Source organism: Nonlabens tegetincola, assembly GCF_002954355.1.
In the GTDB taxonomy this organism is placed as follows: Bacteria; Bacteroidota; Bacteroidia; order Flavobacteriales; family Flavobacteriaceae; genus Nonlabens; species Nonlabens tegetincola.
In genome coordinates, this window is the sequence record NZ_MQVV01000017.1 from 230,686 (window position 1) to 461,371 (window position 230,686).

Annotated in this window: 215 protein-coding genes, 1 tRNA gene and 1 other RNA gene (2 of these 217 running past the window's edge); 100 read left to right on the plus strand and 117 right to left on the minus strand. The window is 35.5% G+C overall.

Annotated elements, in window-relative coordinates; all coding sequences use genetic code 11:
* From BST93_RS12675 to BST93_RS14225, 7 genes are all read left to right on the plus strand, one after another.
* Positions 1-4,175, plus strand: the 3' portion of a protein-coding gene (locus tag BST93_RS12675; protein ID WP_146105031.1) for a S8 family serine peptidase. 724 nt of this gene lie to the left of the window's left edge; only the last 4,175 of its 4,899 coding nucleotides appear in the window; the start codon falls outside the window, past its left edge; it ends in the stop codon at positions 4,173-4,175.
* Between the two features lie 140 nt (positions 4,176-4,315).
* A complete protein-coding gene (locus BST93_RS12680; RefSeq protein WP_105019453.1) occupies positions 4,316-4,981 on the plus strand; it encodes a flavin reductase family protein in 666 nt (221 codons plus the stop codon).
* Entirely contained in the window at positions 4,962-5,099 is a 138-nt protein-coding gene (locus BST93_RS12685) for a DUF2256 domain-containing protein (RefSeq protein ID WP_082586950.1), read from the plus strand. The genes BST93_RS12680 and BST93_RS12685 overlap by 20 nt, the downstream gene beginning before the upstream one ends.
* A gap of 27 nt (positions 5,100-5,126) precedes the next feature.
* Entirely contained in the window at positions 5,127-6,452 is a 1,326-nt protein-coding gene (locus tag BST93_RS12690) for a DASH family cryptochrome (protein WP_105019454.1), read from the plus strand.
* Positions 6,453-6,699: 247 nt separating this feature from the next.
* Entirely contained in the window at positions 6,700-8,244 is a 1,545-nt protein-coding gene (locus tag BST93_RS12695) for a cryptochrome/photolyase family protein (protein WP_105019455.1), read from the plus strand.
* A 112-nt stretch (positions 8,245-8,356) separates the two neighbouring features.
* Positions 8,357-8,524, plus strand: coding sequence for a lmo0937 family membrane protein (locus tag BST93_RS12700; RefSeq protein ID WP_105019456.1), 168 nt, complete (start codon positions 8,357-8,359; stop codon positions 8,522-8,524).
* Between the two features lie 35 nt (positions 8,525-8,559).
* Positions 8,560-8,700: a hypothetical protein gene (locus BST93_RS14225; protein WP_167342367.1), complete on the plus strand. Its 141-nt coding sequence runs from the start codon at positions 8,560-8,562 to the stop codon at positions 8,698-8,700.
* 70 nt (positions 8,701-8,770) lie between these two features.
* On the opposite strand, the gene BST93_RS12705 is transcribed toward BST93_RS14225, so the two are convergent.
* The 6 genes from BST93_RS12705 to BST93_RS12730 all read right to left on the minus strand — a co-directional run bounded on the left by BST93_RS12705 (position 8,771) and on the right by BST93_RS12730 (position 15,708).
* Positions 8,771-9,337, minus strand: a complete 567-nt coding sequence (locus BST93_RS12705) for a type 1 periplasmic binding fold superfamily protein (RefSeq protein ID WP_240919405.1) — start codon at positions 9,335-9,337, stop codon at positions 8,771-8,773.
* 10 nt (positions 9,338-9,347) lie between these two features.
* Positions 9,348-11,816, minus strand: coding sequence for a TonB-dependent receptor (locus tag BST93_RS12710; protein WP_258150546.1), 2,469 nt, complete (start codon positions 11,814-11,816; stop codon positions 9,348-9,350).
* Between the two features lie 36 nt (positions 11,817-11,852).
* Entirely contained in the window at positions 11,853-12,143 is a 291-nt protein-coding gene (locus BST93_RS12715) for a hypothetical protein (protein WP_105019457.1), read from the minus strand.
* Positions 12,144-12,223: 80 nt separating this feature from the next.
* Positions 12,224-13,222, minus strand: a complete 999-nt coding sequence (locus BST93_RS12720) for a YncE family protein (protein ID WP_060524232.1) — start codon at positions 13,220-13,222, stop codon at positions 12,224-12,226.
* A 155-nt stretch (positions 13,223-13,377) separates the two neighbouring features.
* Positions 13,378-15,360 carry a putative porin gene (locus BST93_RS12725; protein ID WP_105019458.1) on the minus strand — a complete coding sequence of 661 codons (1,983 nt, stop codon included), beginning with the start codon at positions 15,358-15,360 and terminating at the stop codon, positions 13,378-13,380.
* Positions 15,361-15,438: 78 nt separating this feature from the next.
* The gene (locus BST93_RS12730; protein WP_105019459.1) at positions 15,439-15,708 is read right to left on the minus strand and encodes a hypothetical protein; all 270 of its coding nucleotides are present in this window, start codon (positions 15,706-15,708) and stop codon (positions 15,439-15,441) included.
* Between the two features lie 74 nt (positions 15,709-15,782).
* Between BST93_RS12730 and rnhB the strand changes: the two genes are divergently transcribed.
* Positions 15,783-16,382 carry a ribonuclease HII gene (gene rnhB / locus BST93_RS12735; RefSeq protein ID WP_105019460.1) on the plus strand — a complete coding sequence of 200 codons (600 nt, stop codon included), beginning with the start codon at positions 15,783-15,785 and terminating at the stop codon, positions 16,380-16,382.
* Between the two features lie 61 nt (positions 16,383-16,443).
* Positions 16,444-18,870 carry a hypothetical protein gene (locus tag BST93_RS12740; RefSeq protein ID WP_105019461.1) on the plus strand — a complete coding sequence of 809 codons (2,427 nt, stop codon included), beginning with the start codon at positions 16,444-16,446 and terminating at the stop codon, positions 18,868-18,870.
* 5 nt (positions 18,871-18,875) lie between these two features.
* On the opposite strand, the gene BST93_RS12745 is transcribed toward BST93_RS12740, so the two are convergent.
* The 3 genes from BST93_RS12745 to BST93_RS12755 all read right to left on the minus strand — a co-directional run bounded on the left by BST93_RS12745 (position 18,876) and on the right by BST93_RS12755 (position 20,983).
* A complete protein-coding gene (locus tag BST93_RS12745; RefSeq protein ID WP_105019462.1) occupies positions 18,876-19,961 on the minus strand; it encodes a DNA topoisomerase IB in 1,086 nt (361 codons plus the stop codon).
* A 104-nt stretch (positions 19,962-20,065) separates the two neighbouring features.
* A complete protein-coding gene (gene lipB / locus BST93_RS12750; RefSeq protein ID WP_105019463.1) occupies positions 20,066-20,767 on the minus strand; it encodes a lipoyl(octanoyl) transferase LipB in 702 nt (233 codons plus the stop codon).
* Between the two features lie 57 nt (positions 20,768-20,824).
* Positions 20,825-20,983 (minus strand): YqaE/Pmp3 family membrane protein, encoded by a 159-nt coding sequence (locus BST93_RS12755; RefSeq protein WP_082586949.1) that lies wholly within the window; start codon positions 20,981-20,983, stop codon positions 20,825-20,827.
* A 335-nt stretch (positions 20,984-21,318) separates the two neighbouring features.
* On the opposite strand from BST93_RS12755, the gene lysS reads away from it, so the two are divergent.
* The 3 genes from lysS to BST93_RS12770 all read left to right on the plus strand — a co-directional run bounded on the left by lysS (position 21,319) and on the right by BST93_RS12770 (position 23,987).
* Positions 21,319-23,010: a lysine--tRNA ligase gene (lysS, locus tag BST93_RS12760; protein WP_105019464.1), complete on the plus strand. Its 1,692-nt coding sequence runs from the start codon at positions 21,319-21,321 to the stop codon at positions 23,008-23,010.
* Between the two features lie 113 nt (positions 23,011-23,123).
* Positions 23,124-23,534 (plus strand): DUF4890 domain-containing protein, encoded by a 411-nt coding sequence (locus BST93_RS12765; RefSeq protein WP_105019465.1) that lies wholly within the window; start codon positions 23,124-23,126, stop codon positions 23,532-23,534.
* A gap of 75 nt (positions 23,535-23,609) precedes the next feature.
* Positions 23,610-23,987 carry a hypothetical protein gene (locus tag BST93_RS12770; protein WP_042277696.1) on the plus strand — a complete coding sequence of 126 codons (378 nt, stop codon included), beginning with the start codon at positions 23,610-23,612 and terminating at the stop codon, positions 23,985-23,987.
* 31 nt (positions 23,988-24,018) lie between these two features.
* On the opposite strand, the gene BST93_RS12775 is transcribed toward BST93_RS12770, so the two are convergent.
* The 4 genes from BST93_RS12775 to BST93_RS12790 are packed head-to-tail and all read right to left on the minus strand — an operon-like array spanning position 24,019 to position 27,945.
* On the minus strand, positions 24,019-24,855 hold the full coding sequence (locus BST93_RS12775; RefSeq protein ID WP_105019466.1) for a sterol desaturase family protein: 837 nt from the start codon (positions 24,853-24,855) through the stop codon (positions 24,019-24,021).
* 24 nt (positions 24,856-24,879) lie between these two features.
* Positions 24,880-26,172: a glutamate-1-semialdehyde 2,1-aminomutase gene (gene hemL / locus BST93_RS12780; RefSeq protein WP_105019467.1), complete on the minus strand. Its 1,293-nt coding sequence runs from the start codon at positions 26,170-26,172 to the stop codon at positions 24,880-24,882.
* Entirely contained in the window at positions 26,172-27,026 is an 855-nt protein-coding gene (locus BST93_RS12785) for a glucosaminidase domain-containing protein (protein ID WP_105019468.1), read from the minus strand. The genes hemL and BST93_RS12785 overlap by 1 nt, the downstream gene beginning before the upstream one ends.
* On the minus strand, positions 27,010-27,945 hold the full coding sequence (locus BST93_RS12790; protein WP_105019469.1) for a 1-aminocyclopropane-1-carboxylate deaminase/D-cysteine desulfhydrase: 936 nt from the start codon (positions 27,943-27,945) through the stop codon (positions 27,010-27,012). The genes BST93_RS12785 and BST93_RS12790 overlap by 17 nt, the downstream gene beginning before the upstream one ends.
* Positions 27,946-28,356: 411 nt before the next feature.
* Here BST93_RS12790 and BST93_RS14230 point away from each other — a divergent pair, with 411 nt between their 5' ends.
* The 4 genes from BST93_RS14230 to BST93_RS12810 all read left to right on the plus strand — a co-directional run bounded on the left by BST93_RS14230 (position 28,357) and on the right by BST93_RS12810 (position 32,722).
* Complete coding sequence (locus BST93_RS14230) at positions 28,357-28,518, plus strand: C1orf53 family protein (protein ID WP_181072639.1); 162 nt, start codon at positions 28,357-28,359, stop codon at positions 28,516-28,518.
* The gene (hutU, locus tag BST93_RS12800) at positions 28,518-30,542 is read left to right on the plus strand and encodes a urocanate hydratase (RefSeq protein WP_105019471.1); all 2,025 of its coding nucleotides are present in this window, start codon (positions 28,518-28,520) and stop codon (positions 30,540-30,542) included. Before BST93_RS14230 ends, hutU begins: the two co-directional genes overlap by 1 nt.
* Positions 30,543-30,593: 51 nt before the next feature.
* A complete protein-coding gene (locus BST93_RS12805; protein WP_105019472.1) occupies positions 30,594-31,127 on the plus strand; it encodes a DUF4136 domain-containing protein in 534 nt (177 codons plus the stop codon).
* A 191-nt stretch (positions 31,128-31,318) separates the two neighbouring features.
* The gene (locus BST93_RS12810; protein ID WP_105019473.1) at positions 31,319-32,722 is read left to right on the plus strand and encodes a phage tail-like protein; all 1,404 of its coding nucleotides are present in this window, start codon (positions 31,319-31,321) and stop codon (positions 32,720-32,722) included.
* 11 nt (positions 32,723-32,733) lie between these two features.
* Here the strand turns inward: BST93_RS12810 and BST93_RS12815 are convergent, their stop codons facing one another.
* The 6 genes from BST93_RS12815 to BST93_RS12840 form a co-directional block, all read right to left on the minus strand.
* A complete protein-coding gene (locus BST93_RS12815; protein WP_105019474.1) occupies positions 32,734-33,156 on the minus strand; it encodes an OsmC family protein in 423 nt (140 codons plus the stop codon).
* A gap of 3 nt (positions 33,157-33,159) precedes the next feature.
* Positions 33,160-35,238: an alpha-ketoacid dehydrogenase subunit alpha/beta gene (locus BST93_RS12820; protein WP_105019475.1), complete on the minus strand. Its 2,079-nt coding sequence runs from the start codon at positions 35,236-35,238 to the stop codon at positions 33,160-33,162.
* Positions 35,239-35,295: 57 nt separating this feature from the next.
* On the minus strand, positions 35,296-36,621 hold the full coding sequence (locus BST93_RS12825; protein ID WP_105019476.1) for a dihydrolipoamide acetyltransferase family protein: 1,326 nt from the start codon (positions 36,619-36,621) through the stop codon (positions 35,296-35,298).
* Positions 36,622-36,812: 191 nt separating this feature from the next.
* Entirely contained in the window at positions 36,813-38,801 is a 1,989-nt protein-coding gene (locus BST93_RS12830; protein ID WP_105019477.1) for a DUF3352 domain-containing protein, read from the minus strand.
* 58 nt (positions 38,802-38,859) lie between these two features.
* On the minus strand, positions 38,860-40,488 hold the full coding sequence (locus BST93_RS12835) for an acyl-CoA carboxylase subunit beta (protein WP_105019478.1): 1,629 nt from the start codon (positions 40,486-40,488) through the stop codon (positions 38,860-38,862).
* A 320-nt stretch (positions 40,489-40,808) separates the two neighbouring features.
* Complete coding sequence (locus BST93_RS12840) at positions 40,809-42,449, minus strand: SulP family inorganic anion transporter (protein ID WP_105019479.1); 1,641 nt, start codon at positions 42,447-42,449, stop codon at positions 40,809-40,811.
* 107 nt (positions 42,450-42,556) lie between these two features.
* Here BST93_RS12840 and BST93_RS12845 point away from each other — a divergent pair, with 107 nt between their 5' ends.
* Genes BST93_RS12845 through BST93_RS12855 form a run of 3 tightly spaced genes read left to right on the plus strand, consistent with a single transcriptional unit; the run spans position 42,557 to position 44,561 of the window.
* The gene (locus BST93_RS12845) at positions 42,557-42,919 is read left to right on the plus strand and encodes a hypothetical protein (RefSeq protein WP_105019480.1); all 363 of its coding nucleotides are present in this window, start codon (positions 42,557-42,559) and stop codon (positions 42,917-42,919) included.
* Between the two features lie 24 nt (positions 42,920-42,943).
* Positions 42,944-43,930 (plus strand): DUF6588 family protein, encoded by a 987-nt coding sequence (locus tag BST93_RS12850; RefSeq protein WP_105019481.1) that lies wholly within the window; start codon positions 42,944-42,946, stop codon positions 43,928-43,930.
* Positions 43,911-44,561, plus strand: a complete 651-nt coding sequence (locus tag BST93_RS12855) for an acyloxyacyl hydrolase (RefSeq protein ID WP_181072641.1) — start codon at positions 43,911-43,913, stop codon at positions 44,559-44,561. Before BST93_RS12850 ends, BST93_RS12855 begins: the two co-directional genes overlap by 20 nt.
* Positions 44,562-44,765: 204 nt before the next feature.
* Here the strand turns inward: BST93_RS12855 and BST93_RS12860 are convergent, their stop codons facing one another.
* The 5 genes from BST93_RS12860 to thrS form a co-directional block, all read right to left on the minus strand.
* A complete protein-coding gene (locus BST93_RS12860) occupies positions 44,766-46,220 on the minus strand; it encodes a vWA domain-containing protein (protein WP_181072643.1) in 1,455 nt (484 codons plus the stop codon).
* A gap of 189 nt (positions 46,221-46,409) precedes the next feature.
* On the minus strand, positions 46,410-46,754 hold the full coding sequence (rplT, locus tag BST93_RS12865; RefSeq protein ID WP_042277677.1) for a 50S ribosomal protein L20: 345 nt from the start codon (positions 46,752-46,754) through the stop codon (positions 46,410-46,412).
* 98 nt (positions 46,755-46,852) lie between these two features.
* On the minus strand, positions 46,853-47,050 hold the full coding sequence (gene rpmI, locus BST93_RS12870; RefSeq protein ID WP_042277675.1) for a 50S ribosomal protein L35: 198 nt from the start codon (positions 47,048-47,050) through the stop codon (positions 46,853-46,855).
* Between the two features lie 128 nt (positions 47,051-47,178).
* Positions 47,179-47,688 carry a translation initiation factor IF-3 gene (gene infC / locus BST93_RS12875; RefSeq protein ID WP_082586947.1) on the minus strand — a complete coding sequence of 170 codons (510 nt, stop codon included), beginning with the start codon at positions 47,686-47,688 and terminating at the stop codon, positions 47,179-47,181.
* Positions 47,689-47,746: 58 nt separating this feature from the next.
* Positions 47,747-49,693 (minus strand): threonine--tRNA ligase, encoded by a 1,947-nt coding sequence (gene thrS, locus BST93_RS12880; RefSeq protein WP_085775115.1) that lies wholly within the window; start codon positions 49,691-49,693, stop codon positions 47,747-47,749.
* Between the two features lie 264 nt (positions 49,694-49,957).
* Here thrS and BST93_RS12885 point away from each other — a divergent pair, with 264 nt between their 5' ends.
* The 3 genes from BST93_RS12885 (at position 49,958) to BST93_RS12895 (ending at position 51,904) form a co-directional block, all read left to right on the plus strand.
* Positions 49,958-51,022, plus strand: a complete 1,065-nt coding sequence (locus BST93_RS12885; RefSeq protein ID WP_105019485.1) for a hypothetical protein — start codon at positions 49,958-49,960, stop codon at positions 51,020-51,022.
* A 68-nt stretch (positions 51,023-51,090) separates the two neighbouring features.
* A complete protein-coding gene (locus tag BST93_RS12890; RefSeq protein ID WP_105019486.1) occupies positions 51,091-51,453 on the plus strand; it encodes a hypothetical protein in 363 nt (120 codons plus the stop codon).
* 46 nt (positions 51,454-51,499) lie between these two features.
* The gene (locus BST93_RS12895) at positions 51,500-51,904 is read left to right on the plus strand and encodes a hypothetical protein (protein WP_105019487.1); all 405 of its coding nucleotides are present in this window, start codon (positions 51,500-51,502) and stop codon (positions 51,902-51,904) included.
* Positions 51,905-52,128: 224 nt separating this feature from the next.
* On the opposite strand, the gene BST93_RS12900 is transcribed toward BST93_RS12895, so the two are convergent.
* On the minus strand, positions 52,129-52,626 hold the full coding sequence (locus BST93_RS12900; RefSeq protein ID WP_105019488.1) for a GNAT family N-acetyltransferase: 498 nt from the start codon (positions 52,624-52,626) through the stop codon (positions 52,129-52,131).
* Between the two features lie 9 nt (positions 52,627-52,635).
* Positions 52,636-53,940, minus strand: coding sequence for a 30S ribosomal protein S12 methylthiotransferase RimO (gene rimO, locus BST93_RS12905; RefSeq protein ID WP_105019489.1), 1,305 nt, complete (start codon positions 53,938-53,940; stop codon positions 52,636-52,638).
* A 91-nt stretch (positions 53,941-54,031) separates the two neighbouring features.
* Here rimO and BST93_RS12910 point away from each other — a divergent pair, with 91 nt between their 5' ends.
* Positions 54,032-54,916, plus strand: a complete 885-nt coding sequence (locus BST93_RS12910; RefSeq protein ID WP_105019490.1) for a carboxypeptidase-like regulatory domain-containing protein — start codon at positions 54,032-54,034, stop codon at positions 54,914-54,916.
* On the opposite strand, the gene BST93_RS12915 is transcribed toward BST93_RS12910, so the two are convergent.
* The 9 genes from BST93_RS12915 to paaZ all read right to left on the minus strand — a co-directional run bounded on the left by BST93_RS12915 (position 54,913) and on the right by paaZ (position 64,863).
* On the minus strand, positions 54,913-55,521 hold the full coding sequence (locus BST93_RS12915) for a DUF1684 domain-containing protein (protein ID WP_105019491.1): 609 nt from the start codon (positions 55,519-55,521) through the stop codon (positions 54,913-54,915). The genes BST93_RS12910 and BST93_RS12915 overlap by 4 nt on opposite strands.
* Positions 55,522-55,529: 8 nt before the next feature.
* On the minus strand, positions 55,530-55,859 hold the full coding sequence (locus tag BST93_RS12920; protein WP_105019492.1) for a hypothetical protein: 330 nt from the start codon (positions 55,857-55,859) through the stop codon (positions 55,530-55,532).
* A gap of 9 nt (positions 55,860-55,868) precedes the next feature.
* Positions 55,869-57,467 carry an amidase family protein gene (locus BST93_RS12925; protein WP_105019493.1) on the minus strand — a complete coding sequence of 533 codons (1,599 nt, stop codon included), beginning with the start codon at positions 57,465-57,467 and terminating at the stop codon, positions 55,869-55,871.
* Between the two features lie 58 nt (positions 57,468-57,525).
* Positions 57,526-58,482, minus strand: coding sequence for a signal recognition particle-docking protein FtsY (gene ftsY / locus BST93_RS12930; RefSeq protein ID WP_105019494.1), 957 nt, complete (start codon positions 58,480-58,482; stop codon positions 57,526-57,528).
* A 98-nt stretch (positions 58,483-58,580) separates the two neighbouring features.
* The gene (locus BST93_RS12935; protein ID WP_105019495.1) at positions 58,581-59,177 is read right to left on the minus strand and encodes an acyltransferase; all 597 of its coding nucleotides are present in this window, start codon (positions 59,175-59,177) and stop codon (positions 58,581-58,583) included.
* Positions 59,174-60,385, minus strand: a complete 1,212-nt coding sequence (locus tag BST93_RS12940) for a S41 family peptidase (RefSeq protein ID WP_105019496.1) — start codon at positions 60,383-60,385, stop codon at positions 59,174-59,176. The genes BST93_RS12935 and BST93_RS12940 overlap by 4 nt, the downstream gene beginning before the upstream one ends.
* Before the next feature lie 11 nt (positions 60,386-60,396).
* Positions 60,397-61,149: an enoyl-CoA hydratase/isomerase family protein gene (locus tag BST93_RS12945; protein ID WP_105019497.1), complete on the minus strand. Its 753-nt coding sequence runs from the start codon at positions 61,147-61,149 to the stop codon at positions 60,397-60,399.
* A 123-nt stretch (positions 61,150-61,272) separates the two neighbouring features.
* Complete coding sequence (locus tag BST93_RS12950) at positions 61,273-62,133, minus strand: OmpA/MotB family protein (protein ID WP_105019498.1); 861 nt, start codon at positions 62,131-62,133, stop codon at positions 61,273-61,275.
* Between the two features lie 192 nt (positions 62,134-62,325).
* On the minus strand, positions 62,326-64,863 hold the full coding sequence (paaZ, locus tag BST93_RS12955) for a phenylacetic acid degradation bifunctional protein PaaZ (RefSeq protein WP_105019499.1): 2,538 nt from the start codon (positions 64,861-64,863) through the stop codon (positions 62,326-62,328).
* Positions 64,864-65,139: 276 nt separating this feature from the next.
* Between paaZ and BST93_RS12960 the strand changes: the two genes are divergently transcribed.
* Both BST93_RS12960 and BST93_RS12965 read left to right on the plus strand, forming a co-directional pair.
* Complete coding sequence (locus BST93_RS12960; RefSeq protein WP_146105032.1) at positions 65,140-65,925, plus strand: phage tail-like protein; 786 nt, start codon at positions 65,140-65,142, stop codon at positions 65,923-65,925.
* A gap of 32 nt (positions 65,926-65,957) precedes the next feature.
* Positions 65,958-66,713: a phage tail-like protein gene (locus tag BST93_RS12965; RefSeq protein ID WP_105019501.1), complete on the plus strand. Its 756-nt coding sequence runs from the start codon at positions 65,958-65,960 to the stop codon at positions 66,711-66,713.
* A gap of 53 nt (positions 66,714-66,766) precedes the next feature.
* Here the strand turns inward: BST93_RS12965 and pcaF are convergent, their stop codons facing one another.
* Positions 66,767-67,981: a 3-oxoadipyl-CoA thiolase gene (gene pcaF / locus BST93_RS12970; protein WP_105019502.1), complete on the minus strand. Its 1,215-nt coding sequence runs from the start codon at positions 67,979-67,981 to the stop codon at positions 66,767-66,769.
* Positions 67,982-68,102: 121 nt separating this feature from the next.
* Between pcaF and BST93_RS12975 the strand changes: the two genes are divergently transcribed.
* The 5 genes from BST93_RS12975 to BST93_RS12995 all read left to right on the plus strand — a co-directional run bounded on the left by BST93_RS12975 (position 68,103) and on the right by BST93_RS12995 (position 71,647).
* Complete coding sequence (locus BST93_RS12975; RefSeq protein WP_105019503.1) at positions 68,103-69,281, plus strand: 3-hydroxyacyl-CoA dehydrogenase NAD-binding domain-containing protein; 1,179 nt, start codon at positions 68,103-68,105, stop codon at positions 69,279-69,281.
* Complete coding sequence (locus BST93_RS12980) at positions 69,281-69,808, plus strand: DUF1697 domain-containing protein (protein WP_105019504.1); 528 nt, start codon at positions 69,281-69,283, stop codon at positions 69,806-69,808. The genes BST93_RS12975 and BST93_RS12980 overlap by 1 nt, the downstream gene beginning before the upstream one ends.
* Positions 69,809-69,811: 3 nt before the next feature.
* Positions 69,812-70,216, plus strand: coding sequence for a PaaI family thioesterase (locus BST93_RS12985; protein WP_105019505.1), 405 nt, complete (start codon positions 69,812-69,814; stop codon positions 70,214-70,216).
* 106 nt (positions 70,217-70,322) lie between these two features.
* Positions 70,323-70,853: an RNA polymerase sigma factor gene (locus BST93_RS12990; protein WP_105019506.1), complete on the plus strand. Its 531-nt coding sequence runs from the start codon at positions 70,323-70,325 to the stop codon at positions 70,851-70,853.
* Positions 70,853-71,647: an anti-sigma factor gene (locus BST93_RS12995; RefSeq protein ID WP_105019507.1), complete on the plus strand. Its 795-nt coding sequence runs from the start codon at positions 70,853-70,855 to the stop codon at positions 71,645-71,647. The genes BST93_RS12990 and BST93_RS12995 overlap by 1 nt, the downstream gene beginning before the upstream one ends.
* 315 nt (positions 71,648-71,962) lie before the next feature.
* Here the strand turns inward: BST93_RS12995 and BST93_RS13000 are convergent, their stop codons facing one another.
* The 5 genes from BST93_RS13000 to BST93_RS13020 form a co-directional block, all read right to left on the minus strand.
* Complete coding sequence (locus BST93_RS13000) at positions 71,963-74,179, minus strand: TonB-dependent receptor (RefSeq protein WP_105019508.1); 2,217 nt, start codon at positions 74,177-74,179, stop codon at positions 71,963-71,965.
* Complete coding sequence (locus tag BST93_RS13005) at positions 74,179-75,456, minus strand: tetratricopeptide repeat protein (RefSeq protein WP_105019622.1); 1,278 nt, start codon at positions 75,454-75,456, stop codon at positions 74,179-74,181. The genes BST93_RS13000 and BST93_RS13005 overlap by 1 nt, the downstream gene beginning before the upstream one ends.
* A 110-nt stretch (positions 75,457-75,566) precedes the next feature.
* Entirely contained in the window at positions 75,567-76,127 is a 561-nt protein-coding gene (locus tag BST93_RS13010) for a DUF4331 family protein (protein ID WP_060524122.1), read from the minus strand.
* Positions 76,128-76,144: 17 nt separating this feature from the next.
* Positions 76,145-76,798: a DUF4331 family protein gene (locus BST93_RS13015; RefSeq protein WP_042277616.1), complete on the minus strand. Its 654-nt coding sequence runs from the start codon at positions 76,796-76,798 to the stop codon at positions 76,145-76,147.
* A gap of 128 nt (positions 76,799-76,926) precedes the next feature.
* A complete protein-coding gene (locus tag BST93_RS13020; protein ID WP_105019509.1) occupies positions 76,927-77,706 on the minus strand; it encodes an enoyl-CoA hydratase-related protein in 780 nt (259 codons plus the stop codon).
* A gap of 177 nt (positions 77,707-77,883) precedes the next feature.
* On the opposite strand from BST93_RS13020, the gene BST93_RS13025 reads away from it, so the two are divergent.
* The gene (locus tag BST93_RS13025) at positions 77,884-80,022 is read left to right on the plus strand and encodes a T9SS type A sorting domain-containing protein (RefSeq protein WP_105019510.1); all 2,139 of its coding nucleotides are present in this window, start codon (positions 77,884-77,886) and stop codon (positions 80,020-80,022) included.
* Positions 80,023-80,030: 8 nt separating this feature from the next.
* Here the strand turns inward: BST93_RS13025 and paaD are convergent, their stop codons facing one another.
* The 5 genes from paaD to BST93_RS13050 all read right to left on the minus strand — a co-directional run bounded on the left by paaD (position 80,031) and on the right by BST93_RS13050 (position 84,294).
* Positions 80,031-80,567: a 1,2-phenylacetyl-CoA epoxidase subunit PaaD gene (gene paaD / locus BST93_RS13030; RefSeq protein ID WP_105019511.1), complete on the minus strand. Its 537-nt coding sequence runs from the start codon at positions 80,565-80,567 to the stop codon at positions 80,031-80,033.
* 244 nt (positions 80,568-80,811) lie between these two features.
* Complete coding sequence (gene paaC / locus BST93_RS13035; RefSeq protein ID WP_105019512.1) at positions 80,812-81,612, minus strand: 1,2-phenylacetyl-CoA epoxidase subunit PaaC; 801 nt, start codon at positions 81,610-81,612, stop codon at positions 80,812-80,814.
* 243 nt (positions 81,613-81,855) lie between these two features.
* The gene (paaB, locus tag BST93_RS13040) at positions 81,856-82,140 is read right to left on the minus strand and encodes a 1,2-phenylacetyl-CoA epoxidase subunit PaaB (protein WP_042277605.1); all 285 of its coding nucleotides are present in this window, start codon (positions 82,138-82,140) and stop codon (positions 81,856-81,858) included.
* A gap of 18 nt (positions 82,141-82,158) precedes the next feature.
* Positions 82,159-83,115, minus strand: coding sequence for a 1,2-phenylacetyl-CoA epoxidase subunit PaaA (gene paaA / locus BST93_RS13045; RefSeq protein ID WP_060524110.1), 957 nt, complete (start codon positions 83,113-83,115; stop codon positions 82,159-82,161).
* A 102-nt stretch (positions 83,116-83,217) separates the two neighbouring features.
* Positions 83,218-84,294 (minus strand): 2Fe-2S iron-sulfur cluster-binding protein, encoded by a 1,077-nt coding sequence (locus tag BST93_RS13050; RefSeq protein WP_105019513.1) that lies wholly within the window; start codon positions 84,292-84,294, stop codon positions 83,218-83,220.
* A 150-nt stretch (positions 84,295-84,444) separates the two neighbouring features.
* On the opposite strand from BST93_RS13050, the gene BST93_RS13055 reads away from it, so the two are divergent.
* Positions 84,445-85,035, plus strand: a complete 591-nt coding sequence (locus BST93_RS13055; protein WP_105019514.1) for a hypothetical protein — start codon at positions 84,445-84,447, stop codon at positions 85,033-85,035.
* On the opposite strand, the gene BST93_RS13060 is transcribed toward BST93_RS13055, so the two are convergent.
* Together BST93_RS13060 and BST93_RS13065 are read right to left on the minus strand one after the other, a co-directional pair.
* Positions 85,028-86,554, minus strand: a complete 1,527-nt coding sequence (locus BST93_RS13060) for a GH3 family acyl-acid amido synthetase (RefSeq protein ID WP_105019515.1) — start codon at positions 86,552-86,554, stop codon at positions 85,028-85,030. The two genes, BST93_RS13055 and BST93_RS13060, sit on opposite strands and share 8 nt — an antisense overlap.
* A gap of 100 nt (positions 86,555-86,654) precedes the next feature.
* The gene (locus BST93_RS13065; protein WP_105019516.1) at positions 86,655-87,518 is read right to left on the minus strand and encodes a hydroxymethylglutaryl-CoA lyase; all 864 of its coding nucleotides are present in this window, start codon (positions 87,516-87,518) and stop codon (positions 86,655-86,657) included.
* 119 nt (positions 87,519-87,637) lie between these two features.
* On the opposite strand from BST93_RS13065, the gene BST93_RS13070 reads away from it, so the two are divergent.
* On the plus strand, positions 87,638-88,792 hold the full coding sequence (locus BST93_RS13070; protein WP_105019517.1) for an NAD(P)/FAD-dependent oxidoreductase: 1,155 nt from the start codon (positions 87,638-87,640) through the stop codon (positions 88,790-88,792).
* Between the two features lie 42 nt (positions 88,793-88,834).
* Here BST93_RS13070 and BST93_RS13075 read toward each other — a convergent pair whose 3' ends face one another.
* Both BST93_RS13075 and BST93_RS13080 read right to left on the minus strand, forming a co-directional pair.
* Entirely contained in the window at positions 88,835-89,452 is a 618-nt protein-coding gene (locus tag BST93_RS13075) for a LysE family translocator (protein WP_105019518.1), read from the minus strand.
* Entirely contained in the window at positions 89,452-90,495 is a 1,044-nt protein-coding gene (locus BST93_RS13080) for a quinone-dependent dihydroorotate dehydrogenase (protein ID WP_105019519.1), read from the minus strand. The genes BST93_RS13075 and BST93_RS13080 overlap by 1 nt, the downstream gene beginning before the upstream one ends.
* 75 nt (positions 90,496-90,570) lie before the next feature.
* Between BST93_RS13080 and lpdA the strand changes: the two genes are divergently transcribed.
* Entirely contained in the window at positions 90,571-91,962 is a 1,392-nt protein-coding gene (gene lpdA / locus BST93_RS13085; protein WP_105019520.1) for a dihydrolipoyl dehydrogenase, read from the plus strand.
* 78 nt (positions 91,963-92,040) lie between these two features.
* Here the strand turns inward: lpdA and BST93_RS13090 are convergent, their stop codons facing one another.
* Entirely contained in the window at positions 92,041-92,628 is a 588-nt protein-coding gene (locus BST93_RS13090) for a putative outer membrane beta-barrel protein (protein WP_060524096.1), read from the minus strand.
* Between the two features lie 104 nt (positions 92,629-92,732).
* Entirely contained in the window at positions 92,733-93,623 is an 891-nt protein-coding gene (locus BST93_RS13095) for a hypothetical protein (protein ID WP_105019521.1), read from the minus strand.
* Between the two features lie 45 nt (positions 93,624-93,668).
* Here BST93_RS13095 and BST93_RS13100 point away from each other — a divergent pair, with 45 nt between their 5' ends.
* Entirely contained in the window at positions 93,669-94,025 is a 357-nt protein-coding gene (locus BST93_RS13100; RefSeq protein WP_105019522.1) for a TM2 domain-containing protein, read from the plus strand.
* Between the two features lie 66 nt (positions 94,026-94,091).
* On the opposite strand, the gene BST93_RS13105 is transcribed toward BST93_RS13100, so the two are convergent.
* The 4 genes from BST93_RS13105 to BST93_RS13120 form a co-directional block, all read right to left on the minus strand.
* Positions 94,092-94,703 (minus strand): porin family protein, encoded by a 612-nt coding sequence (locus BST93_RS13105; RefSeq protein WP_105019523.1) that lies wholly within the window; start codon positions 94,701-94,703, stop codon positions 94,092-94,094.
* Between the two features lie 129 nt (positions 94,704-94,832).
* Entirely contained in the window at positions 94,833-95,426 is a 594-nt protein-coding gene (locus tag BST93_RS13110; protein ID WP_105019524.1) for an outer membrane beta-barrel protein, read from the minus strand.
* 79 nt (positions 95,427-95,505) lie between these two features.
* The gene (gene aroQ / locus BST93_RS13115) at positions 95,506-95,928 is read right to left on the minus strand and encodes a type II 3-dehydroquinate dehydratase (RefSeq protein WP_105019525.1); all 423 of its coding nucleotides are present in this window, start codon (positions 95,926-95,928) and stop codon (positions 95,506-95,508) included.
* Between the two features lie 103 nt (positions 95,929-96,031).
* Complete coding sequence (locus BST93_RS13120) at positions 96,032-96,631, minus strand: porin family protein (protein ID WP_105019526.1); 600 nt, start codon at positions 96,629-96,631, stop codon at positions 96,032-96,034.
* 126 nt (positions 96,632-96,757) lie between these two features.
* On the opposite strand from BST93_RS13120, the gene xerD reads away from it, so the two are divergent.
* Positions 96,758-97,669: a site-specific tyrosine recombinase XerD gene (xerD, locus tag BST93_RS13125; RefSeq protein ID WP_105019527.1), complete on the plus strand. Its 912-nt coding sequence runs from the start codon at positions 96,758-96,760 to the stop codon at positions 97,667-97,669.
* 77 nt (positions 97,670-97,746) lie between these two features.
* Positions 97,747-98,694 carry an aldo/keto reductase gene (locus BST93_RS13130; protein WP_105019528.1) on the plus strand — a complete coding sequence of 316 codons (948 nt, stop codon included), beginning with the start codon at positions 97,747-97,749 and terminating at the stop codon, positions 98,692-98,694.
* 248 nt (positions 98,695-98,942) lie between these two features.
* On the opposite strand, the gene rny is transcribed toward BST93_RS13130, so the two are convergent.
* The 4 genes from rny to BST93_RS13150 form a co-directional block, all read right to left on the minus strand.
* Complete coding sequence (gene rny, locus BST93_RS13135) at positions 98,943-100,517, minus strand: ribonuclease Y (RefSeq protein WP_060524081.1); 1,575 nt, start codon at positions 100,515-100,517, stop codon at positions 98,943-98,945.
* A 47-nt stretch (positions 100,518-100,564) separates the two neighbouring features.
* Positions 100,565-100,675: non-coding RNA, 6S RNA (ssrS, locus tag BST93_RS13140), on the minus strand.
* A gap of 55 nt (positions 100,676-100,730) precedes the next feature.
* A complete protein-coding gene (locus BST93_RS13145; RefSeq protein ID WP_042277571.1) occupies positions 100,731-101,021 on the minus strand; it encodes a cell division protein ZapA in 291 nt (96 codons plus the stop codon).
* A 3-nt stretch (positions 101,022-101,024) separates the two neighbouring features.
* Complete coding sequence (locus BST93_RS13150) at positions 101,025-101,312, minus strand: hypothetical protein (RefSeq protein ID WP_042277567.1); 288 nt, start codon at positions 101,310-101,312, stop codon at positions 101,025-101,027.
* Between the two features lie 119 nt (positions 101,313-101,431).
* On the opposite strand from BST93_RS13150, the gene BST93_RS13155 reads away from it, so the two are divergent.
* Entirely contained in the window at positions 101,432-103,141 is a 1,710-nt protein-coding gene (locus BST93_RS13155; protein WP_258150547.1) for a M23 family metallopeptidase, read from the plus strand.
* Positions 103,142-103,144: 3 nt separating this feature from the next.
* Positions 103,145-105,643: a TonB-dependent receptor gene (locus tag BST93_RS13160; RefSeq protein WP_105019529.1), complete on the plus strand. Its 2,499-nt coding sequence runs from the start codon at positions 103,145-103,147 to the stop codon at positions 105,641-105,643.
* Here the strand turns inward: BST93_RS13160 and BST93_RS13165 are convergent.
* On the minus strand, positions 105,633-106,799 hold the full coding sequence (locus BST93_RS13165; RefSeq protein WP_105019530.1) for a cysteine desulfurase family protein: 1,167 nt from the start codon (positions 106,797-106,799) through the stop codon (positions 105,633-105,635). The two genes, BST93_RS13160 and BST93_RS13165, sit on opposite strands and share 11 nt — an antisense overlap.
* A 73-nt stretch (positions 106,800-106,872) precedes the next feature.
* Between BST93_RS13165 and BST93_RS13170 the strand changes: the two genes are divergently transcribed.
* The gene (locus BST93_RS13170; protein ID WP_105019531.1) at positions 106,873-107,769 is read left to right on the plus strand and encodes a hypothetical protein; all 897 of its coding nucleotides are present in this window, start codon (positions 106,873-106,875) and stop codon (positions 107,767-107,769) included.
* On the opposite strand, the gene BST93_RS13175 is transcribed toward BST93_RS13170, so the two are convergent.
* Together BST93_RS13175 and BST93_RS13180 are read right to left on the minus strand one after the other, a co-directional pair.
* Entirely contained in the window at positions 107,766-108,293 is a 528-nt protein-coding gene (locus BST93_RS13175) for a Smr/MutS family protein (protein ID WP_105019532.1), read from the minus strand. The two genes, BST93_RS13170 and BST93_RS13175, sit on opposite strands and share 4 nt — an antisense overlap.
* Positions 108,283-108,474: a hypothetical protein gene (locus BST93_RS13180; RefSeq protein WP_105019533.1), complete on the minus strand. Its 192-nt coding sequence runs from the start codon at positions 108,472-108,474 to the stop codon at positions 108,283-108,285. The genes BST93_RS13175 and BST93_RS13180 overlap by 11 nt, the downstream gene beginning before the upstream one ends.
* A 118-nt stretch (positions 108,475-108,592) precedes the next feature.
* Here BST93_RS13180 and BST93_RS13185 point away from each other — a divergent pair, with 118 nt between their 5' ends.
* The 4 genes from BST93_RS13185 to BST93_RS13200 all read left to right on the plus strand — a co-directional run bounded on the left by BST93_RS13185 (position 108,593) and on the right by BST93_RS13200 (position 111,805).
* Positions 108,593-110,638: a T9SS type A sorting domain-containing protein gene (locus BST93_RS13185; protein WP_105019534.1), complete on the plus strand. Its 2,046-nt coding sequence runs from the start codon at positions 108,593-108,595 to the stop codon at positions 110,636-110,638.
* A 2-nt stretch (positions 110,639-110,640) separates the two neighbouring features.
* The gene (locus BST93_RS13190; protein WP_042277552.1) at positions 110,641-110,934 is read left to right on the plus strand and encodes a DUF2752 domain-containing protein; all 294 of its coding nucleotides are present in this window, start codon (positions 110,641-110,643) and stop codon (positions 110,932-110,934) included.
* A gap of 73 nt (positions 110,935-111,007) precedes the next feature.
* Positions 111,008-111,376 (plus strand): CCC motif membrane protein, encoded by a 369-nt coding sequence (locus tag BST93_RS14575; protein WP_240919409.1) that lies wholly within the window; start codon positions 111,008-111,010, stop codon positions 111,374-111,376.
* 66 nt (positions 111,377-111,442) lie between these two features.
* Positions 111,443-111,805 (plus strand): CCC motif membrane protein, encoded by a 363-nt coding sequence (locus tag BST93_RS13200; RefSeq protein ID WP_042277548.1) that lies wholly within the window; start codon positions 111,443-111,445, stop codon positions 111,803-111,805.
* A gap of 190 nt (positions 111,806-111,995) precedes the next feature.
* Here the strand turns inward: BST93_RS13200 and BST93_RS13205 are convergent, their stop codons facing one another.
* The 3 genes from BST93_RS13205 to rocD are packed head-to-tail and all read right to left on the minus strand — an operon-like array spanning position 111,996 to position 113,821.
* Positions 111,996-112,226, minus strand: coding sequence for a DUF2752 domain-containing protein (locus BST93_RS13205; RefSeq protein ID WP_105019535.1), 231 nt, complete (start codon positions 112,224-112,226; stop codon positions 111,996-111,998).
* Positions 112,227-112,520, minus strand: a complete 294-nt coding sequence (locus BST93_RS13210; RefSeq protein WP_042277545.1) for a CD225/dispanin family protein — start codon at positions 112,518-112,520, stop codon at positions 112,227-112,229. It lies immediately after the preceding gene.
* 26 nt (positions 112,521-112,546) lie between these two features.
* Positions 112,547-113,821 (minus strand): ornithine--oxo-acid transaminase, encoded by a 1,275-nt coding sequence (rocD, locus tag BST93_RS13215; protein WP_105019536.1) that lies wholly within the window; start codon positions 113,819-113,821, stop codon positions 112,547-112,549.
* 109 nt (positions 113,822-113,930) lie between these two features.
* Here rocD and rlmD point away from each other — a divergent pair, with 109 nt between their 5' ends.
* From rlmD to BST93_RS13235, 4 genes are read left to right on the plus strand one after another with little or no spacing between them, the layout of a single operon-like run.
* Positions 113,931-115,349, plus strand: coding sequence for a 23S rRNA (uracil(1939)-C(5))-methyltransferase RlmD (gene rlmD / locus BST93_RS13220; protein WP_085775157.1), 1,419 nt, complete (start codon positions 113,931-113,933; stop codon positions 115,347-115,349).
* A 2-nt stretch (positions 115,350-115,351) separates the two neighbouring features.
* The gene (locus tag BST93_RS13225; protein ID WP_105019537.1) at positions 115,352-116,833 is read left to right on the plus strand and encodes a TlpA family protein disulfide reductase; all 1,482 of its coding nucleotides are present in this window, start codon (positions 115,352-115,354) and stop codon (positions 116,831-116,833) included.
* The gene (locus BST93_RS13230) at positions 116,826-117,341 is read left to right on the plus strand and encodes a DUF6452 family protein (RefSeq protein ID WP_042277539.1); all 516 of its coding nucleotides are present in this window, start codon (positions 116,826-116,828) and stop codon (positions 117,339-117,341) included. Before BST93_RS13225 ends, BST93_RS13230 begins: the two co-directional genes overlap by 8 nt.
* Positions 117,322-118,020: a DUF6048 family protein gene (locus BST93_RS13235; RefSeq protein WP_105019538.1), complete on the plus strand. Its 699-nt coding sequence runs from the start codon at positions 117,322-117,324 to the stop codon at positions 118,018-118,020. Before BST93_RS13230 ends, BST93_RS13235 begins: the two co-directional genes overlap by 20 nt.
* Before the next feature lie 57 nt (positions 118,021-118,077).
* On the opposite strand, the gene BST93_RS13240 is transcribed toward BST93_RS13235, so the two are convergent.
* The 3 genes from BST93_RS13240 to ruvX all read right to left on the minus strand — a co-directional run bounded on the left by BST93_RS13240 (position 118,078) and on the right by ruvX (position 119,636).
* Positions 118,078-118,476 (minus strand): DUF5606 family protein, encoded by a 399-nt coding sequence (locus BST93_RS13240; protein ID WP_042277534.1) that lies wholly within the window; start codon positions 118,474-118,476, stop codon positions 118,078-118,080.
* A 52-nt stretch (positions 118,477-118,528) separates the two neighbouring features.
* Positions 118,529-119,119, minus strand: coding sequence for a peptide deformylase (gene def / locus BST93_RS13245; RefSeq protein WP_105019539.1), 591 nt, complete (start codon positions 119,117-119,119; stop codon positions 118,529-118,531).
* Positions 119,120-119,222: 103 nt separating this feature from the next.
* Entirely contained in the window at positions 119,223-119,636 is a 414-nt protein-coding gene (ruvX, locus tag BST93_RS13250) for a Holliday junction resolvase RuvX (protein ID WP_060524059.1), read from the minus strand.
* Positions 119,637-119,715: 79 nt separating this feature from the next.
* On the opposite strand from ruvX, the gene BST93_RS13255 reads away from it, so the two are divergent.
* Together BST93_RS13255 and BST93_RS13260 are read left to right on the plus strand one after the other, a co-directional pair.
* Complete coding sequence (locus tag BST93_RS13255; protein ID WP_042277527.1) at positions 119,716-120,531, plus strand: 2,3,4,5-tetrahydropyridine-2,6-dicarboxylate N-succinyltransferase; 816 nt, start codon at positions 119,716-119,718, stop codon at positions 120,529-120,531.
* Positions 120,531-121,595 (plus strand): glycosyltransferase family 9 protein, encoded by a 1,065-nt coding sequence (locus tag BST93_RS13260; RefSeq protein ID WP_258150548.1) that lies wholly within the window; start codon positions 120,531-120,533, stop codon positions 121,593-121,595. Before BST93_RS13255 ends, BST93_RS13260 begins: the two co-directional genes overlap by 1 nt.
* Before the next feature lie 6 nt (positions 121,596-121,601).
* Here BST93_RS13260 and BST93_RS13265 read toward each other — a convergent pair whose 3' ends face one another.
* Positions 121,602-122,426 (minus strand): glycosyltransferase family 2 protein, encoded by an 825-nt coding sequence (locus BST93_RS13265; RefSeq protein WP_105019541.1) that lies wholly within the window; start codon positions 122,424-122,426, stop codon positions 121,602-121,604.
* Positions 122,427-122,530: 104 nt separating this feature from the next.
* Between BST93_RS13265 and BST93_RS13270 the strand changes: the two genes are divergently transcribed.
* A complete protein-coding gene (locus BST93_RS13270) occupies positions 122,531-123,295 on the plus strand; it encodes a glycosyltransferase family 2 protein (protein WP_105019542.1) in 765 nt (254 codons plus the stop codon).
* On the opposite strand, the gene BST93_RS13275 is transcribed toward BST93_RS13270, so the two are convergent.
* Both BST93_RS13275 and BST93_RS13280 read right to left on the minus strand, forming a co-directional pair.
* Positions 123,296-124,132 (minus strand): glycosyl transferase, encoded by an 837-nt coding sequence (locus tag BST93_RS13275; protein WP_258150549.1) that lies wholly within the window; start codon positions 124,130-124,132, stop codon positions 123,296-123,298.
* Complete coding sequence (locus tag BST93_RS13280; protein ID WP_105019543.1) at positions 124,129-124,887, minus strand: lipopolysaccharide kinase InaA family protein; 759 nt, start codon at positions 124,885-124,887, stop codon at positions 124,129-124,131. The genes BST93_RS13275 and BST93_RS13280 overlap by 4 nt, the downstream gene beginning before the upstream one ends.
* A 169-nt stretch (positions 124,888-125,056) precedes the next feature.
* Between BST93_RS13280 and BST93_RS13285 the strand changes: the two genes are divergently transcribed.
* From BST93_RS13285 to BST93_RS13320, 8 genes are all read left to right on the plus strand, one after another.
* Positions 125,057-126,172: a glycosyltransferase family 4 protein gene (locus BST93_RS13285; protein WP_105019544.1), complete on the plus strand. Its 1,116-nt coding sequence runs from the start codon at positions 125,057-125,059 to the stop codon at positions 126,170-126,172.
* A gap of 7 nt (positions 126,173-126,179) precedes the next feature.
* On the plus strand, positions 126,180-127,211 hold the full coding sequence (locus tag BST93_RS13290; protein WP_105019545.1) for a glycosyltransferase family 4 protein: 1,032 nt from the start codon (positions 126,180-126,182) through the stop codon (positions 127,209-127,211).
* A 34-nt stretch (positions 127,212-127,245) separates the two neighbouring features.
* Positions 127,246-127,902 carry a Sua5/YciO/YrdC/YwlC family protein gene (locus BST93_RS13295; protein ID WP_105019546.1) on the plus strand — a complete coding sequence of 219 codons (657 nt, stop codon included), beginning with the start codon at positions 127,246-127,248 and terminating at the stop codon, positions 127,900-127,902.
* Entirely contained in the window at positions 127,902-129,326 is a 1,425-nt protein-coding gene (locus BST93_RS13300) for a CCA tRNA nucleotidyltransferase (protein WP_105019547.1), read from the plus strand. The genes BST93_RS13295 and BST93_RS13300 overlap by 1 nt, the downstream gene beginning before the upstream one ends.
* 284 nt (positions 129,327-129,610) lie before the next feature.
* Complete coding sequence (locus tag BST93_RS13305; protein WP_105019548.1) at positions 129,611-130,111, plus strand: two-component regulator propeller domain-containing protein; 501 nt, start codon at positions 129,611-129,613, stop codon at positions 130,109-130,111.
* Between the two features lie 112 nt (positions 130,112-130,223).
* On the plus strand, positions 130,224-131,468 hold the full coding sequence (locus tag BST93_RS13310; protein ID WP_105019549.1) for a ligand-binding sensor domain-containing protein: 1,245 nt from the start codon (positions 130,224-130,226) through the stop codon (positions 131,466-131,468).
* 592 nt (positions 131,469-132,060) lie between these two features.
* Positions 132,061-133,296, plus strand: coding sequence for a peptidase T (pepT, locus tag BST93_RS13315; RefSeq protein ID WP_105019550.1), 1,236 nt, complete (start codon positions 132,061-132,063; stop codon positions 133,294-133,296).
* A 75-nt stretch (positions 133,297-133,371) separates the two neighbouring features.
* Entirely contained in the window at positions 133,372-133,746 is a 375-nt protein-coding gene (locus BST93_RS13320; protein WP_105019551.1) for a DUF1801 domain-containing protein, read from the plus strand.
* Between the two features lie 74 nt (positions 133,747-133,820).
* Here the strand turns inward: BST93_RS13320 and yajC are convergent, their stop codons facing one another.
* The 4 genes from yajC to BST93_RS13340 form a co-directional block, all read right to left on the minus strand.
* A complete protein-coding gene (gene yajC / locus BST93_RS13325) occupies positions 133,821-134,114 on the minus strand; it encodes a preprotein translocase subunit YajC (protein WP_105019552.1) in 294 nt (97 codons plus the stop codon).
* A 9-nt stretch (positions 134,115-134,123) separates the two neighbouring features.
* Positions 134,124-134,591 (minus strand): DUF1573 domain-containing protein, encoded by a 468-nt coding sequence (locus tag BST93_RS13330; RefSeq protein WP_042277496.1) that lies wholly within the window; start codon positions 134,589-134,591, stop codon positions 134,124-134,126.
* Between the two features lie 95 nt (positions 134,592-134,686).
* Entirely contained in the window at positions 134,687-135,625 is a 939-nt protein-coding gene (nusB, locus tag BST93_RS13335) for a transcription antitermination factor NusB (RefSeq protein ID WP_105019553.1), read from the minus strand.
* A 153-nt stretch (positions 135,626-135,778) separates the two neighbouring features.
* Positions 135,779-136,882 (minus strand): Glu/Leu/Phe/Val family dehydrogenase, encoded by a 1,104-nt coding sequence (locus BST93_RS13340; protein WP_042277493.1) that lies wholly within the window; start codon positions 136,880-136,882, stop codon positions 135,779-135,781.
* A 133-nt stretch (positions 136,883-137,015) separates the two neighbouring features.
* Here BST93_RS13340 and BST93_RS13345 point away from each other — a divergent pair, with 133 nt between their 5' ends.
* The 3 genes from BST93_RS13345 to BST93_RS13355 all read left to right on the plus strand — a co-directional run bounded on the left by BST93_RS13345 (position 137,016) and on the right by BST93_RS13355 (position 141,959).
* The gene (locus BST93_RS13345) at positions 137,016-138,770 is read left to right on the plus strand and encodes an ABC transporter ATP-binding protein (protein ID WP_105019554.1); all 1,755 of its coding nucleotides are present in this window, start codon (positions 137,016-137,018) and stop codon (positions 138,768-138,770) included.
* Positions 138,771-138,974: 204 nt separating this feature from the next.
* Positions 138,975-139,358 (plus strand): PUR family DNA/RNA-binding protein, encoded by a 384-nt coding sequence (locus BST93_RS13350; RefSeq protein WP_060524027.1) that lies wholly within the window; start codon positions 138,975-138,977, stop codon positions 139,356-139,358.
* Between the two features lie 78 nt (positions 139,359-139,436).
* Entirely contained in the window at positions 139,437-141,959 is a 2,523-nt protein-coding gene (locus BST93_RS13355) for a M14 family metallopeptidase (protein WP_105019555.1), read from the plus strand.
* Between the two features lie 68 nt (positions 141,960-142,027).
* On the opposite strand, the gene BST93_RS13360 is transcribed toward BST93_RS13355, so the two are convergent.
* The 3 genes from BST93_RS13360 to BST93_RS13370 form a co-directional block, all read right to left on the minus strand.
* Entirely contained in the window at positions 142,028-142,630 is a 603-nt protein-coding gene (locus BST93_RS13360; protein ID WP_105019556.1) for a M23 family metallopeptidase, read from the minus strand.
* A 93-nt stretch (positions 142,631-142,723) separates the two neighbouring features.
* Positions 142,724-143,059: a tRNA-binding protein gene (locus tag BST93_RS13365; RefSeq protein WP_105019557.1), complete on the minus strand. Its 336-nt coding sequence runs from the start codon at positions 143,057-143,059 to the stop codon at positions 142,724-142,726.
* Positions 143,052-143,354, minus strand: a complete 303-nt coding sequence (locus BST93_RS13370) for a phosphoribosylpyrophosphate synthetase (RefSeq protein WP_105019558.1) — start codon at positions 143,352-143,354, stop codon at positions 143,052-143,054. Before BST93_RS13370 ends, BST93_RS13365 begins: the two co-directional genes overlap by 8 nt.
* A gap of 209 nt (positions 143,355-143,563) precedes the next feature.
* On the opposite strand from BST93_RS13370, the gene BST93_RS13375 reads away from it, so the two are divergent.
* From BST93_RS13375 to BST93_RS13385, 3 genes are read left to right on the plus strand one after another with little or no spacing between them, the layout of a single operon-like run.
* The gene (locus BST93_RS13375; RefSeq protein WP_085775182.1) at positions 143,564-144,121 is read left to right on the plus strand and encodes a thioredoxin family protein; all 558 of its coding nucleotides are present in this window, start codon (positions 143,564-143,566) and stop codon (positions 144,119-144,121) included.
* 51 nt (positions 144,122-144,172) lie between these two features.
* Positions 144,173-145,114, plus strand: coding sequence for a prolipoprotein diacylglyceryl transferase (gene lgt, locus BST93_RS13380; RefSeq protein ID WP_060524018.1), 942 nt, complete (start codon positions 144,173-144,175; stop codon positions 145,112-145,114).
* Between the two features lie 6 nt (positions 145,115-145,120).
* Positions 145,121-145,624, plus strand: coding sequence for a DUF192 domain-containing protein (locus tag BST93_RS13385; RefSeq protein ID WP_105019559.1), 504 nt, complete (start codon positions 145,121-145,123; stop codon positions 145,622-145,624).
* 127 nt (positions 145,625-145,751) lie between these two features.
* On the opposite strand, the gene BST93_RS13390 is transcribed toward BST93_RS13385, so the two are convergent.
* The 7 genes from BST93_RS13390 to BST93_RS13420 form a co-directional block, all read right to left on the minus strand.
* Complete coding sequence (locus BST93_RS13390) at positions 145,752-148,427, minus strand: FIDD domain-containing protein (protein ID WP_105019560.1); 2,676 nt, start codon at positions 148,425-148,427, stop codon at positions 145,752-145,754.
* A gap of 182 nt (positions 148,428-148,609) precedes the next feature.
* Complete coding sequence (gene secDF / locus BST93_RS13395; protein ID WP_105019561.1) at positions 148,610-151,648, minus strand: protein translocase subunit SecDF; 3,039 nt, start codon at positions 151,646-151,648, stop codon at positions 148,610-148,612.
* 98 nt (positions 151,649-151,746) lie between these two features.
* Positions 151,747-152,322, minus strand: coding sequence for a hypothetical protein (locus BST93_RS13400; RefSeq protein ID WP_105019562.1), 576 nt, complete (start codon positions 152,320-152,322; stop codon positions 151,747-151,749).
* A gap of 284 nt (positions 152,323-152,606) precedes the next feature.
* A complete protein-coding gene (gene mdh / locus BST93_RS13405; RefSeq protein ID WP_042277468.1) occupies positions 152,607-153,530 on the minus strand; it encodes a malate dehydrogenase in 924 nt (307 codons plus the stop codon).
* Positions 153,531-153,638: 108 nt separating this feature from the next.
* A complete protein-coding gene (locus BST93_RS13410; RefSeq protein ID WP_105019563.1) occupies positions 153,639-154,739 on the minus strand; it encodes a DUF6588 family protein in 1,101 nt (366 codons plus the stop codon).
* Between the two features lie 110 nt (positions 154,740-154,849).
* The gene (gyrB, locus tag BST93_RS13415; protein ID WP_085775188.1) at positions 154,850-156,787 is read right to left on the minus strand and encodes a DNA topoisomerase (ATP-hydrolyzing) subunit B; all 1,938 of its coding nucleotides are present in this window, start codon (positions 156,785-156,787) and stop codon (positions 154,850-154,852) included.
* A gap of 149 nt (positions 156,788-156,936) precedes the next feature.
* On the minus strand, positions 156,937-157,569 hold the full coding sequence (locus BST93_RS13420) for a 7-carboxy-7-deazaguanine synthase QueE (RefSeq protein ID WP_042277464.1): 633 nt from the start codon (positions 157,567-157,569) through the stop codon (positions 156,937-156,939).
* A gap of 174 nt (positions 157,570-157,743) precedes the next feature.
* Here BST93_RS13420 and BST93_RS13425 point away from each other — a divergent pair, with 174 nt between their 5' ends.
* The 7 genes from BST93_RS13425 (at position 157,744) to BST93_RS13455 (ending at position 163,227) form a co-directional block, all read left to right on the plus strand.
* The gene (locus BST93_RS13425) at positions 157,744-159,258 is read left to right on the plus strand and encodes a helicase HerA-like domain-containing protein (protein ID WP_105019564.1); all 1,515 of its coding nucleotides are present in this window, start codon (positions 157,744-157,746) and stop codon (positions 159,256-159,258) included.
* A gap of 58 nt (positions 159,259-159,316) precedes the next feature.
* On the plus strand, positions 159,317-159,865 hold the full coding sequence (locus tag BST93_RS13430) for a membrane lipoprotein lipid attachment site-containing protein (protein WP_042277460.1): 549 nt from the start codon (positions 159,317-159,319) through the stop codon (positions 159,863-159,865).
* 10 nt (positions 159,866-159,875) lie between these two features.
* Entirely contained in the window at positions 159,876-160,718 is an 843-nt protein-coding gene (locus BST93_RS13435) for an alpha/beta fold hydrolase (protein ID WP_105019565.1), read from the plus strand.
* Positions 160,719-160,772: 54 nt separating this feature from the next.
* Positions 160,773-161,012, plus strand: coding sequence for a DUF7218 family protein (locus BST93_RS13440; RefSeq protein ID WP_105019566.1), 240 nt, complete (start codon positions 160,773-160,775; stop codon positions 161,010-161,012).
* On the plus strand, positions 161,013-162,035 hold the full coding sequence (locus BST93_RS13445) for an AI-2E family transporter (protein ID WP_060524005.1): 1,023 nt from the start codon (positions 161,013-161,015) through the stop codon (positions 162,033-162,035).
* A gap of 72 nt (positions 162,036-162,107) precedes the next feature.
* Positions 162,108-162,650: a ClpP family protease gene (locus tag BST93_RS13450; protein ID WP_042277452.1), complete on the plus strand. Its 543-nt coding sequence runs from the start codon at positions 162,108-162,110 to the stop codon at positions 162,648-162,650.
* A gap of 157 nt (positions 162,651-162,807) precedes the next feature.
* Positions 162,808-163,227 carry a VOC family protein gene (locus tag BST93_RS13455; RefSeq protein ID WP_042277449.1) on the plus strand — a complete coding sequence of 140 codons (420 nt, stop codon included), beginning with the start codon at positions 162,808-162,810 and terminating at the stop codon, positions 163,225-163,227.
* On the opposite strand, the gene BST93_RS13460 is transcribed toward BST93_RS13455, so the two are convergent.
* The 3 genes from BST93_RS13460 to BST93_RS13470 form a co-directional block, all read right to left on the minus strand.
* The gene (locus BST93_RS13460; protein WP_105019567.1) at positions 163,206-164,843 is read right to left on the minus strand and encodes an amidohydrolase; all 1,638 of its coding nucleotides are present in this window, start codon (positions 164,841-164,843) and stop codon (positions 163,206-163,208) included. The two genes, BST93_RS13455 and BST93_RS13460, sit on opposite strands and share 22 nt — an antisense overlap.
* Before the next feature lie 157 nt (positions 164,844-165,000).
* Positions 165,001-166,719 (minus strand): TonB-dependent receptor, encoded by a 1,719-nt coding sequence (locus BST93_RS13465; RefSeq protein WP_105019568.1) that lies wholly within the window; start codon positions 166,717-166,719, stop codon positions 165,001-165,003.
* A 43-nt stretch (positions 166,720-166,762) separates the two neighbouring features.
* On the minus strand, positions 166,763-169,783 hold the full coding sequence (locus BST93_RS13470) for a tetratricopeptide repeat protein (RefSeq protein WP_105019569.1): 3,021 nt from the start codon (positions 169,781-169,783) through the stop codon (positions 166,763-166,765).
* A 120-nt stretch (positions 169,784-169,903) separates the two neighbouring features.
* On the opposite strand from BST93_RS13470, the gene BST93_RS13475 reads away from it, so the two are divergent.
* From BST93_RS13475 to BST93_RS13485, 3 genes are read left to right on the plus strand one after another with little or no spacing between them, the layout of a single operon-like run.
* Positions 169,904-170,587, plus strand: coding sequence for a cell division ATP-binding protein FtsE (locus tag BST93_RS13475; protein WP_042277440.1), 684 nt, complete (start codon positions 169,904-169,906; stop codon positions 170,585-170,587).
* A gap of 2 nt (positions 170,588-170,589) precedes the next feature.
* Positions 170,590-171,450 (plus strand): glycosyltransferase family 2 protein, encoded by an 861-nt coding sequence (locus BST93_RS13480; protein ID WP_181072645.1) that lies wholly within the window; start codon positions 170,590-170,592, stop codon positions 171,448-171,450.
* On the plus strand, positions 171,447-172,346 hold the full coding sequence (locus BST93_RS13485) for a glycosyltransferase family 2 protein (protein WP_105019571.1): 900 nt from the start codon (positions 171,447-171,449) through the stop codon (positions 172,344-172,346). Before BST93_RS13480 ends, BST93_RS13485 begins: the two co-directional genes overlap by 4 nt.
* Positions 172,347-172,357: 11 nt before the next feature.
* Here BST93_RS13485 and BST93_RS13490 read toward each other — a convergent pair whose 3' ends face one another.
* Together BST93_RS13490 and BST93_RS13495 are read right to left on the minus strand one after the other, a co-directional pair.
* A complete protein-coding gene (locus BST93_RS13490; protein WP_105019572.1) occupies positions 172,358-172,759 on the minus strand; it encodes a sugar 3,4-ketoisomerase in 402 nt (133 codons plus the stop codon).
* The gene (locus tag BST93_RS13495; protein WP_105019573.1) at positions 172,759-173,568 is read right to left on the minus strand and encodes a glycosyltransferase family 2 protein; all 810 of its coding nucleotides are present in this window, start codon (positions 173,566-173,568) and stop codon (positions 172,759-172,761) included. The genes BST93_RS13490 and BST93_RS13495 overlap by 1 nt, the downstream gene beginning before the upstream one ends.
* A 32-nt stretch (positions 173,569-173,600) precedes the next feature.
* On the opposite strand from BST93_RS13495, the gene BST93_RS13500 reads away from it, so the two are divergent.
* Complete coding sequence (locus BST93_RS13500; protein ID WP_105019574.1) at positions 173,601-174,737, plus strand: glycosyltransferase; 1,137 nt, start codon at positions 173,601-173,603, stop codon at positions 174,735-174,737.
* A 122-nt stretch (positions 174,738-174,859) separates the two neighbouring features.
* On the opposite strand, the gene BST93_RS13505 is transcribed toward BST93_RS13500, so the two are convergent.
* The 5 genes from BST93_RS13505 to BST93_RS13525 all read right to left on the minus strand — a co-directional run bounded on the left by BST93_RS13505 (position 174,860) and on the right by BST93_RS13525 (position 178,984).
* Positions 174,860-175,147, minus strand: a complete 288-nt coding sequence (locus tag BST93_RS13505; protein WP_042277429.1) for a hypothetical protein — start codon at positions 175,145-175,147, stop codon at positions 174,860-174,862.
* Positions 175,148-175,253: 106 nt separating this feature from the next.
* A complete protein-coding gene (locus BST93_RS13510) occupies positions 175,254-176,600 on the minus strand; it encodes a dihydrolipoamide acetyltransferase family protein (protein WP_105019575.1) in 1,347 nt (448 codons plus the stop codon).
* Positions 176,601-176,734: 134 nt separating this feature from the next.
* On the minus strand, positions 176,735-177,823 hold the full coding sequence (locus tag BST93_RS13515; protein WP_105019576.1) for a glycosyltransferase family 2 protein: 1,089 nt from the start codon (positions 177,821-177,823) through the stop codon (positions 176,735-176,737).
* Complete coding sequence (gene recR / locus BST93_RS13520) at positions 177,824-178,441, minus strand: recombination mediator RecR (protein WP_042277419.1); 618 nt, start codon at positions 178,439-178,441, stop codon at positions 177,824-177,826.
* A gap of 3 nt (positions 178,442-178,444) precedes the next feature.
* Positions 178,445-178,984, minus strand: coding sequence for a DUF1599 domain-containing protein (locus BST93_RS13525; RefSeq protein WP_060523979.1), 540 nt, complete (start codon positions 178,982-178,984; stop codon positions 178,445-178,447).
* A 54-nt stretch (positions 178,985-179,038) separates the two neighbouring features.
* Between BST93_RS13525 and folP the strand changes: the two genes are divergently transcribed.
* Genes folP through BST93_RS13545 form a run of 4 tightly spaced genes read left to right on the plus strand, consistent with a single transcriptional unit; the run spans position 179,039 to position 182,262 of the window.
* Positions 179,039-179,869 (plus strand): dihydropteroate synthase, encoded by an 831-nt coding sequence (folP, locus tag BST93_RS13530; protein WP_105019577.1) that lies wholly within the window; start codon positions 179,039-179,041, stop codon positions 179,867-179,869.
* Positions 179,870-179,887: 18 nt separating this feature from the next.
* On the plus strand, positions 179,888-180,664 hold the full coding sequence (cdaA, locus tag BST93_RS13535) for a diadenylate cyclase CdaA (protein ID WP_060523974.1): 777 nt from the start codon (positions 179,888-179,890) through the stop codon (positions 180,662-180,664).
* A gap of 3 nt (positions 180,665-180,667) precedes the next feature.
* Positions 180,668-181,450: a DUF3667 domain-containing protein gene (locus BST93_RS13540; RefSeq protein ID WP_105019578.1), complete on the plus strand. Its 783-nt coding sequence runs from the start codon at positions 180,668-180,670 to the stop codon at positions 181,448-181,450.
* Positions 181,450-182,262, plus strand: a complete 813-nt coding sequence (locus tag BST93_RS13545) for a DUF3667 domain-containing protein (RefSeq protein WP_042277411.1) — start codon at positions 181,450-181,452, stop codon at positions 182,260-182,262. The genes BST93_RS13540 and BST93_RS13545 overlap by 1 nt, the downstream gene beginning before the upstream one ends.
* Here BST93_RS13545 and BST93_RS13550 read toward each other — a convergent pair.
* Positions 182,259-184,034, minus strand: coding sequence for an ABC transporter ATP-binding protein (locus tag BST93_RS13550; RefSeq protein WP_105019579.1), 1,776 nt, complete (start codon positions 184,032-184,034; stop codon positions 182,259-182,261). The genes BST93_RS13545 and BST93_RS13550 overlap by 4 nt on opposite strands.
* 101 nt (positions 184,035-184,135) lie before the next feature.
* Positions 184,136-184,897 carry a tRNA pseudouridine(38-40) synthase TruA gene (truA, locus tag BST93_RS13555; protein WP_105019580.1) on the minus strand — a complete coding sequence of 254 codons (762 nt, stop codon included), beginning with the start codon at positions 184,895-184,897 and terminating at the stop codon, positions 184,136-184,138.
* An 82-nt stretch (positions 184,898-184,979) separates the two neighbouring features.
* On the opposite strand from truA, the gene BST93_RS13560 reads away from it, so the two are divergent.
* Positions 184,980-185,468, plus strand: coding sequence for a metallophosphoesterase family protein (locus BST93_RS13560; RefSeq protein WP_105019581.1), 489 nt, complete (start codon positions 184,980-184,982; stop codon positions 185,466-185,468).
* A 129-nt stretch (positions 185,469-185,597) separates the two neighbouring features.
* Here the strand turns inward: BST93_RS13560 and BST93_RS13565 are convergent, their stop codons facing one another.
* Complete coding sequence (locus BST93_RS13565) at positions 185,598-186,008, minus strand: DUF4293 domain-containing protein (RefSeq protein WP_042277404.1); 411 nt, start codon at positions 186,006-186,008, stop codon at positions 185,598-185,600.
* 182 nt (positions 186,009-186,190) lie between these two features.
* Here BST93_RS13565 and rho point away from each other — a divergent pair, with 182 nt between their 5' ends.
* The 4 genes from rho (at position 186,191) to BST93_RS14235 (ending at position 189,893) form a co-directional block, all read left to right on the plus strand.
* Positions 186,191-187,918: a transcription termination factor Rho gene (gene rho, locus BST93_RS13570; protein WP_105019582.1), complete on the plus strand. Its 1,728-nt coding sequence runs from the start codon at positions 186,191-186,193 to the stop codon at positions 187,916-187,918.
* Between the two features lie 305 nt (positions 187,919-188,223).
* Positions 188,224-188,943 (plus strand): hypothetical protein, encoded by a 720-nt coding sequence (locus BST93_RS13575; protein ID WP_060523963.1) that lies wholly within the window; start codon positions 188,224-188,226, stop codon positions 188,941-188,943.
* Between the two features lie 138 nt (positions 188,944-189,081).
* On the plus strand, positions 189,082-189,657 hold the full coding sequence (locus BST93_RS13580) for a hypothetical protein (protein WP_105019583.1): 576 nt from the start codon (positions 189,082-189,084) through the stop codon (positions 189,655-189,657).
* Between the two features lie 83 nt (positions 189,658-189,740).
* A complete protein-coding gene (locus BST93_RS14235) occupies positions 189,741-189,893 on the plus strand; it encodes a hypothetical protein (RefSeq protein ID WP_167342478.1) in 153 nt (50 codons plus the stop codon).
* Positions 189,894-189,925: 32 nt separating this feature from the next.
* Here the strand turns inward: BST93_RS14235 and BST93_RS13585 are convergent, their stop codons facing one another.
* Genes BST93_RS13585 through BST93_RS13595 form a run of 3 tightly spaced genes read right to left on the minus strand, consistent with a single transcriptional unit; the run spans position 189,926 to position 193,688 of the window.
* Positions 189,926-191,185, minus strand: coding sequence for a hypothetical protein (locus BST93_RS13585; RefSeq protein ID WP_146105033.1), 1,260 nt, complete (start codon positions 191,183-191,185; stop codon positions 189,926-189,928).
* Positions 191,186-191,191: 6 nt separating this feature from the next.
* Complete coding sequence (locus BST93_RS13590; RefSeq protein WP_105019585.1) at positions 191,192-192,406, minus strand: hypothetical protein; 1,215 nt, start codon at positions 192,404-192,406, stop codon at positions 191,192-191,194.
* Positions 192,407-192,416: 10 nt separating this feature from the next.
* Positions 192,417-193,688 (minus strand): OmpA family protein, encoded by a 1,272-nt coding sequence (locus tag BST93_RS13595; RefSeq protein ID WP_181072647.1) that lies wholly within the window; start codon positions 193,686-193,688, stop codon positions 192,417-192,419.
* A 136-nt stretch (positions 193,689-193,824) separates the two neighbouring features.
* Between BST93_RS13595 and BST93_RS13600 the strand changes: the two genes are divergently transcribed.
* From BST93_RS13600 to BST93_RS13615, 4 genes are read left to right on the plus strand one after another with little or no spacing between them, the layout of a single operon-like run.
* Positions 193,825-194,379 carry an RNA polymerase sigma factor gene (locus BST93_RS13600; protein WP_105019587.1) on the plus strand — a complete coding sequence of 185 codons (555 nt, stop codon included), beginning with the start codon at positions 193,825-193,827 and terminating at the stop codon, positions 194,377-194,379.
* On the plus strand, positions 194,372-195,100 hold the full coding sequence (locus BST93_RS13605) for a tetratricopeptide repeat protein (protein ID WP_105019588.1): 729 nt from the start codon (positions 194,372-194,374) through the stop codon (positions 195,098-195,100). Before BST93_RS13600 ends, BST93_RS13605 begins: the two co-directional genes overlap by 8 nt.
* A 19-nt stretch (positions 195,101-195,119) precedes the next feature.
* The gene (locus tag BST93_RS13610) at positions 195,120-198,131 is read left to right on the plus strand and encodes a CHAT domain-containing protein (RefSeq protein WP_105019589.1); all 3,012 of its coding nucleotides are present in this window, start codon (positions 195,120-195,122) and stop codon (positions 198,129-198,131) included.
* Positions 198,132-198,170: 39 nt separating this feature from the next.
* Positions 198,171-199,784: a T9SS type A sorting domain-containing protein gene (locus tag BST93_RS13615; protein WP_105019590.1), complete on the plus strand. Its 1,614-nt coding sequence runs from the start codon at positions 198,171-198,173 to the stop codon at positions 199,782-199,784.
* Between the two features lie 69 nt (positions 199,785-199,853).
* Here the strand turns inward: BST93_RS13615 and rpsT are convergent, their stop codons facing one another.
* From rpsT to proS, 3 genes are all read right to left on the minus strand, one after another.
* Positions 199,854-200,105 (minus strand): 30S ribosomal protein S20, encoded by a 252-nt coding sequence (gene rpsT, locus BST93_RS13620; protein ID WP_042277382.1) that lies wholly within the window; start codon positions 200,103-200,105, stop codon positions 199,854-199,856.
* A 41-nt stretch (positions 200,106-200,146) separates the two neighbouring features.
* Positions 200,147-200,218 (minus strand) — tRNA-Glu (locus tag BST93_RS13625).
* Between the two features lie 128 nt (positions 200,219-200,346).
* The gene (gene proS / locus BST93_RS13630; protein ID WP_105019591.1) at positions 200,347-201,825 is read right to left on the minus strand and encodes a proline--tRNA ligase; all 1,479 of its coding nucleotides are present in this window, start codon (positions 201,823-201,825) and stop codon (positions 200,347-200,349) included.
* A 113-nt stretch (positions 201,826-201,938) separates the two neighbouring features.
* On the opposite strand from proS, the gene BST93_RS13635 reads away from it, so the two are divergent.
* Together BST93_RS13635 and BST93_RS13640 are read left to right on the plus strand one after the other, a co-directional pair.
* Positions 201,939-202,988 (plus strand): hypothetical protein, encoded by a 1,050-nt coding sequence (locus BST93_RS13635; protein WP_146105034.1) that lies wholly within the window; start codon positions 201,939-201,941, stop codon positions 202,986-202,988.
* Positions 202,989-203,005: 17 nt separating this feature from the next.
* Complete coding sequence (locus tag BST93_RS13640; protein WP_219843758.1) at positions 203,006-204,376, plus strand: OmpP1/FadL family transporter; 1,371 nt, start codon at positions 203,006-203,008, stop codon at positions 204,374-204,376.
* Positions 204,377-204,718: 342 nt separating this feature from the next.
* On the opposite strand, the gene BST93_RS13645 is transcribed toward BST93_RS13640, so the two are convergent.
* Positions 204,719-209,800 carry an FIDD domain-containing protein gene (locus tag BST93_RS13645; protein ID WP_181072649.1) on the minus strand — a complete coding sequence of 1,694 codons (5,082 nt, stop codon included), beginning with the start codon at positions 209,798-209,800 and terminating at the stop codon, positions 204,719-204,721.
* A 256-nt stretch (positions 209,801-210,056) separates the two neighbouring features.
* Here BST93_RS13645 and folE point away from each other — a divergent pair, with 256 nt between their 5' ends.
* From folE to BST93_RS13665, 4 genes are all read left to right on the plus strand, one after another.
* Positions 210,057-210,728, plus strand: a complete 672-nt coding sequence (folE, locus tag BST93_RS13650; RefSeq protein WP_042277377.1) for a GTP cyclohydrolase I FolE — start codon at positions 210,057-210,059, stop codon at positions 210,726-210,728.
* An 87-nt stretch (positions 210,729-210,815) separates the two neighbouring features.
* Positions 210,816-212,300, plus strand: a complete 1,485-nt coding sequence (cysS, locus tag BST93_RS13655) for a cysteine--tRNA ligase (protein ID WP_105019594.1) — start codon at positions 210,816-210,818, stop codon at positions 212,298-212,300.
* A 173-nt stretch (positions 212,301-212,473) separates the two neighbouring features.
* Positions 212,474-212,695 carry a membrane protein insertion efficiency factor YidD gene (gene yidD / locus BST93_RS13660; protein ID WP_042277375.1) on the plus strand — a complete coding sequence of 74 codons (222 nt, stop codon included), beginning with the start codon at positions 212,474-212,476 and terminating at the stop codon, positions 212,693-212,695.
* Between the two features lie 72 nt (positions 212,696-212,767).
* Positions 212,768-214,237 (plus strand): sodium:solute symporter, encoded by a 1,470-nt coding sequence (locus BST93_RS13665; RefSeq protein WP_105019595.1) that lies wholly within the window; start codon positions 212,768-212,770, stop codon positions 214,235-214,237.
* On the opposite strand, the gene BST93_RS13670 is transcribed toward BST93_RS13665, so the two are convergent.
* The gene (locus BST93_RS13670; RefSeq protein ID WP_105019596.1) at positions 214,234-214,596 is read right to left on the minus strand and encodes a CoA-binding protein; all 363 of its coding nucleotides are present in this window, start codon (positions 214,594-214,596) and stop codon (positions 214,234-214,236) included. The genes BST93_RS13665 and BST93_RS13670 overlap by 4 nt on opposite strands.
* Before the next feature lie 250 nt (positions 214,597-214,846).
* Positions 214,847-215,854: a 3-oxoacyl-ACP synthase III family protein gene (locus BST93_RS13675; protein ID WP_060523933.1), complete on the minus strand. Its 1,008-nt coding sequence runs from the start codon at positions 215,852-215,854 to the stop codon at positions 214,847-214,849.
* Between the two features lie 76 nt (positions 215,855-215,930).
* On the opposite strand from BST93_RS13675, the gene BST93_RS13680 reads away from it, so the two are divergent.
* Complete coding sequence (locus BST93_RS13680) at positions 215,931-216,536, plus strand: alpha-ketoglutarate-dependent dioxygenase AlkB family protein (protein ID WP_105019597.1); 606 nt, start codon at positions 215,931-215,933, stop codon at positions 216,534-216,536.
* On the opposite strand, the gene BST93_RS13685 is transcribed toward BST93_RS13680, so the two are convergent.
* The gene (locus BST93_RS13685) at positions 216,533-216,826 is read right to left on the minus strand and encodes a TIGR03643 family protein (protein WP_060523929.1); all 294 of its coding nucleotides are present in this window, start codon (positions 216,824-216,826) and stop codon (positions 216,533-216,535) included. The genes BST93_RS13680 and BST93_RS13685 overlap by 4 nt on opposite strands.
* Positions 216,827-216,901: 75 nt before the next feature.
* On the opposite strand from BST93_RS13685, the gene BST93_RS13690 reads away from it, so the two are divergent.
* Genes BST93_RS13690 through BST93_RS13705 form a run of 4 tightly spaced genes read left to right on the plus strand, consistent with a single transcriptional unit; the run spans position 216,902 to position 220,644 of the window.
* The gene (locus BST93_RS13690) at positions 216,902-217,558 is read left to right on the plus strand and encodes an SdpI family protein (RefSeq protein WP_105019598.1); all 657 of its coding nucleotides are present in this window, start codon (positions 216,902-216,904) and stop codon (positions 217,556-217,558) included.
* Positions 217,558-218,514: an alpha/beta hydrolase gene (locus tag BST93_RS13695; RefSeq protein ID WP_105019599.1), complete on the plus strand. Its 957-nt coding sequence runs from the start codon at positions 217,558-217,560 to the stop codon at positions 218,512-218,514. The genes BST93_RS13690 and BST93_RS13695 overlap by 1 nt, the downstream gene beginning before the upstream one ends.
* 60 nt (positions 218,515-218,574) lie before the next feature.
* On the plus strand, positions 218,575-219,891 hold the full coding sequence (locus tag BST93_RS13700) for a DUF819 family protein (RefSeq protein WP_105019600.1): 1,317 nt from the start codon (positions 218,575-218,577) through the stop codon (positions 219,889-219,891).
* A gap of 45 nt (positions 219,892-219,936) precedes the next feature.
* Entirely contained in the window at positions 219,937-220,644 is a 708-nt protein-coding gene (locus BST93_RS13705) for a DUF4369 domain-containing protein (protein WP_105019601.1), read from the plus strand.
* On the opposite strand, the gene BST93_RS13710 is transcribed toward BST93_RS13705, so the two are convergent.
* The 8 genes from BST93_RS13710 to BST93_RS13745 all read right to left on the minus strand — a co-directional run.
* Complete coding sequence (locus tag BST93_RS13710; RefSeq protein ID WP_042277359.1) at positions 220,639-220,905, minus strand: hypothetical protein; 267 nt, start codon at positions 220,903-220,905, stop codon at positions 220,639-220,641. The two genes, BST93_RS13705 and BST93_RS13710, sit on opposite strands and share 6 nt — an antisense overlap.
* A gap of 39 nt (positions 220,906-220,944) precedes the next feature.
* The gene (locus BST93_RS13715; protein ID WP_105019602.1) at positions 220,945-221,922 is read right to left on the minus strand and encodes a type I phosphomannose isomerase catalytic subunit; all 978 of its coding nucleotides are present in this window, start codon (positions 221,920-221,922) and stop codon (positions 220,945-220,947) included.
* On the minus strand, positions 221,922-222,332 hold the full coding sequence (locus BST93_RS13720) for a 6-pyruvoyl trahydropterin synthase family protein (protein WP_042277355.1): 411 nt from the start codon (positions 222,330-222,332) through the stop codon (positions 221,922-221,924). Before BST93_RS13720 ends, BST93_RS13715 begins: the two co-directional genes overlap by 1 nt.
* Complete coding sequence (idi, locus tag BST93_RS13725; protein ID WP_105019603.1) at positions 222,329-222,838, minus strand: isopentenyl-diphosphate Delta-isomerase; 510 nt, start codon at positions 222,836-222,838, stop codon at positions 222,329-222,331. Before idi ends, BST93_RS13720 begins: the two co-directional genes overlap by 4 nt.
* A gap of 98 nt (positions 222,839-222,936) precedes the next feature.
* Positions 222,937-223,953, minus strand: coding sequence for a LacI family DNA-binding transcriptional regulator (locus tag BST93_RS13730; RefSeq protein ID WP_105019604.1), 1,017 nt, complete (start codon positions 223,951-223,953; stop codon positions 222,937-222,939).
* Positions 223,954-224,146: 193 nt separating this feature from the next.
* Positions 224,147-226,126: an OmpA family protein gene (locus BST93_RS13735; RefSeq protein ID WP_105019605.1), complete on the minus strand. Its 1,980-nt coding sequence runs from the start codon at positions 226,124-226,126 to the stop codon at positions 224,147-224,149.
* Between the two features lie 18 nt (positions 226,127-226,144).
* Entirely contained in the window at positions 226,145-227,080 is a 936-nt protein-coding gene (locus BST93_RS13740) for a PorP/SprF family type IX secretion system membrane protein (protein ID WP_105019606.1), read from the minus strand.
* A 62-nt stretch (positions 227,081-227,142) separates the two neighbouring features.
* On the minus strand, positions 227,143-230,686 hold part of the coding region annotated (locus BST93_RS13745) for a T9SS type B sorting domain-containing protein (RefSeq protein WP_181072651.1) (this coding region is incomplete at its 5' end). The annotated region continues 328 nt past the right edge of the window; 3,544 of 3,872 annotated nt are visible.

Consider the following 230,686-nt stretch of genomic DNA (forward strand, 5'->3'; position numbering starts at 1 on the left):
GGGACGATTTACTTTACAATACACCATACTACTTGATGGTGACAGCAGCCGGTAATGACGGTAATGATAACACAGCAAATAACGCTCCTCTTGATAACAATGGTCAGTATGATAAATTAACAGGATTCAAAACTTCAAAAAATAATTTGGTTGTAGCCAATGCTCGAGACGCAATTGTGAATCCCGATGGTAGTTTATCTAGTGTTTCGATAAACACTAGCTCTAGTGAAGGACCTACAGATGATTTACGCATCAAACCAGACATTACAGGAAATGGTACAGGTGTTTACTCTACTTTTGAATCAAGCGACAATGACTACGATAGTATAAGTGGTACATCCATGGCATCACCTAATGTTGCTGGTTCTCTTTTATTACTTCAAGAACACTATAATGATGTAAATAATACATTCATGCGTGCCGCTACTTTAAAAGGATTGGCATTACACACCGCAGATGACGCAGGCCCTACGGGACCAGATGCAGTATTCGGTTGGGGATTATTAAATGCTAAAAAAGCTGCAGAAGTTATTACCGCAAACGGCGACACATCTATAATTTCAGAGCTTTCATTAAGTTCAGGTCAATCGTATCAAATAGTTGTAAATTCTAACAACTTTGACACGCTACAAGCATCAATATCTTGGACTGATTTACCTGGTACTGCAACAACTAATGTTAACGATAATAGTCCAAAATTGATTAACGATCTTGACATAAGAATTACTCAAAACAACGATACATTCACTCCATGGAGATTAACAGGAGTAACCACAAATGGTAAAGGCGATAATAACAGAGATCCATATGAGCGTGTTGATGTTGATAATCCTTCTGGCAGTTACACCATTACAGTAACGCACAAAGGCTCTCTTGCCACAGGTAGTCAGAATTTCTCATTAATTGTCACTGGACTTGCAAGTAACGCACCTTGCGTAGCAACTACTCCTACTAATGTAACCGCTGTAAACGCTACTCATTCAAGTGCGTTTATAAATTGGGATGCTATTCCTGGTGCTGGCTATGAGGTAAGCTTTCGCGAAAGCGGAACATCAACATGGAATACCGCAAGTACAAACAGAGCAGAATATTTACTTACCGGATTGACACCATCTACCACTTACGAATTAAGAGTAAGAAGTGTATGTAGTAGTTCACAAAGCTCTTACAGTTCTGTCATCACTTTTTCTACAACTGTTGTGACGTACTGTGAATCCTATGGTACAGATCAATCAGATGAGTTTATAAGTCGCGTTCAGTTTAGTTCCATCAATAATTCTACAACTGCTGAAACTGGTGGTTACGGCGATTATACTAATTTAATAGCTAATGTTGATCCTGGTTCTAGTTATCCAATTACTATTACTCCTACTTGGAACGGACCTGCCTACACAGAAGGATATGCTGTCTTCATAGATTTCAACCAAGATGGAGATTTTGATGACCAAGATGAAACTGTGTATACGGAAAGAAACACCACAGGCACTCCTGCTTCAGGAACCATCACAATTCCTTCAAACGCATTATCTGGTAGTACAAGAATGCGCGTTATCATGCAATATGATACCATTTCTACTTCTTGTGAAACCTTTACGTATGGTGAAGTGGAAGATTATACTATTGCAGTTTCAACGCCAGGATGTAGTAATATTTCTAATCTTCAAACAGATGCTATTACATCTGATTCAGTTACCATAAGCTGGTTAGAGAATAATAGTCCTGCAGGTAACCAATGGGAAGTAGTAATCTTAAATTCTGGAGCCGCTGCACCAGCAGTAGGTACTGCCAATGTATTTTCTATCCCACATACTCTTTCTAATCTTACTCAAAACACTTCTTATGATATCTATGTAAGAGCAAATTGTGCAAGTAGTTTTCAAGTTTTAAACGTGACTACTAGTGCCGATTGGTGTGGAGCAAGTCTTGCTGATTCAGGAGGAACTGGTGCAGAATACGGTGATAATGAAAATCAAGTATATACAATCTGTCCAAACGCACCAGGAGAAAAGGTTGTTATCAACTTTTCTGAATTTAACATTGAAAATAATGGATCTGGATGTTATGATGGTTTGACAATTTATGACGGAGATTCTACTTCGGGAACTATAATCGCACCGCCTAATGGAGGAAACGCGTGGTGTTGGGACCGTAATGACACTCCTGCAAATGGTTCTGGAGACTTATTACACAATTCAATTGCCGCAACAACAACCAACGGTTGTATAACCTTGGTGTTCACTTCTGATGGATCGGTAACAAGAGATGGATTTACCTTATCAACCTCTTGCGAATCCGTAGTTTATCTTTGGGATGGAACATCCTGGACAAATGATCCATCGTCCTCAATAAGCAGCAGTAATAACCTTTATATCAATGATGGTAATACTGCTATACTAAATGACGTAGCCGAATTTAATAATCTTTATATGGATGATGAGTCCACACTCATGGTCAATAATAACACAGTAAGTATTAAAGGAAATGCAGATGTAAATGGTGAAATTATTGGTGAGCATTCTATAGAACTCAATGCAAATGTCCAGCAATTTATAACTGGTAACGGATCTATTGACCATTTAAAAGCCAATAATACTAGTGATGTAGAGGTGTTAGGAACTTTAGAAATACTTAAATCATTAGAAGTTCTTAACGGAAACTTGAATACCAATAATAATCTAGTATTTAAGAGCAATGCACAACATACCGCGGTTTTTAATACATTAGGCACAGGAGCTTCAATAACAGGTGAAGTTATGGTAGAACAGTTTATTCCAGCTGGTAATAGAGCTTTCCGATTTATAGGTCCTACTGTAAGTGGTTCAACTGTTTTTGACGGGTGGCAAGAAAGCGGTTCGGCTCTATCAGGGTTTGGTACTCATATAACCGGAACAGCTGGAACAATAGGAACGGTTAATTCAACTACTGGATTAGATGAAACGTCAAGTGGTAACCCTAGTTTATTCAAATGGATAAGTAATTCTCAAACTTGGGATGCTGTTTCAAATACTAAAACAGAACAATTTGTTCCAGGAACCTTTTATCGCATAATGATTAGAGGAGATAGAAATACAGATTTGTCCAACAATACTGCTGCAGTAACAGCAACTACCTTAAGAGCTAGAGGAAATTTACACACAGGTTCTTTAACTAGTAGCCCAACATTAAACACGGGAGAGTTTTTCTCAATGGCAAATCCTTACCAAGCAAAACTTGATTTAAGTACTGTGACGAAATCTGGTGTAGGTAATGACATGTATTACTGGGATCCAACAATTGGACCTAGAGGAACTTACTCTACTATTGATATGACTTCAGGAGTAGGAACTGTAGGAAATACCACCCAAGTACTAGAGCCTGGACAAGCGGTATTTATGACTGCTACTACAACAAATCCGAATGTAACGATCGAAGAAACTAACAAAATATCAGGTTCCTCAAACGCAGGTGTCTTTAGATCTAATTTAAATTCTGAATTTGTGTTTGTAAAGCTTTATCAAACTTCAAGATTACAAGCCAATCAATCAGAAAGTGATGGTTTATATATTGAATTTAACGATCAATATGATGATAATATAAATCTAGACGATGCCGTAAAAGTAAATGGATTAAATGCCAACATAAGCATTGACAAAGGTTCTCAAAAATTAAGTATTGAAAGACGTGTTCTTCCAACATTGGATGAAGTTGTTCCTTTACACATTTCAAACTATTTAGTTACTGATTATACTTTTGAAATATCAGTTGATGACTTAAATGGAAATCAAGTTTACTTAAGAGATACTTATACTTCTCAACTTCATCCATTAAACATGAACAATCGTACATTAATTAATTTTCAAATTTCACCATCAGATAATGCTAGTGTAGACAGCAATAGATTTGAGTTAGTTTTTCAAAATTCAACATTGACACAGGGCGACATTACGAATAGCAACGCACTATCAATATATCCTAATCCATTAAGTTCAGGAATATTAAATGTAGAATTGAACTCTGTAGAGTTTGAAAATGCACAACTTAGTATTTATGACGTATCAGGAAAATTAGTTAAATCTGAGAAAATTGACTCAAACAAAACTCGTGTGCAAGGTTTAGATTCAATAGCAAAAGGTGTTTACTTAATTAAAGTACAGACCTCTAGTCACAATTATTCTACCCAGTTCATAAAAAATTAGAATATCATTTTTTCATATTAAAACCGAACTAGTTGAACTAGTTCGGTTTTTTTATATACCAACTTTGCATTTAAACTTTAAGTTTTTATAAAGTACCCTAAGTAATATTTGTTTTACTTTTGATTGTAATAGTTAAACAAATGAAACACATTTCATCGGAAGATATATCTGAAATGGATCGGTTTTATCGAGGAAACTTGATAACAGGTCTTACCGGATTCAAGCCGGCTCATTTGATTGGCACTCGATCAAAAGAAGGAATTGATAACCTAGCAATATTTAGCAACGTAACCCATTTAGGAAGCAATCCTGCTCTATTTTGCTTTATACTTAGGCCTTTGGGATATGGAGCTGGTCACACTTATGAAAACTTAAAAGCAACGGGTTACCTAACATTAAATCACGTTAATCCCTCACTTATAAAGAAAGCTCATAGCACAAGTGCTAAATTCCCTGTTGACATTTCAGAGTTTCAAGAATTAGATATAGAAAAAATAGAACGAACTGGATTTAAGGCTCCTTTCGTTGCAAATTCAAACATACAAGTTGCTGCTAGTTATGTAAATGATATTCTTATTGATGAAAATCAATGTCGTCTAGTTATATGTAAAATTACTGACGTTTTTCTGAGGGAAGATTACATTCTTGAAGATGGATTTTTGAATCTTGAAGAAGCAGAAAGTACTATAATTAATGGTCTTGACGCCTATGGCAAAGCTTCTCTCACTCATCGGTATACATACGCTCAAATTGAAACTGATGTAAAACCAATCACCTACAATACAAATGAAACAAAAAGCTCGTAATCCACATGGTTTGCCTACTAAAGTTTGTCCTTCTTGTGAACGAGAGTTTACATGGCGTAAGAAGTGGGAAAAGAACTGGGACAACGTAGTGTATTGTAGTAAAAAATGTAGAAAGTAGAAATAAGTAAAGTAAAACAAAACAAGAATGAATTTAATCTGGTATAGAAACGATTTACGTATTCAGGATAATGTAAGTCTGAAAGCAGCTTGTGATAATAAAGGTGATGTAATAGCTGTATACTTTTTTGATCCACGGTATTATCAAGAAAGTGATTTTGGAATGAACTTGCCCTTTAAAGTACCTTTCGGAAAAACAGGAAAATACAGAGCACAATTTATTCGTGAAGCGTTAAACGACCTGCGTAAAGGATTAGAAGAGCATGGAATTCCCTTATTACTATTTCACGACAAACCAGAAAATATCATTCCGCAATTAGTAGAAGAGTATGAAATAACTGATATCTATCTACAAAAAGAATGGACACGTGACGAAGTAGCGCAAGAAGAAGCTCTAGGTAAAGCACTTTCGACCTTGGACCGTAAACCAAAAGGTCATCGCGTTTATGATCAATTTTTATTTCACCCAGAAGACGTTCCTTTTGACAACTGGCAACAAATTCCCAAGGTATTTACCGAATTCCGTAAGAAGTGTGAGAAACAAAGTGAAGTGCGCAATACAGTAGATATTGAAGGTTACAAACAAGAAATGTCCAAAGTAACCTTCACTCCTATTCCGTCCCTTGCTGATTTGGGACTTGAGGAGTTTAAAAAACACCCTAACAGTGCTTTTCCTTTTGAAGGTGGTGAGATTGCAGCATGGGATCGTTTAGACCACTATTTCTGGGATACTGAAAAATTGAAATACTATAAGAAAACAAGAAACGGATTATTAGGAACTGATTATAGTAGTAAATTCAGTCCATGGCTAGCCTTAGGATGCATAAGTGCCAGACAGATATATTGGGAAGTAAAACGGTTTGAAAAAGAAGTAAAGAAAAACCAAGATACTTACTGGTTAGTTTTTGAATTGATTTGGCGTGATTTCTTTAAGTATGTTTCATTAAAACATGAACATAATATTTTCAATCTAGGTGGAATATTACACAGAGATTATGAATGGAAAGCTAGCAAGCGAGAATTAGAAAAATGGATCAATGGTGAAACGCATGAAGACTTCGTAAACGCAAACATGAAAGAACTAGCAGCTACAGGTTTTATGAGCAATCGTGGTAGACAAAATGTAGCCAGTTACTGGAGCATGCATCGTGAACAGGATTGGCGACTAGGTGCTGCTTACTTTGAGCACATTTTAATAGACTATGACGTGCATTCAAACTATGGAAACTGGATGTATAATAGTGGTGTAGGTAATGATCCTAGAAATAGAACTTTTAATATTAAGCTACAAGCCGATCGTTATGACAATGAACATAAATATCGCAAAAAATGGTTGCAGGAAAAGTTATTTTAATTGGAAATGTTGAATTCATTAACAACAACGCTTCTTCTTAGCATATTTTGGAAGAAACCACGCAGTTAAAAATCCTTGACCTATAGTATATACAATTAACAAGATTGTTAAACCGACTTTAGTAAAAAAGCTGAGATAAGCCAGTAATAATAACCAAATAGCCGTTACAAACAAAACAAAATAGTTAGACCTTTTCATACTTAAATCTTTGATAAATAGGTATTCAAATCTTTAAAAACGTTACATCATGCCCAAAAAAACATTACGTCTTATTCTAGGAGATCAACTTAACTACAAGCATTCATGGTATAACGGCGATCAAGATCACATTATTTATCATATGGCAGAAATGCGCCAAGAAACAGATTATGTAAAGCATCACATTCAAAAAGTTGTAGGATTTTTTCAGGCGATGCGCGAGTTTTCATCGTGGTTAGAGGATCGTGGAATGCAGGTAGAATATTTCCGCTTTCGCGAAAGCGAGAACAAGCACAACCTTGTAGACAACCTCAACCATATTATTGATAAACACGGCATTGAAAAATTTGAGTACCTAGCTCCTGACGAATACCGATTGGACCAACAATTGCGAGACTTTTGCAAGTCCTTAGATATAGAATGGGAAGGATATGATACTGAGCATTTTTTCACCAAAAGAAAGGATGTAGAAAAGTTTTTTGAAGGAAAAAAACGAATGACTATGGAATATTTCTATCGTGACATGCGCAAGAAACACGATATCATGATTGTAGGTGACAAGGAACCAGAAGGCGGAAAATGGAACTACGATAAAAGCAATCGAAACAAATGGGATGGTGATACTGAAATTCCGAAGGAAAAAGGATTTCGTAAGGATGTAAGTGAAATTGTAGAAATGCTAAAAGAAGAAGATGTTTTGACTTTTGGACGTATTGATAGTAGTAATTTCAACTGGCCTACTTCGCGAGCTGATGCACTTAAAGTACTCAATTATTTTTGTGATGAGTTACTCGTTCATTTTGGCGATTATCAGGACGCCATGCATACCAATCAGGAGTATTTATACCACAGTAGATTAAGCTTTGCCCTAAATTCTAAGATGCTTCATCCTAAAGAGGTTATAGAAAAAGTAGTTGATAAATGGAGAGAAGACAAACGCAAGATTGACATCTCACAAGTTGAAGGATTTGTGAGACAAATTTTGGGCTGGCGTGAGTTCATGCGTGGAATATATTGGAAGGAAATGCCAAGTTACGCTAGATCAAACAAACTTGACAACCAGAACGATCTACCAGACTTTTACTGGACTGGTGAAACTGATATGAATTGTCTTAAACACAGCATAAATAACTCACTAGACAATGCCTATGCTCATCACATACAACGATTGATGATAACTGGTAATTATGCACTGCTTACACAAACTCATCCCAACCAAGTTTGCGATTGGTATTTAGGAGTTTACATTGATGCTATTGAATGGGTTGAAATAACTAATACTAGAGGAATGTCTCAATGGGCTGATGGTGGGATTGTAGCGACTAAACCTTATGTTTCTAGCGGTAGTTATATCAATAAAATGAGTAACTATTGTAAAGGCTGTAAATACAAAGTAAGTAAGAAAAATGCTGAAGAGGATGCTTGCCCTTTTAATTCGCTATACTGGAATTTTCTAGATGACAAACAAGAGTTTTTCAAAAACAACCAGCGCATGAACATGATGCTGGGAACTCTAAATAAAATGGATAAAGAAAAATTAGAACGACATAAACAACGAGCTCAGGATGTGATGAAAAACCCATCTCAATATTAAATTTGACTTTCTATTGATTTAACATAAATTAATCGTAATTATTAATTTATTTAGAAATCAACATCAAAATCATAAGTACTTTTAGATTAATCAAAAACAAAAACTATATATTATGAGAAGTATTTTATGGTTAGTAGCCGTCATTTGTGTTATCGTTTGGGCATTGGGTATGTTTGGAATTGTACCAGGCATGTCAACTGGCGGATTACTACACGTTCTATTAGTAATTGCAGTAATTGTAATTTTAATTAATATTATAAGCGGTAGAAAACCTTTATAATAGAATCATCAACACTAACTTTTAAAATCATTATTATGTTAAAGAAATTTTTAATTCTAGTAGCTGTTGCAACTTTTACGTTAAGTATTTCAAGTTGTAGAGAAAAATCAACAGGAGAAAAAGTAGAAGATGCAGTAGAAGATGTTGCAGACGATATTGAAGATACTGTAGATTAATTAAATATCACATATTAAAAAAACCCTTGCTAAAACAGCAAGGGTTTTTTCATTCAATAAATCTAATAAACTACTGTACTGTAAGTGGGAATGTTACTTCAATATCACTTTCACCACCAGCTCCAGTTAGAGTACCGTCATTAGGCTTAGTAGGTTCATGACGTAATACGATAGTAAAGTTACCTGAACCAGCAGCTCCAGTAGTAACTGTAGTATCCAATCCTAATGGATTACCACCACCATCTACATCATTTTTAGCAATCGCTACACCAGCAACATCAGTCACGTAGAATACTTCATGCTCATCTGCTTCGTCTCTTACTTCAACAGTAATATCCTCAACATCTGCCGGATCACTGGCATCTAAAAATCTTACCATACCTGAGTAGGTTGCATTTGCCGTAAGGGCACCATTTTGACGAACTACTGGAGCGATAGGACCTTCTTCCCCATCCTCATCAAACGCTTCAAGCACAACAATATCTGTCGCATCATTGTCATTTGTTAGAGTTAATTCAACCGTAGTTATTAATTCCTCTGGATTGATGATATCTGGGTTATCATCGTCGTTGTCACAACTTACAAATAGTACAGCTGTCATCATTAAAGCGGTTGTAGTTCTAAGAACTTTTTTCATAATTAAAAATTTAAAAATTATACAAAATTTGTGCGATGAAATTCCTACCTATTTCATCTGCGTAAAAACGTTGTCGATTGAGATAATCTCTGTACTTGGTAGAAAGTACATTGTTCACTTGAAGTCTAAAACTCAAGTTAGGTTTATTATTTTGTGACTTAATGGAGTAAGCTAGACCTAGGTTCCATAAGTTGTAAGCATCTGGAGATTCTGATATTTCTACAGTTTCAGTAACTGCGTTCCCATTATCTGCGGCATAAGTGATTTCATAATCGTTGTCAGGAAATCTGTTTTGTTTCCATACTTGCTGATTTGCAATTTCTACCTGCAAGCCTTCCGTAAAAACATTCTCAATTTCGATTTTAGTTAATAACTGAGCTGGTGGAATATCGATTAAGGGTTTATCGTTTTTCACATCCTCTCCATACACGTAAGAGAACTGTGCACCTAACGATATCCAGTTCTTAGTAACGTTGATTGTTCTATTATATGGAGTTCGTTTTATCGTTTCTTTCCTTTTTATATGGTAACTAGCACTTATATCAACACCAGCCAGAACAGCATCTAACTGTTCATATTCATAGACTGCAAACGCACCTCGATTCGTAAGCTGTACTCCATTAGGAACTAATTGTATAAAGTCATTAATACGATTGTAATAAGGTGCAAGTTCTACATCCCAGTTATTATAGTTAGCATGAAAACTAGCACTGATCTTATTTGACACTTCTTTATTTAATTCTAAACGACCTATTTCGATAGTTGCTAAAGCGTGATGTAATCCTTCACTAAAAAGCTCTCCTGGATTTGGAGCACGCTGTGAGTGAGACACATTAAAGGTTATATCAAAGTGATCTCTAAATGAGTATTGAACACCACTTGAAAATGCGAATAAATCAAAATCCAATTCTGGTTCAGTATAAACTTGGATAGATTCTCTAAATCGTTCAAACTGTGCAAATCGCACATCATATCCCAAAGATTCCCAACGAGAGGTGATATAAAACTTTTTAGCGTCTATTGAATAATGATCGTATCTAGCACCAGCCTCAATCATTAGTCTATCTGTAAATTGATATTGAGTTCCTACAAAACCACCTACCTTAATGGAATTATAATCGGGAATAAGACGACGCACACCAGTTGTTGCATCTGGTGAATTGGTTTGTAAAACGGCATCCAATCCTAGTTCATGATTCCATTTATCGCTAGCGTCAATATGTAGATATCCTTGAAAATTGTGTGTTTTTAAATCAATATCTAGTGCAGCACGTTCAGAAAGCGCACCTCTACGTACATCAAATTCTTTTCTGTTATTAAGTTGATACTGGTAGTTGAATTCAAACTTTCCTAGATTTCTAAAGCGTTTAAAAGCGTTAAGAGCAACTTGGTGATGTATGACCTCTTGTTTTGGCTCATCAATATCATAAGTAAACTCATTAATGATAGCAGGTTCACCAGAATTTATACTACGCACTAAGTCGGCGGTATTACCAATGTGAGATGCTCTTAAAATACCTAATTCAGTATCGTAAAAATTATATTCAGCACTTAAACCGTATTCAAATTGCTTATACCCAACTGCAAGTCTAGTAGCAGCTGTTTGAGAACCCGTATTAGAAAGAATATAATCTGGGGCTTCAAAATCTCCCAGTCGCTTGAAAGTAATATTTGCCTGTTGATACCAGCCTGACTTTTTATATCGCTGTATACCAGCAGTTATAGCTCCGCCACGACCATTCGATTGACCGGTTAAGATTGCGTTACCCATAAGAGTATCCTTACTTATTACACGAGCTTGGTCTATTATTATAGTTCCTCCTACCGCGTCGCCACCATAACGTAAGGCACTACTACCTTTAATAACTCTTATAGAAGATGCTGTGTTGGGATCAATATTTGGAGCATGTTCTGTTCCCCATTCTTGATCTTGTAACCTCACACCATTATTTACAATGGTAATTCTACTACCATACAATCCGTGCACGATAGGCTTTACGACACCTTGACCTGTTTTAAGTGATGACACTCCAGGCACAGTTTCTAGCGCATCTCCTAGGGTTGCACCGCTATACTTTTGAATTAATTCCTTATCAATACGAGTTGCATTTTGAGTAGTTGCATGATCATCATGAACATCGGCAACAACCTGTACCTCATCAAGTTCATTGATATGATGTTCGAGAGTAATATTTAAGATTTTATCTTGATTTACAATGACCTCAATTGATTTTTTATCACAATCAATATGAGTAATAATAAGATGGTAAACTCCTGTACACAAGTCATTTACTTGATACTCACCAGCTGAGTTTGACGTATAAGTACGCTCTTGCTCCTCTACATATACTTGGGCTAGTTCTAGTGGTTTATTATTATGAAAATCGGTAATCTTACCTTTAAGGGTGTTCTTGCAATCTTGTGCTGTACACATTGCAACAGTAGCCATAAATATGACTACTAATAAATATTTAAACATAGTAAGGGATTGTAATAACTAATTCAAAAAACGGAATTAGGCTAGTACTGGCGGCGGTCTTGTAAAGAGAATGTTTGATGTTGAGTTCGCTTTCGCGGAAGCGTAATAAACAACAACACCATCAACAGGGATGTGATTTTGAATAGATGGAGTCCATGTCCCTAATTGTGGGAAATCATATTGAAGTTCCTGAAACTCGTGAGATATAACACATACCTCGCAATCTGTTTCATGATCATCATCATGTGACCAGCTATGCAAGTTCATCAATTGCATGCTAGTAAACAGGGCGATTAGTAATATGGATATGTATTGGTTATATCTCATGATCGCCAAATATAGAGCAAAAAAAAATTGTTGCGCTCGAACAAGCGCAACAATTAATATTTCTTTATAGAATTTGAGAATTAGTCGTTCCCGTAGAAATCTAATGAGCTACAACCAGCAAGCATGTTGTTAATAGCTGGATTAGCATTTCCAGATTGTGCTACGTCAAATGCAAGTACTCGTCCACCACCATTAGCAATCTCTGCAATAAAAATGGTATTTGATTCGGTATCGTAATCAACATCAATTGGATTACCTAAAAACGTATTTGAACCTGCAACTCTTGTTTGAGATGATAGTGCCAAAGTCCCACCATTTGCAACTCCTGCTATTTGAGAAAGCGCATTATCAATAACGTGATATGCACCATCTGTATCACTAGAAGCCAGGCCAACATCTGTCATAATTAATAAGTCATCTTGTGCATCATAGGCAATACCGTGTGTTCTTACGATTCCTTCAATTGTAATTTGTTTGGTTGCAGCTAGTGAACCATCAGTTGTATTTGATAGGAAATTGGTAAAAATTGCTAGATCTGAGGTATTATCAACTACCGCATATAAATCTGATCCTACAAACTCAACGCCCCATAAATCAAAAGCTATATCAAACGTATTACGCAATTGCAAACCGCTTGATGTTCTAGTATAAACGAATAATTGATTAGTACCATTATCTGCTACTACTACATTGTCACCATTAATAGCTAGTGCTCTAGGACTGTTAAATGCAGCCGTCGCGGTAATACCTGTTGCTGCTGCAACAGCTCCTGATTCAATAGTAGCCTCTACATCTGTAAAAACACTTAAGTTAAGAGCACTACGTGATGCAACAAATAACTCGTCTGTATCACCATCGTACTCAATACCTTCGTTAGAGGTACTTAATGTCGTAAGAGTTGTAGTTTCAACCTGATCATCATCAGAAAAGTCATAGACTGTGATGTCACCACTTGCTGTACTGGTTACATAGAGTTCTGCTCGGTCAAAACGTCCTTCTACAACATCATCATCGTCAGAACAGTTAAATAAGGTTAGTGTACTTAACAGCAAACCGCTGTATAAAAAATACTTTTTCATTGTAATTGTTTTTGAATTCATACATATTTACGAAGAATCTTACACCTCGGTTTTAATGAATTCATAAGAGAGTTTGTAAATGTTAAAGAAAAACAGCTGATTTCACTCAAAATCAACCACTTGAAACATAATTATTTAACGTTTTTAATACAATTTTATAAAAAGAAATTCCACACTATACCGAATCTAAAAGTGAAATCACGATAAGGATGTAATGGAGCACTGAAGTAATCCTGCTTACCAAAGAGTGCATTGATATGTTCTGCCTTAAAGAATATTCTTGTTTGTCTAATCTTACCATTTAAGAAAACATCAATCATAGGAAAATCACCAAACTCTTGATTGTTTTGCGTATAGAATTCCCCTAATACAGGATCGTATCCATCCATATTGTAGGAAGTAAAAAATTTTAATGTAAAACCGGTTTGTAGTTGTAAAGCTCTTTTAAAAAACCTATTCTCATAGTAAAAGGTATTTCGAGTAACTACTTCTGGTAAGTTTAATACTTCTTGATTTTGGTCAACAGACTGAAGCATGACGGTATGATCCATACCAAAATGGGTCAAGAACTTAAATCCTTTGTGCAACTTCAATTTTAAATACGTAATTTCAGAATCAAATTGTTGAGGAACTGCATTATAACCTACCGTATTCAAATCAGAGTCCAATAACTGATTTTCGGTGAAATAAACATAATCCTGAATTCTAGTAATGCTTAACTGTGCATCTAGAAGTTTATCCGATTTTAAATCAATAGAAAATTGTTGCTTCTCGATATTGTCAAAAGCATTTTGCCAATTATAATTTTCATAATCACTTTGGAATAAAAGCGCATTAAAATTAGGAGATTGCGAGCTCAAATCTAAAGAAGCACTAAGCTTAAACAACTTAAAATCATAACTAGCCGATGCATTTAAAAATTGACCTGTCAAATCACCAAATAGTATTACACCACCATCACCTTGAATATCAAATCCTTTATAATTCTTACTAAACGTTCCTGATAATTGGTATGTTTCACCCTTGAGTCTATTGGTAATTGAAGAAGTCCCAAAATCAAGAACACGATTATAACCATAATTATATGCCTGCCTGGTGAATCCTGCTTTAAAATGACCTAACAAATGATGATCATAGAGTAAACCTACTTCAATATCTCCTTGTTCAAAATCTGTTTTATCATTAATTGCATTCCCAAAGGCATTTCCTAGAAATTCTTCATCTGGTGAAGACTGCTCAAACCTGTACAATTTATCTTCATAAAACATTTCATTATACAATCTTGCGCTGTAGAAACTGGTTGAATCCTTTTTACCTAGAAACTCATATTCATGATTGATATAAAATCGACGACCGTTCAATGTACCTTCAGCATTTTCTAGATTAGGGTCTAATCGTCCTCTATCATCAAAATCCTCATCGTTATCAACAAATCCTTGAACGGCAATAGCCACAATACCACCATTCTCTTGATTAGATAAATCTTGAAAGGTTGTATGTGCTATAGCTTTATACTTCTTATTTTTTGAAACATAATTTGCCGTGAATTTAAATATCCCTGTGCTAGTAAGTGTGCGAGCATAGTCTCCTGCGCTGCGCACTCCTTTATAACCGATAGAGAAATTAAATTGAGGAGAAATATTACTTGTAAAGGTAGCGTCTAACTGCTGCCCTTGATTTACTGCTGTTTTAAAGTATAAATCGGTTAAAGGAGTAGGCATTCTATAATACTGCATATCCTGTACTTCTAAATATCCTGTATGCCTAGCTCGCGCACCCATTGATGGAGTGAGTGTATTTAATGAATAAGACTTTCCTAATTCATTATAAGGTTGACCTACATTGTGAAAAGGTTGTAATTCAAAATTATCCTTGCGCAAATAATTGAATTTGTAATCTTTGTAAATGTGTAAAGTGGTATCTACGTGAGTCGTATCACGTTGTGCAGATATGATTAGGTAATCTGTAATCGGTGGCTTATCTCCCTTAACTTGAACGCCAGGTTGATCTGTATTTTGATCTCCATTCAAAGATGTAAATCTATCAGAAGTTCGAACTTCTCCAGCTGATATCAACTCCTTTTCTTGTGCTATAGAAAGTACAGGAAAAGCCAACAATAGAAATAAAAGAAATCTCATTTTTTTAATCACGGCTCAAAAGTAAGATAACGATAGCAATTAGAAGTTATTGAGTTCCTATTAATCTATAGGTATAGATTAATTAAAAATACCAACAGCAAGCTCTATCCAAAGTAAGAAAAAAGCAATGAGAGCTAGTACAATTAGGCCGTACCTCCATTTTGAAGAAGTGTAAGAAAACCAAATATAATGCAACAGAACGCTTGTTGTAAACAGCATCACACCCATAACTAAGAAATCTAGCAAATCCCAATTCACCTCTTTACTAAACACCATACCGATAATTGGTAGGATAAGAACTAATCCTGTTATAGTTAAACTACGTTTTAAAATTCGAATAGTTTTCATGTTTTCCTTCTTTGCACATTCAAATTAAGTAATGTGTTTTTATAAAGGTAATTGATATTAATTACATTCGCAGTATGCTTTTATTACAAGTAAAACCCAATCTTATTGAGGCAGGAACTGATGAAGCTGGACGTGGCTGTCTTGCCGGACCCGTCACTGCTGCTGCTGTTATTTTACCACCAGACTTTAAATGTCCTGAATTGAATGATAGTAAAAAGCTTTCGCGAAAGCGTAGGTATGAACTTAGACCTATTATAGAAAAAGAAGCAATATCATTTCATGTATCGCATGTAATGATGGAGAAAATCGATGAGATTAATATATTGAATGCAAGTATTCTGGCAATGCATCAATCAATAAAGGGTCTTGAAAGTAAACCTGATCATATAGCCGTTGATGGCAATCGTTTTAAACCATGCAACGAAATACCTTACACAACAGTGATTAAAGGTGATGGAAAATACCTCAACATCGCAGCTGCTTCCATACTCGCCAAAACATATAGAGATGATTTTATGGAAAAAATATCTAGGGAATTCCCTAATTATGATTGGCATAAAAATCAGGGCTATCCCACAGTTGCACATCGCCACGCTATTAAACAATATGGTAGTACAAAATACCATAGAAAAAGCTTTAAACTTTTACCAGATCAATTAAGTCTGGATTTATAATAGTTTTGTTTGAACTGTGTGTTATTTCATATAACTTTTACCTTTGTATAAAACTAGGTCTATGAAAAACTTTTTGAGAATCTTTGTTTTGGTTCTGCTTATTACTAGCTGTGAAAAAGACTCCCAAATAGATTTAAATCTCCTCCATCGTATACCACATGATTCTAAGATCATTATTGACGCAAATAACATGGAGGATGTATTTAGTTTTATAGAAAATAACGCTCTATATAACCAAATAAAAAATCTAGATAGACTACAAGAAATTAAAAATGCAGGTAGCTTTTTAGAATTATATCAAGAAAGTGATAACAATCTAATCACAGTAAGCATTGAAGGTAAAAATGAAGTGGTCATTTCTTTAATTTCTTCGGACCTACCAAAATATAGGGATACTACATCAACCTTTAATTACAATGAAACAAAATACTATCAATCAAAAACAGATAGTACTGATTTTTATTTTCTTAATCATAAAGGATTGCATCTCGCTAGTAGTTCAAAACTTATAATTGAAAGTCAAATAAGACGAGAACTTGCTGATTATGTGTTTAATGACGAGTTCAAATCTTTATATGAAAAAACTAGTGGTAATTCGGTATCCTTATATGTAAAAGCCAGTGATAGAAATTGGCTTAAAGAATTTATCTATGGTCGCAATATAAATGATAAGGGAAACTATGCTCATTGGTATCAAGTAGAACCAGAAAACAACGATCTTGCAATACAATTCTCTGGTATTCTCACGTATTCAGACAGTACATCAATGCGCCATGCACTTTATGATGGCCTGACTGCTAGAACTAACCACATAGCTGAAATATTACCTCTTAATTTCACCAATGTAGAAACTACTACTTATAAGAATCATCAAGAAATCATATCCAATTTGTCCAGGCAAAAATCAATTAATCACGAGGTTACCGCTACTGTAAAAAATATTTTAGACAACTGTTATGAGTTAAGTAAAATAAGCTGGGATAAGGAGCACGTTGTAGCTTTTGGACTAGAACCTTACGAAACTTTCTTTCTCAACCTGGATAGTTTATCCACAGCCAAGTTTGAATATCGTAACACAACCATTTATGAATTAAGAGAACCTATCAATACGAGTAGCTTATCTCCTATTTTACCTCAAAAAAACTATTCATATATTACTGTTTTAGGATCTCACTTTATATTGTCTGAAAAAGCAACTACACCCGAGCAAATCATTGCTGCAATTACCAACAAAAGTACTTTGGCCGATCAAATTTGGTGGCAAGATCTAAACAGTTCGATAAATAGCTCAAGTAGCTACACTTCAATTAGTAGTATAGAATTTTATAAGCAAAACTCTACGGTAAGTAAAAACGACAGCAAGATTTTAAAGCAACTGTCAAGTAAAACTTATCCATTTATTATATCTCAATACGTACATGAAAACGAATACGCTCATTATAATTTCCACATTCCAGTAGTAAACGATGAGTTAAACAGTGGTAGCGTTCAACAGAGTATGACTTATAAATCAGGCTCGAGTATTATTGCAGGACCATTCCTATTCCCCAATCATTTAACTAAAGGATATGATGTTGCCTTTCAAGACGCCGAATTAAAACTTCACTTAGTATCAGACAAGGGTAAACGACACTGGTCTAAACAGTTGAAAGGAAAAATATTAGGCGAGATACAAGTTGTTGACGGCTATAAAAATGGTCGCAAACAGTTAGTTTTCACAACTGAAAAAGCAATTTACTATCTAGATCGCAATGGCAAGGACGTAAATAAATATCCATTAGAATTTAAAAACGGTATAGATCAACCGGTAAGTGTTTTTGATTATGACAACAGCCGTAATTACCGATTTGTTGTAACTCAGGGTTCAAGATTATTCATGTATGATATAAATGGTAATGCTGTTAAAGGCTTTAATTATCAACCTGATGGAGAAATTCTAACATCACCACAACATATTAGGGTAAACAACAAAGATTTTATCGCGTTTGCTAAAGCAGAAAATAAAATAGCCCTAATTAATCGTACTGGAAAAACCAGAACTAAGGTTACAGTTCCTATTGCGTTGAAAGGTAAACTCAAACAGTTTAAAAATAAATTGGTTGGACTAGATCAAGACGGTAAATTCTTCTCAATTAATCCTCTTAATGGAGAAGTAGCATTTGAAAATTTCAATAAGTATGGTAACTCTTTTGATAGCTCAAAGTCCCAAAGAGTGAGTTACAACGATAATAATCTGTTTATCAATAAGAATAAAGTTGAAATACCTTATGGTAGCTATGAGCACATTTCGGTTTATGAGAACAAGAACAAAAGCTTCATATCACTAGTTGATAACGCAGAAAATAAGGTTTACATATTCTCCCAAAAAGGTGATTTACTTAATGGATTTCCTGTTTACGGTAATACTACGGCGTCTGTAAAAACTGCTGGTAAATGGCATTCCCTAGTCACTTTAGATGGTGATGATGTCCTACTATATAAGTGGTAACGCTCTTAAATTGATGGCTTAAATTCAATTTCAAAATCATCTATAAGCTGTTGAATTCTAGTTTCAATAGCAGTAAAATAGGTACGATCTTTTAATTCTTTAATTTCTTTCCTCTCATCTACAAAACCAGATTGTTTATAAACATCAGCGATATGAGGATGAACATAATATTCTCTACATACACTACGCGTGTTACCTAAAGCTTCGGCAGCAGCATCATAGGCTTGCAGTAGATTAGCTTCTCTATCTTTTTCAGTATTCAAATCAGGTGATTGTAGTAAAAAAGTATAGAATTCTCTAGTCGCGCCCCATGTTCTAAAATCCTTTGCCGAGAAAATATCTCCTGCGATGGTATGCAGATAATCGTTGACGTCATGACTTTCAATAGATTGATGGTTCCCGTCATCATCGTAATACTGAAAAAGTTCCCAACCAGGAATTTCCTCACATTGCTGTATCGCTTTTACCAGCTGTGCATCATCAATTTCAACATGTTGATCAATTTGATGTTTTCCTTTAAAATCAAAGATAATTTTTGATCCTGTATCAGTTAAGTGACGCATGCGCATTGTAGACAATCCATATGTCCCATTGCGCTTAGCATATCCTGAACTGCCTATGCGCACATAAGTTTCATCCATTATTTTTATAACTAGCGCAAGACATTTTTCTCTCGTCATTCCTGCCAATTGAAGACTGTTTACTAGTTGCTTTCTAATTTTTGGTAACGCTTTCGCGAAAGCGGACATTTTAAAAAACTTAGTTTGATTACGAACTAAATTCCAGAGGTCATGATAGAGATATACTTTACGGTTTTTAGCATCGCGTCCAACAACTTGCAAGTGCCCATTATCGATAGCGCTTATTCGCACTTGTTGCCAAGCTGGCGGTATCACTAACGATTTAATCCTTTTAAGTTGAGCCTTATCGGTTAATCTAGATTCATTATCAATTAGGTAAGTATATCCACGACCGTATTTTTTCCTATGAATATTTAAATGTTGGTCTGTTACATAAACCAAATCTGCCAGCTGTGCAGCATATTCAGGCTCTTCAATACAAGCACGTATATCTTCAATTGATAGGGTCATACCTATAAAAGTAGTCTAGTACATCATTGAGACTACTTAAGGATATTGTAATTCATGTGTAAAGAATGTTAATTCAATTTACATGATCGGCAAGAAGACGAGAATTACTTTTCTACAAGATCTGCTTCAAAAAGCTCAACAAAATAGGTTTTAATTTTTTGCTTGATCTCCTCTTGATCTACAGGTCTTTTTAGCTCTGCTGCTAGAGATGTTACTGCTTTATCTTCTATTCCACAAGGAATAATATGGTCAAAATAACCTAGATCTGTATTTACATTAAAAGCAAAACCATGCATGGTAACCCAACGACTAGCACGTACTCCTAGAGCACAAATTTTACGTGCAAATGGTGTTCCTACATCCAGCCATACGCCAGTTTCACCATTGCTACGTTCACCTTTAAGGCCGTAATCGGCCAAAATTTTAATGAAGATTTCTTCTAGTAAACGTAAATATTCATGAATGTCAGTAAAGAAATTTTCTAGGTCAAGAATTGGGTAACCTGTAATCTGTCCAGGACCATGATAGGTGATGTCTCCGCCACGATTAATTTTATAAAAATCGGCATTGATTTGTTTAAGGACGGCTTCATTGGCAAGAAGATTATCCAGATCACCACTTTTACCCAGCGTGTAAACGTGATTATGTTCTACAAATAATAGGTGATTAGGTGTAGGATTCTTGGAATCTTCTTTCCTATTTTCAATTTTAATATCAAGAATTTCTTTAAAGAGTTGTTCTTGATAAACCCAGGTCTGTTTATAGTCACCGACCCCTAAATCCTGAAAGAAGACCTTTTTATTCATTTTGCAAAGGTAATATTAACTTTGGTTAAACTTATACTAAATCGCTAAATATTTATATTATCTGTCAGGGTTATTTAGTATGATCAATGCAGCAATAACACCAGGAACCCATCCTAACAAGGTTAATATCAATACAATCAAAATAGAACCACAGCCTTTACCAATTACTGCAAGTGGAGGAAAAATAATGGCCAAAATTACTCGCCAAACGCTCATATATTATAATTTAAAGGTGATGTGATTGCAGTAATATGACTGTATAAAATGACAAATGTTACATTTTTTTCTTCAGCATATTTAATCTAGATGAATTCACAACGATCAGTTTTTAGTAGTGACTTAAACACATTTAAATACACTTAGGTTAACTACTTTATAATCAGTTTTTTTGAGCTGAAAAGAACTCGTTAAAAAGCACATGTTTTTTATTTAGCAACAGACTATTAGACAATCAAAGTACTCTTAATAATGTTCTTTTCATTTTTCACATTCTTATTAAAGTTACTTTTCTGTTTTAATTTACCTTTGCAGGCTTATAAAAACACCTATTTATGCAACTTTCTGAACAAGAAATCGTACGCCGTGAAAAATTGGCAAAACTGCGTGAGATGGGAATAGATCCTTATCCAGCAGCGCTTTATCCCGTAGACCATTCTACTAAACAAATTAAAGCCGATTTTAAAGAAGGTAAAAAGGTAAACATCGCTGGTAGATTAACCTCTAGACGTATACAAGGTAAGGCTAGTTTTGCCGAAGTTCAAGACTCAGAAGGTCGTATACAAGTTTACTTTAATCGTGATGAAATTTGTACCGGTGATGACAAAACGCTTTATAATGAAGTCTATAAAAAATTATTAGATATAGGTGACATTATAGGAATAGAAGGTGAGCTTTTTAAAACACAGGTAGGTGAAATGACTGTAAAAGTCACTAATTTCACATTGCTTACGAAAACCTTGCGTCCACTACCCTTTGCAAAAACGGATGCTGATGGAAAGGTTTATGACAAATTTGATGATGCAGAACAACGTTATCGTCAACGATATGTGGATTTAGTAGTTAATCCAGATGTTAAAAATGTTTTTGTCAAAAGAACAAAACTTTTTAATGCCATGCGTGAATTTTTCAATTCGCGTGAATATTTTGAAGTAGAGACTCCAATTTTACAACCTATTCCTGGTGGTGCGGCTGCAAAGCCTTTTATCACACATCACAACTCTCTTGACATTCCTCTTTATATGCGTATTGCAAATGAGCTGTATCTTAAGAGATTGATTGTAGGAGGATTTGACGGTGTATATGAATTCAGTAAAAACTTCAGGAATGAAGGGATGGATCGCACACACAATCCAGAATTTACAGCCATGGAAATTTATGTGGCTTACAAAGATTATAACTGGATGATGGATTTTACCGAGCAATTATTAGAACATTGCGCGGTTGCAGTAAATGGTACTACTCAAAGTACATTTGGCGATCATACCATTGAATGGAAAGCTCCATACCCTAGAGTCACCATGACTGATGCTATCAAACAGTTCACCGGTTTTGATATTACCGGTAAGAGCGAGGAAGAGTTGTACGCTTTCGCGAAAGCGGAAGGAATAGAAGTAGATAACACAATGGGTAAAGGAAAGCTCATCGACGAAATATTTGGTGAAAAATGTGAAGGAAACTTTATTCAACCTACCTTCATTACTGATTATCCTAAAGAAATGTCACCATTAACCAAGGAACACCGTGATCATCCAGAACTTACGGAACGTTTTGAATTGATGGTTTGTGGTAAAGAAATAGCCAATGCTTATAGTGAGCTTAACGATCCTATAGATCAACGCGAGCGATTTGAAGCTCAACTGGCTCTAGCCGATCGTGGTGATGACGAGGCGATGTTTATAGACCAAGACTTTTTAAGAGCTCTAGAATACGGTATGCCACCTACGTCTGGATTAGGAATAGGAATGGATCGACTAATTATGTTTTTAACCAACAACCCATCCATTCAAGAAGTTTTATTTTTCCCACAGATGAGACCGGAGAAAAAATTAAACGTCGACCTCAATGATGATGAAAAAATGGTATATGAACTATTAAAAAAATCAGGCAAAGTAGAGTTGAATGCGCTTAAATCTGACAGTGGATTATCTAATAAGAAATGGGATAAAACAGTAAAAGGATTGACTGGTAAAAAGGTAGCCAAAGTTGAGAAAACAGATGATGGACTTTTTATCGATTTAGTGTAGCCTGAACTGGTACGATTTTAAAATTATAAAAACCGCTAGTAAATACTAGCGGTTTTTCTTTGATTAAACTTTTCAACTATAAGCCAGTCATAAGGACAAATAAAATTTTAAATATGAAAAACATCATTCTAATCGCTACATTTTTTGTGACAGCGATATCCGTAGCACAACGCCCATTTCCAAAAAAAGGAAATGATTTTACACCACAACAACGCGCAGAACTTAAAGTTAAAAAAATGGCTGTAGCACTAGATTTGTCGGACAAGCAAATCAATAGTATTGAACCATTAATCGCAAATCAAGAATTGGAACGTCAAAGCTTGAGAGAGAATCGCGAGGAAATGAAAAATTTGAGTAATGACGAAAAGTTCAATCGTTTAAACACCAGATTGGATAAAAAACTTGATTTTAAAAGAAAAATGAAATCAATTCTAACAGCCGATCAATACGAAAAGTGGCAGAAAATGCATAAAAGAAAGAGAACTGAAGGCAGAAAGAAACATAAACGTAGAAGAAATGAGTAATTAAACTAAGTTTTAATTATTGATAAGGCTAGTTTATATTATTTGTTTATTTTTAAACTCAACAAATACCATCAAATGAAAAAGATCATATTCTTATTAGCCATTGTGTGTTCAGTAAGTGCATATTCACAACAAACTATTACGGCAGAACAACAGGAAGTTTCTGCGCAAACTCATATCAGAGTTAAAGAATTCAATAAGAAAATAGAAACTAAAGTTCAATTGATTGTTGATGCTGTTAAATTGGATGAGAAAAAGGTAAGCGAGCTACGAGAAATAGTTAGAGATCGCGAATCAATGGTTATTCGTATAGAAAGAGAAGCGCAAAGAGGAGAAACGAATGACTTGCAAGGAACTTTAAATGATGTACAAAGTAATTATGAAAAACGCCTTAAAGAAGTACTAGGTACAGAAAAGTACAACTTATTAAAAAGCAAACAATCTCCTAAATAATAATATAGATTGGTCGATTAAAAGAAGGTTCTCAATTTTGAGAGCCTTCTTTGTTTTTATACTGGATGGTTTTGTTAAAAGGCAAACCTAACTGATACTTCAAATCGTTTGAGCGCTTACTATCGACAATGTCCAATCCGTAGTTGATATTTTGGCTATCACCATAGTAATAGGTTCCAAATATGTGATCCCAAATACTCAGAATATTTCCAAAATTTGTATCTGTTATAGGCATACTATCATGATGGTGGAATTTATGCATAACAGGTGTTACTATTAGGTAGCTTAATGTTTTATCCAGTTTTTTAGGCAAACTAATATTTGCATGACTCCAATAAGTGAAAAATACTGTAATGATCCTATATATAAGATAAAAACCTATAGGCATACCTGTAATCACTACTGCTATCAAAGCCGCAAATTCCCTTAACATAAAGTCCAAAGGGTGATGTCTAGTCCCACTAGTAACATCTAAAAAAGTATCACTGTGGTGTACCGTGTGAAGCCTCCATAAAACACTACTTTTATGTAGTAAAAAATGAATGCCATATTGAGCAACAAGATCTAGTACTAATAAACTTATGCCTAGTTCTAACCATATAGGCAAACTCACATAATTTAATACACCTAAACTATTTTGCTCTAGAAAAATAAAAACACCAGCAGTCAGTAAACCAAATGCTACATTAATAATCATAGTAAATGAAAGCAAGGCAAGATTTGTTTGAGCATGCTTCCATTTATCGTAAGGTGATTTTAAAAAACTATAGTATCCTTCAAGAATCCAGAAAAGGGTAATCAAACCTATCAGCCACACCAATTTATAGTAGATGGGCAATGTTTCAAAGAATTTTAAAAATGCTTCCATCTCACTAAAGTAGCAAAAGTTATGCTACCAGCTTTTAACTACTTCCTGAGTAGCCTCAATAGTTCTGTCTAGATCTTGATAAGAAAGAGCATCATTTAAGAAGTAGCTTTCAAATGCACTAGGTGGCAAATAAATACCTCGTTCTAGCAATCCATGAAAATATTTTTTAAACCACTCATTGTTTCCTTTGGCTGCGCTTTCAAAATCCACTACTGGATCTGGAGTAAAATGAACTGACATCATCGATCCAAATCTATTAATCTGATACTCGATTCCCTTACTCTCTAGAACTTCTTGAATTCCCTTATGTAAATACTCCGTTTTTTGAGAAAGACTATCAAACACTTCTGGATGTTTATTCAAATGATCTAACATTGCATATCCGGCACTCATCGCTAGTGGATTACCACTTAATGTACCAGCCTGATAAACTGGACCTAGTGGCGCTAAATAATTCATAATTTCTTGACGTGCTGCAAATGCTCCTACAGGTAATCCGCCACCTATGACTTTACCATAGGTAACAATGTCTGCATTTACACCTGTTACCTCTTGTGCACCACCACGAGCTAGCCTAAAACCAGTCATCACCTCATCAAAAATGAGTAGTGCATTATTTTGATCACACAATTCTCTTAATCCTTGTAGAAATCCTTCCTGTGGTATTATACAACCCATGTTACCAGCAATAGGCTCTAGAATGATACAGGCAATTTGATCCTTATTATGCTCAAATAGCTGTGCAACCTGATCAAGGTTGTTGTACTGGGCAAGTAAAGTATCTTGAGCTGTTCCTTTTGTTACTCCAGGACTATTTGGACTCCCAAAAGTCACCGCACCACTACCAGCTTGAATTAAAAAGGAATCACTATGCCCGTGGTAGCAACCTGCAAATTTGATAATTTTATCTCGACCTGTGTAACCTCTAGCTAGCCTTACTGCACTCATACAAGCCTCGGTACCAGAGTTTACCATTCTAATTTGATCAATATTAGGAGCCATTTCAATGGCAAGAGCAGCAATTTTGGTCTCCAATTCAGTAGGCATACCATAGGAAGTACCACGGTCAACAGCCTCTTTTACCGAATTCACTACGGGCTCAAAGGCATGACCTAATATCATTGGACCCCATGAAGCTATATAATCTATAATTTCATGTCCATCCTCAGTTTGAAGATAAGCTCCTTTGGCGCTTTTGACATATACGGGATCACCGCCTACTGCGTTAAATGCTCGTACCGGTGAGTTTACACCACCAGGAATATATTTTTTTGCCTCATTAAATAAGGCACTACTACGTTGATAAATAAATGACATTAAAAATCTTTAGGAAGAGGTTCTACAAATAGTTCTTGACCTACACTAATAGTGTTGTCCTTTAAACCATTAAAGGCTTTCAATTGATCTACTGTAATATTATATTTTCTTGAAATACTATAAAGTGTGTCGCCGGCTACAACTTTGTGCGATGCTTGTACACTTGGTCTTACATCGGTGATAGTTCTGGTTTTAGAATCCGTAGGGTTTCCTAGTACCATATTATCGTACTTGTATAGCTCATAACGCTCAATTAAACTTATGAGTTTTTGAGGGTAACGTCTATCTGTGGCATATCCAGCAGCTCTTAAACCTTTGGCCCAACCTTGGTAATCATCTGGTTGTAATTTGAATAAACCTGCATATCTTTTCCTATCTCTCAAAAATAGAGAATGATCACGATAAGAATAGTCTGGATCATTATAGGTCCTAAAACATTCTTGCGCCTTATCATCATCATGATATATGCGTCCACCAGTCCATCCTTTATGACATTTTATTCCAAAGTGGTTGTTAGCCTCTACAGCTAGACGACCTTCACCAGATCCACTTTCTAGAATACCTTGAGCTAGCGTGATACTAGCTGGTATCTTATAAAGTTTCATCTCTCGCATGGCGGTATTAGCAAATAAATCTATGTAAGTGGACACCTTATCTTTACTATCAGGCTTTGTAGTTTTAGTAACCTTATCTTCTTCTTGTTGACCTATGGCTTGTGGCGTCGAATCTGGTTGAGTGACTGTTTGAGTTGTCTTTTTCTTCTTTGTAGTCACTACTTTTTTACTACCACCGCACGATGTTAATAGCATCACTCCAAAGAAAATGATCAGCAAATTTTTAAATTTCAAACTCATAAGTAATTTCTTCTCTTCTTTTTCTTTTCAACATTTGATTGTAACCAGCGATCGCCTGTAATCCTCCTGTATGAATTGCTAAAATACGAGAATCTTTAGGAAAAACACCTTTTAAAATAAGGTCTTCTAGATGGAACATCATTTTTGAAGTGTATATGGGATCAAGTGGTACTCCGCTTTCGCGAAAGCGTGAATTCATATATTTAATTAGTTCATTATCAGACCTTGCGTATCCTCCAAATCTATCCTCAGAAAACACTTGAAAATTAGAACGAAGAGTAAGCTTGTTTATTTCCTCCTTTAAAAAACCTCCCTTTAAGGCAGAAAACACTAAAACCTTTTGGTTAGGTGCGCTGCTTTCAATAATACCTGCTGCCGTTCCACCTGTTCCGCCAGCCACGGCAATAAAATCATAATGAGATTTATCTTGGTCGGTTAATATTTCTTTGGTTCCTTGAATTGCCAGTTGGTTAGTTCCACCTTCTGGGATAATCATAAGTTTACCGTGTTCCTTAAAAAGCTCTCGATAGTATTGATCATCCTTTTGCTTGTAAGATTCTCTAGTTACAAAGTGAAATTTCATTCCATTGTTGTGAGCCGTGAGTAAGGTATTATTACTTGCTAAGGTTTTTTTTAGATTTAAACCCAATTCCTCTCCTCTTATAATCCCGATACTAGATAAACCAGCAATTTTTGCAGCGGCGCTTGTGGCTGCTATATGATTTGAAAAAGCTCCTCCATATGTAACTAGGGTATTGATGGATTCTTCTTGTGCATGTAATATGTTATATTTTAATTTCCTAAGCTTATTACCAGATACTTCAGGATGCAATAAGTCTTCTCGCTTAATATCTATTAAAACGTTATTAAGTGTTTTAAAAAACTGATTTTCAGACTGTATTACTCCATAATCTTGCATAGGACAAAGGTAGCAAGCTAATAATGTAAAAAAGCATAGGGTTTTCGCTTTTTTAAGTATTGTAGCTCCGTTTCCATATAATAAGCTTCTTTTTCAAATCTTATTGATCTATAGGCTAGATCATGTGATTTACTAACTCTTAATATTAGATATTCCAACAGATACCATAAATAGAAAAAGACGATTAAAAGTTCCAGCTGTTGCCTGGCGTGAATTCTTTCATGATTCATAAAAACCGGATCATTTTTAAGCGATTTGGATTTGACTAATAAAAATGGATATAGCGTTATACCGTTATAATTTTTAAGAAATGAAATTTCGATCACTATCATAGTGATAAAGGTAGTATTTATTAAGTCAAAAGCCTATTATCCTTACGGTCATACCACCGTAAAATAGTATTTTTAAGCCATGAAAAAACATATTCCCCTTGAGGAAGGAGATTACTACTTAACACCAGAAGGGTATCGTTGTTTCACTGAACAATACCATTTAAAAAGAGGTTATTGTTGTGAAAGTGGATGCAGACACTGCCCATACGGTTACAATAAAAAAACAAACAGCCAGAAATAATGAACAACACTATTAATAACAACAGTCAGTTTGATTTAGACATATTTCAACAGAGTATAAAACAGGGTATTCCTGAATCTTTACCAGACCCATATGTCTATGACAACTCAGTAAACCATGCTCCTAAAAGAAAAAAAATTCTCAATAAAGAAGAAGAACAACTTGCATTGCGCAACGCACTCCGATATTTTAAACCTGAATTTCACTCCATTTTATTACCAGAGTTTAAACAGGAATTAGACGAGTATGGACGTATTTATATGTATCGTTTCATGCCTAAGGAAGAAATAAAAGCTAGATCTATCGACGATTATCCAGCTCGTTCTAAACAGGCTGCAGGAATAATGCTCATGATTCAAAATAACCTTGATCACGCGGTTGCACAGCATCCTCATGAACTTATCACTTACGGTGGTAATGGTGCTGTTTTTCAAAACTGGGCTCAATATTTACTCACTATGCAATATTTGAGCGAAATGACCGATGAACAAACTTTAGTCATGTACAGCGGTCACCCAATGGGGTTATTCCCTTCACATAAAAAGGCTCCTCGCTGTGTTGTTACAAATGGAATGATGATACCTAATTATTCTAAACCTGATGATTGGGAAAAATTTAATGCACTAGGTGTCTCCCAATACGGTCAAATGACAGCAGGATCCTACATGTATATAGGTCCTCAAGGAATCGTTCATGGTACCACAATAACTGTATTAAACGCCTTTAGAAAAATTGGAAAATCTCCATTAGGTAATGTATTTGTTACTTCTGGATTAGGAGGTATGAGTGGAGCACAACCAAAAGCTGGAAATATTGCAGGTTGTATCACCGTTTGTGCCGAAATGAATCCAAAGGCGGTACAAACTCGACATTCACAAGGATGGGTGGATATTGTAATTGACAACACACATGAGTTAGTAGAACGAGTAAAAGTTGCCCAACAACACAAGGAACCTTTATCAATTGCTTATCTAGGAAACGTCGTTCATGTATGGGAATCCTTCCATGAAGCAGGAATAGAAATTGCGATAGGTAGCGATCAAACTAGCTTACACAACCCATGGGCTGGCGGTTACTACCCGGTAGATCTATCTTTTGAACAGGCAAATAAAATGATGAGTGAACAACCTGAAGAATTTAAAAGTCAGGTTCAAAATTCTTTAAGAAGACACGTTGCTGCTGTGAATAAACATACTGATCAAGGAACCTATTTCTTTGATTATGGTAATGCCTTTTTATTAGAGTCCAGTCGTGCAGGAGCTAACATCAAAGGAGAAACTACAGAATTCAAATACCCATCATACGTACAAGATATAATGGGACCTATGTGTTTTGACTTCGGGTTTGGCCCATTTAGATGGGTTTGTGCTAGTAATGATCCTACAGATCTTAAAAAAACAGATGAAATTGCTACTCAAGTTTTAGAAAAACTAGCAGCAAACTCTCCACAAGAGATTAAACAACAAATGCAAGACAATATCCAATGGATTAAGGGCGCACAACAAAATCAACTTGTAGTAGGGTCACAAGCACGTATTTTATATGCAGATGCTTTAGGAAGAATAGAAATAGCCAAAGCTTTTAATCAAGCCATAGCGCAAGAAGAAATAGGCCCTGTAATTTTAGGCCGAGATCATCATGATGTATCAGGAACAGATTCACCGTACCGTGAAACATCAAACATTTATGACGGTTCTAGATTTACAGCAGACATGGCTATACATAATGTAATAGGCGATAGCTTCAGAGGTGCTACATGGGTTTCCATTCATAATGGCGGTGGTGTAGGCTGGGGCGAAGTAGTTAATGGTGGATTCGGCATGGTTATTGATGGTAGTAAAGAGGCTCAAAATAATTTGGAGAGCATGCTTTTCTGGGACGTTAATAATGGAATAGCAAGAAGAAACTGGGCTCGTAATGAAAATGCAACATTTGCGATTAAACGAGCAATGGAACTTAATCCAGATTTGAAAGTCACGTTACCAAATAAAGTAGACAGTAACTTAATTAAAAATATTAATTAGCAAATCGTGAAAGTTGTTATCGCTTTCGCGTAAGCGCAAAATCCAATAGCTATGAAACGATTTTTTACCCTTTTATTAATAACAATAGTAGCTGCTAGTTGTCAGACAGTACGAGTAACTCAAGATTATGATGTAAATGCAGATTTTAATAAGTATCAAACGTACGCCTACTACAAACAAGGTATTGACGAAGCCGATGTAAGCGAACTTGATAAAAAACGTATTCTTAGAGCTATTGATGCGAATATGCAAGCAAAAGGATTTACCAAATCTCAAAATCCTGATTTTATGATTAATATCTTCACTGATGCCAAGGAGCGTGTTGATGTGTATAACAACTGGGGTTGGAATGTCGGCTGGGGCTGGGGCTGGGGCGGCTTTTGGGGTGGCCCATGGAGCAATAGTGTAAATCGAGTTACCGAAGGCGTTCTTTATATAGATTTTATAGACACCAATAAAAAAGAGCTTATTTGGCAAGGTATAGGAACAGCGCCGTTAAAGACCACACCACAAGACAAAATAGAACGAACCAATGAAATGGTTAAAGAAATATTAGAGCAATTTCCACCAGAGCCAGCTAGATAACTTTTTTGGAATTAGTATTAAATAGGCTTCATTATCAAGGAATCACATCAAATAATCGTAAGTGTATTGAGAAAACCTCATCTATACATCTGATTTTTATACCCTTTAACTGAAATTAACAATAATACGTTGATAAATACGTGATTATGACATTTAAGTTTTTGATTTGTATAATCTAAAATGATAATGTTTTGAAATTAATTTCAGTTATTTTCCTTTTTTCTTTTGCCACGAGCTTAGCTCAGGTTGGTATAAACACCACTTCTCCTGCCGATGGTACTGCATTGGATATCTCATCATCTGATAAAGGAATATTAATTCCTAAAGTATCACTTAACTCAACTAATAGCTTAAGTGGAATAAATTTAGTAGGTAGCACACTTGAAGAAGGTGTTTTAGTTTATAATACAGCAACCACTTCCGGGACAAATGCCGTTTCACCCGGTTTTTATTATTGGAATGGTTCCAATAGCTGGATTTTATTAACCAATTTAAAAGATTGGTCGGTAGAAGGTAATAATGCCATTTCAACGGACAGGTTTGGTACAAATAATAACATCCCTGTTATCATTAAAACGAATAATAATGATAGATTTCAAATAACTACATCTGGTAGACTTTTGAGTTATTCTAATGGAACCGAATCGTTACCATCCTATTCATTTGCGAATAAAACTAATTCAGGAATGTATTTGAACGGATCCGATGAAGGCTTAATGTTTACAAGTGACGGGTATGACTTTTTGAAATTACAAAATTTTGGCACCTCTAGACAGATAACACTTAATCCTGATGGAGATGGTGATATGAGTCTGCAAATTCGAGGAGATTCAAATGTAATTCTTAGTGCAAACTCAAGTAGACATAATCTAGACGTAGGCTCTAATGCTAACCCAGAATACGCTTCGCTTGCCTTAAGTCAGAGTAATCGTGGACTTCTACTAAATAGAGTTAGTTTAACAGCTGCAAATAGTTTCAGTCCATTACCATCAAATCCAGCTTCAGGTACAATGGTTTACAATAGAAGTGAAAATTTAACTCCATCAGGATATCTTAACGATGTTCGCCAAGGTGTGTATGTATGGAATGGTAGTAGATGGATACCACAATTTGCAGAAACACGCTCAGCAAGGTTTGGTAATGCAGCAAATAGAACTCAAAATTTAAACGATTTCACTTCAAACGAATTAGAACTGTTTTCCTTTGCGGAATGGAATGATGATTATAGTTTATTTAACGTAAGCTACGGATCAGGCACAACAAGATTGACAATAGGAGAAGATGGAAGGTTTGAAATAAAGGTAAATATGTCAATAATTGTCGATTCAGGATCTACTAACGTTGACATTCAATTAGATGCTGAATTAAGGGTAGATCGAGGAGGAACCACAATATATCCAGGAACAACAACATCTAACAACTACATGAGAAATAGAAATGGTGTAACAACTTCTAGTATCAACATAAATGAACTTGTTGAATTAGAAGCAGGTGATCAAGTCTATATTCATGTAGAACAAACAGGGAACACGGGAACAGTTACCATGAGACCCGAGGCAGGAAGTAATTTTTTTACTATTAAAAAAATCAAATAAAACCTCTAAGGTTACTCAATATCGGTACCGTTTACTATTACTTTATAGTTAATCGCAACTACAGCATCAAAAGTTTTAGAAACACTACAGTATTTCTCAAAACTTAAAGCCGCTGCACGAGCAGCCTTTTTATCGTCTATATCTCCTTCCAGATGAATAGCACAAGTGATTGACTTAAATGGTTTTGCATGATCCAATTCAAATCGATCTCCTTGCACTTCAACTTTGTAACTAGTGATAGATTGACGTTGCTTTTTTAGAATATCAATAATATCAATTGCGCTACAGCCACCTACTCCCATTAAAACAAGTTCCATTGGACTTACTCCTTGTACAGGAGTTGCGCCACTATGATCGATCATTACTGTATTTCCTGAGGAGCCTATTGCTTCCATCAAAAAATCATCATTCTTACGTTCAATTTGAATTTTCATTACTTAATAATTCAATACCTTTTCAATCTTATTCTTTACCTTTTCAGTATTAGGAATCATGGTTTGCTCTAGCGTACTATTTAAAGGAATCGCAGGCATATTCTCACTTCCTATAAGCATTACTGGTGCGTCTAACTCTTTAAAACATTCTTCTTGAATACGACCTTGCAATCCTCGCGAAAACCCATTATCACTAGGTTCTTCGGTTACAATTAAACATTTACCGCATTTCTTTACACTGGTAAATACAGTCTGATAGTCCAACGGATGTAGAGTACGCAGATCGACTACCTCTACTCTATCCTGAACTCCTAATTCTTGAGTAGCATTCATAGCCCAGTGAACACCCATTCCATAGGTAATTATCGACAAGGTTTCCTCTTCCTCTTGTTTCCAAATTTCTTGTAAAACCCATGCTTTACCAAATGGCAGGACGTAATCCTCGCTAGGCTCTATGCTAGTTGCTCCTTTTGTCCCGGGCACTTTGGACCAATACAAACCTTTGTGTTCAAAAATCACCACAGGATTAGGATCGTAATAAGCTGCTTTCATCAGTCCTTTTAAATCGGCACCATTAGAAGGATATGCTATTTTAAGACCTCGTATATTGGTTATAACACTTTCTACAGATGATGAGTGATAAGGACCACCACTACCATAGGCACCTATAGGCACTCTTAAAATCATTGATACTGGCCATTTACCATTACTCAAGTAACATGATCTTGAAACCTCGGTAAATAATTGATTCAAACCTGGCCATATATAATCTGCAAACTGAACTTCAACTATTGGTTTCAATCCTACCGCACTCATTCCTACTGTACTACCTACTATGAAGGCTTCTTGAATAGGAGTGTTAAAAACTCGATTATCACCAAACTTTTGAGCTAGTGTAGCTGCTTCTCTAAAAACACCACCTAATCTTCCTCCTACATCTTGCCCATAAAGTAAGCATTCAGGATGCTTGCGCATCAATTCTTCAATAGCAAACAAGGCACAGTCCACCATGACTACTTTCTCTGCGTCCTTTGGCGATCGTTCTCCTTTTTCCTCAGTAATCGGTGTAGGTGCAAAATCATGCCTAAACAAATCTGCTGGTTCTGGGTCTGGTTGTTCTATTGCACTTTTGAGAGATTGCTCTACTTCTGCTTTCGCGAAAGCGTCCATCTCATCCAGTTCCAGCTCGCTAAATCCATATTTACCCATGAGCTCACGCATGCGTGGATAAGGGTCACGACTACGTGCCTCTTCAAGATCATCTCTATAAAACTCCATGCGAACACCGCTTGTATGATGATTAAGCAAAGGCACCTTGGCATGAACTACAAATGGTCTGCGTTCTGTCCTAATAGTTTCAATAACTTTTTCAAGGGTTTTATATGATTCCTCAAAGTCTGTCCCATCAATACTTACCGACTCTAAGCCATGAAACCCTGATGCATATTGAGCAGCATTTTGTGCGCGTGTTTCTGCTTCATTAGCACTTATATCCCAGCCATTATCTTGTACTAGATATAGAATAGGTAATTGTTTAAGGGCTGCCATTTGCCAGGCTTCCGCTATTTCACCTTCGGTTACACTGGCATCACCTAGTGAACAAACGACGATAGGCATGTCAACATCGTCATCTTGCTTCAATTCTTCAAGACTTTCCTTGTACCACATTCCCATTGCTACACCTGTTGCAGGAATTGCTTGCATTCCTGTTGCGCTACTTTGATGAGGAATTTTAGGCTTATCCTCGTCATTCAATGATGGGTGTGAGTAATAGGTACGACCACCACTGAAGGGATCATCTTTTTTAGCTAATAACTGTAGCATTAAATCATAAGGCTTCATACCTATTGCGAGCAGCATGGCATCGTCGCGATAGTAGGGAAATGCAAAATCTTGAGGTAGCAATTGCATTCCGATTGCAGTTTGTATCACCTCATGACCACGGCTAGTGGCATGTACATATTTTGAAACCAGCTTAAAATTGTCTTCGTAATGCTCTGCCATTGCTTTGGCAGTAACTAGATTACGATAGGCCTTTTTAAGGTTTTCCTTAAATTGAGTATCATTTATAAAATTACTCATATTAAATGTTTTACTTGTCCACATCACATTAATGATGTAGACAGTGATTTTATAGTGTTATAAATCTTTAAGATCAGGAACAAGAGCCATATTATCGGCTACCTTTTTCAAAAAGCTACCGCCTAAATAACCGTCAACAACACGGTGATCAAAACTTAAACTTAACATCATCATACTGCGAATCTCAATGCGATCTTCTCCATTTTCTGTGATTACTTCGGCACGCTTTTTAATAATCCCAGTTGCCAATATTGCGACTTCTGGTTGATTGATAATGGGTGTTCCCATTAAGGAACCAAAGGTCCCTACATTACTAATTGTAAAGGTGCTTCCTTTTATATCATCACCACCTAGTTTATTATCCCTAGCTAGCCCAGCAAGTCGATTTACATCGGCAGCTAGTTCAGGTAGTGTTTTTTGATCGGCATTTTTAACTACAGGCACTATTAAATTACCGGTAGGTAACGCCGTTGCCATCCCAACATTAATTTCCTCTTTTACGATAATGTTTTTGCCATCCAGACTACTATTAATCATTGGAAATTCTTTGATAGCGCTGGCAACAGCCTTAACGAATAATGGCGTAAAGGTCAGTTTGTTGCCGTGTTTTTCTTGGAATTCGTTTTTCACGCTTTCGCGAAAGCGTACTACATCAGTCAAATCTGCTTCAACATAGGCAGTAACATGTGGACTAGTGTGTTTACTGTACACCATGTGATCTGCAATCATGCTGCGCATGCGGTCCATTTCTACAATACGACCAGTTCCTTTGTCTAAATTGAGTTGGGGAATTCTATATGCTGTTGGGTCTGGTTCTGGCGATACTGATTGTGCAAATTGATAAGGCCTGCCTTCATTCAAATATTGTATTACATCACTCTTGCGTAGACGATTATCTTTACCAGTGCCGGGAATACGAGCTAATTCCTCATACGAAATATGATGCTCTCTTGCTATACTTTCTACTAACGGGCTTATGAACCTATCAACATTGACAAATGAGGTTTGAGAATTACTAATTGAACTGGTTACGGCTTTTTTAGGCTTGAGAGGTGTTTGTTTTGGTTTCTCAGAACTCGTTTTTTGAGGTGCTTTTTGTGCGGAATTGTCTGTTTTTTTTGTTGAACTTACTGCTCCTTCTACTGGCTCAAATCGAGCAATCACAGCGCCTATTTCAACCACGTCTCCTGAATTGAATAAATGCTCCTGCATAATACCACTAGCAGTCGCAGGTACTTCATTATCAACTTTATCAGTACCTACTTCAACAAGAATATCTCCTTCTTTAAAGGATTCTCCTGGTTGTACCATCCAATTGAGTACAGTTCCTTCGGTTATACTTTCACCCATTTTGGGTAAAACAAAATCTTCCATTTTTGCCATGGGATAAAAATAAGAAAACTAACGGTTGTTAGCTTACTTATAATTCTTAAAGTAGTAATATTTTTAGGTATGAAATAGACTAAAAAATCAAAAGCTTTTTTAATCATTTTTGATTCAATGTTGGTTTATTGGTTAGTAGTAAGCATCAAATTTTACTTTACGGCATGTAATATTTAATCTAGTAAATAGGGCTAAAAGCTTTTTTGGTGAAAGCGTTTTCCATTAGGATAGAAGGCTTTCCATTTGCCAATTTGCTTACCTAGTTTAAAGCGTCCAGAAATTTTCAACTCACCAGTGATATAATATTCTCTATATCTACCGTTAGGTAAACCATCACTTAAAGGAACTTTGAATTTAAGCTGACCATTTGAGTAGAATTGCTCATAATCACTAGCGGTAAAATCTGAAGGAAATAGGTCAAGCTGAAATATTGTTTCTTTATCTAGATTTACCACATTGCGCACCAACTCAATTCCTGGTGAAACCTGTTGCTCTAATTCTTGCACCTGATTATCATAATCAGGATCATATCTCATTACAGCTCTTGTTTTAAATAAATCCTCCTTTGCCTTTAACTCAAAACCTAGTTGGGTAAATTGAGAGTAAAAATCGTGTTGCTTATTAAGCAGTAGTTGAGTTTCTTTATTTAAGTATTCACTTCCTACATGAGCTAGTTTATTAGTATCTATATAAAAAAACACGTTGCTTTGGGTACTGAATTCATCAATAAAATCCATGTAATAATCGCTGTAAATCAAAGTGTTTTTGTCCTCGTAATCATCAATCATCTTTTTGAGTGTTACTGGACTGTTAGAAAAGACTATATAGTCATCAATAACTGTATAATATGGTTTTTCAATTCGTTCAAACATTCCTCCTAACACCCATTTAAAAAACCCTTTTATATCAAGAAAATTTATGGCATGTTGTTTATAATTAACCGTCTTGAACATGACAGGAGATTTTTTACGAATTTGTTCTTGAACAAATCGTAGCCGCTCCTGCATTACATCCTCGTCGTTATATTTAATGGCAGCTATTATACTTTCTTGGTTATTCTTATAATTAGAATTATTGCTATTATCTAATGTAGCAAAAGCAAATTCATCATCCCACCAAGAGTACATATCACGATCTAGATCTATATCCAGAAATTCCTCTATCTTCTTTTTACCATTTTCATATTCTTCAACTGTTTTATTTTCTTGTTTCTTTAAAATTGAAATAAAATCCTGTTGCAGAGATTGAAAATTATCAAACCCAAAACTTACATAAAGTGCGGTATCATTTGGCAAAACAGTAGTGGCATCTAAGCTACCTGTTCCAGAATTGTCTAATGCTTTTATAAAGGCTTGTGCAGTCGAATTACCGCTTATATAACCAGTTGCTTTTAACCATCGATCACTTTCTTCTTCTATTAGAAAACCGCTGTAATAAAAATTTCTTTCAAGAATATCAATAATATCACTGGATTCATTAACAAAAAGACCATAGTAATTACTGAGCTGATTGTGATTCAAGTAAAACCTGAATAAGCCATCATCTTGAATTTCATTTTTCACTTTTATGAAATTCAAGTCGGTACTTAATTTAGGATTTTTGCTTGTGGTAATACTTCTTTCAACCAGTCGAGGTGTGTAACTTGCTACTAATTGATTTTCTATAAAGGTTATTCTAAGAACCTCATTTGTATTTGTATCCAATATCTCTTGAATTACATGTCCTTTAAATTCTCTTTTAGAAACACTGTAATTCTCATTTACCAACTGGCTAATGTTATTTTTAATCAAATCAATTTTTGAATACTGCCTTAGATCGGCTACGTATAAAAACCCGTAATCATCAAAACTGATTTTATGAGCACTTATAATAAGATCTCTATCTCCTATTTTATTAAATAAATTTCTTTCTGACTGAAAAAGAGAATCCAATGAGTTTAACTTCTCACTCATCAATGCAATTTGCTCATTCGATTGCAAATGATCCCATAATTCACTTTGAGAAAGAATTTCTAAATTACTAATAGGTTCGCGCGTTTCAATTATAAACATCGCATCATGAGGTACAAGATGAAAAGCGTTTATACGATCTGGTTCAAAAACAAACCAACTCGCGACCTTGTAAACTATAAAAGCTAAAAGGGCAAATAGCGCAATTTTAAAATACCTCTTTATGGTCATTGTAGGATTTAGCCTTTGGATCAAGATAATAACTACAGATCATGTAGCAATATTATAATTATGTCTGTATCACCCCAAGATTAAAATCCTTTTCAATAGGTGCATGATTTGCGGCTTCTATTCCCATAGAAATCCACTTGCGTGTATCGCGCGGATCTATAATAGCATCAGTCCATAATCGTGCAGCTGCATAATAAGGAGAAACCTGATCGTCATATCTATTTTTGATTTTGTCAAACAGTGCTTTTTCATCTGCTTCACTCAGTTTCTCACCCGATTTTTCTAGCGATGCTTTTTCAATTTGCATGAGTACTTTAGCAGCGCTATTTCCAGACATTACTGCCAGTTCTGCGCTAGGCCATGCGACGATTAATCTAGGATCATAGGCTTTACCGCACATAGCATAATTACCAGCACCATAACTGTTTCCTACTACTACAGTGAATTTAGGAACCACGCTATTTGAAACTGCATTTACCATTTTGGCACCATCTTTTATGATTCCACCGTGTTCTGACTTGGAACCTACCATAAAGCCAGTCACGTCTTGTAAGAAAACTAAAGGTATTTTCTTTTGGTTACAGTTGGCAATAAAACGAGTTGCTTTATCGGCGCTATCACTATAGATAACACCACCAAATTGCATTTCACCTTTTTTGGTTTTTACAATTTTCCTTTGGTTAGCCACTATACCAACTGCCCATCCATCAATTCTAGCATATCCAGTTACGATGGTTTGGCCATAGCCAGATTTATATTCTTCAAATGTATCCGCATCGATCATACGATTGATGATATCCATCATATCATATTGATCACTACGCTTTCGCGGAAGCGTACCAAATAACTCTTCTGGATCCAGAGAAGGTTCTACTGATTCCTTTCTATTGAAACCAGCCTTTTCAAAGTCTCCAATTTTGTCAAAAATATTCTTGATTTTATCTAAGGCATCTTTATCGTCGCTAGCCTTATAATCAGTAACACCGCTTATTTCACAGTGAGTAGTTGCACCACCTAAGGTTTCATTATCGATACTTTCTCCAATGGCTGCTTTAACCAAATAGCTTCCAGCTAAAAAAATACTACCTGTTTTATCAACTATAAGAGCCTCATCACTCATTATAGGTAAGTAAGCACCACCAGCAACACAGCTACCCATAACAGCAGCAATTTGAGTGATTCCCATACTACTCATAACTGCGTTATTACGAAAGATGCGACCAAAATGTTCCTTATCTGGGAATATTTCATCTTGCATAGGTAAGTACACTCCTGCACTATCTACCAAATAGATAATCGGTAATTTATTTTCAATGGAAATTTCTTGGGCTCTAAGGTTCTTCTTACCCGTAATAGGAAACCAGGCTCCTGCTTTAACCGTAGCGTCATTTGCGACTACGATAACTTGTTTACCTTGAACATGACCAATTTTAACTACTACTCCACCGCTAGGACAACCACCATGTTCCTCATACATTCCTTCACCAGCAAAGGCTCCTATTTCAATAGCATTGGATGGATCATCCAATAAATAATCGATTCTTTCTCTTGCAGTAAGCTTACCTTTAGCATGGAGCTTATCAATGCGTTTTTGCCCACCGCCTAATGAAACTTGAGCAAATCTTTTTTTGAGAGTACTTAATAGTAATTTATTGTGATCTTCGTTTTTATTAAAGTTGATATCCATCGATTGCGTAGTTTTCCCAAAAATAGCAAATCTCAACCTGAAACGCAGAATATAACTGGTTTAAACAAGAATTAACATGAATTCAAAAGCCCTTATTAATCAATGAATTAAAACGTAAGCCTCAAGTCTAAAAACTTAAAATTATGTTAATGAGAGTTCAACACAATTGATTTAAATCACTTCTCGTAACATTATCCAAATTATTATTACGTGAAAATCCATGCAACAATGCCATACATTGCACGCATTCTGTGTTAATCAATAATAAGAATTAAATCTACCTGAGAAGTGTTTAAAGAGGAAGGTTAAAATATTCTTCCTTAAACCTCTGCATCTAATAAATCGGTAGCAATATGGTACCGTGGATCCTCAACACTGCTTTCAATAATAGTATCAAATTCAGGATTACGACGCATGAGTAATTCTTTACACTCAGGACTTAAATGGGTCAGCTTCACTTCTTTTCCTTGTGCTTGATATTTATTTACAACCTCTCGTAGTGCTTCAATTCCTGAATGATCCTGAACCCTAGATTCAATAAAATCTATTTTAATTTTTTGTGGATCATTTTTAGGATCAAATTTCTTATTAAAATCAGTCACTGATCCAAAAAATAATGGGCCCCAAATTTCATACACCTTGGTTCCATCATCTTCAATACGTTTTCTCGCTCTAATTCTTTTGGCACTTTCCCAAGCAAAAACAAGAGCACTTATAATTACACCTACAAAAACAGCAATTGCAAGATCAAAAATAACTGTAACTACTGATACAGTTATCAGAACAGCAGCATCAGATTTTGGAATTTTATTAAGTATCCTGAAACTTGACCAAGCAAAGGTGTCAATAACCATCATAAACATTACACCTATCAACGCTGCGATGGGAACTTGCTCTATTAGTTTATCTGTAAACAGTAAAAACGTTAACAAGGTAATTGCCATCATAACCCCAGAAAGTCTACCACGACCACCGGCATTAATATTAATTACTGTTTGACCAATCATTCCACAACCACCTGTTCCTCCGAAAAGTCCACTCACAATATTACCTGCACCTTGCGCCACACATTCTCGATTACCACTACCACGTGTCTCGGTAAGTTCATCGACTAAATTCATGGTCATCAAGGATTCAATTAAACCAACCGCAGCGGCAAGAAAAGCATAAGGAAGGATGAATTGAAAAGTTTTAAAATTGATTGGTAAGTTGCTCCAAAGATCAGTATTAAAAGTAGGTAATTCACCCTTTAAACCTGTCCCACCACCTTCAATTATGTAGGAACCTACTGTACTTACCTCCATACCGCTTATCACAACAACAGCAGTTGTAACTATGATTGCCGTTAATGCAGCTGGTATCTTTTTAGTAAGTTTAGGTAATAACCATATAATTCCCATGGTTAATAACACAAGCGCAATCATCGTCCACAATTCAGTTCCTTGCATGTAGGTGGATACATATCGTGTAACTCCATCTTCTCCCACAACCGGATTTTTATGTGAAAACATTTTTACTTGCGCGATAAAAATCACTACCGCAAGACCATTCACAAATCCCATCATTACTGGATGTGGTATTAACCTAACAAATTTACCTATCTTAAAAACACCTGCTCCTATTTGAATAACACCCATTAAGATTACCGTGGCAAAAAGGTAGTAAAAACCCATATTTTCTACTGGGTTTTCAAAGGCCATACCCTTTTCATGACCTTTGATGATAAGATCAACAAATATCACTGCAACAGCACCAGCAGCACCCGATATTAAACCAGGACGACCACCGAATAAAGCAGTTATTAATCCTATTATGAACGCTCCTGAAAGTGCCACTAATGGGTCTATACCAGCCACAAATGCAAAGGCCACTACCTCTGGAATCATAGCTAGCGATACCGTAATTCCCGCAAGAATATCGTTTTTAGGAGATTTTGTAAAGTTGTTGAAAATTTTAGCCATGCTTGTGAACTGCTGTATTTTAAAGGGCGCAAAGGTAATCGCTTTTTAAGGTTTATAAAACCTTGAATAAGTTATTTATATTTGAAAACCAGTTAACCAAGAACTTCATGAACTTATACACAAGGTGTACCAGTTGTGGCAACCATTTCAATTTAAAGATTAAGGGAAAAGATCGTGTTGAAATCAAAATGAAATACGGTGATTCAATTGCGTCACAGTGCAGTCATTGCCACACACAACAATCAACACCAATTAAAAAGATTAAAGCCGAAACAAATCAGCTTATCATCTCGATAGGATTTATAATAGGAGCTGTAGCATTCTTAAGTACATTTTTCTTTATAGGTAAATATTTGGCACTAGGTAAAGCAGTTTATTTCATTTATGGTGGTTTAACCTCTTTACCGTTTTTATTATGGCGTATTGAAGAGAAGTCTGTCAGGAGTTTTAATAGTACCAACGTAAAATAAGGTGAATTCCTTAAAAATCAATCTATGAAAAAATATGTCCCGTTAGTTATTGTTTTCCTCGCTTTCGCGAAAGCGGAAACACTACGAGCTCAAAATGATATTGAAGTTGTTTTAGAAGATTTACTTGTCTATCTGGATGGGTATATTGAACCAGCAGCTGAAGCCAGTGTTACGCAAGCAGGAGCAGCCTGGTATTACAGTGCTAAAGCACTACCAAAATTTAAGACGAGCATAGGCTTACATGCTAATGCGCTAGTTGCTCCTGAGAAAAAGCAATTCTTCACAGTAAATAACGATAAATTTAACAATTTGAGAATACGAGGCGGCACAGAGGCTAAAATACCTACTGCCTTAGGTCCGGAACAACGAACGTTTTTTGACTTTACCGTTGAAGGTGAAGAGTATGAACTTCAAGTTTTTGAAGGCATATCATCCGAAGTACTAGGACATCCATTTTTACAAGCTAACGTGGGTTTATGGGCCGAAACTGAATTGCTTGTAAGATTTGCGCCAAAAATCACCTTGGATAAATCTAATTTTAGTTTATACGGTCTTGGGCTTAAACATAATTTAAGCCAATATTTCTTTGGTTCAAATCGTGATTTTGAGCTAGCAGTTCTAGCCAATTATTCTCTTTTTGATTTTAATTTAATATTTGACCCTTATACTATAGAATCAAATCAAGGAACAGCGCTTACAACTATTGATGGTGCTTTAATTGACTCGCATGCTGTTATTGTCCAATTAATTGCAAGTAAGGATTATAACAATTGGACATTTTCTAGTGGTGTAGGTTATACAAATAGTTGGATTGATTATCGACTTACGGGAAGTGAAGGTACGTTTCTGAACTTATTTAACCAGGTCCTCGTAGCTCTTGGTGAGACTAAACAGTCTTATCGATTTGATCTAGGTGCCACTTACAACTGGAATAAATGGAGTGTCACATCTCAATTAAGTGTGGCTCATTATGCTAATTTAAGTTTAGGTGGTGTTTACAAGATCAATTAATAATTTCATTTTCTTACTTGTTTCAATAGTAAGTATATCGGTTCAAGCACAAGAAACTTCATCAGAAAAATCGGCTAGAAACAGGAAAATCGGTATCGGATATGGCTGGCACACACAGCAATCTTTTCCTGGAACGAGCAACGATTATATTTATGAAACAAAGTCGGCTCACATATTTTATGAATGGCAGCAATGGCAAAGTGGCAAATGGACCTTTCACACCTCAATTGAGACGGCACTATATCAGGTAGATCATAAATTGCTTAATTTTTATTTTATCACACCCGATCAAGAAAACTTTCAAGAAAGACGTGATCGATTCACACAGGCAAGATCATTTAACGAATACGTAGCACATACAGGACTGAAAACAGTTTACAACTGGAATTTTGAAATAAAACCATTTATTCAAATTCGTATAGGTCCTATGTACGGCACACAAACTACCGAAAGGCTGAAACGAGGTTTTTCTTTTTCAGATGTTTTGAGTATTGGAACACAATATCAAGTAGATGAGCATGAATTTATAATAACCTATAGCTTAAGACATATCTCAAATGCAGGTTTAAAATTTCCTAATAGCGGTCACAACAGTTCAGGATTTCAAATAAGTTATGCTTACTTATTCTAGAAATAAGTTTAATTAACTTATTAAACTCTTAAAAATTCACACAACTTTATTACGAGATTACTGTTTAATTAGCACTTCTATCCTACTCTATCCTATAATTTTACATCATCTTAGAATACAATTAAGTAGTAATTATTGTACAAAAAAAGGGATGCTGTGCTTGCATCCCTTTTTCATTGATAACCTAATATAAACTCAATACCATTAAAGTCTATCAGCAAGTTGAACAAGCTCTTTAAACTCTTGAATGTATCCATGTGGATCACTCAATTGTACCGACTGTAAAACCTGTTCTATATCACCGTAATTGAAACTGCCTTTATAGCTAGAGTTCCTAAGATTCATTCCAAAACTAGCTGCAGCAGCACCTAATTTTTGCTGTGATGAGCTCGCATTAAAATCAAGATTAGAATCTAAGAGTTCTTCCACTAGTAAATTGCTGGTTGAGTTAACTGGCTCTTTATATCTTAGATTAACCTTGAGACTAGGTTGATTAGCACTTCCTGCTGTTGATGCAGGTGCAATCTCATAAAAGGCGGTAATGGATTGCCCGCGACCTATTTCCCCAGCATCTTCCTCGTCATCCTCAAACTGATCATCTTGTAGCAATCTGTTTGCATATCCAATAAGTCGATAACTTTGCACTTCAGTTGGAGAAAATTCTACTTGAATTTTTACATCCTGAGCAGCGGTAAAAAATTTGTTTCGTTCGTGAACAAAAACTTTCAGCAACTGTTCTGTTTTGTCAATATATTCATAGGTCCCATTTCCTTTATTAGCCAATTGCTCTAAGGTTCCTTCATTTAAATTTCCTCTACCTACACCTAAAGCTGTTAGAAAGACACCTGATTCTTTTTTATCTTCTATAAGTTCAATAAGACCTTCTTGATCAGATACTCCAATATTAAAATCACCATCGGTACCTAGAATCACTCTATTATTTCCATTATTTATATAATAGGATTGTGCTATTTCATAAGCCGTAATGATACCTCTTGCACCTGCAGTTCCACCACCAAAACCTAAATCGTCAATAGCTTGTTTTATTCTTATTTTATCACTTCCTGGAGCGCCATCTAAAACCACCCTATCTGCACCAGCATAAGTAACAATTGAAACAATATCATCATCATTGAGTTCATCCACCAAAAATTTAAACCCAGATTTAAGCAAACCAAGTTTATCTGGCGAAGACATACTTCCTGAGACATCAATTAAAAAAACATAATTACTACCTGCAACGGTTGTAAGATCAATATCCTTTCCTTTTATACCTATTCTAGCAAGCTTATGTCCATTTGTCCAAGGACAGCTTGTAATCTCTCCATTTATAGTTATAGGACTAGTTGAAAAATCATCATCATAATTCATATCAAAATAATTAATGATTTCTTCAGTGCGCACAGCATTAACAGGTGGCAAAACCGCTTCCTGCTGTAAAAAGCGCCTTACATTAGAATAAGATCCACCGTCGGCATCTATTGAGAATGTAGAAATTGGAAATTCAGTAACGTCAAGAAAAGGATTTTCTGTAACTTCATTATACTGATCGCCTGAAAATGGTTCTGGGAATGACGAGTCATTGTAAAACATTCCTTGATCCTCACAAGAAATCACAAAAAATAGTGTAATAATTAAAAGTGATAGTAATTTTTTCATGGTTGCGTTTTTAGAATAGATCCACATTTCCTTAAAAGGTTGCGTAAAAGAGTATATCATTTATGAAGAAAGGAACCTAAATAAGGATCTTCACAAAAACGCTAGTACAAGTAAATTAAAACGCGCTAAAAAAAAATCCCGATCTGATATCAGATCGGGATTTAATTTGATGCGAGAGGTGGTTACACCCTATTTTACTTTTTCCACGATAGCTTTAAAAGCCTCTGGATTATTCATTGCTAGGTCTGCAAGAACCTTACGATTAAGTTCTATATCGTTTTTCTTTACAGCACCCATAAATTGAGAATAACTCATTCCATGTAAACGAGCACCTGCATTGATACGAGTGATCCATAAACGACGGAAAGTTCTCTTTTTATTTCTTCTATCACGGTAAGAGTAAGACATTGCTTTCTCAACCGCATTCTTTGCTACTGTCCAAACGTTTTTACGACGTCCGAAGTAACCTTTTGCCTGCTTAAGGACTTTTTTTCTACGAGCTCTACGAGCTACAGCATTTACTGATCTAGGCATAATTTTAATTTTTTAATAGTAGGCGACTGTTTGAACAGCACTTTTAAAAGCCTAACTATTGGGTTTTTATTAATTAATAAACCATCAAGGTCTACAGCTTACTTAAGATTAAGTTGTAACTTGATATTGTTTTCATCACTCTTGTGCACAAGTGTATCGTGAGTAAGAGCTAACTTTCTTTTCTTGCTTTTCTTTGTCAGGATGTGACTTTTAAAAGCGTGCTTTCTTTTGATCTTTCCAGTACCAGTAAGCTTAAAACGCTTCTTTGCACTAGATTTAGTTTTCATTTTAGGCATAATTTCCTTTTTTAATTTCTCGCATTTCCACTTAAAAAACGACCATAAAAAAACAGCCCTCTTTTAAGAGGACTGCAAAAATATTATTTTTCCTTGAATTATTAATGCGATCAAGCAAAAAGTTCGTCTTATTTTTTCTTAGGAGCGATAAACATATTCATACGTTTACCTTCCATTTTAGGCATTTGTTCTACTTTACCTAGATCTTCAAGATCTTGAGCAAGTCTAAGCAACAATATTTCACCTTGATCTTTATAGATTATAGAACGTCCTTTAAAGAAAACATAGGCCTTTAATTTAGCTCCTTCTTTCAAAAACTTCTCGGCGTGTTTTTTCTTGAACTCATAATCGTGATCATCTGTATTAGGACCGAAACGTATTTCCTTAATAACCACCTTACTTGCGTTTGCCTTCATGGCTTTTTCACGCTTCTTTTGTTCATAAACAAATTTCTTGTAGTCAAGAATTTTAACTACTGGCGGTTCTGCGTTAGGAGAAATCTCAACAAGATCTAGTTCTTGCTCGCGCGCTTCTTTCAATGCGTCACGGGTGTCCATTACTCTAGGTTCACCTTGACCTACTAATCTAACTTTTCTTGCACGAATTTTCTCATTAATTGCGTGCTTATCTTCTTTAATAATTCGAGCCGGTCCGCGGCTTCTGCGTCTACGTATTGCTATGGCTATATAATTTTAATTAAACTTCAAATTTTTTCATGGTAGCATCGATTTCTTCTTGTATCGCTTTCGCGAAAGCGGAAACATCCATACTACCTAAATCGTCTCCACCATGTTTACGTACAGAAATAGTGCCATTCTTTTCTTCTTGTTCCCCAACAATGATCATGTAAGGGATTTTATTCATTTCGGCCTCACGGATTTTTTTACCCATGGTCTCTGCACGATTATCAACAATAGTGCGAATTTCGTAATTTCCTAGAGAATCTGCTACCTTTTTTGCATAATTTTCATATTTCTCACTGAGAGACAGTATAGTACATTGCTCTGGCATGAGCCATAATGGGAAGTTACCACCTGTATGCTCTAGTAAAATTGCGATAAAGCGTTCCATTGATCCAAACGGCGCACGGTGGATCATAACCGGTCGATGTGACTCATTGTCAGCTCCTTTATAAGACAGATCAAATCTTTCTGGCAAATTGTAATCAACTTGTATAGTTCCTAACTGCCAGCTACGACCTAGAGCATCTTTTACCATAAAATCAAGTTTAGGACCATAGAAAGCAGCTTCACCTTCTTCAATGACATAATCTAAACCTTTATCTCGTGCCGCGCTGATGATCGCGTTTTCTGCAATTTCCCAGTTATTGACGTCGCCTATATATTTTTCTGGTTTTTGCGGATCTCTTACACTCACTTGCGCGGTGAAATTTTCAAATCCTAATGAACCAAAAACGTATAATACTAAATCTATAACTGCTTTAAACTCTTCATCTAGTTGTTCTGGCATACAAAAAATGTGAGCGTCATCTTGAGTAAATCCACGTACTCGAGTAAGACCATGTAGCTCACCACTTTGCTCATAACGATAAACAGTCCCAAACTCAGCAAAGCGTTTTGGTAAATCTCGGTATGACCATTGTGTACTTTTATAAATCTCACAATGATGAGGGCAGTTCATCGGTTTAAGAAGAAACTCTTCATCATCAGCTGGTGTAGTAATAGGCTGAAAACTATCTTCACCATATTTAGCATAATGTCCTGACGTTACGTATAATTCTTTTGAGCCTATATGAGGACTTACCACCATTTCATAACCAGCTTTCTTTTGAGCTGCTTTTAGGAAGTTCTCTAATCGCTCACGTAATGCAGCACCTTTTGGCAACCATAAAGGAAGACCTTGACCTACTCGCTGTGAGAAAGTAAATAACTGTAATTCCTTACCTAATTTCCTATGGTCACGTTTTTTTGCTTCTTCAAGTAATTCTAGATATTCTTTAAGGTCCTTTTGTTTAGGAAAAGAAATACCATAAACTCTCGTAAGTTGTGTATTATTTTCATCACCACGCCAGTATGCACCAGCAATAGACATGACTTTAACAGCTTTAATTATTCCTGTATTAGGAATGTGACCACCGCGACACAAATCAGTAAATGAATCGTGATCACAAAAGGTAATCGTCCCGTCCTCAAGGTTTTCTATAAGTTCTACCTTATACTCGTTATTTTGTTTTTTGTAGAAATCTAGAGCATCTTCTTTTGAAACACTGCGCATTTCAAACTCATGTTTACCTCGAGCGATTTCCAACATTTTAGCCTCAATTTTTGGAATATCACTTTCAGAAATACTATGCTCTTTAAAGTCTATATCGTAGTAAAATCCATTATCTATAGCTGGCCCTATTGTTAAACTCACTCCAGGAAACAATTCTTCAATAGCCTGAGCCATAACATGTGAGGTTGAATGCCAAAAGGCTTCTTTACCTTCCTTATCTTTAAAAGTGTAAAGAATTAGATCTCCATCTTCGGTAAGCTGTGTTTTTGTTTCTACTTTTTTCCCATTGTAGCTAGCACTAATAACATTGCGCGCTAATCCTTGAGAAATACTCATTGCGACATCCATAGGTGTTGAGCCGCTCTCCATTTGTTTGATACTACCGTCTGGTAATGTAATATTAATCATAAGTACAAAATATGAATAAACAAAAGTAATCTTTTAAGCCTATTAACAAAGCATACATGGATTAAACTTATGGTTAATTAAGAAGTTGGAAAAATAGATTATTATTGACTTGAAAGTTTATGAACAACCATTTATAACTCTGGAGATTTAAATCTATTAGATAAAAGTCATTTTTATTAGATAAACTTTCTCAACTACAACAAATTAGCTATTGGAAAGCCTGTCATTTTTTATGTAACTTTAACCACTTATAATCAACCTCTCATGAAAGCATTATTAGGGAAATGTAAGTGGGCACTTTTTTTATCATGTTTCTTATTTCATTGCAACCTTTATTCTGCGAGCAATGAATCAAAAAACGTTTCTGAATTGATCTATAAAATAGATAAAAGTACCGATCGTGTAACCTTATTTGAGTTAATCAAAAAACTTAAGAAAGAACACAATATCTCTGCAAGAATCACATCCTATAAGCGTACAAGTGGAACAACTACTGAACTAGGCCTATACTTTAGTGATAAATTGAATAATGAAAAATCATTCAATTTATCAAGTCAAAACGGTATAGCAGACATATGTATTAAGATAGACAGTAAAAAGGATGAACTGTTAACTGCAGGAACTTGCAATCCACCAATAAAAGAGCCTACAATCCAAATAGATCAAAATACCTCAACAGCTTCAAACCATACATCTACTGAGTCAACAAGCATAAGAACTAAACAAGAACTTAAACAACAAGCAGCTCGAGACCGAGCAAGTATTGCAAGAGAGAAAAAGAAAGCAGCAATCCTTAAAAGGCAAGAGGAAATGCAAGAGCGTTTACAAGAGCAAAGAATTAAAAAGAACGAATTAGATTCCATTGCTGCTGCAAAAAAATTGAATCGCCTCAAAAAGGTCGAAAACGAAAAACTAGAACGTAAAAAAGAACTGGAAGCAGCAAGATTAAATAAAATCAATAACGATAAAGAACTTCTCAAACAGCAAATTGAGGCAATAAAAAATAAAAACTTAATCGAGCAAAGAAGACTGGATTCTATAAGAAAAGAAAGAGAAAAACTACAACGACAAAGCGAATTGAGAGATCAAAAGATTAAAGAAACTAAAGAAACAATTGCCGCTATTAAAGAAAGTAGAAAAGAAGCTTTCAGAACCGAAAAAGAAAGGTTACAAAAAGAAGAAGAAATGCGTAGAGAACTGGTTCAAATAAAGCAAGACAGTGCCGCAATACAACGAGACCAAATTGCGCAACTTAAACTTACTCAAGAAGAAAAGCTAGCATTAATTGAAGAAGAAAAAGAAAAGCACAAGCCATACAAAACAAATTAAAAGAACAAGAACTTAAAAAAGAGTTAGAAAGAATTCAACGAGAAAGAGACCTAAGCGAGCAAGCACTTATGGAGATTGACAAAAGCTATGAAGAAAGAATGGTTGGTCTAGAAAAACTACAAGAACTAGTTGTAGAAAATAAGGATGAGGTTGTAACTCAAAAAGTTGATGAAAATAAAATAGCACTTTCCGAAGGCACACTAATCATTAATGGCGATCAAAGCTTTTATCGCAGTTATAAAAACCGAACCGACATTTATAACTCTCTGGGTAAGGTAATCTTATCACTAGAAAAAAGTATTACAAAAAATTCGCATTCTGGTTCTATAAACATTAAGGGCCAACCTATTAAATGGCAATTAAAAAACTCCATTCTTATTTTGAAAAATAATTCTGGTGAATTAGTAAATCCAGACGGTAGTATTTATTAGAGTTTGGTCTAAAATTTGATGTCATTTCACGATATCAAATAAGAATATGAAAAAGCTGCTGTTAATTTTAATTTTAGCTATTACTACAGTCTCGTGTAACATCATAAACGATTGCGACATTTGGGGTGCAAAACCGCAACTAAATGATACAAAACTTTCAACAGGCGTTGTAGATTCATATTACGAAGACAGTTTGAATGCCGAAATTGATAATAACCCTAACGACAACGGCTATTACTACTATTTTACCGTTCATCATTTACCTGCTGGAATGGATTACGAAGTTTACGGAAGAGAGTTGGTCCTTTTTGGCACTCCATCACAACCTGGACGCTATTCTATTGAGGTTGAACTATACGTAGAACCTGAGTTTTGGGACGAATCGTATGAAGGTGATGGATTGTGTACAGATACTACAAGCAAATACTACAGTCTTGAAATCAAATCATAGGACATTTATACCTGAAATAAGGAAATAATAACCTATAACTAAGGTAGATCATAATAGAACTTTGTAATGTATTTTAAAAGCAAAAACATTATGAAATTCTATGAGACTTCAATTTTCAGATTAATTAATTTCTTTACTCAAAATAAAACCATCGGCCCTAAAGTTCTTAACCGTTTAAAATATTGTGAACAGGAAAAAGTCCATGATTTTTATTGTAAGAGCAATTAAAGGTGTTTTTCAAATAATTGATTAGTAGAGTGTGGCATGTGGACTGTTCCCACTGGCTTAAATCCCATACCTTTATAATAAGAACATAGTTTTTCATTGTTAGCTAGACAATCCAACCTAAGCACACCTATTCTATGACTAGCAGCCATTTTTTCTATAGCTTTCATCAATTTAACACCTATACGATTTCCCGTAAAATCTGGATGAATCACCAACGAATGAATATAGAATGCGGCGATATCTTGTTTTCCCCAATAAGGAATGTCCTCCTTCATTAATCGGTACATCCCTACTAGAATTGAATGAGAATAGACTAAGGTAAATTCGGCAGCATTAACTCCTTGTTGCACCCATTGAAGTTTATCCTCTGGTGGTTGTAACCAATAGCTCCATTGATCAACACCTGATTCTTTGAGGTGACGTGCCGCTTTTTGTAACAATTCGACCACAACTGGAAAGTCAGATGATTGAGCCGTTACAAATTTAAGTTCCATGATTTATTTTTAAGACATAGGCTCTCCATAAAGGTCAAAGTCTTGAGCAGCCGTAATTTTCACATTAACAAAACTACCTACAGACAAATAATGATCTGCAGCCTCAATGAGTACCTCATTATCAACATCTGGACTATCAAACTCGGTACGACCTACGAAATAATTACCTCGTTTACGATCAATCATGACCTTAAAAACTTGACCTATCTTTTCTTGATTAAGTTCCCACGAAATTTGAGATTGAATTTCCATAATTTCATTGGCTCTTTCCTGTTTAACCTCTTCAGGTACATCATCCTCTAATTGATAAGCATGTGTATTTTCTTCATGAGAATAGGTAAAACAGCCTAGTCGTTCAAATCTTTGTTCTTTTACCCAATCCTTCAACAGCTGAAAATCCTCTTCTGTCTCTCCTGGATAACCTACTATTAAAGTAGTTCTAATTGCCATATTGGGTACGCTTTCGCGAAAGCGTGACAACAACGCATTAGTCTTCTCATAAGTAGTACCACGACGCATGGACTTCAACAGCTTTGTAGAAATGTGTTGAAGTGGAATGTCTAAATAAAAACAAACTTTAGGTTCTTGATTCATAACGTCAAGAACATCCATAGGAAAACCTGTAGGAAAGGCGTAATGAAGGCGAATCCACTCGATACCATCTACTTTTACCAAAGCGCGTAAAAGGTCTGCCAGTTTGCGCTCTTTGTATAAATCAAGGCCGTAATAAGTTAGATCTTGAGCAATTAGAATGAGTTCTTTAACACCCGATGCAGCTAGCTTTTCTGCCTCGATTACCAAATTCTCAATTGGTGTACTTCTATGCTTACCTCTCATTAAAGGAATAGCACAAAAAGAACATGGTCTATCGCAACCTTCGGCAATTTTAAAATAGGCGTAGTTTTTTGGTGTAGTAGTCACTCGCTCTCCTATAAGCTCGTGTTTATAGTCTGCACCAAGTGCTTTGAGAAGTGATGGAAGTTCAGTTGTACCAAAATATTGATCAACATCTGGTATTTCCTTTTCTAGATCTGGTTTATATCTTTCTGACAAACATCCAGAGACAAATACCTGATCGACCTCACCACGATTTTTACGCTCAACAAAATCAAGTATGGTATTAACAGATTCTTCTTTGGCATTATCAATAAAACCACAAGTATTAATTACCACTACATTACCTTCTTCTTCGTGAACGACATCCTTTCCACTCGCTTTAAGTTGCCCCATTAAAACCTCACTATCGTAAACGTTTTTGGAACATCCTAATGTTACAACATTAATCCTATTTTTCTTTCTTGACTTTGTTCTCATATCGGCTGCAAAAATACGATGAAGTAATGGATATGTTGTTAAAGTAAATTATAGGATAAAATTGTTGTTATTTAGTTATCTTTAATAATATATGCGGTATCTTCTTCTCACTTTTCTATTGCTAATATTTACTGGTATAACAACTGCACAAAATCGAACTGTAAGCGGTGTAATAAGTGATCCTGATGGCCCGATAGGTGGTGCAATCATAACTGTAAAAGGAACAGAAAGATATAGTACGACAAATTTTGATGGATTTTACTCCATCATGGTCAATGATGGCGATGTTTTGGTTTTTAGTTATGTAGGTTATGAGAGTCAAGAGGTTAAAGTAGGGTTATTGAATATTATAAACGTAATATTAATTAGCAGCTCTGAAGAAATAGTGATAGAATGTGGATTGTATCGCACCAATCAAAAAATTAGTTTATTTAAACTAATTAATAACGAATTAATTGGAGTCTCCTACCAGGATTATTATCAATTCATTCCAAAAGTAAACTTTGGTATGTCCTTGGGTAGTGATTTTGAAAATGGACTCTTTATAAATGGGTTTATTAGTACTTATATAAAAACATCTTCAAGAACCGATCCTTACTATCAGTTTATTGATTTAGACTCAAAATTATTCCGTAATGAATCTTTACAATTCAATTACCACAGTCTAACCCTAGGGTTTCCGAAGAATTCATCTATATTCAAAAACCACAGCTTATATATAAGATTACCCTATGTGGATTACTCAAATAATCTTAATAATTTTAAAGAGGTTGGAGTTGGAGTTGGTTTGGCTGGAGAATTGTTTTTAGGTATCGGACACTATACAAACTACGATTACTTTAAAAGTACTAACATATTTTCTACTCAATTTTCAAGAAGTATCAAAATCGGAGAAGAATATTTTACCGCAATCATTAACTACCAGCACCTTGAACGATTTGAGGAGTTTACAATTGGTCTAGGATATCTATTTTAAAACCTTTTCTTTTTCAAAATTCCCTTTTTCACTCCTGCCTGTAGTTTGGTGTTTAAATGGTTTTCTTTAGGCGGAATAGGACAAGAATATCCATACCTATAGGCGCAATAGGGATTGTACGTATTGTTAAAATTGAGAACAACCTTTTTCTTTAATGGAGCTCTTAATTCCAAGTACCTTCCAACCTCATAGGTTTCATCACCATTAGTTTGATCAGTAAAATAAAGAGACAAAAAATTGTGATATTCAGGATGATTGCGATATTGTGGCCCATACATGACTAGCAACCTATAACTCTCTCCTTTTAAATTAAAATCTAAATAACCGTACTTTTCATAATCACTTACTTGATTCATTGTTGTGGTTACTTGAATGGTGGAATCGTCGTCAACAGGAGTGAAATTTGCCTCAACTACATATTCCGGGTCGTAAGGGTAGTATTTCAACGCAACAAATTCCTTTTTATCATCCTGTGATAATGGTGATTTATCACCAGATTTAAAAATTGCATTTTGCTTTTTTCTAAATTCAATAGTTTGTTGTCTATAATCAGGTGATTGAGAAAACAGACATAGGAATCCTATAAATATTAGTATATGTTTCATAGAATTAATCAAAAAGTGGCGTAAACCCAATTTGCAATTTCTTGATACGCAAATCTACAAGCTAGAATTACCGCAATAAGAAATAATGTAACCACCCAAGATTGTTTCTTAAGCCATAAAGTTACCACACTAATAAGTAAAACAACAGCGTGAATTGCAGCTATAAAATATACTGGTGTGTATAAGTTATCTGGCATGAGTACGTTGGACTCTCTTTCGCCCGTTAAAAAAGGAACTATGGAAGTAATTATATAAAATGCAGCGTAAAAAGCTACTATTTTGGTAGTTATATTTAATCCTTTTGGAGTAAATAAAACAGATTGATTTTCTTGACTCATATATTTCAATTAATAACCTTTGGGCGCTTGTCTATGGTTGGTTGCTTTTTCATAAGCTGCTGCCCACTTGAACAACAAGGCATCCTCTTCGGTAGGTGCAATAAATGTTAAACCGTATGGTTGTCCTGAGTCGTCATATCCCATAGAAACTGTCATGGCAGGAAAAAATGCTACAGCTGCTTGTGCCGCAGTGTAATTATTAATGGAAAGAAAACCATCGAGGTTGTTTTTTCTTGTATAATAATAAAAATAATCTTGAGTTGCCGTGGTAAGCTTTCTTTTAAGGCTTTGCAAATCCTCTTCACTCATTAAATCTTTTTTGATCATATTGTCGAATAAGCGTTGACCATAAGGCATGGTTTTCACCGAGTCGATTTTATTAAAATTCACTAAGCGTTCTAAATCATATCCACGATACGATTGGTTTGCATATCCCGTAAAATAGTTAGGCAAATCCCGTTTCATATCCTGATCAAGTAAGCTTATAAAACCGTCTAATGAAACATCCTTTTCTTCTAGAATCACTACAGTTGCCCCTAAACTCTCTATATCCTTAATAGCCTGTGAAAACAATGAGTTCTCTTGAAAGCCAGCAAAAACACCAAAACGTTTTCCTTTTAAACTAGATTCATATAATCCAGCGATTTCCTTTTTAGATATTACTTCTACATTTTGAGTCATAGCATTAAGTAGGATTGCATTGTCCATGACATTCTTGGCCATAGGACCGGCAGTATCTAAATAACTAGAAATAGGTACAATACCGCTTCCGCTTAGTGTTCCTACTGTAGGTTTGTATCCCACGAGCGCGTGTTGCGAGGATGGTGATAATATACTTCCTGCCGTTTCAGAGCCTATTGCAACCGCTGCAAAATTTGCAGCAACGCTAGCGCCACTACCACTACTTGATCCACCTGTATCAAATTTTCTAGGCCCATATGGATTTAATGTTTGTCCACCAACGGCGCTCCAACCACTAGGACAATCACCGCAAAAGTAATAGGCCCATTCACTCAGGTTTGCTTTACCTAGAATAACCGCACCTTCTTCCTTAAGTCTTGTAATAATTTTTGCATCTCGTGCGTCATTTTCAAGCAATGCAACTGCACCAGCTGTAGTGGCAATTCCCGATACATTGATGTTATCCTTAACTAGAACAGGAATACCCCACATACTATATTGAATATCTAGCGCGGTTCCTTTATCCTTTAATTGAGAGTCTGCCTTTTTTGCTTGCTCGATAGCCTCAGGATTAATTCGGATTACGGAATTGATCGCTTTTTTATTAAGACGGTCGTACTCGTAAATACGACTTAAATAATACAGTGTAAGTTGTTCATAGGTAAACTTTCCTTCTGCGATGGCAGTATGAATTTCAGGAATTGATTTTTCAAGGACGTATGGACCTATTAATGTTGAGGACTTCTTTCCTATCTCGCTTTCGCGAAAGCGTAATACCTCATCCAGTACACCTTCAAACACGTCTTGTTTTGAAATATACTGGCTATCAATTACCTTGAATTCTCTGAAATCATCTTTTTTCTTGCTTACATCAGTGGATTGACACGCTGCAAGCACAGCCAAAAAGAAAATTGAAAAATACCTCATCTTTGAAAATTTGCTTAAAAATAGCAAACTATCGATAAACAAGATATTTTGAATGTAGTTACTGTTTAAAGAAGCTATCTACAAACTCAACTTTATTGAAGACTTGTAAATCATCCATGCCTTCACCTACACCTATATAGCGCACGGGTATTTGAAATTGATCTGAAATACCTATTACCACACCACCTTTTGCAGTACCATCTAACTTAGTAACAGCAAGTGAAGTAACCTCGGTAGCAGCGGTGAATTGTTTTGCCTGCTCAAAAGCATTTTGACCGGTTGACCCGTCCAAGACGAGCATGACGTCGTGAGGCGCATTAGGCAGCACCTTTTGCATAACTCGTTTAATTTTACTGAGCTCGTTCATCAGGTTGACCTTATTGTGCAGTCGTCCAGCGGTATCTAGTAAAACCACATCAGCATTTTGAGCTACGGCACTTTGTAGGGTATCAAAAGCAACACTGGCAGGATCACTACCCATCGCTTGTTTTACAATCTCTACTCCTACTCTATTTGCCCAAATATCTAATTGATCGACTGCAGCAGCTCTAAATGTATCTCCTGCTCCTAGTACGACCTTTTTACCTTTTTGTTTAAACTGGTGTGCCAGTTTTCCAATTGTAGTGGTTTTTCCTACACCATTAACTCCAACAATCATGATAACATATGGACCATCAGTGTTTGGAATAGTGAAGTCTGTGGCATCACCATAATTGACCTCGCTCATTAATCCAGCGATTTCTTCTCGCAGGATTGAATTAAGTTCTGAGGTGCCTAGGTACTTATCTCTAGCTACTCGTTCTTCAATACGATCAATTATTTTTACCGTAGTCGCCACGCCTACATCACTAGATATAAGTACATCTTCTAGATCATCTAGAACATCCTCATCTACCTTTGATTTACCTGCAACGGCTTTACCTAATTTATCAAAGAAACTGGATTTTGATTTCTCAAGACCTTTGTCTAAAGTTTCTTTTTTTTCTTTATTGAATATCTTTTTGAAAAAACTCATTAGTAGCTAATTGGTAAATGCAAAGTTACACAAGTATATAGAGTTAATAAGTGCTTCTTTTTAGGAATTATAGAATAGCCAGTATGGCTGATTTAGCATTATGATTTTTTAATCTCCTGAAGTGTTTTATAAAAGTCCTCTTGAACAGGTCTATTTTTAGGTAATTCTCTTAAAGGTTCCACTTGTCCCATCGTATCGTGACAATCATTTGGCAATTGCTGGTACAATCTAGTTCCTGCTGTTTTCCAATCTATCATTTGATCACTAACGTCTTTGATTTTTTTTGCAGGATTACCGACAATCAAACTACGCGGTTCAAAAATAGATTCTGCCTTTACAAAGCTCATAGCTCCTACTATACATTCATCGCCTATGACAGCATCATCCATGATGACACTATTCATCCCTATTAAACAATTACGACCTAAATTAGCTCCATGAATGACCGCGCCGTGTCCTACATGTGCGCTTTCGCGAAAGCGGATACTTTTACCAGGAAACATGTGCACCGTACAATTTTCTTGTACGTTAACACCATCTTCCAAAATGATTTCACCCCAGTCACCACGTATTACCGCACTAGGGCCTACGTAACAATTTTTACCTATGATAACATTGCCTATGACAGTTGCTTGAGGATGAACAAAACTACTCTCGTGTATGACAGGAATGTGACCTTTAAAAGAATAAATCATTGATTTTCTATATACTTTAAGGTCTGTTCTATCCAGTCCTCGTTGTTATTAAGTGACACGTCAACAGGCACTCCTCTACTTTCAAATTCATAAAACTCATTGAATTTTAGGTCGGACAAATAAAATGAATAACAATTATCGCCTATTATAATTAAATCTCCATAATTCAAACCATAAGCAATTACTCCCATGGACCTGTCACCTAATACTGTACCATTTTTTAATTCACCTATGAAATGAGTTGTTTGTTCTGCATTGCTTCCAGACTTACCGTTTACAAGAACATATATATTGTTGCGTTTTGCATACTTTTTGATGGCCTTTCTCAATGGTTTACCTATTTGATCTGTACCACCACCATTATTGCGCAAATCGATGATAAGGTGATTTACTTCTAAATTTGGAAAAATATCATCTATAAACTTATTTGCTACTGCTACATTATCATTGGCCCAACTGAACGTAGCAATACGCATATAACCAACCTTTTTATTTAAAGGTTTGTAATAAAAAAGGCTATCACTTTCTGGTGCATTATAATGGTATGGCTGTGTTTTATCTTTATAAATACCGTAGAAAACGAATCTCCCGTTAACTACTCTTTCTGCTCTAGAGCTTGCAAACAGTGAAAAATCGGATTTTATAAAGGATATCCTAAACTTATCTCCCAGAGAAGGAATTAATTCAAAAAATTGCATACCTGGTTCCCAATGGTCCATTTGGGTTTTTAATAATATTCCTAGGTATTTATCTTGATCTTTCACAACCCCAAAGGTGGAACCTTCACTATAATATACGCCTTCAATATCTTCAAATGGCTTCTGGTTGAGCTCAGTTTTAAGAGCATTTAAATCACCTTGATAGCGCGGAAGATTTTTGTAAAAAATAGAATTCTTAATGTTTATGGTATCAGAAATTCCAGTACCACGTACTCTACTATGTTCATCTCTTATTACATCTTTTAAATCTGTAATTTTTATGAAACATTCCCAGTGAGTAGTATTTGAATCAACTTCTGCTAATAGAACATTTAACTTAGCTGTATAAGCTTCCTCGACCTTTCTATCCTTTGTCTGTTGTTTATAAGAAATGGTTTGTTTGTATTTTTCTGCAAACTCATTCAGCGATGTTTTACAATCACAGTTTTGAGCCTTACCGCTCAGGATAGCCGTAAAAACGAAAAGAAAAGAAAGGTAAATTGCCCTCATTACCAAATTATTTACTTAAACCTTTTTAATGTTTCTTTTGTAAATTCACTCAATACCAATCGCCCAGAGATTTTAGCTCTTTCAATCAATAAAGTATCCCAGTCTTCACAACCTGTCCAAAACATTTTTTTCATTTCGGCCATGGCATCTGGATTATAAGTCGCTAGATGTTGCGCAAATTTTAGCACTGCCTCATCCATCTCTTCAGTAGATTCATAAACATGAGCAAATAAACCGTTATCTTTTGCCCATTGCGGTGAATAGAATTCATTAGCATTAATAGCAATCTGGCTCATACCGGTTAAACCTAATTTACGCTCTACTGCTGGCCCTACTACAAAAGGACCTATACCTATATTAAGTTCACTTAGTTTTATAGCAGCATATTGAGTGGCAAAACAATAATCGGTAGCAGCAGCTACTCCTACTCCACCACCAACAGTTTTCCCTTGTACACGCCCAATGATGAATTTGGGACATTTTCGCATGGCGTTAATTACATTAGCAAAACCACTAAAAAATTCCAGACCTTGCTCCTTATTTTCAATTGCAACCAATTCTTTAAAACTGGCACCTGCACAAAACGTTCTCGCTCCACCAGACTTCAAAATAATCACTTTGGTTTCTTCATCTTTACCTGCGTCTTCTATTGATTGTGCAAGATTTGCAAGCACATCACTAGGTAATGAATTGTGTGCTGGGTGAAAAAACTCAATAGTTGTAATCCCATTATCAGTTTGAGATGTTACGTAAGGTGCGGTCATAATTTTCAATACTTTATTTGTAATTCAAATCTAAGATTTCTTTGGCGTTTTTATAAAGATATAACCATAAAAAAGCCTCTTGTTTACACAAGAGGCATAACATTTTCTGTTATTGTTAAACGATTAGTCGTTAGTTCTATCTACTGCCGCTACTTCACTTTCTAATAAAGCAAAAAATTTGTCTAGATTAGGCATAATTACGATTTGTGTACGTCTATTTTTAGCCATGTTTTCTCTACTATCATTTGCTACTACTGGATCATAACTTCCTCGACCTGCAACAATTAATTGATCAGGCGAAACATTAAATTTGTTTTCTAATCTTCTTACAATTGATGCGCTACGCTCGGTACTCAGGTCCCAATTGTCTTTAATATAACTTCCTTCTTTTACTGTTCTACTATCTGTATGACCAACTATAAGAACTTCTAACGATGGCTCACTGTTCACTACTTGTGCAATTCGATTTAAAATACCATCTGCATCTTTACCTATTCTGTAACTACTGTCTTTGAATAACATGTCGTCATCAATATCTATCATTACAACGGTTTCATCAACCGATACATTTAAATCTGAATTTTCAGGTAGCCCAGAAAGCTTTTTGGACATGTTGTGAGCAATAGCGACATTAAGAGAATCTTTTAAAGTGGTTGCTCCGGCTAGTTTTGCCGCTGGCACATCTTTCAAAGTTGCCCTCATCGCTTTTTTGTTGTTTTCAGACATAACTAGATCACCGTTATCCTGTGAAACTAACATCCCATCCTTCTCTGTTTTGAGAGAAGCAATCTTGGCATTGTATCGATCCACTCGCATTTCTATTTCATTCATGCGATTTTCTAATTGTTCTTTTTCAACTCGTGTTTTTTGAAGTTGAGATACAGTGGTGTTGTACTGTGATTCTAGCTCGGTGTATTTCTTTTTTGAAACACAGCTCGTTGTTAACAGAACTACTCCTGTAGCAATAAAAATTTTCTTGATCATAACTTATTTATTTGATAGCAACATAATGTGATGATCAAACGAATAGTATATAGAAAAGCTTAAAGTGTCGTTAAACAATTTATAAACACTAATCAATGTGTTGATTTACAGTTATTTAAAATCAATACGTTGATTTAATACAATTGTTAATTAATTATATAAATTAAGAGTTACTTAAGAACCACGTAGTCTTTACAACAGTCCAAATTGTTCCAAATGATGTGTTACATGTTTACGCTCCAGCAAGCTCCATTCGTATTTAGAAAGCGGTCCAAAAACAGCATTCTTAGTAGTAGCTTTTGGATTACGCTTAAAGTAATCTATGTACTCATTACGAGCCTCAAAAAGTTTTTCAATAGCGGTTGCCAGGTCTTCATGTTGTAGCTCCTCTAGGCTTCCATCTTGTTTCATTAATGGCATCTTGAAATCACGCGGCATTTTCTCATAATTCCATAAGGTTGCTGCCACTTTTTCTAGATATTTTTCTGGTGTTGCTACTTCAAAATCTTGAATCTCACCACTAGCAATTCTGTAACCATGCTCTAGATGCTCGACCATGTGCTGCATGGTCATGCTGCCCCATAATGGTTTTGTTTCTGGGTTCGCTTTCGCGAAAGCGGAACGCATAAAACGTTCATTGATTTCTGGAAATGTTGTTTGCTTTTTCTCTACCATCGTAAGAATAGTCGCAACCGCAACGAGAGCTTGTGCTTCTTCGTCCGTTTTACCGTTTTCATAATCAACTGGCTCTGCGTCAAAAACCTCAACATACCATTTTACGATACCACTAGGATGCTCACGACCGCTTACATCGCGCTCGCGTTTTTCTTTACAAGTTAATCGCACATAAATCGTATCGTTGTGGTATAACGGTCTTAAAAAACGAATATCTTCAAGTCCATAATTGGCACTTACTGGGCCTTTATTAGGATAAACGAACAAACCAGCAGCAGCACTAATGATAAAGTAACCATGCGCTGTGCGCTTTTTAAAAATGCTACCATCTAAACTGGTGATATCTGTATGGGCATAAAAATGGTCCCAAGTAAGATTAGCAAAGTTTTGAATATCCGTATCAGTAAGAGTACGCTTGTGCGTTTGCAGACTCATACCAGGTTTGATATCTTCATAATGATAGGCAAAAGGATGCTTTTCGGCTTCTTTGTACGCACCATTAGGTTGGTAAATTCCTGTGACTTCTGTGAGTGTCGTCGGGCTACCTTGAACCGCACAACGTTGCATGTAGTGTTTGATACCGCGCAGTCCGCCCATTTCCTCGCCGCCGCCGGCACGTCCTGGTCCACCATGCACTAATAACGGTAGCGGTGATCCGTGTCCGGTGGATTGTTTTGCGCTTTCGGCATTTAAACATAGTATTCTTCCATGATGCGATGCAGCTTCTACAGTGTACGCTTTCGCGAAAGCGTCATCACCAGTAACCACACTGCTCACCAGAGAACCTTTACCCATTTGAGCCAACTCGATTGCCTCTTCAATCCCATTGTAAGGCATGATGGTACTCACAGGACCAAAAGCCTCAATCTCGTGAACCGCAATGTTTTTGAATGGGTTGTCTTCTCTCAACAAAATTGGAGACATGAACGAGCCTTTTTGGGCATCGGCGCCATGAACCTCAACATTATCTAAATCACCATAAACGATGTTTGCTGTCTCGGTTAGTTTTTTAATTTGGCTGATAGTTGTATCACGCTGATCATTATTAATTAACGCACCCATGCGTGTTTCCTTTAGTTTAGGATCACCTATAACAGTACGACTTAATTGCTTTCCTAAAGCGATTTGAACATCTTCAACCAGATTTTCTGGAACGATAATGCGACGTATAGCAGTACATTTTTGGCCGCATTTTACGGTCATCTCCTTGCGCACTTCCTTAATGAACAGGTCAAATTCTGCTGTTCCAGGAACCGCATCTTCTCCCAAAACACAAGCATTTAAACTATCAGCTTCCATTGTAAATGGAACACTCTCTTCTAGAAGCTGGCTGTGATTTTTAAGTTTACGACCTGTGGCAGCACTACCTGTAAAGGTCACAACATCTTGAGATTGTACAGTGTCTAAAATACTTGTAGTAAGCCCAGATAACAATTGCAGTGATCCTTCTGGTAAAATACCGCTATTGATAATCTCGCGCACTACAGCCTCTGTTAGGAAAGCTGTTTGAGGTGCTGGTAATACCACTGCTGGCATTCCTGCCATCCAGTTTACGGCGCATTTTTCTAGCATTCCCCAAACTGGAAAATTAAACGCATTGATATGAACTGCTACTCCTCTTTTAGGTACTAAAAGGTGGTGTGCCATAAAGCGTCCACCACGCGATAAATCAATAGGCTCACCTTCTACAGCATAACTTTGGTCTGGAAAGAGTTTACGCAAACTGGCATTTGCAAATAGATTACCAAATCCTCCTTCTATATCTATCCAGCTATCTACTCTCGTAGCACCAGTGCGGTAACTAATCTCGTAAAACTGTTCCTTGCGCTTGGTAAGATAAAGTGCTAGTTTCTTTATCATATTACCTCGCTGTTGAAAGGTCATATCTCTAAGGATTTTACCATTATCTCTACCATATTGCAAGGCACTAGCGATATCTAACCCTTCTGTACTTGTTAAGCCTATTACGTCACCGGTAATGGCGTCGTACATATTACGAGCATTTCTATCATCTCCTGTTAACCATTGTCCATTTATATAAGAAGGTAAAATCATAATATCGTGTTGTTATCAGGCTTTTAAAGATGATAAAGCCCTTAATTTAAATTCGCATGATTGATTGTTACGAAAATAATAAATGATAACAGTACAAGACTAACATTTGTTAGTTAATTTAAATTCTTTAAATTTTTTGTAAGAAATTGGATTTACTATTGATTGAAAATAAAACTGTTAAACCTAGAATAATACCGATTATAGATTTAAATAAAACCGCATGATCCATTTACTCGTAAACCTAGACTGTACAATACGTTTGCAAAAAAATAAGAAATGAAATTATTGCGGTTATTATTAATGTGTTCCATACTGTCTTTTTTTGGTCAGGCTCAAGTAGGAATAGGCACTACTAATCCTGCAATTGGGACTATTCTTCACATAGATGATTCCAGCGGAATTAGAGGTGTAAAACTACCCGATGCTAACCTCATTGATCTTAATACCATAGATCCTTTACCTACAGGCACACATGTAGGAACCATGGTTTATAACATTAACTCCTTCACTGGTCAAGGATTTTTTTATTGGACTGGCCTTGTATGGGCTCCTTTACAGTTGTTCTCTGAAAGAGCTGCGAAATTTCAGAATCTTAAAAATATAGAGACGACTAACGATGTTAACCTTAATACTCCTGCCGGTGTAGATGTGGAAATTATGGATGGCGTTGTGTTTAATGATAATCTAGATCTTTTTGAACAAGTAACTGATGCTAATAATCGTGTAACTAGAATTAAAGTAAAAAAATCTGGCAGATACAAAATCACCGTTTTTATAGGTTTAGAACAAGATGATGCCACAGCAGGATCTTCATCCATACAAGGAAGAATTCGAATAAAAGATTCGATGAATTCATTGAGGTTTGAAGGTAGTTCTCACCGAAGTTCTGAGATGGATCGAAATGGTACCGGTGATGATGATGGTACACTTTCATTTTCAGAAATTTTAAATCTTGATGAAAATGATGAAATCTCTATTAATTGTTCCAATCTAGAAGGTACCGCAGCTGTTTATCAACGAGACAAAAAAGGCTCTGCATTTATAATAGAAAAAATCAGATAAAACATTCAACTTACGACTTAATCCCTATTCTTTTGAAGACAATTACAGTTTTATTAGTAATCCTATTATCCCTACCAATTCATGCTCAAGTAGGTATAGGAACCAGTCATCCTGCCGCAGGAACTAGCCTGCATATAGAAGATTCTACTGGAACAAGCGGTGTACTTTTCCCCAAAGTAAATATCCTAGATTTACAAACGGTAGATCCACTTCCCACAGGTACGGAAAACGGGACCATAGTCTACAATACAAATCTTACTACTGGTGAAGGTTACTACTATTTCAAGGACGGTAAATGGGAACCCATTTTTGGGGTTGTAGGCTCTATGGCTAAATTCACGAACCTTCTATTTTCCACAAGTTCCAATAATTTAAATACAGGAGGCTGGACAACTACTCAATTATGTACTAGCACTTATTTTAATGACAACGCAACCGTATATCAAGAATCTGGCCATACAACTTTGACTGTAGGCCAAACTGGTAGGTATAAGGTTGTTGTTAATATATCGTTAGAAGGATTTTCTAATAATAACAATCAAGCATTGCTAGCTGTAGAATCTACATTACGTATAAATGGCACTCAAACTGGTGGTATCTATCGCAGTCAAGAAATGATTTCTGCAAATAGCTCTACACCTGATTATAGCAGCATTAGTATCACCGAAATTATTGAATTAAATGCCATGGATAAAATTACTGTAGCAACCAGACGTACTCAAGATACTGGTACAGTTTATTTACGCTCTGAAAGGTCCTCGAGCATCTTTATTGAAAGATTAGATTAATTATCAAACCCCAGTTTAAAATTTAACTAGGATTTGATACTTAGACAGTTATCTTACAAACTAGCATTCTCAATGACCATCGCATAACCTTGACCTACACCTACACACATGGTAATAAGCGCATAGCGTTTACCGGTAAGTTGTAATTCCAACGCCGCGGTATTTGCAAGCCTAGCTCCTGTCATTCCAAGTGGATGACCGATAGCGATGCTTCCACCATTAGGATTAATTCTAGGGTCATCATCTGCCAGTCCCCACGAACGAGTGCAAGCTAGTGCCTGTGATGCAAATGCTTCATTTAACTCTATAACATCCATATCATTCATAGTTAATCCTGCTTTTTCAAGAGCACGATTACTAGCTTCTACAGGTCCTATTCCCATTATACGAGGTTCTACTCCTACTACAGCACTACTCAATACTTGAGCTCTAGGCGTTAAATTATACTTCTTGACAGCATCTTCACTAGCAATAACTAATGCAGCAGCACCATCATTAAGTCCGCTAGAATTTCCAGCAGTCACTGATCCACCTTCTTTCTTGAAAGCTGGACGTAACTTTGCAAGTATTTCTTTGGAAGTAGTAGGTTTTATAAATTCGTCTTGATCAAAGACAATTGGGTCTTTTTTACGTTGCGGTATTTCGACAGCTACAATTTCTTTAGCAAATCTTCCATTTTGTTGTGCAGCAGTAGCTTTATGCTGTGACCATGCTGCAAAGGCATCTTGATCTTCACGAGATATACCAAATTTCTCTACAAGATTTTCGGCTGTATTTCCCATTCCATCTACTCCATACATTTCGGCCATTTTGTGGTTTACAAATCGCCAGCCAAAACTACTATCATACATCTTACTGTCATTACCAAAAGCACTACTAGGTTTTGCTATGACGTAAGGACCACGTGTCATATTTTCTACACCACCGCATACAAACACATCGCCATCACCAGTCTGAATAGCACGATGAGCGTGTACCACACTACTTAAACCAGAGCTACATAATCTATTAACTGTTTCTCCTGGAACGCTCCATGGCAATCCAGCAAGTAATCCAGCCATACGTGCTACATTACGATTATCCTCACCAGCTTGATTAGCACATCCCATAATAACATCGGCATAGGCTTCTTTTGGAATACTAGAGTTCCTGTCAACAACAGTTTTTATAACAAGAGCCGCCATGTCATCTGGACGTACTTTTGAGAGCGTTCCTTTGTAATTTCCTACTGGCGTTCGTACACCATCGATGATATATGTTTTTTTCATAAAGTATATAAATTACGCTTTCGCGAAAGCGGAAAAGTAAAATGATTTTCATCAAAAATACAAATAAGAAACTCGGTAGAAGTATCCTCAAACTCTTAAATTTGAAGATCAAAATTAATCTATGAAAATTAAGACAGTAGGAATTATAGGCGCTGGAACAATGGGTCGTGGTATTGCACAAGTTGCAGCTACCGCTGGATGCACGGTTGCACTTTTTGATACGAATCAAGATGCTCTGGATAATGCCCGTGCCTCTCATGAAAAAATCATGAATCGATTGGTAGAAAAAGGACGTATCGATGAAGATGAGAAAAACCGAATTCTAAGTAATATCACGTATGTGGATGCTGTCTCCGCTTTCGCGAAAGCAGACCTCATCATAGAAGCCATTATAGAGAATATTGACATTAAGAAAAAGGTTTTTCAAACTATTGAAAAAACTGTTTCTGAATCATGTATCATCGCATCAAATACCAGTAGTTTAAGTATCGCGAGTATTGCTGCATCACTAGACAAACCTGATCGTTGTGTAGGTATTCATTTTTTCAATCCTGCTCCATTAATGAAATTGGTAGAAGTTATACCAGCGGTACAAACTAGTGACTTAACTTTAAACACTAGTGTTGCTACTATAAAAGAATGGGGTAAGGTTGTGGCAGTAGCAAAAGACACACCAGGTTTTATCGTTAACCGTGTAGCACGTCCTTTTTACGGAGAAGCTATAAGAATTTTTGAAGAAGGCATTGCCGATATTCCTACCATAGATTACGCTTTAAAGAGTTTAGGTTTTAAAATGGGACCTTTTGAGCTTACAGATTTCATAGGCCATGATGTAAATTATGTAGTGACTGAGACTGTATTTAAGGCTTTCTATTACGACCCTAGATACAAACCTAACTTTTCTCAAAAAAGGTTAGTTGAAGCTGGATGGTTAGGCCGAAAAAGTGGTAGAGGTTTTTATGATTATAAAAATGATGAAGCCGCTAATTTCTATGGAAAACAACAACCAAACAAAGAGACAAAACTTATCGAGAATATTCAAGATAGAATCCTTGTCATGCTTATTAATGAAGCTGCCGATGCTTTGTTTTTAAATATAGCAAACGCTACTGATATTGATACCGCCATGACTAAAGGCGTTAATTACCCTAAAGGATTACTCTCATGGGCTAATGAAAAAGGAATTTCATGGTGTGTAAATCAATTAGACTCGTTATACGATCTGTATCGTGAGGACCGTTACCGCTGTTCACCTCTTTTAAGAAAATTGAATGAGCACGGTAAGCAATTTGATATTTAATGAGATACGTAGGTTTATTAAGAGGTGTTAATGTAGGCGGCAAAAACAAACTTCCAATGGCTGAATTGAGGAAAGCTTTAAGCTTTCTTCCTTTTGATAACTTAGTGACATACATACAATCTGGAAACATTGTCTTTGATTCTGATTTTAGCAGTACAGAATGTTCTACTCTCATATCAAACACTATATCTCAAAATTTTAACCTGAACATTCCTGTAGTAGTTTTTGAACAAGCTAATATTATAGAAATATTAGATTCTAATCCATTTAAAAAGCTATGTGAGGTAGAGAAAAAATTCATGTCTTTTGGATTTCTTGATGAATACCCCAGTAAGGAAAATTGTGAATTAATGGAGTCTTTTTCTAATGAAAAGGAGTTCATCAAAATAACAGAAAATATCATATTTTTTTACTGCACTATCGGGTTTGGTAAAACAAAATTGACTAACCATTTTATGGAGAAGAAACTCAAAGTTTCTTCGACTATGAGAAATTATAACACCACTTTGAAATTATCAACACTGTAGAATATGGACGGAAAAGAAATACCTAAAAAAATGCTTGGTCTAGATCCTTTTTCACAATGGTTAGGTATCGAGATTTTAGAATGTGAGGTAGGCAAAGTTACATTGGGAATGACTGTAAGACCCGAAATGCTTAATAGCATGGGTAAAGCTCACGGTGGCATTACCTACTCCTTGGCAGATAGTTGTTTTGGTTTTACTGCAAATACACATGGCAAGTATGCGGTCTCTATTGAAACTAGTATCAATCATATTGAAGCACTAGAAGCAGGTGATTATTTGATAGCAACTTGCACTCTTAATGAGACAAGAAATAAAGTAGGTTTCAATATTGTTGAGGTTTACAAGGGCAAAACTTTAGTTGCGTTATTTAAAGGAGTAGTTTACCGCACCAATAAGAATTGGGAATAAATCATATTTGTTAAGAAATAACTTAGAAAAATAAACTTATTGAGTATCCAAATATGCAATACCACTAAGTTTTTCTATTTTTACACATTACCGGTAAATTGAATTAATGACATCACTAGATAATCTTATAATAAGATTTAAAAATAAAGAGGTTGATGCTTTTGAAAAGCTATACGAAATGTATAGCGATAGTATCTATGGTGTCATCATGAATATCGTGAGAAATGAAGAAATGGCGACTGAGCTTTTACAGGATTCATTCTTAAAAGCCTGGAACAACGCAGAAACTTACAATTCTAAAAAAGGAAGGTTTTTTACCTGGATGCTTAATATAGCGCGTAATAGCGCAATTGACAAGACAAGATCCAAAGCTTTTAAACAATCACGTAAAAACCTAGACTCTAGTTTATTCGTAGATATTATACCAGACAATGAAAATCTGGATAACAAGACGGACGCTATAGGCATCAAAAATTATGTAAAAGCCCTTGGTGAAACTTGTAAACAACTTATAGAATTGCTTTATTTTAAAGGTTTCACTCATAAAGAAGCCGCTGAAGAATTAGGCAATCCTATAGGGACGATTAAAACTAGGAATCGTAATTGCATCAAACAATTACGCGATATGGTATTATAATGAAGGATATTAAAGAATACATAGAATCTGGAATTCTTGAGCTATATGTAGCTGGGAAACTTAGTGAACAGGAAAATCAAGAAGTTCATGAGATGATGTATGAACATCCTGAAATTAAAAAAGAAGTTGAAGAAATTGAAAAAGCGATTTTGCTATTAACGGCATCAGTAGCTCCAGGAACAGTTTCCTTCAACAATATTTTAAATCATTTAAACTCAAACGATAAAAGAGTAATACCGTTAAAAACTAGATATAATTGGGTTACCTATACCGGTTGGGCAGCAAGTATTTTATTAGCAGCTGGCTTAGTTTATAATTATCAGTCCAAAGTTGATTTACAAGGCGAATTAGAACTAACAGAGAGAGAAAATCGAATTCTTGAAATTAAGTTTGAAGACTCTCAGGAAGCTCTAGTTCAAACACAAAATACCTTAGATGCTATAAGAAGTAAAGACGTCATTACTATACCTTTAGGAGGTCAAGGTAATTTTGCCGACTCTTATGCTAAGGTATACTGGAACAAGGAAGATAATTCTATTTATATTGACGGGTCTGGCCTACCAGAAACTCCAACAGGTAAAGTATGGCAAATATGGTCTTTAACTTTAAATCCGCTTACTCCGACTAGTTTAGGAACTATTGACAGTTTCAATGATGATGAAGACAAACTATTTAAGTTTGAAAATGAATATAGTAGTGAAGCTTTTGGGATAACTCTAGAACCAACAGGCGGAAGTGAATCTCCTACTATGGACCAACTACATACTCTAGGAGTAGTAAATTCAAATCCTTAAAGGGTTCATTTTTCATTAATTCTACAATCCTTCTTAAAATAAATTTTTCTCCTTCGTTTAAGGACTTATTCATTAATTGCCTTGTCCAGCTATTGAACTTTCTTATATCAAATTTGAAGATTTCGTTTAAACTAGTTCAGTGAATTCTTTTTAATCAATATTAATTGAAATCAAAAACGCCCGTATTCAATATACGAGCGCTTTTTCAACCAACTAACTAACCAATTAACTATTACAATTAGAAAATAAAAACCTTAAAATTATCTCAATCAAACCATCGGCTAGTTATCAGTATATTCTAAACATATAAAGGTTTTAAAATTTGTATGTAGCAATACCTCTTATGTAAAAAGGTGTTCCTGGAGTAAAATGTAATTCTTCTGTACTCGCAGATTCATTTCTTAAACGAGATTCAGTAGCAAACTGCGCCTCATTCCAATCAATATCAAATAGATTTTCTACTCTAACTCCAAGGGTGAGCTTATTAAACTCATAAGACACATTTAAATCAAACACTGTATAACCTTCGGCTATTATAGTGTTGTCTTCATTTGCTGGCCTATCATCGATGTATCTCATTTGCAGGCCACCTGAGAAATTTTTAATATCCTTAAAATATAAACCAGAGACCAATGTAAAGTCAGGAGCCAAAGGAATAAAATCCTCTCCATCAAGTTCATCAATAGCTCTTGCTTTAGTATAAGTTGCATCTGCATTTAGAAAAAGCCAATCGTTTAATTGGTATCTAGCACTTAAATCAATCCCGTATCTTCTTGTTTTTCCACTAGGCTCAACTATCCCGGCATCACCAACATACACAAACTCTTGTTCTAAAAACAAATACCACAAAGCGCCTTCTACTAATAACCTAGGTGCAGGTTTCCAGGTCAATCCTAAATCTGCGTTATAGGATCTTGGTAATATTTCTTCACCTTGATTAGCTACAACTACTCGGGCATCATTAGAATGAAATCCTAAACCAGATTTAGCGTAAACTTGAAAATCATTGTTTATAGTATAGTATAAATTTAGTTTTGGATTAAGAAGGGTTTCAGTTTCAGATTGGGTTTCATAATTTTCTTGTAACTGATCGTTATATAAGAAATTGAAATGATCCAATCTCACACCTGGCTGAATTTTAAACTTACCAAAATCCAACATTGCTTCTACATAGGCACTTGTATTGGTTTGATTAATATCACCTAACTGTAACACTTCAAGAGTTGTTTTTCTGTTTGCTGTTCTGGATAATTCAACATCATTATTAACATCGTGCCTTAAACTAAAACCATAACTCAAATCAAGATCAAAATTTGAGAAATTCTGGTTGTAGTTAAACTTTGTATTTATACCATATATATCACGATTCTCACGTTGTTTAATCTGATCACCATTAATAGGATCCTCTAAAAAGAAAGTAAAGTTTGAGAAAAGTTCAAAAGTATAATTAGAATAAAAAGCATTTGCGGTTAAGGTTGTGTTTTCCGAGAGAATTGACTGGAAACTTACATTGAAATTAGTTCTTGAAGTATCACCACCTTCCGTATCATCTATTGCACCAAAACGTGTAATAAGTTCTCTATCAACTGCTCGTTGAGGAATTTGACCAGATGCATCCCAACGGCTTGTGAAATGAGATGCCGTAAGTTCTACTCGATCTCCTGAAGCTAGATTCTTAATATACTTTGTAAATAAATTGATTCTATTAAAATTTTGTGGAGATTCGAATGGACCATCACTCTCTAGGTATTCTACAGCTAGATAAGCATTATCAGTGCTCTTTTTATCTAAGAGGTTAAACATACCGACTGTTCTCAGTGTATTAAATTGTCCAAGACTCAGGCTCAAACTATTCTTTTGTAAATAATCTTTGGTTTTAAAACTTACATATCCAGCTGTATTGAAATCTCCTTTATCAGCATAATACGCTCCTTTACCAAAGTCGATAACATCTATCGTTTCTGGAATTAAAAAATGAAGGTCGCTATAACCTTGTCCATGAGCATGTGATACCATATTCACCGGCATGCCATCCACATCGATTGCCACATCAGTTCCATGGTCAATATCAAATCCACGTAAGAAAATTTGTTCAGCTTTACCACCACCAGCGTGTTGACCAATGAAAAGACCTGGTACTTTCCTTAAGATTTCTTGAGATGATGTTACAGGTGCAATTTCAAGATCTATTTTGGAAACTGTGGAAGTAAGATTCTTTTGAGAGGCTACAACCAGTTCCTTAAGCTCTACTGGTTTCAACTTCAAAACAATTTTATTATCCAACATGGTTTCAACTTCTAATAGTTGGGTAGAATAACCTAAAGACCTATACATGACAGTATCTCCAATTCTTGTATTCAATAATTCGAACCTACCTAATTCATTACTATGAGTGTGTTCTTGGGTTCGTTGGTTTTCTATATAAACATCCTGTAATGGTTGATTAAATTCTGATACAACTGTTCCTGAAAACTGTTGTGCATGCAATAAGGAGCTTATTAAAAATGTAGCTAAAAAAAAGGCGTTTTTCATTATAAAGTTTTAATCTTAGAAGTTGTCACAGGTCCTAATTCATATGAGCTCGCAAGTAATTCTTTTTTCATTTCTTGAACAATTTCTACACGGTTAACATTTTTATAAATTTTAGCCATGTGTAATAATGCCAATGGTTCAAAAGTTTTACCATACACCTTGTCATCTATTATTGCAATAGCTTTTTCTGTTTCTCCAAGATTATAATAACTCCAGGCAAGTAAATCATATGCCATAGGAGTTGGTCTGTTTGCTACTTCAATTTTTGCTATTTCTAGAGCAACCTCTGGTTGTTTAACCTCATCAATAAAAATTGCGATGTCATAAGCATTATACATATCACCATAATTGTCATCTTTAGTTAACAATTTATATTGGTTTAATGCTGTTTCTTTTTCAACTGCATTACCTGAGTATTCAGAAATTTCGGCTTTTAATAGATACAAATCCGGAGACTTATAGTAGGACAAACAATGATCTATAATATCATTTGCATCGGACACTTTATTTTCATGGGAATATAATATCCACGCGATACCTTTTTTAGCATAGGCATCCTCTGGCTTTAACTCTAATGCTTTTAAGTAATGATTATAACTTTTTTCTATTTCACCAGCATGACCATAAAAATCCGCAAGATTTGTATAGGACCAATATTTGAGAGAAGACAAGTTTGAGGATTCTGCAATTTTGGTAGCCTTTTCCATATTAAAAATAGCATTATCCAAATTACCCTTATGATCTTCCCATTTTGCTACTCTTATAAAGTAATCAAATCCACCATCGTTTCTTATGGCATCTAACTGTTTTTCTGCTAGAGAATAGTTTCCTAGTTCCAAATGGACATCAAATAACATTTTTTGAGTAGCTAAAAGACCATCTCCTATATTTTCTGCATCTTCCAATAACGTTAGAGCTTCTTTAAAACGATGTTGAGATATGTAATTTGAAGCTAGGGATCTTAAGTAGCCCGGTTCTCTATTTTGTGTTAATTCAACAGCTTGATTCAAATCAGCCTCTGCTAATTTTAGATATTCAATTTTTGCAGTGAGATCAAATAGACTAGAATAGACATTTGCTCTTTTTACGTAATAAGGATGTTGATTAGGTGTTTCATTTATTTTGTTAGTCCAGAATAGTGCATCTTCAAGTTGCGACTTTAAATCTGGTGTTTGGTTAAGATACTCTGCATATTCGTCACCAGTTTTGAAGGTGTTTTCACAACTTATAGACATGGCGAGTAACATTGCGAGCAATGAGTAAATAGTAATTTTCATTTTTAGGTTTTTAAGATTTTTAATATTAAGAGACGAGCTTTTCATTAAGAGAACCTTTAAAAAAACTCGCCTCTAAGTAAATGGGGAATAGATATCAACTAGCTACTCACCTACCAAGGTGAAGCTAGGTAAGGGAAAGAACTATCAAATTGTTTATCATTAGCATCAACATTGTCATTTGATAAACCAGGATTTTCAGAAAAATCTTCACCTCCAAAAATCAATAAAAGTTCTACTGTAATAACATCATCAGTTAAAGCACGACCCGTTAACACATTAGTCCCATCAAAAAAGGTTGTAGTCCCATCTAATGATACATTAAGGACATCTGTAGCAAGTAAACCTGTAAAGGCAGCAGCATCTTGTCCTAAAGCATTTTGATCACCAGGATTTGCAAAGGCTGGACTCAATCCAGTAAGATTGTTTTCAAACATCGTTTGAAACATTGCATTTTGATTAGATGGAATTGTGGTATTAAAATTATCTTTCATTCCAGAAGACACAAAGACAGTATTAACCGCTGGTCTTCCCATTTGATCTTGTTGTACAAATGTTCCAGAAAAATCTGGTCCTTGTGGAGTTGTATTTATATCGTCGTCGTCACTACAGCTAACAGCTGTAAAAGCTAAAGAGACAACTAGAATCGATATCTTAAAAATATTAGATTTCATATTAATTCGTTTTAAGGTTATTGTTTTCTTTTAGTCTCTACCCAAGTATTGATAGTTCCTGATCCACCTATCATAGACTTAGGCACCTCAACTACAATCGACATTACATTAGTACCAGCAAAGGTGTCAGTACCAGGATTATTAAAACTTGTAGCATTTCCGGCGATGATCTCGCCATATTGAGCAAAATCCATGAAAAAAGGATCATCTCTAGGACCTGCAAACGCCATCATTCCATTTGAACTTTCAACAATAGCATTTTGACCATACGGCGTAATATCCACTACTAGTTGATTGTTTGAATTGGTAAGAATACTACTGTTAAGACCAGTTCCCATAGGAGCATCTGGACCAAAAACATACATTTGTCCATCCTTTGGAATAGCTTGTATTACTAGATCTTCAACATTATCACCATCGGTATCAATGTTGAATTCAACTAACACGTTTTCATCAAAAGATGCTGCTCCAGTTGCATTTGGCGATAACAACCCTTGCACGTTTGCAACAAATGCAATGTTATTAGAGTTTTCACCTTGGAAGGCATAAAAATCGGTGATATCACTTGTACCACCTTGTACTGCAGGCGCGTCAATATGATCTGCTGCGATCACGACTAGACCTACGATTGCCATAGCGGCAAATAGTAAGTAAAATTTATTTTTTTTCATAAGTGTGAGAATTAAAAGTTAATCGGCTCTCAATTCTATTTACGTCAACTTATGAAAAGTGGTTTTGTTAAAGTTTTATTAAACCATATTAAAGCACTATTTTACAGACTAATAGGTTCGTTTTTATATTAATTTCCTTTGAACTTTGGACTGCGTTTTTCCATAAAAGCTGCAACACCTTCTTTGTAATCCTCGGTTTGTGCGCTTTCAATTTGAAGTTTACTTTCTAGGGCTAATTGTTGTTCAACGTTGTTTGAATAACTTGCGTTGAATGCTTTCTTTGTATTAGCCAGGGCAATGGTAGGTAGGTTTGCTAGTTTTTCTGTTTTAGCTTTCGCAAAAGCTAAAAACTCATCATCTTTTATCGCTTTATAAATCATACCCATTTGTTCAGCCTCGTTTGCGGTAATTTTATCGGCTAGCATAGCGATAGCACTCGCCTTACCAAAACCAATTAATCGTGGTAAGAACCAGGTCCCAGCACTATCTGGAATTAACCCTATTTTACTAAATGCTTGAATAAACGCAGCACTTTCTGTCGCAATTACCACATCACAACACAATGCGATGTTTGCTCCAGCACCAGCAGCAACACCATTTACTGCAGCTACAACAGGTTTTTCTAAATCACGTATCTTAATCACGATAGGATTATAATGGTCGTCTAGTATAGCCTTAAAACCAGGATTGAGTTCTGGATCAGTAATCTCTTGAATGTCTTGACCAGCACAAAAAGCTTTACCTTCTCCAACAATCATTACAGCACGCACATCATCTTCTTTACAACGATCCAAAGCATCTTGCATCGCATGGGCCATTTCTTTATTAAAAGAATTAAAAACCTTGGGTCTATTAAGAGTTATAGTGGCGATATTGTTTTCAATTTTAAGCAAAATACTGTTTGACATATGATTTATGTATTTCTACCTAGGCTATACCTGGGTTGATGAATAAAGGATTATTAATTTATGTAAAGTTAATAGTTAGTACGCTTTCGCGAAAGCGGAATTAAAATCGATGTAGATTTAACTCTAAGTTAATCGAAGAGTTCAAAATCTTTTATATTTTCAAACAAACTACCAGCCATGAAATACTTCTCTGTCATAATAGTGCTATGGAGCGCTTTAGGATTTTCCCAACAAGGCGATATAGATTTTGAATTAGTGGTGAGTAATGGGCCGATGGGTGGATATGCAGATGTTACTTACTATATATCAAATTTATCTCCTACAGCAACCTATACTAATGTCACGATCAATCATCCCGATGCAGTTTTACAGAATGTAGTGGTCACTCCATCTACCTTGCCACCTGGTATTCAGGTATATTTAACAGGTCGTATACCATTGTCTGGAGACAATTATGCAGGAATAGGATTGCGCAACACTCAAGCTACTCTTACTGCTAGTGATGGAACTACTATAATTACAGAACTTTCTGACGGTAGAGATTTTCAAGGAAACAGTATGGATGATGGTCCAACTGATTATTTTGTTTTAGAATCACCTAGTTATGGTGTCATTTATATTGACGACAATTTGAACGGTCAATACGATGCAGGAATAGATACATTCTTACCACAGGTAAGGATAAATTTATATGATAGTTCTGGTAATACAGATTTTTTGATGACAAATGAAACTGGATGGTGGTATTTTGATAATAGTTTTCTACAGAATAATAGTACAGGTAATTTCACTTACGGTGCCATCATAGACGTTAATTTACTACCTGCAAATGGTACACGTACCTATCAACTTACAGATGGTGATAATCCCTTTATCCCTAACGGTACTCTTGCCTTTAATTTTAATATGAGCCACGGTTTTGTATCATCAGATTTTGGTACCATAGAGGCAAGTGCTTTTTTAGATGAAAATAATAATGGTATGCGTGACACAAATGAAGTCAATGTCCCATATGTCGATTTTGAATTTATTAAAGATAATGATCCAACTAGTGCTTTGATAATTAACTCTGGTAATGATGGTATTGTAAGACGCTTTGATAGTAATCCAGGGATCCAATTGAACGATGTCAAAGCTATACTTACCAACAATTCAAGTTTTTACACAATAACAACACCAGATTACGACGATATTACCACGACGATCAATCAAACATTTTACGCTCCATTTGCCCTGACAGAAAATTCTAGTTCAAATAGAGACACTGCTGTATACCTAACAAATGTGGCATCACCAAATCCAGGATTTGCCAGTAGATGTAGAATTACAATTGACAACCGCAGCCCTGGAATAAGCACAGGTAATTTACGATTCACCGCAGATTCAAACGCAAGTATTCTAAATGTGTTTGATCAAAATGGCAATGATTTATTGATGAATGGAGTTGCTACGGCAACAACTTCTGGGTTTATTATGAATTACTCCATACCCTATTTTTCTCAAAAAGAGATAGATGTAGTTATGGACACGCCAATCACCGGAGTACAAATGGGAGATGTTTTCACTCATAATTCTACTATATTACCCACATCTATAGATGTAGACACTGGTAACAACACTCAAAACATTGATGTTAGTGTAATTGCTTCATATGATCCTAACGATATTACTGAAATAAGAGGTCCTTCAATTCCTATTAATTTATTTTCTACCAGTGATTTTTTAGAATACACCATACGGTTTCAAAATGAAGGAACTGCAAATGCCCAATTTGTACGAATTTTGTCCTCACTAGATGCTATGCTTGATTTAACGACACTAGAAATGCTTTCTAGTAGTCATAATTATACTTATACTATAACTGGTAACGAATTAGACTGGTATTTTGATAATATTCAACTAGTTCCACAATCGGTAGATGAACAAGCTAGTCAAGGTTATATAAAATACCGTATTAAACCTCGTGCTGGTTTTTCAGTAGGTGATGTTATTAGTGCCCAAGCAAGAATTTTCTTTGATTATAATCCCGCTGTTTTTACTGAAGAATGGACCAGCACATTTGATTCGTCAGCGTCGATTAATGATTCTAGAGAAATTGTTACTGTATATCCCAATCCTATAAATAACCATAATGAATTACACATTTCACAATCAGAAAATGGAAAATTTGAATTATTTGGGGTAACAGGTATACTATTTTACAGTGGCGAGTACCACGAAGGTGTCATAAAACTAAATAACCTTTCTCCAGGAATCTTTTTTTTGAAAGTTATCGGTAACGGTAGGTCTGCCGTTATTAAATTAGTTAAAGAATAAACCTCTTCTTACTTCAAACACTTGAAATAGTCAAAGGGCTCTAGACAATCATCACATTGAAACATTGCTTTACAAGCTGTTGAACCAAATTGACTGACTAGTTTTGTATTAGTAGAACCACAGTTGGTACATTTGACCAACTTTTTATTATTAAGTAAAACATCCTTATCGGCAGTTGGTTCTAGAGGAGCAGCTATACCATATTCTTCCATAGCTTTACGACCACGTTCTGTAATCCAATCGGTTGTCCATGGTGGCGACATGATAAGTTGTATGGTGGTTGTGTAGCCCGCTTTCGCGAAAGCGCGATCTAAATCATCTCCTATAACATCCATTGCCGGACATCCACTATATGTAGGTGTAAGTTGAATGGTTACATGATCTTCATCCAATTGCACACTTCTGATTACACCTAAATCAATAACACTCAAGACTGGAATCTCTGGATCAGAAACAGACTCTAAAATATCTAAAACATCTTTGGGTAAATCCAAAAATTGTTCAGAATTTAATTCATAAGAATTTGTTTTAGAATCACTACTCATCTCTATGTCTGTAAATATTTTATTTCTTTAGTTAGCCAATACATTGAAAATAATCTTTGCTTCAATTTAAAAATGGGTTAAACTCAATATTTGAACGCTCACATAAAACTAAGTACTAGTAAAACAATTAAATTTTTAAATACTCTTTATTTTAAAAGTCTCACTGCCAGTAATTTAAAACGAAAGTGCTATCAAAAAAGTTTTTAACCGCCGTTATAACTTACTGTAGAGGATTCACTCAATACTACCATTTGCTATTCGGGTAGGTACGCTGCATATATTGCATTTCTGCAAGGATGTATCCCATGTACTCACTGTGAAGTCCGTTTTTCCCTCCTTTTTGAAAGTAAGGTACTTCTGGAACTTCCAGGGTTGCCTCTGTTAGCAAGTTTTCTACTTTTTCATAATAGTACTCTCTTAATTGTAGCATATCTGGAGCTACGCCAGCATCAATCATTGCTGAATCAGATTCATTTACTTGAAAAAGTTCGTCCGTAAACACCCAAAGATCATTAACCGCTTTTTGAGCTTTATCATGACTTTCTTCTGTTCCATCACCTAATCTCTTTAACCAATCTCCTGAGAAACGTTCGTGATAACTCGCCTCTTTAATTCCCTTAAATGCTAGTGCTCTCAGTGTTTCATCGGCGCTTTGTTGCAAGGCATTCAAGAACATTTTATTAAAAACGTCAAAGAAAAACTGTCTTGCAATTACATAGGCAAAATCTGTATTAGGTTGTTGTACCAGTAATACACTTCTATACTCACGCTCTTTTCTTAAAAAGGCAATATCGTCCTCGGTACTTCCGTCACCTTTTATTTGAGATATATACTGATAAAAACTGCGAACTTGACCTAAAAGATCGAGCGAAATGTTTGTTATAGCGATATCAGGTTCTAGATTAGGTCCATGACCACATAGTTCACCTAGTCGTTGAGCTAAGATTAAATAATTATCGGCAACACCTAAAAGATAGTCGATCAGGTGTTGTTTATTTTCCTTGGACTCTAGGAATTGTGGGTTTAATTCTCTTATCGGTTTCATTTTCGCTAGTTGTAATTAAAGTCTAGTTTTAGGTATAGACTTATTTTATCTTAATCTCAATTAATGGCGTCATTACTAATTTAAAAGATGCCCTATCAAAAGAGTTATATATTTTAATAACTATAAGAATATCTAATCGTAATTCTCATTTAAGATGAAGTGAAAATTAACATTCTTATTTCCATTTCCTTTCTGAACTAATATGTCCAATTTTTCCCAAACATCTCTTATAGTATTAGCATATTACATATGTTTCAACTCGTCTGGCAATTCATAAAAAGTAGGATGCCTATACACCTTATCGGCAGCAGGCTCAAATAACTCTCCACTATCTTGTGGATTGCTTGCAGTGATATGTTTACTTTCTACCACCCAAATACTCACACCTTCATTTCTACGTGTATACACATCTCGAGCATTATTGAGTGCCATTTCTGCATCCTCGGCATGTAAACTACCACAGTGCCTGTGTTCTAGACCATTTTTAGATCTAATGAATACTTCCCATAATGGAATTTCTTTACTCATAATATATTAAGTTCTTGATTAGATAGCTTGCTTATTTTTACGCTCGTTTTGTTTCTGAGCGTATGCCATCGCAGCATCTCTCACCCATTTTCCTTTTTCCCAAGCATTTCTGCGATCATCCAGTCTTTTTTTGTTCATTGGTCCATGACCCTTTACTACTTGCCAAAACTCATCCCAATCTATTGGACCAAAATCATAACCTCCTTTTTCTTCATTCCATTTTAATTCAGGATCTGGTATAGTAAGTCCTAGAATATCGGCTTGTGGAACAGTTTGATCAATGAACTGTTGTCTAAGCTCATCATTAGTTTTGCGTTTAAGCTTCCATTTCATGGATTGTTCAGTGTGCACACTGTCTTTATCTTCTGGTCCAAGCATCATTAAGGATGGCCACCACCATCTATTTAATGCATCTTGAGCCATTTGTTTTTGCTCTTCTGTACCGTTACAAAGGGAAAGCATAATTTCATAACCTTGTCTTTGGTGAAAGCTTTCTTCCTTACAAACACGCACCATAGCTCTTGCATATGGTCCGTAAGACGTACTACACAATGGCACTTGATTGATGATAGCAGCACCATCTACTAACCAACCTATAGCTCCCATGTCAGCCCAAGTTAAAGTAGGATAATTAAATATAGAACTATATTTAGCTGCTCCTGTATGTAATTGATTGTATAACTCTTCTCTCGAAATTCCTAGGGTTTCACAAGCGCTATATAGATACAATCCATGACCTGCCTCGTCCTGAACTTTGGCTAATAATGCAGCTTTACGTCTGAGTGAAGGTGCTCTTGTGATCCAATTTCCCTCGGGTAACATACCCACGATTTCAGAATGGGCATGTTGTGAAATCTGACGTATGTGAGTTTTACGATACTTCTCTGGCATCCAGTCTTTCGGCTCAATTTTTTCATCATTTGCGATTTTAGCCTCAAACTGCGCTTCTAAACTTTTAATTTCTGCTTCACTCATAATTTCTCGATATTATCACTTCATTACCTATAAGGTACTGTAATGTGAATTAAACTTAAATGTTTTATCAATAGTTCCTATTAAAGATAGGTACTTATTAAATTAAACATCATAATCAACTACTAATTTTTTACTAGTCGGAACACTTACGCAACTAAGTACCAAACCTTTGGCGACCTCTTCTTCAGTAAGAGCATAATTAACTTTCATAGCCACACTACCTTCTTTAACCTTGCACTTACACGTACTACACACACCACCTTTACAAGCATAGGGAAGATCGGCTCCTGCTGCAATCGCTCCATCTAATACATTATCATGATCATCACCTAAAACAAAATGGAATTCTTTGCTTCCATCAATAATTGTGACCTCAACACCATCCACTTTTTGTTCAAGGGCAGCTGCAGCTCTTGCTTTATCTTCTTCACTTAAACCACTTACAAACAATTCGTAATGAACATTTTCAGCCTTCATCCCAGCAGCAACTAATTCATCGCGAATTAGAAAAATCATCTCTTCAGGTCCACAAATAAAAGCATGATCAGTATGCGGCGCATTAATCAACGTTTGAGTAAGAGTTTGCATCTTTTCCTTATCAAAGCGGCCGTTAAATAAAGGTATATCACGGTGCTCTCTACTCAAAAAATAAAACACTTCAAACCTGCTCAAATATTGATTTTTAAGAGCTTCTATTTCTTCCTTAAAAATGATTGAGCTAGCAGTTCTATTCAAATAAAACAATTTGAACTTAGCGAGTGGTTCTTTTTTCAAATGTGTTTTAATTATACTTAGCATAGGTGTAATACCCGAACCAGCAGCAAAAGCGACATAATTCTTACTTTCTGCCTCACTGTAACATTCAATACCAAAATCACCGCTAGGCGCTGCTACTTGTATTGAGTCACCAGCTTTAAGCTTTCGATTTACAAAAGTTGAAAATTTACCTTGGTAAATTTCCTTCACGGCTACCTTCCACTCATCATCAAGAGGACTACTGCATAAAGAGTAACTGCGTCTTACATCCTCGCCATCGATTGTTGCTCGCAATGTTAAAAACTGTCCCTGACGATAATTAAACTCTTTTTTAAGTTCTTTGGGCACGTCAAAAGCAAGTACCGTCGTATCATCAGTTTCTTTATAGACCTCAGATAATGTTATGTTATGAAATGTATTCACGTTGAATAAGTCGTTGATTTAAAACAAAACTAACACTTGTTAGTTTGTGATGCAAATATGCTGTTTTAATTAGACTTGTTCTGTATTGAAATTAATTATTTTAACCTGGTTTTCACGACAATTTTTGTACTAAATACTAATTTAGAAAATATGTCATATTCTAAAATAAAGGCCCCAGCTAGTATTATTGATGCAGTAAATGAAGCTGTTAGTTATTTTCCTGAACTTTATCACACACCTATTGAATTTAAGTTTAATAATATGGTGCGTAAAAATTTTATGCAAGCTCAACCCAAATGGATAAGCTTTTTAAAAAGAAGAAAACATCGTAGTTATATTATCCTAATAAGTAAGGAGTTTAGAGTAGAGAACGAAATTTTCACTGTGAATGAAATTCCTTATGATGTACTTGTAGGTTGGTTAGGTCATGAATTAGGTCATGTGATGGATTATCGTAAAAGGAGCAGTTTAGGAATGTTAATATTTGGGATTAAATATTTGTATTCATCCGCACACATTCAAGAAGTAGAACGCACTGCCGATGAATATGCTGTAAGACATGGCATGGGAGAGCATATAATCAAAACCAAGAATTTTATTTTAAACCACACTAGTTTATCTGAGACTTATAAAAATCACATGCGTAAATTTTATTTATCTCCCGAGGAAATTTTAGAGTTGATTAATAGATATGGTGATACTGGTGAGAAACCAACTAGAGAAGAGCTTGCGCCTAAGTAATGGTCGATTTACAAAATTGCTCCCATTCCTTAAAAGTATCTTCTTTCATAACTTTTTCCATTTTTACCTGACCACCTTTCTTCTTGTTGTAATCATTCCATTTTGAAAATATCTCTGGTGCAACTTTATGAACTATCACACCCTTTAAGGCCTTAGACCTTGCAACTTTATAATTTTTATTTGCTTTTTGAAGTAAATCATCAAGATGTGATGCTAGCTCTTTCTCACTTACCTCAGTGGTTGTCCCTAACGTCCAAACGTGATAAAACTCACCTTTATTTTGTTTGGCACAAACTGTAAACTCCTTGATTGCTGTATCAAATTTGTTTTGCAGATCTGTTATCGCTGTTTCCATTTTAAGTACGGATAATTGACTACCTACTACATTTAGAAAAAACTTTGTCCTTCCTGTGATTTTAATTTCAGCGCGATCAACATCAGTAAATTTAATCGTATCACCTATTAAATAACGCCAGGCACCAGATACCGTTGAAATTATTAATGCATAATCCACATTTTCCTCCACTGCGCCTAAATGTAAAACTGGAGCATCTTCAACAATACTTCCATCTGGATTTATGTATTCTGGTTTAAATGGAACAAATTCAAAATAAATACCACCATCAGTAACAAGTTGCATCGCGTCGGTTTCTGGTCTTTGTTGACTTGCTATAAAACCTTCGCTAGCTAGATAAGTATCTACAATTTGAACAGGTTTAGAAAACAGCTTTTCAAAACTGCTGCGATACGGCTCATAGGCAACTCCACCAGAGGTGTACACAGACAAGTTAGGCCACACATCATGGATAGAATCAACCTTGTGATATTCCATCACTCTTTTAAGCATTATTTCAATCCAGGATGGTATACCGCTTAACATTCCAATATCCCAATTTTCAGATTGAATTGCGATTTGCTGCACCCGTTCATCCCAATCATCTATGCTGGCAATTTCCTTTCCTGGCTTGTAAAAGGAACTCAAAAATTCTGGAATTTGACTAGCCGATATTCCACTAATCTCGCCTATAGTAAATCCGTTTTTATGGTCAAGATCAGTAGAACTTCCCAAAGCGAGAACCTCTTTTTCAAAAATTGAAGGATCCAAATTAAAATTACTTAATGCACTTACCTGTGAGGTTCCAGCATCCTTAATAGCTGTTATCATTTCATCAGTTACAGGTATCATCTTTGACTTTTTACCGGTTGTACCGCTTGATCTAGCTAAAAAACTAGGTAGACCTGGCCATGTAATATCGGGTTTCCCTTGTTTCATTTGTTGCCACCATCGATCATTCATTTTATGATAGTCGTAGAAGGGTATCGCTTTCGCGAAAGCGTGCCTAATATCATCACTTTCTAAAATGGAATCAAAATCATAGTAAATACCAAACGAAGTATCCTGAGCTGTGATGAGCATGTTACGCAGAACCTTTTCCTGTGATTTTACATGGTCTGTAACCGAGGTCAAATTTTCATGAATACTGAGCGCTGTCTTAATCAAGGGACCTAAGAATGCCATATAAATAAGGTTTATTGTAAAGGTAAGACCTGTACAACCAGCATCTCGTTAAGATAGTGTTTAACTATGCTTATAAAATGTAAAAGGTATCTTTAACTCTTTAATGAAATACAGAAAATAACTTAGTTGCCTCATTATAGCTACTTTCAAATGACATAGCGTTTACATTTGAGTGTGCCTTTACGTTATTAAAGTAACTCACCATTTTTTCTGTAGGCATGTTTCCTGTAAGATCATCTTTGGCCATTGGACAGCCACCAAATCCTTGAATAGCACCGTCAAATCTACGACATCCTGCTTTAAAGGCAGCATCGACTTTTTCATGCCATGTGGTAGGAGTAGTATGTAAATGTGCCCCAAACTCCACATGCGGATACATAGGTATTAAATTTGAGAATAGATAATCTATAGTGGATGGATCGCTGGTACCAACGGTGTCGGACAATGAAAGGATTTGAACTCCCATTGTTGCTAATTTATCTGCCCAGTCACCTACTATGTCTACATTCCATGGATCACCATAAGGGTTACCAAATCCCATTGAAATATAAACTACGACTTGTTTTCCCGAAGTATGAGCAATGTTTAGAATTTCCTTAAGAGTTTCAACAGATTGCTCTATTGTCTTATGCGTATTACGCATTTGAAAATTCTCAGAAATTGAAAAAGGAAATCCTAAATAATCAATTTCAGGATGTTGACAAGCATCTTGAGCTCCTCTTACGTTTGCAACAATAGCGAGTAACTTGCTTTCTGTTTTAGTTAAATCTAATCCTGCTAAAACTTGAGCAGTATCAACCATTTGAGGAATTGCTCTTGGGGAAACAAAGCTTCCAAAGTCAATCGTATCAAAGCCACAACGCAGCAGTGATTGAATGTACTGTATTTTTTTATCAGTAGGAATAAAAGGTTTTATTCCCTGCATGGCGTCTCTAGGACATTCAATAAGTTTCACCTTTTCCATCGACCGGTAAAGATACGATGCTCGATCAGCTTTATGAAATCGATTGCGTAAATGATTTTTGATTAATTATCTATTTTTAAACTTGAATTTTAAACTTCTAATCAATCAATTCTCAGCTTATGAGTTCAGTAGACTTTCAAGTAGCAGTAATAGGTGCAGGACCAGCAGGTGCAAGTGCAGCTTATAAATTAGGAATAGCTGGTGTTTCATGCATTCTTATTGAAAAACAAAAACTACCTCGTTACAAAGTTTGTGGTGGCGGACTGGTATATCGAGGATTAAACTCCATGTCGTTTGATATTTCATCCGTTATTGAAAGGCAGTTTGACACTATTGATATTTTCTTAAAGAATGGTAAATCCATAAAAACAAGCTCTACAGAACCTATGGTAACCATGATAATGAGAGATTCATTTGATCATTTAATTACTAAAAAGGCTCAGGAAGCTGGTGTTCAATTACAAGATGAGACTAAATTGACAGCGATCAATCATGATAACCAAGTGATTCAAGTTGTTACGGATAAAGGAAGTTGGAATGTTGAAGCAATTATAGCGGCCGATGGTGTTTACAGTCCTACTGCAAGGATATCTGGCTGGAAAAATGAGACTAGACATCTTGCTCCTGCATTAGAATACGAGGTTTACGTAACTGATGCAGAGTTTAAAAAGCACAAAGACATCGTTCGATTCGATATTGATGCCATTAAAAGTGGTTACGGATGGAGCTTTCCAAAAAAAGATCATTTATCAGTAGGTGTTGGCGCCTTTGGTGTTGAAAAAAAGAAAACAGATTTGAAAAGCTTGTGTATGGACTACATGAAGCGCATAGGAATCAATGAAGTAACCCATATAGATAAGCATGGGTTTAATGTTCCTGTAACTCCAAGAACAGATGGTTTTGTAAAAAACAATGTATTTCTCACGGGTGATGCGGCAGGTTTTGCCGATCCATTAACAGCCGAAGGTATTTCAAATGCCATAAGAAGTGGTAATCTAGCTGCCCAATCCATCATTGAAAACGCTAACAATATCACAAGTGCTGGTGAACGTTATTTGGAGCTTTTGAATGACGATTTATTACCTCAAATAAAAACCGCTCAACAATTGGCCAAATGGTTCTACTCTCATCCTAAATTGAGGAACATTGTTCTTAATAAATATGGTCAAGAATTTGCAGATTATGTTGCAGGTATTTTTGCTGGAACTAAGACTTACCCAGAAAATGTAACGAAAAGATTGAAAGAAAAAGCGTTGTCCATGGTCAGTTTCTAATGTTTAGTTTTTTTTTAATTGTAATAATGTAACAATTAAAACTTAAGGTATTAGAATTAAAACGGCAATACCTACAAACACCACTATTTGCAACCATTTCATAAAGAATGGAAACCAGTTAGAGTTTTTAATAAACATAGCTGCGCGACCTGCTAATAATGCAATACTGTAAAAAACAACTAAGGAAACTGACATAAAAATTATTCCCAAAATATAAATTTGAATCCATTCAGGAGTATCATTTTGAACTACAAATTGTGGTAGCAAAGCAAGAAAAAACAAACTTACCTTGGGATTCAAAATATTCATAGTTACTCCTATTTTGAACATCTCCCACCAATTACCTTGAGAAGTTTGAGAATCTTTCAATGAGATAGATGGATCAGACTTGAAGACTTGAAAGGCAAGATAGAGCAAGTAAATAGCACCGGCTATTTTTATTCCTAGCAATAACCACTCATTATCCCTTATTACAACCGCAAACCCAAAAGCTACTAAAGAAGTGTGAGCAATACAACCTGTTATTAATCCAGTTGCAATGGCAATTCCTATTTTACTACCACGAGCAACACTCTGTGTTAGAACAAAAATGTTATCTGGCCCAGGACTCAACGCAAGTAGTAGTGTGGCAAGCGCAAAAGAAACTAAAGATTCTATCATTAACCTTGATCAATAATTGCCTTATTAATCCTTTGTATTAATCCAGGACCTTCATAAATAAATCCGGTATACAACTGTACGAGACTTGCCCCAGCATTAAGTTTATCTAGAGCATCCTGTTCACTCATAATACCACCTACTCCTATAATGGGAAAAGCACCATTACTCTTTGAATGTAAAAAACTTATGACTTGGGTTGCGCGATTAGTAAGCGGCGCACCACTTAATCCACCGACTTCATTTTGCAAGCTCTCTGCAGATTTTAATTTGTTTCTCTCTATAGTTGTATTGGTAGCAATCACACCATCAATCTTTGTATCTTCTACAATACCTATAATATCCATCAATTGATCATCAGTAAGATCTGGGGCTATTTTCAATAATATAGGTTTACGTACTGGCTTCTTATTATTAATATCTTGTAGTGTCTGTAAAATATGAGTCAACGGTTTTCGATCTTGTAATTCACGTAAACCTGGCGTATTTGGTGAACTCACGTTGACCGTAAAATAATCTACATACTCAAATAGTTTTTCAAAGCAAATGATGTAATCATTGACTGCTTCCTCGTTAGGAGTGATCTTATTTTTTCCAATATTCCCACCGATAATCACATGCCCTTTTTCACCAGGTCTTGGATTTTTCTTCAATCGTTCAACTGCAGCATCAACACCACCATTATTAAAGCCCATTCTATTAATAATTGCTGCATCATCCTTAAGCCTAAAAAGTCGTTGTTTGGGATTTCCGTCTTGTGGTTTAGGTGTAAGCGTCCCTATTTCAATAAACCCAAATCCTAGGTTTGAAAATTCTATAAAAGCTTTGGCATCTTTGTCAAATCCAGCAGCCATTCCAACAGGATTTGGAAATTTGATTCCAAATAATTCTCTTTCTAATGACTTTGGGTTGTTGTGGTAGCGCTTTCGCGAAAGCGAACTAAATCCAGGCAACTTGTTTAATAACTTAACACTTTTGAATGAAAAATGATGTACTGCCTCTGGATCAAAGTTAAAAAGCAGTGGTCGTATTATAGTTTTATACATAGGAATAAGGTTGGGCAAATTTACAATCTGTATTGCTTTATTGCATATTTTTGTGACTCTAAAAAAAAGATCGACATGAGTAAATATGATGTAATCGTTTTGGGAAGTGGACCAGGCGGATATGTAACAGCTATACGTGCTTCACAACTAGGTATGAAAACTGCCATAGTAGAGAAAGAATCTCTAGGTGGAGTTTGTTTAAACTGGGGTTGTATTCCTACTAAAGCACTTATTAAAAGTGCCGATGTTTTTAACTACCTAAAACATGCTGAAGATTATGGTCTTAAAGCAGATAATGTAGATAAAGATTTTGATGCCGTTGTAAACCGCTCTCGCGATGTTGCAAATGGCATGAGTAAAGGTGTTCAATTCTTGATGAAAAAGAATAAAATCGATGTCATCATGGGTTATGGAACACTTAAAAAAGGTAAAAAAGTTGAGGTAAAAGCCGAGGATGGTTCTACTCAAACCATAGAAGGAAATCACGTAATTGTAGCTACTGGAGCTAAGTCTAGAGTTCTTCCATCGCTTCCACAAGATGGTAAAAAAGTGATTGGATACCGTGAGGCTATGACTTTAAAGGAACAACCTAAAAAGTTAATCGTAGTAGGATCTGGTGCTATAGGTGTTGAATTTGCTTATTTCTATAACGCAATGGGAACTGAGGTTACCATTGTAGAATACCTAGATCGTATTGTTCCTGTAGAAGATGTAGATGTATCTAAACAAATGGAACGCAGCTTTAAGAAGTCTGGAATTAAAGTTATGACTTCAAGCGAAGTAACAAAAGTAGATACAAGCGGTGATGGTGTAAAAGCTACCGTTAAAACTAAAAAAGGTGAAGAGGTTCTAGAAGCAGATATCGTATTGAGTGCCGTGGGAATCGAAACTAACCTTAATAATATTGGATTAGAAGAGGTTGGTATTTCTACTGATCGTGGTAAGGTGCTTGTTAATAAATACTACCAGACTAATATTCCTGGATACTATGCAATAGGTGACATCACCGCTGGACCAGCACTTGCACACGTTGCTAGTGCAGAAGGAATCTTATGTGTTGAAAAAATTGCTGGTATGCATGTGGAACCATTAGATTATGGTAACATACCTGGTTGTACCTATTCTACTCCAGAAATTGCCAGTGTAGGTATGACTGAAGCACAAGCTAAAGAAGCTGGTTATGAGCTTAAGGTAGGTAAGTTTCCTTTTAGCGCAAGTGGTAAAGCAAAAGCTAGTGGCGCAAGCGATGGTTTTGTAAAAGTAATATTTGATGCTAAGTATGGAGAGTGGTTAGGTTGTCACATGATAGGCGCTGGAGTTACTGATATGATTGCAGAGGCTGTTGTTGCACGTAAATTAGAAACTACTGGTCATGAAATTTTAAAGGCAGTTCATCCACACCCAACTATGAGTGAAGCTGTGATGGAAGCTGTAGCAGATGCTTATGATGAAGTAATTCACCTATAAGACCTTATTAATTATACAATTAATAAAGAATCCTTGTTCTTATCTACAGAACAAGGATTTTTTTATTGACTGTTTTTTTTAGAATCGGAAAGACGTACCCAAGCTTAATGTTCCTACCTCACCTTCCTTACGAAGATTATTGCTAAAAGTAGCTCTTTGGTAATCAAATAAATTCTGTTGATATCTTAAGTCAATACGCCATCTTTTTGATAAGTCGTATTGTAATCCAAATTGTAAATAAGGATTTACAATCACACGACCATATCTATCGCGCTGAACAAGAGTTTGTGCGTTTGTATTGAATAATGTTCCTGCACCTGCATAAATGCGCCATCGATTTGCAAATCGATGATGAGTTTGAAAGGAAAGATAAGGAGTAAGACCTAAATTAGCATCAACGCCAGCTTCCCATCTTAAACTCCACACATTATTTACTTTATAATCTGCATAAATACCTAGTCCTAGACCTAGAAATTTATCATCGTATTTGTATCTGGTATTTTGATAGGTTTGATACGATAATAACGTTCTAGCAGTAGCTCCTAATTCCCACCTATTTTCAACAGGTGGATCAAATAGAATAGAAGTTGATTTTCTTTCTGTTTCTTGTGACCATAAAGCGTGTGTCACGGACAAAAAAAGCAAGGTAATGAGTAACTGTTTCATAGTTTGGTGTTTTGGTTTTGACCACAAATAAAACACACAAAACCACCAGCTACACTATTGACCACCAGGCTTTAACCCTAAATAACAAAAACTGTTAAGTGGTGTTATTTTTGAATTTTTGGTTTTTCTTTAAAAAAGGTAAAAGTTACATCTTCACCTACCTTTAGTTGTGAAGTCACATCTATTATTTGACCATCCTTAGCTTCAATTGCAATTTTTGCAGTATTGGGTGGTTTATTTCCAATATTTAAGGCTTTAATTTTAATAGTGTTCACAGGATCTATAAATTCCAAAGGAATTATTTTTTTAGTTGTACTAGGTTCAAAGTCCTTCAATATTTTGCGATCATTGATGGATAATTCTATTTTATCTCCATCTGCTTCTTGATCGTCCCAAATTATTAATTTAATATTCTTGTCTTTTAATATAATGTTCAAATTTTCTCCACCTTTTAATTGATTTTTAGAGAATCTATTGAACATCTTACTCATATTAATTTTCTGTTTAATGCTATCAGGAACTTTATTGGTTCTATTCACTCTTTTTTGAAATTTCTCATTTCGCTTTTTAACCTTCTCTGCCGCTTGCATTACAAGTTCCCCATCTATGCAACTAGTAAGATCGTCATAATATCCCTTAAAGGTTCCTTTAATTTCTGCTTTCCCGTTTAATTTTCTTAAATCGCCTGTGAAATAAACGTTGCAAAAATCTATCTCCTTAATGTTAGATTTAGTGTAAATAATCTCGACTTCTCTAAATTCCAATTTATTCTCTTCACTATCATACTTCCCTACTACGGCCGACTTTGTCTCGTGCTCACCATTCATATCAGAGTAAGAAAACCCTTTAATTTTTCCGTTTTCTTCTTTAAAACTAAGATTATAAGTTATGAGAGAACTATCTGGTAGTTTGAGCAGTCCCATGTATTCATAATTTTGAGCGTTAGATATTAAACTGAATAAAACTAAAATTAAACCGATTAAATATGATTTCATAAAAAGGTATATATTTGAGTAAATGTAACCAATAAAACAAATTTTATGAAAACAAAATTTACTTTAGTATTAGTAGGTTTATTCATGGTAATGAGTCAATTTGCCTTTGCCTCATTCCCAGTTGAAAGACAAGTTGTTTCTGAAACTGTAGCAATTAGCGATACAGAAACGATGGAAGTAGCTACAACAACATTAACTTCTCCCGCTGCGGTTGCTTGGTCAGAGGATCAAACAGTTGCTATTCTTTTATGGTTTTTCCTAGGAGGATTTGCAGCACACAGATGGTTCTTAAAGAGCCCATGGTACTGGAATGTTCTATTCATTATCACATTTGGATTCTTCGTTGTAGGATGGGTGATCGATGGTATAGAGATTATTACAGGAAGTTATCCTGGACTGTAAATTTAAAATTTAAAAAAAAGCCCGTTGAGAAAACTCAACGGGCTTTTTTATTACACTTATTTTTAATTATAAGTCAAATATGAGTCCAGCAGAGATAGCTGTTGAGATGTTAAACAACTTGATATCCTGACCAAAATCATTATTGTTTTCATTGATTCGGCTTAGTCCATAAAAACTTTGGGCTTGGAAAAATAATTCTGTATTCTCCGAAACATCAAATTTATATCCTATCCCGTAACCTAAACCTATATCTAGGCTAGAGACTTGATCCTTTAAATCAATCTCACTACCATCAGAAAGCTCACCTTTTGCACTTAATAATACATTTAAAGAAGGACCAAAATTCACATACCAGTTTCTGTTATCCCCAAAATGAAAGTTTGCTTGCAAAGGAATAGATAAATAATTAAGCTTATCAATATTATTTTCAACATCAGTTCCTTTTGCATCATACAGTAATCCAGTTCTAAAACTCCATCGATCACTAAAATAGTAGTCTCCAGTTACTCCAACTACCATAGCTACTCTCAAATCATTGTTTAAATCTACATTACTTCTGTAGTTGGAAAGGTTTAATCCTAATTGAGGAGCAAGAGTAAAGTCACCTTTGTCATTTTGAGCATCTGTTGTAAAGGCAAAACCAGCGACACACAATACCGTTAAAAGAATTTTTTTCATTTGGTTGATTTTTTAAAATTACGGAGTAAAACTAATTTCCATGCTACTACCATAATGTGAAAATTATGTTAACACAAATAAGCCCGTTGAGAAAACTCAACGGGCTTTTTAATTTCTGTAAATGATCTATTAATTGAATTTGTATACTAATCCCAAATTAACATTAGTAAAATTAAGACCTAAATCAAATGAATTAGTAGAATCAGAAGCTCCATCTAGCTCAACAGATGAATAGCTTAAAATTCCCACTGTCGCTTCTAGCGCAAAGTTGTTTGAAATGAAATAACTAACACCTGGAGCAATACCTAGTCCAAAACCATCGGTATTAGATTCAAAAGCACCTTGCTCGTTTTCAACAGAAAGGTAAGCAACCGATAATTGTCCAAATAAAGAAAATTGACTACTTGGAGTTACATAGTATCTTCCTGCAGCCTCGATAGCTATTGTAGTTGATTCAAAATCAACGACTCCAGGCTCCTCAAATGTAGAAGATGATAATCCTAATCCTAATCCTATAGCGATGTTGTCAGAAACAAAATATCCAACTGATGGTGCGAATTCTAAAGTGTTTTCTTTACGATCGCCAGTACTTTCTGTACTTATTCCAATTGATCCAGTAACAAATAAATCGCCTTGGGAGTAACCACCTGTATTTTCCTCTTGAGCGTTTGACATACCCATTCCAAATACTGCAAACGCAGCTACAAATATCATTTTTTTCATGATTGATTGTTTAAAATAATAATGAAGTAAAAATATCTGTTTGAAATGAGGTTATTGTTAATAGAATATTAATGCACTATTATCTTATGGATAGATAATGCATACCTAATTCATAACCTAATAATCCAAAACCACTTATCACTCCTGCGGCATGTTTAGATATATAGGACACATGTCTAAACTCTTCTCTTTTCATCACATTTGAGATATGAACTTCAATAATTGGTGTGGTTATTCCTGCAACAGCATCAGCTATCGCAACCGATGTATGCGTGTATGCGCCTGCATTAAATAAGATCACCTCGTATCCATGATCATCGGCTTTATGCAATTGATTGATCAACTCACCTTCTACATTACTTTGGTAATATTCAATAGTGACATGAGGTAGTTTTGCCCTTAAAGCTTTTAAATAATCATCAAAACTTTCTGCTCCATAAACTTCTGGCTCGCGTTTCCCTAGCAAGTTTAAATTAGGTCCATTAAGTATAAGTACTTTCATATGGTAAATATATCGGTAGTTACGCTTTCGCGAAAGCGTAAACTTAAAAAAGCCTGTTATCTAATAAATAACAGGCCTTTCATTTTTCTTTTTCCTTATCGTTCTAGAACTTGTATCCTATTGAAAGTTGAAGGTTAGAGTTGGTGATATCATCTCCAAACGTATCATTATCTTCAAACACATTGTTCAAACCAATCATATAACGAGCACTTATCATAAATCCTTCGAGCGATGTTCCCTCTTTGAATTTATATGCAAATCCACCACCAGCGCTTAGATCCAACTCTTCGGCATCAGCGTCTTGTTCTACATCTACTAGTCCGCCTTCTTGTGTGAACTCATCATTTACTAGAATTCCAAATTGTGGTCCTGCTTCGATTGAAAAACCAGAATCTGCAATGTAAAATTTAGCCAAAATTGGAATATTGATATAATCCAACTTTAACTTACTCTCTACCCCATTTGCTTCCGATTGTAAACCTTGTTGTGAGTAAATAGCCTCTGCTTGCAACCCAAAAGAAGAATTGAACATGTATTCACCTGTTAAACCTACATGGAAACCAGTACGACCATCAGTATCTTCAACAGCATCTCCTTGCAACTTTGCAAAGTTTACACCACCTTTAACTCCAAAGTCGATTTCTTGTGCCTGAACAGTAATAGCACTTACCGCTAAAGCAATTGTAAAAAGTAATTTTTTCATAGTTATTTATTTTTGTTGCACAAGATTACTAGAAATTTAAACACACATAACTTAAATTATTTTTAAGAGCTGTTAAAACTAGTTAATGACAAAGCCCTTTTTAAGATCATAATTAATTGAATATAAATGAAATACAACGCTTGGGATTCTATAATAAAAAGCTTTAAATCTTACTCTAGAATCGAGCGTGGACTATCAGAAAACACTATAAAAGCATACACTAGGGATCTCAATAAACTCAAGAATTACCTTATTGACAATGATCAAACTGTGAAACCAGAAAACATCTCCAGTGAACAACTTAAAGAGTTTATCTATCATATATCTAAAGAAATTAAGCCACGTTCACAAGCAAGGATAACAAGTAGTTTAAAAGCTTTTTTTCTCTATTTAATATTAGAGAATTATAGAGAAGACCAACCTATGGATTTGATTGAAAGTCCAAAAATAGGACGCAAGCTACCAGATACTCTTACCCTTGAAGAAATTGATCAACTACTCGCTGCCATAGATAGATCTACCCCAGAAGGTGAACGCAATCGCGCTATCATTGAAACATTATACGGATGTGGTCTTAGGGTAAGTGAATTAATTACATTAAGATTAAGTGACCTACTTTTTGAGGAAGGATTTATTAAAGTTATAGGTAAAGGTAACAAGCAGCGGTTTGTCCCTGTAAGTGAATATACTATTAAGGAGATCAACTTATATCGTGATGAAGTACGCGTTCATCAAAAAATAGACCTAAAACATCAAGACACTTTATTTCTTAATCGTCGAGGAAAAGGTCTTACCAGGGCTATGATTTTTCATATAATAAAGCAATTAACGCAACTCGCAGGTATTAAAAAAACTATAAGTCCACACACTTTTAGACACAGCTTTGCCACTCATCTACTAGAAAATGGTGCCGATTTAAGATCGATTCAGGCCATGATGGGGCACGAAAGTATCACCACAACCGAAATTTACATGCACGTTGACCGCAAGCACCTAGAACAAGTGATTCATCAATATCATCCTTGGGCAAAACAGTAACCTATTAAAGTTTTTATAAACTAGCATTCATTTTTGGGTATCGCTTTCGCGAAAGCTAACTTTAACAAAAAACAAAAATGAAAACATTAAAATTTAGAAATGGAGATGAACTCCAGGCTATAGGTTTAGGTACATGGAAATCTGCACCAGGTGAAGTGAAAAAAGCCGTAATCACAGCACTAGAAAACGGGTATAAACACATAGATTGTGCTGCCATTTATGGAAATGAAAAAGAAATTGGTGAGGCTTTCAATGAGGTTTTCTCAAAGGGAGAAATAAAAAGAGAAGATGTATGGATCACATCAAAGCTATGGAACAACGCTCACTTACCAGAACATGTTGAACCTGCCCTAGATCAAACCTTGAAAGACTTGCAACTGGATTACCTAGATTTATACCTAATTCACTGGCCCGTTGCATTTAAACCCGATGTAAAAAACCCTGAAAAACCTGAGGATTACTTAACACCCGATGAAGCTCCTATCCATAAAACGTGGGAAGCTATGACCGAATTGAAGCAAAAAGGAAAGGCAAAACATATAGGAGTTTCCAATTTCTCAATCCAAAAGCTTGAAGACTTAATGAGTAAGACTGACGAGACTCCTGAAATGAATCAAGTTGAGTTACACCCTTTGCTACAACAAAACGAGCTTTTTGAATACTGCAGTAAAAATGGAATTCACTTAACAGCTTATTCTCCATTGGGTAGTGGTGACAGATCCGAAGGTATGAAACAAGCTGATGAGCCCAACATGTTTGAACTTGATGCGATCAAAAACATTGCTCAAAAACACAATGCTAGTGAAGGTCAAGTGCTTATCAACTGGTCAGCAAATCGTGGTACAGCGGTTATTCCTAAATCAACAAATGAAGGGCGTATTAAAGAAAATCTAGCTGCTGCCGCTGTAAATTTTGACAAGGAAGATTTGAAAGAGCTTTCAAATCTAGATCGTCATTACAGATATGTAACAGGGAAATTCTTTGAAGTTCCAGAAAAGGGATATGACAATATTTATAACGAATAAAAATTTACCCTATATGGGGTATTTTTTGAAATAGATATTCTTCTCATCTTTGACAAAGAGAAAGCAATCAAGTTCATGAAGTAAGAGAGTTAGGGGACTTTTACTTCACAAAAAAATGAGCTGATTCTCAAAATCATAAGCCAAAAAACTTATGAGGTTTAGGAAGGTTGTAGGGGATTTTTCTAAATCAAATTAAAAAACCGTTCTGAGAGATCAGAACGGTTTTATTATTTGTTAGCATTTTTAAATTACTTGGCAATATTTACCGCTCTCGTTTCTCGGATTACAGTAACCTTTACCTGACCAGGGTAGGTCATGTCCGTTTGGATTTTTTGAGAAATCTCAAAAGAAAGCTGTGCCGCTTTTTCATCATTAATTTTCTCGCTTTCTACCATAACTCGTAATTCTCTACCAGCTTGAATGGCATAAGCTTTTTCTACTCCTGGAAAACCAAAGGCTATATCTTCAAGGTCTTTTAATCGTTGAATATAAGAATCCAGAACTTGTCTACGTGCACCTGGTCTAGCACCGCTTATGGCATCACAAACCTGTACTATAGGTGACAATAGAGATGTCATCTCGATTTCATCATGGTGAGCACCAATAGCATTGCAAACTTCAGGTTTTTCACCATTTTTTTCGGCAAGTTTCATACCGAGAATAGCGTGAGGAGTTTCATCTTCCGTTTCAGGTACCTTACCTATATCGTGCAGAAGACCTGCACGTTTAGCTAGTTTAGGATTAAGTCCTAGTTCACTCGCCATGGTTCCACATAATTTGGCTACTTCTCTACTGTGCTGTAATAAGTTTTGACCGTAGGAAGAACGATACTTCATTCTACCTACCATTTTTACTAGTTCAGGATGAAGACCGTGAATTCCTAAATCAATAACGGTACGTTTACCTACCTCTACTATTTCTTGGTCTATTTGTTTACGAGTCTTACGAACTACCTCTTCGATACGAGCTGGGTGAATTCTACCATCAGTTACTAATTTATGCAAGGAAAGTCTAGCTACTTCTCTTCTTACTGCATCAAAGCAAGATAAGATAATTGCATCTGGAGTGTCATCTACTATTATTTCAACTCCAGTTGCCGCCTCAATCGCTCTGATATTACGACCTTCACGACCTATAATACGACCTTTAACATCATCACTTTCTAGGTTAAAGACAGAAACACAATTCTCTACAGCTTCTTCTGTCCCTATACGCTGAATAGTGTTTATAATAACTTTACGTGCTTCTTGCTGAGCAGTCATTTTGGCTTCTTCAATAGTTGTCTGGATAATGCTCATGGCTTCTGTCTTTGCCTTATCCTTAAGTGACTCTACAAGTTGTTTCTTTGCATCTTCACCAGACATTCCACTTATAACTTCAAGCTGCTTTACTTGAGATTCGTGCAGCTTTTCAACCTCATCTAGACGCTTATAAACGCTTGCACGCTTACTTTCAACATCCTTAAGTTTATCCTCTAAACTTTGATTGAGTTTTTTATTTTTTGATAATTCACTTGAAGCCTTTGACTCTTTATCTCGAGTTCTCTTTTCGGCGTCGTTCATTTTCTTTTCTCGCTGCATGATTTCCTTCTCATGCTTTGATTTGAGCTCGATGAATTTTTCCTTTGCTTTATAGGTTTTATCATTATAAAGCTTTTCGCCTTTAATTTCGGCATCTTTTAGAAGGCTGTCTGCTTCCTTTTTTGCATCGGCAATAATTTTTGATGCTTTTCCTTTTTCAATTATAGATTTTGCAATTAAAAATCCTATTGCTAATCCTATTATTAGCGCCACTATGGCGATTATTATACCTGTTGTATCCATGGTTGTTGACTATATATAAAAAAACCTGCACTAGTTGGGTTTTGAATGAACTCCTTAAATAAAGTTTAAGGCTAACTGATTGATCAAGGGTCTGGCATTATGACCAGCATGCTTTTACAACCACGACTCACCTTTTTTAAAGAATTATAGTGTTGAGTTCACCAAAAAATTGAACCAGTGCAGGTAGTAACTTTATTATTTTAAAAGAACGTCTTAAGAAAGGTGATTATCTAGTAAATGCTCGATATTATCCAGCATTTTTTTAGCATTTTCAACATCACTATTCTTATCTATTTTAATTTGCTCTGCTTGAGCTGCAAACTGTAGAGCACACATAGCTAGAACATCTTGTTTATCCCTTACGGCATAATTATTCTCCAGCTGTTGTATCATTTTTTCTATATTCTTTGCAGCTATACGAAGACCTTCTTCTCGAGAAGGTTCTATGGTAAGAGGATAAACTCTATCTGCAATAGAAATTTTGACTTTTTGCCTCTGACTCATAGTTTACGTAAGTTGAGCTATACACTTATCAATTTCTTTAACAAGTGCATTTATCTTGAGCTTTGTTTTTGTTTTGTACTCGTCACTACCCAGCATTGCGTTTGCCGTTTTGAGAGCTACCATCTTATCCTCTGTTGCTTTTAACGATTGTAAAAGTTCATTATTGTCTTTTTCCAATGTTGAAGTAAGTGTTTTTTCATCCATTAACTCCTGTCGCAACCTAGCATTTTCTTGTAATAAAGTCTTTACTTTTAACTCTATAGAAGAAAGTTGAGATGTTAGATCATTCATACGGCATTATTTTCTGCTGTATTTACAAATCTAAAATTATACCTAGAGATTTCAAACAAAAGTGGAACAAACTTTGACATTATTTGTAAAATTAATCCTGCTAAACCTATATTAGTGCCATGATGCAACGTTTATTTATTTCTACCTTTTTCATACTGTGCATGTTCCATTTCGGCGAAAGCCAAACCAACAAAAAAATTCTAGAAGGATATTTTATCAACCCTTTAGATATAGACATGAAACTAAGTGGGACTTTTGGTGAGTTAAGGTCAAATCATTTTCATAGTGGTCTAGACATAAAAACAAATCAAAGAACTGGTGCCAAAGTGTATGCTGTGGCAAATGGTTATGTGAGCCGTATTAAAATTGAAAGATACGGTTATGGTAAAGCTTTGTACGTGACGCATCCCAATGGCTATACTAGTGTCTATGCGCACCTAGAAAAATTTGCTCCCAGAATAGAGGAATACGTAAAGAAAAGGCAATATGAAAAAGAAAGTTTTGAAATCCAACTGTTTCCAACAGACTTAGAGTTACGAGTAGACCAAGGAGATATAATCGCCTATAGCGGAAATAGTGGTGGTAGCGGTGGTCCTCACTTACATTTTGAAATAAGGGATAGTGCTGCAAAACCGATCAATCCAATGTTAATGGATATAGAAATCCCAGACACCAAGGCTCCTATTGTTAAACAGGTTATGGCCTATCCTCTAGATGAAAACAGCACCATCAATGGTCGCAATCAACCCGAATTGATAAGATTGATCCCTTTAAAAAATGGCGATTTTAAAACGGAAAATTTCAAAGCCTATGGGCAAATAGGTATAGGAGTAAACACTAATGATCGACAGAATGGAGCCGCTAACCAAAATGGAGTTTACCGCATTAAATCCTACCTTAACGGCACTAAAAATTTTCAAATCACTTTTGACACCTATGCTTTTAATGAGACTCGATATTTAAACCGTCTTATCGATTATAACCATTTTAAAAAGACTAAAAGTCGAATTACAAAATTGTTTATTCCAGAAGGTTCTCCTTTAAGTCTCTATGAAGATCATATAGATTATGGTGTTTTAAGTTGTTATGATGCCGGTGTAACCAATCAACTTAAAGTTGAAATAATGGACTTCAAAGACAACACAACCAACATTCATTTAAAAATCACCACTGATCAACCACCAGGAGAAAGAATGATTCCAGACAATTCGCATTTGTCTTATGTAAATCATAGAGAAAGTTTTACTTACAACGACGGTGCTTTTAATGTGTCAATCCCTAAAGGAGCTCTTTACCAGAACAGTTTATTAGATATCAAAGTAAATAGCGATACAGTAAAAATTCATCAGGATGAAATACCCTTACACAAGAATATTTATATCAATTACAACCTAAAATCTAAAAAGGAAGAAAATCTCAAACAGTATTATATAGGACGAGTTACTGATTGGGGAAGCGTTTACTACACTTCTTCAAAAATTAAAAATGGAGTTCTTACAGGTAGCACCAGATACTTTGGCACCTATGCAGTAAGCAAGGATTACACGCCACCTACCATTACCCCAATTAGCTTTAAAAACAAACAGTGGATATCCAATCATAAGACTTTGAAAATTAAAATTGATGATGCACAAACTGGTATCAAAGGATATCGTGCAACAGTTAATGGAGAATTCATTTTAATGGAGTACGACTATAAAACAAAATTACTGGTACACGATTTTGAAGATGGAGTCGTTAAAGATGGAGAAAACAACCTAAAAGTGATTGTAACGGATAATGTGGGAAATAGCACTACATTTGATGCAGTCTTTTACCGTAAAAACTAATTTTTGAAACAGCTTTTAACCTCGGTTTTTTTATTATTATCATTTCTTTCATTTAGTCAAAATGCCACAATTACCGGTGTTATTCTAAACGAAAAAAACTTACCAGTAGGTGACATTAATGTAAGCATTACAGGCACCTCAATTGGTAACGCAACGGACAACAGCGGTTTCTATAAAATCATAGTGCCAGCAAACGAATTACTCGAATTAAAGTTTTCTGCAATTGGTTATGAAACTATTATCATAAAAAATTTAAAGCTCGCAAACAATCAGGTTTTTGAACTTAATCCGGTTATTAAATCTACTATTGAGGAATTTAAGCCAATCGAAATAGATGCGATTAGAGACAATGAACTTAGAGGGATTACAAAAATTAAACCTGCCATTATAAGAAATATGATAGGCGCTCAACCTGGTGTTGAAAATCTTCTTAAATCCTTACCTAGTATTAGTAGTAACAATGAATTGAGCACTCAATACAATGTAAGAGGTGGAAATTTTGATGAAAATCTAGTTTATATAAATGAGATTGAGGTTTACAGACCTTTTCTTATACGTAGTGGTCAACAAGAAGGGTTGAGTATTGTCAATTCTGATTTGGTACGAGATGTGAAATTTAGCGCTGGTGGATTTCAAGCACGATACGGTGATAAGTTAAGCTCTGTTTTGGATATTGAATACCGTCGCCCTACCCAATTTGCTGCTGGAATCGACGCTTCTTTATTAGGTGTAAATAGTTATGTAGAAGGTACCGCTTTCGCGAAAGCGTTAACAGCAACTCTAGGAGTACGATATAGAGACAATAGCTTATTTGTGAACTCTAGAGAAACTGAAGCCATTACCATTCCAAGGTTTTTTGATGCTCAAACACACCTCACCTATCAGTTATCTCCTAAATTTGAATTAAGCTTCCTGGGAAATATTGCTATCAATGATTATGAATTTGAACCACTTACCTCTCAAACAAATTTTGGTACAGTAAACGATGCTCAAGCTTTAATTATTGACTATGACGGTCAAGAAAACGATAGGTACGAGACCTACTTTGGCGCAATAAAAGCCAGTTATGATGTTAATGATAACTTGAATGTAAGGTTAATATCTAGTGTTTATCACACTCAAGAACAGGAATACTATGACATTCTTGCAAGGTATAGCATAGGTCGTCCAAATACAGATATTGGAGGAAGTGATCTAGGAGAAGTAGATTTTACAACCTCCATAGGAAGCGAACTAGATCATGGACGTAATAATCTAGATGCACTTATCACTACTGCACAACTTAAATCAACTTACACCATACCTAGCTCCAAAAAAAATAAAGACGTTATCGATGCTAGTATTAAATTTAACAAGGAAGACATTAGAGATAGGTTAAGGGAATATACGGTTATAGATAGCGCCGGATTTAGCGTAAGGCCACCATTACCAGAATTTAGAAACCAACAACCTTATTTTTCATATACAGCTCCTTTAGTACCGTTTGAATCTGCAAGGGCCGATAATGATATTACCATCGATCGAGTACAGGCTTTTATACAATATAGTAGTCGTGGATATCTAGGAGATCACGAAACCTTCTGGAATGCAGGGATAAGATCTCATACATGGACTGTAGCCGGTGATGGAGTTGATAGTAATACTCAAACTGTATTTTCTCCTAGAGCTCAATTTGCTATAAAACCGTATTGGAAGAAAACAGATATGTTGTTCAGGCTGTCCGGTGGATTATACCATCAACCACCTTTTTATAGAGAGTTAAGAGATCAACAGGGAACGGTGCAACCACAAGTCGAGGCACAAAAATCAGTTCATATTGTTCTAGGGAATGACTGGAGTTTTAATTGGTCTTCTAAAAAAGACGAAATAAGACCATTTAAACTGACTACCGAGGTTTATTATAAAGATTTATGGGATGTGAATACCTACACTCTTGAAAATGTTAGGCTACGATATAGAGCAAACAACAATGCTACGGCCTATGCTTACGGGATAGAAACAAGAATGAATGGCGAGTTTATCAAAGGAACTGAAAGCTGGATCTCTCTTGCATATATGCGTACCCAAGAAAATTTGGACAATCGAGGATTTATTGATCGACCTACTGATCAAAGACTAAAGGCTGCATTCCTATTTCAAGATTATGTTCCTACAATACCTAACTTAAGAGCCTATTTGAATATGGTTTATAGTACAGGGTTACCAGGCGGATCACCTAGTTATGCAGATCCTTATGATTTTCAATTTAGGCTTAAAGATTATTTTAGAGCAGACCTTGGCGTACAACTCGAGCTTGTAGGACCTAACAAAGTTGCTAGAGATGACAGCTGGTTAGCCAACTTTACCGAACTTTCTATAGGTGCTCAAATCTATAACATATTCAATTACGAAAATCAAATATCAAATCTTTGGGTGAGAGATGTAGCAAGTCAGGCACAATACGCGGTGCCTGTAAGATTAACTCCTAGAGTTTTTAATATAAGATTACTAGCTAGACTGTAGCAGTTGAAAATTGCTCGATATACTCCTTGAGAACATTTATTACGTAATCCAATTCTTCTTTAGTATTGTAGATGGAAAAACTAAATCTTAGACTAGGTTTATTTAAATCCTCTCCTTTAAGAACGTTACTAAGCACATGACTTCCTTTTTGTGCTCCGCTTTGACACGCACTTCCTTTTGAGCAAGCAATTCCTTTCAGGTCTAAAGTAAAAAGAAGCATCGCAGCCTTGTCTGCAGGAATCGGTAAACACACATTCAATAAGGTAAAGGTGCTTTTATCTTCCTTGGAACAATTACCATTAAATTTTATACCTGGCACATTACTTATTAATTGGTCTTTGAAGTAATTTTTAAGTTCTAGAACGTAACTTCTTTCTTCTTCTAGATTATCATAAGCCATTTGTAATGATTTGTCTAGGCCTACTATATTATGAACACTTTCAGTACCAGCTCTTACACCACGCTCTTGTGAACCACCTACAATTAATGCTTGTAATCCTGATCCTTTCCTTACAAAAGCAAATCCCACTCCTTTAGGACCGTGAAACTTATGAGCACTCACGGCTGTAAAATCTACGGGAATTTCTGAAAAATCTAATTCATAGTGACCAATAGATTGCACGCAATCACTATGAAACAAAGCATTGTACTGTTTACATAATTTTGCTATTGATTTTATATCTATTTTATTTCCTATTTCATTGTTCACATGCATTAAAGAAACTAGCGTTTTCTCATCTGACTCTTTCAACAATTCCTCTAGATGTTCTTCGTCAGGCGTTCCACATTCTTTTAATCTTACATGAACCTTAGTAGCGCTATGTTTTTCACAGGCTTGATCAATAGCGTATAAGACAGCATGATGTTCAATAGGCGTCGAAATAATTCTAGTAACACCTAAGTCCCGCACACAACTTATTATAGCAAGGTTATCAGCCTCAGTACCACCAGATGTAAAAATGATCTCGGCAGCACTTACGTTCAATACCTTTGCAACATTCTTTCTTGCCGTTTCAATCAAAGATTTGGCTTCTCTTCCGTAACTGTGAGTTGAGCTAGGGTTACCATAAACTTCGGTCATTACCTTCGTCATTTCCTCAATAACTTCTGGTCTCATTTGAGTTGTTGCTGCGCTGTCTAGATATACTTTTCTCATAACAGCAAAAATAAATTAATTAAGAATATTATATAGTAACTCACGTTAATACTTAAGTTCTATTTTTGTATCCATGAAGAAGTTACTTTACTTATTACCCATTTTTCTTTTTAGCTGCGATGATGGCGATGTTATCGTGCAAGAATTTGATTTTGAAAATGTATCAGTTGATGCATGCGAATCTGATTTTTTGAATAGTAATGAATACATTTTTTACAAAAACAACGGTCAAGAAACAATCTTCATTCAGTTTTCTACGACCGACGGTATTTTATTGGAAAACAACACCTATGGAAACTACTCAGTAGGAACTAACAACTCTATTGAATACCGCAAATTATCAGATGATATCCCATCTGATTATTACTGTAATAATATTCCCATTCAAGGAATTGACGTACTAGATGTGTTTACAGCAACAGCTGGTGATATTTCAATTGTCACAATAACTAATAGTGAAACAGACAATGACGGTATACCTAACGAACTTGAAACTGGAGACTACGACAATGATGGCATACCTGATATAATAGATCTAGATGATGATGGTGACAACGTACCTACAGTAGATGAAGGCGTGGTAATCACCAATGGCATGATAGATCTAGCTCTCAGTCGTGATACAGACAGTGATGGGATTTTGGATTACCTAGACACAGATGATGACGGCGATGGAATCCTTACCTCACAAGAAGATGTTGACGGTGATCTAAACCCGAGAAATGACATAACAAATGGAATTCCAAACTACCTGAATCCTGCTGTAAGCGATACATTTACAACAACCATAGATACCGCTATCCCTAATAGTTATAGCAGATCCTCGAATCTTGATATTACAATATCCAATTTGATTCTAACCGATGGCAACAATGAGGTATTACTAGGAACTTTTGATTTTGGAACCTACATTTCTCCCGTACTTATCATTGAAACTACCGGCGAAGTAAATACAGTAATAACAAACTAGGACTTGTTTTGATAGAAATACACTTCAGTTGCACCCAGTCCGTACTTCTTGAAGTCGGCATCATAATAAGTTAAATGCTCATAACGATTAAGTAAATACTCGAGCTCGGTTTTTAATACACCAGTTCCCACTCCATGGATCAAAATTAATTTGGGAATTCTGTTTTGTAGAGCCCATTCCACTTTAGAACGAGCTACCTGCAGTTGTAAATCTAACTTTTCATGCGGTTGCATGTAAGCATCCTTATTAGTTAGTTGATGAATATGCAAATCGACTTCTATCGGTGGTAGTTGCCCTTTTTTCCTTTTTTTCGATTGTTTTTTCTTAGGCTCTTCTGCCATAGAGATATCCACGGCACCTATTTGGAATGTTTGATCTAGAATAACCTGCTTGGGATCTACTTGGATTTCTATTTCCTCATCTGTAATTATGGTAAGTGAATCCGCTTTCGCGAAAGCGACAACACCACGTACATCGTCGTCGATAAAGGTTATCCTATCCCCTTTTTTGAATTTACGACTCATCAGAATCTAGATGATCATCTTTAGTTTTAACCCAATGTTGACTTGCTCTATAAGCCCCAAACATCAACAAAACTAATCCAATAATTTTTATGTATACCGAAGTATTTTCATCAATGAGAGCGTAAGCAAGTAGAACTCCACCTAAAAAAATTAAAATACCGTTTATGGATTGCTTGACCATCGTTTTGGGCTCAAAAATAGTCCTTTTATCGATAAACCACATTGAAACATGGTCTTTTAACCATAATTTTTAAGATTTCTATGGTAAAAGTTTATTTTTGTTCTATAATAAGAGTAGTATGAAAAATTTTATAATTACCGCATTTTTAAGCATATACGCAATAACCGCAGCTGCCCAAGTTGTTGTGGTAGGTGATAATTTCATCTATTCTCAAGGAGTCAATCTATTTTCTAAAGGAAGCATTGATTTAAATGATGCCGACTCTAGAATTTACCTAAGAGAAGAAGCGCAACTTATTCAAAATGACAATGTAAGTAATGCTGGTGACGGCTTTATTTCTATTTTCCAAGAAGGTACCGCTGATCAGTTTAATTACAACTATTGGTCTGCACCAGTAGGTGATGTGGCAACAGCATCTGGAAACGAAGGTTTTTCAATGACTCAAATCTATTATCCTACAGGAATCCTTACTGGAACAGCTGCCGATGATGAAAATTATTTCAATAGGACTATTACTGCAGAAAACGCTAATTTCTTAAATTATAATGCTCGTGATGGTGTTTCAGATGATGGGACAGCAACCAATCCTCTTGAAATTGCAAGTAGATGGATATACAATTATGACAGTGCAGGAAACGCAATACCAGGAAATGCCTATTCAGGATGGAATTATCTAGGTGGTAGTGGTTTTGTGAATGCTGGATATGGTTTTAGCATGAAAGGTGTTTCTGGAACTAATGGGATTGCAGTAAATCCTAATCTTAGAGAATATCAAAATGGTCAAATCGGACAACGATATGATTTTAGAGGACGTCCTAATAATGGTAATATTACCGTAGGTGTGGCAGATGATGAGGTTTCACTAGTAGGTAATCCTTATCCAAGCGCACTTGATTTAAAACAATTTTTATTTGAAAATTCCACTGTAAGATATGGTGTAGGAAGCGATCCTGCAGAAGTTGCTACAGTAGATGACACAAAGTTAGATCCATCTATTTTATTCTGGCAGTCTAATGCCTCTGGTAGTCACATGCTTACTGCATATGAAGGAGGATATGGTATTTATTCACCTGATGGATATGATGTAACGGCACCAGGATCAGGGATATTTGCTACTGAAGGTAATTATGTTCCTGCTGCCTTTTATTCATACGACAATAGTGGTAATCCAATTACCAATACATCACCTGGACTAGCAAGCCCAGTAGGAGCAACACTTAGATACGCTCCTGTAGGACAAGGATTTATGATAAGACGAAATGCAAGCGGTTTTACCGCTCCTAATGGAACTTATTTCCCTCCTACTGCTAATTTAACTACCGGAACGGCTTTACCATCAGGAGCTAATGGGGAAGACCAAATCGTATTTACTAACACTCAAAGAGATTTTGTTAGAGAAAGTGGTGGTAACTCCTTAATGCTAAGAGGTTCTGGAAACGGTGGCGCACAAAATAGTGCTTATGCTAACCAGTCGCCTAAATTTAGAATGAATGTAATCATTAATGATACTTACACTAGACAATTATTATTAACCTTTAGAGACAACCTTTCTCTTAACTACGACTCAGCTGTGGATGCTAGAGTTCCAGGGCTCTTGGATACTGATATTTTTGTTAATGTAGAAGGTGGTGCGTTTTCAATTGCAGGTCAAAAATATGATGAAGACATGGGCATTCCTCTAGGACTACTAGTTGATCAAAACGCATCTAATGATGCTACTTTCAATTTTTCAGTTGTAGAACAAATTAATTTTACGCCTAACAATATTTATATTTATGACACCATTGATGATGTGTATTATAACATAACGAGAAGCTCACAAGGGATACAATTACCTTCAGGTCATGCGTCAATGGATCGTTTTGAGATTAGATTTAAAGACACTAGCAACACTTTATCTAATGATACTATTGACGAACTAGGCTTCACAGTATTTCAAAATAACAGAAAACAAAACTTAACTGTATATAATCCAGAGCTGCAAAAGGTTTCTAATATATCGTTGTATGATCTTTCTGGACGATTAATTTTTAATGAAAAACCATCTACAGCTCAAACAGAATACACGTTTAACACTGCAACCTTGTCGAGCGCCTTATACATAGTTAAAGTAACTACCGAGGCAAACAAAGAAGCAGCTATCAAAATAAGTATTGCTAATTAAACATGAATATAAACCTCATCCTAGATGACAGCTGGATGCTGCCTTGTATGAGTAAAAAAATATTAGGAATGGACTGTCCTGGATGTGGAATCCAGCGGTCCATTTCTTTTTTACTTCAAGGTGAATTTGTAAATGCTTTTTACATGTATCCAGCCATATACTTTCTTTTCTTACTTTTTTCTGTGTTGATTATAGATTTCTTCATTAAAATCAAGCATGGAGAAAAAATTAAATTAGTTTTGACTGTACTTACTATAGGAACCATACTAGTTAATTATCTTTTAAAAGTTTTTTGAAAACTTATTTAGAATAACGTAACTTTTGGACTTACTTTTAAACCTATAATTCAATTAACCTAAATTTATCATCATGCAAAAACTCAACACAACCGCAGTCTACATTTTATCCATTGTAGGATTTTTATGTTGTTGCGCCTGGGGACTAGGATTTGTGGCAGCTTTAATAGCTTTTATTATCGCAAACAAGGAACTGAAAAAATATAATGAAAACCCTGAAGCTTACAGTAATGGTAAAGCTATGAAAACTGCAAAAACCGTAGCTTTAGTATCCTTAATTGTTTCTGGACTGGTAACAGCTTACACCGCTTACACATATTTTGCATATAGTGAAAGAGAACGTTTAGAGCAGGGAATTGATTTTTATAGATCAATTGGAGCTCCAGATGAAATGATTGATGCTATGGAAGATCAATTAGACAATATTGAAGACGAAGAATAAGTAGTTATTATATAATAAATTAAAAGGCTCTTTAAATAGAGCCTTTACTTTTTAAATTTTAATATCATGCAAAAATTAAACACAACGGCTGTATACCTTTTATCTGTAGCAGGATTTTTATGTTGCTGCTTTTATGGTATAGGGACAATTGCAGCTATAATTGCTCTTGTTATAGCAAATAAAGAACTTAAAAAATACAATCAAAACCCGGAAGCCTATACAAATGGAAAAGCAATGAAGTCGGCTAAAACGGTTGCCATCATTTCATTAATACTATCTATAATAGGATTGGTAGTTCTGGTTTTATTTTACATGAACCAATGTGAGTTTTACGAATGGTACATAGATTTCGCCCTTAATCAACCTAATGTGACCGAGGAACAACTAGCACCATTGTACGACGCAATGGAACAAGCAGGTTGTAGATAATATTCTAACATTACTCAAAAAAAGGCTCGCTAACGCGGGCCTTTTTTATTTTATACATTTCTATAAATAGTAAAAACAATAATGCTCATAAGCAATATTAAGATAGGCCACTTCCCAATCAAATATTTACGATATTTTATAGGAATCATAGATGTATGTTCCATTAAAAGAACTAAGATTATATAAGGAATTAAAAAAATAATAGAGCATTTAAATCCCAAGCTGTTTTAAAATCTCCATGAAGTATAGCGTGTATTGCTCGTTGCGAACCACAACCTGGGCAATCATAAGAAGTCACCACCTTACTAGGACACTTTGGGAATAATGCTGTATTTGATGGATTATAGGAATAGTAAATATAAAAACAGCCACTTATAAAAGTGACTGTAATTGCAATAAAAAAGAATCTTTTAAGACTCATTTAAATGTTGTCCAATCCTACTACCAAAAGAACAAAAAGTAAATAAAGTACTATAAACACAGCTGCTCCTATAGCACTGTAAATACACCATTGTTTTGCTTTTTCTGATGCTTGTCTAGATTCATTGTACATACCTTGATTCCACAGTCTATCTACTTTTGCTGCGTTTACAATTGCTGGAATTCCTAATGGCCAGCAACATAAAATAGTCACAATTATTGATTCAGCTAAATAGGTTTTAGGAGGTTGTCCTACTGGTCTTTGGTTTTCAGGTTGATTGAAAGGATCTTGCATATTATTTAATTTATTTGTGTAGCAATTTACTCAAACTCCTTTAAAGTTTTAATAATTATCTCAATACAATCATCTAACTGCTCTTTTGTCATTACCAAAGGAGGAGCAAATCTTATGATGTTACCATGAGTAGGTTTTGCTAGTAAACCATGATCTCTCAAACGTAAACAAATATTCCATGCAGTATCACTTTCTTCCGAATCATTTACAACAATAGCGTTAAGAAGTCCACGACCTCTTACTAGAGTTACTGTATCGGTAGTTTCGATATATTCATTAATTCGGTTTCTAAAGTAATTACCTAATTCTCTAGCATTTTGCGCTAGCTTATCATCCTTTACAACATCAAGTGCCGCCATTGCTACTGCACCAGCAATAGGGTTACCTCCAAAAGTACTTCCATGCTGCCCAGGTTGTATAACATTCATAACTTCATCATCTGCAAGAACAGCGCTTACAGGATAAGCTCCACCGGATAATGCCTTACCTAAAATTAAAATATCTGGACGTGAGTACGTTTCTTGTCTTTCACAATGACCTTCACAGGAACATTTACCGCATACAGCAAGTAAAGCACCAGTACGAGCAATACCTGTTTGGATTTCATCTGCAATGAAAAGAGCGTTGTATTGAGCGCATAATTCCTTTGCTCGCATCATGAAGTCATCACTAGGAGTATACACTCCTGCTTCCCCTTGAATAGGTTCAACTAAAAATCCAGCTATATTATCTTGTTGTAATGCCTTTTCAAGGGCATCAGTATCATCATAGGCAATCTTAATAAAACCAGGAGTATAAGGTCCAAAGTTTTTTCTTGCATTTTCATCGTTAGAAAAAGAAATCACAGTTGTTGTCCTACCGTGAAAATTATTTTCACACACAATTATTTGTGCATCGTGTTCTTGAACACCTTTCTTTTCATAGGCCCATTTTCTCGCAATCTTTATAGCCGTCTCTACCGCTTCGGCGCCAGTGTTCATAGGTAAAACTTTGTCAAACTTGAAGTAATCAGTTACATATTTTTCATAAACACCTAGCTTATCATTATGAAATGCTCTAGAGGTAAGTGTTAATGTTTTTGCCTGTTCAATCATGGCATTAACAATAGCTGGATGACAATGACCTTGATTCACAGCACTATAAGCACTAAGAAAATCATAGTACTTTTTACCTTCTACATCCCAAACAAAGACTCCATCACCTCGTTCCAGAACCACTGGTAAAGGATGATAATTATGAGCTCCATGCTTATCCTCTAGATCTATATATTGTTGAGATTTATTTCCTACTTGAACGTTCATACTATTCCTATTTATTGGTTGGGCAAGTTAATAAATCTAACAGGCACTGTCCAATAAATATCGTTAAGAAACCTTCAATTCCACTAGATAAAGTTTAATTTTACGCCCTATGTCTAAAAGAAGAAAAAGAGCACAAAAAACCTTTTTAAATGTACCTGTGGTTGATGCTGGTGCTAAAGGTAAAAGCGTAGCAAAAACTGAAGATGGTGAGGTGATTTTTCTTACCGATGCGGTTCCTGGTGATGTGGTAAACATTCAAACCTTTAAGAAAAAAAGATCCTTTTATGAAGGCCGCGTAACAGAATTTATAAGTAAGAGTGATCGTCGTACAACACCGGTATGTAAACACTTTAGTGTGTGTGGTGGTTGTAAATGGCAACACATGAAGTATGAGGACCAACTACATTTTAAACAGAAGGAAGTTGTAGAGAATCTTACTAGAATAGGCCATCTAGAATTACCTAGTGTGACACCTATTTTGGGTTCTGCAAAACAATACCACTATCGCAATAAAATGGAATTCAGTTTTTCTGCAAACCGCTGGCTTACTCTTGAAGAGATAAACAGTGACAAAGAGATTCAGGATAAAAAAGCTTTAGGATTCCACATTCCTGGTATGTGGGATAAAATTTTACATCTGGATGAGTGTCATTTACATCCTGCTATTGGTGAGAAGATAAGATTGAGTGTTCACGCTTTCGCGAAAGCGGAAAATTTATCATACTACGATCCTAGAGAACGTACAGGATTGTTACGTACCTTAATGCTGCGCATGGCGTCAACAGGTGAGAACATGGTGGTAATTCAGTTTTTTCAAGAAGATGAAGCAAAACGCATTGCTTTACTTGAACACTTAAAATTACAATTTCCAGAGATTACATCTTTACAATATATAATCAATGAAAAAGCAAACGACACTATATATGATCAAGATGTGATTTGTTACCATGGTGAAGATCATATTTGGGAAGAAATGGAAGGTTTAAAATTTAAAATAAACGCCAAATCATTCTACCAAACAAATAGTGAACAAGCTTATGAATTGTATAAAATAACAAGAGATTTTGCGTCATTAAAAGGAGACGAATTAGTCTATGATTTATACACAGGAACTGGAACTATAGCACAATTTGTAGCAAAAAAAGCAAAACACGTGGTAGGTGTTGAAGCGGTCGAAGTAGCTATTAAAGATGCGCAAGAAAACGCGCAAGTAAACAATATAGAAAACACCACCTTTTATGCTGGTGATATGAAAAATGTGTTTACTCAACAATTTATTGAAGAAAATGGTGCCCCAGATGTGGTTATAACAGATCCACCAAGAGATGGTATGCATAAGGATGTTGTTGCTCAATTGCTTAACTTACAAGCACCAAAAATTGTATATGTAAGTTGTAACAGTGCAACACAAGCGCGTGATCTCGCGTTATTAGATCAACATTATAAAATTGATAAAATCCAACCTGTAGATATGTTCCCGCAAACGCACCATGTAGAGAATGTAGTGCTACTTACTTTAAAATCGTAATTATGAAAAATATTGTTTTGTTACTATCACTAGTTTTATTGGTAGCAAGCTGTAAAAAGGATGTTGATAATAAAGAAGAGAATACTGCCGTTTCATCTACATTAATAAATGGTTCAATCGTATTTACGGATAGTATTAATGAAGCTCCTGATTCTTTCATTGTTTATTATTTTGATCGTGAACAAAACAAATACGAAAACTCACAAGCCCAATTTGATGAAAATGGCACATTCAATCTTACACTAGACATTGAACATCCTACTACAGCAATAGCTTATGCAGGCCAACAAATAAATCTTTTTCTAGTTCCTGGTGATTCATTAACCATTAGTGGAACGGTAAACGGAGCACAATCAGAGAACAACACGATTAAGTTAGATGGTTCTCGCACTAAAGAATTCATGGCTGTAAAGAACTATTTTGAGAATAACCCCATCAAGGTAGATCCATTTTATGAGCCAGGAGCCGACAAGGATCCTATGGATTTACATATTTATCTATTAAAAAAGGAAGATGAGTTTCATCAATACAACAAGAATTACCTTAATAACCCCAACATACCAGAAGAGTTCAAGAAAGTAATCAATGCAAACGACAAATACTTTCTAGTCAATGCTAGATTAGAGTTTTTAAATTACGCTAACTACATAGGAAAAGAAATACCAGCAATTGATAGTGAATATTTTGAAGGCATGAAAAACTTACCAGATTTCACTAAAGATGATCTTACCTATGGTGCATTAACTAATGCTATTGCAAGTAGTTATAAAAACTATTTAAGAGAAAGACTAGTCTTTGACAAACCAGGCGTTGCACCAGATTCCTTAAGTTCTATTATATCAAAACAAATTATAGAGGATAGCTCAAAGCCCGTACTTAACCAATATGCTACTTTTTCAACTGCTTTAAAAACCTTTGAAAATCACGATTTGGATTTTTATCAAAACAATCAACAAGCTATTGAACAGCAACTTAAAGGAAGTGATTTCCTAGCTATTTTGAAAAGAGAATATGAAAAGGAAAAAGAATTACTTGAGCGCCCAGAAATACCTAAGGAATCAGAAATTCTAGAATTCACATCTACAGAACCGTCAAATTATTTGAATGAAATTATTTCTAATTCCAAAGGAAAAGTTATTTACATTGATAATTGGGCAACCTGGTGTGGACCTTGTAAAGCCGAATTTAAGGAAGCATCGCCAGCGTTACATGAAAAGTTTAAAGATGATGTTGAGTTTGTTTACTTGTGTCATGCTAGTGAGAAAAAAGCTTACTTACCTAGTATTGCACAATTTAATATTAAAGGAAAACATTACTTTTTAAATGATCAGGAAGGACCAGTTGTTCAAGAACAAATAAATCTGGAAGGCTTTCCTACCTACACCATTATAAATAAGAAGGGTGAAATAGTTCAATCAGATTACATTCACCGACCTAGTTACCCTAAAACCACTACTCTTTTAGAAAGTTTAATCAATGAGTAAATTTAAGGCGACTTTTATTCTGATTTGGGCCATTTTTTTCCTTGTATCAGGATGTGAAAAAGATGATTTATGCACACTGGATCAACCAGCAAACGCTCGTATCAATATAGTATTTAAAGATCGCAGTATTCCATCAGACAACAAGGTTGTTTCACAGCTGAGAGTTTTATTGGAAAATGTGGATACCGAAGTTCCTCTTAATTCTACCAATGATCTTTTGTTAACTGCAACAGACTCAATATCAATACCGTTACCGATTGATGTAAATACTGTTACATATAGATTTGAACGTATTGAAAATGAGAATGAAAATCAGGATGCCATTACTTTTACCTTTGATACTAGAGAAGAGTACGTAAGTCGAGCGTGTGGTTTTAGAGTAGTGTATGATAATTTAACAGCACAAGTTGCACCTGAGACTGGTACTAACAATTGGATTAATAGTGTAGTTGTTAATGAAACTACCATTGAAGACAACCAAATTATTCATGTTGAAATACGTCATTAATATAGTTTTCCTCCTTCTGTGTTGTACGGTTTTACAAGCACAAGAAGAGAAAGAAATCGAGCAAGCTCAAGACTCTATTCAAAAAAAATACGGATTAAGGGTTGGAATAGATGCAGCTAGTTTAGCAAGAAGTTTCTTTGATGACAATTATCAAGGTTTTCAAATCCTAGGAGATTTTAGATTAACTCCATCCTTATATGTTGCTGGAGAATTAGGTAATGAAACTATTGCCAAAGACCTAGAACGCATTGAATATGAAACAAGTGGTTCTTTCTTCAAAGCTGGAATTGATTATAATTTCTACAACAATTGGTTAGAGATGGACAATATGATATACGGTGGTGCTCGTATAGGTGTGGCTAGCTTTGGTCACGAATTGTACAGATATGAATACAACTCGGACAATACCCTTTTCCCTATATTAAGTCAACAAGTACAACGAGAATTCACTGGTCTTACTGCTATTTGGTTTGAAGTACAAGGAGGAATGAAGGTTGAAGTGTTTAACAACATTTATTTAATAGCAAACGTTCAATTAAAATTCCTAATCAACGAGAGCACTCCAGATGATTTTGATAATCTGCACATTCCAGGATTTGGAGTTACCAATGATTTTAATGGTATAGGCGTAGGTTACACGTATGGTATTCTATACCGAATTCCTTTGTTTAAAAAATAAAAAATCCTAGAAACAATAATGTTTCTAGGATTCTATAATTAAATTCTTCTTTATTGACTACTCCTCTTCATCAAGAGCAGCAAGCAAGTCATTTGACTGTAAAAGATTATACCATTGAATTACCTTTTTAATATCGCTGGCATAAACTCGATCTTCATCATATTCAGGCAAAACCTGTGAAAAATAATCTTGCAATTCATTTTTTGAGGCTTTATGAGAAATGGCAGGTCCCTTTTCCTCTTTATCAGCTATCTTAGAGAACACCTCTTTAAGTGGTACATCCTCAGAATAAGTGTATATGGAAATATCCTTTAAAACGCTCACATTGTGGTTTATTCCTACAATCGAAGTTTTCTTATCTATTAAAGATTCTACTACAAAGCCACTACGTGCCTTTGATTTAAGTTGATACAATCCTGGTTTTCCTGTTATGGATAAAATGTTATCTAAACTCATTGCGAATTATTTTTTGGGTGGCAAATATATGTAAAAGCTATTTTACTAATGGTTAACGTCTTCCTTTTAATTCAGGAAACCTCATTCTATAGTCAACACGAACCTTACCTTTTGATATATTAGCCAGTTTACCTTTTATCAATCGCTTTTTTAGACTTGAAAGTTTATCAGTAAATAATATTCCTTCAATGTGATCGTATTCATGTTGTATAACACGAGCGGCTAGACCTGTATAAGTTTCTGTATGTTTATTAAAATTCTCGTCTAAATAAGAAATAGTAACCTCTTCTGGTCTAAAAACATCTTCCCTTACATTAGGAATACTTAAACAACCTTCATTGAATGCCCATTCATCTCCATTTTCTTCTTCAATTTGAGCATTAATAAAAACCTTCTTGAAACCAGTAAGTTGGTTTCTTTCCATTTCAGTAAGTTCTTCATCATCGGCAAATGGGGTTGCATCAATAACAAACAATCGTAGTGGCATACCTACTTGTGGTGCTGCCAGACCTACTCCACTAGCGCCATACATGGTTTCCCACATGTTTTCAATGATTTCTTTTAATTTTGGATAATCTTGTGGAATATCCTTTGCGACTTTTCTTAAAACTGGATCGCCATAGGCGACAACTGGATAAATCATATTTTTTTATTTAAAGGCCCATTTCGGTTAGGATTTCAATATCCTTCCTCAACATCATTCACCTTATCATTATACCTTTTTTTATTTACAGCTTCAGCAAGTTTTACATTTTACTATCCAAAAACGTTTGTAAAATAATTGTTGCTGCGATCTCATCAACCAGGGCTTTATTACGCCTTTTGGATTTTGACAAACCACTATCAATCATGGTTTGAAAAGCCATTTTTGAAGTAAATCTTTCGTCCACTCTCGTAATTTCTATGGATGGGTATTTTTCTTGTAACGCTTTCGCGAAAGCGTCAATCACATCTCCTAATTCACTAGGTTCACCATTCATTTGTTTAGGTTCACCTATTACGATCGTGCTTACTTCCTCATTACGTAAATAATTTTCAATGAATGGTACTAATTCATAGGTGTTTACAGTGGTAAGACCTGATGCTATAAGTTGCAAGGGATCTGTAACTGCAATGCCTGTTCTTTTTTTACCGTAATCTATAGAAAGTGCTCTAGCCATGAGTTTGCAAAAATAATCAATCTAATATGAAGCACATCACTAACTGCTACTACTTATATTTGTGAAAAACTTAAAAGTAGTGGATCAATTAAAAAATATCATTGAAGAAGCCTGGGAAGACCGCACTCAATTAGAGAATCGCGTTACCCAGCAAGCAATTAGAGAAGTGGTAGACATGCTAGATCGTGGAACATTGCGAGTAGCACAACCTACCGAAAATGGCTGGCAAGTTAATGAATGGGTAAAGAAGGCGGTAGTTCTATATTTCCCAATCCAAAAAATGGAAACAATTGAATGTGGTCCACTTGAATTTCATGATAAAATCCCTTTAAAAACTGGATATAAAGAAAAAGGAATACGTGTTGTACCACATGCAGTGGCTAGACATGGAGCTTATATTTCAAGTGGTGTTATTATGATGCCTAGTTATGTAAACATAGGTGCCTATGTAGAGGAAGGAACCATGGTAGATACTTGGGCAACGGTAGGTAGTTGTGCCCAAATAGGTAAAAATGTGCACCTGAGCGGTGGTGTAGGAATAGGCGGTGTACTAGAGCCTTTACAAGCTGCTCCAGTTATCATAGAGGATAATGCGTTTATCGGGTCTCGTTGTATTGTGGTAGAAGGTGTACGAGTAGAAAAAGAGGCAGTACTAGGAGCCAATGTCGTTCTAACCGCTTCAACAAAAATTATAGACGTAACTGGAGATCAACCAGTAGAATACAAAGGCCATGTTCCTGCTAGATCGGTTGTAATTCCAGGTAGCTACCCTAAGGAATTCCCAGCAGGGACTTACAATGTTCCTTGTGCGATCATAATTGGTAAACGTAAAGAAAGTACCAATAAAAAAACCTCGCTTAACGATGCTCTACGCGAGTACAACGTAGCAGTATAGTGAGAATATTACTTATTCAATATAAGATGCTGGGTGATGTGCTCACGAGTACAATTATAGCAGATCAATTAAAAATCACCTACCCCAATTGTCAAATAGATTATCTTATCACACCGATGGCTGCTTCTTTAGTAAAGAACCATCCATCGGTAGATAATCTTATATTGGCTTCCAATAAGGATTTTGAAAGCTTCACAAGTATCCTAAAACTTGCAAAGAAGCTTAAAAAAAACAATTATCAGTTGTGTATTGATAGTTATGGTAAAAACAACAGTGCCTTGCTCTCCTATATCGTTAATGCTACTAGAAGAATAGGGTATAAAAAATGGTTTTCATCACTTGCTTATACTGATGTGGTTAAAAACGAACCAAATAGAGGTATTTATAAAACAGGTGTAGCTCTAGGTAGTAGAATGATCTTATTAAAACCGCTAGAAAAAAATATTCAATGGCACGTTAAACCAAAGATTCATTTGACAGTTGATGAAATCGAACAAGGAAAACAGTGGCTGGAACAAAAAGGGCTAGACTTAACTAATTCCGTAACGATGATAAGTGCTTTGGGTAGTAGTAAGGAAAAAACGTTACCTTTTAAGGAGTTAGCTAGTCTTTTAGATTTTATAGTCCAGAACACAGAGACTCAAATATTGTTCAACTACATCCCTAATCAGATCGACCAAATTAAAGAACTGTATGAACTGTGTTCACTTAAAACGAAAGAACACATCTTTTTAGATGCTTTTGCTCCCAACATTCGTGACTTCCTTAAAATTCTTCATCATTGCACTGCTATAATTGGCAACGAAGGTGGTGCCATAAATATGGGAAAAGCACTAGACATTAACACCTTTGCAATTTTTGCCCCATGGATTAATAAATCTTCCTGGAACATAGGTGAAGATGGGAAAAATCACGTAAGCGTTCATTTGATGGATTACAAACCAGATCTTTACAACAACCAAAGTGCAAGTACATTCAAAAAGAAGGCTTTAAGTTTGTATTCTCATTTTGAAGCTGGTATGATACAAAAAGATCTTAAAAGCTTTTTAAATCATCATTACTAAAAATCTTTACTCTTTATTTATCCCAAATGGAGTAAAGGATTTCTTTTCATCACGAGTAGACTTTCTTATAGCCTTGTTTTTATCTATAGATTCTTGATTTTTATAACCTCGTGCATGATCAAGATGTAAACAAATTGCGCTGTAGCGTATTTGTTTTGACTTTATTCCTAGGTTGAATAAACGTTCTCCCAACTCTCTATCTTGACCACCGTATTGCATGCGCTCGTCAAATCCATTAACCTTCTTTATATCTTCTAACCAACCACTACTGTTATGACCGTTCCAGCTAGCGTTAGTTGGAGTCAAATTTTCCATAACCTTAGCCGTAACAAAACCAGCTGTAAGCTTTTGATTTTTGTATGATGCTGGTAAACCTCGTTCCTTCAACCACTCTACATCAAAACATCGTTGCGTGTAAATGTCATCTTTTGTTATGGCTTGAGAAATATCTAGAGGCAACTTATAGTAACCACCGCTCAAAAAATAACCAGGTTCCCTACGTTCATAATGGATTTGAAGAAAATCCTCACGAGCAATACAATCACCGTCGCTCATTACAACGTAATTTGCATTACAAGCCATTATGGCCTTATTTAATATTTGACTTTTTTGGAATCCATTATCCTCGTGCCACACGTGTATTATAGGATATCGTGAATCTTGAGCATAGTTTTCAATGAATTCTTTTGTATCTTCCCTAGAACCATCATCTGCTATAACTACTTCAAAATCCCTAAAGATTTGTTGCTCATAACTCCATAAGGTCTTTTCCAACCAGGGTATCGAATTGTAAGTACTTATAATGACAGAAATTGTCGGGTTTGAAGACATAGTTCTAGTTTTCTTTCAAAATCTAAACAAATTTAAGCATATCTAGTGGTTATCTAATCAGTAAGTTTATTTTTGCTGAAGAACTATTATGTTTATATCCACTTATGACCAAATATAATATCACTGCAATCATTCCAGCTTTTAACGAAGAACACAACATTGTTGATGTCCTAAAATCTGTTGATTTTTGCGATGAAGTCATTTTAGTAGATTCAAACAGTACCGATAATACGGTAGAACTAGCAAAACCTTATTTCACCAAATTACTGACTCGTAATTACGAGCACAGCGCTAGTCAAAAAAACTGGGCTATTCCTCAAGCAAAACATGAATGGATACTTTTAGTCGACGCTGATGAACGAGTTACACCAGCATTAAAAGAAGAAATTTTGAACCTATACCCTACTCTCGATACATCTGATTATGTTGGTTATTGGATTGGTAGACGTAATTTCTTCATGGGTAAACAAGTACGTTATAGCGGCTGGAAAAATGACAAGGTAATACGATTATTTAAGAAATCTAAGTGTAAGTATAAAGACAAACACGTTCATTCTGAAATAATTGCTGATGGTCCAGTAGGAAAACTGGAAAACAGATTCTTACATTATAAATATGTGAGTATGGATCACCATGTTAAGAAATTACAACGCTACGCTGATTTGCAAGCTAAAGATTTTGATAAAAAAGTAGGCAAAATTACCGCATACCACATAGTCATCAAACCTATGTGGGGCTTCTTCAAGCACTTTTTTGTTCAAAAAGGTTTTCTTGACGGATTTGTTGGATTTACGATTGCTTATTTGCGCAGTTATATGATTTTTATGCGATACGTAAAATTATGGTTACTCAGACGAGGGATTAAGTAATCAAATAAGAGTTTCTATTGCGGTTGGGTTCCAATTGTAATAATCGCAAATTCGTTGCCATTGAACTCTATTAAAATCCTTTCCTTTATTTTCTTTTTTAAGGGCCACCTTTTGAGTCCTCGCTATAGGAATAGGTATATCAGGATAATTTTCATTTTGTAAAGAAAGGACTCCATTTTTTAAAGCCATCGCCTTAAACCAAAGATCATCGGCCTTTGGAGCTAATTCATTAAACAAGGTAACATTATGAACATCCTCATGTAAAGAATTAGAAGGATACAAAACACAAAATGCTCCTACAGGCATATTGTGAATACTCTGTTCTTTTACATCATGTATAAAAGGCCACTGTGAATAGCTATTTACCCGATTATTCTCGTATGTCATCTTACGACATCGATTACCAATTATATTATCGGGATATTTTAAATGAAAGTCCCATAACTTTTTGATTGTATCATCTTGATACATCACATCGTCATCACAAGTAATAATGGTTTTTTCTGGAAATTTCTTTAGACTGTGGATTAGTTTGCGATGAGAAAACGTGTAGGGTACGTATTCAATTTGAAAAAAAGGACCTTGTAATTTGGCTAGTTTGTTAGGCAAGCTGTTCTTTAAATCATGATGCAACCACAGCACCACTTTTTCAGGAGCATATTTTTGTCTCATCATACTACGTATGGTAAGATCAAGTGTACTTAATCTGCTAGGGATACTAGTTAAACTTACAATAGCAGGAATGACTTGCTCCTGATTCTTTATAAGATTTGCTACACTCGTACTGCGCAATCTGAACGCTTCTAGTATTGAACCCGGTAATTCCTTTAATTTCATGATTTAAACAGTCCTTTTAATTTCTTTTTAAATCTTTTTTTACGGTGAAATTTATCTTGAAATTTTTGCACACTTTCCCACATGGATTCAATAGCATGTTGAGCATCCTTATCAGATAATTTTGCATACTCCTTACCCATTATATCATACATCCATTTTTTGGGCGATAATCGCTCAAAATTCTTCAATCTCATATTATAAGGTATGTCAAAAAATTTCATTCTGTTTAAATCAACCAGACTAAAAGTATAGCCTTGCGAAGTTTTCTTAATCAAGGTATTCCCAGGAGAATGATCTAGGAAATAAATACCGGCCTCATGCATTTCATACATAAAAGAGGCAAACTCCTTGAGAATTTGTTCTTTATCTTGAAGTGAATCATCATTAATAAGTTCTCTAAAAGTAAAGTCATGTTCCCCATAATAACATATGTAATAACTATCCTTTAAAGTGAAAATCCCTAGTTTTTCTAGATAAGCCACTGGTTGTGGGGTTCCTATTCCTTTTTCAGTTAAATAAACCGCATTTTCATAGGATCTTCTTGCCTTTGATTTTCTTATAAATCTGTAAACAAACTGATTTATAAAGTTTGGTTTCTTGAAGGATTTTACGACATACTTTTCATCTTCCCATTCAATTACCTTTATAGTATTACGTGGATCTCCTAATCTATTTTCAGAATCGTAAAACAACTCTAGTAAATGTTGTATTCGCTTTCGCGAAAGCGAACTAGAAAAAAACCTCTCTTTAAACATATAGTATTACAATGGTAGACAAAGAAACGACATATCCACCTGCTAACAAAGCTAGATGGATATCTAAAAGTTACAGAAAGGTCTAGTTTAAATCATATCTTTGAATTTTATTTATAGCAAACGGTCATCATGTCTTACCATTACTCACTTCAAACAATAATATCAATACATGAGTAAAACAGTCTTACGTGTAGTTCATCTTTCTGGAATGATGAGTCGTGGTGGTGGCGAAAATCACATCATTAATTTGACTACTGAACTGAATAAAATGGGGCATGAAAGCACCGTGTTTTGTCCGTTAGGAAGTCAATTAGGCACAGAACTTAAGGAACTCAATAGTCCAGTGGTTGAGAAGAAATTAAGGTTAAAAGTTGACCCCTTGTTCTTTTTAAGCTTTGGTAAATTTTGTAAAAAGAAGAAAATTGACATTATACATGTGCACGATCCCGTTGCTATGTTTTTGGTCATACTAGCCTCGTACTTTTTTAAGTTACCTAAAACGGTAATGAGTAAGAAAACTAGTTTTCCTATCAAAAACCGTAAAAAAACTCTTTATAAATACAATCATCCCATTTTTAAAAGAGTGATTTGTGTATCTAATGAAGTGAAAAAGGTAAGCCAAAAATCAATCGTTAACTCAAATAAGATTGTCACGATTTACAATGGATCAAATCTAGATAAATTAGACACATTCGAGCCTAAAATTAATTTAAGAGAATCCTTAAATCTTTCCAAAGACGTTACCCTAGTTTTACATATTGCAAATCACACTAAACCAAAAGATTTACCATTATTTATAAAGTGTGTAGAATACTTTAAAGATCGTGAGGACGTGCATTTTGTTCAAATTGGTAGACACACTGAACATTCCATACCCATTCTAGAGGCTGTTGAGAGTAAAGGACTTGAAAAAAGAGTTTCCTTTTTGCATGAACAAGAAAATGCTGCCGTTTACCTTAAGCAAGCCGATATCTCCTTTATTACCTCAAAAAGTGAAGGATTACCACAGGTTATCTATGAGTCCATGTATTACCAGACCTTAATCGTAAGTACTATGGCAGGCGGTATTCCTGAAGTTATTTCAAATGGCGTAAATGGTTTTATAGCACCAGTGGGCGATAGTATTAAATTAATTGAACATTTGAATCACGTGATAGACAATAAAAGTGCCTTTGCAAAAATGCTCGATCAAAACTTTCAATTAGTAAAAGAAAAATATGATTCTAAGATAATGGCTCAAAAGACGCTTGAATTATATCAAAACTTGTTAAAGCCTGTTCAATAAATTAAAAATGAAAAACCTACAAGACGATTTTAAAGAACGTATGTATTTCCTATTTGCCCATAAATGGAAATATATTGTTTCAATTATTTTGACCCTTTTCAAATCCAAAAATTATAAAAAAGGTGCAGTGCGCACTGTTACTTACATTGCCCGAGAAAAAGATAAAACATGGATATTTGGAGCTAAAGTTCGTAGATTATCAAAACATTCTCAACTTGACGCCAGAGTTCATTGGAATGATAAGATCAAAGGAATTCCAGATACTGATGGCTATTACCACATCTATCAAAACCACTTTTGCCGCAGTTTGCGACGCAAACCAAACATCATTTTTAAAAAGAATATTGTGATGTTCACCCATCCTAGCTGGAGTAAAAAATACTCAAAAACACATGTGGTTTGGGGTTTGAATCAAGCAGATTATGTCATATGCTTAAATTCCAATATCAAGAAAATGTTGATCGAGGATGGAGTAAGACCAGAAATACTTAAGGTAATTCATATTGCTACCAGTGAAAAAACATTCTATCCACATGAGCGTACAGGTAAAGGAGTTGTGGGATTATGCTCTGGATTTCAAATACGTAAAAATCCAGATTTAATATTTGATGTAGTAAAAAATATGCCTCAAAGAGAGTTCCTTCTATTAGGTAGTAATTGGGAGCGATATACAAAATTTGATGAGTTACTGGCTCTTCCTAATTTCACCTATCTTAAAGATATGGAATATGAAAAATTTCCTGAATTTTACGATAAGATGGATGTATTTTTGTCACCTTCAATTTTAGAAGGTGGACCAGTACCTTTGTTAGAAGCTATGATGTCAAATTGTGTTCCTGTAGCGTCAAACACTGGATTTTCTACTGATATAATTACGCATGGAGAAAATGGGTTCATATTTGATATTAACGCCTCCTATAAAGAGGTAATTCCTTTAATTGAAGAAGCCTATAACCTCAAAGGCAATATTAGAAATACAGTTTTAGAGCATACCTGGACCAATTGCTCTCATAAAATTGACACTCTTTTCAATACATAAAAGGGATGTTCGTTAGATAAAATGTGATTTGAACATGAAAAAGAAAAAGCCTGATAATCGACCTAGAGTTCCTAAAGAAACCATAGATAAAACAGTTGATCATTTAAAAAAAGGTCATACCCTTATTCTTCCTATGGACGGTTATTATTATTTATGCTGTGATGCACAAGACATAGAAGCGGTTGAAAAAACTCTAGGATTAGTAACTAGTGATGAGGCTATTTTTTATGAAGTTCTTGTAGATAAAGATCATGTACTCGAGCGTTATGTAGAACAAGTGCCTGATCCTGCTTGGAATATCATAGACACTAGTAAAAGACCTGTTACACTAGTCCTAGATAAACCAAAAAACATAGCGCCAGCTCTTATATTAGAAGACAACAGTACTCCTTTTAAAATAACCTACGATAGATTCACAGCATTAGTCACAAGCAAACTACGCAGCCCGTTGTTGATCGCTTCTTCCAATTTTCTAAAAGGTAACATGCCAGAAAAACTGGAAGATATTTCTCAATCTTTAATCGATCAAGTTGATTCAATTATTTCCATTGAAGATACTACAGAAAAAATTGAAGTTCACCCACTTGAAAAAGAAGCTCAAAAAGGATCGAATAAACAACGACAACGCCACCAACCTACATCAATTATAAAAATCTCTAATAACGGTATCTTTAAAATTATTAGAAAGTAATGTCGCAAACTCACTATTTAAAAGCACTTGAGCATCCTATATTCAAGGTCATTAATCAAGCTAGTGAATTACTACAACTTGAAACTTATGTTATAGGTGGATTTGTGCGGGATTACTTTTTAAAAAGAGGTCAAAAAAAAGATATTGACATCGTAACTGTAGGTAGCGGTATAGAACTAGCTAAAAAAGTAGCCAGTCTCTTAGAAGACAATCCAAAAGTGACTGTTTTTAAAAATTTTGGCACGGCCATGCTCAAAACAGGAGATCTTGAGTTAGAATTTGTTGGAGCACGCAAGGAAAGCTATGATCGTAATAGTCGTAAACCATTCGTAGAAAATGGCACATTAAAAGACGATCAAAACCGCAGAGACTTTACTATAAACGCCATGGCGTTTTCTCTCAATGATAATAACTACGGTCGCCTGATTGATCCTTTCAATGGTATACAAGATCTAGAAAACAGATTAATACGTACTCCATTAGATCCAGACATCACTTACAGCGACGATCCTTTAAGAATGCTGCGTGCAATACGTTTTGCAAGTCAACTAGATTTCAAAATTGAAGAAAAATCCTTTGATAGTATCAAACAAAACGCAGAAAGATTAGACATCATTTCTCAAGAACGTATCGTGACCGAAGTTCACAAAATTATGCTTTGTGATGTTCCCTCTTATGGTTTCTTACTTTTGGAAAAAAGTAAATTACTTGAGCGTTTTCTTCCCGAATTGACTGCCTTAAAAGGCATTGAAGAAGTTGAAGGTCAAACACATAAAGACAACTTTTATCACACTCTAGAGGTTGTAGATAATATTTCTAAAAACACCGATGATCTTTGGTTACGCTGGTCTGCATTACTTCATGATATAGGCAAAGCTCCTACAAAAAGATTTTCTAAAAAAGTAGGTTGGACATTTCATGGGCATGAGTTCAAAGGCTCAAAAATGGTATATCATCTTTTTAAACGCCTTAAAATGCCATTGAATGACAAAATGAAATTTGTACAAAAAATGGTTCGCATGAGTTCAAGACCTATCGCTGTTATAGATGAAAGCGCAACCGATAGCGCTGTGCGCAGGCTAGTTCATGATGCAGGTGATCATATAGAGGATTTAATGACTTTATGTGAGGCAGATATAACAACTAAGAATCCAAAGAGATTCCAGCGTTATCATAATAACTTCAGGAAAGTACGTACCAAAATTGTCGAAGTAGAAGAACGCGATCGTATACGCAATTTCCAACCACCTGTAAGTGGCGAGGAAATTATGAAAACTTTTAACCTCAAACCTTGTCGAGAAATTGGAATGATTAAAGCAAGTATTAAAGATGCTATTTTGGATGGAAAAATCCCTAACGAATACGAAGCTGCACGAGAGTGGATGTTACAGAAAGGCAAAGAGTTAGGACTCTTGACGCATTAATTGTTCTCACTTTTACAAAACTTCATTTTTAATAAAAGCTAATATCACTAGGCTCTTTGATTTCGCTTTCGCGAAAGCGTAATAACTATAGTTGCACCATAGTTCACTAGAGAAGAAAGTCGTCAATTTGATTTCTTAAAATCTTTAATTTTTTCAATTGTATATCGTCCTTTTTTTGAGCATTTCTAGTGTTTTATTCCTATAAAATTACCATTGAGCAACTCATACAGAGATTGAGCAAGATATTATTTTCATGAGATACTTAATCGTATTTTTATAAATTGATGAGGAGTATCCATTTTTTTAAATTATTACTAGTTGTAGGTTTCCTGCTTAGCACCATATGTTTAAAAGCACAAGAACCTGTAACGCTATCAATTACTGAAGCACAAGGACTACCGAGTAACGAGATTTATTCCATGGAGGAAGATGCAAAGGGATTTGTATGGCTAGCTACTAATAAAGGTTTGGTGCGTTACGATGGTACAACTTTTCAATCCTATGCACATCCTGAACAAGTAGGATTATCAGTTTTTAATTTATTCGTTGATCAAATGTATAGAGTATGGTGCATGAACTTATCTGGACAGATTTTTTATGCTAAAGATGATGAATTTGTGCTTTTTGCAAATGTCAATGAAGAATTTAAAGGATCACTTGGTAATCTAGTTGCTAATAAGGAAGAACTTGTCGAGAGTTACTTTAAATCTTGCGTGACTATTAATTTAAAAACTAAAGAAAAAAAGTTTCTGATATTCCACAAAATAGTTTTAGCTATGGTCTAGTCGCTCAGCATGATGGAAACATCTTTCAACCTGTGGGAAATATTTTAAGATTATTAAAAATAGTCAGGTTACAAACAAATATCTTTTACCTAGCTCACTTCATGATGAAGCATTGAGACCACACCCTATAAGAACCGTTTTTTCACCTAATGGTAACTTGTATTTAATTCAAGAATTGTTAGGTGAATCGCTCAAGGTATTTATAAGAGAAAATGATGGATGGACTTCTCTAAACACTCCAGCAGATTTCAAAGACGTTAGAATTCAATCCGTTCATGCCCATGATAATCAATTATTTTTTAGTACCAATAAAGGTGTTCTTATCTGTGAGCGCAACGGGAGCGATCTGCTTATAAATCAATCTATCCTTCAGGACTATTTTACAACTGACACATTTATCGACAATGATCAGAACATTTGGATAAGCACTTTGCGTAACGGTCTCATAGTTGTGCCTAACATTCATGTGCGTGAGCACACACTTCCAGCTACTTTGCCTACACGCATTGAAAAGCTTTCTAATGATCACGTTGCAGTAGGTTTTGAGAATGGAAATATAGGAATAGTATCTTCCAAAACTGAAGAAATGGAAGTCATCAAATTCCCTAAATCTACCGCAGTTTCTACGTTGTTATATCATAAACAAAACTCAGATCTATTTGTTTTCCAGAAACTATACAACTACAGATATAATCTGGCTACAAGAAAAATCGCCAGACTTAAAAACCAACTAACCACTGTAAAAAAGGCGTCACTAATAGGTACAGATACAATACTATATGCATCTGCCGGTTTTATCGCGGCTCTTTTACTAAAAGAAAATGGGTTTACTGAAAGAGACGAGTTTCTTTTTCAACAAAACATAAGGGGTTACACTGCGCTTCATACCGTCAAAAGTGATCAATCGTATCTGGCATCAATAGAAGGCTTACACATGCTTACTAAAGATTTACAATTAAATCCTATCGCCTTTAAAAACCATCCGATACTTACACGCAATTTAATAGAAGACAACAGTGGAAATGTTTGGGCTGGTAGTTTTAAAAATGGACTTTACAAAATTATTGGTGAAAAAGTAGTAGATCACATAACTACTGATACAGGATTAGCGAGACAAGTAATCAACGCACTAGCCGTAGATGGTGATTATTTATGGATATGCACAGATAGTGCATTGCAACGTTACCACATACCTAGCGGCAGTTTTAACACTTTATATGCACGTGATGGAATTCCATCATTTTCAATAGTGAATATGACCATGGCTGGAGATTATCTCTACATGAATACTCTATTAAAATTATTCAGCATACAAAAAGAAAAGGTATTTAAACCGCTTTATATTCCTGATTATTAATTTACTGAAGTTCAGATAGACGGAAAAACACAGGAGAAAAGTGACAAGTATATAATCGAAAATAAAAATACACCTACCATCATTTTCTATAATGTTAATGGTTTGCGAGGTTTAACTAGTGGAAATTTTGAATACCGCATAAAAAATCATACTGAATGGACTACTCAACCTCAAGGCGCTAATAGCATACGGTTTGCCGCTTTACCTTTGGGTAAATTGACCTTTGAGTTGCGACAACTGGAATTTATCTGGTTAAAGTATTTACATCAAATGGTAATAGTGCAACGCAGAATTTGATTAAAAAATAGTACAATTCTCAATTATGTTTTTGTAGTAATTTTCATAATTGAACCATAGAAATCAGGCCAAAAACTGGCCTGATTTTCACCATTTATTGATCATACATAAATTCAAACTATATTTTCATTAAATGACCTATTTCAGTCAGATACAGATAAATCACCTTCAATTAGGTGATTTTTACATCGGGTAGCATAGTAGGGAATGTTGCCCGATTTTATTGTCTATAAATTGTGGTTACTCCACTTTCGCGAAAGCGTGAACACCATTATCTTTACTTATCAAATAAAAAATGATGAATAAAGAAGAAGTTCTAGAGCGATTTTTAAGCTATATAAGCATTGATACCGAAAGTGATGCCTCAAGCCCAACGACACCAAGTACAGATAAACAATGGGACCTTGCTCGTAAATTACATCAAGAGTTGATCGATATGGGAATGAGTGATGTTACAATAGATGAACATGCTTACGTCATGGCTACTTTACCGTCAAATGTCGATCACGAGGTACCAACGATTGGATTCATTTCTCATTTTGACACCACTCCTGATTATACAGGAAAGAATATCAAACCGCAAATAATTGAAAATTATGATGGTGGTGATATTCCTCTTAAAGGAAGCGATCTCATTTTATCTCCAGATTATTTTGAATCTCTTAAAAACTATATAGGTCAAACTATTATTACTACAGACGGTACTACACTTTTAGCAGCAGATGATAAAGCTGGTATAACCGAAATCATGACAGCAGTTAAATATTTAATCGACCATCCAGAAATTAAGCATGGAGCTATCAAAGTAGGTTTTACACCCGATGAAGAGATTGGTCGTGGCGCTCATAAATTTGATGTAGAAAAATTTGGTGCCGATTGGGCCTACACAATGGACGGTAGTCAAGTAGGTGAATTAGAATATGAAAATTTTAATGCCGCTGGCGCCGTGGTGACTTTTCATGGTAAAATTGTTCATCCTGGATATGCCAAAGGCAAAATGATTAATTCTATGTATGTGGCCAGTGAGTTTATTGAATCATTACCCAAATTAGAAACTCCTGAGCATACAGAGGACTATCAAGGTTTTTTCCACCTACATAATATGAAAGGTGCTGTAGAAAAAACCGAATTACATTACATCATACGCGATCACGATAAAGAGCATTTTGAAGCTAGAAAAGAAATGCTAATCAAATTGGTAAGCGACCTAAACGAGCAGTACGACAGAGAGGCTGTAAGTATTGAAATCAACGATCAATATTACAACATGCGAGAGAAAGTAGAGCCTGTAATGCATATTGTTGATGTTGCTGAAAAAGCCATGAAAGAATTAGGAATCACTCCACTCATTAAACCCATTAGAGGTGGAACTGATGGATCTCAATTAAGCTACATGGGATTACCATGCCCTAACATTTTTGCCGGTGGACACAACTTTCATGGACCATATGAATATGTTCCTTTAGAAAGCATAGTCAAGGCAACTGAGGTCATTGTTAAAATTGCTGAACTAGTCGCCAAGCCTGAATAATTGATTTGAAGCGTAGTGAACAATCCATTGTAATTATAATGGACTTCATATTATCTAAATTATTATCCTCTATCAATGAAAACTAAAGTAACTAATACTGCCGAATACATAGAACAATTTCCAAAATGGAAAGAGCAGCTTGAACATGCTGCTATTCTTCTTGAAGAGACTGATCTAGAGGCGTCTATTAAATGGGGCGCACCATGTTATGGTTATGGTAAACGTAATTTAATTGGTTTAGCTGGATTTAAAAATCACTGCGCTATTTGGTTTCATGAAGGTGCGTTATTATCTGATTCTTATAAAGTTTTGGGAAACGCACAACCTGGAAAAACTAAATTCCTAAGAAACATACAATTAAAAGAAGGTGAACAATTTGATACCGTTATTCTCAAAGAGTATATAAACGAGACTATCCAAATTGCTAAAAGTCAGGACAAACCTAAATAGTAAAATATTTCTACAAAAAAGAAAAGCCCTAATGCAAATGCACTAGGGCTTTTTTATGATTTCCTATTTCAAACTTATTTCCTGTCTGATTTAGGTTCGTTTATTTTTTTAGAAAGTTCTGCACTTACAGCAGCACGTTCAAAAGTGATTTTTCCAGCACCTGTTTCAATAACCAAAGTACCTTTTTCCTCATTGATTTGATTCACTTTTCCGTGAATACCACTAGTAGTAACAACTTTCGCTCCTACTTTAAGAGATTCTGTGAATTCCTTTTCAGCCTTACGTTTTTGCGATTGTGGTCTAATTATTAAGAAATAAAAAATCCCAATTACTAATATGTAAGGTGCAAATGCAAGAATTTGATCCATCTAAAATAATTAAGCGTTAGGGCTTGCTTTAGCCTTTGGGTTTACAAAACCTTTGATTCTAATTGACTCAGTACCACTTTCAGTGTTTGCTTTGATGGTAACGGTTTTAGTTTGATTGTTAGGCTTTCCGTTTGTATTAAACTTTACTAGCATACTTCCTTCTTCACCTGGAGCGATAGGCTCTTTTGACCAAGTAGGAACAGTACAACCACAACTACCTTTTGCACTTATTACAACAAGCGGTGCTGTACCTGTATTTTTAAAAGTATACTCATGTTCAACAACAGTTCCTTCTTCTACAGTACCAAAATCATACTCAACCTCGTTGAAAGTCATTACAGGATAATCTGCTGCAACTTCTTTACTAGCTGCTGCTGCAGTTAAATTTGCCTCATCGATCTTAGCCTTAGATTCATTGTTACAACTTGTAAGAGCTACTGCAGCTACTGCTGCAAACATCATTATTACTTTTTTCATTTCAATTAAATTTTAAGTCTAGCAAATGTAATTAAATCCAACCTGAAAGCAAAGTGCGCAACTATAAGATTAACAAAGTTTCAAATACCGTCTTACTACATCAAACCACGACCTACTTTATTGATAAGGTCTTGAGCTGTGAGTTCTTTAAGTAACCTATCTAGAATACCATTTACAAAAGTGCTACTTTTAGGAGTACTGTAATCCTTGGCGATCTCTAGATATTCGTTCAAAGTCACCTTTGTTGGAATACTAGGAAAGTACAAGTATTCTGCCTGGGCCATCATAATAAGTATACTATCGATAGGTGCAATACGTTCCTTATCCCAATTAGGTGTTTTACCTTCTATACGACCTTCTAATTCCTCACTATTAAGGACTGTTTTTCTAAACAAATCCATAGCAAACTTGATATCATCTTGATCTTTAACCAGAACTGGCATTTTAACATCCTTAGATGGCTTTACCTTTCTTAAGAACATGATTATATTACTGTTGACAAGTGGATAGTCATCCATCCAAGTAATATTGATATCCTCCAAATAATCCATGATCTCATCACTAGGAGCGATAAGATTTTCATAGACATTAAGTAGGAATTTTAAATCTCTTTTCAACGACGGCTCTTCCTCCATCGCGTATAAAACAAATTCCTTACTGCTTATAATCTTATCATATAGATTATGTATGTATTTTGAATCTAGATGCCATGGATCGATTTTACGTTTTTCTAGGGCATCAACCAGCTCTTGACTTTCTCTAAGCTTAAGTAGAATTTTATTATCAATCAAATGACGACTGGGATTACGTTCAGCATCAGTAGCGATATGACGGTTTTGAGCAAGCTCGTGTTTATCGACTGCGTGCTCATGTAGTTTTACTAAAAGCTGTACCATGTATAGAAACAAGGTATACGTTTGCGTCATACTTGTGTTTAAAAAGGTTTCTAGACTTTTTAATTCATCTGGTTGTTGACGCTGAAATGCAAATACAGCTTGCATCACTTTAATTCGTAGTTGTCTTCTAGTAAGCATAAAGAACGTTTTTTTCCTTTTTAAAGGTTGTTGCTGGTGGTAATCACCACGCGTTTTTATTTATTAAAGATGTCTTATAGGTTCGCTTTCGCGAAAGCGAACAAATTAAAAATAAAGTCTTTCCTATAAGACACCTTAATTCATTTTCAACTATTAAGCTAGTTGCTCTTGTTTTCTAGCATCAATGCGAGCTTGTGCAATTTCAAGCGCAGCTTGATGAGTAGTTACACCAGTCTCGTGAGCTCTATTGAGAATTTCAATAGTAGTAGTGTAAATATTTTCAGTCTTGCGCATGATTTCGGTACGATCATACCCTTCAAGCTCGGCATAGACATTTATAATCCCACCTGCATTGATAAGGAAATCTGGTGCATATAAGATACCACGCTCTTGCAATCTTTTACCGTGTTTTTGCTCATCGGCTAATTGGTTGTTTGCAGCACCAGCAACGATATCACAGTTTAATAAATTAACTGTATCATCATTTACAGTAGCTCCTAATGCACAAGGTGCGTAGATATCCATTTTCTCAGCATAAAGATTAGTCCCACCATAAATAGTAGCACCATACTTATCTCTAACTTCTTCTAATTTCCCTTGATTAATGTCTGATACGACCACTTTAGCTCCTTCTTGAGTAAGGTATTCTACCAAAGTTTCTCCTACATTACCGATTCCTTGAACATATACCGTTTTATCTTCAAGAATGTCACTACCGTATTTGTATTTTGCAGCAGCCTTCATTCCCATAAAGACACCATAAGCGGTAATTGGACTAGGATTTCCTGCTCCACCTTTATCTTGTGAAATACCTGTTACATATGGAGTGACTTCTCTCACAGTATCCATATCTTCAGTTTCCATACCTACATCCTCTGCAGTAATGTACTTACCGCTCAACGAGTGAACAAATTCACCAAAACGGCGCATTAATTCTGGAGTCTTTTGGGTTTTGGCATCACCTATAATTACGGCTTTTCCACCACCTAAATTTAATCCTGTAATGGCACTTTTATATGTCATACCACGTGATAATCGTAGTACATCATTAAGGGCTTCCCATTCGTTTTTGTATTGCCACATTCTAGTTCCTCCTAATGCAGGACCTAAAACTGTGTTATGAATTCCGATAATGGCACGTAATCCAGTATCTTTGTCATTACAAAAAACAATTTGTTCATGATTATTAAAGGAAACCTGTCCAAAAACGGGATCCTGTTGAATCATTTCTTCAACGCTTGTATAGTCTTGTGACATATTGAAATTTTAATTGCCTGTGTTGTTTAGAAAAGGCGTGCAAAAATAACGTGATTTTAGCACATGGACAATATACCAAATGTAAATTACACCCATTTTACAACAGGCCTGTTGTTGGTCACTTTTTTATTACATGAAAGAACTACAAAAGCTCAATAAGCTCTTTGCAAAATACAAATGGCAACTTATAGGTGGAATCCTTGTCACCATTGCCGCCAGACTGTTTTCACTAGTATTACCTCAATATGTAGGTAAAATCATTAACCTACTTAATGATTATGGGTCTGGTAAAATTACAGACAAAGAATTTTTAAGAAGTGAATTGTTAATTAACATTGCATGGATAATCGGTGCGACTCTTCTCGCTGCTGGATTAACTTTTGTCATGAGACAACTTATTATAGTTGTATCAAGACACCTAGAATACGACTTAAAAAATCTAGTGTATGAGCAATATCAAAAACTTTCTTTAGGATTTTATAAGCAAAATCGTACTGGCGATTTAATGAATCGTATAAGCGAGGATGTATCCAAGGTAAGAATGTATATGGGACCATCGATAATGTACAGCATTAACATGATCACATTATTTGCAGTAGTTATACCTAGAATGTACTTTACAGCTCCTACCCTAGCATTGTACACTCTTATACCACTTCCTTTTCTGGCAGTAGCCATCTACGTTATCAGTAGGGAAATCAACAAAAGATCTACGCTAGTACAACAATACCTATCTAATTTAAATACGGTTTCACAAGAAGCCTTCAGTGGTATTTCTGTAATAAAAGCCTACAATCTATCTGGTCAAATGTTTCAACAATTTGAAGAAATTGCGAATGAAAGTAAAGCAAAAAACATAGACCTAGCACGTGTACAAGCCCTATTTTTTCCATTAATGGTATTATTAATTGGATTGAGTAATATCATGGTCATATATATTGGTGGTAAACAAGTTATCGACGGAGTTATTGATGTAGGGACCATACCCGAATTTCTTATCTATGTAAACATGCTTACATGGCCAGTAGCAGTAGTTGGTTGGGTAACTAATATGATACAACAAGCTGAAGCTTCTCAAAAAAGAATTAATGAATTCCTAGATATTGAACCTGCAATTCAAAATTTACAGCCACAGCGATCGCCAGTAAAAGGAAATATTGAATTTGATCAAGTAAGTTTCACCTATGATGATACTAAAATTACTGCACTTAAAGAGGTTTCCTTTAATGTTCCAGCAGGAAAAACACTTGCCATTTTAGGTAAAACGGGTAGCGGTAAATCAACCGTACTAGAACTTTTAGGAAGGTTATACGACATTGAAAAAGGCTCTATAAAAATTGACGGAACTCCTATTAAGGAACTTAATCTGGAGGATTTAAGAGCAGCCATTGGATATGTCCCACAAGACGCATTCTTATTTAGCGACTCAATTAAAAACAACATAGCATTTGGTAAGGTAGATGCAACAGAAGAAGAGATTATAGCAGCAGCAAAAAATGCAGCCGTACACAAAAACATAACCAACTTCACAAAAGGTTACGATACCGTTCTAGGAGAACGAGGAATAACCTTGAGCGGTGGACAAAAACAGCGTGTCTCAATAGCTAGAGCAATTATTAAGAAACCACAAATCTTACTATTTGATGACTGTTTGAGTGCGGTGGATACCGAAACTGAAGAAAAGATTCTAAGCAATTTAAAAAGGGTTACAAAAGACACCACTACAATCATCGTTAGTCACCGTGTAAGCAGCGCTAAAAACGCTGATCTAATTCTCGTACTAGACGACGGTAGAATTATAGAAAAAGGAACGCATCAAGACCTAGTAAACGCACAAGGTTACTATGCTGAATTATTTGAAAATCAAATGTTAGAAAAACAAGATTAAAGCCCAACTAATCTCACTGTACAGGCTACTCGTTTCCCTTTAAAGTTGTTAAAAGATAAATAAGTCTTCTTGTTATTAACATAAATCAACATTAACATCAAAAACAAAGTACTGCTTATCAGTATTTTAGACACTTAAAAAGCATAATGCTTTTGGCTTAAACATTTTTTTATATTTTTGAGCCATAAACCATGAAAAACTCAAATGAGCGATAGAGATTACAAAGAGCAGGAAGATATTTTTTCAAAAGTTGTACGCGCAGGTCGTCGCACGTATTTCTTTGATGTTCGTTCTACTAAAGCAGATGATTATTATTTAACCATCACTGAAAGTAAAAAATTTACCAATGACGACGGTAGCTATCACTTCAAAAAACACAAGATTTATCTTTATAAAGAAGATTTTGCTGAATTCACTGAAACTTTAAATGAGGTTACTAATTTCATAGTTAAAGAAAAAGGTGACGAAGTTATAAGTGAGCGCCATCAATCAGACTATAAAAAGGAAGATGTAGTTGCTGCTCATGATAACGCTGCAGAGCCTAATCACCCTGCAAGTTTTACTAATGTAGAATTTGATGACATATAAAACTTATCGTCTTAAATATATCTTAAAGCCTTTCCCTACGGAAGGCTTTTTTTATTTTTAAAAAAATTTCCCATTCACATGAAAATTACTCGCCATATACTAGTTATCTTAAGCTGTGTTTTTAGTATCGCTTTCGCGAAAGCGCAATCAAATCCTACACTAGTCAACCCAACCTTAGATTATTACTTACCCCAAGACATCTCTTATGATTCCAAAATCTCTAAACCACAAGACGTTTTAGGATATGTTCCAGGTAAGTGGCATGTGACACACGACAAACTTGTAGAATACATGCGTGTACTAGCCCAACAATCAGATAGAATTACCATAGAAAATCGAGGTTATACTTTTGAGGACAGACCTTTATTGCTACTTACAATAACGTCTCCTGAAAATCATGCTAACCTAGACACTATTCAAAAAGAACACCTAGCTCTTTCCAACAGCAATGAAGCAGATGTAAGCAACATGCCGATTGTAGTCTACCAAGGTTTTTCTATACATGGTAACGAAGCTAGTGGATCAAATGCAGCTTTACTACTAGCTTATTATCTAGCAGCTGCACAAGGTGATGAAATAAACAACCTCCTAAAAAACACGGTTATTTTATTTGACCCAAGTTTTAACCCAGATGGCTTACAACGTTTTGCAGGTTGGGTAAATCAACACAAAAATAAAAATGTAACTCCTGATGGGTATGATAGAGAATACAGTGAAGCATGGCCAGGTGGACGTACTAATCATTATTGGTTTGATATGAACCGTGACTGGTTACCAGTTCAACTTCCAGAATCACAAGCCCGTATTGAAACTTTTCACAACTGGATGCCCAACATTCTTACCGACCATCATGAAATGGGTACCAATGCTACTTTTTTTTTTCAACCGGGAATTCCATCGCGCACGCACCCATTAACACCTGCAATGAATCAGCAATTAACTCGTGAAATAGGAAATTATCACGCTACCGAGTTAGATAAGATAGGATCCTTGTATTATACAGAAGAAAGTTATGACGACTTTTATTACGGTAAGGGATCTACTTTTCCAGATGTAAATGGGTCAATAGGAATACTTTTTGAACAAGCTAGCTCGCGTGGTCACGCTCAAAATTCTGAAAATGGTGTACTTACATTCCCATTTACGGTGCGCAATCAATATACAGCTGGAATAAGCACGTTGAAAGCTGCGGTAAGTATGCGAGAAAAGATATTAAATTACCATAAGGACTTTTATGCAAACGCTCGAAAAGAAGCAGATAATGGCGCGATAATTTTCGGTGATCATACTGACGCTGGCAGGACTGATGCTCTTGCTGATATTTTACGCCGTCATAAAATTGAAGTAAAAAGCCTTAAAAATGACGTCAACAGAAACGGAAAAACCTTTAAAAAAGGATATGCTTACATCGTTCCTAAGAATCAAAAGAACTCTCGATTAATCAAAGCGATGTTTGAAAAGCGTACACAGTTTCAAGATAGTTTATTCTATGACATAAGCGCATGGACCTTTCCACTAGCATTTGATATGGATTATGACGAAAATGCAAGTTTAAATAATGCTGCAGATAGAATGTCCAATTCCAAAACCAATGAAATACAAATATCAGATTACGCCTACCTAATGCCATGGAATGAGTACAAGACCCCAAAGGTTCTTAACTCTCTTTTATCAAAAGGTATTCGGTCAAAAGTTGCTATGGAACCTTTTTCTATTGAAGGACGCAACTATGATTATGGAACAATTTTAATTCCAGTACAAAATCAGTCATTGAGTAAAACTGCTCTAGCTGAGTTATTGTTTGAATTACAACAAGATAATAAAGTAGACATTTACCCAGTTCAATCTGGCTTAACTACAGGAATTGATTTAGGCTCACGTCAATTCAGAGCGCTTAAACTACCTAAAGTTGCTTTATTAATAGGCGATGGTATAAATCCATACGATGCAGGAGAGATATGGCATCTGTTTGATCAACGCTATGACATCCCATTAACTAAGATAGACATCAATGACCTTAATCGTAGGGACTTATCTAAATACAACACCATTATCGTACCTAATACCTACGGTAGTCCAGAAAATGAGGTGATAGACCAATTAAAAGCATGGACTCGGGACGGAGGAACTCTTATCGGCTATAGAAGTGCCCTACGATGGATGAGTAGTTCAAAAATGCTACCGCTCGAATTCAGAAAAACAGAGAACCCAGCAGAAAACATTTCTTTTGAACAGCGATCTGCTTTTTATGGTGCGCAAAATATAGGTGGCGCTATTTTTGAAACTAAATTAGATCGTTCACATCCTATTGCTTTCGGTTTTAAAGATGATCAGTTACCTATGTTTCGCAATACCAGATTATTCATAGAACCACATAAAGATTCTTTTAGAAACCCTATTACTTACACCAATTCACCGTTAATGAGTGGTTATATAAGTGATATTAATCTAGAAGCATTGAAAAACAGTGTTCCATTTAGACATAATAATTATGGCCGTGGTGATGTAATTGGTTTTACAGACAACACTCAATTCAGGGCATTTTGGTATGGTACAAATAAATTACTAATGAACGCTATATTCTTTGCAGAACAGATGTAGTAAAATCTAAATCAAAAAAATATCCTTATTCATAAACATCTAGTGAATAAGGATATTTTTATTAATTCTTATCTGTGGCCTTTTATAAATGCGGTAGGGTTCAAATAGCCTTCACTGTTTGATGAATAGCCATCCCCTATTCCCATATTTAAGCTGTCACGTATCTCAAAATGAAGGTGCGCTTTATACAATCCATTTACATTACCTATGGTACCTATTTGCTCGCCTTTTTTAACGATATCATTTCTATTTACCATCATTCTTCTACAGTGAGCATATAAAGATTCTATTATCGCTCCATTCTTAAGCCTGTGCTTAATAACAATAACATTTCCCCAACCACCTGAATAATCCTTTGCCACAACCACTTGACCGTTTCCTATGGCAAAAATAGGATCGCCTAGATCAGAATTACCACCAGTGACGGCATTCCAATCATCTCCTAAGTGATAATTCTCTCCAAAAGGTTGAGCATTATAATAACCAATTGCGTCAGGTTTTCCAACAGGATAATCAAAATGAAAAGCTACAGGAATACTATCATCTAATACAAGCTGTTTATTATTAAATAAAGTGTCCTGTTTTATTGTGATTTCTTGAGAAGAAATGTTGCTTTCCTTACAAGAAGAGAAAACAATCAAAACTCCAAAAACTAATGGCTGTAATTTCATGGTTTAGGGCACCTGGTTTTATTTTTATAGTATTTTTTGCTCAACCTCAATTGTTAAAAATTAATAATCCTTGCAATAACACGGTAATCACTTCTATCCTATTCTATCACCATTTTTTGCAAGAGCACCTGGTTGAAGTAATATTACATCTTTATCAACTCCTACTACTCCTAGCACTAGACATTCACTCATAAAATTTGCGATTTGTTTAGGTGGGAAATTCACAACGGCAATCACTTGTTTACCAATGAGCTCCTGTAATTTGTAACGATTTGTAATTTGAGCACTGGTTTTTTTTACTCCTAAATCACCAAAATCTATATACAACTTATAAGCTGGGTTACGAACTTCTGGAAAAGGCTGCGCATCTATAATAGTACCTACACGCATATCCACCTTTTCAAATTCAGACCAAGTAAGTTTATTCATTCATTCTTAATTTTTCAATCATTTCACGTGAGATTTCGATGTCTGCGCCATAAGCATCTAATAATATACCTTTTTGATCATCCTTTGTTTCAATGGCGTATAAAATCATGTTATCTCCAGGATTAGTCATTCCTTCAAATCGATGAAACTCCACTACTTCTAATTCACCAGCTTTCCACTCTTTTTTAAGTTCCTTACTATGAACACCATCTTCTACAAGATCAAAATCTATTGAAAATCCTCTGTCTTTTAAGTCCTGTGTAGCTTCAACTACGGTATCGTATGATTTTTTCATTTTTTATTTTCAAGATAATAATGTTCTAGGACAAGCCCGTGGGATTTAATAGGGTTTTAAGATATGAGATAACAATTCTGTTTAAATGATTAACATTCACCATTAAATTTGTAAACAAATATTAATAAATTACTTTAAGGATTGTAGTTATTCCGCTTTCGCGAAAGCGTAACAAACCGACATACTTTACTACTTATAAATAAAAACAAATGGCTCTTACACCTTCTAACATGTTACCACTGGGCACAAAAGCACCAGATTTCTTTTTATTAGACACGGTAACTGAAAATCACATGAATTTTACAGACATAAAAGGAGAATACGGGACTGTTGTCATGTTTATTTGTAATCATTGTCCTTTTGTAATCCATGTAAATGATGAGTTAGTACGTGTGGCAAATGATTATCGAGTTGCTGGTTTTGGTTTTGTAGCGATTTCTAGCAACGATATAGAAAACTATCCACAGGATGGTCCTAATTTTATGAAAGAAGTTGCAGATCGAGAAAACTATCCTTTCCCTTACTTGTATGATGAGACGCAAGAGGTAGCTCGTAATTATGACGCTGCTTGCACTCCTGACATTTATGTATTTGACCGAAATGAAAAGCTTGTATACCGCGGACAATTAGATGATTCAAGACCTGGAAACGGCATACCACTTACTGGCAGATCATTACGAGAAGCTCTAGATGCTCTTCTAGGTAACAAAGTGGTTTCACCAGAGCAAAAACCTAGTATAGGTTGTAACATCAAATGGAAGAAATAAGGTCATTAAATTAAGAGGATTACCTTAACTTAGTCCCAGAAAATATTCTACATGCAATCATTATACATAGTCTGGAATCCACTTGAAGGAATAGATTTAGGATTTTTTAAATTACATTTTTATAGCTTAAGTTATGTTATTGCCTTTATTCTAGGCTGGTATATTATTAAACCTATTTTTAAAAGAGAGGAACTATCCACTGAAAAGCTGGACCCATTATTTATGTATACAGTAATAGGTTGTATTGTGGGTGCTCGGTTTGGCCATTTTTTATTTTATGAACCAAAGGTGTTTTTCAATGACTTTTTACATGTAATTCTACCTTTTAGGTTTGAACCTGAATTTGAGTTCACAGGTTTCATGGGAATGGCTAGTCATGGTGCTGCACTAGGAATTATCATTGCCATGTACTTTTATAGTCGCAAACATCTAAATCGTAAAACGCCTTTTTGGATTTTGGATCGTATTGTAATACCTACGGCAATTGGTGGAACTTTTGTGAGATTAGGTAATTTATTTAATAGTGAAATAAATGGTGATGTAACCAATGGTTTTGGATTCAAATTTGTAAGAGAGAGCACCGATAAGATGAACTCATTGTTACAGCAAACCCAAATTCCAGATAGAGATAAAGCTATTGACGAATTGGTGAACAACCCACAATTTGCAACATTACTGGAACAAGTTCCCGTGAAACATCCTGCGCAGCTGTACGAGGCTATTTGTTATGTTTTCGTATTTATAATTTTATACTTTACTTACTGGAAAACAGACAAAAGGAATAAACAAGGATATCTTCTAGGAATGTTCTTTGTACTGCTATTTACAGTAAGATTCTTTATAGAGTATATTAAAGAAGAACAAACAAGTCATGATGGCTGGGAAATGTTTGGAATATTCTTAAACAATGGACAGCTTTTAAGCATTCCTTTTATCCTTATTGGTTTATACCTAATGTTCAGACCACAGCAAACACTGGTTAAGGATAGATAGATATTGATGAAAAAGACCAAAATCTTCCTGAGTGCAATGTTATTTTGTATGATAGGTTGTAAAAAACCATTTAATCAACAGTTTTCTGAAGAAGATTTAACATTCAAATACCAAGCAAAGGCGTATATAATTGATCAAAATACGTTAGATACTTTGAGCTCTATAAAGCTTCAAATAGCAGAAACTGACCTTCAAATCGCCAAAGGTTTGATGTGGCGTGATAGTTTGTTGCCTAATCAAGGTATGCTATTTTTATTAAAGCACAACTATCAAGCGGGATTCTATATGAAAAATACGTCCATTCCTTTGGACATAGTTTATGTAGATTCGACCAATTCAATTACGCAGATATATGAGAATACTATACCCTATTCTGATTCTATTTATCAAAGCTATTATGTAATTGATAAGGTAATTGAAGTTCCTGCTGGAACGACCTCTAAAAATGACTGGAAGGCCGGAGATCACCTTATATACAATCGTATTAAATATTCAATACTTACTAAGTAATTATAGTTGACATCCTATCAAACACAGTCATTCAATTCTAGTCAATAAAAAAACCTCTTTGAATTGATTCAAAGAGGTTTTTTTATGAGAGACTAAAGACAGTTTAAAATCTATCTATAAGTAAAGTTTAATAATTAATGTACAACCACCTAGCTACATCTTCAACTTCGCTATCATTAAATTGAATCGTATAGAAGTAAGTACCTACAGGTAATAAACCATCACCAGCTAGCGGTCCTTTATTAGGTATACCTGCAAACTCCTGGTAGTTTTGAGCTCTAGTTTCATAAATAACCGTACCATAACGGTTAAAGACCTTAAGTTCAAAATTTGTAAACTGTTCAATATTTGGTATAACAAAAGTGTCATTTATAGTATCTCCATTTGGAGAGAAACCTTCTGGTAAAATCACCTCACATGTTTCAACTTCTACATCAAAGGTTGAAACATTAAAACATCCGGTATTAGCATCTGTTAATCTAGCGTATATAGTAGATCCATCATTGATATCATCTGTATCTGATAATGATCCTGATCCTGCTTCGGCATCCGTTAAAGAAAGGTGATACGTAACAGAATAATTAGCAGGGCTTAAACCATTTAAAATGGCATTATCTTGAGCTGATAATACAAATGCAGTTCTTAAGTCCAGTGGCGCATTATCACACTCTGTAAGATCAGACGCTGTTCCTATATTCGGCAAATCAAGAACAACTAGATCGAACGTACCTGTTGCATAACAATCTTGATCCTGTGCGTTAGAAACTCTTACATAAATTGTTTCTGGATTTGAAACATTATCATAAGATTGTGGCGTCGTGATAGCATTGGTATTTGCGTCAGCATCAGCTTGAGTATTAAAATAAGAAACTACATAATCAGCAGGATCTTGAGAACCTAGAATACCAGCTTCTTGACTTGTTAAATCAAAATTTTCAATACCATCTGCCGATAGGTCATCACATGCCTCAAGGTCATTTACTGAATTAAATGCTGATGTGTTATAGGTAACATCAAGTGTTTCCGTATTAAAACAGCCAGAAGTATTATCAGTTATTCTCACAAAAACAGTTTCGTTTGTTGTTACATCATAAGCCGTACTGTTTAAAATAGGATTTGAATCGGCATCTGCATCGGCTTGTGAATTATAAAAAGTCACATCATACAGAGTTGCATCTAGACCGTTAAGAACATCTGTATTTCTTACAGTAAGATCAACAGTTGCAGCACCAGAGGATTGACAAACTATAATATCATTAGGAGTAGTTGACGTAATTTCAGGAGCAACATCTATACAAATAGTTTCTGTATAAGTACATCCGAAATCATCTGTAAAATCAATACTGTAACAATTTTGTCCGGCAACGCTAGGCGTTACTGTAATATCATTTCCTGTTTGAGCAGTGATATCTGCATTGGTTTGCCATTCAGTAAGTACCTCAGAAGGCTCATAACTACCAGCAGCTGGAATAATGGCAGGATTAAAGTTAATTCCCCATTCAAAAATATATCCATTATCAATAGATAAATTATCTACAATATCTAGGCACCACAGACCATTAAGAGGAGTACCTATAAAGTTAGAGAATGGATCCTCTGGAGAGTAACTACCAGCAGGCATAGGAGTTCCAAATGCAACTGGTCCAGTTGATTGATCCAAAGTTTGAGTTGCAGCTTCAGTAAACGTATAAACAAAACCTACACCTGGAGTGGTAGTACCATCGTCTAATGCATTACCTAGATAACGTCCACCACCAGAATTCGGAAAAGTTAAAAACTTTACTTGAGACCCGTTTGGAGCCGTCAAAGTAATATCTAAATCACCCATGTAGGAGTGCTCAATATCTATAAATACATTTACTAAATCACTAGCGCTTGCAAATGTAGAACCTGCAGGAAATCCTGAAACATCAATACAAGTTTGGTAGGCTACACCGCTTCCGTCCGGAAGAAAAGTCTGTCCCGTTATTGGAGGAGCAACATCAGCAAAAAATTGAGTTGTTGATACGTTACCAGTTATAGTCGTGGACTCTCCAAAACAAAGGGAAGTATCTGCAGCTACAACACCAGAAAAATCAGGTGTAGTACTTACTATTACAGTTGCATCGATAGTTTGTCTATCACGACAGCCTAATTGATCAAACGCAACATAATCAATCTCATAAATTCCAGGTGAATTATATACCTCTGAAGCAGATTGACCAGAAACTACAGTTCCATCTGCAAGTCTGAATTCATAGGTAGCTCCAGTACTATCTTGACTGAATTGTGTAGTCCCAGTAAAAGATACTGTATCACCTTGACATACTCTAATAATACCGTCACCGTCTGGCGCAGGTGTAGAAGTAACGGTGTTACTAATAGATTGACAGTTAGTTACACACTGAATAGTACCTTCCCATCCTGGAGCTGTGTTGGATGAATCGGATATAAATCTAAAAGTTAAACAACCTGATGGATTTGTTGCAGGTGGTGAAGCAATCACCGTACCTGGTGAATTAGTACCTAAAAACACCCCAATAATTGGACTTGTAGCGGTGTCTCCATCATAAATAATTAGTAAATCTCCTGAGGCTAAATCAAAGGAATTAAAGGATACTTGAATAGCGTCCAATGGAAATGGAGAACATATTGTTGTAACAAAGGATTCTCCGTTAGAATAATTACCTGTTAAATCACCAGAATCGGTAAAACTTCCGGAACAGGAAGTGTAATTAGCATCATTCATTATAAAGGTGTTCTGAGCACTTACCCCAACGCTTATAAATAAAAATGCAAGAATAGTTAAGATGTTAAGTTTCATAGGTTTTGGTTTACTATGTATTGAAACTGCAAATTAATCATTTTGTCGCATTTATTTAGTAATTTTTCTAAATTGAATTAACATAATATTTACAACGATCAGTTATACTATTGAACTGATCATATAAAGAAAAAAGCCTCTTAATTAATTAAGAGGCTTTTCTTACTATTATCTAATTCAATTTATTCTTCATCCTTTTTATCGGCTTCAATTTTACCATTTGATTTCTTGATTGTGTCATACATTACCGGAGTCGCAATGAAAACAGAAGAATATGTACCTACAACCACACCTACAATTAAAGCAAACATAAATCCTCTAATAGACTCACCACCAAAAGTAAAAATAGCAAGCAGTACAATTAAAGTAGTTAACGAGGTATTCAATGTACGAGATATAGTACTACTAATCGCTCTATTCACCGTTTCACCAAATGCCATTCCAGTTCTTTCATTGATAAATTCCCTAATTCTATCAAATACTACAACCGTATCATTAAGTGAGTAACCAATTACCGTAAGAATAGCTGCAATAAATGCTTGATCGATCTCCATATTGAAAGGTAAAACCTTGTACAACGCAGAGAATACACCAAGAACTATAGCCACATCGTGGAAAACAGCAACAACAGCTCCTAAAGAGAATTGCCACCTCTTAAAACGTATTAGAATATATAAGAATACAACTGCCAATGAACCTAGAATCGCATAGATAGATCCTTTAAGGATATCATCGGCGATAGTAGGACCTACCTGGAAGTTAGACATAATTCCTGATGTTTTTACTTCAGAACCTACATCTGCAAATTGAGCTTGAGTCATGTCAGCCGGTAAGAAATCTTTAAGAGCCACATACAACTTGTTTTCAATCTCATCACTTATAACACTGTCGTCTTGATCAATACCATATTTTGTACTGATTTTAAGCTGATTTGCATCACCATAAGTTTTAGCCTCGGCAGAACCTAAGAAATCCTCTGAGCTTAATATTTTAGTAATCTCAGTAGCATTTACTTCTTGATCAAATCGAACGACATACGTACGACCACCTGAGAAATCAATTCCTAAGTTTAATTTGTTGATTGCCAAAGAAGCAATAGAACCTATAACAACCACCAAAGAAATTAAATAAGCTACCTTTCTCTTCTTCAAGAAGTCAATATTTACATTTCTAAACCAATTCTTTGTTACACCAGATGCAAACGTTAACGTTTTACCGTTCTTAACGTAACCATCAACAAATAATCTAGTAATAAATACCGCTGTAAATAGCGAAGTAAGAATACCAATCATTAAGGTAGTTGCAAATCCTTGAATAGGACCTGTTCCAAAAATGTAAAGTATGATAGCGGTTAACAATGTAGTAATGTTCGCATCTAAAATGGAACTTAATGCATTATTAAATCCATCTTTAATACTATCGGCTTGTGATTTACCCTTAGCAAGTTCTTCACGTATACGTTCAAATATAAGTACGTTAGCATCAACCGAAATACCAATTGTAAGTACGATACCGGCGATACCAGGTAAAGTAAGAACTGCTTTTAAAGATGCTAATGCTCCAAATATGAATAAGATGTTTACCACAAGTGCTATATCTGCATACAAACCTGCTCTACCATAGTAGAAGAACATCCATATAAGAACTAAAACAAGTGCCAGTGCAAATGACATTAAACCACTATCAATAGCTTCTTGACCTAATGATGGTCCAATTACATCACTTTGAATAATTTCTGCTTTTGCAGGTAATTTACCAGCTCTTAAAACTGTAGCAAGATCTTTAGCTTCTTGAACAGTAAAGCTTCCTGAAATTTGAGTACTTCCACCAGAGATTGGACCTGTTGTTACACTAGGCGCACTGTAAACGGTGTTGTCTAAAACAACCGCAACTTGTGAACGATTGTTAAAGGCATATCCCGTCATTTCTTCCCAAACCTTTGAACCTTCGCCGTTCATCGTCATACTCACGATCACTTTTGCACCAAGATCATAATCCTGTTTAGCATCGGTTATAACACCACCTGCAAGTGGCGCTTCATCTTCTGCGTTACCAACAAGAGCAAATAAATCTGATACTTCAAATCCTAGATTTTCATCAAGGGTAGGTAAAGTAAAAGCAAATTTTGCATTACGAGTTTCAGGAGAAAGTCTCGCTCTTGATTGAGGATCATTTAAATAATCTAAAATAAGATCAATATCGCTTGCGCGGAAAACTCCTAAACCACCAATAAATGATGGACGAACTAACCTTCCTAAAATTGGATTTTCGTCTAAATTAGTTTCTGCCACCTCTTCACTTGTCTCATCATCACCATCTAAAAGTGCACTTAAGTCAGCAGGATCTTCTTCTTCAACAACTGTTGAATCTCCAGCAACAGCATCAGCCTCAACTACATTACTAGTAGCCGCTAATTTTTCTTTCCAATAATTATTAGAAGCAACAATATAATCACTAATCTCACCTTGCTTGTAAACATGCCAAAATTCTAACTGAGCAGCCTTAGTAAGAATATCTTTAATACGTTTTACATCGGTTTCTCCTGGCAATTCAATTAATACACGACCCGATGTCCCTAGTTGTTGAATATTTGGTTGAGTAGTACCAAATTGGTCAATACGTTTTCTAATTACATCAAGAGCACTAGTTAAATAGTCTTTTAATTCCTCTTTAAGCACAGCAGCTACATCTGCATTAGAAGATTGAAAATCAATTTCAAATGCATCTTCCATTTCTGGCGTTCCAAAAATATCTGGAGACGCTAGTTGGGCTCCTTCAATCTTATTAAATTCTTCCAGGAAATAGTTAATGTAGTCATCTTGTCCATCCTTAATACGCTCGTCTGCAGCAGCAAGAGCTTTTCTAAATGCAGGGTCATTTGACTCATCTGCCATTCCGATAAGAATGTCTTTTACTGAAATTTGAAGAATTACGTTAATACCACCTTTTAAATCCAGACCTTTTTTAAGCTCTTGCTTTTTGGCACTTTCATAATCGGTATAACCACCCCAAACATCTTTTTTTGCTACTGAATCTAAGTAACTTTTAACTGCTTCGCTTTTAAGTTGTGATTTGTTCTCAGCATCTGCTGGAACTACGGTAGCTGCGTATGCTTCTGCATCGTCTTCTACCTTGTTTGTAATAAATGTGTAGGTAAGCTGGTAAATACTTACTACAGCAAAAATGATCGCAAAAAATCTGATCAATCCTTTGTTTTGCATGATTTCTATAAATTAATTGATAATTGGTAACAGATTTTAATCTGTTAAGTGATGGTAAGAATAAACTATTACTACCATCATCGTAATAGCTTAAACGATTATACAAATGCGATAGGTCCTGCACGACTGTCGGGTAGTTGATCTATAAAAGATCCCGAAACACCTGAATTGTAATTATTAAATGTATGTGCTGTTAATCTATAATTACTGCTTAGAATCATTGCCTCTAACTCAATTGCATGGAGCACGCTTTGAGGAGTTCTCTCTAAAGAGTTTTTCATTTCAAAGACTACAACATCATCTCCTAAACCAGGAGATGGAATTTCATTTTCAAGAACTTGAGCTACAGAAACATCTACAGATCCCTCATAGCCTTGTAATCGAATAGTAAAGTAATTCTGAACCACCTGAGCAACTTGAGCTCGCCACTTTTCCGCATTTTGCGAATCACCCCTTAGCTCGATTTTGATAGAATTACCACTTCTAATAAGTGTAATGTCCTCGTTAGTAGTTTTTAAATATTGTGCTACTTCTTCAAAAACAGCATTTTGAAAATCTCTGGTAACATTACTAGTAAATCCTATCTCCACTTTATACTCAACCTCTTCTGGTGAATAATAAGCACACGCGCCTATTAAAAATAGGCTAGCGATAATTGATAAGATCCATTTCATTCTCACGCGCCAAATATAACACTTTCCAGCTCTTTATTTAAGTATACTCTAACAGCTATTCACCACAACCTACTTTATTAGTAATTCATTACATACAAGGTGGTTACACAAGATTTAGGATCCCAAAAAAGGAATCTATTTAAAAAACGACTTTGTTAAGTACGCTTTCGCGAAAGCGATAAAACCAACATCAATCCTTACTTAAGAATCGCTTAAAGTTTAAAAATGGTCATAAAAAAACCGCTTCAACATTGAAGCGGTTTATATTATATTATAATGATAGTTTAAGCCAACAATCCATTTGTTTTCTTAACACCTTCTGCACTTTCAGTTAATGCACTTCTTTCTGCATCACTCAATTCAATTTCTACGATCTTTTCTATCCCATTTGCACCTAAAACAACTGGAACACCTATACAAAGATCAGACAATCCATATTCACCTTCTAACAAAGCACTACAAGGGAAGATTTTCTTTTGATCACAAGCGATAGCCTGCACAAGACCAGATACTGCTGCACCTGGAGCATACCAAGCACTAGTACCTAATAATTTTGTAAGAGTTGCTCCACCTACCTTTGTATCCTGAAGAACTTGCTCTAGTCTTTCCTCAGAAAGAAATTCACTTGCTGGCACAGAATTACGAGTAGCTAATCTTGTTAATGGAACCATTCCTTTATCAGAGTGCCCACCGATTACCATACCATCAACATCGCTTATTGGCGCTTCAAGAGCTTCAGCTAGACGGTACTTAAATCTAGCACTATCTAGGGCACCACCCATACCTATAATTCTATTTTTAGGTAGACCAGTTACTTGGTGTGCTAAATAAGTCATGGTATCCATAGGATTAGAAACCACAATTAGAATTACGTTAGGTGACTGTTCTACTAGACTAGCTGCTACAGATTTTACGATACCTGCATTAATTCCGATTAACTCCTCACGAGTCATTCCTGGTTTTCTAGGAATACCCGAAGTAATTACTGCGATATCACTACCTGCAGTTTTTGAATAGTCACCAGTAGTTCCTGTGATTTTTGTATCAAAATTATTAAGAGATGCGGTTTGCATTAAGTCCATAGCTTTACCTTCGGCAAAACCTTCCTTAATATCAAGTAACACTACCTCACTTGCAAAATTTTTAATTGCGATATACTCTGCACAGCTGGCACCTACTGCTCCAGCTCCTACTACGGTAACTTTCATTTATGTATGATTTTAGTTAAATTAAATGTATTTTTCAATAGTCCTACAAAAATAACCTATGAAACTTAATTGTGTTCATAATTCCTTGTAAAAGTAGGTGGTACACGATTATAATCGAACAAAAATAGACGCAGTAGCCGTATTGAATTCACCAAAGGTATAATCTGCATGTAAATTAAATGCTCCCAAAGTTAATTTTGCACCTACAGTTCCTAATAACCCTGTTGTATCAGACTCTACTGTCACAGGATCACTCACCGTGGTACTTACAGGGAAAATAACCGTATTGCTGGTAAAAGTGTAATCACCTAGTAGTCTTGTCTCTGTACTTCCAGAAATGTAATTGATACCTCCATATAAATTAAAAACGTCCCAATTTGTACCTGTGATTAAACTTACATTAAAAACATCGACTTGAGTTTCAACACTTTGATCTCTTCCATCTACAATTGCACCATCTTCAAAATCATAAGAAGCATCTAACCTACTGTAGCCCACAAGAGCCGAAATAGTGATGGGAGCACCATTAATTACTCCATTACCATCTTCTCTATCAAAAAGTTTAGTAAACTCCCATTGTAAAGCACCACCGTAAAATCCAGTTTCAAATTCATCTGTTTTTACCTTTGGAACAAATCTGGCTTTAAGTTCAAGACCTGCGCCTAATCCTACTCCTGCTTGTAAGAAGGCAGTAGGAACAAATTCTAATCCTTCTGAACTTAAACCTTGAGCTAGATCAATCTCATCTCTTTGTAACAATGCTCCTGTATTGGCTTCTCTAGATTCCACAACAAGTTGTTGTGGCATTTCATTTTCTCCTAGTGCGGTTGCGATTAACCTAGGAGTTGTTGAGCCATCACCAAACGAAACATTAATACTGGCTGCAGGTCCATTGGTATTATTATAACTTTCTTGAATAATGCGCTCATATTCTGTAGGATCCAGTAAAAACGTCTTTTTCTCATCTGGGGTAAATGTTGCCTGCGCTCGTAATTGAATTTTGAATTTACCAGGTTTCAACACTCGAGCATCATCGTACCATCCAGATGCTATATTAAAGGTAAGAGATTCTGCTGCAGGTGTAGCATAATCTTTTGCGTATAGATTTGCAGCATCAACACCGGCTGCAAGTATTTCTGAAAAATTATCTTGTGATTTCGCTTTCGCGGAAGCGAACAAAACACATAATATGAATATCGTATTCTTCATAACATAAATATTTAATCCCAAAGAAAGACAAAATTACTTAAAACGGTCTTTTTAGTAAACAAAAACGCCCTTACCATTCGGTAAAGGCGCTTAATTAAGTTTGAATGTTGTTATGCATCAATGTTAGCATAAACCGCATTTTTCTCTATGAACTCACGACGAGGCGGCACCTCATCACCCATTAACATTGAGAAAATACGATCAGCCTCGGGCATACTATCAATTGTAATCCTTCTTAGAGTTCTGAATTCTGGATTCATTGTGGTATCCCACAACTGATCTGCATTCATTTCTCCAAGACCCTTATAACGTTGAATGTTTGCTCCACCACCGAAACTTTCGGCGATTTCATCACGCTCTTTATCATTCCAAGCATAACGTTTTTTAGCTCCCTTTTTAACTAGGTATAATGGCGGTGTTGCGATATACACGTAACCGTTCTCAATCAACTCCTTCATGTAACGGAAGAAGAATGTCAAAATTAAAGTAGAAATGTGAGATCCATCGACATCGGCATCACACATGATGACAATTTTATGATAGCGTAACTTTTCTAAATTTAAGGCTTTAGAATCTTCTTCAGTACCTATAGTAACACCTAGTGCGGTAAAAATGTTTCGGATTTCTTCGTTTTCAAAGACCTTATGTGACATCGCTTTTTCAACGTTCAAAATCTTTCCTCGTAGTGGCAGTATAGCTTGAAAATTACGGTCACGACCTTGTTTTGCTGTTCCACCTGCAGAATCTCCCTCAACAAGGAATACTTCACATAAAGTAGGGTCAGTTTCAGAACAGTCAGATAATTTACCTGGCAGTCCACCACCACTCATTACGGTTTTACGCTGTACCATTTCGCGAGCCTTGCGAGCAGCATGTCTAGCTTGCGCTGCAAGAATCACCTTTTGTACAATTACCTTGGCATCATTAGGATGCTCTTCAAGATAATCTTCTAGCATTTGAGATACCGCTTGCGAGACAGCACTTGTAACTTCCCTGTTACCTAATTTAGTTTTTGTTTGACCTTCAAATTGAGGTTCGGCAACTTTAACAGAAACGATAGCTGTAAGACCTTCACGGAAGTCGTCTCCTGTGATATCGAACTTCAATTTATCTAACATTCCCGAGTTATCGGCATATTTTTTAAGCGTTCCTGTTAATCCACGACGGAAACCACTTAAATGAGTACCACCTTCGTGGGTATTAATGTTATTCACATAAGAATGTAAATTCTCTGCATAACTATCATTATAAATCATAGCTACTTCAACAGGAATACCATTTTTCTCGCCTTCCATAGAGATTACATCCTCGATTATTGGATGTCTGGTATCATCTAGGAAACGTATAAATTCTTTAAGTCCTTCTTGAGAATGAAATGTCTCACCTTTAAAGGAACCATCTTCCTCGGTTTCTCTTTTGTCGGTAAGTATAATTGTGATTCCTTTATTAAGGTATGCTAGTTCTCTTAAACGATTTGCAAGAGTATCGTAACTGTAAGTTGTAGTTTGTTGAAAAATACTGCGATCCGGCAGGAAGGTTACCACTGTACCTGTTTTATCAGTATCGCCAACTGCTTTTACGGGATAAAGAGATTTACCTCTCTCGTATTCTTGCTCCCAAATTTTCCCATCACGATGCACTGTTGCCTTCAAATGATCAGAAAGTGCGTTAACACAACTTACACCTACACCATGCAATCCACCAGAAACCTTATAGGAGTCTTTATCAAATTTTCCTCCGGCACCTATTTTAGTCATTACAACTTCAAGTGCACTTACTCCTTCTTTTTTATGAATACCTACAGGAATACCACGACCGTCGTCAGTTACAGTAATACTGTTGTTTTCATTAATAATAACTTCGATATTATCACAATGACCAGCTAGTGCCTCATCAATGGAATTGTCTACCACCTCATAAACTAAATGGTGTAAACCTCTTACTCCTACATCTCCAATATACATAGAAGGACGCATGCGCACGTGCTCCATTCCTTCAAGTGCCTGAATAGAATCGGCACCATAATTCTTCTTGTTTTCTTCGCTCATTTGTCTGTATAAAATTTGCTACAAAAACAAAGATAACAACCAATTAAAGTAAATAATTGATTTTAGAGCTTTTAATAAACGAAGTTATCAACAGTGTTAATATACTTGTGTTTGAAAAAAGTGTTTTAAAACTGCTCTAAATACGCTTTTTAAGGAATATTTAAATATTTATGCGTTTGTAAAGAGACTTGCCATTCAGGATTTTGCATCACAAAATCTGTAATTAATGGAATCATTTTTTCTCTCACCGACCATTCTGGTTGTATGTATAATTTACAACTTGAAGAAACTTTTTCTGCTTCCGCTTTCGCGAAAGCGAAATCATGTTTATTGTATACAATCACTTTAAGCTCATGGGCTTTAGGATATATTTCAGGAACAGGCATTTTTACCTTTTTAGGAGATAAACAAATCCAATCCCAATCACCCGTTAACGGATAGGCTCCACTAGTTTCAATATGCACCTGCATTTGTCTTTCTTTAAGACCTTGGGTTAATGGTCCCATATCCCAAGTGAGCGGTTCTCCACCAGTAATCACAATTGTTTTACTGTATTTTGAAGCGTTTTCTATAATTTGATCTATAGCAGTAGGTGGATGTTTTTCTGGATCCCAACTTTCCTTTACATCACACCAATGACAACCTACATCACAGCCGCCTACTCTTATAAAGTAAGCCGCTCTTCCTGTATGTGATCCTTCTCCTTGAATCGTGTAGAATTCTTCCATTAATGGCAACATAAGGCCTTTTTCTACTTGATCCTGCACTACTTCTTGATTCATGCCACAAAAATACAATATATTGGTAGGTAACATAAGTAATTCACGATAACTTATATCGATGGAATCATCTTATTTCCACAACCACATATAGATATTATCCTTTTTATAGACTTCCTTTTTTTCGTAGTTGAACAAATGATTATATTTTTACCTCAATCATATATACTGTAATAGATGAGTAATAGAGAAAAATTCACTGAAGTAATTTCTACTGGTTATAATCCGAAAGGTGAAAGCATTATAATGGGCGCCGCCATGTTAGATGGTGAAGCGATTACAGGATCACATGTAAAAATCCCTCTTAAAACAATGAACCGCCACGGCCTGATCGCAGGAGCTACTGGTACAGGAAAAACTAAAACATTACAAATCATTGCAGAGCAGCTTTCTCAACAAGGTGTTCCTAGTCTACTAATGGATATCAAAGGTGATTTATCTGGTATAGCCGCAGAAAGTCCAGGTCATCCCAAAATTGACGAAAGACATGAAAAGATTGGGTTAGATTTTAAAAAACGTAAGTCGCCAGTCGAAATAATGACCATATCAGAACAAGACGGAATTAGACTAAGAGCTACAGTAAGTGAATTTGGTCCAGTATTGCTCTCTAGAATACTAGATGTTACTGAAACCCAAGCAGGAATTATCTCTGTAGTTTTTAAATATTGTGATGATAATAAATTGCCTTTATTAGATTTAAATGACTTAAGAAAAGTCTTGCAATATGCTACTGGTGCCGGGAAAGCAGAATTTACTGAAAATTACGGCCGCATTTCAACTTCATCAACTGGAGCAATTCTAAGGAAATTAATAGAACTGGAGCAACAAGGTGCTGATAGGTTTTTTGGCGAACGTAGCTTTGAGGTAAAAGACTTAGTTCGCAAGGATAAAAACGGACACGGATATGTCAATGTAATTCGACTTACTGATATTCAGGATAGGCCAAAGTTATTTTCTACCTTCATGCTTTCATTACTTGCTGAGATTTACTCTACTTTTCCAGAGCAAGGCGATAGTGACAAACCTGAATTAATTTTATTCATTGATGAAGCTCACCTCATATTTGACAATGCTAGCAAAGCTTTACTAGATCAAATCGAAAGCATCGTTAAATTGATTCGTAGTAAAGGTATAGGTTTGTACTTTGTGACTCAAAATCCTACTGATATTCCTGATGGTGTATTAAGTCAACTGGGATTAAAAGTCCAGCATGCTTTAAGAGCATTTACGGCTAAAGATCGAAAAGCGATAAAACTGACGGCACAAAATTATCCAGAAACCGATTTTTATGACACTGCAGAGGTTTTAACTTCACTTGGAATAGGAGAAGCTTTAATAAGTGCTCTAGATGAAAAAGGAAGACCTAGTCCACTTGCCGCTACCCTATTAAGAGCTCCTGAAAGTAGAATGGACGTACTTACCGATAGAGAGTTATCGGATTTAATTGCAGATTCGGAGTTGACAGACAAGTACAACGAGGATATTAATAGAGAAAGTGCCGAAGAAATTTTACAAGCTAAAATAGAACGAGCTCACGAGGAAGATATAAAAGAAAAAGCTAAAAAAGAAAAGGAAAAAGCGAGTAGATCTAGCTCGAGAAGAAGCACAAGGCAAAATCCAATTGTAAAAGTTCTTACAAGCGCTACATTTATAAGGGGCGTTTTAGGAATTTTAGGTAAAGCGCTTAAATAATCTTAAAAACCAATTAAGTAACAACTCAAATTCCTACTTTTGCGGTAGAATGAAAATTATGAAGAAATTACTTTTTATTGCTGTAATAGCTGCCGTTTTAACTAGTTGTGGTAAAACACAAGATCCTTTTGAATGGAATAAGGATCGTGTAGGACACATCACAAAGGATACTAAAGTGTACCAACTAGACAGCTTATTTGCAAATGATAGTATTATTAATCCTATTAAAGGAGATGAATTTTCTAATGGAGCAGCTGATATTGAGGTATATGAGAAAGGTGGTAAGCATTTGTTATCCATCTCTCCTTTACAAGCTTTGGATAGCACATCAACTATAGCGAATATTAGAATACACGATGATCGCTATAAGACCGAAAAAGGAATAACAATCAACAGTACCTTTAAGGAAATCGCTGCTGCTTACAAAATCTCTAATGTAGATAACATGATTGACGACGCGGTAGTATGGGTCAATGATCAAAATTTTTATTTTACAGTAAGCAAGGATAATTTACCGGTAGAAGTTAAGTACGATATGAGTGCCACGGTAGAAAAAACAATGATTCCTGATAATGAAAAACCGGTTCACGTATTTGTGAGCTGGTAAAAAGAGTACCATGAAAAAATTCTTATCTAAGGCCATACCAAAGTTGTATGGCTTTTATTTTAATATCCTTGCGGTAATAGCACCAAAAAAAGCAGCTCAACTTGCACTAGACGTCTTTAGCATCCCAAGAAAGGGATTTATAACATTACAACAGCAAGAATTTTTAAATACCGCTCGTCAACAACGTGTTGCGTATGAAGATGGTTTAGTAATGCTTTACCATTGGCAAGGAAATGGACCTACTATTCTATTACCTCATGGATGGGAATCAAATAGCGCAAGATGGCGCTATTTAATAGAACCCTTACAGAAAAAAGATTACAACATCATCGCCATTGATGCACCGGCTCATGGTAAAACTACTGGTAAATTTTTTAACGCGATCAAATACTCTAGGGTTATAAGAAGTATTATCGAGTTATATGAACCAGAAGTTGTAATAGCTCATAGTGTAGGTGCTATGGCTACTGTATTACAAGAAAGCGAAACACCTCACGACTTCATAAAAAAAATAATTCTTTTAGGCAGTCCTGATGAGCTAGAGGTTATCATGAAAGGTTATCAACAGGTAGTAGGGTTCAACAAGCGAGTATGGAATCTTCTAGATCAACTTTTAAAGGAAAAATTTGGATACCACATTGCTGAGTTTAAGACATCTTCCTTTGCAACAAAAATTCAAACGCCCGTACTTTTAATTCACGACACAAAAGATTTAATCGTACCCTATGAATCGATGGATAATATTGCTACTGGCTTTACTAATAGCACTGTTTATACATCAAAAACTGGTGGTCACAGCCTACATACTCCAGAAGTCATTGAACAAGTCCTTAAATTCTTAGAAAAATCCTAATTGCAGCTTTTTTAACTCTAGCTAGTGTAAGGTCATAGTATCTTTAAAATAAAAATGTCAAGACCTAGCATTAAAAACGAAGAGCAGTATGAAGCCTTAAAAGATCAAGGCTACAGTAAGGAAAAAGCTGCAAGAATAGCAAATTCTGAAAGTAGCGGTGAAAAAGGTGGTAAAGCAAAACCCTATGAAGAAAGAACCAAGGAAGAGCTATATGATCAAGCAAAAGAAATAGGAATAGAAGGGCGTTCCAAGATGGATAAGCAGGAATTAATTGAAGCTTTAAGAAATCACTAAATGAGCAACCGCATTCCGCCAGAAACCATAAGACAGTTATTCATACTTACCGTCATTGTTGCTTTACTTATTCTTATAAGCAAGGAAATGATGGTCTATATAGGTGGAATAATGGGAGCAGTCACCCTATACGTTATTCTAGAGCCATTACAAATTAAGCTAGAGAAAAAAAACTGGAATGCGAGTCTTACAGCAGGACTGTTGCTTCTCCTTACATTCATTGCGCTGGTAATACCACTAGCTGGTATGTCCTACCTTTTAAGCAGTCGTGTAAAAACCGCACTGGATAATAGCAACAAAATAGCCGAAACTATTAAAAGTGAATTAGTAAAGCTGGAAGAGCTAACGTCGATGAGTTTATCAGACAGCATTAATATGGAAGCTATCCAGGATTGGATCGCAACACATATTCAAGACATTGCAAGTTCAGGTTTTCAGACCATTTTTTCCATTTCGGTAATGTTTTTTATACTCTATTTTATGCTTATTAATCGCAAAAAATGGAAAGAAGCTATACTCATTTACCTACCACTTAAAAAAAGAAATATTGAATTACTAGGAAAAGAAAGCAACAATCTTGTAAAATCAAATGCTATAGGAATTCCACTGGTAGCGCTTCTACAAGGAATAGTGGCACTTATTGGCTATTTTATATTTGGAGTAGAAAATCCATTTTTTTGGTTTGTCATAACTGTAATTGGTAGCATGATACCTTTCGTTGGTACGGCTTTAGGGATTATACCTGTTGCAGCACTTCTATTTGCCAAGGGTGATACAGGAGCAGCCATAGGAATCTTAATTTATGGAGCAGCGGTTGTAGGTGCGACGGACAATGTATTTAGACTGATTGTTCAACAAAAGCTAGCTGACATCCATCCTGTTGTTACCCTAATCGGTGTACTGGTCGGTGTTCCACTGTTTGGGTTCATCGGATTAGTTTTTGGTCCACTATTAGTAAGCTTATTACTTTTAATTATTAAAATTTATAAAAACGAATATGGCAAAGACGAAGGAGTGATATAGCGGTAAATTTTTGTTATATCTCGCTTTCGCGAAAGCGTAATTACGTATTTTTAGCCTAAATAAATTTCATACATGAGTAAAACGATCAAACTTCAAGATAGAATAGACGACAATTTTATAGAACAACGTAAAGTTTTTCTTTGGGGAATGGTAGATGACAAGTCGGCGAGGCACTGTGTAGACCGATTACTTTTATTAGACTCAATAAGTAATGAAGAAATAACATTTGTAATCAATAGTCCAGGAGGCTATGTTACGGCTGGATTTTCAATATATGATACTATGCAAGAAATAAAAAGTCCTGTAAGTACCGTTTGTAGTGGTCTAGCTGCTAGTATGGGATCTCTTTTACTTTCTGGTGGTGAAAAAGGAAGACGATTTATACAAAAACATGGTAGAGTGATGATTCACCAGCCTAGTGGTGGTGGAAGAGGTACTAGTGCCGATATTGAAATTACAGCACAAGAAATACTTAAGACACGTGATATCCTTGCTAAAATTTACGAGGCTAATTGCGGTCAACCTTATGAAAAGGTTATGAAAGACTTTAATCGCGACTATTGGATGGGCGCAGATGAGGCTGTGGATTATGGAATTGTAGATGGAATTTTATAATAAACCTAAAAATTACATGATAAACCACCGGTAAAAAGGTGGTTTTTTTGAATAGAGCTTTTAGCGTGCAAACAAATTATTGAAACGAGGACTAAGCTAATTGCGGTTCAACTTCCTATTAAACAAATAGTAAATTAAAGCAACAAAACTTACAAAAATGAAACTCACTCCTTTTCATCTAGCAATTCCTGTAAAAGAAATAACAACAACTAGATCCTTCTATCGTGATACTTTAGGATGCAAAGAAGGTCGTAGCAGTGATCATTGGGTAGATTTTGATTTCTTTGGACATCAATTGGTTATTCATATATCAGACAATGCTCCAGGATTATCTCACAATGCGGTCGATGGTAAGTCTGTCCCTGTACCTCATTTTGGTGTGGTACTAGAATGGGATATTTTTCACACTTTTGCGCAAGCATTACAAGAAAAAAACATCGAGTTTATTATTGAACCCTATATAAGATTTGAAGGCTTGCCAGGTGAACAAGCTACCATGTTTTTTCTAGACCCTAGTGGGAATGCTCTTGAGTTTAAAGCATTTAAGGATATGAATCAATTGTTTGCTACAGAATAAACTTTTTCACCATTAATATAGGTAGCATTTACTTTAAAATCTGGAATTTGTTCTACTGGAATAGTCATTAAATTCTTTTCAGTGATTATAAAGTCTGCTGCCTTACCTTTTTCAAGACTACCTTTTTCATTTTCTTCAAAATTGGAATAGGCAGCCCATATAGTCATACCCCTTAAAGTTTCCTCTCTAGTCAAACTTTGTTCAGGTAAAAAACCATTTTCTGGATAACCGCTGGTATCCTGTCTAGCAACCGCTGCATAGAATGTTAAGAAAGGATTCACTTGTTCCACAGGATAATCGGTTCCTAGAGCGACTATTCCTGATTGCTTTAATAAGGTTTTATAAGCATAAGCACCTTTAATACGCTCAGATCCTACTCTATCTTGTGCCCAATACATGTCACTAGTGGCGTGAGTAGGCTGCACCGATGGTAAAATATTATCTTGATTAAAGCTGTTAAAATCATTTGGATCTACTATTTGAGCATGCTCGATGCGCCATCTTCTGTTAGAACTACCATTCAACAATTCCTTATAAGTCTCTAGAACAACATAGTTTGCGCTATCACCAATTGCATGGGTATTCATTTGATAATCGCTTGCTGCTATACGAGATGCAATTTCCTTTATTTTTGAAATAGGACTAAGCAAGGCTCCATAATGATCATGTTTATCGCTGTAGGGTTCTTTAAGGGCTGCTCCACGACTTCCCAGCGCTCCATCGGCATAGAATTTAACAGATCTAACATTAAGTCTATCGGTCTTAACGATTCCTTTGTTTAGGTAATAATCTAAATTTTCAGGAGTATTGCTAATCATGACATACATTTTCATTTTTAGTTCACCAACTTGTTGTAAACTATCAATCACTTCAATAACATCTTTATGAAGACCAGCGTCATCTACGGTAGTAAGTCCATATTTAAAATTCTCTTTTTGAGCAGTTAAAAGAGCGTCAACCATATCTTGAGTAGATGGTTTAGGGTATACAGCCTCAACTAACTCCATAGGATTGTCTACAAGCACACCTGTAAGCTTACCATCGCTCATGATAATTGCTCCACCATCTGCTGGAGTATTAGAATCTATTCCCGCAGCATCAAGAGCTGCTTGATTTGCTAGCATTGCGTGACCGTCAATTCTGGTGAGTGCAACAGGTATATCTGGAAAAAGCTCGTTTAATTTTTCATTACTTGGAAATTCTTTAATCTCCCAATCGTTTTGATCCCAACCACGACCTATTATAAAATCACGATTATTTTCATTTTGAAAAGTTACTACACGCTGTATTACGTCCTCAAAACTAGTAGTCCCCATAAGATCTACTCGCTGTGCTTGCTGTCCTAGACCCAAAAAGTGACAATGAGCATCTATTAATCCTGGGTAGATAAACTTACCCGAGGCATCTAGGATAGTTTTACTTTCATACTTTTCAATCAAATCTTCACTATCACCAGTAGCTATAATTTGACCATTTGAAATAGCCATAGCCTCAACGGTAGAAAAATTATCGTCAACGGTATAAATAGTCCCGTTAGTTATTAATAAATCTATTGATTGCTTTTTTTCACAGGCTATTAAACTTATAGCTAGCAATAAAGGTAGTATTCTTCTCATGGGTTAAAAATAATACAGAGTTATCAAAATTTCATATAATGAATAGCTATATCCCACGATTCAATTCATATTGTTTGATGTTTTAAAACAAATAAAGCACTGAAAAAATCAGTGCTTTATTTATGGTATTATTCACTCGCTTTCGCGAAAGCGAAAATTAAAAATCAAACTTATAGACGATTCCTCCTAAGACCTGTAAATTTTGAACTGGATAACCGTTAAAGTATTGGTAGTTACCACCGGTAAGATTATTCCCTCTTAAAAAAGCGGTTAACTTAGGGTTGATTTTATAATTGACGTCTAGGTTTAAATCAACAAATCCATCAATGGTCTCCTTACCAACTCCTATTCTATAGGCATCTCTCTCTCCAACATAATATAAAGTTAGGCCTGTACTCCATTTTTCATCAATTTTATAATTAGCTGTTAGATCTGCAGTAAGCTCTGGCAGATTGGATGCTATATTTTCAAAAGCATCTCCTTCACTTACATCAAAAGATCTTCCTGTGACATTTAAAGTAACATCGAGCGCTGTATTTAAGGTCACTCCTAAAGAAGCTCCATATAATACTGTATTCAAATCTCCATAGGAAGTATAAAAAACATTCCCGTAATCATAAGATTGTAAATCACCAATAGTAAAACGTGAACCGTCATCGGTGATATAAAAATTACGATTTTTCTCAATTCTATAACCTCCAAATACTTTGTAACCAAATACTCCTAGTTTTCCTTTGAATCCAGCAATTGCATCTAGCTGTCTGTCTGTAGGCGCAATAGTAAGTGCCGGAGCTATGAACACGTTTTCATCTGCAAATTGTTGTAAGGAGTTTACGTCAAATCCACCACCAATCTCGGTAAAGGCAACAACGGTTTCTTCTGCTAGGATGTAACTTGCTGTTATGTCTGGATAAACATAAATATCACTTTCTGAATTTTCTATATCGGTAGCATAGTTCACACGTGCTCCTAGTTCTACCTTGTAATTATCACCGTATAAATTGACACTAGGGTATAAACCAGCGTTAAATAATCCGTAATCAGTTGCAACAGGAATAAAAACTTGTTGATCAAACGAACCGCTTAAATAATCCAATTCCACACCTAGACCAACTTCAGTATCCATAATATCAAAACCTAGTTGTGGTCGCAATCTTGCTCTAAATTCACTCGCATCATTTCCTGAACTCACTCCGGTCAATTGTACATCGGCTTCCTTAAATACACTATCAAAAAAGCTAGCTCGTCCTCCTATTCCATAACTAAAATAAGACGTTGCAACATCTAGATCTTCTTCTGGTTGAGTAGGCACGTTATCATATACACCATACCAGTTTGCAGTTTGATACCTACCGCCAGCAGTAATGCTCCAGTTCATATCTCTAGATCTAGTTCCATAAGATACGTCTAGACCGGTATCAGAAAACGAATCATCCAGTCGTACCTCATCAATACCACCTTGAGAAGAATTATGGTTAAAAAACACACTTACATCACTATCTCTATCAATTTCAAAATTAGTTGCAAACTCACCAAGTATATTTACATAATTACCTAAACCTAAGCGAGCATAATTACGATAAAATTTTTCTTTACGTTTAGGTTTTAAACGATCTAATTTTCTTGTGGCAGGTGTAAACGTACTGGCTACTGGCACAGAGAATATACTGTAGGTAACAGGCTTTTTCTTGACTTTGGTAGTATCATTTACACTAGGAACGCTTTTCACCTTAAATGCGTCGCTTATGGTAGGATCATAAGGTTTGACTACAGTTATGGTACCACCGTTAAGCTGGTTTTCCTCTTCTTCTTGAGCTATAGCAACACTAGTCCCTAGTATTACAGTCGTGATTAAAAATGATATATAAAATTTCATATGATTCAATTTTTTAAGCAGTTCAATAACTATGTTTCTCACTTTAGTTTTGACTCGCTGGCACTACAGATGAGTTTGTTTTTGCTTCCTTCGTTTTAATAAAATCTAGTTCTTTTTGAGCTTCTTCCACCACTTCTGGATACTTAGTAAAATTCTTAATGACAGCTTCTAAAATAGTAGTAGCGTTTAGTGTCTCTCCTTTGGCGTAATAACTTTTTGCCATAACAACCAGTCCTTTGGCACTCCACAATTTATATCCAGCATAGTTTTTACTTAGGCTGTTTGCCGTTGCAATTGCCTCATCGTGATTACCATCTTTATTTTCAAAATAAGCTTTAAAATAAGTCGCTTCTGCCGCTAGATTTCCAGTTGCATTCTGTCTTACGTTTTCATAAGCGGTTCTTGCATCAGATTCCTTGTTCTGTTTCCATGAAGAACGAGCGATAACAATTTGAGCATCGTTTTTCACAGCAGTTTCTGCAGTTGCATCATTCAACACCTGATTTGCATAAACGATGGCTTGTGAATAATCTTCAGTTTCGTAAAAAGCCCTCATTAAATTAGACCTTGCATAAGAAACATTTTGAGGAAAATCTGCTAGTTGTTCCAATTGTTTAAGTACTGGAATCGCTTTCGCGAAAGCGTTATCACTTAAATGAATCTCACTTAATCGAGCCAAAGCTTGTTCGGTAAACTGACTGCGTTCTTTAGAAATCACATACTCATAATGAGGTATACTTTCTTGTTTTTGATCTAAAGAGAACTGTGCCTGTGCTAAATAAAAATGAGCTTGAACGGCATGTTTACCATTAGGAAACTGGTCTAAATACTTTTTCATTTCACGAGCAGTACCTTGCATATCACCTCGCACGAAAGGCTGTTCGGCACTTTCATAGGCTGTATCATCAAGTTCACTGTCTGTAATTTCAACACCTTCTAAACTTCTTACCCAGGTAGCATACTCTACCGTTTTACCTTGATCGATATATACTTGTCTGGCGCTGCTAATTCCTTCTGCAGCTTGCGGTGTACCAGCATATTTACTTGCTACTTGTTTAAAAACGCTAAGAGCTGCATCTAATTTACCATCATTATAAAGTTGTAAGCCTTTTCTCATCATGGCTGGTGAGGTAAATGAACTACGTGGAAACTCACTAATTAACTGATCATAGGTTTGTAATCCATTATTAACCTGATTATTATTGATATAGGTATTACCTAATTCATACAACACATCGTCTCTATAAGGTGATCTTTTAAATTTATTCAAGAAGGTTTTAAGATCTTCAATTTTTCTATCTGGCTTACCTACAAATCCATAAGAAATGGCTTTTTGAAATGCGGCATAATCTGCATTTCTTCCATTCATTGAAATAGCTTTGTTATAAGCTTCCATTCCTGGCCAGTATTTCTTAGTCACAAAATTAGCATCTCCTATTCTTAAGTAAGCATCGTTCAATCTTACTTGATCTACATTTGGTTTATTTGTAAATGAAGTAAATGCTGTTATCGAATTATCGTATTCTTTGAGCTTAAAATAGGTGTAACCTAAATCGTAGTCAATAAGATCATCCTCGATAATACGAGATGAAGATGCCTTTGCCATTTTATAATTATCAAGTGCTGCCTGATAATTGTTTACCATATAGTAAGAAGCTGCTCTCCAGAAATAAGCACGTTTTTTAAGCTCATCCTGATTTGTATACTTTACAGTTTTATCTAGTTGATTAACTGCATCGCTGTATTTGGAATCATTGTATAAGTTGATAGCATGGTAAAAGGCAACCTTTGCATAAGTCGCTTCGTTTCCTTTGATTCTGCCATTTTCTAGAAGGTCTAAAGCCTCGGCATAATTTTTTGAAGAGAAATAAGAATCGATTAAAAACTCATTCATTTCATCAGAATGCTGGTTGTCGGGATATGATTCCAAATAACCTAATATTACAGATGGCACACTATCGTAAGGATTCCCGTTTTCATAACTAAGTTTTGCATAGTTATAAGAAGCATCTTCTGTAATTTTTTCATCAAGATTCATTTCACTTGCTTTTTTAAAAGCATTAAGTGCATCCTCGCGACGATCAACTTTAATATAACTTAATCCTAAATGATAGTAGGCATTTTGTGCTGTAGGATTAGTCCCGTCAACTATTTTATTAAAAGTCTCAATGGCCATAGAATAATTGCCCATTTTATAATAAGCGTATCCCAATTGATAGTAGTCGTTGTTATTCCATTTGCCACGAGTACCTTCATATTTTTCTAGATAGGGCAATGCCTCGTTATACTTTTCTTGATTGAATAAGGATTGACCTATAATACGATTAAGCTCTGATTGTTCCTTGCGGTTAGATTTGGGTAATTGCTCCTGGGCTAGTTGAATAGCTTTATCAAAGTTTCCTAATTTATAATTAAGATCGGCTTGATAATAAGATAGCTTTTCATCAACTCCTGGTGACTCTTCAACTTGATCAAACAAATCACTTGCTTCTTGCAGTTCATTTCCTTCATAAGCGATGTAACCCAAATAATATTTTGCTTTGCTTCCATAGGTAGGATCATCGCTCACTCTGTTTAAATACTTTTTTGCTTCATCGTACTTTTTTGATTGTACGAGAGTATATCCTGTGTTGAAATAGTATCTAGTCGTTTGTTTTTGCGAAAGCGTGCTTTTATCAACCCTAGTATACCATTTTGCTGCGCGATTGTAATTACCATTATCAAAGTAATAATCGGCCACATCAATAATGGCGTTATTTTTTTTAGGATTAGTCGGGTATTTCTCGACAAACTGCTCTATGAGTTGGTCTGCGTTTTTTTGATTAAGTCTGACTGCGCAATTTGCGATGTAATAAGCGGCATTAGACTGGATACTTTCATCATCTACCTCGCGTGATACTTTCTCAAACAGCCGTTGCGCTGCTAGATATTGATTCTCGTCATATAAATCTAGCGCTTGATTATACATCGCTAGATCATCAATATAAATTTTAGATTGTTGAGCCTGCAACGGCATGGCGATTCCCATGATTAGAATAGCCGCGATAGCAATTTTCTTTAACATAAATACTTTTTTATGGTAAGGTAAAATTAGACACTTACTACAATACAACGCAGGAAAGACTGTTTAATTATTCATAATGTTTTCCACATCAATGATTAACTTTGTAAGAAACTGTTTTTTATGTCAAACCCTGTTTTATCTTTAAATGAAGTTGATATTTTTCAACGAGACACTATGATTCTCAAAAACATCAATTTAAATATTGAAAAAGGAGAATTTGTATACCTAATTGGTAAAACGGGAAGCGGTAAAAGCTCCTTAATGAAAACCTTATACGGTGATCTACCTTTAAAAAAAGGATCTGGTACTATTGTCGATTTTGATTTAGCTCGCTTGCGCGAAAAAGAAATACCACACCTGCGTCGTAAGCTAGGAGTTGTTTTTCAAGATTTCAAATTACTTACCGATCGCAATATCAATGAAAATTTAAAATTTGTGCTCAAAGCAACAGGCTGGAAGGACAAAAAAGCAATGAATGATAAAATTGAAGAGGTCCTTAATAAAGTAGGTATGAAAACCAAGGGTTTTAAATACCCTTATGAAATAAGCGGCGGAGAACAACAACGAGTGGCTATAGCCAGAGCTTTGCTTAATGATCCCGAACTTATCATTGCTGATGAGCCAACCGGTAATCTAGATCCACAAACAAGTGTTGAGGTGATGGAAGTTCTACAAACCATAAATAAAAATGGTAATACTATTCTCATGGCCACACATGATTATGCCCTTATTCTAAAATATCCCTCAAAGACATTGAAATGTGACAATGGGGAAATATTTGAAGTGGTTCAAAAAGCGGTTTAATATTGAAAATTACCATAGGAATACCAACCTTCAATGATGATCCTAATAGATTAATTGATCAATTAGTACGTTATTACAGCAATGATATTCATGAAATTATCATTTATAACGATGCATCTACTATTCCTATAAATGTAAGCTCACACAAACTAGTAACCTATTTAAACGGCATTCAAAATATAGGTGATGTAGAAAGCCGTAGAAAAATAGCAGAAGCTGCCACTACCGATTGGATTTTATTTATTGATGCAGATGTAGAAATACCAACCATTAATTTCACAAGCTCGTTCCTCGTTCATCTTGATAAATTTGAATTAGTATACGCTACGGTAGCTTACCAAGAGACCCTTAATAATCCCAACCATTCTTTAAGATGGAAATATGGTATTTCAAGAGAACAGCGTAAACCTAGTAATAATTATGAAATCTATAAATACTTCGTTTCTGCTTGTTTCATTATTCAAAAAAAGCAGTTCTTAGATATTTCTAAAAATGTACCTAAGGGTTATGGGCTAGATATCTGGCTCGCCAAACGATTTAGAGAAGAGCAAATTAAAATCAAACATGCTTCCACTCGCATTATACATTTAGGCTTAGAAGAAAACACGATTTTCTATAACAAGTCCATTGAAGGAATTAAAAACACCGCTTTACAATATAAAAATGGTCAACTGGATGGAGCATCTAGACCGGTCATAACTCTTTATGAACGGATTAACTCATTAGGTCTAAGCAGCGTTTTCACAAGCGTGGTTACAATTTTTAAACCTAGATTAGAACAAAATATTCTAGGAAAAAATCCTAATCTTAGGTTTTTTGACATTTTAAAATTATACTATTTTATAAAGTCAATAAAAGCATGAATTGGATAGTTGCAATACCACTTTATAACAAATCTAGCACGATAGAAAGGTGTTTAAAAAGTGTATTATCTCAAAGTCTAACAGAATTTGACTTGTTGATAGTCAATGATGGCAGCACCGATAATAGTCTTGCGATCGTTGAAGAACGTTTTTCCGATTCACGAATTAATATCGTAACTACAACTAATAAAGGTGTAAGCAATGCAAGAAATATCGCTATTGACTATGCTGTTGATCATGAACACCAGTATATCGCCTTTTTAGATGCAGATGATTATTGGGAAAACAATCACTTGGAACTTCTGGATCAGCTTTTTAAGCAGTATGAAGACATTCAAGTTGTCGCGAGTAATTATATCACTCACTTTAACAACTATGTAAAATCAAATGTTTTTTCAAAACCCGTAGAAACAACACAAATTCTAGAGGATTTGTTTACTTACTCATTTAAAAGTTTTCCTTTGAGTAGTTCTAGCTTTGCCTGTAATGTTGAAGTTTTTGAGAAAACAGGTAACTACAATACACAGCTCACTCATGGTGAGGATACAGAATTATTTATTCGTCTAGGAAAACTCTATAAAATTGGCTTTAACACCTCGGTTACAGTTCACATAGACAGAACCTTATCAGGAAGCTCGTCTATTGCAATAAAAGACAGAAAGTACCCAGAATTCATCCATTTAGATGATAGTAATAACTTACCCTTGCATGCTTTTATTCAAACCAATCTTTGGCGCATTGCTATAGAACACAAAATGTATGGGCAATCTGATTCCTTTGAAGAGATCAAAAAGAAAATTGATAAAAACTCGCTTACCGTAAAGCAATTATTTCTACTAAATTTACCTGGTAAATTACTTTACTACTTACATCAATTTAAAACAAGAAAAGACTAGTATTCATATAACTAGCTATCACCTGTAACAGCTTTGACGAAGTCTTTTTTTACTCTTATGTAATCTGACTCACTATACTCATGCGAGGCAAGCACCAGGCACATAGAACCACTCGAAAAATCTTTAAGTTCTCGCCACATCATGGTAGGAATTAAAAGTCCTTTATCTGGTTTGTTTAAAACAACCTCTTGAGTAGTTTTACCATCAAATAAAGTAACAGTAAAGCTACCACTTACTGCAATCAACAATTCCAAACATTCTTTATGCGCGTGTCCACCGCGGTATGAATCACTAGGAACATCATACAAGTAATAAACCCTATTTATTTTATAAGGAATAGAGTCTTTTTCAATCACCGCTAGATTTCCTCTAGGGTCAGTTATTTTTGGTATGTCTAATATTTCTAACTTCATTACTTGGATGATTTAAGATAGGCATGGGCTCCTTGAACAAACACCTGATACTTTTTGAGTAACACAGGCAAATTAACAACATATCCCTTACGTAGTAAGAAAAACATATATTTCAATGCCATTAATTTAACCGGTCGATTATCAAACGCAGCTAAAGCACCTCTTGCCTTTATAACCCTATCTGTGACAACCATGTCACTACTTGTTGTTTTAGGATGCTTAACAACGAACTTGGGATCAGACATCAACGAGACACCTTTATCTAGAGCCTCTTTTAAGAATATATAATTCTCTGAATCTTCAAACGCACTTCCTAGACCAAATCTTTCATCATAACTCAACTTATTGATAATCTCTTTATGCTTGAAAGTGATTTCTGGAGAAAGCACTTTTCTTATACTTTTCCTATCATGTAGTTTACTCACATCACCCAGCGTATAATACGGCTCATTATTATCACTCCTTGTCTTAAAAGTTATTATAGCTGTATTCTTTGTGTTATGCGACTCAATGACTGATTCAATTGCGCCTGGCAATAGCTGTACGTCATCATCTAGAATCCAACACAAGGGTTTACTTGCATTTTGAATTGCTATATTCCTACTGCGAGATAATCCTAATTGCGCATCATTGATTACTTGAATGTTGGAACATTCACCTTCCAAAACTACCGTACCTTGATTGACAATAATGATATTCTCAGTAATTTCACTTATTGGCTTTGAAAAAATACGTTCCAAAAAACTAAGATCACCGCGATTCATAGTCGCAATGAGAATCTCTAAATCATCAATGGTGTATCTATTCAAGCGTGTTATCTTTACCTCAAAGATAGTTTTTTATGCGCATCTTACTCATAGGCGAGTACAGTGGTTACCACAACGCCCTTAAACACGGTTTACAATCTCTAGGTCACGAGGTTGTCATTGCTGGTGATGGTGATGGGTTTAAAAAATTTCCCGTAGACGTCGACTTAGGTAGCGATTATTTTAGGCGCAATTGGTTTAGAGAAAAGATAAAAGTAGCGTGGTGGAAACTTACTGGTAACAATCTAGAAGACTATTTGAGATTAGCTCGCTTTCGCGAAAGCGAAAAAAAACTAGCAAATTTTGATATAATTCAATTCATCAATTCAAACGCATTAGGTTGTGCACCCAACATAGAATGGCAAATGATGCAACGATTACTGGAAAACAACAGTAAGGTTTTTTTAATTGCCTGTGGTGATGATTGTGAATACAGCAACTACCTAGTAAACCAACATAAAGGCTATTCAATTCTTAAGGCAGCCGAAAATGCTCCAACAGGAAAAGCAGTTCTTGATCACACCTACAAATATTTGGATAAAGGATACCGCGATAATTATAACAAATTGATGAAGCGTTGTGTGAATATCGTTCCCAGTAATACGGACTATGCCATGGCACTCACTGATCAAAATAAGGCAACTAGTATCATTGCTGCTCCTGTAGTCGTTGAAAATATCCCAGACGAGATAAACCACGATCTTAGTGTGATTGAAATATTTATGGGTATAAATCGAGGTAATTACTGGAAAAAAGGTATTAATTATTTTGAGAAAGCTCTAGAGATTGTAAAAGAGAAATACAAGAGTAAAGTGAATATTACCATTGCTGAAGATTTACCCTATACCGATTACATTACCAGCTATAAAAAAGCACATATTTTATTGGATCAAGTACTATGCTTTGATCAAGGATACAACGCCTTGCAAGCCATGTTACGAGGCAAAGTTGTTTTTGCAGGTGCAGGTGAACCCTATTTTAAATTTCATAACATTGATAAAATTCCTGTTATCGACGCAACGCCAGATGTGATGGATATTGTAGATAAACTGAGCGAACTTATAGAAAATCCCAGCACCATAATTGAACTAGGTAAAGAAGCTAGAAAACACGTCATTCACTATCACGATGCGGTAAAAATAGCTAGACAATTTGAGCATCTCTATAAATAATGAGGTAAACAACCATGCTCTTCTTACATATAATCGAAAGGCACTAGGTTATTAATAAGATACGTTGATTAAAAAACTGATAATGAATTGGTAGAGTTTAATCAACTTATTTTGAGGATAGATTATTTATTTTTCCACTGTATATCGATACCTGAAAAATCTGCTTTGGCTTGTTCTTTAGCTTGTGAAGGAATCATAAATTCAAACTCTACATTCACTTCTAGACCATCATCCAGGTAGAACAGCATAGTTTCTTCACCTTCATAGTCACATATGACCAAAGCATGAACTTCTTTTACGGTAAAAAACTCTGGATCTTTGTATTCCTGAGGTTCAACAAACTCAAAATAGTGAAGAACTCGTGCTCCTTTAAAAAATTCTATCTGTGGCAAATACAAGTCTTTTTCCATGTTGCAAAAATAAATCTTTCTATAAGGGTTTTATCAAGATGATTAAATAAAAAACCACCTCAGTACTCAGGTGGTTTTTTAAAGTCTAACTATTATTTTCAAGAACTTAAATAGTTCTATTAGGATCAAAACTTTCTAGTAGCTGGGCCACTCGTTGCACAAACTGTCCACCTAGAGCTCCATTTACTACTCTATGGTCATAACTGTGAGACAAGAACATTTTCATTCTTATACCTATAAAATCACCATCTGGAGTTTCTATTACTGCCGGCACTTTTCTAATCGCACCTAGTGCTAGGATACCAACTTGTGGTTGGTTAATGATTGGTGTTCCTAATACAGAACCAAAGGTACCAACATTAGTCACCGTATAGGTACCACCTTGTGTATCGTCTGGTTTTAATTTACCATTTCTAGCTCTATTTGCAAGATCGTTAACCGATTTTGCCATTCCGACCAAATTAAGTTGGTCTGCATTTTTGATTACCGGAACAATAAGGTTTCCATCTGGTAAAGCAGCTGCCATACCTAGGTTAACGTTCTTCCTTTTTATTATTTTATCACCATCAACTGATATGTTCATCATTGGAAATTCCTTAAGAGCTGTTGCTACAGCTTCCATAAAGATTGGTGTAAAGGTTAAATTCTCGCCTTCTCTAGCTTTGAAAGCATCCTTATTCTTTTTACGCCAGTTCCATATTGTGGTTACATCTGCCTCTATAAAACTTTGTACGTGTGCACTAGTTTGCACACTAGCTATCATGTGATGAGAGATTAGTTTACCCATTCTACTCATTTCAATGATCTCATCTTCTCCATTGACTGATACTGGAGCAGCCTTAACTGGAGCAGCAGCAGCAGGTTTTGAAGCTGCAGCTGTTGTAGCTGCTGCAGGTGCTGGAGCTGTTTTACCAGCTTTTTTATCTTCTACGTAAGCTAGGATATCGTTTTTAGTAACGCGTCCATCCTTTCCTGTCCCATTAATAGCCTCTAATTCTTCTAGTGAAATGTTCTCCTCTTTGGCAATATTCTTAACAAGCGGAGAGTAAAATGAATCGCTGTTTGCGTAGTCGTTATCCACTTTACCAGCGGTAGCCATTCCTTTATCAACTTGCGCTGTAGCGGCTTTTACAGCCTCAACAGGTTGTGCAGTTGCCTCGGCCGGCGTTGAATCGTTACTAGAGGATGATGCAGCGTCTGTAGCTGAATCTCCGTCAGTTTCTATGATCGCAATAGTTTGTCCTACTTGAACTACATCATCTACTTGAAATAGGATTTCTTTAAGAACACCATCTACCTCACTAGGCACTTCACTATCTACCTTGTCGGTAGCTATTTCTAGTACAGGTTCATCCATTTCTATGGTGTCACCTACATTTTTAAGCCATGTGGTTATGGTAGCTTCTGCTACCGATTCTCCCATTTTAGGTAATTTTAATTCAAATGTTGCCATGATTTTACAGCTACTATAACGTTTTCAATTAGTTTACAAAAGTAAGCAATTAAATAGAGCGTTTAGTGTATTCACAACAAATTAAGAATTCGATAAGTATCAATTACGATATTCTCAATAAATCAAGATTAATTTTAAAATATTTCTATTTTTCCTTGACTGTTTTTGTCGTCACTTCCTACCGCTGTACTCCTATCCAAACTTAAAAATCTATACAAGAATGACCTAGGGTTATCTTTCATGTAGCGAAGGACATCTTCTATCAACAAGGAATTAATGTCCCAATATAACGCAGTATTGCTACAAGAAGTCGCAGGCAATGTATCCATAGAACACACCTCATCAAAACTAGACAACCCTTTATTAACCTGATTTGTCACCAGAATCTTTTTCTTAATTTTTGGATTAGGCTGAGTATTTTTTATAGGCTTAATGGATAAAACTTTTACTGCTATTTTAACAACCAGCTTTTCAAGTAAATTGCGTTTGAAATATTTGTCGTAAAACAATTCCATCGCGCCGTAAAAGCGCTTTAGGTATTTTTTATCCTTTACAGTACTCTCACCTTTAAAATGAACAACGAGAGCGTCACCTAAATAATAATTTTGCAAATTATTGGTTAATGCGGTGTATGACAGATCTATATCCTCGCCATACATAAAATATCGTTCATCAAATCCTCCTAAATCTTGGTAAACTTTCTTCCTACAAAACATAAAGGCTCCTACCAGGATCTCAACAGGACCTCTTGAATCTTTATCAATATCATTGAAATAATACTTGTCGTCGTGGCCTAAAAATTTTGCTCTTGCAACTTTTGGAGTAGGTAAATGCCTTTTGCTTTCTGGTAAAAAGGTGCCTGATCCATCAATGAGTTGAGTCCCTACAACTCCTAAATTTGAGTTCGCTTTCGCGAAAGCGAGACAATTCAAAAACACATTTTCACCAACTATGGTATCGGGATTGAGAATACATAAGTAAGTACCACGAGCTTGTTTAACGGCTAGATTATTTCCTTTGGAAAAACCATAGTTTGAGCCAAAAGGTAATAAGGTTACCTGCGGATATTTTTCTCTAACCAGTTGAACACTATCGTCAGTAGAACAGTTATCAGCGACTATAATCTCACTAGAAATTTTTTGTGTAGCTCTTATGACACTATCCAAACATAAGCGTAAGAACGGTGCTGCATTATAATTGAGAATTACTACACTTAATTCCATCTAGCTTTTCATAGAGTTTTCATAGGGCACTCGATGCAATATACTGCGACCTAGGGTAACCTCATCGGCAAATTCTAACTCGTCTCCTACTGCGATACCACGTGCAATGGTTGATGTATTCACATCTAGATCTGACAGTTGTTTGTAGATATAAAAATTAGTAGTATCTCCTTCAATAGTAGGACTAAGCGCAAAAATAAGCTCCTGAATTCCTTCTTCTTTTACACGGTTAATCAAGCTAGGAATATTAAGATCTTGCGGTCCTACACCATCCATGGGGCTTATTTTACCACCTAAAACATGATATAAACCTTTATACTGACTAGTGTTTTCTATGGCCATTACGTCGCGTATATCTTCTACCACGCAAACTAAGTTTTGATCACGATTATGACTAATACAAATTTCACAAAGGTCGTTGTCACTTACATTGTGACACTTTTTACAAAATTTGAGGTCGTTGCGCATACTCAATAAGGATTGAGCGAGCGCATCGGTCTGTTGTTCTGGCTGTCGCATTAAGTGCAGGACTAAACGTAGTGCTGTTCTCTTACCTATTCCAGGTAATTGAGACACTTGGTTAACAGCCTCTTCTAATATTTTTGATGAGAAATTCATGTATTATGAGTCTCCTAAATGTATCATAGCAAACACAGAATAATTGATCATATCTTGATAATTAGCATCCAGACCTTCAGAAACAAGGGTTTTACCTTTATTATCCTCAATTTGCTTTACTCGTAACAGTTTTTGCAGTATGAGGTCGGTAAGCGAGCTTACTCTCATATCACGCCATGCCTCACCATAATCGTGATTTTTGTCCATCATTAATTGTTTAGTAATTGAAGCATGATGATCGTAAAGCTCTAGTGCCTGTTCCAGATTTAAGTCTGGTTGATCCACTACACCTTTGTCTAATTGCACGAGCGCCATTAATGAATAATTGATAATTCCAATAAACTCACTTTCTTGACCTTCGTCAATTTTTGATTCGGTTAATGTTTGCAAGCCTCTTATACGTTGCGCTTTGATAAAAATTTGATCAGTAAGCGATGGAAGCCTGAGAATGCGCCACGCAGCTCCATAATCTTTCATTTTATTAGAAAACAACTCGCGACATTGTGCGATAACGGCATCGTATTGCTTACTTGTATCTGACATAAAGGTTTAAATTTGGTGTAAATTTAGTTTCAATTTTTCACATAACCCTATTTCATGTCGACTATCAATTGTGCTGGCACACTAATCAATCTTTCAAAAGCTCATACCATGGGTATTGTAAACGTTACTCCAGACTCGTTTTATGATGGTGGTAAGCTCAAGTCTGATAAAGATGTACTCACCCAAGTGGAACGTATGCTCGATGAAGGAGCCACTTTCATTGATATAGGTGGTTACAGTTCTAGACCTGATGGGACTGATATTAGTGAGCAAGAAGAGATTAGAAGAGTTGTTCCTGTCATCGAACTTGTTGCAAAAAGCTTTAATATTAAAGGGTTGAGTTGTGACAGCTTTCGCGGAAGCGTGATTAAAAAGGCCCTACAACACGGCGCAAACCTAGTCAATGATATAAGCGCAGGACTTATTGATCAATCCATACTACCCGTGGTAGCAGAAGCACAAGTACCTTATATTATGATGCACATGCGCGGCACTCCACAAACTATGAAAACTCTTACTGAATATGATGACCTCATTCATGAGATAAATTATTATTTTTCTGATAGAATCGCTGCAGCACGCGCGCTAGGAATCAATGATATAGTAATTGACGCTGGATTTGGTTTTGCTAAAACTAGAGAGCAAAATTTCACTTTGCTTAAAAACATGAGTTTATTGCAAGCGCACCAAGTTCCTATTCTAGCAGGAGTTTCAAGAAAATCAATGATATATAAAACATTGGATACAACCTCGGACAAAGCGTTAAATGGAACTACTGCCCTACACATGATTTGTTTACAACAAGGTGCTAAAATTTTGAGAGTACATGATGTGGCGCCTGCCATGGAATGCATTAAACTATTTGAAGAACTGCAAGAAAATTAATTTCTATTTTTACAACTTATGGGCCTACCTGATTTTAGAATTGTAGATTTAATTGATATTGTATTATTTGCCTTTTTGGTTTACTACATATACCGGTTAGTTAAAGGAACTGCTGCAATCAATATTTTCATCGGGATCATTATCTTTTTGGTGATTTATCAAATCACGGTTACTCTTGAAATGAAGCTTTTAGGGTTAACACTAGGTGCCTTTGTAGGTGCTGGTTTTATTGCCCTAGTTGTAGTTTTTCAACAAGAAATCAGGCGTTTCTTATTGATGATAGGAACAACAAACTTCACTAGTAGAAAAAAGTTGCTACGCCAATTGAAGTTTTTTAGAGAAGATTCGACAGCACAACATCATGTTGTAGATGAAATTGTAAGCGCCTGTTTTACATTAAGTAAAACCAAAACAGGCGCGCTTATCGCTATTAAACGGGACGTTTCTATGGATTTTGCAAAAAACACAGGAGACAATATGGACATTCTTGTCAATGCTCCAATACTACGTAGTATCTTTTATAAAAACAGTCCCTTACATGATGGCGCCGTGATTGTAGAGGATAATAAAATCACTGCCACTAGAGCCATTTTACCGGTAAGCAATAGTAAACAAATACCAAGTAGATTTGGCCTTAGACATAGAGCAGCTCTAGGTATTACTGAAAGGACAAATGCTATAGCGGTTATTGTAAGTGAAGAAACAGGCCAAGTATCTCTAGCTCATGAAGAAGAATTAGAAACGTTTCAAGACGAGAATAAACTCGCTGAAAAAATGAAGACTTTATTATCCTAATTTATGGAACGCAGCTGTAGAAATTGCAATCAAATGCTATATCATGGACATGATTACTGTCCAAAATGTGGCTCAAAATGGATTACAAAACGGCTTACCATAAATACGATTACCAGAGAATTTTTTGATCGATACCTGGGTACTGACAATGTATTAATATCAACTTTCAAAGCTCTTATACTTCAACCAGAAATTGTAATTGACAACTACATAAGAGGTCAACGTAAAAGATTTGTAAATCCCATAAATTGGTACTTAATAAGTCTTACACTCATCGGTCTTCAAATGTTTATTCTTAAGAACTTTTTCCCTGAATTATTAAACCTAGTCGATATAAGTGAAACGAACAAACTCGAGTTATTCAACTATTTCTATGACTATTTGGGTGCGTTAACTTCTTTATTCTTGCCTTTATACGCGTTTACTGGCTGGCTTGTATTTCTTGATATACGTAAGTATAATTTTGTAGAACATCTTATATTATTTGTATATGCTTTTGGGCTACTCAATATGGTTACTGTAATTTTTACACCTTTAATGATTGTACTTGATATTAGCTATGGAGCAACATCCATCCCAATATCTCTTATTAGCGTCATTCAAATAGGCTGGTATTACAAAAGAATTTTCAAATTAAGTTTAGGACAAACGGTACTCAAAGCTATTCTATCGAGTATCATCTTTAGTACACTTCAAATAATATTTATCATTATTACAGCGGTTTTTGTTCTAGGCGGCATCTATTTGATCAATCCAGAATACTTAAAAGCATTTAAAACAAATTAATGGAACGAGTTTGTAAAAATTGTAACCACATCTTCTACGAGAAGCACAACTATTGCTCTAATTGTGGTTCAAAATGGATTGAAAACAGAATCACGATGCGCAATGTAGCAGCTGATTTTGGCGATATGTATTTAGGGATAGACACAAAATTTGTGAGAACTTTTTTAGATATGTTTACCAAACCTCGTGATGTCATCAATGGATACATTAAGGGACGTCGCATGAATTATGTAGACGCTATCAGGTATTTATTTATAAGCTTGTTTTTCACTGGAATTACGGTATTTGTAATGAAACATACCGAAATAGAATTTTTAAATACGAGCGATTTAATTGATATGTACAAAAGAATGGGCATTCCTGAAAAAGACGCGATAACTCAGGCAAATGCTTTTTCTCAATCTACCGAGTTTACTCAAAACTACATGTCTATAATAGTCTTGTTATCAATACCTATATATGCTCTTTGGGGTAGAATAACATTTTGGGGAAAGAAGAAATACAATTATACCGAACAGCTGGTCATTCAAATGTATTCCTATAGTCAATATGCTATTGCTACTACACCTATTGCTATAGCTATTTTAGTGCTTGCACCAGATTATTATGGAGTATACACAATATTTACCTTGCTCACGCTCTTTTTGTACAACGTTTATGTGTATCAACAACTTTTTAAACTAGATCTGGCCCAAACGGTAATGAGAAGTTTACTATTCTTTGTAGTAGCTATAGTTTCTTATATAGGTCTTATTATACTTGTTGTTCTAGCGATGATTATAGGAATGATTGTATTTAAATTCCTGATTTAGGCTACTTCTTGCTGTAAAAATTGAACCTCGTATAAATTGCGGTAATAGCCATTTTCTTTTTGCAGCAATTCTTTATGTGAACCTATCTCGACTATTTCACCAGCATCCATTACAATTATTTTATCTGCTTTTTTAATAGTAGCCAATCGGTGCGCAATTACTATGGACGTGCGTCCTTTGGTAATAATGTCTGTGGCATCTTGAATTAATTGTTCACTATAAGCATCAACAGAACTTGTAGCTTCGTCTAGAACTAAAATACTAGGCTTACTCACGTAGGCTCTCAAAAAGGCGATTAATTGACGTTGACCAGAACTTAACATAACGCCACGCTCCTTTACATTGTACTGATAACCATTAGGCAAAGACATAATAAAGTCATGAACTCCAATTTTTTTAGCAGCTTCAATTACGTCTTCTTCTGTGATGGATGGATCTTGCAGTGTAATATTGTTAAAAATAGTATCGGCAAAGAGAAAAACGTCTTGTAAAACAACTGCAATTTGTGACCGCAATGAGTGTAGTTGGTACGCTTTCGCGGAAGCGGAATCAATCTTAATCACACCACTGTTAATTTCATAAAATCTCGATAACAAATTGATGATTGTGGATTTACCAGCACCTGTCGCTCCTACTATAGCTACTGTCTCGCCTGGATTAACTGTGAATGACAAATTCTTTATAACTGGTTCATTTTCTACATAACCGAAATTCACATTCTCAAATTCAATAGCACCTTTAAGATTTTCTGCCAGCATGGTACCTTCGTCTTCAATCTTAGAATCGGTATCAATTATGGTAAACACACGATTTGCTGCCACCATTCCCATTTGTAAGGTATTGAATTTATCGGCTATCTGCCTCAAAGGTCTAAATAGTTTTTGAGATAAATCTATGAACATAACAATGGTACCTATTTCTACTAAAAGAGAACCTTGGTCCAAATTAACCACAAATCCTATGTAAACGATAAGAGCAATAGTAATACTTGAGGCCATTTCGGCAATTGGGAAAAAGATAGAGTTGTACCATACGGTGCGTACCCATGCGTTGCGATGCTTGTTATTGATTTCCTTAAAACGTTCGTATTCTATTTTTTCGCGATTGAAGATTTGAACAATTTTCATACCGGTCACCCTTTCTTGAACAAAACTATTAAGATTACTAACCTGAGTACGCACCTCTTCAAACGCCTTTTTCATAGCTTTTTGAAATACTCGTGTGGCATACAAAATAAAGGGCATCACTATTAATGCCACTAGGGTTAATCGCCAACTATAAAAGAACATAAAACCTAAGACAACAACCATCTTAAGTAGATCGGATATCATCACAAATAAACCTTGTGAAAATATACTTGCAATGGTTTCAATATCACTTACTGCACGTGTTACTAATTTTCCAACTGCACTAGTATCAAAATATTTCATTTTGAAACCCATCATGTGGTCAAAAAGCTTCAAACGTAAATCTCTAATAACCTGCTGGCCCAACCAGTTTGCATAAAATATAAAACTGAGCTGCAACAACACCTCTATCATTAAAGCACCTATCATCATTGCGAGCACAGTGGTAAAACCTTCATACTCCTTTGGAACTATGTGCTCGTCGATAGCCACCTTGAACAAATAAGGCATAGCGATTGAAACTGCTGCAAGTAAAATTGCGCTCAAGGCTACAAAGTAATACGTAAAACGATAAGGTTTTGTATAGGCTAGTATGCGTTTAAATAAACGCAGGCTAAATGCATTTCCTGTTGTTTTATCTGCCATATGATTATAGCTTCTTTAAAGCTTCAAATTTTATTTTTTAAAAGTAAGACAATAACCCTTTTAAGCGCTGATTATTCTATCGATTTTAACGATATCACAATTTAATCTTCTATTTTGAAAATATGATCAGGATAATGAACCCTGCTCAGGTAAAGTCCTTGGGCTGGTGCACTAGGACCTGCCATGCATCTGTTTTTCGATTTAAGAACCTCGTGCAAATATTCAACCGACATTTTATCATATCCTATTTCCAATAAGGTTCCTACAATAGCTCTTACCATATTTCTCAAAAATCGGTTAGCTTTAATATGAAAAATGACATGGTATTTTTGATGCTCAAATGATACATTCATTAAATCACACAAATACGTGTGTACGTCACTGTTTGACCTAGAGAAGCATTCAAAATCGTTATACTCTAGTAACAATTGAGCTGCTTTATCCATTTTATTAAAATCAGGCAATCTATATAAAATGTGTGAGTTGTGATTGAAAAAAGGATCTGGTCTTAAGTGAAAATGATACTCATAACTGCGTGCAGTAGCATCAAACCTTGCATGAGCTGTTTCATTCACATTAACAACAGTAAAGACCGATATATCATCTGGTAACCATCTATTTAGTTTATAAACGATATTATCCAATTTGTTAGGATCATCTAGTTCAAAATGCGCAAACATTTGTTTTGCATGAACACCAGCATCAGTTCTACCAGCACCTACAAGTGATATAGACTCACGTAACAGCAGCTGCATACCTTCTTCCAGTTTTTCTTGAACGGTAATAGCATCTGGCTGTCGTTGCCAGCCGTGATAATTTGTTCCATTATAGGCAAATTCTATAAAAAATCGATTCGATTTCATACTGCAAAGATAAGCGGCTGTTTGAGGAAAACAGGTAACTATTGACTGCTTTACTCCTTACTTTTGCGATAAAGTAAATTTCATGAAAATCCTATTACTTTCTGACACACACAGCCATATCGATGATTTCATACTAAAATATGCGCTCGAGGCAGATGAAATATGGCACGCAGGAGACATTGGTGATTTAACGGTGACCGATCAGTTGTCTCAAATAAAACCACTTAAGGCTGTGTATGGTAATATTGACGATGACAAAGCGCGATTACAATTTCCAGAACACTTACGGTTTAATTGCGGTGGTATGGACGTATGGATTACTCATATAGGTGGATATCCAGGTCGTTACAATATGCGAGTAAAAGAGCAGATATATCATAATCCACCAGATATTTTTATCTGTGGTCACAGTCATATTCTTAAAGTTATGATGGACAAAAAGATCAATTGCCTGCACATGAATCCTGGCGCTGTAGGTATTCATGGGTTTCATAAAAAACGAACAATGTTACGATTTGAAATTAATGCTGGTAAGATTAGTAATCTTGAGGTTATTGAGAAGGACAGGTAAATCGTTCTAGATGAATCGTGATTTTTCTATTACGCTTTCGCGAAAGCGAGCTTTAAACTATTATAAAACAAAAAACCTGCAAGGTGGCGCCTCGCAGGTTTTTTCACTAATATCACTAAGATAAAATCGTTATCGCAATCGGTCCGCTGATTTTACGAGTTGTTCATCCTTCCGTATGGCCTTGTTTGCCAAGGCAAGTAAAACGATAGATAATACAGGAAGGAACATCCCAAGGCCTTTCTCAGAAACCGCCGTTCCTCCAGACCAAGTTAGGGCTCGATATACAAAAACTCCTAGCAAAATAAGATTAATCAGTATATTGAGTCTATTGATAACAAATTGTAACTGCCTATTTTTAAATAGGAAGATTGCAAATATAGATAAAACAGCACTTACCATAAAAGTACCAAAGTAAACCGAATCATCTACACCTAGAAATTCATTACTATCGCCATTAAGATAAGCATCTACTACCCAAACTAATACACCAGAAACTAGTGCTGCCAGTATTAAGTAAATAGATTGTATACGTTGTATCATTACATATTTTCTATTGAGCAAAAATAAAACTTAGCCGTTAAAAACAGTAGTTAATATCATTTTTTTAAGTATACTTGCAATGTATTAGGTGTTAAACTACTGTTTTCTAGACCACCTAGACACGTCAATTTTTTCTGATAAAATTGATTTAGTTCCCTTATAATCTTATCATTTAACAAATAATGTTTCAAATAGCTGATTTAAAATCAAAGAAATTACCTGAATTACAGGAAATTGCCAAGGATTTAAACGTACCTAAGTATAGATCCCTGCGCAAGTTGGATTTAGTTTACAAAATTCTAGATGTTCAAGCAGAAAACCCTAAAGTTCTAGAAAACCTAGACCTAGACAACAAAAGTGAAGATTCACCTAAAAAGGAGTCTAAACCAGATCCAAAAAAGGAATCAAGGACTGCGCCTACTAAAAATATCGAACAAAAGAAAGAACGTAGACCAAGAAAAAACAACAATGTAAAGTCAGCAGAAAAGGATAAGGAATCTAACACTTCTTCTAATAAAAGTCAGCCTTCTAAAAAAGAGAATAATACAGAAGAAACAAAAACCAACGATTCTAATAAGAATAATAAAAAGTCTAATGACAATCGTAACGAGAATCGTAATGAGAATCGTAATGAGAATCGTAATGAGAATCGTAATGAGAATCGTAACGATAATGACACTAGAAATAAGAACAACAATCGCAATAAGAACAATAACCGAAACAACAACAGCGGTAACAATGTTCCTAAAGGAAATAAAGATAACCGTAATCGCTATCGAGATCCAGATTTTGAGTTTGATGGAATCATCGAGAGTGAAGGTGTTCTTGACATGATGCCTGATGGTTATGGATTTTTAAGAAGCAGTGATTACAACTACTTATCTAGCCCAGATGATATTTATGTTTCTCAATCACAGATAAGATTATTTGGATTAAAAACAGGTGACACAGTACTAGGTATGGTACGACCACCTAAAGAAGGTGAAAAATATTTTCCTTTAATTAAGATTTCTCAAATCAATGGATTAGATCCGAAGGTTGTTAGAGATAGAGTATCTTTTGAACACCTCACTCCATTATTTCCAGATGAGAAATTCAATATAGCCGAGAGACAATCCAGTATTTCAACTAGAGTAATGGATTTATTTGCCCCAATAGGAAAAGGGCAACGTGGTATGATTGTGGCGCAACCTAAAACGGGTAAAACAATGCTACTTAAAGATATAGCAAATGCTATAGCAGCCAATCATCCTGAAGTATATCAACTTATATTACTTATAGACGAACGTCCTGAGGAAGTAACAGACATGCAACGCAATGTAAGCGGTGAAGTAATTGCTTCAACTTTTGATAAAGAGGCGCATGATCACGTAAGGGTAGCTAACATTGTTCTAGAAAAAGCAAAAAGAATGGTTGAATGCGGTCATGATGTTGTTATCCTATTAGATTCTATTACCAGGCTAGCACGAGCTTACAACACTGTTCAACCTGCCAGCGGTAAAGTACTTTCTGGTGGTGTGGACGCTAATGCTTTACACAAACCTAAAAGGTTCTTTGGAGCTGCTCGTAATATAGAAGGTGGTGGATCATTATCCATCATAGCAACGGCATTGACAGAAACTGGTTCAAAAATGGACGAGGTTATCTTTGAAGAATTTAAAGGAACCGGTAACATGGAACTACAATTAGATAGAAATATTTCCAATCGTAGAATATTCCCTGCCATTGATTTAACCTCATCGTCTACACGTAGAGACGACTTACTTCTTGATGAAAGCGTATCACAACGTATGTGGATTATGAGAAAATACCTAGCTGATATGAATCCGGTTGAGGCTATGGAGTTTATATCACAACGAATTAAACAGACAAGAAACAATGAAGAGTTTCTAATTAGTATGAATGATTAAACATTCTTCCCTATTAAATAAAGCCTCAATTCACATTGAGGCTTTATTTTTGCACTTCATCTTGATTTAATCACTTTGGTCGATTGGTCAATACCCACATTTAATCAAATGTGAAACATTTTAAAAAAACGCTCTTCAAAAGCGTCACTTCCCTGACAAATAAGAACTTTTAAAGAGTAAAAAAATCACCTCTTTATCAAAACATTCAGTTTAACGTGTTTAAAAGAGTCCTAATCGAAAAATCATAAATTAAGACTTGTTAAGTATTTTGTAATTGTACTTTTGGACCACAAATTACAATCGTGATGAAAAAATTATACTATTTATTTGCTATCGTTTTACTAGCTGCTTCTTGTTCACAAGTTGAAGATGCAAACGCTCTAGAAGGTCAAAATGATCAAATAGAAATTGCAAAATTAAGCGAGCAAGAATTTATAGATCATGTTGAAAATATTGCTCTTGCAGACAATTTAATCTCACAACACATTAATCCTGAACAATCAGTTTCTCCTGTTCCTTATGAAGCGATGACTACACAAGTGGAAGAAGGGAAGTTTGGAATCATTGGTGGTTCTAACTCTGGAGCTTGTTTTGTAGGAGAAGCTCTTAAAGTTTCCAATTCAAAAAGATACGGTGAATTCACTGTAAATATGGACTCTAATAAAACATATCTTGAATTAGAGTTGAATGATGGATGGTACTTACACTCAATCTATATGAATGTAGATTCTACTTGTGATGCCTTACCTAGAGACAGTAACAACTTAATCAACCCATGTTTCTATGGAATCCGTAACTGTTTTAGAGCTTATACAGAAAGTGTAAAGTATAGATTCAACAATAACCATTTCGGCGATTGTTACTGTACATCAGTTTACGCTGTAATCTACAGTGTAAATGAGCACGGTTGTATAGATCAAACTCACGGAATATGGGTAGACGGTGCTGAAGTTCAAGATCAGTTCAACATTCGTACTAACACACACTGTATGTCTGACTGTGGTAATGGAAACCCAGACAACTAAAAGATACAACAACAAACCAATAATTAAAGACGCCTAATTAGGCGTCTTTTTTATTTAGAATAATATTAAAAATAGTTCGTTGTAATACTGCGTATTTTTGCAAAATCTTTAAAACAAAACTTTTAAGTATCCCTAAACATGAAATTCTATTTCTTTTTACTAATACTATTTATTACACACACATCCATCCTAGCACAGGATTCCATCGCGACCCATGAAAAATTGAATAATAAGTTCAATGAAGTTATAGAATCCTCTAACAGATATCAAGAATATAGAGTCATTGAAATTGATAAGATTAACAAGCTTAAAAAAGAAGTCACAACAACTGTAGAAGATCAAGATATTGAAATTAACAGCTTGAATAAGCGTATCGAAGATCAAGTAAGCCAGATACAAGAGTTGAACGATCAAATGGAAGCTAGTAAAATTGACATTGCCGCCCTGGAAAAAGGACAAGATAGTATGGAATTGCTAGGTATTCAACTAGAGAAAAGTATGTATAATATTATTCTATGGTCAATAATTGGGATTTTAACCTTATTACTGATAAGCTTTATCTATAAATTCAAAAACAGCAACACTTTAACATCCACTGCTCAAGAACAATTGGCTCAAATAGAAGAAGAATATGAGAATTACCGCAGAAATGCGCTTGAAAAAGAGCAAAGGCTTAATAGACAATTATTAGATGCAAAAAAAGCTAACAAATAATTAAACAAGATGTAATCCTTTGTTAAACCAGTTGTTATACTCTTATTAATTCATAAACTTCTTTATCTTTAAAAGAAAAGATTATGAATACAGAAGGAAAAACGCCGGAAAAAACGAGCAAAAAAGAACAAGCCATTAATCTAGAAGAAACGCATGGCAAAAAAATTAATCATCAGGTTAAGGACAAGAAAGAATACACACAACCTAGAGATAATTTAAACGCTAACAAAGAATAAAAAAAAATCCCGCACTAGCGGGATTTTTCTTTTTATATAAGCTCAATAGTGTAATAGTATCCAAAATGAATTTTCTTCTTCTTGGGCTCTTTTATATCACCATATACATTTAGTATACGCTTACCATTTTTCACTTCAATTTTAAAGTGATCAGGACTATCTGGAATTCTGAATCTACCATTACTACCACGAGCATAATTGCTTTCACTAGTTTTACCTGTTAACAAATCAATAACCGCTTTCATATCAATATTTCTTTTTGATCTAAAATCACTGCGTTTGAGAGCTCTAAGACTTTCTATAAATACAAACTCATTTGCCATAGATATTTTGGGTAATTGTTTTTCATAAACGTTGTAAACAAAGTAACCGCTCGTATTAAATAATTGTCCTTCTGGATAGTTATTGATATCATTACTACTGTACCATTGACGCCAGTTAATACTTTTTAAGATCCAAGAATCCTTTCCTGTATTCTCTCTTTTTTCATAATCTTGTAGATTACTTCCCATCTTTAATTGATTTCTAAAACCTAAAAAACCACGTTCTCGTTTTCTTAAATTGTCTGAATTCCAACATTTAAAACCATTTAGGGTGATTTTAATCTTATACTCCTTTCCTAGATTTGTTCCTGTTCTTACATCAGAATTTGGTAACTGTGTACGGTTACCATTCCAACTTCCATATTCCAAATTATCGTATTTACCTTTGAATGAACTGTTAGAAAAAATAAAGGAACATGGCCTGATTTTACCTGATTCTTTATTTTTAAACTGACCTTTAAAAATTCGGGTCGATGGATTTTTCTTACCCCAAATCATTCCTCCCTTATCTCCATAATGAGCGACCATAAATCCAGACTTACTATCAATAAAGTCTAGCGTACCGAATTTAGTTTTCCATTTTCCTTTATGGTAATTTTGTTGCGCATCGCTTACTTTTTTCCCGTTCCAATCTCCTTGTACTACACCTGTACTCCATTTCCAGGTGCCTTTAAAACCTAACACAGTTTTTTCTAAGTATGCATAGCCTAAGGTTCCATTGTTATCAAAAACAACGTTTAGCTTTCTTCCGCTTTTTCTGATAGACCTTATAGTTCCTCGATCACTATATGTGCCTACCACGTAATCACCTCTTTGCAATAGGATAATTTGACCAAAATTAGTCTCATAGGTTCCTGTCCAGTTGAGAACCGTAGTAGGTTCCATGTTTGATGTTGTATTTGATTCTGCTTTCGCGAAAGCGATACCAAAAAGTAATATCGCAATTGCAATTAATCTTGAAGTTTTCATATTGATTTAATTAAGTTGAATTGTATAGAAGTACGCCCATTTATCATTATTGCCGTATTTAATGAAGGCATAACCGCGCACCTTGCGTTTACCGTTAGATTCTGAGAGCCAAAAAGTGTGATCTGAATTTGAGATCTTCTTACGACCATCGGGAGCATTTTGAAAGCTATTAGAATTTCTTTTGTAGGTTAAATAATCCAATATATCCTTCATAGGTATTGAATGAGCCACTAAACGATCTGAAGCATTACTAATGCTACGTAGTCTTTTATGCGTGAAGTTTAAGTTGAGAATTGGATTTTTGTAATATCCTTTACCACCATTATAATAATTAACAAGATTGCTATATTGTTGATCAACCTGTTTTTCTTTATTTTCTTTATAGGTAATATTAGATTGATCTTTATATAATGTGTGTGTCCAATGCCTTCCTTTTTCATCAAATAAAGAGGCGCTTATTGTGACCTTACCCCTTTCCTCACCATGCATTAAACCGCGATTTTTATAATTCTTAATGGTTTGTAGTGTAATATTTACAGTCTGACCGTTCTCACTTCCTCGTATATTAGTATGCTGCCTGCCTTTAGAAGTGATAGTTCCATATAGGCCATAATCCCAATCCATCACAATATCAAAAGGACCGCTGGTCTTTATTGTGTCTTCTGAATTTGAAATATAGGCGTAGAACTTCATTTGAGATCCACCACTAAAACCACCGTGAACAAAGTACTCCTGACCATCCTTATATAAGAAACCAGCAACTTTACCTTCAGGATTATGAATGAGGTCTAGTGTGCCGAAATCTGTTTTAAAGGTGTTCCACATGTGTAATCCTTTAAGTTTTGAACTGGTTTTAAAAGTTCCATCCCATTTACCATCCCATTTATTTCTACCTGTGGTTGTTTTCCATTTCCAATCTCCTTTCCAAGCTTGATTAGATTGTGGAGTGAAAGAAACTTGTCCAATTTTTTTACCATTTGAAAAGCTACCTGTGTAGACTCTTCCTCGACCTGAAATGGTAAAATTGGATAGTAACAGATGACCTACTCCTTTGTAAAGGCCTACCGTTTTCTTATTTGATCTTGAGTTTAAAATGTGAATATCTCCATGATCTGATGTGTAAACTCCATCCTTAATTTTAGCATTAATTACTTCATTTCCAGCCATAGCTAGGGCTGTGACAACCATAAATACGGCTGCCGTTATTACTGTTTTTTTCATGATTGATTGATTAAATTTTTCTTATTTCTACGCGACGATTTATTGCTTTGGCCGTCGCTGTTGTTTCATTTGTAAGTGGTTGCGCATCACCAACTCCATCTATTGACAAGATATCTGGCGTGATATTAAAATCATTAATGAGGACATTATAAACTGATTCTGCACGCTTTCGCGAAAGCGTGATGTTATCATCATATTGCCCATCACTGTCAGTGTGACCTATAATTTGATATGAATTCTCAGGATTATTCTCAATCTCTCGAGCAATTGCCTTGATAGTAGCGTAGGATTCTGGGTTTAAGCTTGCGCTTCCTGACTGGAATGTTATTCCATGAGCTTGATAAGAGTCGTTATGAAACAAACTTGTAGGAATTTCAACCTGTCCAGCATATTTAATATTACTGATATAAAAATGTTGATTTGCCGGTGAAACATTACTAGCAAATCGGATTGTTTGATACAGCACATCCGGTTGTACCGCTTGGGTCATATCAATTACTTTTTCACTATTGATATACATTTTTATACGAGTATCCTTTTTTACAATTGAAACGTGGTGCTTTTGATAAGGTTGTGCAGTTTTATTTGATAATACCGCATGAGGTTGTTTTGTAGACGCGTCTGTAGATCTACTTGTTGTCTTTTTATATAGTATCGCTCCTTTACCACCACCGCCAGAACCTGCACCTATACGCAAATAGGTGTAAAAATTACCTTTATAAGGTTTTGACAAATAACTATATGGATCTTCAAGATCACTAAGTATGACATCAAAGTGTCGCTTAAATGCATATTCGTCCATTTTAAAATCATAAACAAAGTCAAATTCCAGTGTAAAATCGGATTGTAAATTATTGGCGATCTCACTTATAACGATAGTCCTTGATCCTGCCCCAATTTTTAGCCATTTTTCATTGAATTCCTCGAGCTTTACTACTTCAGTTCCTGCGTTTGTATGCCAGCTAGTGGGAAAATCTCCAATAAGCACATTGGAAAAATCTTCAAAGTAGAGAAGATTCTCTCCTGGTGTAAAATCAAATTTTGAATATGTTTTAAAAGTAGATTGATTGTCATAATAAATTGAGTCTTTAAACTCAACCATTTCTGATTCTTCTTTCACTATAGGTGAAGCATCATTAACACTATCATTGCCAAATAAAAGGTCGTCTACTCCTTTATCTATTTTATTTTCGATTTTCTTTTCAGTCTGCTGGACTTTTTGATCAATTTTCTTCTTTAATTTTTTAAAGAATTGGGCTTGACCATTAAAGGCTGTTAACATAAATAAGCACGTTAACAGGGTAAAAAGGTTTTTCATGATTAGAGTTTTTAATTGATTTACTCCTTAATGAAGAGCAGGAATAAAAGGTTAACAAGAACTAAAAATTTGTAACTTTAATTCCTCTAACCAACGGATAATGAATCATCAACAAGAAGAGACCATTTACCTTCTAAAATCTGGAGATCGATCCTATTATGAAAAAATCTATTTGCATTACAAGCAAGATTTTAAAGGATACGCTCTTAAACGAGGTATTCCACTACATGATGTTGATCAATTATATCAAGACAGTTTTGTTCAACTGTATCAAAATGTCGCTACCGGTAAATTAACTACACTTACTAGTAGCTTAAAGACCTATTTATTTGGAATAGGTAATTATAAGATGATGGAATACTATAAATCTAAAGGTACTTATGTTAACCTTGATACTGATAATGACATTAAACAAGAAAACCCCATGATGTTCTTTGAAGAACAATCATTGACTGAAAATCAAAATAAATTATACACCGCATTAAACAATATAGGCACTAGATGCAGAAATATTCTTGAGTTATTTTATTTACAAGGTTTGAGTATTAAAGAAATACTAGCAACCGAGAATTATAGTAGTGAAAATACAGTCAAAGCACAAAAAAGTAGGTGTTTAAAACAACTTAAAGAATTAGCAAACAAAGCAGATGGATAAAGAACAGCTCATACAATTAATTATACATAATAAGGCTAACGATTATCAGAAAAATGAATTTGAAAAACTCATTAATACTGACCTAGAGTTCAAAAAATCCTATCAAGACGCAATTGATATGCGTGCTGCATTAATTAAATCAAAATCTGCAGAATTGAGGAATTTGTTTGACAAACTCGAAAGTACACATAGAGATAAAAAGCAATTTTCTAGAAAATTATCTATAAAAACAATCATTCCTTTTGTTGCGGCGGCTAGCATCTTGCTTTTCATATTGTTATGGAATAGTTCTCCTTCAAATGACGAAATTTATAATCAATATTACACTCCTTATCGCAATGTAATAGTAAATATAGAAAGAGGCGAAACAATAGGAGATGATCAAGTGAGTCGAGCTTTTTACAATTATGAAAGTAAAAATTATGCAGCGGCATATAAACAATTTGATAGCATATACAATCAAGATAATCAAAGCTTCTATTTGTTTTATCAAGCTAATGCAGCGCTGGGAAATGAAGATTATTATTCAGCAATTGAGCTATATAAAAAACATCAAAAATTACAAGATGACTTCTACGCAAGATCACGTTGGTACCTAGCCCTTTCTTACGTAAAAATTGGTGAGAAGGAAAAAGCAATCTTGGTACTTGATAAAATAATTGATAATCAAAGCTATAACTACAAAAAGGCTCAATCTCTATTACAAACTTTAAAAGAATAAATCCTTAATTTTTTAGGCTATGAGAACCAACCAAACAAGCAGAATCATCTCTTACCTTTTGACATCTAGTCTTATGCTTTTCTTATTGGCTTGTAAAAAAACTGAAGACAGAAGCTTTAACAAACAGATAAACACTCACGTTGAGAATATTTTTGAAACCGATAAAGTTAATGACTCGTTGAGCAAAAAGTTCTATCAACAAGTTCAGGATAGTATAGCTGTTAATAATATTAATCCATCACTCATTTCACTTTTAGACAGCACAACCTTTTATTATGACAAGGTAAAGATTAAAGACTTAAATTATTTAAATGAAATTTATAAACTTAATTACTCATTTAGATATTACCAAAATGATGTGGAAAATGCGGTACTGAAAATAAAGCAGTTCTTAAAGATTTATAATTCTTTAGAGTATAAAGATTATAAAATAGAATTACCAGCAATTGATTACTTGGTAAATGGATTGCTTAGAACTAGTGACTGTAGTGTTGCGATTGATGATTACATAAAGCCCACCGTAAGAAAAATTGACTCTTTAATCAAAATAGAATCTACCCCAGATAATCTTGAATTTTTAGAAACAGCAAAATTATCTCTTTATCAAAACCATCTTTCCTGTACACAAGTAATGGATAACGGATTTGAAAAAATTAAAGTCCTCAAGGAAATTGAACCCCTTTTAACCCCAAAATACAAAGGAAACGATTATCTGTTTCAAATTCTAGATTTAATCAATAATGTATCAGACACTTATCATTCATTAGGTGATTACGATAAGTTTCAACTTTATCTACACATGTATGAAAACCTACCTGCAGAAAGAGATGCAATAGATAAACAAATCCTCATGGACAGGTACATGATGCATGCAACAAACGTAAAATCTGATTCCCTATTCTTTAAATATTATGATGAATCCAGTCGTATTTATCAAACTTCTAGAAATGAATATCCTGAATTTTCTGATGAATACATTACTATTGCTCACTGGCAACGGATAGCTTATGAGCGTAAAGCAAGATACCTTTTAAAACATGTTGACTCATCCGATAAGGAAATAGCAACTCTATTGCATAAAGCTATTAAACTAGTTAGTAATTTTCAAAATGATAATTACATCAACCCTATTAATGCGTATAAAAACCTTGTCGAGTACCATCTTGCAAACGAAAGAATAGATAGTGCTGTATTTTATTTGAATAAGCATTTAGAAAAATCAAAAACCCTTGAAGACAGTTACCACATAAGAGATAACTTTTTTCTAAACACTTTGGTTAAAATACAATCAAGAAATAAAGATTCAATTATCAGAAGTCTAAATGATTACTATGAACATCTAGGCATTTCAAATATCAATTCGTTTATCAATAAACCTGAATTACTTAAAGAAACCTCTTTAAGCGAATCATCTGTAAAAAGGTTTATCAAGCTTGCCCATTCTCTTCATAGAACAGCGACTAACAATCAGGACGACGTATTACTACGTAAAAGTAAAGAGCTATTTCTATTAAGTACTGGATTAATAAATCAGATGAATTTAATCGTAAATAATAATAGTAATTATGTAATACAAATTGACAAAATCAATAACGCTCTGGTTCAAATCGATGATAAACTATCTCAATTAAATGCCTTAAATGAAGACGATATTTTTAGAACCGTAATAGCTTTAGAACAAAACCATTCCGTTGAAATAAAGTTAAAGTCACGGTTGTATAAGAATGTAAAAAATGATTCCGTTCTCCTCAGTTGGCTTTCGCAAAAGTACTCTCTCGAAAAAAGGATACAGAAAATCTCTCAAGAACAACCTAAGGACTCTATAAGTCAATTTAGTTACCCAACACTGGTTAATGATCTTAATAACGTTAATCAAAACATAGAAGATAACTATCCTTACCTATCTACTAACAAGCAAGGTCAAATTACCATTTCATCTCTTAAAAGTTTGGCAAGCCAGCAAACCTCTCATGTATACTATAATGGTGACGATGGCCTTTATTTATATTCTGTAAGTCAAAATCCTTATACCATTAGACTACTTAACAACGAGGAGTTTAATAATATAAATCATAGGACCATCCTGTCAATCGCTAATAAAGAGCCGTTACTACCCACAATTAATATTGGTAACAAGCAATTTACTAACGTCACAATTACACGATATGGCGCTACTCAAAACCTACCGCTCCATTACTTAGTCTCAAATTATGCTGGTAAAAATATAAGCTATTCATTGCAACTTCAAAGTCACCAATTTGATGGCGATCAAAGACCATCATCTTCGCTCATTATTACACCATCTTACACAAATATAAGCAACAGTCTAGCAGCTGTTATTGAACGATCTGGCTCTTATTCATTACCCTTTGCACGTGACGAAGCAACCTATATTTCTAAATTATTTGACGGTACTCTTTTTATTGATGAAGATGCTACTAAAGAGAAATATATTGAGAACGCACCCAACCACAATGTTCACCATCTCGCTATGCATGCTGTAATTGACGAAGAAAATGATTACGATGCAAGGTTATTATTTCAGGGTGAAAAAGATGAGGATTTTCTAAACCTAGAAGAAATTTACAAATTACATTTAAATGCAGATTTAGTGACATTAAGCGCCTGTAATACTGCTTATGGTAAAATAGATCCTATTGAAGGTGCAATGAGTCTTTCTCGAGCATTTCAATATGCAGGTGCAAGAGCAACCATAACTAGTTTGTGGCGTGTTCCTGATAGAGAGACATCGATTATTATGAAGAGCTTCTATTCTCATCTTAAAAAAGGTCAACCCAAAGATGTTGCACTTAGACTAGCTCAGGAAGAATATGTATCTAATCAAGTCGAAGAAGAATTTAAACATCCCTATTATTGGGCTGGTTTCATACTTACCGGAGACACTAATCCTATAATTTATTCAGATTCACCGTTGGAAAACCTATGGTATGTGATTCCTTTCATACTATTATTGATAGTTCTCTATATCACGCTTTCGCGAAAGCGAAAAAAAACAATAATCCCTTGTTAACCTATTTCATAGAGATGCCATTAATGGTAAACTAATCTCATGAAAACATTTTACATTTTACTATTTACCACCTTCATTTGTCAAGCTCAATTCTATGGTCCCGATGATTTTAGAATAAGTGATGCTGGAGGATTTGGAAACACTACACCAAGTGTTGACTTTCCAGATATAGCCTACAATTCAAACAACCACACTTACCTTGCTGTATGGGAAAGCGCCGATACAGATTTCAATGGAGTTGTAGCAAATAACAGTCAAATAATTGGACGATTTATTGATTTAAACGGAAATGTATTGGGGAATGATATCCTCATATCATCTTTAAATCTAGGACAAGCTCCATTGGAGAATCGTTTCCCTCGAGTAGCTTTTAATTCCTCAAACAATACTTTTCTTGTGGTTTACCAAGGACAACTAAACGCCAATAAAAGTGAAATTTATGGTGTGGTATTAGATCAAAATGGTTCTATAATATCGAGTGATTATAGAATAACAAATTCCGGCTCTAGTGGAAATTCTTCAATCGATGCACGTACACCAGCTCTTGTATATAACTCCTTGTTAAATGAATATTTTATGACTTATATAATGGTAAGTCAAGCAACAAGTACTGCTAATGGGTCTTTGGAACTTTATGGTCAAAGACTTAATCAAAATGGCTTACAAACAGGCACAAGTTTTCCTATAACCAACTCTGCCAACGGTATACAAACCAACGGATCAATACCCGATGTGATCTTCAATCCCAATGCAAGAGAATATGCTGTTACCTATGTTGCATCACCTATTAATAATCAAGAAGAGGCTTTTGTTACCATTGTTAGTGAAAATGGTAATCTAGTAAACCAATATCGATTAAGTAATAGAGGAAGTATAAACAGCAACAGTTTTGGTAATAAATGGGTAAGAGCTGCATACAGCACGACAGACAATCGGTACATCTTTGTTTATGAAGCTGATAATTCTCGAGCAGGAGAAATAGATGTATTTGGAGTTATCTACGATGATTCCATGAATATTCTAGTCCCTGAATTTGAAATTAGTCAAGTAGGTGCCCAGTCCACTAGACATTTTGCTGCAGCTGCAGATGTTGATTGGAACCCGAACGACAATACATTTTATGTCGTTTTCAACGCAAATCCTTTTTTCTCAAACAGGTTCGAAAGAGAAATATTCATGAGAACCGTAACTACTACAGGAGTGACAGGAAATTCATTGTTGCGTGTATCTGCAGCACCAGTTAATGCTGATGGAAGTGCATTTTTACCCAGAATAGTTAGTAACGGTCAAGCGGCACTTTTAATTGTGTACAAAGCAGAGGATACTTCAAGTGGAAGTATGATGGTAAATCAAGAATATGAAGTTTATGGACAACTATATGGTAGTAGTACCCTTAGCTTAGATCCAAATCAACAATCTCAAATTGAGTTTTACCCTAACCCATCCAAAGACTTTATATTTATTGAAGGAAATGGTGATGTAGAAAAATCGGTTACTATTTCTAGTCTATCTGGAACACAATTACTGCAGCATCATGAAATAAATCAAAACCTCACCAAAATTGACATTTCAAACTTGGCTACTGGTGTATATTTCCTAACGGTTACGTCTAATAATGACATCATTACTTGGAAGTTTATTAAATCGCAGTAGCTTAGACAAACTATATAAATAAAAAAGCTCGCTTGAAGCGAGCTTTTGATTTTTTTAACTAGATACTAATTAAAGTGCATTAACGTGCTTTGCAAGTTTAGACTTTAAATTACCAGCTTTATTAGAATGAATAATATTCTTTTTTGCTAATTTATCAATCATAGATGATACCTCAACATATAATTTTTCAGCAGCTCCTTTATCAGAAGTCTCACGTAATTTTTTGATAGCATTACGAGTTGTTTTGTGCTGGTGCTTATTTCTAAGTCTAGCTGTCTCGTTTCTTCTAATTCTTTTTAAAGCACTTTTGTGATTTGCCATAATCTTTGTAAAAATCGTCTATCTAAAGACTTGTTTTATTGTAGCCCGTAGGGGAATCGAACCCCTCTTTCCAGGATGAAAACCTGGCGTCCTAACCGATAGACGAACGGGCCATTGAGTTTTGCTCGTTTAGCGGATGCAAAAATAAGAGCTTTTTACGATTTGCCAAACTATTAAGTAAAAAAAATGAATAAATTTTTCAAATTATTTTTACTATTCTCAATTTCAATTAATTAGATCCCTAATAAGCCTTAGCAAACAACACCCTTCTTGTACTAGGTTTCCCAGAGAATACGCAAGTTCCTTGTTCTTCCTTAGCATCAAGAGGAATACACCTAATCGTGGCCTTAGTCAGTTCTTTAATTTTATCTTCTGTCTCTGCTGTGCCATCCCAATGAGCACTTATAAAGCCCGTTTTGTTTCCTAAAACGTTTTTAAACTCATCAAATGTTTCAACTTTAGTAATGTGATTATCTCTAAAATCTAATGCTTTATTAAACAATGACTCTTGAATCTCTTTGAGCAATTCTTTCACACGCATCGCTATTCCTTCTGAAGGAACCACTTCTTTAGTCAGGTTATCTCTTCTAGCGAGTTCTACCGTTCCATTTGCTATATCTCTTGCGCCAATCGCAATTCTTAATGGAACCCCTTGTAATTCGTGCTGTGCAAACTTTGCTCCTGGTCTTAAGGTATCTCGATTGTCATATTTAACAGTTACTCCTAGTGACCTAAGATCTTTCATCATCTCATCTGCAACCGTTGTAACTTCCTTCAACTGATCTTCTCCTTTATATATAGGCACTATGACAACTTGATTTGGTGCTAGATTTGGAGGCAGCACCAAACCTTTATCGTCACTGTGAGTCATAATCAAAGCACCCATTAATCTAGTAGAAACTCCCCAAGACGTTGCCCATACATAATCTTGCTTCCCTTCTTTAGAGGTAAACTTAACATCAAATGCCTTGGCAAAATTTTGACCTAAAAAGTGACTTGTACCTGCCTGCAAAGCTTTACCATCCTGCATTAGAGCTTCAATACAATAAGTCTCATCGGCGCCGGCAAATCGTTCACTTTCAGTTTTCAAACCTTTAACCACTGGAATCGCCATGAAATTTTGAACGAAATCAGAGTAAACGTTATTCATTAACTCTGCTTCTTGAATCGCTTCTTCTTTAGTTTCATGAGCTGTATGACCTTCTTGCCACAAAAACTCTGCAGTCCTCAAAAACAGCCTTGTTCTCATTTCCCATCTAACAACATTGGCCCATTGATTTATTAATAAAGGTAGATCCCTATAACTTTGAATCCATCCTTTATAAGTATTCCATATGATCGCCTCACTGGTAGGTCGCACAACCAACTCTTCTTCCAATTTAGCTTGTGGATCTACTCGTAATTTCCCTGGATTTTCAGGATCATTTTGTAGTCTATAATGAGTTACTACAGCACATTCCTTAGCAAAACCTTCAGCATTTTTTTCTTCCGCTTCAAACAGGCTTTTAGGAACAAACAAAGGAAAATAAGCGTTTTGATGACCTGTTTCTTTAAACATACGATCTAATTCTGCTTGCATTTTTTCCCAAATAGCAAACCCATAAGGTTTGATAACCATACATCCTCTTACAGCACTGTTTTCTGCGAGGTCAGCTTTTACTACTAGTTCATTATACCATTTGGAGTAATCCTCTGCTCTACATGTTAGGTTTTTAGACATTTATTAATTTTTTGGCACAAATATTGTGCTTAGATTAGAAGTTTGTTAATCCTTATTATTAGGATAGCAAAACTACTTATTTTTATCAAATGCTATCAAAAAAATCAAAAGTTATGAGTATCAATTACAATTTTAGAAAAAAATGGAAATCAGCGATTTTGTTATTCGCTTTAAGTTTTATGATCATTTCTTGTGGTACCTATAACAACGTTTCGTATAACGATGGCATCTATGGTGAATCAGAATCGGTAAAAGTTGAGAACACTCCTACATATCAAGATGACAGCGCAGGCTACTATGAAAGACTTTTTGAACAAGAAGGTGAACAATTTGGGAGTAACTTTGAAGTCGACAGTGTATTTACTGATGTGGAATCATATTCTGGAGGTAGTTATGATTCTTCAAACCCAGATGCTACAGCTACCTATGGTGGCGGTAATCCTGCATGGGGAGAAAATCCATCTCAAATTAATATAAATTATATAGATAATGGATGGGGTTTAGCACCTGGTTGGGGTTGGAACAATTGGGGATACAACCCAGGATTCGGTTGGGGTTCAGCAAGGTGGGGAATTTTTGGTGCTCCTGGCTATAGGTTTAACAACTGGGCCTGGGGTGGATTCGGGTATTGGTCACCTGTTTGGGGTTGGAATAACTATGCTTGGCTCAGCTGGAATAATTGGGGATTTTTCCCAGGCTGGGGTTACGGTAATGGTTGGTATACCAATAACTCTGGCTGGGGTTACAACCAAAATAATTTCGCTTATGTCAATAGAGGTAGATCTTCAAGAGGTTATAGCCTAAACTCAAATACAAGAGGTAGAGCCGCTTATGGAAGTCGAAATACCACAAATGGTAGATACTATTCTGGACGAAGCACCTCAAACAGAAGAAGTAGTTCGATATCTAGAAGTAGTAGAACCTCTCGAAATAGTAGTATTTCAAGAACATCAAGAAGCTCTACACGTAGTACCAGAATAGGAACAAGAAGTTCTAGTTCTCGTAACAGTGGAATGAGATCTGGTAGCTCAAGAACAAGCCGTTCTTCAGGTATGAGAAGCAGTGGTAGCTCTTCAAGATCCTCAGGAATGAGAGGTGGCGGATCTAGTGGTAGATCTTCAGGTGGTGGACGTTCATCAAGCTCTAGAGGTCGTAGAGGATAATTAGAAAGTTAAATTATATGAAAAAGGCAATAATTATAGGCGCGCTCGCACTGGGTGCGCTTTTTTCAAGCGCTCAATCTGTTCAAGAAGGACTTACTTACACTCCACAAGATATATTTGGAACAGCTAGATTTAGAGCTCTTAGCGGAGCAATGGGATCATTAGGAGGCGATTTATCTGCAATTGGAGTAAATCCTGCTGGTTCAACAGTATTTGCAAATAATTACGTTTCATTAAGTTTAAATGTATTTAATCAAGATGCCGACACAGATTACTTTGGAAGCACTTCAAATGATGGTAGTACTGATGTAACTATCAATCAAGTAGGTGGTGTCCTAGTTTTTGAAGGCAACAATGAATCTGGCGTTACTAAATTTTCTCTAGGTATCAATTACGATGCTTTAAGAAATTATGATACTAGGCTCTTTTTTAATGGTGTAAGTGACACTTCTATTTCTCAATATTTCTTGAATAACGCTAACGGTATTACTCTTGACAATTTACAGTTACAAAATGGAGAAACAGTAAGCGGTCTTTATAGGTTCCTTGGGGAAAATGTAGGTTTTGACGCACAACAAGCCTTCTTAGGATATGAAGCTTTTATAATAAACGCTGTTGATGACACCGACCCAAATAATATTGATTACGTATCAAACACTGGTAATGGTCCATACAACCAGACATATTTTGAAGACTCTAATGGGTATCAAAACAAAACATCTTTTAATGGAGCTTTAGAAATTGATAATAAATTTAGCTTAGGTCTTAATGTTAATATTCATTATTTATTTAATGAAAAGTTTACTCGCGCAACCGAAAACAGCAATGGTAATGTTTCTAGAACTAGATTTGACAATGTATTAAGAACAGACGGTAGTGGTGTAAGTTTTCAATTAGGTACGATAGCAAAGGTTACAAAGCAATTTCGACTAGGCCTGTCTTATGAGTCACCAACATGGTATACTATTGAAGATAACTTAGTTCAGGAGATCGAAGCATCAGGAGCCAACATTAATGCTATAGTTGCTCCTAGGGTAGAAAACTTATTTGCCCCTTACGATTTAAGGCTTCCAGGAAGTTGGACTGCAAGTGCTAGTTATGTTTTTGGCAAAAAAGGGCTTATAAGTCTGGACTACGGCATAAGAGATTACACGAATATGAAGTTTTCTCCAGAAAACGATTTCATTTTTTCTCAAAACAACCAATTTATTTCCAACAATCTAGACACAGCTACCACTTTGAGAATAGGCGGAGAATATCGCGTTAAAAATTGGTCACTGCGTGGTGGTTATAGAATGATTGATTCGCCTTACAAGGATAAGAGTATTATGGATGATCTTACAGGTTATAGTTTAGGTTTGGGATATTCATGGGAAATACAGTTCTAGATTTGTCTTATGATTACTCCGAACAAGATTTCACTCAAAACCTTGCTTCTGGAGGATTAGACACCTCTGGGAACGCACGAAACAGCCTAACTAATATCGTATTAACCTTAGGGTTTAATCTATAACAGGTTAACTCTTAACAAGAAAAAAGCTGCATTTCCAATAGATGCAGCTTTTTTTATACCTAGGATTAAATGATTTTTATAATTATTGTGCTTGGTAGTGTTTAGTTATTACGCTTTCGCGAAAGCGTAATCAAATAAATAACAAGCAGTTTTAAAACCTAGTAAGCAAAAGCCCGCATTTTAAATGCGGGCTTTAATAATGTATACCATGAAGAGATTATCTTTTTAAAGCAAAGTGTCCAGTAGCCTCTGCGGATTGTCCTTCAAATTGATATTCAATTTTAAACCAATAATCAGAACTTGGTAAAGGCTCTCCATTAAAAGTTCCGTCCCAACCAGGACCATCGGTTGCTATTTGTTTTAGGAATTTCCCATAACGATCAAAAATGTATACCTGTGTTCCTGGTAGTCTATCACCTCCAATAATATTCCAAGTGTCGTGATACCCGTCTGCATTAGGAGTAAAATAATCAGGATATCCGTATACAAACACCTCTACAACTACTTCACCACAACCAGTTCGTTCTGCAATTGCCATTGTGTGAGGTCCAGGACTTACGTCATTAAAGTATGGTGAATTTTGGTAAGGTCCACCGTCTAAACTAAACCAATATTGATCAGGACCTTCTGTAGTTACAAAAATATTATGTGAAAAATCAAAAGGGTCTGTGGTAACCTCAACATCATAGGAAAGAGGAATTCCCGAAAAACGTACATTAGTACTTTCAGTTTGTTGACAGCCAGTAAACAAGTCTGTCACTACCACTTCATAATCTCCATCTTCTGTTGCATTCAAAAAGGAATCAGATGCACCAGCTATGATTGTACCATTTCGAGTCCATTCAAAAGAATAATCTTGATTATTAAGACCTGTATCAAGTAATTCAGGTCCATTTATAAGAACTCCGTTTTCATCTCTACACAAAATATATTGCGGCAGTAATTGTGGATCTGGCAAATCATTAAACAATAGATCTAAAGTGGTAAATCCTTCACAGCCTAAACCTGGGATTTCAACCCTAACGAATACAGTTGTATCACCGCTAAAATCATAATTAGCATTTAATGGGTTAATACCATCCTGGGCGTCTTGAGAGGTTTCATGGAAGGTTACATCACTTGTTTGTCCTCCTGTTATCTCTGGGATAGCAGTAGTTAAATCTACCGTAGCTATTCCAGTTCCATCATCACATGATTCAAGTGGTGTCGCAACAAACGCATTAGGCGCTGCAAGTGCCTCTATTTCAAAAGTACCCACAGCAAAACAACCGGTTGAAGCATTTTCTAATCGATAATGAATGGTTTGTGGATTAAAAATATTATTGTAACTGTTACCATCTAATGGGTTTGTTTGTGAAACAGCATCGGCTTGTGACTCATAAAATGTCACTACTGCCGATTGACCGTTAGCTATTTCTGCAGTGCGATCGCTTAAAGAAAACATACCTACACCATCATTATCATCGTCACATACTTCAAGATCTGAAACCGCAACCGTTTGTGGAATTGGATTTACGGTGATGTTGAAACTTGATGTATTTGAACAGCCTGTTGTATTATTCACTACACTAGCGTAAATCGTTTCAGAAGTGGAAGTATTTGAATAATTGGTATTTAAAGGATTAATAGCTGAATCTGCATCGGTTTGAGATGCATGATAAGTTATAGTATAATCAGCAGGATTTAAACCATTCAATATCACGGCATCGTTTTGAGATAAGTCAAAAACTTCTATACCATCTCCTGAAATATCATCACACAATTCTAAATCATTACCATTAATAATAGAAGGAGCTGGATTAACAATTATATCAAAATTAACTGTCGAAAAACAGGTCGCATTTACTACACTTTCCATTCTTACATAAATGGTCTCTGTAGCTGCAGTATTATCATAACTTGTTGAATTTAAAGGATTGGTATTTGAATCAGCATTAGCTTGAGAAGAAAAGTAAGTTATCACATAATCTGCTGCGTTCAATCCGTTTAAAATTGCCGCATCTTGTGAACTTAAGTTAAAATTCTCAATGCCGTCGTTAGAAGGATCATCACAAACCACTAGATCTGCAGGACTTGTTGCCACCGGTAACTCATTAACAACAAGATTAAAACTACCTGTTGTAAAACACGAACCATTAGGCACACCTTCTACCCTTACAAAAATTTGCTCTCCTCCTATTATACTGTTTGTATAAGAACTTGGAGAAGCTATAGCATTAGTCGCAGCATCAGCATCTGATTGAGAAAGATAGTAAGTTATCAAAACATCTACTGGATTTTGTCCATTTAGAATATCAACTTCTTGCGAGGTCAAATCAAATATTTCAATACCGTCGTTACTTGTATCATCACAAACAATCATATCCTGTGCTGTATTAAAAACACCTAAATAATCCACTTGTAATGCGAATTGAACTACATCAAAACAAGCGGTATTGCTAGAATTTTCTAACCTAGCATAGATTGTTTGCGGATTTGAAGTATTTGAATAAGCTGTTGAGTTAGTAATTGGATTTGTATTTGAAGTAGCATCGGCCATTGATTCAAAGTAACTAACATTTCCAGTTGTTACCGTTTGAATACTGGCGTCTTGTGAGGTAAGGTCAAAAATTTCTATCCCATCATTACTGGTGTCATCACAAACCACCATATCATTTGGCGTGGTTGCTACTGGTAATTCATTAACCACAATATTGAAACTTCCAGTAGTATAACAAGTAGCATTAGACACGCCTTCTACTCGTACAAAAATTTGTTCACCACCTACAACTCCATTAGTGTAAGAAGAAGGAGTTGCAATAGCATTGATATTCGCATCCGCATCGCCTTGAGAAAGGTGATATGTTATAGTAACATCTGCTGGATTTTGACCATTTAAGATGTCAACTTCTTGAGTAGTTAAATCAAAGATTTCTATTCCATCATTAGTGACATCATCACACAAAACCATATCAGAGGCTGTATTATACACTCCTAAATAATCAACTTGTATTGCAAATTGTGCTACATCAGAACATGATGGATCAATAGGATTTTCCAACCTAGCGTAAATAATTTGAGGATTAGAAATATTAGTGTATCCAGTAGGATTAGTAATAGCATTTGTATTTGCAGAAGCATCTGCCAGAGTTTCAAAATAGGTAACGTTGCCACCAGTTACCGATTGAACATCTGCATCTTGAGTAGTAAGATCAAAAACCTCAATACCGTCATTGCTAGCATCATCACATACCACTATATCGTTAACCGGACCTGTAATGGTTTGATTAACTGTTATATCAAAAGGTAATACTGCGTTACAAGAAGGATCAGCAGTGCTCACAATTCTTATCCAAATAGTTACAGTACCAGAAGCTTGGTTATAAGGAAGCGGTATAGGATTTGCTCCAGTTGTAGCATCTGCTTGCGAGGTGTGAAATGTCATCGTAAAATTAGTTCCTACCGTTCCACCGCCGCCACCAGACAAGCTACTATTTACATAACCCTGTAAATCAAAATTAACAAGAGCCGTACAGCTGTTAATATCTGGAATGGTTACTGTTCCAAAGTCTATAATCGACACTTGAAAACCAGCTGGATCTACCTCAATACAACTATTTGCTAGGTTTGTAATAGAAACATAGACAGTCTCTGGAGAAGTAGTTGTTACGTATGCACTAGGATTTGCAATAGGATTAGTTGCGTTCTCTGCGTCGTTTAAGGTATTATGGTAAGCGACTGAAAAATCGGCCGGATTTAAACCATTTAATACAATAGGTGTATTAACCGTAAGGTCAACAGCTGTAGTACCTAAAGTTCCACATTCAACAATGTCATTTGGTGCAGCATCGAGAATTTCCTGTTCTACAGTTATACAAACCTGTTCTGTATAAATACAACCAAAGCTGTCCGTAAATTCATAAGTATAACAGTTCAGACCTTCAGTAGTAGGTGTTACTGTTATCACATCACCATTTGTGGCTGTAATAGAAGGATCTGGCAACCATCTCGTTGCGCTACTACCAGGTGTAAAATTGAATTCACCCGGTATTATTGCTGGATCAAAAGTAATACCCCATTGAAAAATATAACCGTTGTCCGAACCTAAATTATCTACTATATCTATACACCATTGACCGTTTAATGGACTTCCTATTAAATTAGTATAAGGATCAAATGGAAGATAATCACCAGCAGGAATAGTCGCATTTGCAGCTGCGGCCTGAGCCCATGTTTGTGTCGCTGCTCGTTGTTCTGTAAAATAGTATAAAAATCCTCTTCCAGGGCTCAAGTCTGAGTCATTATCTATTGGGATTCCTAAAAATGTTCCGCCACCATTAGAATATTGATGAAGAACTGCTGTTTGCCCATTTGGAGAAATTATAGTTACCTCTAGATCTCCTAAATAGGAATGCTCCATTTCTAAGAAGATATCTACGATATCAGATGCATTAGTTACCACTGCGCCTGGAGTAAAAATATCAACATTTATACAGGTTTGATAGGAAACACCACTACCATCAGGAAGGAAAGTTTGTCCTGCGACAGGTGGAGTTGGGTTTATCGCAAATTCAACCGGCGTGACCACTCCAGTAATGTCGGTACTATCTCCAAAACAAATGGTGGTGTCATCAGGTTGAGTACCCGTAAAATCAGGATCTGTTGAAACAAAGATTATTAAGTCTATTTCCTCTCTATCAGTACAGCCAATATTATCAGTTACAGTAAATTGAACGTTGTATATTCCAGGACTCGCATACGTTTCACTCACCATTTGCCCAGTTACTGTTCCATTACCATTTCCTAGATCCCACTCGTATGTTGCTCCTGTTCCATCTAAACTAAAAGTTGCACTTCCATCAAAATTAACAGTAGTACCTTGACATATTCTTAAAATTCCGTCTGCATCGGTTGCTGGAGTTGTTGTAATAGAAGGAGTTATTGTTTGACAAGGATCAAAACAACCTCGCGTCGCTCTCCAACCTGCATTATTCGTATTTGTACCATCGGAGACAAAGGTGATAAACAAACAACCGGTCGAATTAGTAGGAGATGCTTCTATCACTCCTGGCGCAGTAGTTGTATTTGATGCAGTGTAAAGAACAGGTGCTGTATTATCATCACCGTCATAAATAGTTAAAACATCATTAGGACCTATATCAATAAGTCCTATATTGAATTGCATTCTATCTGTCGGAATAATAGGACATAAAATAAGTTCACCATTTTCATTATTTCCATAATTTCCTGCAGGACCGCCACTATCATTTAAAAAAGCATTGTTACAACCTACATATCTCTCAGTTGCATTGGTGGGCATATTAATAGTTTGAACCTGGCTGTATGCTGTGATTGCCACTGTAAAAAAGAGCAAACTCAACAAGAGTTTTTTAATAGAAATCATTGCTTTGAACTTAGATTAAATCTTGAGTAAGTAACAAATATCTTAATTTTCATTAACATAGCGTTAACTGTAAGCTAATTATTAACACGCCTACCACTCTAATTAGTTAAATTAAAGACCTTAGTTGTATCTTTGCAACCGCATTTTAACGCTTTTAAAGCGATAGTATTTTATGAAAGTAGAAGATCTTTTGGATGATATAAACGACCACGATCACTCATGGTCCAGTGAAGAAACACCGCTACGTGAAGACGCTTTTAGTCTTACCGATGAGGAAAAGATAGAGAGTATTAAAAAAGATGTTCATAACATCTTACAAACATTGGGAATGGACATGACCGATGACAGCCTGCAGGGAACACCTAAAAGGGTTGCAAAAATGTTTGTTAATGAGATCTTTGGAGGATTAAGACCCGATAAAAAACCAAAGGCAAGCACCTTTGACAATAAATACAAATACAATGAAATGTTAGTCGAGAAAAACATAACATTGTATTCTACCTGTGAACACCACTTACTACCTATAGTAGGACGTGCTCATGTTGCCTACATTTCAAATGGAACTGTGGTTGGACTTTCAAAAATGAATCGTATTGTAGATTATTATGCTAAGAGACCGCAGGTGCAAGAGCGATTAAATATCCAAATAGTGAGGGAACTTCAAAGAGTTCTTGGAACAGAGAATGTTGCCTGTGTGATTGATGCAAAACACCTTTGCGTAAATAGTCGAGGTATTCGCGACATTGAAAGTAGTACCGTTACGGGTGAGTTTGGAGGCGAATTTAAAAAGCCAGAAGTAAAAAAGGAATTTCTGGATTACATAAGTCTAGAAACCAAATTCTAGAATCACCTTCTTTACGTGATAGTTTGTTATTGATTACGCTTTCGCGAAAGCGTAACATCTAATATCTTTACCTTATAAATCAACATTATGGAATTATACCAAAGCAATGAAGTAAAGCTTTACAATTCACTTAATGGCCAGAAGGAAGTTTTTACTCCTATAACGCCGGGAAGAATAGGTATGTATGTATGTGGACCTACTGTTTACAGCAACGTACACTTAGGGAATTGTCGTACTTTCATAAGCTTTGATATGATATTTAGGTATCTAAAGCATCTAGGATATAAAGTTCGATACGTACGTAATATTACCGATGCTGGCCACCTAACAGATGATGCTGATCAAGGAGAAGACAAAATATCCAAAAAAGCTAGACTAGAAAAGCTAGAACCTATGGAAGTGGTACAGCAGTATACCCTAGACTTTCATAATGTAATGAGGCAATTTAATGCCTTACCACCTAGCATTGAACCTACTGCAACTGGACACATTGTTGAGCAAATTGAAATTATCAAAAACATCATTGACAAAGGTCATGCGTATGAGCGTAACGGATCTGTCTATTTTGATGTCGTTAAATTCAATACTGATCATCGTTACGGAAAATTAAGCGGCAGAAATCTAGAGGATATGATCGCAAACACACGTGACCTTAATGCTCAGGATGAAAAAGAAAATGCTCAAGATTTTGCCTTGTGGAAAAAAGCAAATCCAGATCATATCATGAGATGGCCTAGCCCATGGGGTGATGGTTTTCCCGGTTGGCATCTAGAATGTACTGTAATGAGCAGTAAATATTTAGGAGACACCTTTGATATTCACGGTGGTGGAATGGATCTTAAATTCCCACATCATGAATGTGAAATTGCTCAAGGTGAAGCAGCACACGGTTGTAGTCCTGTAAACTATTGGTTACATGCTAATATGCTGACTCTTAATGGCAAAAAAATGTCAAAATCAACTGGAAACAGTATTTTACCTAAAGAACTATTTACCGGTGATAACGACTTCATGGAAAAAGGTTTTTCACCTAGTGTAGTGCGTTTCTTCATGATGCAAGCTCATTACCGATCTGTTTTAGATTTTAGTAATGATGCTATCCTAGCGGCTGAAAAAGGTTATAATCGTATTAATGAAGCTATTACTTTATTAGACAAATTACCCGTTTCTCAAACTAGTAGCTTTTCCATTAATGAATGGAAAGAGAAATGTTATGCAGCAATGAACGATGACTTTAACACTCCTATCCTAGTAGCAGAATTATTTGAAGGAGCGAGTTTAATTCAAAAAATTAACAGCGGTTCAGAATCTATAAATCAAGAGGACTTAACCGTATTGCAGCAAACTTTCAGGGATTTTTTCTATGATGTTTTAGGTCTAAAAAGTTCTCAAGAATCCTTAATTGGTGATGAAACAGAACACTTAGATAAAGCTATGCAATTGTTAATTGATTTAAGAGCACAAGCTAGAGCAAATCGTGATTTTGCAACAAGTGACAAAATCAGGGATCAATTACTAGAGGCTGGAATTCAACTTAAAGATGGTCCAGACGGAACTACTTATACCTTATAAGCGCTTAGACTTAAAGCTATCTTGATATCATCGTTTTTTAAATGATTATCATTATAGTTGATTAAAGGGATTACTATTTATGCATAGTTATAAATAGTTCTAAACTAGAAATTAAAATGCCACATTTTTAATTCATGTTGAACTTGTTTAATTTTATATACGAATAAATTAGATTGAAAAAGTGGCTTACATATCCTTTTCTAGGAATAATTTGGGTTTATCAAAATGCGATATCTCCCTTTACTCCTGCTAGTTGTAGATACACTCCTACATGTTCTAGCTATTCCAAAGAAGCTCTTATTAAGCATGGTTTTTTTAAAGGTGGCTGGCTAGCCATTAAACGTATTTCTAGCTGTCATCCATGGGGTGGCAGTGGTCATGACCCAGTACCTTAATTTTCCAATTATAGATTTTTACTATCTTATATCTAACAATGTCTTTTGTAAATTCGCCATTAAAATAAGTTAGTGAGTCCTAATCAGATATTATTTACAATCATCGGTTATTTTGCCGTACTAATCGGCATTTCCTTTTTAGTAGGTCGTAAAAATGATAGTGCAACCTTTTTTAGAGGTAACCGTTCTTCACCATGGTACATAGTTGCCTTTGGGATGATAGGTGCTTCATTGAGCGGTGTAACCTTTATAAGTATTCCTGGTAATGTTGAGGCAGATTCTATGGGGTATTTTCAAGTAGTACTTGGGTATACCTTAGGGTATCTTGTAATAGGAACAGTCTTGCTTCCCATGTATTACAGACTCAATCTAACTAGTATTTATACCTATCTGCATGATAGATACGGAAAATCAGCTCAATATACCGGATCCAGCTTTTTCCTATTGAGTAGAGTTGTAGGAGCGAGTTTTAGGCTTTATTTGGTGGCAGGCGTACTTCAAACTTTTGTTTTTGATCCTATGCAAGTAGGGATTGAATTTTGGCAAACGGTAACTCTTACTGTTATTCTTATCTGGTTGTATACGTTTAAAAGCGGTATAAAAACCATTGTATGGACAGACACCTTGCAAACTTTGTTTATGCTAATAGCAGTAGGTGTAGCCTTGTATTTTCTTTATGAGAGACTAGAATTCTCTTCTATTAATAACTTAATTGATTATATAAACAGCAGTAACTACTCTCAAGTATTCTTTTTTGATGATTGGAAAAGTGATCAATATTTCTGGAAACAATTTTTATCTGGTGCATTTATAGCAATTGTAATGACAGGATTAGATCAAGATATGATGCAAAAAAACTTGACTTGTCGCAGTCTCAAAGACGCTCAAAAGAATATGTTTTGGTTCACGATTGTACTTACCATAGTTAATTTATTATTCCTAGTACTAGGAGTTCTTTTAACTGCCTTTGCCAAAGCGGAAAACATTCAAGCTTCTAAGGACAGCTTGTTCCCTGCAATTGCGCTACAAAGTGAGATGGGAATAGGACTAGGACTTGTATTTATGCTAGGACTTGTTGCCGCTGCTTATAGTAGTGCCGACAGTGCTCTAACTTCACTTACCACCTCATTTTCTGTAGATATTTTAAACGTAGAAAAAAACTACTCTGAATCTAGGCAAAAGAAAGTACGTATGTTAACACATATCGCGTTTTCAATTCTATTAATTCTTGTGATAGTAAGTTTTGAATACCTGATCCAAGATGCCAGTGTAATTACTAAACTTTTTGTTTTTGCTGGTTACACCTATGGACCACTTTTAGGTTTGTTTAGCTTTGGAATACTCACTTCGCTTAAACCTCATCGATACAGCGTTCCTATTATAGCGATAATATCTCCATTTATTGCCTACACCGTGAGTGTACTAGCCGAAAAAGCGGGATTTGAATTTGGGTTTTTTATTCTTTTATTAAATGGTGCAATCACCTTTTCGTTGTTATTGATTGCGTCAATATTACTACCTTCTGAATCAGCACATAATTAATATTGATTTGTACCTAGCATTACTAAAGTACACGCCACTTCTACCTCTATACCATTTGACCTTAGAATTTCATAAAATTCAGGGTTTTCTGTGCCAGGATTAAAAATGACACGTTTAGGCATTAGACTTAATATGTAATCGTAATAGGGCTGCTGTCTCTTTGGATTTAAATATAAAGTCACCGTGTGAATATCCTCATATTGGGGTTGATCAGTATCAATAGCTACTCCTGCAACCTCACCAGTTTTCAAACCTATGGCTACGGTAGGAACCTGATAAGACTCCAGTCTATTAATAGCCATGTTTGAGTAACGGTCTGTTTTAAGCGATGCTCCTAATACAAGTGTTTTTTTAGACATATTTAAGATTTAAGCTGTAACATTTCAACAAAGTTAGCGTCTTTTAATTGAAGGACGTGATAAACCCTTTACGATTTATTTGATAATTGAATTGTTTGAAAAAGAAAAATTCAAAGGTTAACGTTTCGTATAATTCATAATTAATGGTTGGTGTTATTGTACGATAACTAGAAATCCCGAGCTTGCAGGCTCGGGATTTTGTTTATATAAAGAATTCAAATAGAATAACTAATCAGCTTTTCTAAGATAACTACCATTTAATCACTGCACTACCCCAAGTAAATCCACTTCCAAAGGCGGCAAGAACGACCGTATCTCCTTCTTTTACTTTACCTTCTTCCCACGCTTCACACAACGCTATTGGGATAGAGGCTGCAGTCGTATTTCCATAGCGCTGTATGTTGTTGTATACTTTGTCATCAGATAATTGAAATTTCTTTTGAATAAACTGCGAGATACGCAAGTTAGCCTGATGTGGCACAAGCATGTCAATATCATTAACATCCAATCCATTAGTTTTCAATCCTTCCATTATCACTTCACTAAAACGGACTACTGCATTTTTAAATACAAACTGGCCATTCATATATGGGTAGTAAGGAATATCTTCCTGTGGATTCTCCTCAATTATTTGAGGAACCCAATGGTTAGTAGAAGGACCTTTAAGAGAAAGTTCTAGCGCGTGTTTCCCTTCACTATGTAAATGTGTTGAAAGTACTCCATGACCTTCTTGTTCTGATCGGGTAAGAACGGCGGCTCCTGCTCCATCACCAAAAATTACGGTTACACCGCGACCACGAGTAGAAAAATCTAATCCACCGCTGTGATTTTCTGATCCTATTAAAAGTACATTTTTATACATACCTGTTTTAATAAATTGATCAGCTACAGAGATTCCATAAATAAAACCACTACATTGATTACGTATATCAAGGGCTGGACAAGTGTGAATTCCCATCATATCTTGTACTTGGACACCACATCCTGGAAAATAATAATCGGGAGATAGGGTTGCAAAAATGATTAAATCAATCTCATCCTTAGATATTCCAGCTCGATCAAGAGCAATTTCGGCAGCTTTCACTCCCATTACTGCAGTTGAATTACCATCGCCTTTTTTAATATGACGTCGTTCCTTAATACCTGTACGCTCTTGAATCCACGCATCATTTGTATCCATTAATTTAGAAAGATCATCATTAGTCACCACATTTTCAGGGACATACTTTCCCATTCCGGCTATTCTAGAAGTGTACATATTTATTGTTTAAAAGCCTTGCAAGATAATAACCCACTACCCTATCTTGCTATGGTTTCCTTTAGTTTTTATATGCATGCATAATAAGTTGTTTTCTAGTAATCTTCCCGAACTACCTGATGGTGAACTACATTATGTAGGTGATTATTACGCTTTCGCGAAAGCGGACACATTACAGCGTACAATTATTGAGGAAACGAAATGGCGCCAGAACAAAATAAAGTTGTTTGGAAAAGAGCACCTAGAACCTAGGCTTACTCAATTATATGGTGATCCAAAATTGAATTATGGATATTCGGGTATTGAATTTGAACCCTTACCCTGGACCAAAACGTTAGCCATGATTAAAAAAGATGTTGAACAACTTGCTCAAACCGACTTCAATATTTGTTTGCTTAATTTATATAGAGATGGGAATGATTCTAACGGATGGCATGCAGACGATGAAAAAGCTCTAGGTGAAAATCCAACAATTGCATCAGTAAGTTTTGGTGAGGAACGATTTTTTCACCTGAAACATAACACGCTTAAGCAACACCGATATAAGTTTAAACTGGAGCACGGCAGTGTGCTAATAATGAGCGGTGGCACGCAACATTTTTATAAACATCAAATCGCCAAAACTAAAAAGACTATAAAACAGCGATTGAACTTAACCTTTAGAAAGGTAATTAGCGATTAACGCTTTGCTATTTTATTACCTGTAGATCGCTGTCTAGAACACTTGAATCTATCAATGCCTTCCATGCGTTGTGCTCTATGTTTTGTAGAACGACCTTGAACACGCTCGCGCCACATTTTAAAACTACTAGGTTTCATTTGATTGCGCATGATTTTGATAACCTCGCCTTCAGAAACGCCGAATTGAGCCTCGATAGCATCAAATGGAGTGCGGTCTTCCCAGCCCATTTCTACTATACGATCTATAGCTCTTTCGTCTAAGTTTTTGATTATGTCTTTTGCTCTTGCCATAGTGATATAGTCGCTTCAATATTTATTCATTACATTGATAGTAGAAGATAATACTCATTTTTTTTACCTTTAAATATGCAAAATAAAAATTTTATAGAGTACTTAATTATTGCTCTTAATCTAATCCCGTTTCTTTATTTAGGCTTTATTTACAGCGAACTACCAGAAGAAGTAGCCATGCATTTTAATTCTAGCGGACAAGTGGATAGAATGGGAAGCAAACAGGAATTGTGGATACTTCCCATCCTTTTATGCGGCGTCATGTATTTTTTGTTTAAGTACCTACCCCAACTAGATCCTAAAAACAATAATTCTAGGATATGGCCTGGACTTAGATTAGGCCTTACAGTTTTTATGAGTGGCATTTGCATTATCATCATTTACGCTTGTTCACAAACAGATTCATCAACCTTCAGTAAGGAACTACCTAGATTAATCTTTACTGGTGTGGGATTATTATTTGTTTTATTGGGATTATATATGAGACATATTAAACCTAATTATTTCATTGGAATACGCACGCCATGGACGCTAGAGAGTAATGATGTATGGAAAAAAACACATCTTTATGGTGGATACTGGTTTTTAATAGCAGGGATCGTAATTGTAATTTCTAGTATACTATTCTCCATGCAAACAACGTTTATTATTGTCATGTCAACTACCATTGGCATAGCAATTGCAAGTTTTGCATACAGTTATTATTTATATCAAAAACCAGGTAAGAGCTAATGAAGTATTTTCTAGTATTCACTTTATTTATTGTAACTATTTCTTTAAACGCACAAGACGTTTTCAGTAAAGGCCAATTGCAAAAGGAACAAATCGATCCTACTATCTATAATATTAATGATAATATTCAAGGTTCTCTGCTGGTTCCCGATACATTGCAACCAGTACCGCTAGTGATTTTTATTGCAGGACAAGGCGCTGTTGATAGAGATGGAAATGAGCCTAGAACAAGAAGCAATCACTACAAACAATTAGCAGACAGTTTGTTATCTAAGGGTATTGCTAGTTATCGATATGATAAGCGTACTCTTACACTAATGAAAAATAGAAAACCTACGGATGAGGTTACTTTAAACACATTCATTACCGATGCGAGAGTTACCGTAAAAACGTTTAAAAAGGATGATAGATTCTCTAAGATTTATTTATTAGGACATGGCCAAGGGTCACTGATAGCTATGAGAGTTTATGACGAATCCATTTCTGGGGTAATTTCTATTGCAGGTCACGGCCAGTCTATCGATGATTTAATAGTAGATCAAATATCTAAAGAAATCCCAGGTCTAGATAAGGTAGCAAGAGCAACCTTTGACAAAATAAAAAAGCAGGAAAAACCTGTTAAAAACATTGAACGAGATCTTTGGAATGTAGCAAATCCTGGAATCCAACCTTTTATGAAAAGTTGGATGAAATATGACCCAACAAAACTGATAAAAAAAATAGAATGTCCGATTCTTTTATTAAACGGTGATAAGAACAGACAGGTTTCTACCATGCAAACTGAACTGTTACATAAAGCATCACCTAGTTCTAAAAAGGTGATTATTACAGGCATGAATTATGTATTTAAAAAAGTTGGTGATGATGAAATTGTTGCAGCAAAAAGCTATGTGGAGCCCAACTTTCCTATTCACCCTGAACTAATTAATCAAGTACATACGTTTGTAACAGAATAGTTACAAATTATTCTCGTTTCATTGTATTTTGCAGGCAACCTTTAAAACAAGCCTGTATCAATGGATATTCCTAAAATTGAAAACCCAGCACCATTAATCACCAATGACGCAATAGTCTTTGGACTTTTAATGATTTGTCTTGCTATTGTGTTTTATGCCTCGTCAAGAGAAGACGGATTTTGGAAAAAATTCTTTACTTATGTTCCTGCCTTACTCATGTGCTATTTATTACCTAGTTTTTTGAGCACAACTGGAATTATATCTGGTGAATCGTGGCAAATTATTGAAAATGGAAAGCTAGTTGAAAAGGAGTCTAACCTTTACTACATGGCCAGTCGTTACTTACTTCCAGCAGCACTTGTTCTTATGACCCTTTCCATTGATCTTAAAGCCGTTTTTAATTTAGGTTCAAAAGCACTACTTATGTTTTTGACTGGTACCGCTGGAATTATTATTGGAGGACCACTAGCAGTACTATTAATAGGTTCTTTTGTACCAGAGGCTATAGGTGGTGAAGGCACAGACGCTGTATGGCGAGGACTAGCTACACTAGCTGGAAGCTGGATAGGTGGTGGAGCAAATCAAACTGCCATGTTAGAAGTATATGAATATAGCCAAGATAAATATGGCGGTATGGTAATCGTAGACATTGTTGTAGCAAATTTATGGATGGCAATTTTGCTTTTCGGTATCGGTAAAAGTCAACTGTTCGATAAATGGACCAAAGCTGATAATACAGCCATAGAAGAACTCAAACAAAAAGTTAGCGATTATACTACTGCTGTAAAGCGAGAAGCTACAGTTACAGATATTTTTGTAATGTCTGGAATCGGTTTTGGCGCTGTGGCAGTATCACACTTACTTTCAGAGTTTCTGTCTTCAACTTTTCAAGCAAATGAATCGATAGCTGGTAACATTTATTTGTCCTTTTTGACTAGTGGTTTTTTCTGGATTATTGCTATAGCTACTTTGATTGGAATCTTACTTTCTTTTACTCCAGCTAAACGTTATGAAGGCACAGGAGCAAGTAGAATAGGCGGTATATTCATTTACATACTAGTAGCCACGATAGGTATGAAAATGGACTTAACTAAAATAATGGATAATCCATTCTTAATTCTAATCGGCCTGGTGTGGATGTTTTTCCATGCGATGTTATTAATAATCGTGGCCAAACTTATTAAAGCTCCTTACTTTTTCCTAGCTGTGGGAAGTCAAGCAAATGTAGGTGGTGCAGCCAGCGCTCCAGTTGTAGCTGCCGAGTTTCACCCATCCTTAACCAGCGTGGGCGTTCTACTTGCTGTATTTGGATATGTAGTAGGAACTCTAGGAGCTATTGCCTGCACAATTCTTATGCAACTGGCAGCAACAGCCTAGTATTTTACAAGGATATAATGCATATTTGCACCTCAAATTTTTGAAATGAAAAATCTCATCATCTTAATTCTTTTATTGGCTGGAATCACGGCTTGTTCTGATTCAAAAGGCACTCTTACCGTTAATGGAAATATTAAGGGGCTAAAACAAGGAACCGTATATCTTCAAAAATTAGTAGATACAACCATCGTCAACGTTGATAGTATAAAAATAGATGGTGAGCCTGTATTTAAATTAACGACTCAACTAGAAAATCCAGAAATTTTATATCTATATCTAGATATTAAAGATGGCGTTAAATATGATGACCGTATACAATTTTTTGCCGAGGATACGATTATCAAAATAGAAACTGACCTAGAGAAGTTTGAAGATAATGCTCAAATCACTGGTTCAAAGAATCAAGATATTTTAAATATTTATGAGACGAACAAAAAGCCTTTAAACCAGGTCTATACTAAGTTAGTACAACGCAGTATGCAATTGAATGCAATGGAAGACGTTTCTCAGGAAAAAATTGATTCACTTACAACTGCTTACGATAAATACCTGCGTAAAAAAGTCCTATATGCGATTAACTATGCTCAATTGCACAAAGATTACGAAGTATCTCCATATATCCTTGTAAAAGATGCTTTTGATGCAAAGGCAGAACTACTGGATAGCGCTTATCAAATGATGCCAAAAAAAATTCAGACAAGTCGTTATGGAAAACAACTGTCTGAATTAATTAAAACTAATAAAGAATTATAGAGCGTTTATACGATCAGCTAATTGGTTAGCTTCGTTTTGTAAATCAACTCTTACTTGTTTTAAATGACTTGCTCTATTTTCTACGCTGCGGTCGTTAACACGTGCGATAAGAGCGTCAAAAGTTTTTATACTATCGTCTATAATTTCTTCAGATTTTTTATGATCAGATTCTGGATGCGCTCCTTGATGGATAATTGCCGCATCAATGATATCGCCTAGTACATAGTTGATATCTTGCTTTAAGTGTCTTATGCTTGCCATAATTGTGAATTTATGGCAAAAATAACCTATTTATTAATCTTATGATATAGAAACCTGTAGCACTTTTGCACCTGCGGTTGAATGCAAATCAACAGCTACTAGGCTCGCTGGCAATAAAACGGTTTCTACTGGTTTTAAGGTTACATTTTCATCATCTACCTCAATATCGATAATTGTATTACCTACATTCATAAGCACTACAAAAGATTCGAGCTGTGCTGGGTTTATCTGGTAGTGATCATCAAAACTCACATAGTCTGTTTTAAAGTATCTATTTATCGCAAGATTTTGACTACCAGTTTTTAAGGGATCATAATTAATATGGTGACCTTTAACTCTGTTATAGTCAGCAACATCAATGGTATCCTGAATATGTAATTCTCTGGTATTACCTTCATCATCCTTGCGGTCAAAATCATAGACCCGATAGGTAACATCACTACTTTGTTGAATTTCAGCAAGGGTTATTCCACCACCTATAGCATGAATTAATCCAGGCTTGATAAAGAATGCATCGCCTGTTTTAACTTGCTGTTTATTTAATAAATCTAATAAGGATTTTTCTTGTATCGCTTTCGCGAAAGCGCCCTTATCACAATCCTCATTAAAACCCATAATTAATCGGGCACCTTCATCGGCATGCATGATATACCACATCTCAGTTTTACCAAAACTATTATGTTTCTTTTGCGCTACACTATCATCAGGATGCACTTGTATGGACAAATCTTGTGCTGCGTCTATATATTTTATAAGCAAAGGAAACTGATTTCCAAATCTGTTTACACTAGTAGCTCCTAACAGTTGTAAGGGATATTGTTCAATCAATTCAGTGAGCGATTGCCCCTTATAATCACCATTCGTAATAATAGATTCATCATCGGGCACAACACTAATTTCCCAACTTTCTCCTAATTGGTTAATCGGTGGATTGATTTTTTTGAGTGTATTTAATTGATCTCCACCCCAAATTTTGGACTTAAAAATAGGTTTAAACTGTAGCGGATATAGTTTCATTAATCACCTGAATATACAACAAAGTTACGAGGTGTCTCGTATAATTTAATACTCAAATCGTATTTAGGATCTAATTTAGGTTTTATTTTTTGATAAATGACATAGGCAATATGTTCTGCCGTAGGAATTAAGGTTTTAAATTCAGGAACTTCTTCATTGAGATTTTTGTGGTCAAATGCATCTTCTACTTGTTCTTTGATGATATCTTTAAGTATTTTCAAATCAATCAAATAACCAGTTTCTGGATCAACTTCACCTGTCACACCTACTTCTAATTCGTAATTGTGACCGTGAAAATGGGGATTGCTACATTTCCCAAATATTGATTCGTTTTGTTCACTAGACCAATCTGGTCTAAACAGTCTATGTGCTGCATTAAAATGCGCTTTACGATATGCTGTTAATCTCATGAGATGAATTTGTAATATTTATCAAAAATAATTTTGAACCAAGCTGTATACTCATGTGGATTTTCATCCATATGAGTTTTAATTTCTTGAGCTGTCATCCATTTATAAGCTGCCACTTCATCTGGATTAATTACAGGCTCGTTATTGTAGTAACCTATCATCACGTGATCTAATTCGTGTTCTGTAAGGCCATTATCAAACGGAGCTATATATATGAAATTGAAAAGCTCTTTAAGCTCTGTAGAAAATCCCATTTCCTCTTGTAATCTTCTTTTACCTGCCTCAATATTAGTCTCACCATCTCGTTGATGACTACAACATGTGTTAGTCCATAAGCCTGGTGAATGATACTTGTGTAATGCTCGTTGCTGCAACATAATTTGTTGCTTATCATTTACCACAAATACGGAAAACGCACGATGCAATAATGCTTTTTCATGGGCCTCAATTTTTTCCATAAGGCCTACTTTTTCATCGTTTTCATTTACCAGTATGACTTGCTCCATTTATAAAATTTTGTTTCAAATTTACAAAAGAAGTTTAATCAACCTCTTAGTAATTTGTTAAGAGAATTGATGATAAATCACTGATTGAATATCCCGATCTAGGACTTTTTTAGAGTAGTTCCTCTATGATCAATGGTAAAATCTACTGTAGTTGTAGAAACTGGTTTTTTCTTGTTCCCAGTTAAACGATCAACTAGCATATCTACCGCAACGGCACCTATTTCCTCACCGTGTTGAGTAACTGTAGATAGAACAGGATCCGACAAATATGAAAATTCCTCGCTAGAGAAACCTACAATTGATACGTCTTTAGGAATGTTATAATTGAGTCTATTAAGAGCACTTACCGCTACTAATCCCGATTTATTATCAATACATAGGACTCCATCAACATCGGGATGTACTTCACACATATTTTTTATGTATCCTCTTACATCTTTTGCATTGTCAACATTGATAATGATAGGTTCTTGATTAGTATTACTTGATTTTTCTAGAGCGGTTTTATATCCTAAAACCCTAAGTTTTGCAACGCTTAAATCTCCTAAAGTATTTATAAGTATTATCTTCTTACGACCTTCTTCAATAAACATATTGACAGCGTTGAAGGTCGACATAAAGTCGTCTATTACTACCTTATCACATTCAATCGATTGTGAGGTCCTATCAAACATTACTATAGGAACATCTTGTCTAAGTAAATCTTTCAGGTGGTTTAAATCATCTTTGGCCTGAGTCTCTTGTGAAATTGAGAGTATAAATCCATCAACACTACCATTTGACAATAAGTTTATCGAGTCATTTTCTTTTGTAAAGGACTCATTTGAGATACATGTAATAATATTATACCCCAATTTATTTGCCTGTTGCTCAATCCCGTATAAGGTGTTTGCAAAGAAAGGGTTTAAAATATCTGGAATGATTACACCTAAGGTTTTAGTTTGTCTATTTTTTAAACTAAGTGCTAGTGTATTTGGGCGATAATTTAATTCTTTTGCGATTTCTTTCACTCTTTTAATAGTATCCTGACTAATTTCTGGACTATCCTTTAATGCCTTAGAAACAGTAGATACTGAAACACCTAGAGTGTTAGCCAAATCTTTAAGTGTAATCATGATTTACCTTTTGTATTTCACAAATATAATGAACAAGCAACTAGCACTTAAAAAGCCATAGTCAAACCTTAATTATTAATAACATTTTCTTTTAAACCTTTACAATGGCCCAACAAAGCAATAGGAATAATAAATTTAAAAAATGTATTTCTAATAATTAGATATGAGCTATGGCTTCAGTCTTTTTTTACGATTATTTACTCACTACAATAAACTCAGACCTTCTGTTAAGTTGGTGTTGCTCCTCGGTACAATCAACACCATTTGAACATTCGTTAACCAATTGAAATTCTCCGTAACCTTGCGCTGTCAATCTATCTGCTTTGATTCCTTTCATTATTAAATAAGCCCTAGTAGACTTAGCTCTGCGGTCACTTAATTTCATATTATATAAATCCGGCGCACGGCTATCTGTATGGGATCTAATATCTACTTTAACAGTAGGAAATGCCTTCATAAATTGTAACACCTTTTGCAGTTCAACTTCTGCATCAGGTCTTATATTAGATTTATCAAAGTCAAAATATATCATAGGTATATCGAGCACGCTAGCTAGATCATCACCGATTTGAAGGTTCTTAATCTTATCATCAATAGACCTTTTTAATGATATAGGTAAATCTATGGTAGCAATAACATCTGGCGTTGTTGTTACTGCATCGGCAGGAGCGTACTCTTCTTTGGATGCTTGGATGGAATATGTTGATTCACATAGCACTGTAAAGGAATAGGCTGCGTCCTTTTTAACAATTACTCGTTCTACCTCGTTATTATCTACATCTAAAAGAACAACGGTTGCTCCTGGGATTAATTCTCCCGTTTCTTCATCTGTTACTACTCCTACTATTTCGTCCTTACAAGCTAAAGGCTTGTTTTGCCTTAAACTATATATATCATCAAGACCTTGTCCTGATTTTCTATTTGAACTAAAGTAACCCGTCATAGTGCTATCCTTAATGACAAATGAAAAGTCATCGTAAGAACTATTAATAGGTTTTCCTACATTGGTGATTTTTAACTTTTCGCCATCATGAGCTTCTGCAAGTGAAGTCACAAAAACATCTAATCCTCCTAATCCCATGTGACCTGTAGATGAAAAATAAAGGTCCTCTTTTTCTGAAATAAATGGGAATAACTCCTTCCCTATTGTATTTACAGCAGCAAGATTCATAGGCTCTGATAAAGTGCCTGTCGAATCTATTTCAACATACCAGATATCTGAACTACTCTTTCCATCCAAACCTAGTACACTTCCAGGTCTATCGCTAGAGAAATACAACCTAGATTCTTCTTCATTTAAAGCTGGGTGAGCTGTTGACCACTCGTCGCTATTGATTGCTAGTTCTTCTATATTTCCCCATCCGTCTTCTGTTTTACTAGCTCTAAATATTTTCAACTTATTTATTTCATCTTTACTTTTCTTATACTTTTTATTGAAATAATTATTGCTGGTGTAATAGATCGTTTGACCGTCTTTCGTGAATACTGCATTACTTTCATGAAATTTAGTATTCAACTTTTGATCGCCATTTCCAAATTTTCTAGGATTAACAAGTTCTAAACTTGCACTATCAATTTGAGCAACATATAAATCTAAAAACTGTCGTTCACTCCATTTATGACGTCTGTTAATCATAGAAGCAGAATCCTTTGAACTTGCATATACCACTTCATTACTCCCATTAAGATAAGCGGTTCCAAATTCTTGAGACTCACTATTTATCTCTAAATTTTTAATGGTATATCTCCATGATTGAAGTTCAATCATCTCAAGATAATTTTTATCGTTTACAAAAATTTCAGTAAAAGAATCAGCTCCCTTAATTTTTTGATATTCTACTAATAACGCATCAGCCTTATCGTAATCCTTTACCGCTTTTAAACTTTGAACATATCTAAAATAGTATTCACTTTCTATTGCGCCATCGTTATTCTCAAATAGTTTTGTATACCATTTGTGTGAATTTGAATAGTCGTTATTGAAGTAATAAGTATCTCCTAGTTTTTTATAGACATTACTTGTCCCGTAACCGTCCTCCACCATATTTAAATACATTTGTTGTGCATCAATAAAAGCATACTCATCATATACTTTATCTGGCTCTATTACATTTCTATCTTGAGCGAGAGATATCGTGGAAACTAATCCTAGTATAACAATTAAATATTTCATTTTAACTTTTTAATTTTATTAAAAGAATCTTGGTGTGATAATTCTATCGTAGCTGTTGAACAATTCAAATCGCAAGAATAATTCATAACTACCGTCGTTGTATATCGCATTACCTAATTCTGTAGTCTCGCGATCATAGGCAAATCCTATCATCATTTGATCACTTATTTGAAATCCTACTAATCCAGTAACAGCAGCACTCCACCTATAGGCCGCTCCTACTGTGAACTTCTCGTTGAATAAGAAATTTGCCGTTAGGTCAACCTGTAAAGGTGCTCCTTGTACCATCTTTACTAGTCCAGCTGGCTTGAACTTAATGTTATCATTTAAATCAAAAACATATCCCACGGTTCCAAATAAGTGTATACGCTCCTCTGCTATAAACGTGGCTGAACTCGTGTCGTTATCTTCATCAAAATGATCCGTCTGTAATAAATTAGGCGAACTCAATCCTACGTAAAACCTCTCCGTATGATAATACAGTCCTAATCCTACAGTAGGTGACAATCTATTGTCTACATTCTCACTCAATCTAGGATCTCCTGGATCAAAAATATTTAGCTTATTAAAATCAACATTTAACACGTGGATTCCTCCCTTAAGTCCAAAGCTTAATCTTGCCTCGTCTCCTACGGGAATCGTATAACTAAAATCTGCCGCTACATAGGTCTCATCAGCTGGTCCTATTTCGTCATTCACAACACTCAAACCTAACCCTACTCTACTATTGGCAATAGGAGTATGAAACGACAAAGTTTGTGTGCGTGGTGCTCCATCCAATCCAACCCATTGACTACGATGTAATCCAACTATACTCGCTACACCGCGATTACCAGCATAGGCCGGATTTATAACTATCGGATTATACATATACTGACTGTACTGTGGATCCTGTTGAGCTGTTAACGCTTTCGCGAAAGCGAAAAAAACAAAGACAACTATTAATTTTTTCATGCTTGTATTCTTAATAATTAATCTAGACTTAGACTTCCATCTAAGCCTAGATTTATTTCATTTTATCTGATGTATAAATAACCGGCCAATTTCTGAGTTTTTCCAAAATCATCTATATATTCTACTACATAGAAGTATGTACCAGTCGGTAATTTCTCACCTTGCTCGACGGTAACTCGTCCTTCTGAAACACCTTCAAACCTACGAGTTTCATTATCGTAATTCTCAGTATTATAAACCTCAATACCCCATCTATTATAGATATGAACTGTATTCTCAAAATTCTCAATACCTTCTAATATGAAATAATCATTTCTACCATCCTCATTAGGCGTAACTGCATTCCATACTCTTATTCGACGTGGATCTGAATCTAGATAATCTGGAATTCCATCACCATCGATATCACTAGTATCTCCTGTGTTTGGATTACCATCTCCATCTGGATTTGGCCCTTCATCCATAGTATCAATTCCATCGCCATCATCGTCTGTATCTAGGTAGTCTGGTATGCCATCTCCATCAGAGTCTTGATCGGTAGGATCATTATCACCATCGTAGTCTTCAAAAATCGTATCTACACCATCTCCATCATCATCGGTATCAAAAACATCTGGAACACCATCTCCATCTGTATCACCTCTTGTAAGTTCCACTCCATTTGGAACATTATCCATATCACAATCTGCATCTAACCATTCTTGAGAAGGTGTTGTTGATTGATCATCTAGATTAACACTACATGGATCTTGTGGATCTGTAGGATCTCCACCGTTTGGAGGGAATAATTCATCAATATTGGATACGCCATCTCCATCACAATCTAAGACATCCCATGCTCCTGATGCCAGACTTACGTCTTGTGATATTGAGTCATAATCACATGGATCTTGAGTATCAGTCCCGTCTATTAATTCCTGTCCGTTAGTTACTCCATCACCATCACAATCTAACATAGCCCATTCATCACTTGGAGCTATTGTCTGACTAGTGGTAAGATAATCACAAGGATCATTTAGATCAGTACCGTCTGCGATCTCATCACCATTAGTAACTCCATCACCGTCACAATCTGCATCTAGAAAATCGCCTCCTTGAGTTAAAGTAATACTTCCTACTATTAGATCACAAGGATCAATTGGATCAGTCCCATCGATTATTTCATCACCGTTAGTAACACCATCACCATCACAGTCTAGCGCATTCCAAACTGATGTTACTATTGTTAAATCTTGGCTGTTCACATCATAATTACAAGGATCTTGTGGGTCGGTTCCATCATTTAATTCGGTACCGTTTGAAACACCGTCACCATCACAATCAGCACCTTGCCACCCTGGAGAAGTAACAGACACATCCTGTTGTGATGCATCGTAATCACATGGGTCATTAGGATCTGTTCCTGATGTTAATTCGTCTCCATTAGTCACTCCATCACCATCACAGTCTGCTGACAAATAGTCTCCTGATTGAGCTACCGTAATACTTCCAACATTTAAATCACACGGATCGTTTGGATCAGTTCCGTCTGCTATCTCATCAGCATCGGTTACTCCATCTCCATCACAATCTACTGTGCTGGTTACTGCTACTGTTATTTGTGACACGTTGTAATCACACGGATCGTTAGGGTTAGTTCCATCTGGTGTACTTGGATCTCCATCTGGACCATTGATCTCATCAGCATCCGTTACTCCATCTCCATCACAATCAACTGTGCTGGTCACTGGAACTGTAATACTACCTTGATCATAATCACAAGCATCGTTTGGATCGGTTCCGTCTGCAATCTCATCAGCATCTGTCACTCCATCTCCATCACAGTCTACTGTGCTGGTTACTGATACTGTAATATCTGCAACATTATAACTACATGCATCGTTTGGATCGGTTCCTGCGGCTATCTCATCAGCGTCAGTTACTCCATCTCCGTCACAATCTACACCACTTGTTACTGCTAAAGTCACACTTGCTGGATCATAACTACACGCATCGTTTGGATCGGTTCCGTCTGCTATCTCATCAGCATCGGTTACTCCATCGCCATCACAATCTACTGTGCTTGTTACTGCTACTGTTATTTGTGACAAGTTGTAATCACATGGATCGTTAGGGTTAGTACCATCTGGTGTACCTGGATCTCCATCTGGACCATTGATCTCATCAGCATCGATTACTCCATCTCCATCACAGTCTACTGTGCTGGTTACTGGTACAGTTACGCTACTTTCGTTATAACTACAAGCATCGTTTGGATCGGTTCCGTCTGCAATCTCATCAGCATCTATCACACCATCTCCATCACAGTCTACTGTGCTCGTTACTGCTACAGTAATATCTACAACATTGTAACTACACGCATCGTTCGGATCGGTTCCTGCGGCTATCTCATCAGCGTCAGTTACTCCATCTCCGTCACAATCTACACCACTTGTTACTGCTAAAGTCACACTTGCTGGATCATAACTACACGCATCGTTTGGATCGGTTCCGTCTGCTATCTCATCAGCATCGGTTACTCCATCGCCATCACAATCTACTGTGCTTGTTACTGCTATTGTTATTTGTGACACGTTGTAATCACATGGATCGTTAGGGTTAGTACCATCTGGTGTACCTGGATCTCCATCTGGACCATTGATCTCATCAGCATCGATTACTCCATCTCCATCACAATCTACTGTGCTGGTTACTGGTACAGTTACGCTACTTACGTTATAACTACAAGCATCGTTTGGATCGGTTCCGTCTGCAATCTCATCGGCATCTATCACGCCATCTCCATCACAGTCTACTGTGCTAGTAACTGATACCGTAATATCTGCAACATTGTAGCTACATGCATCGTTTGGATCGGTTCCTGCTGCTATCTCATCAGCATCCGTTACTCCATCTCCGTCACAATCTACACCACTTGTTACTGATACTGTTACACTTGCTGGATCATAACTACACGCATCGTTTGGATCGGTTCCATCTGCTATCTCATCAGCATCGGTCACTCCATCTCCATCACAATCTACTGTGCTCGTTACTGATACTGTTATCTGTGACACGTTGTAATCACATGGATCGTTAGGGTTAGTACCATCTGGTGTACCTGGATCTCCATCTGGACCATTGATCTCATCAGCATCGATTACTCCATCTCCATCACAATCTACTGTGCTGGTTACTGGTACAGTTACGCTACTTACGTTATAACTACAAGCATCGTTTGGATCGGTTCCGTCTGCTATCTCATCAGCATCTATCACTCCATCGCCATCACAATCTACTGTGCTCGTTACTGCTACTGTTACATCTGCAACATTGTAACTACATGCATCGTTTGGATCGGTTCCGTTTGCTATCTCATCAGCATCGGTTACTCCATCTTCATCACAATCTACCATACTCGTTACTGCTAACGTAACACTTGATGGATCATAACTACATGGATCGTTTGGATCGGTTCCATCTGCTATCTCATCAGCATCGGTCACTCCATCTCCATCACAATCTACTGTGCTCGTTACTGATACTGTTACATCTGCAACATTGTAACTACATGCATCGTTTGGATCGGTTCCGTTTGCTATCTCATCAGCATCGGTTACTCCATCT

Excerpts from the sequence above, each read along its gene's own strand:
- BST93_RS13010 (WP_060524122.1), bottom strand. The coding sequence starts at position 76,127 with ATGAAATCTAATATTTTTAAGATATCGATTCTAGTTGTCTCTTTAGCT.
- BST93_RS13565 (WP_042277404.1), bottom strand. The coding sequence starts at position 186,008 with ATGATACAACGTATACAATCTATTTACTTAATACTGGCAGCACTAGTT.
- rocD (WP_105019536.1), bottom strand. The coding sequence starts at position 113,821 with ATGAACGTTCAAGTAGGAAATAAATCTCAACAATATATAGATCTAGAG.
- gyrB (WP_085775188.1), bottom strand. The coding sequence starts at position 156,787 with ATGAGCGAAGAAAACAAGAAGAATTATGGTGCCGATTCTATTCAGGCA.
- BST93_RS12710 (WP_258150546.1), bottom strand. The coding sequence starts at position 11,816 with ATGTTTAAATATTTATTAGTAGTCATATTTATGGCTACTGTTGCAATG.
- BST93_RS13105 (WP_105019523.1), bottom strand. The coding sequence starts at position 94,703 with ATGAAAAAAATTCTTTTAACGGTATTGTGTGTCGCTGGTTTTGCCTTT.
- BST93_RS13150 (WP_042277567.1), bottom strand. The coding sequence starts at position 101,312 with ATGAATGATCTAACATCTCAACTTTCTTCTATAGAGTTAAAAGTAAAG.
- BST93_RS13700 (WP_105019600.1), top strand. The coding sequence starts at position 218,575 with ATGGATATTCCTAAAATTGAAAACCCAGCACCATTAATCACCAATGAC.
- BST93_RS13285 (WP_105019544.1), top strand. The coding sequence starts at position 125,057 with ATGAGTAAAACAGTCTTACGTGTAGTTCATCTTTCTGGAATGATGAGT.
- BST93_RS13365 (WP_105019557.1), bottom strand. The coding sequence starts at position 143,059 with ATGAATAAACTTACTTGGTCTGAATTTGAAAAGGTGGATATGCGTGTA.
- folE (WP_042277377.1), top strand. The coding sequence starts at position 210,057 with ATGAAAGTAGAAGATCTTTTGGATGATATAAACGACCACGATCACTCA.
- BST93_RS12715 (WP_105019457.1), bottom strand. The coding sequence starts at position 12,143 with ATGAGATATAACCAATACATATCCATATTACTAATCGCCCTGTTTACT.
- BST93_RS13740 (WP_105019606.1), bottom strand. The coding sequence starts at position 227,080 with ATGAAAAAATTAATAGTTGTCTTTGTTTTTTTCGCTTTCGCGAAAGCG.
- BST93_RS13200 (WP_042277548.1), top strand. The coding sequence starts at position 111,443 with ATGCAAAAATTAAACACAACGGCTGTATACCTTTTATCTGTAGCAGGA.
- BST93_RS12690 (WP_105019454.1), top strand. The coding sequence starts at position 5,127 with ATGAATTTAATCTGGTATAGAAACGATTTACGTATTCAGGATAATGTA.
- BST93_RS13025 (WP_105019510.1), top strand. The coding sequence starts at position 77,884 with ATGAAATACTTCTCTGTCATAATAGTGCTATGGAGCGCTTTAGGATTT.
- proS (WP_105019591.1), bottom strand. The coding sequence starts at position 201,825 with ATGTCTAAAAACCTAACATGTAGAGCAGAGGATTACTCCAAATGGTAT.
- BST93_RS13685 (WP_060523929.1), bottom strand. The coding sequence starts at position 216,826 with ATGGCAAGAGCAAAAGACATAATCAAAAACTTAGACGAAAGAGCTATA.
- BST93_RS13490 (WP_105019572.1), bottom strand. The coding sequence starts at position 172,759 with ATGAAGTTAGAAATATTAGACATACCAAAAATAACTGACCCTAGAGGA.
- BST93_RS13515 (WP_105019576.1), bottom strand. The coding sequence starts at position 177,823 with ATGGAATTAAGTGTAGTAATTCTCAATTATAATGCAGCACCGTTCTTA.
- rpmI (WP_042277675.1), bottom strand. The coding sequence starts at position 47,050 with ATGCCTAAAATGAAAACTAAATCTAGTGCAAAGAAGCGTTTTAAGCTT.
- BST93_RS12840 (WP_105019479.1), bottom strand. The coding sequence starts at position 42,449 with ATGGCTAAAATTTTCAACAACTTTACAAAATCTCCTAAAAACGATATT.
- BST93_RS13185 (WP_105019534.1), top strand. The coding sequence starts at position 108,593 with ATGAAAAATTTTATAATTACCGCATTTTTAAGCATATACGCAATAACC.
- BST93_RS13670 (WP_105019596.1), bottom strand. The coding sequence starts at position 214,596 with ATGTCTAAAAAAACACTTGTATTAGGAGCATCGCTTAAAACAGACCGT.
- BST93_RS13465 (WP_105019568.1), bottom strand. The coding sequence starts at position 166,719 with ATGAAATTTTATATATCATTTTTAATCACGACTGTAATACTAGGGACT.
- BST93_RS13370 (WP_105019558.1), bottom strand. The coding sequence starts at position 143,354 with ATGAAAAAATCATACGATACCGTAGTTGAAGCTACACAGGACTTAAAA.
- BST93_RS13450 (WP_042277452.1), top strand. The coding sequence starts at position 162,108 with ATGAGTAAAACGATCAAACTTCAAGATAGAATAGACGACAATTTTATA.
- BST93_RS13290 (WP_105019545.1), top strand. The coding sequence starts at position 126,180 with ATGAAAAACCTACAAGACGATTTTAAAGAACGTATGTATTTCCTATTT.
- BST93_RS13390 (WP_105019560.1), bottom strand. The coding sequence starts at position 148,427 with ATGAAACTTAACATCTTAACTATTCTTGCATTTTTATTTATAAGCGTT.
- paaA (WP_060524110.1), bottom strand. The coding sequence starts at position 83,115 with ATGAGTGAAGCAGAAATTAAAAGTTTAGAAGCGCAGTTTGAGGCTAAA.
- BST93_RS12730 (WP_105019459.1), bottom strand. The coding sequence starts at position 15,708 with ATGAAAACTATTCGAATTTTAAAACGTAGTTTAACTATAACAGGATTA.
- BST93_RS13210 (WP_042277545.1), bottom strand. The coding sequence starts at position 112,520 with ATGCAAGATCCTTTCAATCAACCTGAAAACCAAAGACCAGTAGGACAA.
- BST93_RS13695 (WP_105019599.1), top strand. The coding sequence starts at position 217,558 with ATGAAGTATTTTCTAGTATTCACTTTATTTATTGTAACTATTTCTTTA.
- BST93_RS13585 (WP_146105033.1), bottom strand. The coding sequence starts at position 191,185 with ATGAAAACTTCAAGATTAATTGCAATTGCGATATTACTTTTTGGTATC.
- BST93_RS13130 (WP_105019528.1), top strand. The coding sequence starts at position 97,747 with ATGAAAACATTAAAATTTAGAAATGGAGATGAACTCCAGGCTATAGGT.
- BST93_RS13645 (WP_181072649.1), bottom strand. The coding sequence starts at position 209,800 with ATGCCCACCAATGCAACTGAGAGATATGTAGGTTGTAACAATGCTTTT.
- BST93_RS13720 (WP_042277355.1), bottom strand. The coding sequence starts at position 222,332 with ATGAGATTAACAGCATATCGTAAAGCGCATTTTAATGCAGCACATAGA.
- BST93_RS13075 (WP_105019518.1), bottom strand. The coding sequence starts at position 89,452 with ATGATAGAATCTTTAGTTTCTTTTGCGCTTGCCACACTACTACTTGCG.
- BST93_RS14575 (WP_240919409.1), top strand. The coding sequence starts at position 111,008 with ATGCAAAAACTCAACACAACCGCAGTCTACATTTTATCCATTGTAGGA.
- BST93_RS12885 (WP_105019485.1), top strand. The coding sequence starts at position 49,958 with ATGAAAGCATTATTAGGGAAATGTAAGTGGGCACTTTTTTTATCATGT.
- mdh (WP_042277468.1), bottom strand. The coding sequence starts at position 153,530 with ATGAAAGTTACCGTAGTAGGAGCTGGAGCAGTAGGTGCCAGCTGTGCA.
- BST93_RS12700 (WP_105019456.1), top strand. The coding sequence starts at position 8,357 with ATGAGAAGTATTTTATGGTTAGTAGCCGTCATTTGTGTTATCGTTTGG.
- lpdA (WP_105019520.1), top strand. The coding sequence starts at position 90,571 with ATGAGTAAATATGATGTAATCGTTTTGGGAAGTGGACCAGGCGGATAT.
- BST93_RS13510 (WP_105019575.1), bottom strand. The coding sequence starts at position 176,600 with ATGGCAACATTTGAATTAAAATTACCTAAAATGGGAGAATCGGTAGCA.
- BST93_RS12740 (WP_105019461.1), top strand. The coding sequence starts at position 16,444 with ATGAAAAACTTTTTGAGAATCTTTGTTTTGGTTCTGCTTATTACTAGC.
- BST93_RS13440 (WP_105019566.1), top strand. The coding sequence starts at position 160,773 with ATGTCAAGACCTAGCATTAAAAACGAAGAGCAGTATGAAGCCTTAAAA.
- paaC (WP_105019512.1), bottom strand. The coding sequence starts at position 81,612 with ATGAAACCGATAAGAGAATTAAACCCACAATTCCTAGAGTCCAAGGAA.
- BST93_RS12755 (WP_082586949.1), bottom strand. The coding sequence starts at position 20,983 with ATGAGCGTTTGGCGAGTAATTTTGGCCATTATTTTTCCTCCACTTGCA.
- BST93_RS13640 (WP_219843758.1), top strand. The coding sequence starts at position 203,006 with ATGAAAAAGGCAATAATTATAGGCGCGCTCGCACTGGGTGCGCTTTTT.
- BST93_RS13710 (WP_042277359.1), bottom strand. The coding sequence starts at position 220,905 with ATGGCAAGCATAAGACACTTAAAGCAAGATATCAACTATGTACTAGGC.
- rnhB (WP_105019460.1), top strand. The coding sequence starts at position 15,783 with ATGCTTTTATTACAAGTAAAACCCAATCTTATTGAGGCAGGAACTGAT.
- BST93_RS13675 (WP_060523933.1), bottom strand. The coding sequence starts at position 215,854 with ATGTACACTTCTAGAATAGCCGGAATGGGAAAGTATGTCCCTGAAAAT.
- BST93_RS13155 (WP_258150547.1), top strand. The coding sequence starts at position 101,432 with ATGATGCAACGTTTATTTATTTCTACCTTTTTCATACTGTGCATGTTC.
- cdaA (WP_060523974.1), top strand. The coding sequence starts at position 179,888 with ATGGGCCTACCTGATTTTAGAATTGTAGATTTAATTGATATTGTATTA.
- BST93_RS12900 (WP_105019488.1), bottom strand. The coding sequence starts at position 52,626 with ATGGAACTTAAATTTGTAACGGCTCAATCATCTGACTTTCCAGTTGTG.
- BST93_RS13595 (WP_181072647.1), bottom strand. The coding sequence starts at position 193,688 with ATGTTAACAGCCTTTAATGGTCAAGCCCAATTCTTTAAAAAATTAAAG.
- BST93_RS12820 (WP_105019475.1), bottom strand. The coding sequence starts at position 35,238 with ATGAGTAATTTTATAAATGATACTCAATTTAAGGAAAACCTTAAAAAG.
- BST93_RS13020 (WP_105019509.1), bottom strand. The coding sequence starts at position 77,706 with ATGTCAAACAGTATTTTGCTTAAAATTGAAAACAATATCGCCACTATA.
- BST93_RS13205 (WP_105019535.1), bottom strand. The coding sequence starts at position 112,226 with ATGAGTCTTAAAAGATTCTTTTTTATTGCAATTACAGTCACTTTTATA.
- BST93_RS12975 (WP_105019503.1), top strand. The coding sequence starts at position 68,103 with ATGAAAATTAAGACAGTAGGAATTATAGGCGCTGGAACAATGGGTCGT.
- BST93_RS13120 (WP_105019526.1), bottom strand. The coding sequence starts at position 96,631 with ATGAAAAAATTACTTTTTACAATTGCTTTAGCGGTAAGTGCTATTACT.
- folP (WP_105019577.1), top strand. The coding sequence starts at position 179,039 with ATGTCGACTATCAATTGTGCTGGCACACTAATCAATCTTTCAAAAGCT.
- BST93_RS13525 (WP_060523979.1), bottom strand. The coding sequence starts at position 178,984 with ATGTCAGATACAAGTAAGCAATACGATGCCGTTATCGCACAATGTCGC.
- BST93_RS13635 (WP_146105034.1), top strand. The coding sequence starts at position 201,939 with ATGAGTATCAATTACAATTTTAGAAAAAAATGGAAATCAGCGATTTTG.
- lipB (WP_105019463.1), bottom strand. The coding sequence starts at position 20,767 with ATGAATAAAAAGGTCTTCTTTCAGGATTTAGGGGTCGGTGACTATAAA.
- BST93_RS13460 (WP_105019567.1), bottom strand. The coding sequence starts at position 164,843 with ATGAGAAGAATACTACCTTTATTGCTAGCTATAAGTTTAATAGCCTGT.
- def (WP_105019539.1), bottom strand. The coding sequence starts at position 119,119 with ATGATTTATCCAGTTGTCGCCTATGGCGATCCAGTTTTAAGAAAAGTC.
- hutU (WP_105019471.1), top strand. The coding sequence starts at position 28,518 with ATGAACAACACTATTAATAACAACAGTCAGTTTGATTTAGACATATTT.
- BST93_RS13540 (WP_105019578.1), top strand. The coding sequence starts at position 180,668 with ATGGAACGCAGCTGTAGAAATTGCAATCAAATGCTATATCATGGACAT.
- thrS (WP_085775115.1), bottom strand. The coding sequence starts at position 49,693 with ATGATTAATATTACATTACCAGACGGTAGTATCAAACAAATGGAGAGC.
- BST93_RS13730 (WP_105019604.1), bottom strand. The coding sequence starts at position 223,953 with ATGATTACACTTAAAGATTTGGCTAACACTCTAGGTGTTTCAGTATCT.
- BST93_RS12830 (WP_105019477.1), bottom strand. The coding sequence starts at position 38,801 with ATGACCATAAAGAGGTATTTTAAAATTGCGCTATTTGCCCTTTTAGCT.
- BST93_RS13070 (WP_105019517.1), top strand. The coding sequence starts at position 87,638 with ATGAGTTCAGTAGACTTTCAAGTAGCAGTAATAGGTGCAGGACCAGCA.
- BST93_RS12785 (WP_105019468.1), bottom strand. The coding sequence starts at position 27,026 with ATGAGTTTGAAATTTAAAAATTTGCTGATCATTTTCTTTGGAGTGATG.
- BST93_RS13275 (WP_258150549.1), bottom strand. The coding sequence starts at position 124,132 with ATGAAATTAAAGGAATTACCGGGTTCAATACTAGAAGCGTTCAGATTG.
- BST93_RS12990 (WP_105019506.1), top strand. The coding sequence starts at position 70,323 with ATGACATCACTAGATAATCTTATAATAAGATTTAAAAATAAAGAGGTT.
- cysS (WP_105019594.1), top strand. The coding sequence starts at position 210,816 with ATGGAATTATACCAAAGCAATGAAGTAAAGCTTTACAATTCACTTAAT.
- paaZ (WP_105019499.1), bottom strand. The coding sequence starts at position 64,863 with ATGATTTTACCTTCTTATATAAATGGACAATGGTTAACAGGAGATGAT.
- BST93_RS12720 (WP_060524232.1), bottom strand. The coding sequence starts at position 13,222 with ATGAAAAAGTATTTTTTATACAGCGGTTTGCTGTTAAGTACACTAACC.
- BST93_RS13425 (WP_105019564.1), top strand. The coding sequence starts at position 157,744 with ATGAGTAATAGAGAAAAATTCACTGAAGTAATTTCTACTGGTTATAAT.
- BST93_RS13435 (WP_105019565.1), top strand. The coding sequence starts at position 159,876 with ATGAAAAAATTCTTATCTAAGGCCATACCAAAGTTGTATGGCTTTTAT.
- BST93_RS12835 (WP_105019478.1), bottom strand. The coding sequence starts at position 40,488 with ATGGATATCAACTTTAATAAAAACGAAGATCACAATAAATTACTATTA.
- ftsY (WP_105019494.1), bottom strand. The coding sequence starts at position 58,482 with ATGAGTTTTTTCAAAAAGATATTCAATAAAGAAAAAAAAGAAACTTTA.
- BST93_RS13235 (WP_105019538.1), top strand. The coding sequence starts at position 117,322 with ATGTTGAAATACGTCATTAATATAGTTTTCCTCCTTCTGTGTTGTACG.
- BST93_RS14225 (WP_167342367.1), top strand. The coding sequence starts at position 8,560 with ATGTTAAAGAAATTTTTAATTCTAGTAGCTGTTGCAACTTTTACGTTA.
- BST93_RS13060 (WP_105019515.1), bottom strand. The coding sequence starts at position 86,554 with ATGGCATTCTTAGGTCCCTTGATTAAGACAGCGCTCAGTATTCATGAA.
- BST93_RS13340 (WP_042277493.1), bottom strand. The coding sequence starts at position 136,882 with ATGTCACAAGACTATACAAGCGTTGAAGAAATGATTCAACAGGATCCC.
- BST93_RS13485 (WP_105019571.1), top strand. The coding sequence starts at position 171,447 with ATGAATTGGATAGTTGCAATACCACTTTATAACAAATCTAGCACGATA.
- rlmD (WP_085775157.1), top strand. The coding sequence starts at position 113,931 with ATGTCTAAAAGAAGAAAAAGAGCACAAAAAACCTTTTTAAATGTACCT.
- nusB (WP_105019553.1), bottom strand. The coding sequence starts at position 135,625 with ATGCTTACTAGAAGACAACTACGAATTAAAGTGATGCAAGCTGTATTT.
- BST93_RS12725 (WP_105019458.1), bottom strand. The coding sequence starts at position 15,360 with ATGAGATTTCTTTTATTTCTATTGTTGGCTTTTCCTGTACTTTCTATA.
- BST93_RS12790 (WP_105019469.1), bottom strand. The coding sequence starts at position 27,945 with ATGCAAGATTATGGAGTAATACAGTCTGAAAATCAGTTTTTTAAAACA.
- BST93_RS13375 (WP_085775182.1), top strand. The coding sequence starts at position 143,564 with ATGGCTCTTACACCTTCTAACATGTTACCACTGGGCACAAAAGCACCA.
- BST93_RS13705 (WP_105019601.1), top strand. The coding sequence starts at position 219,937 with ATGAAAAATCTCATCATCTTAATTCTTTTATTGGCTGGAATCACGGCT.
- BST93_RS13400 (WP_105019562.1), bottom strand. The coding sequence starts at position 152,322 with ATGAAATGGATCTTATCAATTATCGCTAGCCTATTTTTAATAGGCGCG.
- BST93_RS13470 (WP_105019569.1), bottom strand. The coding sequence starts at position 169,783 with ATGTTAAAGAAAATTGCTATCGCGGCTATTCTAATCATGGGAATCGCC.
- BST93_RS13545 (WP_042277411.1), top strand. The coding sequence starts at position 181,450 with ATGGAACGAGTTTGTAAAAATTGTAACCACATCTTCTACGAGAAGCAC.
- BST93_RS13000 (WP_105019508.1), bottom strand. The coding sequence starts at position 74,179 with ATGAAAAACGCCTTTTTTTTAGCTACATTTTTAATAAGCTCCTTATTG.
- BST93_RS13330 (WP_042277496.1), bottom strand. The coding sequence starts at position 134,591 with ATGAAAAAAGTAATAATGATGTTTGCAGCAGTAGCTGCAGTAGCTCTT.
- BST93_RS13410 (WP_105019563.1), bottom strand. The coding sequence starts at position 154,739 with ATGAAGAATACGATATTCATATTATGTGTTTTGTTCGCTTCCGCGAAA.
- paaD (WP_105019511.1), bottom strand. The coding sequence starts at position 80,567 with ATGAGTAGTGATTCTAAAACAAATTCTTATGAATTAAATTCTGAACAA.
- truA (WP_105019580.1), bottom strand. The coding sequence starts at position 184,897 with ATGAAATCGAATCGATTTTTTATAGAATTTGCCTATAATGGAACAAAT.
- BST93_RS13355 (WP_105019555.1), top strand. The coding sequence starts at position 139,437 with ATGAAAATTACTCGCCATATACTAGTTATCTTAAGCTGTGTTTTTAGT.
- BST93_RS13320 (WP_105019551.1), top strand. The coding sequence starts at position 133,372 with ATGAAAACTAAAGTAACTAATACTGCCGAATACATAGAACAATTTCCA.
- BST93_RS12890 (WP_105019486.1), top strand. The coding sequence starts at position 51,091 with ATGGAGATTGACAAAAGCTATGAAGAAAGAATGGTTGGTCTAGAAAAA.
- BST93_RS13180 (WP_105019533.1), bottom strand. The coding sequence starts at position 108,474 with ATGGTCAAGCAATCCATAAACGGTATTTTAATTTTTTTAGGTGGAGTT.
- BST93_RS12685 (WP_082586950.1), top strand. The coding sequence starts at position 4,962 with ATGAAACAAAAAGCTCGTAATCCACATGGTTTGCCTACTAAAGTTTGT.
- BST93_RS13100 (WP_105019522.1), top strand. The coding sequence starts at position 93,669 with ATGAAAACAAAATTTACTTTAGTATTAGTAGGTTTATTCATGGTAATG.
- BST93_RS13230 (WP_042277539.1), top strand. The coding sequence starts at position 116,826 with ATGAGTAAATTTAAGGCGACTTTTATTCTGATTTGGGCCATTTTTTTC.
- BST93_RS13295 (WP_105019546.1), top strand. The coding sequence starts at position 127,246 with ATGAAAAAGAAAAAGCCTGATAATCGACCTAGAGTTCCTAAAGAAACC.
- BST93_RS12765 (WP_105019465.1), top strand. The coding sequence starts at position 23,124 with ATGAAAAACATCATTCTAATCGCTACATTTTTTGTGACAGCGATATCC.
- BST93_RS12925 (WP_105019493.1), bottom strand. The coding sequence starts at position 57,467 with ATGAGGTATTTTTCAATTTTCTTTTTGGCTGTGCTTGCAGCGTGTCAA.
- yajC (WP_105019552.1), bottom strand. The coding sequence starts at position 134,114 with ATGGATCAAATTCTTGCATTTGCACCTTACATATTAGTAATTGGGATT.
- BST93_RS12815 (WP_105019474.1), bottom strand. The coding sequence starts at position 33,156 with ATGAAAATTCAAATTGAACGTAAGAATGATGATTTTTTGATGGAAGCA.
- BST93_RS12960 (WP_146105032.1), top strand. The coding sequence starts at position 65,140 with ATGAAATTATTGCGGTTATTATTAATGTGTTCCATACTGTCTTTTTTT.
- BST93_RS12915 (WP_105019491.1), bottom strand. The coding sequence starts at position 55,521 with ATGAAACATATACTAATATTTATAGGATTCCTATGTCTGTTTTCTCAA.
- BST93_RS13170 (WP_105019531.1), top strand. The coding sequence starts at position 106,873 with ATGAAGAAGTTACTTTACTTATTACCCATTTTTCTTTTTAGCTGCGAT.
- BST93_RS13680 (WP_105019597.1), top strand. The coding sequence starts at position 215,931 with ATGCATAATAAGTTGTTTTCTAGTAATCTTCCCGAACTACCTGATGGT.
- BST93_RS13715 (WP_105019602.1), bottom strand. The coding sequence starts at position 221,922 with ATGAAACTATATCCGCTACAGTTTAAACCTATTTTTAAGTCCAAAATT.
- recR (WP_042277419.1), bottom strand. The coding sequence starts at position 178,441 with ATGAATTTCTCATCAAAAATATTAGAAGAGGCTGTTAACCAAGTGTCT.
- BST93_RS13080 (WP_105019519.1), bottom strand. The coding sequence starts at position 90,495 with ATGTATAAAACTATAATACGACCACTGCTTTTTAACTTTGATCCAGAG.
- rplT (WP_042277677.1), bottom strand. The coding sequence starts at position 46,754 with ATGCCTAGATCAGTAAATGCTGTAGCTCGTAGAGCTCGTAGAAAAAAA.
- BST93_RS13145 (WP_042277571.1), bottom strand. The coding sequence starts at position 101,021 with ATGAGTCAGAGGCAAAAAGTCAAAATTTCTATTGCAGATAGAGTTTAT.
- BST93_RS13615 (WP_105019590.1), top strand. The coding sequence starts at position 198,171 with ATGAAAACATTTTACATTTTACTATTTACCACCTTCATTTGTCAAGCT.
- lysS (WP_105019464.1), top strand. The coding sequence starts at position 21,319 with ATGCAACTTTCTGAACAAGAAATCGTACGCCGTGAAAAATTGGCAAAA.
- BST93_RS12805 (WP_105019472.1), top strand. The coding sequence starts at position 30,594 with ATGAAACGATTTTTTACCCTTTTATTAATAACAATAGTAGCTGCTAGT.
- idi (WP_105019603.1), bottom strand. The coding sequence starts at position 222,838 with ATGGAGCAAGTCATACTGGTAAATGAAAACGATGAAAAAGTAGGCCTT.
- BST93_RS13590 (WP_105019585.1), bottom strand. The coding sequence starts at position 192,406 with ATGAAAAAAACAGTAATAACGGCAGCCGTATTTATGGTTGTCACAGCC.
- BST93_RS13500 (WP_105019574.1), top strand. The coding sequence starts at position 173,601 with ATGCGCATCTTACTCATAGGCGAGTACAGTGGTTACCACAACGCCCTT.
- BST93_RS13735 (WP_105019605.1), bottom strand. The coding sequence starts at position 226,126 with ATGAAATATTTAATTGTTATACTAGGATTAGTTTCCACGATATCTCTC.
- BST93_RS13360 (WP_105019556.1), bottom strand. The coding sequence starts at position 142,630 with ATGAAATTACAGCCATTAGTTTTTGGAGTTTTGATTGTTTTCTCTTCT.
- BST93_RS13575 (WP_060523963.1), top strand. The coding sequence starts at position 188,224 with ATGAAAAAATTATACTATTTATTTGCTATCGTTTTACTAGCTGCTTCT.
- BST93_RS13005 (WP_105019622.1), bottom strand. The coding sequence starts at position 75,456 with ATGAAAATTACTATTTACTCATTGCTCGCAATGTTACTCGCCATGTCT.
- BST93_RS12680 (WP_105019453.1), top strand. The coding sequence starts at position 4,316 with ATGAAACACATTTCATCGGAAGATATATCTGAAATGGATCGGTTTTAT.
- BST93_RS12920 (WP_105019492.1), bottom strand. The coding sequence starts at position 55,859 with ATGAGTCAAGAAAATCAATCTGTTTTATTTACTCCAAAAGGATTAAAT.
- BST93_RS13505 (WP_042277429.1), bottom strand. The coding sequence starts at position 175,147 with ATGGAAAAAGACTTGTATTTGCCACAGATAGAATTTTTTAAAGGAGCA.
- BST93_RS13190 (WP_042277552.1), top strand. The coding sequence starts at position 110,641 with ATGAATATAAACCTCATCCTAGATGACAGCTGGATGCTGCCTTGTATG.
- BST93_RS12775 (WP_105019466.1), bottom strand. The coding sequence starts at position 24,855 with ATGGAAGCATTTTTAAAATTCTTTGAAACATTGCCCATCTACTATAAA.
- BST93_RS12705 (WP_240919405.1), bottom strand. The coding sequence starts at position 9,337 with ATGAAAAAAGTTCTTAGAACTACAACCGCTTTAATGATGACAGCTGTA.
- BST93_RS13240 (WP_042277534.1), bottom strand. The coding sequence starts at position 118,476 with ATGAGTTTAGATAACATTTTATCCATAACAGGAAAACCAGGATTGTAT.
- BST93_RS13305 (WP_105019548.1), top strand. The coding sequence starts at position 129,611 with ATGAGGAGTATCCATTTTTTTAAATTATTACTAGTTGTAGGTTTCCTG.
- paaB (WP_042277605.1), bottom strand. The coding sequence starts at position 82,140 with ATGAGTAAAGAAATTCCATTATGGGAAGTATTCATTAGATCTAAAAAT.
- BST93_RS13165 (WP_105019530.1), bottom strand. The coding sequence starts at position 106,799 with ATGAGAAAAGTATATCTAGACAGCGCAGCAACAACTCAAATGAGACCA.
- BST93_RS12845 (WP_105019480.1), top strand. The coding sequence starts at position 42,557 with ATGAACTTATACACAAGGTGTACCAGTTGTGGCAACCATTTCAATTTA.
- BST93_RS13345 (WP_105019554.1), top strand. The coding sequence starts at position 137,016 with ATGAAAGAACTACAAAAGCTCAATAAGCTCTTTGCAAAATACAAATGG.
- BST93_RS13350 (WP_060524027.1), top strand. The coding sequence starts at position 138,975 with ATGAGCGATAGAGATTACAAAGAGCAGGAAGATATTTTTTCAAAAGTT.
- BST93_RS12770 (WP_042277696.1), top strand. The coding sequence starts at position 23,610 with ATGAAAAAGATCATATTCTTATTAGCCATTGTGTGTTCAGTAAGTGCA.
- BST93_RS14235 (WP_167342478.1), top strand. The coding sequence starts at position 189,741 with ATGAATACAGAAGGAAAAACGCCGGAAAAAACGAGCAAAAAAGAACAA.
- BST93_RS13610 (WP_105019589.1), top strand. The coding sequence starts at position 195,120 with ATGAGAACCAACCAAACAAGCAGAATCATCTCTTACCTTTTGACATCT.
- BST93_RS13550 (WP_105019579.1), bottom strand. The coding sequence starts at position 184,034 with ATGGCAGATAAAACAACAGGAAATGCATTTAGCCTGCGTTTATTTAAA.
- rny (WP_060524081.1), bottom strand. The coding sequence starts at position 100,517 with ATGGATACAACAGGTATAATAATCGCCATAGTGGCGCTAATAATAGGA.
- xerD (WP_105019527.1), top strand. The coding sequence starts at position 96,758 with ATGAAATACAACGCTTGGGATTCTATAATAAAAAGCTTTAAATCTTAC.
- BST93_RS12860 (WP_181072643.1), bottom strand. The coding sequence starts at position 46,220 with ATGAAAAAATTACTATCACTTTTAATTATTACACTATTTTTTGTGATT.
- BST93_RS13560 (WP_105019581.1), top strand. The coding sequence starts at position 184,980 with ATGAAAATCCTATTACTTTCTGACACACACAGCCATATCGATGATTTC.
- BST93_RS13430 (WP_042277460.1), top strand. The coding sequence starts at position 159,317 with ATGAAGAAATTACTTTTTATTGCTGTAATAGCTGCCGTTTTAACTAGT.
- BST93_RS12745 (WP_105019462.1), bottom strand. The coding sequence starts at position 19,961 with ATGACCCTATCAATTGAAGATATACGTGCTTGTATTGAAGAGCCTGAA.
- BST93_RS14230 (WP_181072639.1), top strand. The coding sequence starts at position 28,357 with ATGAAAAAACATATTCCCCTTGAGGAAGGAGATTACTACTTAACACCA.
- BST93_RS13225 (WP_105019537.1), top strand. The coding sequence starts at position 115,352 with ATGAAAAATATTGTTTTGTTACTATCACTAGTTTTATTGGTAGCAAGC.
- aroQ (WP_105019525.1), bottom strand. The coding sequence starts at position 95,928 with ATGAAAGTACTTATACTTAATGGACCTAATTTAAACTTGCTAGGGAAA.
- BST93_RS13095 (WP_105019521.1), bottom strand. The coding sequence starts at position 93,623 with ATGAAATCATATTTAATCGGTTTAATTTTAGTTTTATTCAGTTTAATA.
- BST93_RS12995 (WP_105019507.1), top strand. The coding sequence starts at position 70,853 with ATGAAGGATATTAAAGAATACATAGAATCTGGAATTCTTGAGCTATAT.
- BST93_RS13090 (WP_060524096.1), bottom strand. The coding sequence starts at position 92,628 with ATGAAACAGTTACTCATTACCTTGCTTTTTTTGTCCGTGACACACGCT.
- rho (WP_105019582.1), top strand. The coding sequence starts at position 186,191 with ATGTTTCAAATAGCTGATTTAAAATCAAAGAAATTACCTGAATTACAG.
- BST93_RS13110 (WP_105019524.1), bottom strand. The coding sequence starts at position 95,426 with ATGAAAAAAATGATATTTGTAGCTGCGTTTGCAGTATTTGGAATGGGT.
- BST93_RS13580 (WP_105019583.1), top strand. The coding sequence starts at position 189,082 with ATGAAATTCTATTTCTTTTTACTAATACTATTTATTACACACACATCC.
- pepT (WP_105019550.1), top strand. The coding sequence starts at position 132,061 with ATGATGAATAAAGAAGAAGTTCTAGAGCGATTTTTAAGCTATATAAGC.
- BST93_RS12980 (WP_105019504.1), top strand. The coding sequence starts at position 69,281 with ATGAGATACGTAGGTTTATTAAGAGGTGTTAATGTAGGCGGCAAAAAC.
- hemL (WP_105019467.1), bottom strand. The coding sequence starts at position 26,172 with ATGTCATTTATTTATCAACGTAGTAGTGCCTTATTTAATGAGGCAAAA.
- BST93_RS13600 (WP_105019587.1), top strand. The coding sequence starts at position 193,825 with ATGAATCATCAACAAGAAGAGACCATTTACCTTCTAAAATCTGGAGAT.
- BST93_RS13280 (WP_105019543.1), bottom strand. The coding sequence starts at position 124,887 with ATGTTTAAAGAGAGGTTTTTTTCTAGTTCGCTTTCGCGAAAGCGAATA.
- BST93_RS13065 (WP_105019516.1), bottom strand. The coding sequence starts at position 87,518 with ATGGAAAAGGTGAAACTTATTGAATGTCCTAGAGACGCCATGCAGGGA.
- BST93_RS12945 (WP_105019497.1), bottom strand. The coding sequence starts at position 61,149 with ATGACCGCACCTTACGTAACATCTCAAACTGATAATGGGATTACAACT.
- BST93_RS12895 (WP_105019487.1), top strand. The coding sequence starts at position 51,500 with ATGAAAAAGCTGCTGTTAATTTTAATTTTAGCTATTACTACAGTCTCG.
- secDF (WP_105019561.1), bottom strand. The coding sequence starts at position 151,648 with ATGCAAAACAAAGGATTGATCAGATTTTTTGCGATCATTTTTGCTGTA.
- BST93_RS12910 (WP_105019490.1), top strand. The coding sequence starts at position 54,032 with ATGCGGTATCTTCTTCTCACTTTTCTATTGCTAATATTTACTGGTATA.
- BST93_RS13445 (WP_060524005.1), top strand. The coding sequence starts at position 161,013 with ATGAGCAACCGCATTCCGCCAGAAACCATAAGACAGTTATTCATACTT.
- BST93_RS13475 (WP_042277440.1), top strand. The coding sequence starts at position 169,904 with ATGTCAAACCCTGTTTTATCTTTAAATGAAGTTGATATTTTTCAACGA.
- BST93_RS12825 (WP_105019476.1), bottom strand. The coding sequence starts at position 36,621 with ATGGCAAAAATGGAAGATTTTGTTTTACCCAAAATGGGTGAAAGTATA.
- BST93_RS12940 (WP_105019496.1), bottom strand. The coding sequence starts at position 60,385 with ATGAGGGCAATTTACCTTTCTTTTCTTTTCGTTTTTACGGCTATCCTG.
- ruvX (WP_060524059.1), bottom strand. The coding sequence starts at position 119,636 with ATGGCTAGAGCACTTTCTATAGATTACGGTAAAAAAAGAACAGGCATT.
- BST93_RS13420 (WP_042277464.1), bottom strand. The coding sequence starts at position 157,569 with ATGAATCAAGAAGTAGTGCAGGATCAAGTAGAAAAAGGCCTTATGTTG.
- rpsT (WP_042277382.1), bottom strand. The coding sequence starts at position 200,105 with ATGGCAAATCACAAAAGTGCTTTAAAAAGAATTAGAAGAAACGAGACA.
- lgt (WP_060524018.1), top strand. The coding sequence starts at position 144,173 with ATGCAATCATTATACATAGTCTGGAATCCACTTGAAGGAATAGATTTA.
- BST93_RS13300 (WP_105019547.1), top strand. The coding sequence starts at position 127,902 with ATGTCGCAAACTCACTATTTAAAAGCACTTGAGCATCCTATATTCAAG.
- rimO (WP_105019489.1), bottom strand. The coding sequence starts at position 53,940 with ATGAGAACAAAGTCAAGAAAGAAAAATAGGATTAATGTTGTAACATTA.
- BST93_RS12950 (WP_105019498.1), bottom strand. The coding sequence starts at position 62,133 with ATGATCAAGAAAATTTTTATTGCTACAGGAGTAGTTCTGTTAACAACG.
- BST93_RS13385 (WP_105019559.1), top strand. The coding sequence starts at position 145,121 with ATGAAAAAGACCAAAATCTTCCTGAGTGCAATGTTATTTTGTATGATA.
- BST93_RS13455 (WP_042277449.1), top strand. The coding sequence starts at position 162,808 with ATGAAACTCACTCCTTTTCATCTAGCAATTCCTGTAAAAGAAATAACA.
- pcaF (WP_105019502.1), bottom strand. The coding sequence starts at position 67,981 with ATGAAAAAAACATATATCATCGATGGTGTACGAACGCCAGTAGGAAAT.
- BST93_RS13270 (WP_105019542.1), top strand. The coding sequence starts at position 122,531 with ATGACCAAATATAATATCACTGCAATCATTCCAGCTTTTAACGAAGAA.
- BST93_RS13265 (WP_105019541.1), bottom strand. The coding sequence starts at position 122,426 with ATGTCTTCAAACCCGACAATTTCTGTCATTATAAGTACTTACAATTCG.
- BST93_RS12695 (WP_105019455.1), top strand. The coding sequence starts at position 6,700 with ATGCCCAAAAAAACATTACGTCTTATTCTAGGAGATCAACTTAACTAC.
- BST93_RS13055 (WP_105019514.1), top strand. The coding sequence starts at position 84,445 with ATGTCATATTCTAAAATAAAGGCCCCAGCTAGTATTATTGATGCAGTA.
- BST93_RS12850 (WP_105019481.1), top strand. The coding sequence starts at position 42,944 with ATGAAAAAATATGTCCCGTTAGTTATTGTTTTCCTCGCTTTCGCGAAA.
- BST93_RS13605 (WP_105019588.1), top strand. The coding sequence starts at position 194,372 with ATGGATAAAGAACAGCTCATACAATTAATTATACATAATAAGGCTAAC.
- BST93_RS12935 (WP_105019495.1), bottom strand. The coding sequence starts at position 59,177 with ATGATTTATTCTTTTAAAGGTCACATTCCTGTCATACACGAGAGTAGT.
- BST93_RS13175 (WP_105019532.1), bottom strand. The coding sequence starts at position 108,293 with ATGAGTCGTAAATTCAAAAAAGGGGATAGGATAACCTTTATCGACGAC.
- BST93_RS12985 (WP_105019505.1), top strand. The coding sequence starts at position 69,812 with ATGGACGGAAAAGAAATACCTAAAAAAATGCTTGGTCTAGATCCTTTT.
- BST93_RS13015 (WP_042277616.1), bottom strand. The coding sequence starts at position 76,798 with ATGAAAAAAAATAAATTTTACTTACTATTTGCCGCTATGGCAATCGTA.
- BST93_RS13690 (WP_105019598.1), top strand. The coding sequence starts at position 216,902 with ATGCAAAATAAAAATTTTATAGAGTACTTAATTATTGCTCTTAATCTA.